This is a genomic window from Burkholderia sp. 567, from assembly GCF_040545115.1.
GTDB classification, from domain to species: domain Bacteria; phylum Pseudomonadota; class Gammaproteobacteria; order Burkholderiales; family Burkholderiaceae; genus Burkholderia; species Burkholderia ambifaria.
The window spans coordinates 788,941-1,019,626 of record NZ_JBEPLG010000001.1; the positions used below are offsets into that span (position 1 = coordinate 788,941).

Here is a 230,686-nt window from a genome sequence, read left to right on the forward strand (position 1 = left end):
GCCCAGTAGATGAGCGCGAACAGCAGCGCACCGAGCGCGGACCACAGCAACGTGACGCGCACGGCCTGGCGGAATGCGGCGCGGTCGCGCGCGCCGGCCGCGGCGCCGACGAGCGCCTCGGCCGCATGCGCGAAACCGTCCAGCCCGTACGCCATGAACGTCTGAAAATTCAGCAGCAAAGCGTTGGCCGCGAGCGTCGCGTCGCCCTGTTTCGCGCCGAGATGCGCGAACCAGCCGAACGCGCCGAGCAGGCACATCGTGCGCAGGAAGATGTCGCGATTGAGTACGATCAGGCGCTTGAGCGCCGCGCGGTCCGCCAGCGCACGCGCGGCAATGGGCGCGAGGCCGCGCGGCCGCAGCTGCCACAGCATCCACGCACCGAGCGCGAAGCCGCTTGCATCGGCGGTCGCGGTCGCCGCACCGATCCCGGCAATGCCCCAGCCGAAGCCGTACACGTATAACGGCACGGCACCGATGTTCACCGCATTGATGAAGACCTGCGCGACGAGCGCGAGCCGTACGCGCTGCACGCCGAGCAGATAGCCGAGCACGACGTAGTTCGCGAGCGCGAACGGCGCGCTCCAGATCCGCGCGTGGCCGTAGGCCAGCGCGGTTGCGCGGACCGCGTCGCTGCCGCCCAGCGCGGACAGCGCGAACGACAGCAGCGGCACCTGCAGCGCGAGCACCGCGGCGCCGAGCGCGAACGCGACGATCAGCGCGCGCAGCACGTTCAGGCGGATGCCGGCGGCGTCGCCGGCGCCGTGCGCCTGCGCGACGAGGCCGGTCGTGCCCATGCGCAGGAAGCCGAAGCCCCAGAACACGAAATTGAAGAACAGTCCGCCGAGCGCGACGCCGCCGAGATACTGCGCGCCGTCGAAGTGGCCGGCGACGGCCGTATCCACCGCGCCGAGGATCGGCTGGGTCAGGTTCGCCAGGACGATCGGGAACGCGAGCGCGAGGACGCGCCGGTGCGAGACGGCGGCCGAACCGGTGCCGGCCGCGTGCGGTAACGCGGATTCGGACATGGCGGACGCGTCAGGCGCGTTCCTGCACGCAGACCCACGGCGACACGACGACCGCCCACAGCTCGGGATTGCGCGCCGCGAAGTCGGCGGCCGTTTCCGCCGGCATGCGCGCGACGAGGCCGGAAGACAGCCAGCGCGTGACCTGTTGCGCATCGTCGCTGGCAATCGCTTCCGCGACGCTGACGAGATCGAGATCGCGCGCGACCGACAACAGCTTGCCCTGCGCGAAAAAGCGCTCGAGATCGCACCAGTCGATCTTGGCGGTTTCGCCGAGGAGTTTGGCGTAGAGCGGGCTGTGCGACGCGCCCGCGGCGGATTCGTGTTGGTCGGAGGACATCGTTGTGCGTTGGAAAGACTGCGTGGCGCCACTATAAACCATCCGGACGACCGTCCGGCGGCCCGGCGCGGCCCACGCGGTTCACGCGTCGCGCAGCGCGCGGCGCACGATCTTGCCGGTCGCCGTCATTGGCAGGCTGTCGACGAACGCGATCGCGCGCGGATACTCGTGCGCGGCCAGGCGCGTGCGCACGTGCGCCTGCAGCGCCTGGACGAGCGCGTCGTCGCCGACATGGCCGGGGTTCAGCACGACGAACGCCTTGACGATCTCGGTGCGCGTCGGGTCCGGCACGCCGACGACGGCCGCCATCCGCACCGCCGGATGCGTGAGCAGGCAGTCCTCGATCGGCCCCGGGCCGATCCGGTAGCCGGCGCTCGTGATCACATCGTCATCGCGGCCGACGAAGCGCACGAACCCGTCCGCGTCGATCGTGCCGGTGTCGCCGGTAAGCAGATAGTCGCCCGCGAACTTGTCGCGCGTCGCGGCGGGATTGCGCCAGTATTCGATGAACATCACCGGGTCGGGGCGGCGCACCGCGATGCGCCCCTCGACGCCCGGCGGCAGCGCCGTGCCGTGCTCGTCGACGATCGCGACCGTATGGCCGGGCACGGCCTTGCCGATCGCGCCGGGCTGCGCGTCGAACAGCGCGGCGCACGACGACAGCACCATGTTGCATTCGGTCTGTCCGTAGAACTCGTTGATCGTCACGCCGAGCGCGTCGCGTCCCCAGGCCGTCAGCTCGGTGCCGAGCGACTCTCCGCCGCTCGCGACCGATTTCAGCGCCAGCGTGTAGCGCTCGCGGGGCGCGGGCACCGCGCGCATCAGCTTCAACGCGGTGGGCGGCAGGAACGCGTGGGTCACGCCGTGCCGCGCCATCAGCGCGAACGCGGCCTCGCCGTCGAACTTCTCGAAGCGGCGCGCGAGCACGGGCACGCCGTGATGCCACGACGGCAGCAGCACGTCGAGCAGGCCGCCGATCCAGGCCCAGTCGGCGGGCGTCCAGAACAGGCGCGCGTCGCGCGGAAAGCATTGCTGCGACATCTCGACGCCCGGCAGGTGGCCCAGCAGCACGCGATGGGCGTGCAGCGCGCCTTTCGGCTTGCCGGTCGTGCCGGACGTATAGATGATCACCGCCGGATCGTCGGCGGCGGTGTCGGCCGGCACGAAGTCCGGCGATTCGGCCGCGAGGGCGGCGTCGTAGCGCAGCACGCTCGCCGCGTCGGGCACGTCGTCGCCGATGCAGTAGCACGTGCGCAGCGTCGGCAGTTGCGCGCGTAGCGGCGCGATCTTCGCGTAGCCGGCCGCGTCGGTGACGAGCGAGGCGGCTTCGCTGTTCGCGAGCCGGTATTCGAGCGCGTCGGTGCCGAACAGCGTGAACAGCGGCACCGCGATCGCGCCGAGCTTGTACGCGGCGAGATGGGCAATCGCGGTTTCGGGGCCCTGCGCGAGGAAGATGGCGATCCGGTCGCCGCGTTGCAAACCTGCACGCGCAAAGCTGTTCGCGAGCCGGTTAGAAGCATTCCTCAGGTCGTCGAATGTGATGCGCGACACGTCGCCCTGCGACGTTTCGTGGATCAGCGCGAGCCGTCCGCTGCCATCGGCCCACTTGTCGCAGACGTCCACCGCGATGTTGTAGCGGGCCGGAACCTCCCACTGGAAGCGGGAGAGCAGGTCGTCGTAGCGTTCGGCTGCGGGCAGCATCGCGGGTCTCCTTCATGTCGATCGACGGATCCGGTCGATGGTTTACATCAACATTTCACGCGACCTGACCACAATGGCGTGCGAGAGATAGGGAATGTGCGGACTCGTCCAACGGGGGCGGCTCAGTGCACGATTCCGCAATGACGCATAAGATCACGACAAAACAGTGATGTGACCATGGATTTGCTTTTGATAGCTGCGGGGTTCAGCCTGTTCGGAATCGGGGCGCTGGTGGTGTTTGCCAGCCGCGTCGATCCGTTGTCCGGCCGTTTCACCGGCCGTCTGCGCAAGCGCTGACACAACCTTCCCGATTCTCCTCGCGACGACATGCGATGCATGCCGGCATCGCGTGTCGTCCCGTCGATGCCGGGCGCGTTCAGCGCGCCGGCAGGTAGCGTGCCGGATCGATCGAGCGGCCGCCGTAACGCAGCTCGAAATGCAGCGCGACGCGATCGCTGTCGCTGTTGCCCATCTCCGCGATCGTCTGCCCCTGCGTGACCGACTGACCTTCCTTCACGAGCAGCGCACGGTTGTGCGCGTACGCCGTCAGGTAATCGGCGTTGTGCTTGAGGATGATCAGGTTGCCGTAGCCGCGCAATCCGTTCCCCGCATAGACGACCGTGCCCGGCGCGGCAGCCAGCACCGGTGAGCCTGCCGCGTTCGCGATATCGATGCCCTTGGATTTCGAACCGTCGAACGTGCGCACCACATTGCCGGCGGCCGGCCAGATCAGCGCGATGCTGGTCGCTGGCTTGACGGCCGATTCGACCGGCGCGGAAGGCGCGGGGCGACTGCGTCCCGCGCTGCCGGTGCCGGTGGTCGACGCGGTCGTGGTGCCGGGCGGCGGCGCGACGCGCAACACCTGGCCGACCTCGATCGAATCGGGGTTCGTGATCTGGTTCCAGCGCACGATGTTCGCCATCGACGTGCGATTCGCGCGCGCGATCTTGTAGAGCGTGTCGCCGCGCTCGACGCGGTAGTAACCGGGGCCGACGGGCGCGGAGCCGCACGCGACGAGCAGCGCGGCGCAGGCGGCCGCGACGAGTCGCTTCGTTGTTGTTCCGAACATTGAACCTCGCAAAACCCTGCCGCGTGATGCGGCAGGCAATACAAAACGTCAGATTTTAACGGGTTCGACCCGAGCGCCGCAGTTTCGCGCCCACCGCGCGCCTTTCGGCGTGCGATGGCATCAGCCCGCGAGCGGCAGTACGCGGATGCGCAGCGTGGCCGTTTCGGTCGAGCCCGGCGCGAGCATGCGCAGCCCGAGACCGTTGTGGATCGCGTCCGGCAGGCCGAGCCATGGCTCGACGCAGTAGAAGTCCGATTCCGGCTTTTCGGTCCAGGTCGTGACCGCGTACCACGGGATCGAGCCCGGTACGTCGAGCGCGATCTCGATCGTGCGGCGGCGGCCCGGCATCACGATGCGCACCAGCGTGGACGGCGCGCCGTCGAGGCAGTGGAAGCGGTCGAGGATGTCCGGATCGTCGAGCGTGTAACGCGCGTCGCCGCGTTCGGGCGCGCTGATGGAGCCGTCGGCGTGCTGCGCGCAGCGGTGCGTGGGCGGTAGCTCGAGCGTGGTTTGCGCGCGCTCGCCGCGCGGCAGCGCGAAATAGAAATGGTGGCCCGCGTAGTAGGGCAGCGGCGTGTCGCCGCGGTTGGTCGTGGTGAGCGCGACCTCCAGCGTGTGTGCGTCGGCGAGCCGGTAGGTCGTTTCGAAGCGGAAGTCGAACGGGTAGCTCGCGTGCAGCGCTTCGTTGGCCTCGAGCGTCATCGATAGCGCGGCGCCGTCGGCCGACGGTTGTGCCGCGAACGGCAGGTCACGCGCGAAACCGTGCATCGGCAGGTCGCGGACCACGCCGGCGGCATCGCGCCAGCGGCCCAGTTCGCCGTCGACGCGGTGGCGGCCGAGGAACGGGAACAGCAGCGGATTGCCGCCGCGCACGCGCGCGAGGTTGCTCCAGTCGGCCGTTTCCGGCCAGAAGATGATCGGCTCGCCGTCGACGTGCCACGACAGCAGGCGGCCGCCGAATTGCGGGGCGACCCGAACGAGCGACGGGCCGGCGTGAAGTTCGTGAATGTCGTGCTGCTGGAAGATCGGCATGGCGAATCGGTATGAACGGGGTGGGCGGGGGTGCGCGATGGCGCGCTCCATTATCGGGCCGCGACGCGGTCGGGGAAAACCCTTCTCGGGGAAATCGCGAGTTTTTCAGATTGTCAGCTGTCGGGATAATGCCTCTAAACCGGTGAGGTTGCCGGGTCATGACACTTCGAGGAGCGGCCATGGATCTGGCAATGGCAATGGGAATTGCACTGTTCGGCATGTTCACCGGCAGCACGGTATTGTTTTTCTACCAGCTCGGCCGCTGACGGCAATTTCTGCCGGAATCGAAAGGCCCGCCATGCAAATGGCGGGCTTTTTGCTTTCCGAACGCTTACAAATTGCAAGCGTTTGTGTGCATTGCCGCAATAACCTGCCAAATGCCTTGGCGCGGTAATCCTGGCTGGGCATAATCGGGGCGCGTTTTTTCGGACGCGCGCTGCGTCGTCCGCTTGTTCACCCGATTGCTCATCACTAAAAGGACCGACGCGTGAGTCTCTGGTTTCTGGTATTCCTGAGCGTCCTGCAGGGCGTTACCGAACTCTTCCCCGTCAGCAGTCTCGGCCACACGCTGCTCGTGCCGGCGTTGTTCGGCATGCACATCGACAAGCATGCGCCGCAGTTGCTGCCGTTCCTCGTCGCGCTGCACCTCGGCACCGCGCTCGCGCTGCTGTGGTATTTCCGTGCGCGCTGGATCGCGTTGATCAGCGGCTTCTTCGCGCAGCTCGGCGGCCGCAAGAACGACGACGGGCACCTGATGTGGGCGCTCATCATCGGCACGATCCCGACCGGGATCGTCGGCCTGCTGCTCGAGAAGCGCCTCGAGCGCGTGTTCCACGATCTGCGGATCGTCGCGGTCGCGCTGATCATCAACGGCGTGCTGCTGTGGGTCGGCGATCGCATCCAGCGCAGCCGTGCGCACCAGGCGCCGGAGAAGATGACGTTCAAGCAGGCGTTCTTCGTCGGCCTCGCGCAGATCGGCGCGCTGATTCCGGGTTTCTCGCGCAGCGGGCTGACGATGATTGCCGGGAATGTAGCCGGGCTGACGGCGGAGAAGGCGGCGGAGTTTTCGTTCCTGCTCGGCACGCCGATTATCTTTGCCGCGGGCGTGCTCGAGTTGCCGAAGCTCTTTCATGCGCGCGACCAGCTCATGGACGCGCTGCTCGGCGGCGTGCTGACGGCGATTGCCGCTTATCTGAGCGTGCGGTTTCTGATGCGCTATTTCGAAGGGCGCGGGCGGTTGGCGTCGTTCGGCGTGTATTGCGTGATCGCCGGCGTGTTCTTCCTCGGCTGGTTCATGACGCATCCGCAGCCGGTTTGACGGTTGCGGCGCCGGTCGCGCGTGGTATGACGCGATGATCGGGTATAATTTCGGGCTCGGCTTCATGCCGGGCCCGTTTCGTTTCGGGGCTTTGAGTTCGTGGTTGTTGGAGCTGGCTCGAAGCTTCGTGCGTTAAATGCGGTCCGGGTTTTGTGGCCGTGTCTTGTTCCCTCGACCGCCCTTAGCTCAGTTGGATAGAGCAACGGCCTTCTAAGCCGTAGGTCACACGTTCGAATCGTGTAGGGCGGGCCAGTCGAAGCAATGGGTTAGATCGTATTTCGAAGTCTATCCCGATCCTCAAAAAATTCCATGTAGGCGCCGTGTAGGTGTTCACGGCCAATGCAGATCCAGATTAGTCCATGTCGGAAGGGGCGTTGGAGAGCGATTGGCAGCGCCGCAAGCCGACGTGAGGGACTGCTGCCATCATGCATGCGATCCGCTTCAGTTCTGGCACGATATCGATGCTTGGGCAAGCCGGATTGGCCGCCGGTGATATAACAGAGCGGGGTGAGGAGTGACGCAACAGAAGGCGCCGCAGGAAATCATCGAATTCAGCGCGAAGTTGCACGAGACTTTGCGCGGCTATCTCGATATGGATAGCTGGACGCCAGTAATGGGTGCGTTGCTGCTGTCCGGTATCCAGCCGTCCCCCGACAGCACTGAATTACCGAAAAGCGGCGGTATTGGTCTTGACGGTGCCGAGATAGTTGGCTTTGGGACTGGCCAGTATCACGAAGCGCGAACAATCCTGAAGCAGTGGAATGACTGGTGCGAAGATCGCGGACGCGATTCCGAGATCGGAATGAAACCCATTGAGTTCATCGACTGGTGCGTCGAGGACGAGATCAAAGAGAGGTTCGCTGTCCACCATCGCTTCCAGTGGATCGACGTGTTCAAGGATATGGTTGGCTACCCGACCGGACATGTGCCGTTCGAGGTAGCTCTATATGCCGTGAAGACGGCCCAACCGCTTGAGCTGATCCTGGAGAAACTTAACGAGATTGATCGTCGTGCTATTAAGGCGGCGCGCCGTGGCTCAATTGCCGTAGTGCCTATAGCGTCTGGCGACGGGGACGCACAGGTTGCAATCAATCCCCTTCGTCAACACCTGACTACTGAAGAGCTTGCGTCTGCACTCGGCGTTCAGCCGCAGACGATCTGGACGGATGGGGTGCAGCCGAGAACGACGATGGAGAGTCGAGCGGTTCGTCGCGTGCCGGCGATTCAAAACGGCGTCGATAGGATTCGGTTTGGAACGGCCCGCCGTCATCGGGAAACGGATCGGGCGAACGGCGAGTAGGGTAGTCCGATGTCCGGGAGGATGCCGGCTGCGTATGTCGGAAAGCATGTAGTGCGTGATCAGGGTAGGGGGCTTGGGCTTCCCATTCGTCAATCGTTGGATCGAAAAGCTTGTACTGAGCGGGGGACGTAACAGCAGTAGGTGTAGGTGACGTTGGGGCGGGAGTTGGAGTTGCACGCCGCCTGAGAATTAGCAGGATGCCGGTAAAGATAAGAATCACGGCAGCGACATTGCCAATGGCGAAGGCAAGAGTGGGATGCATGGAGAGTTCCTGAGCGAAGTGCGCCGATGCGGGAGTGCAGTGGCGGAGCGGCCATCGTGGGCTGTGCTCGGGAAAGTGATATATGGGTGAATCTTTTTAGAATCGACCGCAGCGGTCGAACTAGGGGGTGCACGAGTTAGTTCTTGAACCGGATGCCCGCGTAGATACATGCCATCGGGAATTCTTGCTGGGCGGCCACGACGGCAGGCCATAGCGACGACATCGTGCGCGACGTGATGCTGGCTGCAGCGGAAAATCGATTTGGTAACGAACTGCATACCCCATCCGAAATCAGGTGTCTGAGCGACGACACGCGCTAGTTTGCGATGGACATCGGCCTGAAGCTATTGAGCGCGCCGTTGTGCAGCCCACAAAGTAACGGAATGGCCGAGAGCTTTGTGAAGGCGAAGTCGGACGCAACGGACTGCTCGACGTTATATTGCGACGGATAGGTACGTCGAGCGCATCAGCATGTGACTGTCCGGCTTTGGTAGGAAGTGCCGGCCTTAGTTTGCTTACTCAAAGCAACGTCTTTATAAGGCAACGAGCGAGCGCGTTTCCCACGAACGTTTGCTATGCTTTAATATCGAAATCGAATTGGCATTTTATTTCTATTTGCTTTCGTTAATTTTACATTAATATTATCGTCGAATTGTCTGAGAGCAATAGACGATTTTCCCTAAACGGGGTTGTTGCATGGCATCGGACATGCTGGATAAGGTGCTGCGCGGCGGTTACGCGCAGTTCGAACGTATCGTCAAACTTGACACTCCACTCGGCGACAACTGGCTCACGCCGCTGTACGTCAAGATTAAAGCGCGGCTTGGGCGCAATTTCGAGGTGACTGTCGATGCCTCATCGGTCGTCGGCGACAAGATCAAGCTCAGCGCCCTGATGCTGCAGCCCGTCACGCTCTGGATTCGCCAGATGGACGGCGGCTATCTGCCAATCCACGGCTACGTGCAACAGGCTCGCCGCCTAGGAAACGATGGCACTTTGTCGTATTTTCAGCTCCATTTCGCTTCATGGTTGAGCTTCCTCAAGCTCAGCAGCGATCGGCGCGACTGGCAAGAAGCCAGCGGCTGGCAGATTCTCACCGACGTATTCGACAAGCATCCGCAGGCTTCTGGTAACTATGGACAGGAACTGCGCGCGGCGATGCGCTCGTACTCGCACCGCGTGCAGTGGGAAACCGACTGGAATTTTGTCCACCGGAGTCTGGAGGAAGTCGGCGTGTTTCCGCGCTTCGATTTCGCGAAGGATGGCAAGTCGCACAAGGTAGTCATGATGGACGACCTGTATTTCGGGCCGTCACTGCCGAATTCGGAGATGAGGTTCAGCCACGCAGGTACCGACGAGGATTTCGACGGACTTACCCAGTTGAGCGAACAGCAGGACGCTCAAAGTGCGACGCTGACGCTCGGCACCGCCGACTACAAGCGACCTGACCTCGACAAACAGGTCAGCACGCCGGCGGCGGACCTGGAGGATTTACCCGGCCAAGGTGAAGACTATCTCTATACCGGCTCACAGACCTGGGCGGAATCCGACATCGGGCAACAGCAGGCCCGCATCCACACCGAGGAATGGGCCTCGCGAGCAAAGCGCTATTTCGCGATCGGCAGCCCGCGCTATGCGCTACCCGGCTATTGGTTCAAGGTGTCGGGGCATCCGGTTCTCGATGCCCTGCCGGAGGAAGAGCGCGAATTGTCGATCATCGCGAGCGACTGGCTGATTCAAAACAATCTGCCCGGCCTGGATGCGCTGACGCGGTTTCCGCGCAGCCTGCGCAGCGAGATCGAACAGGTCCAGGCGGCTGGCACGGGTGCGACCCTGAGTCACCGCGATGGCGGCGTCGGATTTTTCCACGTCGAGATCGAGGCGCAACGCCGCAAGACACCGTTCCGCAGCCCGTTCGAGCACGAGAAGCCTGAGATGCATCTGCAGACGGCGATTGTCGTAACCGATAGTGACGAGGAAATCGTCACAGACGACGGCAACCGTGTGCGGGTCCGGACGTCAAACAGCCGGAACGGTCGCAACACGAAATCAACGTCATGGATTCGCGCGGCAATGCCGGACGCGGGCGCAAGGCGTGGCGGATACTTCCCGTTACGCAAAGATGACCAAGTGCTCCTAGGATTCGTGAACGGCGATTGTGACCGGCCGGTCATCATCTCGAGGCTGCACGGGGGCGCGACGATGCCTGTATGGCATACGCATGGCCTGCTGTCCGGCTTCCGGTCTCGTGAATACGGCGGCGACGGTTTCAACCAGCTCGTGCTAGACGACGCAAGCGGCCAGAACCGGGTCCAGCTCTACACGACGAGTTACGCGTCGCACCTTCACCTCGGCTATCTGATCGAACAGTCCGACAACACGCGCGGCTCGTTCGTCGGGAGTGGCTTCGATCTCAAGTCGGAGGCGCACGGTGCGATTCGGGCAGTTCAGGGTCTGTCGATCTCGACCCACCCGGCCGCCGTACAACCGATGAACGTGTCGGCCGCGACCGATCAGCTCGCGGCTTCGGAAGCTGTGTTCGAGACGGTCTCGCAGGCGAGTGAGACGAATCGGGCCGAGAGCCTACGGGACGGCAGCGATGCGCTAAAAGCCTTTACCGAAATGACGCAGCACAGTGTCCCCGGCGCCACAAAGGGCGGTCGGACGGCTGGCGGAGGAACGGGGAGCGCTAGTGGCTTTGCGAAACCGGCGTTATTGCTGTCGAGCCCGGTGGGTGTTGGGCTGTCAAGCCAGCAATCGATTCACGCGTCGGCGAATCAGCAGGTCAACTTGGTGGCAGGAAAGAACGTCAACGTCGCAGCCGGGAAATCACTTTTGGCGAGCGTCATGGACAAGATCAGCCTGTACGCTCAAAACCTCGGGATTAAGATCTTCGCGACCAAAGGCCCCATCGAGATACAAGCCCAGAACGGTGCGTTGTCGATGTTGGCGCAGCAGGATGTCACGATTGAGAGCGCAAGCGGACGACTCATTATCAGAGCCGAGAAAGAGCTGATCCTGAATGTGGGCGGTTCGTATATCAAGATCACACCGAACATGATCGAGAACGGGACGTCTGGTCAGATTCTTGAAAAATGTGCTTCGTGGGACAAGCCTGGGGCGTCCACGATGACGCTCCGTGATCCGATCCACGGCACGCCCATATCCCCGAGTGGCGGTTACGCGGATGACTTTTCCGGCTGATCGGAATCGATTGCAAATAACAAGCCTGAGAGCGATTCACGACTCGATATACATCATGACGAACAAGCATTCTCCTCATCATCCGCCGAAGCAGGCAGCACATGCAGCGAAGCCGGCGGAGTCGGCCGTAGTGTCAGCGCAACCTGTTTATACTCCTCTCGCGTGGAGCTATCCGTTTTCTCCTGCGGGTAAGGAGGATGTCGGTGATCCGATGACTTACATGAAGGCGCTCGCATCCGCTGAAGATGGTTTTTATCCGCTTGGGGCGAGCGGCATCTGGCATGGTGGTATTCACTTTGATCAGAAGACTGGCGCTGCCCTGAAACAAGGCGATGGCGTGCGCGCGATTGCGAAAGGCGAGGTCGTTGCATATCGCCTCGATTCGAAGTATCCGGAGTTGGCTTACCAAGACAAACGCTACGCGCTATATTCGACCGGCTTTGTGTTGATTCGACACACCCTTCAGTTGCCGCCGGAACCTAAAAAACCGGAACCGGCACCGGCACCGGCACCGTCGAAGGCTCCGACCAATGCTGCCGCGCCGAGCGGCGCCTCAGCACCGGCTGGCGCCTCGGTGGCCAGCGCGACACCAACTGGTGCGTCGTCGAAGGCGCCCGCTCCGGCGAGTCCGCCACCCGACGAGACGTTGACGTTCTTCAGCTTGTATATGCACACGCTCGATTGGGCGAGCTATAAGGAAGCGCTAGATCACGCAAAGTCCGATCCCAAGGCGCCACAACTGAGACCTATGCTGTACTGGGAGGCCGACCGCTACTATCGGGTGGGAGACAAGGACAAGCAGGAGGTTCCGAAACCGAAGCCGATCGATCATGATGTGCTCGGAGATTTGATTAACGCTGATTTCGACATGAGTAAGCTGTCGCCGGAACAGCGGGCAGCCGACGAGGCTCCACCGCAGCCTGTCCAAGGTACTCGGGTGCGCGTCGCGCCCAACGGCAAGATTCTGGGTTTGTTGCCGAAGGGGACGGAGTTGACGGTGGACGAATCCGACAACGGCGGCACGCCCGGTTGGGCAAAGATCGGCAAGATCAAGTCCGGCAAGCCGGTTGGTGCTGTCGTAGGTCAACCGCCGTCGGAGCATTTGCCGTGGGGTTATGTGTATGTCAAGGAACTGCAGCCGGTGAGCCAGTCAGGCCCGGTTGATACAGTGGTCGTGCTGAAGAAACCGCATGCGGTCGAGGCGGGTGAAGTGATTGCCTATCTTGGTCAATATCAGCGCTACAGGGAAGCGAAACCTACGCCACCGCAACCGAATCGACCGTTGTTGCATCTGGAGGTATTCGCGGGCCCTGATTTGCCGAAGTTCATCGAAAAGAGCCGGGCGCGTGCGGGAACGTTGCACGACAAGACCTTTCTGGAAATCCTCGCGGGCGCGCAGCTCGTGACTGATATTTCGCGACCGGATTATCTTCTTGAGAAGGCGGGATTGAAACTGGCTCCGGTGAGTGATCCAAAATCGCGCTGGGTCAAGGTGCAGCCGAAGGTCGTGACGATGCCTGCCCCTCAGCCTGCCGTACCTGCGACGCCCAAGGGAAAACACAAGCCGTCGGCGAAGAAGCCGGATCCGATCGAAACAGCGACCGGTGATCCGTTCTGGGTCGACAGCAGCCTGGTTAATCAGACAACAAAGGGACCAGTTCAAGGTTGGAAAGAGTTTCCACTGAAGGTGAGCCGGGCGAGTGGTCCAGGTACGGATTTCCGTAACGTGTTCCGGGTGGTAGACCTCGACAAACTTGGCACGGGGAATTTCGCGCGAGAAGAGAAGGACGCGAACGGGAAAACCAAGCGCTGGTGGAATGTGAAGGTTGGTACGAAGGACGGCGCTACACGGCAAGGCTGGGTGCGTGAGGAAGATCATCCTCAGGCGAGACTGTGCGGACCGTGGGACTGGCCCGGATTCGAGCGAGTGGACAATAGTTCGATCAAGCCTGTCGAGATGTTCAAGCGCTATCTGTTCGTCGCAGAATTAGCGATGGGAGACGATCAGCAAGCCTTCAAGCCGAGTGCTGACCAATTGGCGACTAGCGACCTGATCCAAAAGCTAGAGAAGGCGATTGATAGCAATCACGATGGTAAGGTGACTGCAGAGGAGTTGGCCGCATCGCAGCAGACGCCGTGGCTAGCTGAGGCGATTTCGCACATGATCGTTAAGAGTGAGAGTGAGTGGGGTGGCAATATGGGGAAGTGGGAGGAAATCCTGCCTCATATGAAGCTCGTGCCATGGAAATGGCAAAACGAGATGGAAAGAATCAAGAAGCTCCAGTGGTGGGAGCAAATCAAAGGCGTGCAGGGATTCCCGCAAGACGCCATGCCTTGGCATTTTCATCCGATCGGTATTATCGGGAATTTCAAAGTGGGTTCGGGTACAGCATTAGATGAGCTCATAAGGAAGATCGGCGATATTATTGCGAGCGGGGAAGGAAGTTACGATGCTTATAACACTGGCACGAAAGATGTTCCCGGTGGACAACCCGGCCATGCTTATATACACGGAGGGCCTGCTGGTCTAGTTACGAAAAAAACCATCAACGAAATTCTTGCAACGGAACCGTTGTCCGGAACCGACCCAAATCGGATGTTTGCCACTGGGAAATATCAAACCACGTTCCCCACACTTAGGGCGGGAGTGGCTCGTCTTTCTCTAAGCGGAAGTGAAATATACGATGCTGAAATGCAGGAGCGAATGTTTCGGGATTTTCTGTTTGATAAGGCCGGCGGCGGCAAGCTTTCTGCGTTTGTAAAGCACGGTAAAGGAACTATCGATGATGGTGTATTTGGAGCCTCCCAAGAATGGGCGTCTATTGCAGTCCCCAATGGCTATCCGACGAATAAAGTAAAGAAGCATCCGGACGGAACGAAAGAGAGAGTTCTTTCTGATGGAACTTTGACTTATTTTCAAAACGAAGGTGCTGCCAATAAAGCGAACATGGCTTCCACTAAGAGGTTGCGGGAAATACTTGAGGAAATTCAGGGATCCAGGTAGGAATTTGACATGAAGAAAATATTTGTTTCCGTTGTAATTTCAGCTATTGCTGTTTTTTCGTTTGGTGTTGTTGCCAAGCAGGCTAAATCGGATGAAATAAAAAATCACCCGTATGCGGAGGTGAAGATTTCCTATGCAACATCGGATTTGACAAAGTGTTCATTTCAGTACAGCCCGGTAGATTTTTGCGACGATAAGCACGTTTCTGCATACAGTGAAGTACTTAAAAAGGAAGTGCCGAATTTTTATGGGCACTATATTCTTTTGGCATATCCTGAGTTCAAGGAGTATCACCAAAGATCGGTTGTAGCGATTGATGCCAAAACCGGAGTGGTCTACCCACTTCCGATCGATGCATTTTCTGGGTTTATGCATGGCAGACGTGTCGCTAAAGACGAAGGAAAAATAACGTACTCTGCCGATAGCAACAAGGTATGCATTAGTGGCGCGATATTGGTCTACAGAGCGTTCGAAGAGGGAAATTTCTGCTTCGAATTTGTCGGTGACAAATTCGTCGGACATCATACCGAATATATGTATCCTTGAGCGATACCTCTGATGATGAACCTAATTCGTATCGGTGATGACACTGATCACGGCGGCAAGGTTGAAACCGGCTCAAACACGATGCGTTTCGACGGCCGCTATGTCGCCCGCAAGGGCGATCGCGTGTCATGCCCGCAACATCCTGATGTGTCGCCCAACATCATCGAAGAGGGCGACGCATCGATGACGGATGACGGCTTTCCGATCGCGCGTCACGGCCATCGCGCCACGTGTGGCTGTCACCTGATTTCAAGTCTCGTATGATCGGATCAAGACACTGCGTTCGCCCACATGTGGCTGGCGCCGACTTATCAGCAAAGGAAAAGCTTGTCGTGAAGTTGCCTCTGATCATCCTGTCGTGCGTGATGATGTTGGTGCTCTCAGGTGGAGCGTTGGCCCAAGCCACCGATGGCTCTGATCCGGATGCGCCCATCGTGGCGAAGTTTCATCGCATCCGACCGTACGAAATCGTGGAGGGTACGCCCATCGATGTAGGTTTGGAAACGGGCGATCCCGGAATCGGCGGCATGATGATCGGCATCGTGTCTCTCAACGTCTATGACCGCTTCGGAAACGTTGCCATTCCCAAGGGAAGCAAGCTGATCGGACAAACGATCAGGCAGGTGAACGACCGCCGCGAGGTTCAGTGGAACGGCTTGCAACTGCCAGGCACAGCTACTTTACAACTTGATCCGCCGCTTGAGGGTTGTATGCCGGACGGATCGGCCGGCATCACTGTTACCGCTCTTGGACGGCCAGGCTCGAGTGTTGCAGCCCTCGTGACGAAGGCTTTCATCGTTCCGCACTGAACGGATATCCGCCATCACTTCTCCCAGCTTGAATTGGAAGTTGCAGTATGTCGTGCGATTGAGTCAGACTGTGAACAGATAATTCGAAACCATATTACGGAGAATCATGAAAGCGTTGATATTGGCATGTTCGGCTGTGGTTGCTCTGACTGCCTGCAGTGAATCGGACCAGTCGCCTACAGTATCGCCTGTATCCAGCCCTAATGCGCAACCAGTTTCGGACGTTAGCGCGCAGCCGTAGTCAGTAGACGTTTGGGCCGACCTTAAACCAGAAACATTCCGAAAGCAGTACGACGAGCTAGCAACGGCCGATGGGGATGACACGATCAGGCGGATGAGTAAGACAAAGGATGGAATTGCAGTAACGCTCAATGACGAGCGTTTTCAGAGAGGGATAGCCGAACTGAAGAAGCTCGATTTGGCGAATGGGCATTTCGAGAGCCACCTTGGAATTCGCCTTTACGTCGACGGTGCTGGCAAGATTATAAGGATTGGCCTGACAGGAGACCGATCCGATCCCGTCAATCTCATGCGCTTTGTCGGTGCCGTGGGCCATAGTCAATAATATGCTGAACCCGGGCTTGGATGAAAAGGCGAATACGGACTTTCTCGCGTCTCTAAGCCTTATGAGGGGCGATGCCGACGCGTCCATCGGGCAGCCGGTTTCTGCATTCAATCACGGCGGAGCATTCGCATGTATTTCAATGCCTCCTGAACAAACGACCGGTGTTGGCTGCGTTGTGATGCCGCGCTCGTAGTTGCGTTGCTCCTTCGCTGTTCTGAGTGAAGAGCGTGCCGCGGTTTGGTTGTTTTTCGGCTGATACCGACCGAATCGCGTCGTAGTGCGCTCGCGCCATCTTCCCGTCCCGTTAGGCGGAGGGCAATTGACCGGACCCCGCTGAGTACACCATTCATATGTTAGTGGACTCGCCGGTTGAGGCATTCCTCCCGGAAACACCCGTGGAATGATTCGTTCTTCGCGTTGTCGGTCGGTTCGCCCGGACGCGAGAAGTCAATCTCCATGCCATCCTCGTACGCCCATTTGTCGAGCGCCTTCGAAATGAATTCGCTGCCATTGTCTGTCGTGATATAGCGTGGAAGCGGACGATGCTGCGCAGGCCGGGTCAGTGCGGCGGCAACATGCTCGCCACGCAATGAGCCGTCGACTTCAATGAACAGGCATTCCCACGTGTAGTTGTCCACGATCGTGAGCGTAGCGATCACGCAATTCATCGATCAACATGCGCCGACGCAACGTCGCAATCCAACCTGCCGATCGTACAGCACGCCAACCAAACGCAACGACAACCGATTTCACAAACCCTTCGCATAGTTCGTCCCTGCAGCAGTCCTGCCGAATTTCCGGCAAGGCCGTCGCGCATCCATTCCCGGGAGAACATCATGCGATATCCGTTGCAGTACTCCGACGCACGCACGTCTGCGCCGCATCCATCCGACCTCGACGCCACCCCGTACGCACCGGCGCCCCAGCCGGACATCGAGGAGGCATGAGCCATGAGCAATGAAGTACTTGACCCGCTGCTGCGGCAGTTCGCGGAAAAGCGATTGGGGCGGCCACTCGAGCCGGGCGAAGAACAGGCACTGCTGGAGCGACTGCCGAGCAGGCACACCAATCAGCCGACGCCAACCGCCGGCACCGCCACGCAGGCGCACGCCACGCAGGCGCACCCCGCGAACCCGCCGCTCCCACAGCCGCAGCCGAAAACCCGCCAGGAGGCGCGCGAACAGATCAAACATTTCCTGCAGCTCAACCAGCAAAAGGCGTACGAGAAGATGCGCGGCATCCTGCAGACGATCGACGCGCAGAACGAGACGACCCTCGGCATGCTGGCGTCGGAACAGCGGAAGGTGTCCGGCGTACTCGACGCGCACGAGCCGCCGGCCGACGCTCAGGCATCCGGCGCGGCCGACATCCAGGACAGCACACGCGAGGCAATGGCGATGATCGGCGAACAACTGACGGGCCTCATCCGGCAGGAAATCGATGCGTGCTTCCGGCAATACGTCGACGTACTCACCGTCCGGCTCGATGCGATATACGACCGCCTCCAAAGTATCAGCGCCACCCCGCCCGAATTGTCCGGATCTACCGCGCCGGATGCCGCCGCCACCGCGGTCGTTCACGACACCCCCGGCCCAGCGTCCATGTAGTAGCACGCGGGTCATGCGGCTCAACGCGAAAAACGGCCAGCCCCGATGTGCGCCTTCTCAACTACGTGAACCAAGGAGCAACAAATGGCTGAAAAGTGTCAAGTGTGCCAGGTCAATCCCGCGATTACGGATGCGGTCACACAGGTCAACGTCAAGGTGGTCGCCGAAGCGCCGGCAATGGCGATGGGCTCGCTGTACCAGGCCCAAAGTCATTCGCTGAGCATCCTGTTCGAGAACGCGGTGCAGCAGCAGTCGCAGGCCGCGATCCAGTCGCAGACGTCGACGAACGTGGGGACGATGCAGCTCTACACGATCGGGCCGGAAAGCGCGGGCGCGGCCGCCACGGAAATCGGCTCGAACGGGATCATCTCGCTGCTGGCCGACGTGATCGCGATCGGCAAGGCGGTGGCACGTTAAGGCGCCGTCGCAACACCGTGGTTGAGCGGCGGCGCAAGCGGTACGAACCGCCAAGGCCGCCGCCGCGCCGCGGATCCGCAGCACGGCGGCCGCCACCAGCACAGCGGTGCCGTGTGGTGTTCCGGAGCAACTGACAGAACTGACAGAACGGGCAGAGCCGATTCGATGCGGCGCCCGATCGCAAACCAGGAGAAACTCGATGGGAAACGAAAACGATCCGATCATTGGCGACCCGACCGACGCCTGCGACTGCAAGACCTGCGCGGTCAATGCCGCGATCACCGACGCGGTCACGCAGACCAACGTCAAGGTCGTGGGCGAAGCGCCCGCGATGGCGACGGGCTCGCTGTACCAGGCCCAGAGCCATTCGCTCAGCGTGCTGTTCGAAAACGCCGTGCAGCAGCAGTCGCAGTCCGCGGTGCAACTGCCGACCTCGACGAACGTGGGGACGATGCAGCTCTACACGCTCGGGCCGGCGAGTGCGGGCGCCGCCGCGACGGAAATCGGCTCGAGCGGCGTGCTTTCCGTGCTGGCTGACGTGCTCGCGATCGGCAAGGCGCTCGCCTGACGCGCAACCCGGCGTTGACGCCTGGCGGCAGCCGCGGTGGCTGCCGCCAGGCACCCGACGTCGTGCCGACACCCGCGAAGGCGGGCGCCCGCGCCGCATCGACGGCCGCACGGCGCGCTTCGCCGACCGACCCACTCATGCTTTCGCCGTGACCGCGTCGACTGCGCCATAGCGGCGAGCAACAACAGGAGTAACGACATGCCGGAACAGGCCTCCGCCGCGATTGCCGATGCAGTCACGCAAGCCAACGTCAAGGTGGTGGGCGAAGCGCCCGCCGTGGCCTTGGGCACGCTCATGCAGTCGAACAGCCACGCGTCCGCGATCCTGCTTCACAACGCGGTGCAGATGCAGGCGAACCAGGCGGCGTCCAACCTTGCCGCGACGACCGTCGGCATCATGCAGCTCTATGCCGGCTCGCCGGTGGCGGCGGCTGCCGCGGCACGATCGTCGAACGACAGCTTCGTGTCGCAACTGGCCGCCGTCGCGCAGTTGATGAACGCCATCGGTCACTGGCGCAGCTGATCTTCGCCGCGCGCCGCGCAACCCGGCGCGCAATCTCCTCACGCCGCGGCACCGCACGACGACGTGCGCGCCGCGGCATCAATTGGCGTCGGCGATGTACCGGAGCCGCTCCGGTTTCTCGATCGTCACACCGTGCTCGCGCAGCCGGATCAGGCCGTCGCGCTGCATTTTCTGCAGCGTGCCGTTCAGTCGCGGACGGCTGACGTTGAGCATCGCGGCCAGGATGCTCTGGTTCTCCGGCAGCGGCACCTCGACGTCGTTCCCTTGCATGCGATTCAGCAGATGGCGCGCGAGCCTTGCTTCGAGCCTGTACAGGCACGCCGACTCGACGAAGTCGCTCAGCTGGTGGATGTGCAGGCACAGCTGCTCATAGATGCGCTCCATGAAATCGGCGTTGGCGCGCAGCGGCGCGAAGTGCTGACGATGCAGCAGCGAAATGCGGCAGTCGTGGCTCAGCTGGGCGGTGAAGCTGCGCCGGTGCGCGCGAAGGAGGGTGCTTTCACCGATGAGTTCGCCCGGCACCGAATGGCCGAGAATGATTTCGCGTCCGCCGGGTTCGTGCAGTGTCTTGTACACGCGGCCGCGGTGTACGAAGGCGACGAAATCTTCCGGGTCGCCCTTGAAGAACAACATTCGGTTGCCGTGTTCGGGCCACGGCATCAGATGCCGCTCGACGTGAGCGAGCAGGCTTTCCGGAAGATCGGTGAGTATCCGTATATTGCGCAGCGTTCGAGCGTTAGCAAGGGCAGGCATGTTTTCCGTGCGAGGTTGTTTGACGATGCGGCCACCTAGCGGAAAACGCTGCTTCTGGTACTGCGTGAAAAAAAATAATGAAGATACCGAAATAATCGACGAGCAGTCCGGACGCGACGGCACTTTGGCGGCAATGACGTTCGGGCGACCGACATCGATAGCGGCGTGCCGGCGCGCGAACGCGTCGCGACGCCAGTCGTTCTTTTTTCATCGCAATGCCGTTATTTACGCCCGGCGGAGTGCCTGATACGGCGGAACGGGCGACGCCCGTGGGTTAAAGATTTCCGTTCACAATAATCAAGAAAATTGACCAAAACGATTATCTCAATAACGGTGTAACGCGCGTAACAGCGCCGCTCTCGGCATCAAATCGATTCTGTGTTTTCCATAAAAACGGAGGGCACGGAATGACAACCTCGAACCCGCACGCTGTCCCGCCGGCCGCGTCACAGGCGCAGCAGCTCGATCGTACGTGGCGTGAAATGCAGGGGAAATTGCGGCGGCGCGCGCGCCTCTTGTGCAAGGGGGATATTTACCGTGCCGACGAACTGCTTTCGGATACCGCACTCAAGGTTCACATTTACCTGCAGCGTTCGCCCGAGCGTGTTCGGAACCTGGCCGGCTTTCTCTTTCTGGCGCTGAACCACGCGTTCCTCTCTGGCGCGCGTCAGCGCCAGCGCGAAAACGGCATGCTCGAATACGACTCGAGCTGGGACGACGATCACGTCGCCGAGCTGGCGGGCCACGCACCGTCGATGGAGCAGCAGTTGCTGCTCCGACAGCAACTGCGGCGTCTCGACCAGGCGCTGTCGTTGCTCCCGCAGCAGCAGCAAATGCTGTTCACGCTGAAGTTCGAGGAGGACATGCCGTATCCGCATATCGCGGCGACGCTCGGCATCAACGAGCCGCTTGCCAGAAAGCGCGTCGAGCTGCTGCGCAAGAAATTGCGCGACGAACTCGCTTGAGCGCGTTCACGAATGCGGGGACGCAGCGTTCCTAACGACATACGCGGTGTCGATGGCCTGCCGGCCCGCCCGTTCCTTCAACCGCATGCCGGAGCCGAGATTCGAGGAGGCCTCGTGGCAGACAAAGTCAATGAGCAGGTTACCGACGCGCTGACGCAGACCAATGTCAACGTCGTGGCTGGATCGCCAGCCCAGGCGCTGGGCACGCTTTACCAGATGTTCAGCCAGGCCGTCGGCATCTCCGCACAGAACATGACGCAGCAGCAGGCGGCGCTCAACCAGATTTCGAACGCCGTCGTGTCGAAAGCGGTGGCGATGATTCTGTCCGTCGAAGCGTCGCCGAAGGGGGCGTCGGCGGGCGCATCCGGCAGCACGCCGCACGCCGCGACGAGCGGGCCGCACACGGGTACCGCGCATTAGCACGTGCAGACTCTCGGGATACCTGAACCATGAATATGAAAGGCCTTTTGGGCGGGCGCGGCGACGACGCGCCACAGACGCCGCGCGATGTCGACGACGCCGCAGCCGAAGCCACGACGCCAGCCGATGTCGCGCCGGTCGCCGCGGCGTCGAAGGTCGGCGCGCGCGCGTGGCCGGTCAACCGGCTGCGCAGGTTCACCGATGCGCTGAAGGCGCCGAACCAGATCGCGGGTGGGCCCGGGTCAGGCGGCTCGGCGCTGCAGACCGTGCAGGCGATCAACGCGGAAGCGGCGTCCTACGCGACGACGCAGATCGCGGTCGGCCCGAACATGTTGATCACGCAGGCGGGCGGGATGGTTGCGCAGGCGGCGGCCAACTACTTCGAGGCGTCGACGTCGCTGGCGATCGCGGGCAAGAGCGTGCTGATGAAGGATCTCGCGCAGAAGACCATTGACGAGAACGTGTCCGGGATGGCGATGGATGCGATGGGCCTGCTGTTGACGGACCTGTTCGTCGCGACCGCCGCGCTCGTCGCGGGTGCCGCGGAAGCGATCGAAGGGGAGGCCGCGAGCGTCGCGCTCGACAAGATCGACGAGAGCTTGCAGAAGTATCAGGCGCTGCTGGACAAGAAGGGTGCGTAGTGCGTGTCGGTGGCGGCGGATTTCCCCGAGGAAGCAGGACGAAGGCGTGCGGATTTCCATCCTGCCGATCCTCGGAAACGAGTGGAAAAACAATGAGTACACCGACAGGTTCGTAAATCGATACCGTGTGCGCGAGCGGGATCGCTTGCATGAACGACGATGGAAAAGCGACCTGCGTCGGCCACGACAGACCGATCCATTGTCGCGTCGATGACGAACGTCCCGGGCAATCATCCCCGTGAACACAGGTCGATTGACTCCGGTGTGCGCAGCGACAAAGAATCAATCGACACGATCCGCCGGGCCGTCAGCCCGGAGGCGGGAAGTGAGCAGCGGGGCCGACGCACGTCCGCATTCGCGAACGCGTCGCGGCTTGGCTATCAGCAGTCCCATCGAATCATGCGAGGAACCCATGCCCTACATCATTCAGAACGTACAAGGTCCCGCGCCGCTGTCGGTTGGCGAGCGCATCTGGGGAGACGCGACGGAAATCGATTTCGGCGCGATGACGAGCTGCATCGCGCTCGTCGAGCAGACGCCGGGCCAACCGACGTCCGTGCGCGCGATCCATCTATCGATCGTCAGCGAAGACGGTACGCCGGTCTACGATCCGGCGTCGAACGTGGCCGGACAGGTCGGGGCGATCATGCAGCCGACCGGCAACCTGCGTGCGTGCCTCGGGCGCATCGAAGTCTGGCAGGCGGAAGAGCCGCAACAGCTGGGGGATTTCTTCGCCGGGCTGATGCAGAGCCTCGACATGACGACCTGGGTTCCGCTGCCGGACGGCAACCTGCGCGTGCGATTCAACGGCGGTGTGATCCAGTATCGGGAGGGCACCGGCGCGTGGATCGACGTGTAGGCGCCACGATCCATTGAAGCCGCCGCCGCTATGCGAAAGGGCACCGGCTAATGCCATTCACATGATCGTAGCGAAACTCAAGGAAACGACGTCCGCGAGTCGCACGCTCACGTCTGCGTTCGCAGATCGAATATGCAGGTCATCGGTGTCCACTTCAGACCGGCCGGTGTCCACGGCGTGGCGGCCTGGAATGTCCACATCACGTCTTCCCAAGCACGAACCGTAGGATTTTCTTCCGCGGCTTTGGCCATGCGTTCGGCATCGAACACCGCGTCATCGGTGTCCATCACCATCGTCATGCGCGTGCCGAGGCGGAAAATTTCCATACCGAGTACCCCATGCTCGCGAAGATGCCGCAGCACGTCGGGCCATACGGCACGGTGATGCTCCTCGTAGCGAGCGATCAGATCAGGATCGTCTTTCAGATCCAGTGCGAGACAGTAGCGCATAGCGACCTCATGTTGGAAAACGCCCGAAGAGCGTGAGCCGTCGACTGCTCAGGATCACGCATCAACGGGTAACGAAATACGTGCCGCACGTTTGCCCGATCGTCGCGGAATGCCGGATAGTACGGTCACGGCCGCTAGCGATCCCGAATGCGACACCGTCGCGTCGGGTGGTGCACATGCTGCCGCAAGCCGCCGTTGCAGGTCGATGATCGCGGGCAGTTGAAAATCGTGAACATCGGGCACGGCGCTGCCTTGACGTCGACAGACCTGAGCCGCAATGTCCAGCGCGCGCGAGCGCATGTCGATCAGGAGCGAGAGCGCCTCATCGAGCAGATCTCGTTGCTGCGCCGATAGCCGCAATTCGCTTGTGCGATCGCGCGGCGCCGATTCGGGCGGGTTCATGTCCATGGGTGACGATTGCCGGAGATGAGTGGGAGCAGGGCGGGGCATCACATGATCGGGCCGCGCAGCCACGGCACGAACTCGCGGTCGCCCATGCCGTTCTGCTCGCTGCAGGTGCGTACGCCCGACGCGACGTCCAGCATCAACCGGAATAGTTGCGCCCCGGCCTGCCCGACGGAAAGCGAACCGTCGACGATCTCGCCGCCATTGAAGTCCATATCCGAGCGCATCCGCTCGAATAGTCCGGTGGTCGTCGCCAGCTTGATGGTGGGAACCGGCTTGGAGCCGAACACCGAGCCGCGCCCCGTCGTAAAGCACACCAGATTGGCGCCTCCGGCGATCTGTCCGGTGGCGGATACCGGGTCGTAGCCGGGCGTGTCCATGAAGACCAGGCCCGACTCCGATACGCGGTCGGCATAGTCATAGACGGCGTTGAGCGGGCTGCTGCCGCCCTTCGAAACCGCGCCGAGCGACTTTTCGAGAATGGTCGTGATGCCGCCGGCCTTGTTGCCGGGCGAGGGGTTGTTGTTCATGTCGCCGCCCGATTCGCCCGCATACCGTTCCCACCAGCGCAGCTTGTCGAGGAGCCGCTCGGCTACGACGCCGGACGCGCGTGCGGTCAGCAAATGTTCTGCGCCGTAGATCTCCGGTGTCTCGGAAAGGATGGCGGTGCCACCGTGGCGAACGAGCAAATCAACGGCTGCCCCGAGCGCGGGATTCGCAGTGATCCCCGAGTAACCGTCCGAGCCGCCGCATTGCAGGCCCACTTTCAGCCGCGCGGCGGGAACTTCGGTACGCGTCATGCGATTGGCTGCCGTCAGCATTTCCCGGACGATCGCGATGCCGTGCGCCACGGTTTCACGCACGCCGCCTTCATCCTGGACGACGAGGGTCCTGACCGGCGCAGCGTGCGTTGTTTCCACGGACGTTGCAAGGGCACCGACCTGGTTCACTTCGCAACCGAGGCCCACCAGCAGCACGGCCGCGAAGTTCGGATTGCACGCGTAGCCGGTCAGCGTGCGACGAAGTACGGCGATGCCGTCTCCGGTTGCGGACATCCCGCAGCCGCTCTGATGCGTGATCGCAACTACGCCGTCCACCGATTCGAACGGAGCCATCGCGTCGCCCTTGAACGCGTCCGCAATCGCGTGACAGACGCTGGCGGAACAGTTGACGCTGGCGATGACCCCGATGTAGTTGCGTGTGCCAACCTGTCCGTCCGCCCGCACGAAACCCTGAAACGTTTCCTGCCGGTCTGCCGGCGCGAGCGCGTGACCGGCATCGACGTGCGCGGCACGATGCGCGTGATGCTCGGGCATGCCGACGTTATGAACGTGAACGTGCTCGCCGGGCGCGATATCGTTCAGCGCGACACCGATCGTTTGCCGGTACTTGATCACCGGACTGCCTCGCACGATGCGACGGGTCGCTATCTTGTGGCCCGCCGGAATGGACGTCACGGCCATCATCGACAGGCCGTTCACTTCAATCGACGTGCCGGCCTCGAGCGTTCTCAATGCCACCGCTACGTTGTCGTCGCCATGAAGCATGACGACCATCCGATCATTCATGATGCATTTGCCTCTTTGGTTGAGGGTGTCACGCCATGCCGCGCGAGCGTATCGCGCAGCCGCGTCTGATCAGGCGCAACCCCGAGCGAATCGCCCAGTTCGATCAGCGGCAGAATCCGCCGCCGGACCTTTTCGACATGGTTGCCGGCGATGTCCGCGATGTGATGGTCGAGGTACGGATTGAGAAACCGCTCGCGCACGCTTGCAACGTACCGCTCTGCGCGAACGCGCATCCCGAGCGCATCGAACACGGGCAGGACTTCCTCGCCCCAGACGCCCTCGATGCCCTCGCGCAGCGTCGTATCGTTCATCGCGTCGAACACGGTCTGCGCGCTGCTGCGGCGCTGCACGAGCCACTGGTCGGCAAGCCAGGTATGCCCGACATTCAGAAAGAACAGTTTGAGCCGCTCATGGCTGAGCAGGTCGTCGGTCACGACGATTTGTTCGTGCGTGCACGGCAGTTCCATGCCCGGTTGTCGTTCGATGGCCCAGAGCGCGTAGGGCTCGGCCACGGCGCCCACCGGTTCGATCGGTTCGGACACGATCCGGTCGACCAGTGAGTTGACCCAGATGCATCGTTGCGACAGGTACGTGACGAAGGGCGCGGGCAGCGCCCATTGTTCAGCGAGGCCGATGACCAGCGCGCGTAGCGTGTCGCCGTTACGCGCGACGAGTTCACACGGAAAGATCGACACACCCGCACCGGGCCGTGCGCGCCATCGTGCATGCAGCAGCGTGAGCAGCTTGGCGGGGAAGCTGCGCGGGACATGACTCTCCCGCGCGAGCAGCGCCGGCGAATCGCGCTCGTCGAGACGGTAGCCGGCGTCGCCGGTGTTCGACACAATCACGCGGACGTCATGCGTGACCGCATGCCGGATCATCGCCCAGTCGCGATCGGCGATCCACGCGGCGCGCACGGCGCGGCAGTGGACGACCGTATCCACGATCGCGCCGTGTTCCCTGCCGCGGATCTTCACCGGATAACTGCCTGACTGAGCCAAAGCGGTGATGCGCGCATGGCTTGCCGGGTTGTCGGTGGTCTGCACCATGCGGATCCCGCCGATCGCATCGCCGCGCTCCAGCGCCTGCGATACGAACAGGGCGACATGGGCCTGGAGAAACCGGCTGGTGCCAAACTGAAGAATCGGTTCACTCATCTCGAACGGTTCCCGCGAATTCGGTCAGCACTCGACCAGCGCCTTGACGACGGTCTGCCCGGGTTCCATCAGTTTCGGGAACTCGACGGGAACGTCCGACAGGCTCATCCGATGCGTATTGAGCGCCTTGTCCGGAATGCGGCCGGCGCGCATCGCGTCGAGGACCGTCTCGAAGTCTTCGGCGGTGGCGTTGCGGCTGCCGAGCAGCGTTGCTTCGCGCTTGTGAAACTCCGGATCGGAGAACGTGATCTCGCCGGGGACAATCGAAATCAGCACGTACTTGCCGCCGTGGGCAATGAACTCGAAACCGCGATTCATGGCCTTCACGTTACCCGTCGCATCGAACACCACGTCGAAGAACTCGCCGTTGGTCATCGTCGACAATTCGTCGACGTCGGTCGGCCCCGTCTGCACCGTCGCAACGGCGAAGTGTTCGCGGCAGAACGCAAGGCGATCGGCGCGTGTGTCCAGGCACGTGACGTGTGCGCCTCTCAGCTGGGCGAACAGCATCGCCGCCATGCCGATCGGCCCCGCACCGACCACGAGGATTCTTTGGCCTGCGGACACGGCGGCACGCCGCACCGCGTGTGCGCCGATGGCGAGGAATTCGATCATTGCCGCCTGGTCCAGCGTCACTCCTTCGGCCTTGTGCACGAACTGCGCGGGCACCGACAGATATTCGGTCAATGCGCCGTCACGATGCACGCCAAGCACCTTGATGTTGACGCAGCAGTTGGTCTTGCCCTGTCGGCACGCGATGCACTGTCCGCACGACAGATAGGGCATCACATAGACCGCGTCTCCGGGCGCGACGTGCGCGCCGGGATCGGCCTCGGCCACGATCGCGGACAGTTCGTGGCCCATGACGCGCGGATATTGCAGGTAGGGTTGATTGCCTGAATAGATGTGCATGTCGGTGCCGCAAATACCGACTCGTTGCACGCGCAACAATATCTCGCCATCGGCGCGCGAAGGCGGCGCGCGATCTTCGTGGCGCAGTACGCCGGGCGATTCGCAAATGATGCTGAGCATGGTGACGTCCTCGTTATTGAGCGTGTTGATCGCCGGACGGCCGATCGATTCTGTAGAAGTGGCATGCATTGCCGCCGAAAACGCGTGCACGTGCGTCGGGCCCGAGGAAGCGGTCGCAGCCTTGTTCGCACCACGCGAGCCACGCGCCGTAGTCACCAAAATGGCCGGCAAGGCGCGAGACGGGCCAGTCGCTGCCCCAGATCAGCCGGGACGCGCCGAACCACTCGCAAACCGCGCGCACGTACGGTTCGACGCGCAGGAGATCGGGATGCGGGCCGGCTTCCGTCCACAGTCCGGAGAGCTTGCAGTGCACGTTCGGATGCGCGGCGAGTTCGCTCATCGCGACGCGCCACGCTTCACTTCCGCCCGATGCGATGGGTGGCTTCGCGGCGTGGTCGATCACGATGCGCAGGCGCGGGTAGCGGCGCGCGAACGCGAGCAGCGCGGGGAGATGGCGCGGCGTGACCAGTGCGTCGAATGCGAGGTTATGCGCGAGCATGGCGTCGATAGCCGGCTCGAGAACCGGATCGTCGATCCAGTCGTCATCGGCAAGATCCTGCAGCATCGGGCGAATGCCACGGAATTTCGGATCACGGGCGAGCGACGCGATATCGGCCGGCGCATCCGGGGATTTGAGGTCCACCCATCCGACGACGGCCGCCACGAAGCTCGTCCGGGTTGCAACGTCGAGCAGGTAGCGCGTGTCTTCCTGAGTCGGTAGCGACTGGACGACGACGGTCCGCTGCACACGGGACCGCGCAAGCAGCGGTTCGAGATCCTGCGGACCGAAGTCCCGATAGATGGCGTCCAGCGTTTGCGGCGGCCAATAACCGTCGCGACTGGCCATCTGCCAGAAGTGTTGATGAGCGTCGATGCGGAACGTCACGCGCACACCTCCGGAACCGGCGCGGCTGCGGCGATCAGCCCATCGCGTTGCAACGCGGTCCACAGCTCCGGCGGGAGCGGCGTGTCGAGCCAGGCGATGTTCTTCTGCAACTGCTCGATACTGCGCGCCCCGACCACGCAGGACACCACGGCCGGGTGGGCCAGCGGAAACTGAAGTGCGGCCGCGGCAAGCGGTACGCCGAAGCCGGCGCATACGTCTGCGAGACGCGCGACTTTTCGGATCACTTCGGCCGGCGCGTCGGCATAGTTGAACTTGCCGTTTCCGACCAGCACGCCCGAGTTGAACACGCCTCCTGCGACGATCCGAACATAGTTGCGCACGCATCTATCTAGCAACGGCGAAAGCGCCTCCTGTTCGAGCAGCGTGTATCGACCCGCAAGGAGCACGACGTCGATATCCGCCGCCTGCATCGCGTCGACGGCAACTTCCCATTCGTTGACGCCGAGTCCGATGGCGGACACGGCACGGGCATCGCGCAGCTCGGCGAGCGCCCGGAATCCGCCTCCGCGGGTCAGCTGTTCCCAATAGTGGGCATGCCGATCGCCGTGCGTGGCGGCGCCGATGTCGTGAACATAGAGGATGTCGATCGTCCGCATGCCGAGGCGTTGCTGGCTGTCCTCGTACGAACGCATGATGCCGTCGAACGTGTAGTCGAAGTGAGGCCGGAAGGGCAACGGGTGCGCCCAACCGTCGTCGCCGGGCTGAACCGTATCGTCGGGCCGCATGAGCCGCCCGACCTTGGTGCTCAGCACATAGCGTTCGCGCGCCCGGGCCTGCAGCGATTGTCCGACGCGCCGCTCCGACAGCGTATAGCCGTAGAACGGCGCGGTGTCGAAATAGCGGATGCCGGCATCCCACGCCCAGTCGACGAGCGCATGGGCCTCGGCGGTCGACATCGACTTGTAGAGGCCGCCCAGTTGCGAGCAACCGAAGCCCAGTGTGCTCATGACCAATCCGCTACGGGGTAGCGCGTGCGTTGCAATGGCTTTCATGGCGTGTATGTGAATGGAGGAGATGCCGACGGGCGGCCCGGCAGAGCCGCCGCGACGGCGCGTTCGTCAGTACAGGACGTTCTTCGCTGCGGGCGAGTCGAGATTCTGCTTTTCGACCATCAGCACGCCCGTATCCACCTGCTTGGAAACAGGCTTGCGCTCGATCACGTTGACGAGGGTCTCGATGCCCTTGTAGCCCATCTGGTACGAGCTCTGAACGGCGATGGCCTGAATCGTGCCGTCTCGAACGAATCCTTGGAGGTCCTGATTGCCGTCGAAACCGATCGCCACGACCTTGCCGCCTTTGCCCGACTGCTGCAGCGCGCGCCCCATCCCCACGGCAGTCGGTTCGTTGGCGCCGAAGATGCCCTTGAGGTCGGGGTTCGCCGACAGGACATCGGTTGTCTGGTTCAGCGCATTCGCCATCTGCGACTGCGAATAGAACGGCCCCACCACCTGCAGCTTCGAATGCGCGGCGATGTACTTGCGGAATCCGCCGACGCGGCCGACTTCCGAACCGGCACCCGGCACGTACGACATGACCGCGACTTTGCCGGTCTGCCCGACCCGGTCGATCATCGCCTTCGCGCAGAGCTCGCCGGCTTTCGCGTTGTCGGTCGACAGGAACGACTGGTAGTACTGCTTGCCGGCATCGGATACGGTCGAATCGATCAACACCACCGGAATATGCGCTTCCCACGCTTTCTTCATGGCCGGCACGAGTGCATCCGGATCCGACGGCGCGAGGACGATGCCGGCGACATGTCGGTTCACGGCGTTCTCGACCATGTTGACTTCGTCGGCGATCGCCGATTCCGCGGCAGGGCCCTGGAACGTCATCGTGTATCCCTTCGCATTGGTCATGGCGGCGGTGGCGCCTTTCTGCACGTTCTGCCAGTAGTTCGAATTGGCCGTCTTCACGATCACGGCAATTTCGCCTCCGGCGGCCTGCGCATGCGCGCCGAACATCGCGCACAAGATTGCCGCCGCTGCCAGTACGGATAGTTTTTTCATGTCTCGCTCCTTGTTGGTGGTTGGAACTTCGTCTTGTGATTACAACTTCCGGTTGCGGAGTTGATCGATCCACACGGTGCCGAGAATGACGACGCCGATGATGATCTGCTGGATGAAGCTCGACACGCCGTTCATGTTCAGGCCGTTGCGCAGCACGCCGATCACGAATGCGCCGATGGCGGTGCCGGAGATCGTGCCGACGCCGCCCATCAGCGACGTGCCGCCGATCACCGCGCTTGCGATGGCGTCGAGTTCGTACATCACGCCTTCGTTCGGCTGGGCCGTGACGAGGCGCGACATCAGTACGCAGCCCGTGGCGCCGGCGAGCAATCCGGACAGGACGTAGGTAAACAGCTTGACGCCTTGCACGTTCACGCCGGACAGACGTGCCGCTTCCGCGTTCGATCCAACCGCGTAGATGTGGCGGCCCAGTGACGTTCGCGACAGCAGCACCGAGACCGCCACGAAGAGGGCCACCATGATGACGACCGGGTACGGAATGCCAGGAAAGATCGTGTCGGGAAAGCCGTCGGCCCCGATGTGCGAGATCTTGAAGAGGGCGCCGTTGCCGAGCTCGCCGAACGCGTCGCCGAGCCCCGACACGGGTCGGGCGCCGGTGATCTGCAACGCGAGCCCGCGGGCGACCAGCATCATGCCGAGGGTGGCAATGAACGGCGGCAGCCCCATGTGCGTGACGCAGATCCCGTTGACCCAACCACATGCAGCGCCGACCAGCATGCCGCCCAGCATCGCGACGGGGACCGGAATGCCGGCCTTCACGAGCAGCGCGGCGGCGACGCCGGCCAGCGCCAGGACCGATCCGACCGACAGATCGATGCCGCCGGTAATGATCACGCACGTCGCGGCCACGCCGAGATATGCGATCGACGTCACCTGAAGCGACACGGTCATCAGGTTGCCGACGGAGAAGAATGCGGCGCTGGTCAGCGAAAACGCGACGATCAGCACGACCAGGCTGCCCAGCGCGGCAAATTTCTGGATCAGGTCGCGGCGTCGCTGCCGGGCCTGTTTATCGACGGCCGGCGTGCGGCCCGATGTGATGTCAAGCATGACTTCTTCCTGATGCATGATGCAAGATCTCCTCCTGATTGGTCTTTCCGGTTTCAAGCACCGCGGTGATACGTCCTTCGTGAAACACGGCAATGCGATCGGTCATGCCGAGCAACTCGGGCAGTTCCGAACTGATCAGGACGACACCGACGCCATCCGCCGCCAAGCGGTCCATCAGCCCGTAAATCGCGTATTTCGCGCCGACGTCGATGCCGCGCGTCGGCTCGTCGAAAAAGAGGATGCGCGAGCCGCGGTATAGCCATTTGCTGATGACGATCTTTTGCTGGTTCCCGCCGGACAGGTTCCGCGCGATCTGCGCGACCGTCGGTGTGCGGATGCCCAGTTCGCGCACGTAACGCTCGGCGATGGCCGTTTCGTCGGCGAAACGCAGGAAGCCGCGCGACGAGATCGCCGCGACGTTGGCCAGCGTGATGTTTGCGGCGACCGGCATCGCCAGCGCGAGGCCGTCCTTTTTCCGGTCTTCGGACAGGTAGGCAATCCCGTGGCGAATGGCTTCGCGCGGCGAGTTGATCTCGACCGGCGTATCGCCCAGCAGGATCGAGCCGGCATCGGGCCGCTCCGCGCCGAAGATCGCGCGGGCGACTTCGGTGCGTCCCGCACCCATCAGCCCTGCGAAGCCGAGAATTTCGCCCTTGCGAAGTTCGAACGACACAGGGCCGAACGTGCCGGTTCGTTGCAGGTCGCGTACCTTCAGCAGCACCTGATCGGTGGGCGTGGATCGACGCGGCGGGTAGGCATCGTCGAGCGGACGGCCCACCATTCGGGCGACGATCTCGTTCACCGACGTCGCTGCAAAATCGCTCGTGGCAATGTGGCGCCCATCGCGCAGCACCGTCACGCGATCCACGATTTCGGCCATCTCGTCGAGTCGATGCGAGATGTAAAGGATGGCGACGCCTTCGCTGCGAAGCTCCTTGATGATGCGAAACAGCTGGACCGTTTCCGATTCGGTCAGCGACGACGTGGGTTCGTCCATGATGAGCACGCGCGCGTCGAGTGACAGCGCCTTCGCGATTTCCACCATCTGCTGCTGCGCGATCGAGAGCGCGCCGACCAGCGTCGTGGGCGACACGTTCAGGCCGATTCGTTGCAGACACAACTGTGCGGCGCGGTTCAGCGCGCGGTAGTCGACGAACGGGCCGCGCTTGGGCTCGCGCGCCAGGTAGATGTTTTCCGCCACCGACAAGTGGGGCACCAGGTTCAGCTCCTGATGAATGATCGCGATGCCTGCGGCTTGTGCGTCGGTGGCGGACGAAAACTGCACGGGCGCACCGTCGTAGAGGACGACGCCGTCGTCCGCGCGGTATTGCCCGCTGATGATTTTCATCAGCGTCGACTTGCCCGCGCCGTTCTCGCCGCACACGGCATGAACCTCTCCCGCTCGTAGATCCAGATCGATGCCGTCGAGCGCCACGACGCCGGGGAAGCGCTTGCCCACGCCCTGCAGCTGCAGGATGGTTCGAGCAGTCGGCCCGCCGCCCGAAAGGGGTGGCGATTGCCGCAAGTCGGCAGGGGTCATGCGTGTCTCCGTTGGTCACTGGCGCGTTCGTCGAGCGGCAACTGGCCAGTCCAGTTGCGATGAATTCGAGGATGTAGCGCTCATCTGGTCAAGCCAATTGTGATTATTTTGAAGTGACCATACCAATGGTGTAAACCCTTGTGCCGGGTCTATCCCATGCTGGTCGGGGGTTTCGCCGCCGTGATAGACTCCGCGTGAACGCGAAGCTCCGGCCACTTCGGTCGACCATTTTTCGGATCATGAAGCAGACAGAACCCAAGCGGCTTTACCAATCCGTGGCCGCGCAAATCCTCGCATTGATCCGTCAGGGTGGAATTCCCGCCGGTGGGCGACTGCCGCCCGAGCGCGAGCTCGCGACGACGCTCGGGGTCTCGCGCCCGTCGTTGCGCGAGGCCTTGATCGCCCTCGAAATCGGCGGGCAGATCGAGATACGGCTTGGGTCGGGGGTCTACGTTCGCGATCCGGGCGAGAGCGACGGTGGCGGCGTGCCAGCACTGGGAGAGAGCCCATCGGAGCTGATGCAGGCGCGCGGTGCCATAGAGGGTTCGGTGATCGTGCTGGCCACCGCGCGATTCTCGGCAGCCACGCTGGATCGATTGCGTCGCACGGTCGAGCGCATGAAGCGGCTCGCCGTCGCGGGCAAATCGCCCGTCGACGCGGACCGGCAGTTTCATATGCTCATTGCGGAGGTGGCCGGCAACTCCGTGTTGAGCCGCTTCGTGGGCGAGTTGTTCGATAGCCGACACGATCCGATTGCCGCCGCGATTCGCGGACATTCGGAAAGCCCGGAAACCTGGGCCGCCGCGGTGCGCGAGCACGAGCAGATCCTGAAGGCGTTGCAAGCGGGCGATCCGATCGCTGCGCAAACCGCGATGCGCGCCCATCTTCAAGCGTCGGAGGAGCGCTGGATCGGCGGCGCATTGCAGCACGGGATTGCGCCCTGACGACGCCGATGCCGGTCCCGCGAAAGCGCTGACGTCCGCCCCGCGCAGCCATGCGCGCAAAGCCGAAACGCGTGTATTCATCTCGCGTTCGGCAGGTCGCGGAATCCCCCCGAATCACCCCCAAATCGCCCGCCGTCCGACGACAAACCGCAATTCATCTGATAATACGCGCGGCGATCCACGCGAACGAGCAATCGTGCGAATCCCGCCGAACGTTGCACAGGCAACCAGGCGGCAGCATCGCCCCGATTGCGTCGTCACCCGCCGCAATCCGGAAAACGAAACGGCGTCAGGCCCACCTGGTCGTTCGGAATGTGCCCAGCGCCGTTCAAATCCCCACACGACGCCCGCGCGACGCGGCGTCGCAACCAGGAGGTGAACGATGATCACGCTGACCGTCAACGGTGGCGAACGGCATTTCGACGGCAATCCCGACATGCCGTTGCTCTGGTATCTGCGCGATGTCCTCGGCCACACGGGCACCAAGTTCGGCTGCGGAATGGCGCTGTGCGGCGCCTGCACCGTGCATCTCGACGGCGTCGCGATCCGGTCGTGCATCACACCCGTCGCGGCCGCCGCGGGCAAGAAGGTGACGACGATCGAGGGTCTGTCGACGGACGTGAACCATCCGCTGCAGCAAGCGTGGCAGGAACTGAACGTCGCGCAATGCGGCTACTGTCAGTCCGGGCAGATCATGCAGGCCGCGTCGCTGCTGAAGACGAATCCCCATCCGAGCGACGCGGACATCGACGACGCGATGTCCGGCAACATCTGCCGCTGCGGAACCTATACGCGCATCCGCGCGGCGATCCGCCTGGCGGTGCGCCGCGGAGGTGCCGCATGAACGCGCCGGAACTCTCCGTCCACAATGAAAGCCGCCGCGCATTGCTGCTCGGCTTCGCATCCGGCGGGCTGCTGCTCGCATTCGGCGTGCCGTCGCTTGCGCGCGCGGCCACGCCCGCGCAGCCGCCCGTCAGCCCGAATCCGCAGTACGGCGGCGCGGGCATGCCGCACGGCTTGCGCGACGATCCGCACCTGTTCGTCGCGATCGCGCCCGATGGCACGGTGACGGTGACCTGCATTCGCTCGGAGATGGGACAAGGCGTGCGCACGAGCGTCGCGCTCGTGATCGCCGACGAGCTGGGCGCGGACTGGGCACGCGTGAAGGTCGCGCAGGCCGTCGGCGACGAGCCGCGCTACGGCAACCAGAACACCGACGGTTCGCGCAGCCTGCGCCAGAGTTTCGCGGCGCTGCGCCGCGCGGGGGCGGCCGCGCGCTCGATGCTCGAGCAGGCCGCGGCGGCGACCTGGGGCGTCGACGTGCGTCAAGTGAAGGCGACGGTGCACGAGGTCGTCGATACGAAAACCGGGCGCAAGCTCGGGTTCGGTGAACTGGCCGCGAGGGCGGCCGCGCTGCCCGTACCCGATACGCAGAGCGTGGCATTGAAGGCGCCAGCCGAGTTCCGCTATATCGGCAAGGGCGAAACGGCATTGATCGACGGCCGCGACATCGTCGGCGGCCGCGCGCACTACGGGATCGACACGCGGCTCGACGGCATGCTGTACGCGGTCGTCGCGCGTCCGCCGGCCTATGGCGATACGGTCGCGTCGTTCGACGCGTCCGCCGCGGAAAAGCTGCCGGGTGTCGTCAAGGTCGTGCAGCTCGCGTCTGCGCCGCTGCCGTCCGGGTTCCAGCCGCTCGGCGGCGTGGCCGTGATCGCACGCGACACATGGACGGCCATCCAGGCGCGCGCCCGACTGAAGATCGACTGGAAGCATGGGCCGCACGCAGGCTACGATTCGGCCGCCTACCGCAAGACGCTCGAAGCGGCGGCCGCGCAGCCGGGCGACGTGATCCGCGATGACGGCGATACGGCCGCGGCGCTCGCGGGCGCCGCGAAGCGCGTGCGTGCGACGTACTACATTCCGCATCTCGCGCACGCGACGATGGAGCCGCCCGCGGCCGTCGCGCGCGTGGCCGACGGCCGCTGCGAGGTATGGACCTGCACGCAGGCGCCGCAGACCACGCGCGACGAAATCGCGAAGGCGCTCGCGCTGCCGAGCGAGCGCGTCACGGTCAACGTGACGCTGCTCGGCGGCGGCTTCGGCCGCAAGTCGAAACCCGACTACGTGGTGGAGGCCGCGCTGCTGTCGAAGGCGGTGGGGGCGCCCGTGAAGCTGACGTTCACGCGCGAGGACGACATCGCGCACGACTATTTCCACGCGGTGTCGCTGGAAGCGTTCGACGGCGGCCTCGATGCGGCGGGGAAGGTGGTCGCGTGGCAGCATCGCACGGTCGCGCCGTCAATCCAGTCGACCTTCCGGGCCGGCGTCGTGCACGAGCAGCCGGGCGAGCTCGCGCAAGGTGTCGCCGATCTTCCATTCGCAGTCCAGAACGTACGGATCGAGAACCCGGCCGCGCCAGCGCACACGCGGATCGGCTGGTTCCGTTCGGTGTACAACATTCCGCACGCGTTCGGGATCCAGAGCTTCGTGTCGGAACTCGCGCATGCGGCGGGCCGCGACCCGAAGGATTTCCTGCTCGACCTGATCGGGCCGGCGCGGCGTTTCGAGCCGCACATCACGGTGAAGAACGTGAACTACGGCGAGGATCCGGCGTTGTATCCGGTCGATACCCGACGACTGCGGCGTGTGATCGAGACGGTCGCGCGCGAAGCCGGTTGGGGCCGCAAGCTGCCGAAGGGGCACGGGCTGGGGATCGCCGCGCATCGCAGCTTCGTGTCGTACACGGCGGTCGTGTGCGAAGTGCAGGTGGCCGCGGACGGCGCGCTTTCGGTGCCGCGCGTCGACATCGCGATCGACTGCGGGCCGCAGGTCAACCCGGAGCGCGTGCGCTCGCAGCTCGAAGGCGCGGTAGTGATGGGGCTCGGCATCGCGCTGCACGGCGAGATCACGTTCAAGGACGGGCAACCGGAGCAGAGCAATTTCAACGGCTTCCAGGTGCTCCGGATGAACGAGGCGCCGCGTGAAATCCGCGTGCATCTGGTCGCGCCGGACGACTATGCGACACCGCTCGGCGGCGTGGGCGAGCCGGGCCTGCCGCCGGTCGCGCCGGCGCTGACCAACGCGATCTTCGCGGCAACCGGCACGCGGATTCGCAGCCTGCCCGTCGCCGATCAGCTCGCGAAGCAAAAGGCGGGTTGATACGCGGTCGCGTGCCGGGTGCGGCGCGCGCACGGGTTTGCGGCGCCGCCGGCGCCGCGCACCGATCGAACACTTGCGCTCGTCGAACGGAGGCGCGACGCCGGAGCATTGTTGTTTGCGAACGACCGTGCTAAATTCTGCGCCAGCACTTGCAGTCACCGACCCAATCATCCGGTGCCGGCAACCGGCGCCCACGGGGGCGCCGACGCGCCGCCCGACCGCGAAGCATGGGACCAGAGCAAGCGCTAAAGCGCTAACTCTGGTCGACCGCGAAGCATGGGACCAGAGTAAGCGCTAAAGCGCTAACTCTGGTCGACAGGAGACAGACGTGATGGAGCATGCATCGATCGAGCACCCGTGGATCGACCGGGCCGCGCACGGTCGGGCCGCGCACGGTCGGACCGCGCACGTGCGGCCGTCGACGATGGGGAAAACGCAGGCCACGCGGAGGGCGTCACGATGAGCCTGCTGATGTCGCGACGCGATCTCGCGTTCCTGCTGTACGACTGGCTCGATGCCGACGCGCTCGGCGCGCTGCCGCGCTATGCGGAGCACAGCCGCGAGACCTTCGATGCGGTGCTCGATACCAGCGAGCGAATCGCCGCCGACCTGTTCGCGCCGCATGCGGCGCGCGGCGATCGCGAGGAGCCGCGGTTCGACGGCGAGCGCGTGACGCTGATCCCTGACGTCGAGCCGGCCGTGCGGGCCTTCGCGGCTGCCGGCCTGATCGCCGCGGGCCAGGACGAAGCGTTCGGCGGGATGCGGTTGCCGAAGCTCGTCGAAGCCGCATCGTTCCTGTTCTTCCAGGCCGCGAACATCGCGACCGCCGCATATCCGTTCCTCACCGTCGCAAACGCCAACCTGCTGCTCGCGCACGGCAGCCCCGCGCAGATCGACGCGTTCGCGCGTCCCGAGCTGGAAGGGCGCTTCTTCGGCACGATGTGCCTGTCGGAGCCGCAGGCTGGCTCGTCGCTGTCCGACATCGTAACGCGCGCCGATTTCGAGTGCGCGTCGCCGCTCGGCCCGCGCTACCGGATCACCGGCAACAAGATGTGGATTTCCGGCGGCGAGCACGAGCTGGCGGAGAACATCGTCCACCTCGTGCTCGCGAAGATTCCCGACGAACAGGGCCGGCTTCTGCCCGGCACGCGCGGCATCTCGCTGTTCATCGTCCCCAGGTACCTGCCGACCGACGACGGCGCCGCGCGCGGCGAGCACAACGACGTGGTGCTGGCCGGCCTGAATCACAAGATGGGCTATCGCGGCACGACCAACTGCCTGCTGAACTTCGGCGAAGGCACGCGCCATCGTCCGCAGGGTCGCGCCGGCGCGATCGGCTATCTGGTCGGCGAACCGAATCACGGCCTCGCCTACATGTTCCACATGATGAACGAGGCACGCATCGGCGTCGGCGCGGGCGCGGTGGCGCTCGGCTACACCGGTTACCTGCACGCGCTCGACTACGCGCGCAACCGGCCGCAAGGGCGCGCGCTCGGACCGGCCGGCAAGGACGCGGCCGCGCCGCAGGCGCCGATCGTCGCGCATCCGGACGTGCGGCGCATGCTGCTCGCGCAGAAGGCGTACGTCGAAGGCGGGCTCGCGCTGATCCTGTACTGCGCGCGGCTCGTCGACGAAGCGCGCGCGCATGACGATGCGGCGGCGCGCGCGGAGGCCGCGCAACTGCTAGACATCCTGACGCCGATCGCGAAAAGCTGGCCGTCGCAGTGGTGCCTCGCGGCCAACGATCTCGCGATCCAGGTGCATGGCGGCTACGGCTATACGCGCGACTATCCGGTCGAGCGACTGTATCGCGACAACCGCCTGAACCCGATCCACGAAGGCACGCATGGCATTCAGGCGCTCGACCTGCTGGGCCGCAAGGTCGGCCAGGACGGCGGTGCGCTGCTGCGCACGCTCGATGCGCGCATCGGCGCGACGCTCCAGCGCGCACGGGCCGCGGAGGGCGACGCGCGCGCGCATGCCGACGCACTCGCGCTGCGCTGGGCACGGCTCGTCGAGGTCACGCGCGCGCTGGCCGCGCTTGACGATCCGCAGGTGCGGCTCGCGAATGCGAGCGTCTATCTGGAGGCGTTCGGCCATCTGGTCGTCGCGTGGCTGTGGCTCGACGTGACGCTTGCCGCGCACGGGCACGACGGCGATTTCCACGACGGCAAGCGCGCCGCCGCGCGTTACTTCTTTCGCTGGGAGCTGCCGAAGATGGACGCGCAGCTCGATCTGCTGGCGAGCGTCGATACGACGACGCTCGAGATGCGCGACGCATGGTTCTGAGCGTCGCGATGCACGGATGACGGTGCCGCGGTGCAGGCCGATGTGCGTGCGCCGCGCGCCGCTTGCGCGGGCGTGTCCCGCTGCCGTATCGATGCGCGGCGACGTCGCGCAAGGAGAGAGGAAAGCATGAAAGCCCTGATGTGTACCGCATTCGGCCCGATCGACCGCTTGCGTATCGACGACGTCGCGATTCCCGAACCGGCCGCGGGCCAGGTGCGGATTCGCGTGAAGGCGGCGTCGCTCAACTTCCCCGATGCGCTGATCGTCCAGGGGTTGTATCAGGTGAAGCCGGCGCTGCCGTTCTCGCCCGGAGCGGAATTCGCCGGCGTGATCGATGCGGTCGGCGACGGCGTGAGCGCATGGCGGCCGGGCGACGAGGTGGTCGCGTTCACTGGTCACGGCGGCTTCGCCGAGCAGTGCGTGGCCGACGTGCACCAGATCGCGGCGCTGCCGCCGGGGATGACGTTCGAGCAGGGCGCGGCGCTGGTGCTGGCCTACGGTACGTCGCTGCATGCGTTGCAGCAGCGCGCGCGTCTGTTGCAGGGCGAGACGCTGCTGGTGCTGGGGGCGGCGGGCGGCGTCGGGCTGGCGGCGATCGAGATCGCGAAGGCGTTGGGCGCGCGCGTGATCGCGGCCGCGTCGAGCGCGGACAAGCTCGCGCTGTGCCGCGCTGCCGGCGCCGACGACACGATCGACTATGCGACCGAGGACCTGCGGCGCCGCGTCGACGAACTGACCGGCGGGCGCGGCGCGGACGTCGTCTACGATCCGGTCGGCGGCGCGTACAGCGAGGCGGCGCTGCGCGCGACCGCGTGGCGCGGCCGGTTCCTCGTGGTCGGTTTCGCGGCCGGCGAGATTCCGAAGATCGCGCTGAACCTGGCGCTGCTGAAGGAGCGCGATATTCTCGGCGTGTTCTGGGGCGACGCGGTCCGGCGCGATCCCGCGGAGCACGCGGTGAACATGCGCCAGCTGGCGCAATGGTTCGCGGCCGGCAAGGTGCGGCCGGCGATCACCGAGCGCGTGCCGCTGTCGGGTGCGGCCGACGCGATCGCACGCATGGCGAACCGGCAGGTCAAGGGCAAGGTCGTGATTCTGCCGGACGCGTGATTACGCTGACAATGGACCATGCGGCGGCGGTTCGATGCGCGGCGGGCGGGAGTGGGGCGGCGCATCATGTGCCGCCGTGCCGCCGTGCCGCCGTGCCGCCGTGCCGCCGTGCCGCCGTGCCGCCGTGCCGCCGTGCCGCCTCGCCACCGCTCCGCCGCGCATCCGCTCAGCGGAGCAATGAAGCCGCGCCGGTCAGATCGACCCGGCCGCATGCCGGACTCGCCTGCGCGTTGCCGCGGAAGTCCGGCAAGGTCCGCGCCGGCAGCGAAATCACGAAGCGTGCGCCGCCGAGCGGCGAATCCTCGAGCCGCACGTTGCCGCCGTGCACGAGCGCAACGCGCCGCACGATCGCGAGCCCGAGGCCGAACCCGCCGGTCTGCCGGTCGCGGCTCGAATCGAGCCGCTGGAACGGTTCGAACACGCGCGCGCGCTCGGCGGCCGGAATGCCGGGGCCGTCGTCATCGACGCTCAGCACCAGCGCACCGGACGCATCGTGCGTCGCCGATAGCAGGACCGTGCGCGCCGCATAGCGCGCGCTGTTGCGGATCAGGTTGAGCAGCGCGCGAGCGACGAGTTTCGGATCGCACACGTGGGTGGCGGGCGCGCCGGTCGTCGACACGTCGAGCGTGATGCCGCGATCGTTGAGGTCGTTCGCGACGTTGCCGGCGACGCTGTCGATCAGTGCATCGACGACGACGTCCATCGGCGCGAGCTCGCTGGCGCCTTGTTCGAGCCGCCCGATCGTCAGCAGCTCGGTCACCAGCTCGTCGAGTTCGCGCACGTCGCGCCGCAGTTCGTCGCGGCGTTCGCGCATCCGGCCGCTCTCGTCGGATTCGGCGAGCAGCGCGAGCCCGAATTCGAGGCGCGCGAGCGGCGTCTTCAGCTCGTGCGAGATCCCGTGCATCATCTCGCGCTGCTGCTTGATCGACGCCTCGATCCGCTCGGCCATGTCGTTGAACTGCTGCGACAGCTCGTAGATGTTCGACCGGCCGGACAGCTTCACGCGGGTCGACAGACGGCCCGCGCCGAACGCATGGGCGGCGGCCTGCAGCCTGCGCAGGTCGCGCCAGTGATACGAGATCCACAGCACGACCGCGAACAGCGCGGCGAGCGCGAGCAGCAAGTAGGCGTAAATCTTGATGTCGAGGTCGAAGGGCTGGATCGGGCGCGCATGCAGCACGGAACCGTCCGCGAGCGGCATGTAGTAATCCTTGCCGTCGTAGCCGATCGCGATCTTGCCGGCGTCGAGGTCGCGCAGTGGCGCGCCGCTCAATTGGGCGCGAGCGTCTGCCATCGTCACGAAGTCGAATCCTTCCTTGCCGTGCTTCGCGAGCTCGCGCAGCGCGAGCGTGCGCTGCGCGCCCGGATGGCGTTCGAGATAATCGTTCAGCACGAACGCATAGGTGGTCAGCGAGTCTCGCTGCGCCTGCGCCGCGCGTTCGTAGAAGATCCGGTCGAACGAGAACTGGATGAACGCGATCGATCCGGCGCCGCACAGGATCACGATGAGGTACAGCCTGATCAACGGACGCAGCATTTATTCGTCCCACGCGGAAGGGCTGAACAGGTAGCCGCGGCCCCAGATCGTCTTGATCTTGTGCGGCTCCGACGACGCATCCTCGAAACGGCGCCGCAGCTTCGAGATGCCGGAATCGACCGAGCGGTCGAGCCCGTCGAACTCGATCCCGCGCAACTGCTTCAGGATGTCGTCGCGGCTCAGCACGGTGCCGGCCGCGCGCGCGAGGATCAGCAGCAGGTTGAATTCGGCCGTCTTCAGGTCGACCGGATCGCCGCGCCACGTGACCGTGCGGTTCGGCGGCGAGATCGTCAGTTCGCCGAAGATCAACGCGTCGGGCGCGGCGGCGCGGGTTTCCGTCGCGGCCGGCCGTGCCCGACGCAGCAGCGCGCGGGCGCGCGCGACCAGCACGCGCGGCTCGATCGGCTTCGTCACGTAGTCGTCGGCGCCGGTTTCGAGGCCCGCGACCTGATCGTAGACGTCCGCGCGTGCGGTGAGAATCAGCACCGGGACGTTGGTGAATGCGCGAATGCGCCGGCACACTTCCATCCCGTCGAGATTCGGCAGCATCAGGTCGAGTATCACGAGCGCGGGCTCGTGCTCGCGCACCGCCGCGACGGCCAGGTCGCCACGCCGCACGACCGTTACCGTGAATTCATAGTTGTCGAGGTATTCGCGCACGAGCTGCGCGAGGCGGTCGTCGTCCTCGATCAGCAGCACACGGTATTTGAGCGGATTGTCGTACATGGTCTCCTCGATATGCGCGCGTCGTCCCGGCTCCCCGCACGCGGGCGCGCGGCGCGGCACGCGAATTCTAGCCGGCGTTCCGGCGCCCCGGGCAGCAGGACGACAATCGCGAACAATCAAACACAATTGAGCACAGATTCCCCGCAGATTACGGACAACCCCGCTGCACGGCGGCACCTAGACTGCGGGCTCCGTCACTCATATCTCAATATTGTGCGCTCAACCCTTCGCCGTTCCCGCTATTGCGTGCCGCTTGCCGGCCTGACCCTTGCCGCGGCCGCTCACGCGGAGAACCAGTATTCGATTTCGCTCGGCGGCGGGTTCGCGCCGCGCTACCCGGGCAGCAACCAGTATCGCGGCGTCGTCGCACCGGGGCTTTCCGCGAAGTTCGGCAAAGGCTTCTTCATCGATAGTCGCGAAGGCGCCGGCTACCGGCTGGACCTGCCGCACGGTGCGTTCGTGTCGGCGGCAGTGAGCTACGACCCCGGCCGCGCGGACGAGAACCGCTTCGACCTGCCGGGTTCGGACTACCTGAAGGGGATGGGCCGGATTCCGGGCTCGGTGCTCATCGGCGTGCGGGCCGGCGTGACGCTGCTCGACGCGGCCGAACTGAGCGTCACGGTCGACACGCCGGTGACGCATACGTCGCGCGGCGTGTCCGGGCATGTCGATCTCGCGGTGCCGGTGTTCAAGACCGCGCAGCACGAGATCATCGTGACGGGCAGCGTGCATGCCGGCACCGGCCGCTATACGCAGACGTTCTACGGCGTGACGGACGCGCAGTCGATGACGAGCCGCTTCCGGCCGTATTCGACGAGCGGCGGGATCGACAGCGCGACGGTGTCGGTCGCATGGAACTGGAACCTGTCGCGGCACTGGTCGGTGCTCGCGACGGGCGGCGTGACGCGGCTGCTCGGGCGCTACGGCGACAGCCCGATCGTCCAGTCGCGCAGCAACTACTACGGGATGGCCGGCGCGACCTACAAGTTCTGAACGAGAGACCGGCGCGCGTATGCCGCACGCGATGCGTCGGCGTCGCGCCGTTGCCGCGCATCGCGTGCGGTAACATGCAGGCGGTTCCGGCACCACGCCGGGCCCGCGACGCACGTGCGCCGAATCGATTCGACCGCGTCGTGCAACGCCGCCGTGTGCCGGCCGGCATCCGTCAGGAAGCGGCCGGTGACGCGCGACACCCATCACGCATGCAATGCCCGGCCGTGCGCGACTGCCGTACATGGATCGCCGGGCCGCGACACGGAGAAGCCAGTGAAGAACACGATCGCGATGCTCGTTGCACTCGTTGCGAGCGCAACCTTTGCAGGATGTGCGGACATGAATACGAAGCACCCCAACGCGACCGCCGGCGGCGCGGCGCGAAACACCGCGCCGATGTGCAGCGCAGACGCGGCGCCGGACGATGCGCTGATCGGCAAGACCGAAGCCGAGGCGACCGCGCTGCTCGACGGGTGCCTGTGGCGCGTGCTCGAGCGCGACGGCAAGTCGCTGCCTGGCACGATGGACTATCGCGAGGAGCGCCGCGACCTCGGCATTCGCGACGGCAAGGTGATCTGGGTGCGGCGCGGGTGATCGATGAGGCCGGCGGGGCCGGCCGAGTCGCATGCCGTTTGCCGGCCGCGCCGGGCGTGCGAACCCGCGCGCGTTACTTCGAGATATACCAGAGCGCGTCGGTGCTGACGCGCGCGGCCGGCGCCTGAGGTGTGGCGGCCGGCGGCGGCGTGTTCGACGTCACCGCGGTGGGCCACGTGGCCGGCGTGTTTGACGACGCCGACGTGGTTGTCGTTGGGGCGGTATTCGCCGTCGCTGCCGATCCCGATGTCGACGGCGTGTTCACATACCACAGCGCGTCGGCCGACGCCGTGCGCTTGGTCGATGCATTCGCGTGCGGTTTCCCCGCAGGCGTGGTGGCGGCCGTCGTCGCCCCCGAACGCGATGTTCCCGCCGCTGCCCCAGCCCCAGCCTGCGTCGTTGCCCCCGCCGCGCCGCGCTGCGCGCGCGCCTCGAACGGACCGAGCTGAAAGATCAACGTTTGCGCGGGGCGCGTCAGAACGGCATACGGGAACTGCAGCTCCCACGACATCAGCACGCGGCCCGACGACGTCTCGGTGAAGATCGCCGGCATATGCTTCATGTCGCTGAACTGCACGTAGATCCGCGCACCGTCGTCGAACACTTGGGTCGGCTTGGCCTGGTCGGCGCCCGTGACGGTCCAGCCGAAGTTGTACGTGCCGGCCGGGCCGGCGGGACCGCCTTGCGGCGGCGGGGCGGCCGGTGACAGCGTGCGGGCCCGTGCGGCCGGCGGCGCGGATACGCTCAGGCTCGCGAACGGGTTGTACGCCTGCACCTGCTGCGGCGGCGTAAAGGAAGGAGGCAGGATGGGCATGGGAGTATCCGGCGAATCCGGCATGGTCCGGATTGCATCATAGACCTTGCGGGCATACGCGAGGCGCTTGTCGGGCGACGCGGCGTTGTACGCGCCGATCGCGGTCCAGTTGGCGCCGAGCTGGCGGATGTTCTGCGACAGGATCCATGCGCCGACGTACGCGTTGGTGCACGCATCGAACAGGCTTTCCCGCGTGATGCCTTCGCGCGCGAGCGTCGGCAGCCAGGTGCTGTTGATCTGCATCAGGCCGATGTCGACGGTGCCGTTCGTGTTCGTGTTGATCGCGTTCGGATTCATCCCCGATTCGACCTGCGCGATGCCGCGCAGCAGGCTCACGCTCACGTGCTGGAACGTGGCCGCGTCGTCGAGGCAATCGGCCCACGCGGCGCCGTGCAGCGCGCACGACAGCGCGATCGTCGCGGCGATCTTCGGCGTGGCGGGGCTGATCGAACGGGCAGTATGACGCGGCATGGCAGGATGGGGCGGGATCCGGCCGCCCGGTGCAAGGAAATTACGCAGACGCGAAGTGTGCCATAGCGCGCAGTCAAATGGCTCGCGTCAAACTTTCCTTTGCATTTGCCGGTGTGTTTATTGCGCCTTTTCCGCTGCGCGGGGATCGTCGCGCGACCGGATGGAAGCGGTAAAAACGGCTGATTTTCGCGCGCAGGCCGGCGCTCGAGCGGAGTCGCAATACTGACGTCGCGCGTCAGTTGCGCCGTGAATGCGGAATACTGCGATGAATCATGCAGCGATGTGAAACGAACATGGTGCGGGCGCCGCTGCGGGGCCCGGAAATGGCGGCGGCGGCCGTAGCCGCCGTCTTGGCGAATCCGCCATCCGGCATCCGCGATCCGATACCGACCGGCCGGCCGCGCGGCACCGCGACATCACGACACCGCCCGCAGCCGCCCCCGTCGCTCAGAAGCGGTGACGCAGCCCGAGGTTGACCATCGTCTGCGAGCTCGTGCCTGCATAGCCGTACGACGCGATCGATGCCTGCGCGGCCATCGATCCGCCTTTGCCGTCGCCGGTCTGGCCGCTCGCATGCTGATACGCGGCGCTCAGGTACACGTCGGTGCGCTTCGACAGGCTGTAGTCCGCGCCGGCCGACACCTGGTGATAGGTCGCCGACGTATCGCCGCCCGAGCGCGTATAGCTGTAGCCGACGCCGACGAGCAGCGCATCGGTCGCCTGGTAGTTCACGAAGCCTTGCCCGGTGTTGTAGTGCTCGTTCGAGTCGAACGCCGAGCTTGCGTCGCGACGGTACTGCGCGTTGCTGTAGCCGAGGCCGAACGTGAACGGGCCGGCGACGTACTGGCCCGCGATGCGGGCGATCCCGATCGAGTGCGCGCTCGCATAGCCGCTGTTGATCGGGCCGTCGAAGGTGCCGTCCGACGAGCTGGTCCAGCCGTCGCGCAGGCCGTTCGACGCGGGGCTGTTGGTCGCGTGGAAGTAGCCGCCGGCGACGCTGAACGGCCCGTTGTTGTACGACACGGCCGCCGAATACGACTGCGCGGCGCCGGTGCTGCCGGCGATGCCGCCGAACGAGTACATCGCGGAGAACTGCAGCCCCGAATATACGGCCGACGTGTACTTCACCGCGTTGTCGACGCGGAAGCTGTTGTCGTAGTTGTCGACGTCGCCCGGTGTCGCGAACACGCTGCCGAGATAGTTGTCGGCGGTGATGCCCTGCACGAGGTCGACGAGCGGATCGTACTGGCGGCCGAACGTGAGGGTGCCGTAGCGCTCGCTCGTCAGCCCGACGAATGCCTGCCGGCCGAACAGGCGGCCGCCCTGGCCCTGCCGGCCGTTGCTCGGGTCGAAGCCATTCTCGAGCTGGAACAGCGCCTTCAGCCCGCCGCCGAGATCTTCGGTGCCTTTCACGCCCCAGCGGCTGCCGGAGAGGTTGCCCGCGCTGCTGTTGCCGAGCATCCATGCGTTGTCCTTGCCCTGCGCGTGATTCACGTACGTGATCGACGTGTCGATCACGCCGTACAGCGCCACGCTCGACTGCGCGTGCGCGGCGGGGATCGCGGCGAACGACGCGAGCGAAATCAGCGAGAGGGTCGTGCGTTTCATTTCATCTCCTTGCCATGGGGTGCGTGAACCGGAATGGCAGGAGACTACAGAGCCGCCGCCGAACGGCAAAAATGGAATTCTCCGATGTGACCTAAAGCAGACAGGCACATGCTGCGCAAAGGCCTGTTGAGAGATTCAGATTATTGTGCGCTGTGTGCTAATCGACCTGAATTTCAAGATAGTGCGATCGGCGTATTGCCGGATTCGTGATAATTCCGTGGGATTTTCGATCGGATTTCGCTAAAACGGCGTTTGTCATGGATTCGTCAATTCATTATTTAATGGAATCGAATCGCGCGATGCGGCCCGAATATGCTATTGCACGTGTCCCACTTGTTTCATGCAATTGCCGCACGTCGCGCATGACGACGCGCGGCTTCGGAGAAGAACCTGATGAACCGGAAGATCAAGACGGGCGCCGCGCGCGCCGCGATTACCGGCACCCGGCGTCGCGCGTTGCGCTCGCTCGCGGGTGCGGCGTTCGCCCTGTGCGCGGGTCTGTCGGCCAGTATGCCTGTGCGCGCCGCCGATGCCGCGGCTGCGGTCGGGGCGCCGCCCGTCACGCGCGTCGCGATGCTCGTGCAGCTGCACGGCCCGAACCTGAAGGTCGACGAACGGATCGGCCAGCATCTCGGCGAGCGCGGCTACGCGGTGCGATTGATCGACGAGAGCGCGACGCCCGACGCGGCGCGCGATGCCGATCTCGTCGTGATCTCGTCGACGGTGTCGTCGAAGAACGTGCGGCCCGGCTGGCGCACGCTCGACAAGCCGCTCGTCACGTGGGAGAACGACCTGCTCGACGATCTCGCGATGACGGGCAAGCGCCACGACGTCGACTTCGGCGAAACGGGCAAGGAGCGCTATCTGTGGCTCGTCAACGCGCCGCATTCGATCTCGGCCGGATTGCCGGCCGGCGTGGCCGACGTGTACGGCAAGCAGGCGCCGATGAGCTGGGGCAGGCCGGGGCTCGGCGCGATCACGATCGCGACCGTGTACGGGCAGCCGGACAAGGCCGCGATTTTCGCGTACGAGAAGGGCGCGACGATGGACTACGAAGCGCTCGCGCCGGCGCGCCGCGTGATGTTCTTTCTCGCCAACGACACGTTCGCCAACCTGTCGCCGGCCGGGCTCGCGCTGTTCGACGCGGCGCTCGACTGGGCGGCGGGGCGGCGCTGATGCAACGCGGCGCGCCGGCGTGTGCCGGGCGGCGCGCGCGCAGCGTCGGCGGCAATTGGCATTGAGTGCGAGAATTCGCGCTTCGGCCGGCGTGCGCCGCGCCGCTCACCAGGGAACCCGCATGGACAGTCACATCGCGCCGGTGGCGCTGCAGAAAGCCTACCGTCTCCTCAACCACGGCCCGACCGTGCTCGTGTCGGCCCGCCACGACGGTGTCGACAACGTGATGGCCGCCGCATGGGCCTGCGCGCTCGATTTCCTGCCGCCGAAGCTGACGGTCGTGCTCGACAAGTCCGCGAAGACGCGCGAGCTCGTCGAGCGCAGCGGCAGGTTCGTGATCCAGGTGCCGACGGCCGCGCAGCTGCAACTCACGCATGCGGTCGGCAGCCACAGTCTCGCCGAGCGGCCCGACAAGCTGCGCGACGCGGGCGTCACGCTGTTCGACGTACCAGGCCACGACCTGCCGTTCGTCGCCGGCTGCTCCGGCTGGCTCGCGTGCAAGCTGATTCCCGAGCCGCACAACCAGCAAACCTACGACTTGTTCATCGGCGAGGTGGTCGGCGCGTGGTCCGACACGCGCGTGTTCCGCGACGGTCACTGGTATTTCGAATCGGCCGATCCGGCGCTGCGCAGCCTGCATTACATCGCGGGCGGCAACTTCTATGCGATCGGCGAATCGCTGCACGTCGATCCGGGCCAGCCGGACCCGCGGTAAGCCGCCGGCCGGTGGTCGGCCGCAGTTCCAGGCGCGCGGCTCACGCGCGCTTTTTCAACGCCGCCAGCATCGCGTCGGCGAACGCCTGCGTGACGCGCGGCAGCGTGCGCCCGCGCTTCACGACGAGCGCGATCGGCCGCACGAACGCGGGGTCGTCGATCGGCTTCGCGACGAGGTCCGGCTCGGCGCGCACCTCGCGCGCGGTCGCCGGCAGGATCGTCACGCCGAGCCCGCCGCGCACCATCGCGACGGCCGTCATCATGTAGGTCGGTTCGCACGCGATGTCGGGCGTGCAGCCGGCCGCGTCCAGTGCGGCATCGACCACGCCGCGCACGCTCGTGCCCCGCGCGGTCAGCACGAGCGGCAGCGCGGCGACGTCGGCGGTGCGCACGCGCCGCTTGCGCGCGAGCGGATGATCCTTCGGGCACACGGCGACGAGCCGGTCGGCGCCCACGTACAGCACCTCCAGCGACGCATCGAACGCATCGCCGCCCGTCAGGCCGAGATCGGCTTCCTCGTTGCGCACCAGCGCGGTGACGAGGCTCGCGACCCCGTCGCGAATCTCGAAGCCCGCGCGCGGCACGTCGTGCCGGAACGACTGGATCAGCTCCGGCAGCAGGCTCGACGCGAAGGTCGGCAGGCACGCGAGCCGCACCGTGCCGCTCGCGCCTTCGCCGAGCGCACGCGCATCGCGCAGCACGCGCTCCATGTCGTCGAGCGAGCGCTGCAGCAGCGGCAGCAGTTCGCGCCCGGTCTGCGTGAGCGCGACGCTGCGGCTATTGCGGTCGAACAGCCGCGCGCCGACGATTTCCTCGAGCCGCCGGATCTGCACGGTCAGCGCCGGTTGCGACAGATGCAGCCGCGCGGCCGCACGCGTGAAGTTGCCGGCGTGGGCGACGGTGACGAACGCGCGAATGTCGCGAAGATTCAGATCCATAACGATTCGTGATTGCTGCGATCAAATCATTTCAATTGTGCTATCGCTGCGCCGACCTTACGCTCGTCTCCAACAAAAGACAAGGTAGGAGACACGGATGCTGCCGTTACTCGGGCTTGGCACGATCGTCGTGCTGCTGGCCGCGATTCTGTCGAAGCGGATGTCACCGCTCGCCGCGCTGATCATCGTGCCGATCGCGGCGTCGCTGATCGGCGGCTTCGGGCTGCATACGAGCAAATTCGTGATCGACGGGCTGAAGGGCCTCGCGCCCGTGGTCGGGATGTTCGTCTTCGCGATCCTCTATTTCGGGACGATCACCGACGCCGGCACGCTCGATCCGATCATCGACCGGATCCTGCGCGCGGTCGGCACGCGGCCTACGCGCATCGTGATGGGCACGACGCTGCTCGCGCTGCTGATCCACCTCGACGGCTCGGGCGCCGTCTGCTTTCTCGTGACGATTCCCGCAGTGCTGCCGCTGTACGACCGCCTGAAGATGGACCGGCGCGTGCTGGCCGCGGCCGTGTCGATGGCCGCGGGGATCAACTTCCTGCCGTGGACGGGGCCGATGATTCGCGCGTCGGCGTCGCTGCACCTGCCGGTGTCGGCGCTGTTCAATCCACTGATTCCGGTGCAGGCGATCGGGCTCGTGTTCGTGTTCGGCGTCGCGTACTGGCTTGGCCGGCGCGAGGAGAAGCGGCTCGGCCTGTCGCGCGACGATGCATCGATTCCGCTGCCCAAACGCGAGCTGACGCCCGACGAGCAGGCGCTGCGCCGGCCGCACCTGTTCTGGTTCAACCTGGTGCTGACGCTCGTCGTGCTCGGCACGATGGTCGTGATGGGCGAGAAGATTCCTCCCGCGATCATGTTCATGGTCGGGCTGTGCGTCGCGCTGATGGTGAACTACCCGAACGTCGACATGCAGCGAAAGCGCATCGACGCGCACGCGCGCGCGGCGCTGATGATGGCCGGCATCCTGCTCGCGGCCGGGGTGTTCACCGGGATCATGCAGGGCAGCGGCATGCTGAAGGCGATGGCGCAGGCGGCGGTCGGCTTCGTGCCGCCGTCGATGGCCGGCCACATTCCGGTCGCGCTCGGCCTCGCGTCGATGCCGCTCAGCATGCTGTTCGATCCCGATTCGTTCTACTTCGGCGTGCTGCCGGTGATCGCGGAGGTGGCCGGCCAGTTCGGCGTGCCGGCCGTGCATGTCGGGCAGGCCGCGTTGCTCGGCCAGATGACGACCGGCTTTCCGGTCAGCCCGCTGACGCCCGCGACGTTCCTCGTCGTCGGCCTGTGCGGGATCGAGCTGGCCGAGCACCAGAAGTTCACGTTCCCGCTGCTGTTCGGCGCCTCGATCGTGATGACGATCGCGTGCGTCGTGCTGGGCGTTTTTTGATTGTTCCCGGCGCGCGCGCCGGATGACGGTACCGACATGACAGCAAAGCCTCCACACGAACGGCGCGTGCGCATCGGCGCGGGCGCCGGCTACTCGGGCGACCGGATCGAGCCGGCGGTCGAACTGGCCGAACACGGGCAGCTCGACTATCTCGTCTTCGAATGCCTGGCCGAGCGCACGATCGCGATCGCGCAGCAGGCGCGGCGCAAGGATCCGTCGCTCGGCTACGATCCGCTGCTCGACGCGCGCATGCAGGCCGTGCTGCCGGTGGCCGCGGCCAAGCGCGTGCGGATCGTGTCGAACATGGGCGCGGCCAACCCGCGCGCGGCCGCGCGGCGCACCGCGCAGATCGCGCGGTCGCTCGGCCTCGCGGGGCTGAAGGTCGCGGCGGTCGAAGGCGACGACGTGCTCGACGTCGTGCTGCGCGGCGCGTTGCGTTTCGAGGAGTCGGGCGACGAAGTCGCCGCGTATCGCGAGCGCATCGTATCCGCGAACGCGTATCTCGGCGCCGCGCCGATCGTCGACGCGCTCGCGGCCGGCGCGGACGTCGTGTTGACGGGGCGCGTCGCCGATCCGTCGCTGTTCGCCGCGCCGCTGATCCATGCGTTCGGCTGGCGGATGGACGACTGGGACACGCTGGGGGCCGCGACGGTCGTCGGCCATTTGCTCGAATGCGCGGGGCAGGTGACGGGCGGCTATTTCGCCGACCCCGGCTACAAGGACGTGCCGGATCTCGCGCGGCTCGGCTTCCCGATCGGAGAGGTCGCGGCCGACGGCTCGGTCGTGATCACCAAGGTGCCGCACGCGGGCGGCCGCGTGAGCGCGGCGACCTGCAAGGAACAGCTGCTGTACGAGATCCACGATCCGGCGCGCTACCTGCAGCCCGACGTCGTCGCGGATTTCACGCGCGTGGCCGTCGCGGAGGAGGCGCCGGACCGCGTGCGGGTGACGGGCGGGCGCGGCACCGCGCGCCCCGACACGTTGAAGGTGTCGGTCGCGTATGTCGACGGCCATATCGGCGAAGGGCAGATCTCGTACGGCGGGCCGGGGGCACTGGCGCGCGCGCGGCTCGCGCTCGACATCGTCCGCGAGCGGCTTGCGCTCACCGGCGTGGCCGCGACCGAGTTGCGCTTCGATCTGATCGGCGTTGATGCGCTGTACGGCGACGCGACGCCCGCCGTGCGCGGCGAGCCGGCCGAAGTCCGCGTGCGGGTGGCTGGCCGCGCGGCGACTGCCGCCGAGGCCGCGCGGATCGGCAACGAAGTCGAGACGCTATATACGAACGGGCCGGCCGGCGGCGGCGGCGCGTTCAAGTCGACGCGCGAGGTGATCGCGGTGCAGTCGGTGCTGCTGCCGCGCGCGGCCGTGACGCCGTCGTTTTCATTCGTGGAGGCCTGATGCAACTGCGTGAACTCGCGCATGCGCGCACCGGCGACAAGGGCAATACGCTGAACGTGTCGGTCATCTGCCGCGATCCGCGTCACTACGAGCACCTGCGCGCGCATCTCGATGCGCGGGCGGTGAAGGCGTGGCTCGCGGGCATCGTGCACGGCGACGTCGTGCGCTACGAACTGCCGGCGCTGGCCGCATTCAACTTCGTGCTGCGCGATGCGCTCGGCGGCGGCGTCACGCGCTCGCTCGCGCTGGACGCGCACGGCAAGTCGGTCAGTTCGGCGCTGCTGGCGATCGAGGTGCCGGAGCCGGTGTGATGATGTGATGGTGTGCGTCGCTGGCGGGGCGTGCGCTCATGGTGACGTTCGCGGTTGCAGAATCGGCCGTTCGCGGCGCCGCGCCTGCGTTCTCGACCGGTTCGCCTGTAACGTACAGGCGTGGCTCGGCGCGAGACTCCGGAGGTCGAGCCGGCGCGTCCGCAGATTTTTTTGCATGGTCTGACCAGTCTAACCTCAAGTTGCCGCACGGCCGGTCGTTAAACCCGTTTGCGTACTCATTGACTGTCCGATAACAACGCGCAACCGGAGATCGTCGTCATCATGCTGTCATCAATTCGCGCCCGGATCGTGGCGACCTGCGTCGCCATCGTCGTCACGGCGCTCGCCGTCACCGGCGGCCTCGTGTACCAGGTCGTCAAGCGACACAACGGCGAAACCATCGACCGGAACCTCCAGTCCGTCCTGGCCGGCCACGCGCTGGCGCTCGACGAGTGGGTCGCCGGCCGCGCGCAGCAGACCCAGGCGCTCGCGGATACGCTGCCGATCGGCGAAGGCGATCCGCTGCCGGCACTCACGCTGCTCGGCAAGTCGGGCGGCTTCCAGGTGCTGACGCTCGGCCTGCCGGACCACACGGCCTTCTCGAACATCCCCCTTGCGCCCGGTTACGATCCGACCGCGCGCCCGTGGTACAAGCAGGCGGTCGAGGCCGGCCGGCTCGTCGTCACCGCGCTGTATCAGGACGCGTCGACCGGCAAGCCGGCCTTTGCATTCGCGGTGCCGATCATGCGCGGCGGTGCGCTGAAGGGCGTTCTGGCGGCGAGTCTCTATATGGAACGCGCGAGCGCGATCGTCGCGTCGATGCACCCGACGCCGGCGAGTTTCGCGTTTCTCGTCGACCGCGGCGGGCGCCTCATCGCGGGCGCGAAGACCGACCTGATCATGAAACCGGCCGTGCAGTTGTCGCCGGAACTGACGCCCGAGCACCTCGCGAGCCTGCAGAGCGCGAGCGAGCCGGTGGCGATCGCGGTGGACGGCGTGACGAAGCTGTTGCGCGCGCAACCGATCGCCGGTACCGACTGGTCACTCGTGATGGCGCTCGACCGGTCGGACGTGACGGCCGGCATGCGGGCCGTCGCGACGACGACGCTCGTGGCCATCGTCATCGTGGCCTGTATCGCGGCCGCGCTCGTCGGTGCGCTGACGAACGCGGCATTCAAGCGCGTGCTGCTGGTGCGCGATGCGCTGACCGACGTCGCCAGCGGCAGCGGCGACCTGACGAAGCGGCTGCGGGCGGACGGCAACGACGAGGCGGCGCAGATCGCGCGCGCGTTCAACCTGTTTGCGGAAAAGATTTCGGCGATCCTGCTGCAGATCCGCGGGTTCAGCGAGTCCGTGAGCGTGGCGAGCGCGGAGATCGCGCAGGGCAACCAGGACCTGTCGGGCCGCACCGAGCATGCGGCGTCGAGCCTCCAGGAAACCGCGGCGGCGCTCGAGGAGATTGCCGGCACGGCGCGCAACTCGGCCGACGCGGCGACGCAGGTAAACCGCCTCGCGGAATCGGCGTCGGGCGTCGCGATGCGCGGCGGCGAGGTGGTGAGCCAGGTGGTCGCGACGATGGGCGAGATCACGGCGGCGTCGAACGAAATCTCGAACATCATCGGCGTGATCGACGGCATCGCGTTCCAGACCAATATCCTCGCGTTGAATGCGGCCGTCGAGGCGGCACGCGCGAACGAGCACGGGCGCGGCTTCGCGGTCGTCGCGGGCGAGGTGCGCACGCTCGCGCAACGCAGCGCGCAGGCCGCCAAGGAAATCAAGCAACTAATCCAGGCGTCCGTCGACAAGATCGAGGGCGGGTCGGGGCTCGTGCACACGGCGGGCGCCACGATGGACGAGATCGTCGAGGGCGTGCGCGGCATCACGAGCGTGATCGCGGAAATGACGGTCGCGGCGAACGAGCAGAGTACCGGCCTTGCACAGGTGAACCAGGCGGTGTCGCAGCTCGATCATTCGACGCAGCAGAACGCGGCGCTCGTCGAGGAGTCCGCCGCGGCCGCGGCGCTGTTGCGCGAGCAGGCGGCGCAGCTCGCGCAAATAGTGGGCGAATTCAAGCTGGCGCGGCCGCAAACGGGCGAAACCGCACCGGTGTGACGCGGCGCGCGCCGGGCCAGTGCGATGCGCGCTTGCGATGCCGCGCCGTGCGTGTACGCTACGGCCTCGCGGGCATCGCCCGCGCGTGCGGCAGGGGCCGCGCGCATCGACCGGATCCTGGAATGAAGAACGAGATCGTAACGCCGGAGGGCGTGAAGGGCGCGGCCATGCGCGGTAGATGGTTCGCGGCGACCCTCGCCGCACTGTCCGCCGTCGCGGCACTCACCGCGCTCGTCGCGCCATCACCGGCCCATGCCGCCGAGCCGGCGCATCCCGAGCGTCAGCTGCAAAAGTTCATCCACGACACCTACGGCAACTGGCGCGCCGATCGCAAAGGCTGGCAGTCAGACGCGGGTGACTTCATTTACGCGTCGTGCGGATCGCTGCGCGTCGCGACGGCCGACGGCCCGCGCACGCTGCTCGCGATGTGCGGCGAGACCGAGGACGCCGTGCAGAACGGGATGCCGGGGATGGATTCCGATGCGACGCCGGGCACCATCGACCTGTACGTGCTTCGGCCTTCGCAGGACGGCGCGACGCTCGAACCGGCGCTGAAGAAAACAGGCATCGTGTCCGGCGGGCGCGGCGAGCCGGGCACGGTGAGCATCCAGCGGCTCGGGCCGCATCTGTTCGGTTTCGTCCTCGGCAACAGCGACTCGCGGCAAGGCTATACGCAAAGCATGCGCTCGATCTGGCTGCCGTACGGCGACGCGCTGGTGCCGGCGGCGGCGCGCATCGACGAAGCGCTAGACAATGCGGAATCGAACGAATGCGCGAACGATCCCGCGCGCTGCGAGGCACGCCGCTTCGCGATCGCGCCGGACACGAGCGTCAACGATAGCGTCTATCCGCTGATCGTCACCGAGACCGGCACGCGCGGCAATCGCGCGATTCACGCGCGCCATACGGTGAAGTTCGACGCGGCGCGCGGCCGCTACATCGTGCCGAAGGCCGTGCGCGACGGGTATTGAGCGGCCCGTGCGGGGTACCGCAGAACCGCGGATCCGGGCGGCATCGCGCCGCCCGCCCGTCACACGTACACGTAGCGCACGAGGTGGAAGAACACCGGCGCCGCGAAGCAGATCGAGTCGACGCGATCGAGCATCCCGCCGTGGCCCGCGATCATCGAGCCCCAGTCCTTGGTGCCGAGCGAGCGCTTCACGGCCGACAGCACGAGGCCGCCGACGAAGCCCGCGATCACGATCGCGAGCGAGATCCCGAACGCCGCGCCGAAGCTGAACGGTGTCACGCGATACAGCGACGCGCCGCACAGCGTCGCGAGCAGGCCGCCGCCGATGAAGCCTTCGACCGTCTTCGACGGCGACAGGCGCGGCGCGATCTTGCGTCGCCCGCACAGCTTGCCGACCACGTACTGCAGCACGTCGCTGATCTGCACGACGAACAGGAAGAAGAACAGCAGCAGCGCGTTCTGCCCCGTGTAGCGCGGAATGTCGAGGATCAGCACGGCCGGCGCATGGCTCAGCCCGTACACGCAGACCATCAGCGCCCAGTTGATCTTCGCGTTGCGGCTCAGGAATTCGCGCGTGTCCTGCGTGAGCGCCGACACCAGCGACATCGCGAAGAACAGGTGCACCGGCACGAAGATCGAGTACATCCCGTACCAGTTGATCCCGAGCAGCACGTACTGCACCGGAATCGCGACGAAGAACGCGATGAAGAGCGTCGTATGGTCGCTCGCGGTGGTCGGCGTGAGCGTGATGAATTCGCGCAGCGTCAGATACGACAGCAGCGCGAACACCAGGTACGTGACGTTGTTGCCGAGGCTGATCGCGATGACCATGATCGCGATCATCGCCCACCACGCGCGGATGCGCTGGTTCAGATTGACCACGGTCGCGCTGGCGCCGCCGCTGCGCGCGCCGAGGATCGCGCCGATCACCGTCGCGAGCACCAGCACGCCGGTGACACCCGCGACCAGTTCCCAGAAGAGAGTTCGCATGAAGAGGTCCGGAAAAGGGAGAGGAGGGCGCCGGGATCAGCCGGCCGGCCGCTGCGGCGGCGCGAGCGCGACGATCGCGTCGCGCATGCGGGCGAGGAAGGTTGGCTTGTCTTCACCGGCGCCGAGCGCGTCGTTCGCCCCGAAGTGCACCTTGCAGATCAGCGGCACGGGCCAGATCGCGCCCTTCGGCATGATGCGCTGCAGGTTCTCGAGATAGACCGGCACGAGCGCGACGTCCGGAAATTCCGTTGCGAGATGGAACAGGCCGCTCTTGAATGGCTGCGGCAACACGTCGGCGCCGCGCGTGCCTTCCGGGAAGATGATGATCGAGTGGCCTTGCCGCAAGGCGTCGCGCACCGGGTCCAGAGGATTGCCGCCGTTTTCGCGGTGACGGTCGATCAGCACGACGTTCAGCAGCTTCTGCGCGATATGGCGCTTCAGGTCGCTGCTGTCCCAGTAGTCGCGCGCGGCGACCGGCCGCACGACCGCGCGCACGTCGCGCGGCAGCGCGGCCAGGATCGCGAGCGTGTCGATGTGGCTCGTGTGGTTCGAGAAGTAGATCTTCTGCGTCGGCGACGGCGGTGCCTGATGCCAGACCGGATACGCGCCGGCGACGAGCCGGACGAACGACAGCAGGAAATCGCGCTGCCAGACGTTCAGGATGTTCATCGGCGCCGCGCCTCCTGCCTGCATGCCCGCGCGGCCGCGCACGCGCGGCAGGCGGAATCCCGGAATGCCGGCGCGGCAGGATGCGCACCGGACGGCCATTGTTTAAGTTTTTTCAAATTCGTGGCTGCCTGTCGCAGGGCCGCGATAATCGGACGATGCGCCGGCGGACGTCGCGGCGCGGTCGCCGGTCGGCGGCGTGATAATCGGCTGTTGCACGAGCGCCCGTTTGCAGTTCGAATGGATCTTGCTGCGATCGGGCCAGCGGATTATCGCGAGTTTCCGTCAAAAACGCCAGATTGCCCGCGCGGCGCCAGCGGCGTGCTGCTTGACGCGTCGGGGCCGCTCGGCGACGATTACGGCCACCTGTCGAAAAGCCGTCGATGCCGACGGTTGCGCCGCCCGGGGCATGGCGGCTGGAAACGTGTCCGAATGAGCAGAACCAATAAAACGATGAGCCTCTACGCACTCAAACCGAAATTCCAGAACCGTCTGCGTCCGTTCGCGGATTCGCTTGCCGAGCGCGGCGTCACCGCCAACCAGGTCACGCTGTTCGCGGCCGGCGGCTCGATCGTCGTCGGCGCGCTCGCGGGGCTCGGCGTGTTCGCCCGCGTGCTGTTCCTGCTGATCCCGATCTGGCTGTTCGCGCGAATGGCGCTCAACGCGATCGACGGCATGCTCGCCCGCGAACACGGGCAGAAGAGCACGCTCGGCGCGTACCTGAACGAGCTCGGCGACGTCGTGTCCGATGTCGCGCTCGTGCTGCCGTTCCTCGCGATTCCCGCGTTCGCTCCGGCGGACGTCTGGCTGTTCGCGCTGATGGCGGTCATCGTCGAATGCGCGGGGCTGATCGGCCCGCTCGCCGGTGCGACGCGCCGCTACGACGGCCCGTTCGGCAAGAGCGACCGCGCGCTCGCGCTCGGTGCGTTCGCGCTGTGGATCAGCTTCGGCCTGCCGGTCGGCAGCGTCGCCGCATGGCTGTGGCGTGTGCTGATCGTGCTGTCGATCGTGACGGTGGTGCGGCGCGTGCAGGCCGGCGTCGCCGAAGCGGGCGGCTGACGGCCAACGGGTGGGCCGGCGCCTGAGGGCGGCGCCGCATGATTCGAACAACGAAACGAGAGAAACGCATGAGCGCACGCACGGCCCGCGAGGCTGACTTCATCACGCACGACGGCGAAACGCTGTTCTATCGTCACTGGCCCGCGACGGGCCCGCGCTGCCGCGGCGCGATCGTGCTGCTGCATCGCGGCCACGAACATTCGGCGCGCGTCGCGCATCTCGTCGACGAGCTCGACCTGCCGGACTTCGCGTTCTTCGCATGGGATGCGCGCGGCCACGGCCGCTCGCCCGGCGCGCGCGGCTACAGCCCGAGCGCGGCCGCGTCGGTGCGCGACCTGCAGATATTCGTCGAGCATATCCGCGACACGCACGGCATCGCGATCGAGGACATCGCCGTGATCGGGCAGAGCGTCGGCGCGGTGCTCGCCGCCACCTGGGTACACGATTACGCGCCGCCGATCCGCTGCCTCGTGGTCGCGTCGCCGGCGTTCCACATCAAGCTCTACGTGCCGTTCGCGCGGCCGGGGCTGCGGCTGATGCACAAGCTGCGCGGGCTGTTCTACGTGAACAGCTACGTGAAACCGAAATTCCTCACGCACGACCCCGAACGGATCGCGAGCTATGCGGCCGATCCGCTGATCACGCGGCCGATCGCCGTCAACATGCTGCTCGACCTGCACGACACCGCGAAGCGGATCGTCGCCGATGCGGCCGCGATCACCGTGCCGACGCAGCTGCTGATTTCGGGCGCCGACTGGGTCGTCCATCGCGGCCCGCAGGACCGCTTCTTCGAGCGGCTCGGCGCCGTGCGCAAGGAGCGCATCGTGCTGCCTGGCTTCTATCACGACACGCTCGGCGAGCGCGACCGCGCGCAGGCGCTCGCGCCGCTGCGCGCGTTCGTGCTGCGCGAGTTCGATACGCCGAGCCCGCGCGTGTCGCTCGCCGACGCCGACCGGCGCGGCGCGTTCCACGACGAATACGCGGCGCTCGGCCGGCCGCCCGCGAACCCGTTCGCCCGCGCGTACTGGGCGATCACGCGGGCCGGGCTGAAGGCCGGCGGCGCGCTGTCGGACGGCATCGCGCTCGGTCTGCGGCTCGGCTTCGATTCGGGCTCGACGCTCGACTACGTGTACCGCAACCGCGCGCAGGGCCGGCTCGGCGTCGGCGCGCTGATCGACCGCACCTATCTCGACTCGCCGGGCTGGGTCGGCATCCGTCAGCGCAAGGTGCATCTGCAGGAGCTGATCGGCGCGGCGATCGGCCGGCTGCGCGGCCTCGGCGAACCCGTGCGGATCGTCGACATCGCGGCCGGGCACGGACGCTATGTGCTCGACGCGATCGCGACGGCCGCCGAACGCGACGGCGCGGCGCCCGACGACATCACGCTGCGCGACTACAGCCCGCCGAACGTCGAGGCCGGACGCGTGCTGATCGCGCAGCGCGGCCTCGAGCCGATCGCGCGCTTCGAGCGGGGCGACGCGTTCGACGAGGCGTCGCTCGCGACGCTCGAGCCGCGTCCGACGCTCGCGATCGTGTCGGGGCTGTATGAACTATTCGGCGAGAACGCGCTGATCGAGCGCTCGCTGCGCGGGCTCGCGCAGGCGGTGCCGCCCGGCGGCTATCTCGTCTATACGGGGCAGCCGTGGCATCCGCAGCTCGAATTCATCGCGCGTGCGCTGAACAATCACCGCGGCGATGCGACCTGGGTGATGCGCCGCCGCTCGCAGGCCGAGATGGACGAGCTCGTCGCGCGCGCCGGTTTCCGCAAGCTCGACCAGCGTATCGACGAGATGGGCATCTTCACGGTCAGCCTCGCGCAGCGGGTCGACGCGTCGTGAGCGCGCTCGGCGGCGGCGCGGGCGGCGGTCTGGCCGAGCCGGCGGCCGGCGCGCGCGATGCGTCGTTCGCGCTGCGCGTCGGTTGGCTCGCGGCGATGGGCGCGGTGTTCTTCTCCACCTACGGCTTCGCGAACTGGCTCGCCGCGCGCCGCGCCGAGGTGCCGACCTTCGCGTTCGGCTGGGAGCACGGGATTCCGTTCGTGCCGTGGACCATCGTGCCGTACTGGTCGATCGACCTGCTGTACGCGCTATCGTTCTTCTTCTGGACCCGCCGCGACGATTTGCTCGATCACGTGAAGCGGCTGTTGACCGTGCAGCTGATCTCGGTCGCATGCTTCATCGCATGGCCGCTGCGCTTCGGCTTCGAGCGGCCCGATGCAGGCGGCGTGGCCGGCGCGCTGTTCACGCTGCTGATGGGATTCGACAAGCCGTTCAACCAGGCGCCGTCGCTGCACATCGGCCTGCTCGTCGTGTTGTGGGCCGTCTATGCGAAGCATCTGCGCGGCAGGGCCGCGCGCATCGTGCTGCATGCGTGGTTCGCGGCAATCGGCGTGTCGGTGCTGACGACCTACCAGCATCACGTGATCGACGTGCCGACCGGCGCGGCTGTCGGCTGTCTCGCGCTGTTTCTGTTTCCGTTGCGTGACGCCGCGGGGCGGTTGCCGGGTGCGGCCGCTTCCCCGTCCGCCGCCGGCCGCGCGCTGGCGCGCCGCTACGCGCTCGGCGCGGCGCTGGTCGCACTCGCGGCGCTTTACTGCGTGTCGCGTGCGCCGGGCCTTGCACTGGCGGCCGGGTGGGGGGCGCTGGCGCTCGCGTGCGTTGCGTGGATCTATTGGCGCGGCGCGCCCGGCGCGTTCCAGAAGGACGATGCGGGCCGCTTGCCGGTGTCCGTGCGCTGGCTGCTCGCGCCGACGATCGCCGCGGCGTTCGTCAATTCGCGGTGGTGGACGTTCCGGCAGCCGGCGCCGGCGCGCATCGACGAGCGCGTGTGGATCGGCCGCACGCCGACCACGCGCGACGTGCGGCGCCATGGCTTCACGGCGCTCGTTGACCTGACGGCCGAGATGCCGCGCTGGGCCGCGGCCGACGCGTCTCTCGCGTATGTGGCGGTGCCGCAACTCGACCTCGTCGCGCCCACGCCCGCGCAGCTCGCGGCGGCCGTCGCGGCACTCGAACGCCTGCATGCGGAAGGGCGCGACGTGCTGGTCTGCTGCGCGGTCGGCTACGGGCGCAGCGTGTTGTGCGCGGCCGCGTGGCTCGCCGCGCGGCGGGGGCTCGGCGATGTGCGCGACGCGCTCGCGGCGGTACGGGCGGTGCGGCCGCGCGCGGTATGGTCGGACGACGGCGTGGCCGTGCTGCAGGACTGGATCGACCGCCGCCGCGTGACGGGAGGGCCGTGATGCGCGACCCATCTGCTCCGTTCCGGATCGCCGCCGCGCGCGGTGCGCTCGATGCGGGCGCGTGGGCGATCGCGGCCGCGTTGGCCGCGGCCGGCGCCGGGTGGTGGATCGCGTCGGGCTGGGCGCCGTCGACGATCGCGCGCGTGCTGCTGGCCGTGGTCAGCACCGGGTCGGGGATTGCCGTGCTGTGGTACGCGGTGCGCATCGAGATCGACCGCCGGCTGTTCGCCGCGCTGGCGCGGGCGGCGTCGTGCGATGCGTCGGTCGACGACGGGCTCGCCGCGCTCGATCGCGCGCTTGTCGAGCTCGGCTGGATCGATGCAGGGAAGACTGGACGCGCTTTGGACGACCGCGTGCGCGGCGCGGTCGGGCTGTGCCGTGCCGCCGTGCTGGTCGCGATCGTGCAGTGGATCGTGGTCGGGCTGGCGATCGCGGTGCCGCGGGTGGGTTAGCCGTGCGTGCGCGAGGCGGCGGGGTGCCACCGAGCGAGAGCCACGCATGGAAGAAGGTGCGTGTCGTGTAATGATTGCCGAATCAAAACCAAAATACGGAATATCGGAAATATTTACCCGATGGTCGTTGCTTTGAACCTGACAATATTCAAAGACTGTCGGCTAATCGAATTTATTGTGAAAGGTATTTATAATATCGGCTCGGCAGAAATCCCGCCTTAATACAATCAAGGGCATGCTGCATGGGCCATACCGCACTTTATAAGACGTTGCGTCTGGGCGACGCGCAATACAATCGTCTTGTCAAACTGGACACGCCACTCGGCGTCGACTGGTTACTGCCTCTGTACGTTAAAGGAACGGCCAGATTAGGACGCGACTATGAATTCGTGATCGACGTCGTGTCGCCGCGCGGTGGCCAGATCGACCTCAAGGCGCTGCTGGCCAAGCCGGTGACGCTCTGGATTCAGCAGGTCGACGGTACGTACATGCCGATTCACGGTTACGTTCACCGCTTCAGCCGGCTGGGATCCGATGGCCCGCTCACGTACTACAAGCTGGCCTTTTCCTCGTGGCTTTACTTCCTGTGCCTGCGTCGCGACATGCGCGATTGGCAGGAGCAGAACGGCGAACAGATTCTCACCGACGTATTCAACGAGCATGCGCAGGCACGCGGCGCGTTCCGCTTCGACCTGCATGGTGCGTTACCGTCGTATTCGAATCGCGTGCAATGGGAATACGATCTGAATTTCGTCCACCGAAGCATGGAAGAGGTGGGTGTATTTCCCTACTTCGAACAAGCGGACGACGGCCGATCCCACACGATGGTCGTGACGGACGACGCCTACTTCGTTCCCGCGCTCAGGCAACCGGTCGTCGAGTTCGGCCGCATGGAAATTGGCGGCGAGCTGGACGGATTCGCTCAATGGAAGGAGCAGCTTCAGATCGAGAGTGCGCAACTGACGTCGCGCTCGTTCGACTACAAGCGGCCCGATCTTCCCCGACAGGTTCAAGGCGTGACCGACGTCCACGGCAATTTGCCGACGGACGGCGAGGTCTACGACTATCCGGGTGCCTACATGTGGTCCGATCGGGAGCAGGGCGAACGCCTCGCGCGGATTCGTCTTGAAGAGAAGATGTCGCGAATGAAGCGCTTTCACGGTGTGGGCGGCTTGCGTTGTGCGATGCCGGGAAGGCGTTTCGAACTTCGCGGTCACCCGATTCACGATGCGGGCAACCAGGCCGATCGAGAGTTCGTGCTGCTTGGAGTCGACTGGCTGATATCCAACAACGTGCCGGGTCTCGATGGTGTGGAGGCCTTTCCCGATGGGCTGGCTGCCGAGGTTTCCGAGGCGAAGGCCGGAGCAACCGTGCGGCATGCAGACGGCAGCGAAGGCTTCTTTCAGGTTAAGGTCGAGGCACAGCCGCGCAACGTTCCGTTTCGCAGTCCGTTCGAGCACAAGAAGCCGGTCATGCAGTTGCAGAACGCGATCGTTGCCGGACCGGGTGGTGAAGAGGTGTACACCGACTCGTTGAATCGCGTGAAGGTGTGGTTTCACTGGAACCGCCGCAATGACCAGGACGAACGCGCGTCGTGTTGGGTGCGGCCGACTTTTCTCGATGCCGGTGCGAACCGCGGTGGCATCCAGCCATTGCGCAAGGGCGATGAGGTCGTCGTCGGTTTCATGGAAGGCGATTGCGACCGGCCCGTCATCATTGCGAGGATGTACGGGGGCGCGACCCAACCGGTGTGGCACTCGAACGGACTGCTGTCGGGCTACCGGTCGCGCGAGTACGGCGGGACGGGCTACAACCAGCTCGTGATGGACGACTCGACGCAGCAGAATCGCGTTCACCTCTATTCCAGCAGCTATCAGTCTCATCTGCATCTCGGCTACCTGATCCAGCATACGGACAATGCACGCGGCGCATTCCTCGGCAATGGCTTTGATCTCAAATCGGACGCGTACGGCGCCATTCGTGCGGGGCATGGGTTGTTCGTTTCGACGCATTCGGCAACGGCTCACCAGCCTCTGAACGTGACTGCCGCGACCGAGCAATTGGCGAGTGCGGAGAGCGTGGTGGAACTGACGTCACAGGCGAGTGCGGCAAATCAGGCCGAGAGCCTGGACGAAGGGCACGACGCGCTGAAGCGATTCACCAATGCAACGCAGTACAACGTGGCGGGTGGCGCAGGCAGTGGCGGTCGAACGGGAGGTGGCGGCACGGGTAGCGCAAACGGGTTTTCGTCGCCGATCATGCTGATCGCGAGTCCCGCGGGTGTGGGCGTATCGACGCAGGACTCGGCGCAGCTCACGGCGAACCAGCAAGTCAATATCGTCAGCGGCAGAAGTACGCACGTCGCCGCCGGGAAATCGCTGATCGCGAGCGTGATGGAAAAGATCAGCCTGTTTGCTCAGAACGCGGGGATCAAGCTCTTCGCCGCCAAGGGGAAGGTCGAGATTCAGGCGCAGAGCGACGAGATGAAGCTTGCGGCGCTCAACGACGTGACGATCACGAGTTCGAGCGGGCGTGTCGTGATCTCCGCGGAAAAGGAGATCTGGATTGGTGCCGGCGGCTCCTATATCAAGATCGCGCCCGACCTGATCGAGAACGGCACGAGCGGCCAGATCCTCGAGAAATGTGCATCGTGGGACAAGCCCGGTGCGTCATCCATGCGCCTGCCGTCGCCGATTGCGAGCGTACAGAAAGGTTGCGCATGGAAGACGGCGTCGGCGGCGGCCGACAGTGCGTCGAGCGTCGTGCTGGAGTAGTCATGATGAATACTCCGAACAATCGTGTCGCGGATGGTGCGGATGGCCTGAGTGCGTCTAGCGAGAACGCAGTGATCGACGCCACCGCCAGTGTGCTGCACGCCTATTTCGACAAGCACCCTGAAATGCGTTGTCTTCTGGTTGTCGATCCGTCGCAGCGTGATGTGCCGTCAGACGACGGATCGGCATTCAGCGAGCTGAAGCGCACGATCGTGACGATCGCGCACGACGGATTTCCGGCTGAACAGCAGCCTTACCTCGTTGAACTGGATTTGCGGTCGTCGGCAGGCGCCATGCTGCTGAAGGAAAGCGTGCGGCTCGCATTCGAAGACCGGCGTCCCGCGTCGATGGCGCAGGGGCTCGGACAGCGCATCGGCGGATGGCTGGCGAGTACTGCTTCCGCCGACGAAGTCGCCGGACACTGGTCGACGCAAGTGTTGCAGTACGACGAGCGCGGGCGGCTATGTGCGCTGCGCTTTTACGACACCCGTGCGTTGGGTTTGATCTGGCCGCTATTGACCGAGCAACAGCAGCAGGCGCTACTCGGGCCGGTGACTGTCTGGCATGCGCTCGACGTGTGCGCGAAACCGCGAGCGTATGGCCGTGGCGTTGGATCGAGCCGGGCGTGTTCGCTTACCGCCGCGCAATGGCCGGAAGTGCATCGCCACGGCCTCGTCAACCGTGCGCTCGCATTACACGCGTTGGCGGCAGGCCGTCAGCCGACGCCTGCGGAAGTAGACGCGGCCGTTGCGGCCGCGGCGCGGGCCGAGCAATACGGGCTGCAGGATCGTGACGACCTGATCGCGTTCATCGGGCACGCGCTCGACTGGCATCCGCACTTCGATCGGCATCCCGAGATTGAGAAGGTGTTGAAGCAGTTTTCGCCCGACGATTTTTATACTGCGGCGATCGGCCACCTTCGGCCTGACGACATCGACGAAATTCGACAAGGGGCGTGGTACGGACAGGCGGCCTCGCTATCCGACCCGCAACGCCGACCGAGCCCCGACACGAGATACGAATAAAAGAAATGGCGACCACTGAACGAGAATGCGCGAATTGCCAGAAGACCGGGCTGCCGATCCTGCCTGTCCGCTATACCGTTTTGCCGAATAAGGTTCCGGCAAAGCTTCCGGACGGCATTGGCGGGAAAGGCATCACCGACGTGCCACTGACGACGCACCGTTACGGGCTGCGCACCCTGCGCGATGGATGGGTGTACCTGTATTACGTCCAGAGTGCCCGAGGTCCCAAGCGGTGGGAGGTGTACAAGGTGACGGAAGACGGGCGACTGTGGAAACAATCGCGTCCGCTGCCTGAGGAACCGTCCACGCATCCCGCGTGCGCCCAGTGTGCGATTGCGGTGCCGATGGACTTGATCGCGATCGAGCGTCCGGAAAAATGCACGGACCGTGTCTACATCGCATTTTCCGAGCACGCATGGGTCGACGATACATTCAAGCGATACGAGGAAAATCCGGCATTGCGCGAGCAGCGCATGCAATGGATCGAGCCGTCCAAATGGATCAACGGCGGCAACGACCCGAAGAAGCATGCGGTCGTTGCAACGCGTGAGCGGATTGATGATGTCGTCGAGTACATGCCGGCGCTGGACCCCAAACTGCTCGTCCCGCAGGACCAGCGATTGACCGACGAGACCGGCGCTTACGACCCGAAGCTGATGGGACGGGAGTCGACCCGCTACCCGCTGCATATCCGACAGGCGTCGCCACTGTCGACGAGCGAAGCGCTGGTCAAACTGATGAACACGATCGGCTCGACTGGGAAAGGGCAATCTCATCCGCCCATGATGCTCGCGTTGTGGGACGGCATCGGCAACGTTCACGAACTGAACGATTTTCGTAACGATGCAGGCAGCATGTTGTCGCTGTACGTGAAGGAGCAGGGCCGGCAAATCGACGCGATGCTGTCGATCGATGCAGCCGAGGTGGCCGTGCGCAACGGGGCGGTTGCGTTCAAGAGCCGCATGCGCTCCGCCCTGCGGGCCGGCTGGGAAGGCATGCTGAACAACCCTGGCGCGATAGACGGCATTCCGAGTTACGCCGTCGTCTCGCCCGAGCAGCAGGCGGCGTCGGACCGGCGGATCGAGCAAGCGGGCGTGATCAGCCCCGAGGAAGCGAAGACGATCGGCGATGCCGAGTGGCCCAAGTACGAGGGCAAACTGAATCTGCGCAAGCTCGGCGCCTTCCGGCCATGGTTCACGTCTGTTCAGGATGCGGTCAAGGCAATTCAGGCGCGCCGTACACCCGACGTGAAGGCATGGCTGAAGGCGCCCACGTTCATCGCCGCGCTGCATGACTATCACGAAGAAAACGCGGACGACGGACGGGCGTTCGAGAAAGTCGTGATCGAGGCGATCAACGGATTGCCGTCGGAGGATCGTGGTGCGGCCGTCGTCGAGGAACTGGTCAACAACATGGATCCGACTTTGCCGACCAGTCTCGTGTGGCGTGCGTTCGCCTACAACCAGAAGCAACCGAAGGCCGAGATCAAGCAGTTGCTGACCCAGGCGATCGCGAACAAGACGACCAAGACCGACACGGTCAGCGACATCGCCGACAAGGTCAGCAAAGTGCTGGAGCAGTTGAAGAACTTCGTCGATTTCCGCGACAAGATGCAGGAGGTGCATGAGCATCAGAGTCCCGTATCGGTGTCGGAAAAGTATTTGAAAAGCCTTCAGGGCGATGCACTCGTCATCACGATGGGCAATGCGCTGTTCAAATGGACGGGGCTTGGCGTTCTGGGCGATTGCGCCGGTACATTCATGATTCGCGGTGCGCTGATGTTGCGCATCGGCATCAGCAAGGCGGACACGATCGATCTCGTCAGGCAGGCGATCAAGGTCGAACCGGAGTTGCGTCTGAGGTTGCAGCAGGGATATCGGACGTTGCGCAGTCAGGGCGTCGTGGCGAAAGACGCGTTCGTCAGGACGATTCAGTCGCTCGCCGAACACGAAGGCGGCCAGCTCTATCGGGCGAAATGGAATGCGGTCAAGTTGACGCAGGAAGGCAAGGCGGTCAATCTCGGTGTGCGGATCGGCGGCACGCTGGCCGTGATCGAGTTGCTGAGCTTCGGTTGCGCGCTTGCGAAGGCGGACAAGAAGGGCGAAGACTACGCGATGTTGGTGGCGGGGGGATTCTCGTCGATGTCCGCTTGCCTGCAGGCTTCGACGAAGCTGATGACGGGATTGTCGAAGGACGCGGCGCGGACGTTGAGCAATCTGAAGGCGATTACCGGGTATTTTGGCGGGGCGTCTTCGATGATTGGGACGGTGCTGGATGCAGGGAAGGGATTTGAAAGCGCCGGAAAGACGCAATATGGTTTGATGTCGGCATACTTCTTTAAGGCAATGCTCGGACTCGGTGCAACAGGAGCAAATTTCCTTACGGCATTGACCTCATCTGCTCCGTTGATCGCCCGTATTACCGGCGGACGCGGCGTAGTGTTTATCGCGAAAGTTGGAGTAGGTATTGCGGGCGCGACGGCTCGATCGGGCGCAATGGCTGCGAGTGGTGCGGGGCGGGCGGCAGCCAATGCTGTCGGTAGGGCTGCTGTCGGAGCAGCTGCAGAAGAAGCTGGAATTATAGTTACGGAGCGTGCTGCCCTTCTATTGATCGGTCGTGGGGTTCTATTTCTCGCTGGCTGGGAAGTTGCAGTGGCACTTGTAATACTACAGCTTTTAATTGCATATTTTTCAGATAATGACCTCCAGGCGTGGTTTGAGAAATGCTCGTTTGGCAAAGGGCAGGACAATCCGCCATGGGCGATAGATAAGCAGCGTGATGAGTTTGAGAAGGCTCTCGCTGCTGTTGGTTTGAAGCCGAGCTCCGGAGTGCAATAAATATGATCGAATTGAAAACTTCATCCGTCGTCAAAATGCGCGGTCGTATTAAAAACCTGCGTAAGACGCGGGGTGGTCACGATTTTATTTTCGGCGAAGTTGATCGCGCTGAAATGGGCGCAACCGCGATTGCAGCCGGCTTGGTCGGTTTGGGAGGCGTTGCAGTAGGGCTGAGTGGGATGGCGATGGATACCACCGAAGAGGCTGATCTGCTCGAGTTTGATCTTGATGGGAAGCCAGTGAAGGCATGGGTATGGTGGTCTGTGTTTGCAGAGGGAGATGAGGTGGAGGTGGTTGCTGAGCGTTTGGGGGATATCTGGCAGGTCTTTGGTATTCGACGACTTTCGGACAAAATTGTGGCGCTCCATCCGCACTGTAGTCGAGGTCGATTCGCACACTATCGAGCTTCATTCAGATGGGGAGGGATGATTTTTTTCTCTATGCTGATGATCATGTATTTTATTATTGCATGCTTTGCAATTTTCAAGGGTGGTGTCCCAATTGAAAATCTGATAATCGGATGCCTGATATCCAGCCTGGTGTCGGCGGCGGGTTTTGCATTTATAACATATCGAATCTCGAGAAAAATGATGGGCTTTGTTCGTCTGGCCGAAGGAATTTTTGAGGGATTCGGATGGAAGGATGTTAAAAATATCGATCTACCGGCCATCACGAAGAAGCATAAGCAACCCGGCGAGCCTGGCGCATTGGGGGTGCTGTATTTCCGCTACTAAGGTCACGTCGCGACCGCAGTCGAAGTTGCTGCGCGGGCGTGTCTGCAACCTGCGCAAAACGCGTTGCAGTCAGGATTTCTTCTTTACCGATGCTGATCGAGCGAAGATGGGCGCGACTGCGATTGCTGCAGGTTTGGCTGGATTGGGCGGTGTGGCAGTGGGCTTGAGCGGTATGGCTATGGACACCGCGGAAGAAGCTGATCTGATCGAATTCGACCTAGATGGCAAGCCGGTCAAAGCGTGGGTATGGTGGTCGGCGTTTGCAGAAGGGGATGAAGTCGAAGTTGTCGCAGAACGTTGGGGGGACACTTGGCAAGCTTTTGGTGTTCGACGGATATCTGATGGGATTGTCGCACTCCATCCACATTGTAGTCGTGGCCGGAATGCCCACTACCGCGCCACGTTGAAATTATGGTGCAAAATTTCTGTGTCACTAATCGCGGCATTTTTTGTATTTGGTTTTTTGTATGGTTTTTTGAAATACGGATCGGAGACGGATTGGGTTGGTCTCACTGTTGGGCTTGCAATCGGCGGGTTTGCAGCGGCTGCGGTATACGGAATTATCGCTTTCCGTATCGCTCGAAAATTTATGGGATTTGTCGGTCTCGCGGAGAATATATTTCGTGGATTTGGATGGAAGGGTGTGAAGGATATAGATCTTCCTGCGATTACAAAAAAAGGGAAAAAACCGGGCGAGCCGGGCGCGTTGGGGGTGCTGTATTTTCGCTACTAACTTCACGTCACGACCGCAGTCTCAGTTGCTGCGTGGGCGCCTCTGCAACCTTCGCAAGACGCGCTGCAGTCAGGACTTCTTCTTTAGCGATGCGGACCGCGCCAAGATGGGCGCGACGGCAGTTGCGGCCAGTTTGGTCGGCCTCGGTGGAGTTGCCGTCGGACTAAGTGGTATGGCAATGGATACTACCGAAGACGCTGACCTGCTTGAGTTCGAGCTTGAAGGGAGGTCGGTGAAGGCTTGGGTTTGGTGGTCGGTATTTTCAGAAGGTGACGAGGTCGAGATTGTGGCTGAGCGTTGGGGTGATACTTGGCAGGCATTCGGCATCCGGCGATTGTCGGACAAAATTGTGGCGCTTCATCCGCATTGTAGCCGAGGTCGCTTTGCTCATTATCGAGCTTCATTTAAATGGGGTGGGGCATTTTTTGCGGCTGCGATGTTTTTTGAATATTTTATAATTGCGTGCTTCGCTATTTTTAAAGGCGGCGTGCCAATTGGAAATTTGATCATATCATGCGCGCTGGGGACTTTGGTGTCGGCGCTGGGCTACGGGTTCATTACTTATCGCGTTGCCCGGAAGATGATGGGCTTCGTTCGACTGGCCGAAGGAATTTTTGAGGGATTCGGCTGGAAGGACGTCAAAAACGTCGATCTCCCGGCCATCACGAAGAAGGATAAGAAACCCGGCGACCCTGCCGCACTGGGCATCCTGTATTTCCGCTACTGACAAGCATCCGGATCACGTTACGAGCAAGGAATCGAATTCATGATGAATCTCATCCGTGTCGGCGACGACACCGACCATGGCGGCAAGGTAATCACAGGTTCGTCGAAGATGCGCTTCGACGGCCGATTCGTGGCGCGCAAGGGCGACGAAGTGACGTGTCCGCAGCATCCCGAGATTAAACCGAACCTGATCGTCGAGGGCGACGAATCGATGACTGACGATGGCGTCCCGATTGCCCGGCACGGCCATCGCGCGACTTGCGGATGTTGTTTGATTTCGAGCCTCGTCTGATCGGCATAGGTGACCGGGCGAACGTTCCGCAAGACTTGTCGCACCGCGAGGTCACACGAGCGGCGTCGCTCCCGGTCGCGGCGCACTGCGTCGAATTTCCCTGCCGTTGTTGGCGGACATGACGACAAGCTGCACGAAGTTCGTTGCGGACATATGCGCAGTGAAAAAACGCTCCATCACACCGACGAACGCATTCAGACTCGTTGCCGCGAACGCCTGTTCGTCAACGGTCAGCGTCACCTCCAGGCCGCGTACAAAGCTCGGCATCGGCTCTCCCGACAGCCAGAGTTGCCGGACGCGATGACCCAGGTTCGTCAATCCATCGATCAGATTCGCGTGCGTGCCCGACTGCACCGCAAATTGGCGGAGCAGGCGTTTCAATTCTGCAAGCCCGGAGCGGGTCAGTTCGATCGAATGCGGCGCGAGTTGCGCGATGAGCCGCCATACGGCGTCGCCTTCTTGCGGTAGACGGGCAACCGGGGTGGGCGCGTCGAGCATGTCGATGCGCGACACGATTGCGCCTTGTTCGTTGACGAGATCGCCATTCGGCGCACGCGCCCTTATCGTCCGGGGGAGATCGCCGTTCGTGCACGTCATGTTCGCGGTGATCTGCTCGATCCCGGTGTCGGACGCAGGGCGACCATCGAGTCCCACCAGACTGATCGCAGCCTCGGCTTTTCCCGAAGAAGTCGTCGCCGCGCGTTGGACGGAAATCCAGTAGGGGCCGGTTGGGCCGCCGACACCGCCATGCATGAGCGACGTGAACGGCGGAATGACAGCCGCCCTCGACACGCCAGTCGTGGCGCGTACCGTGTCGACCGACCAGATCGCAACCTGCGCTGCATCGGTGTTCTGCGACTGCACCGGATACGTGCCGGTCAGCGAGTCTCGTTTGAGCGGCACCGATGTTAGCCGGAACAAATTGACGATCGGCGTGCAGAAGAGCTTCAGGTTATCTGCTGACAACGCGCCCAGCCGCTGGGCTTCCCGCGAGTCCGGATGTATGCCGCCGATCGCGAGGTGCAGCGTCAGTTTGTGATCCGGGCCTGCTGCATCGGTCAGCGCACCGAGGTCGACGTCAACGAAATCGAACTTCTTCGAGTATGCGAAGTATTCGCCGAGCAATCGCAGGGCCGGCGCTCCGTCGTCTTCGTCGATCAGCCGCTCGGTGTCGTCATAGCCTACCGGTGCAAGCGGCGAAGCGTGCAATGCGGTCCACCGCTGTTGCGCGTCTTCGACGAACGCTGCCGCGGTCCGCATTGTCATCGAATCGAGGATCGTGGCGACGACTTCGTCTGCGCCGTGGATATGGACACGCAGCGGACTCGGGATGGACGCGATACGAAAATCAGGCCGCGTAACCGCGAAAGTGATCGAGAGGAGGCCGGATGTGCTCGGTGGCAATACCGCATAGGACGGAACGCTGGTTGCCGGCCCGTACCGCGCGTGCTCAATGCGTATGGGCGCAAGCGTAACGTCGTAGACAGTACGGAAGCGGCAGTCCTCCGCTTTGCTCGAGAGTTCGGTGTTGCGGCGAATCGACGACGGTTCGGTCAGCTTGTCGAACACGTCGCCGATGTCGAACCGGGCAATCGTACATGCCGGGACCGGTCGCAGGTATTGAGGGCACAGCATGCCTGCGAGCGACGTGGTGAATTCAGGATACTCGTCACTGAGCCGGGTGCCGATATTCGCGGCAAGAAGAGCGAATGACTGCAGCATTCGCTCGATATGCGGATCTTCAGAGCGGTCTCCGTTGATCCCGAGGCGGACGGCAATTTTGGGATAGCGCGCCGAGAAGGAGGCAATTGATGCGCGCAGCAGGCCAAGCTCTCGTTCGTAGTGCGGAAGCAGATGATCCATTGCGTGAAGTGGCGAACCGATCGAGCGACAAAGGCATGTACTCTTTGCCTGCTCGGTTGCGCCACATGATGTCGGGCGTGTCGGTGCTTGGGATCGCAATGATAACCATAAAATTACATATTGCTGTCATCGCATGTCGATCTGCTTTCTGCTCCGCCGGATGTCCAGACGGGCAACGCGACATTCCGCCTTCGTATCACACGTGGTCAACCCGCCGCGTCCGCGTCCGCTTCACCTCATACATCTCCCGATCCGCATGTTCGATCAGCGCGTTCATGTCGGTGCCGTCGTCGGGCAGCATCGCGATGCCGACGCTGACGCCGAGCCGCAGCGGATGCCCGTCGAATTCGAACGGCTCGCCAACCTTGCGCGCGAGCCGGGCGCGTTGCGCGTCGACGTCGTCGCGGCCGCCGACATTCGGCAGGATCACCGCGAACTCGTCGCCGCCCACCCGCGCGACCGTATCCGAGCGCCGCACGGCGCCGAGCATCCGCATCGCGATCTCGCGCAGCGCGGCGTCGCCCGCGCGGTGGCCGAGGCCGTCGTTGATCGGCTTGAGCCCGTCCATGTCGATGTTGAGGATGCCGAGCCGGCCGTTCGCGCGCAGCGCCGTGTGCATCGACTGGCGCAGGCGGTCGTAGAACAGCGCGCGGTTCGGCAGGCCGGTGAGCGCGTCGTGCGTCGCGCGCAGGTACAGCTCGTTGGCTTCGTTGCGCGCCGCGTGGAACATCGCGGCGGCGATCAGGTCGGCCATCAGCCGCAGCGTGCCGGCGTCGGCGGCCGAAAAACCGTCGACGTCCGGCGACATCACCTTCAGCACGCCGACCGTCGTGTCCGCATGCGTGAGCGGCATCACCAGCATCGAGCGCAGCCCGACCCGGCGGCACGCGTCGCGATCGACGCGCGGGTCGGTTTCCGAATCCGTGCAGCGCAGCAATTCACCGCGGGTCACGCACAGGCCGGACAGGCTGCCCGAGCGGCGCAGCCGCAGCCCGAGCATCCCGGCGGCCGAACCCGACGCGGCGCGGTACACCATGTCGTCGCCTTCGGCGAATTCGACCGCCGCGCCGCTCGCGCCCGTGAGCTGCGGCACCTGCTCGGTCACGTAAGCCATCACGCTGCCGAGATCGAGGCCGAGTTTCGCGATTTCGGCCTGCGCGGCAATGATGCGCAGCAGCGTGTCGGGGGACGGCGTGGCGGTGTCGACGAATTGATCCAAGTCAGTTTTCCATGAAGAAAGCGCGGCGCTCGGCGCGAGCTTGCGGTAGCATACGCGCCGCTCGCGCGGCAGCGCATCCGGGCGGCCCGCAAGGGGTCGCAACCGGCATTCGGCCGGTAGTCGGGTGTTCGACCGGCCAGCCCGGCGCGCCGGCAGTATGCCGGTCGCTCCGGCAGGCAGCAACGGCGTAATTCTTGCCATTCAATCGCGGCGCGCAGCATTTCCGACCGAATTGAGTTGTTTTTCGCTTCGTCAGCGCGAATCACGGTGAGTTTCGCCCTGATTTTGAGATAGTGTGACGAATGTGCGAGCGCCTGTGCCAGGCCCGCGCACCGTCTGACGAATCGGCAGCCAGAGAGTTCGCCGCGTCGTTTCGATAATTGCATTCAGGCCAGACATTGAGGGGAAGCAGTGGGGATGTGCACTCGCGGGCAGAGCTGCTGTGCGCGCGTCGGTCGCGACGCGCTTGATAACCGGATGATCACGACGATGCGGAGCCGCGCATGAAGCCGGCCGTTTCGCTGTTCGTCCTGTCGGTGGCCACGTTCGGCGCGCTCCATGCGGCCGCGTTGTCGGCCGCACCGATGCCGGCGGTGCCTGCTGCCGCGTCGGCGTCCGCCGGGACTCCGGCCGCGCCGTCGCCCGCCAGCGGCGCGGCCGTGCCGAATGCCGCCAGCGCGGCGTCCGCCGGGCTGCCGACGACGACCGTGCACCTGCCGTTCGCGTCGCTCGGCGCATTCGATCCGGTGCGCCTGCGCGGCGCCGACGACGCGCGCACGATCAACGCGGGCGTGCGGCTCGACCGCGTGGTGACTGGCGCGCGGCTGCGTCTGACCTACGCGTATTCGCCGTCGCTGGTGTTCCCGATGTCGCACCTGAAGGTGTCGATGAACGGCGAGGTGATCGCGACGGTCCCGTTCGACGCGACGCGCGCGGGCCGCACGGTCACGCAGGACATCCCGATCGATCCGCGTTATTTCTCCGATTTCAACCAGATCGGCCTGCGCCTGATCGCGCACTACACGCTCGATCACTGCGAGGACCCGTCGAACTCGGCGCTGTGGGCCGACGTGAGCCCGACGAGCGAGCTGATCCTCGACGAATCGCCGCTGCGCCTGCCGAACGACCTGGCGCTGCTGCCCGCGCCGTTCTTCGACCGGCGCGACAACGGGCTGCTGCGGCTGCCGTTCGTGCTGCCGGCGTCGCCCGATTCGGCGACGCTGCGCAGCGCCGGCGTGCTCGCGTCGTGGTTCGGCGCGCAGGCCGACTACCGGCAGGCGCGCTTCCCGGTCGCGGCGACGCTGCCTGCCGACGACCAGGCGGTGGTGGTCGGCACGGCTTCGACGCTGCCGGCCGGCCTCGCGCTGCCGTCGGTCAACGGCCCGCTGCTCGCGGTGGCCGACAACCCGGCCGCGCCGGGCCGCAAGCTGCTGGTCGTGACGGGCCGCACGGCGGCCGAAGTCGACGACGCGGTCGCGGCGCTGGTGCTCGGCCGTGCGGCGCTGTCGGGCCCGGCGGCCACCGTCGCGCACGTCGATCTCGGCGCGCCCCGCAAACCGTACGACGCGCCGCGCTGGCTGCCGGTGAACCGGCCGATCGCGTTCCGCGAACTCGTGTCGGACCCGCGCGAACTCGAAGTGCGCGGCACGACGCCCGACGCGATCCGCCTGAACCTGCGCGTGCCGGCCGATCTCCATTCGTGGAACGGCTCGGGCGTGCCGATCACGCTGCGCTACCGCTATACGGCGCCGACGGTGCAGGACGACTCGACGCTCGCCGTCGAGATCAACGAACAGCTCGTGAAGTCGTACCGGCTCGGGCCGGCCCATGCGGAAGACGCGCGCGGGCGCATGCAGCTGCCGCTGCTCGCGGTGCCGGAAGGGCGCGTGACGAGCGATGTGGACATCCCGGCGTTTCGCGTCGGCAGCGGCAATCAGCTGCAGTTCCGCTTCACGCTCGATTCGCAGAAGACGGGGCTCTGCTCGAGCACCGCGACCGAGCCGCAGCGCGCGGCGATCGATCCCGATTCGACGATCGACTTCTCGCACTTCGTCCACTACGCGCAGTTGCCGAACCTCGCGTTCTTCGCGAACAGCGGCTTCCCGTTCACGCGCTTCGCCGACCTGTCGCAGACGGCCGTCGTGATCCCGGACCGGCCATCGCCGCAGGAGCTCGAAGCCTATCTGACGATGCTCGGCCACATGGGCCAGTGGACCGGCTTCCCGGCGCTGCGCGTGGAGGTTGCGCGGCCCGGCGACGTCGCCGCGCTGGCAGGGCGCAAGGACCTGCTCGTGATCGACGGCTCGCCCGCGTCGCCGCTGCTGTCGCACTGGCGCGCGGCGCTGCCGCTGACGATCGACCAGCAGGGCGGCACGGGCGCGACGCGGGTCGCCTTCTCGGTGAAGGAACGCTGGCGCAACGGCATCGGCATGGCCGACGGCGGCGCGCATATCGAGCAGACGGGCTCGCTCGCCGCGCTCGCCGGCTTCGAGCTGCCGGGCAGCCATGGCCGCAGCGTCGTCGCGCTGACGGCGACCGACCAGACGCGCCTGGCCGATCTGCTCGACGTGTTCGAGAAGCCGGGCCTCGTGTCGCAGCTGCAGGGCGACCTCGCGCTGGTGCGGCCGGGTCAGGTGGACAGCCTCCGTGTGGGCGAGCCGTACGTGGTCGGCTTCGTGCCGTGGTACGCGCGCGTCTGGACGCAGCCGGCGCGGCACCCGGTCGTGCTCGGCGCGGTCGGCGTGGCCGCGGGGCTGCTGCTCGCGCTCGGCGTGTTCAGCGTGCTGCAGAGAATCGCCGCGCGTCGACGGGGGATGTAACGGATGGCGTGGGCATTCGCAAGGCGACGGGCAACGCGGCCGGCGCGGCGCGTCGGCACGACGCTCGTGCTGGCCGTCGCGGCGGCGTGCGCGGCGACCGCGACCGCGACCGCCGGGCGCGCGCAGGCGGCGCAAAACGGCGCGGCCGACGCGCAGTGCGGCGCGGCGTGGCCGCGCTGGGACGCGTTCAAGCGCGATTTCGTGTCGGCCGACGGTCGGGTGATCGACGTCGGCTCGGCCGATTCGCGCACGGTATCGGAGGGGCAGGCGTATGGACTGTTCTTCGCGCTGGTCGCGAACGACCGGCGCACGTTCGACACGATCCTCGCATGGACCGAGAACAACCTCGCGCAGGGCGACCTGAGCGCCCGGCTGCCGGCGTGGCTGTGGGGCCGCGCGCCGGACGGCGCATGGCGCGTGCTCGACGCGAACGCGGCGTCGGACGCCGACCTGTGGATCGCATACACGCTCGTCGAAGCCGGCCGGCTGTGGCGCGAGCGCAGCTACACGGCGCGCGGCGCGCTGCTCGCGAAGCGCGTGCTGGACGACGAGACGGCCAGCGTGCCGGGCCTCGGCCTCACGCTGCTGCCCGGGCCGACCGGCTTCAAGCTGGCCAACGGCCAATGGCGCGTGAACCCGAGCTATTCGCCGCCGCAGGTGATCCGCGGGCTCGCCGCGCGCCTGCCCGACGATCGGCGCTGGGCCGCGCTCGCGGCCAGCACTGGCCGCGTGCTGCTCGACACCGCGCCGAAGGGCTTCTCGCCGGACTGGGCGCTGTATCGCGCGGGCGCCGGCTTCGGACCCGATCCGCAAACCCGCGCGGAAAGCGCGTACAACGCGATCCGCGTGTACCTGTGGGCCGGCATGCTCGATCGCGCCGATCCGCTCGCCGCGCCGCTGCTCGCGCGGTTCGCACCGTTTGCCGACTACATTGCCGCGCATGGCGCGCCGCCGGAGAAGGTCGACACGACGACCGGCGTCGCGGGGCCGAACGACGGCAACGGCGGCTTCTCCGCGGCGGCCGTGCCGTTCCTCGACGCGCGCGGCCAGCGTGCGCTCGCCGATGCGCAGGCCGCGAGGGTCGATACGCTCGCGCGCCAGTCGGCGCCCGGCTACTACACGAGCGTGCTGACGCTGTTCGGCCTCGGCTGGCGCGAGGGCCGCTACCGGTTCGGCGCGGACGGCTCGCTCGACGCGCGCTGGGAGGGGCGTCCATGCGCGGCCCGATGAAGCGCACCGCACCGCGTGTCGCGGGGTTCGCGTGGCTCGCGTCGTCGGTCTGCGCGGCGGCGCCGGCCGCGGCTGCCGGCGGTACCGCCTCCGCGGTTGCTCCGCCACCGAAAACCGTCGCGCCGAAAGCCGCGCCGGCCACGGCGGCAGCCACGACCGATCGGGCCGACGTGCAGCGCCAGCTCTCGACCGCCCGCATGTGGGGCGCGAAGCATCGCGACGACCTCGCGCGCGACGCGCTGCGCAAGGGGCTGCTGATCGCGCCGGACGATCCCGAACTGCTCGCGGAGCAGATGCGCGTGCTGTTACGGCTCGGCGACGCGCAAGGCGCGCAGGCCGCGCTGGCGCGCCTGCAGGCGCGTGCGCCCGCGGCACCGGGCACGCGGCGTGCGGCCGACGAATACCGCGTCGCGACGAGCGGGCGCGGCGAGATGGCGCAGATCCGCCTGCTCGCGCGCAGCGGCCGCGCCGACGAAGCGGCCCGGCGGATCGTCGCGCTGTTTCCGAACGGTGCGCCGTCCGGCGCGCTCGGCGCCGAGTACTACCAGATCGTGTCGAATGCGCCGGGCGGACGCGAGCCGGCGATCGCCGCGCTGCGCCGCGCGGTCGCGGCCGACCCGCAGGACGTCAGCGCGGCCCTGGCGCTCGCGCGGCTGCTGAACCAGCGCGACGACACGCGCGCGGAAGCGAACCGGATCGCGTGGTCGCTCGCGAAGCGGGCCGACACCGACCATACGGACGCGATGGCCCTGTGGCGCCGCGTGCTGCAGTCCGCCGGCGCCGATCCCGCGTATCTCGACGCGTTGCATGCGTATCTGGCGCTCGTGCCGGACGACACCGAATTCCGCGATCGCGCCGCGACCCTCGACCGGCAGCGCGACGCGCAACGCCGGCTCGAACGCGATCCCGACTACATCGCACAGCAGCGCGGCCTGCAGGCGCTCGCGCGCGGCGACCTGGCCGGCGCGGATCCGCTGCTCGCGCGCGCCGCGCAGGCGCGCGCCGACGACGCCGATGCACTCGGCGGGCTCGGCCTGCTGCGCTTGCGCGAAGGCCGGCACGACGAAGCGCGGGCGCTGTTCACGCGCGCCGCGGCGCGCTCGACCGACCAGCGCGGCAAGTGGCAGGGCCTCGCGCGCACCGCGCAGTTCTGGGGGCTGCTCGCGCAGGGCCGCGCGGCGGCTTCGGCCGGGCGGCCGCAGGATGCGGAACGCGCGGCGCGCGCCGCGCTCACGATGCAGCCCGACAGCCCGGACGCGAAGCTGCAGCTCGTCGATGCGCTGCTCGCGCAGCGGGACTGGGCGCGCGCGGAGCCGTTGCTGCGCGAACTGCTGGCCGCCCGTTCGCCGACGCTGTCGGCGGTGCGCGGCACCGCGATGCTCTATGAGAACACCGGCCGCGCGGATCGCGTCGGCCCGCTGCTCGACGCGCTGCAGGGTCGCGTGACGGGCCGCGACGATCACCGCGCGCTCGACGGGCTGCGTGCGGACCTGCTCGCGAGCCAGGCGCGCGCGCTCGCCGACAAGGGCGAACGCGGGCCGGCCGCGCAACGCTACGAAGCCGCGGTGCGTGCGGCGCCCGATGCGCCGTGGACGCGTTTCGCGCTCGCGCGGCTGTATCGCGACATGGGGCTGCCGCAGCTCGGCCGCACGGTGATGGACGACGGGCTCGCGCAAAGCGACACGCCCGAGATGCGCTATGCGACCGCGCTGTATCGCAACTCGCTCGACGACGTCGCCGGCGCGCAGGCCGCGCTCGCGGGCGTCGACGACGCGCACCGCTCGGACGGCATGCGTGCGCTCGCGCGCAAGCTCGACGCGGAAGGTGCGCTGGCCGACGCGCGCGGCGCGCTCGGACGCGGCGATCGCGCGGCGTTCGCCGCGTCGCTCGCGCATGCGCAGGCGAGCGCGCCGGACGATCCCGACATGCTCGCGGCGATCGGTGCACAGTGGATCGACGCGGGCGACCCGGAGCGCGGCCTCGCGCCGTTGCGTGACTGGATCGCCGCGCATCCAAGAGAGGCCGATACCGACGTCCGGCTGCGCTACGGCGATCTGCTCGGCAGCGCGGGGCGCGACGACGCGCTCGCCGCGTGGCTCGACGCGCTGCGCCGCGAGCCGGCGCTGACGGCCGCACAGACCGCGCGCATCGAGGATCAGTCGCTGCGGCTCGTGCTGCGGCAGACGGACGACGCGATCGCGCGGCAGGACTATGCGCGCGCCCGCACGCTGCTCGATCGTGCGAGCGAGGCCGGCCGCGCGGACAAGCGCTACGCACTGGAACTGGCCGACCTCGAACGCGCGCAGGGGCACTACGACGCGGCGCGCGATGCGCTCGCGCCGATCGTCGCGCGCGCGCCGGACGACGCCGATACGCAGCTCGCGCTCGCGCGGATCGACGAGGACAGCGGTCATCGCGCGGCGGCGCTCGCGCGCGTGCAGGCCGTGCTCGCGCGCACGCCGGACGACGACGTCGACACGCGGCTGTCGGTCGTGCGCCGCCTGAACGCGCTGCGCCGTCCGGACGAAGCCGCGCAGGTGACCGGCCCGCTGCAGGCCGCATATCCGGCGCGCGCCGACGTGACGGTGGCAGCCGGGCGCGTGGCCGAGGCGCAGGGCCGCTACGACGATGCCGCGTCGCTGTACCGGCTGTCGCTGTCGCAGGAACGCACGAGCGGCGTGAGCCCCGGCCGCGACGGCCGCACGCCGGCGCAGGCCGCGTTCGCGGATCTCGAGCAGCGGCGCGACCCGGAGATCGAGACCGGCTGGCTGCCCGCGTACAAGTCGGGCGACGAAGGGGTGTCCGCGTACCGCGCGCAGCAGGTGCCGATCTACGTGCAGGTGCCGGTGCGCTACGACGGCCATGCGTTCCTGCAGCTCGACACCGTGCATCTGGACGCAGGCACGCTCGATACGAGCAACCCGAACGCGTATTCGCTGAAGACCTTCGGAACCTACGCCGCGCTCAACGCGCCGCTCGGGTTGCCTGCGCCGTTCGCGCCGAATCCGTCGGCCGTCGAGCTGATCGCGCATCCGCGCGGCGACCTGCACCAGCCGACGACGGGCGTCGCGCTCGGCGCCGGCTATCGCACGGACGCATGGCGCGTCGATCTCGGCACATCGCCGCTCGGGTTCCCGGTGCATTACCTGGTCGGCGGCGTGCGCTACCGCTTCGACGCGGGCCCGGCGAGCTTCACCGTGAACGCGTCGCGCCGGCCGGAAACCAGCAGCGTGCTGTCGTATGCGGGGATGCGCGACCCGTGGACCGGTGCGGTATGGGGCGGCGTGCGCCGCGATGGCGTGAACCTGCGTGCGGCGGTCGACGTCGGCCGCGTGAACCTGTTCGCGGAACTCGGCGCGGGCGTGCTGTCCGGCCGCAACGTCGAGCGCAACGCGGAAGTCACGCTGCGCTCGGGCTTCACGGTGCCGGTGTACGAACGCGCGACGATGCGGGTGAGCACGGGGCTCGTCGGCAATGCGTGGCATTACGCGCAGAACCTGCGCTATTACACGTACGGGCAGGGCGGTTACTACAGCCCGCAGCGCTACCTCTCGCTCGGCGTGCCGATCGAGTGGGCGGGGCGGCGCGACGCGCTGTCGTGGGACCTGACCGTCACGGCCGGGATCTCGAACAGCTATGAAAAGGATTCGCTGTTCTACCCGACCTTCGCGGGCCAGCGTGCCGCGCAGGAGGCGGCCGGGCTGGTCTACACGGGCAGTTCGACGCGCGGCGTGTCGTTTTCGTACGGCGTGAACGGCATCGTCGAGTATCGCGTGAATCCGCACCTGAGCGTCGGCGCGCAACTGCATGTCGACCGGTCGCACGACTATGCGCCGAGTTCGGCGCTCGTGTACCTGCGCTATGCGTTCGACGCTCGCGCGCAGCGCAGCTGGCTCGTCACGCCGACGCCGGTGCGGCTTTATTCGGATTACTAGGGTCTGCTTGCATATGGAACGCGTGAATACCGAAATCGACGCAACCCGTCCCGCGCTCGGCGCCGCCGGCCTGCTGGGCCGCCTGCGCGCGCTGCTGCGCACGGGCCCGGCCGGCGGCCGCGCCGGCCCGCTGAGCCGGCTCGCGATCGACGGGCTGCCCGATGCGTGGACGCAACTGGAAGCAGGCGGCCTGTACGCCGTCTATGCCGCCACCGGCACGCCGGCGTGTGACGCGCTGGTGTGGGAAAGCGCGCGGCAGTCGCGCACGCGCGACGTGACGGTCGTGCTGTCACGCGACGCGGCGCGCGTGGCCGCGCAGATGCAGGCGCGCGGTTTCGCGGGCGGCGCGCAGCCGTCCGGCTGGCCGCGCAACCTGAACGTGCTGGCGATGCCGTCCGCGCCCGCATCCGTAGCAGCCGACGGCGATGCCGCGATCGAACCAGGCACGCGGCGCCAAGCGGCGCCCGCTCCGTTCGCACGGCTCGCGGGCGGCTTGCGCGCGATGAAGCGCTACGGCTTTCGCACGCGCTCGCTGTATTTCATTGAAGGCGCGCAACGCTGGTTCAGCTGGGACGATCCGGCCGCGCTCGCGGAAGAGGCGCACGCGCTCGCGGATTGGTGCCGCACGCACCGGATCGCGCTGGTGCTGCTGGTCGATCCTGAAATCGCGCGCACGGGCGCCGCTCCCGACACCGACGATCCGCCGCTCGTGCGCGTCGCGAATCGTGCACCGCGCAGCGGCTTTCACGGCGTGTGCTCGGGCGTCGCGCAATTGCAGCGCACGCACGGCGAGCTGCTGTGGGTCGTCGATTTCTGGCGCGCGGGCGATACGCTCGCGGCCGGCGAAGTGCGGCCGCTGCGCTTCGCGCCGGGCGGCCGGCTTGCGGCGATCGTCGACGGCGGCGCCGTCCAGCCGTCGCGCGGGATGAAGCTCGCGACCGACGAGGATCGCGTCGTCGCCAGCCGCGCGGCGCTCGACGATGCGGGCCGCGTGCCCGCCGGCTGGGAAATCGTCGAGGATAACGCAGCGGTCGTTGCTGCCTGTGCGCACGCGCAGGCCGCGACCGCGGTGCTCGCGTTCCGCTCGCATCCGCAGCTCGAGGCGTTGTGCGCGGCCGTGCACGCGCTGCGCCGCCAATGCGGCGGCGCGCTGAAGATCGCCGTGGTCGAACGCGGCGAGGTGCTGCGCCAGCAGTTCGAGATGCTGTTGCTGAGCGTCGGCGCGAACCGCGTCGTCGCGCGCGACCTGCCGCTGTCGCGGATGCAGGCCGCGGTGAACGCGCTGCACGGGCAGCTCTATGCGCGGCCCGTCGCGCCCGACTATCGCGCGGCGCTCGCGGCCGCGCTCGGCGATTCGGTGCTCGGCTACCTGCCGGTCGGCGCGTTCTGCCTGCGCATTCGCGCGGTGCTCGATCGCGGCGCCGTGCTCGCGCTGCCGCATACGCTCGCGAAGATCGCGCTGCTGCCCGGCGTGTCGCACGTCGACGCGCTGCGGCACTGCCGGCCGCGCCGCGCGGGCGACGTCGTGACCGCCGACGCCGCGCATCTGTACGTGTTCCTGTTCGCGTGCGAACCGGTCGATGCCGAGGACGCGCTCGCGCGGATCTTCGACGTGCCGGTCGATACGCTGTCCGATCGCGTCGTGTGTCTCGGGGCAGGCAGCATCGACACCGAGCTCGATGCGCTGAAGACCGAAAACCGGCGCGCGCCGATCGCCGACTACAGCGACCTGTTCGCGACGGCGAAGCAAGCGGGCTCGACGCGCGTGACGGCCGAGCGCGCGGGCGAGGGCGTGGGCGCGGAGAATGCCGAATCGGGTGGCATGACCGATCCGAGCATCGATATATCGCCGCCGCCCGTGCGCGACGAAGAAACCGTGCCAGCCGCCGCTGCACCGGCGCCGTCCGCCGACATTCCCGCCGCGCGTGCGCGCGGCGCCATCCGCAGCGCGATGCCGCTGCGCAAGCCGGAGGACGCATGATCGCCGAACTCGTCATCGGATTCATCGTCGGCATCGCGATCGCGGTGCCGGTGTGGATCGTCGCGCAGCACCTCGGCATCGGCCGCGGTTTTCATGCGCCGCGCGGGCTGCACCGGCGCGACGCGGTGCCGTGCGAACTCGTGCCGATCGCGCTGCGCGGACGCCTGCTGCCCGACGCCGAGCGCACCGACGAGGCCGCGCGATGAAGACGATCGCCATCATCTCGACCACCGGCGGCGCGGGCCGCACGACGCTCGCCGGCGCGCTCGCGGTGCTGCTCGCGCGCCGCGGCCGGCCGGTCGTCGCAGTCGAGTTCGACGCGCAGAACCTGATGGGCGCGACGCTCGGGCTCGACGCGCTGGCCGAACACGGGCTCGCGCACAGCCTGCTCGCGGACCCTGCTGGCGCCGCGCCGTGGCACGCGCACACATGGCGCAATGCCGACGGCGTGCTGTTCGTGCCGTATGGGCAGGTCGACGCCGCAGGCGCCGCCGCGTGCGATGCGCGGCTAGCGGCCGATCCCGACTGGCTCTCGCGCGCGCTCGACGAGATCGCGCTGCCGGCCGAGGGCGTCGTGCTGGTCGACACGGCCCGCTATCCGTCGCCGCAGGCCGAGCAGGCGATTCGCCGCGCCGACCTGACGCTCGTCGTCGTGCCGCCCGAACCGGCCGCGTGCGCGACCGTCGCCGCGCGCCTGGACGCGCTGCGCGGTGGCCGCGGCGACCTGCAGATCGTCGTGAACCGGCTGAACCCCGCGCGCGACATGCAGCGCGACGCGCTCGCGATGCTGCGGGCCGTCGTGGGGCCGGAGTCGATGCTCGAGCAGCGCATTCACGTCGACGCGGCCGTGCCCGAAACGCTCGCGCGCGGCAGCTGGATCTTCGACGACGCGCCGTATTCGCAGGCCTCGCACGACCTGAACGGCGTCGCGAACTGGGTCGATACGTGGCTCACGGCGGCCGCGGCCGGCCGTGCGGGAGCGTCGCGATGAAAGCCGCGTTCGCGTCGCGCTGGCGTGCCACGGTCCGACGCGCGACCGACTGGTGCGCGCGCGGAATCGGGCTGCCTGCCGAGCGCACGCTGCTCGACTGGCTCGTGCGGCTGTTCTTCCATGCACCGCCGCCCGGCCGGCCCGACCCGATCCGTCGCCGGGCGCGCACCGCGTTCCTCTGGCTCGCGCGCGAGTGGGGCGTGCTGCAGCCGCTGAGCCCGCGTGAATGGCTGTGGCGCGCGATCGTACGCGCGCCGCGCGCGGCCGGCGAGCAGCCCGCGCGCGATCCGCTCGCGTGGTTCGACACGTTCGTCGTGCCGGTGTACGTCGTCGTACGCGCGCTTGGCGCACGCATCGGCGCACAGCTCGAGCGTTTGCCGTGGGCGCGCTGGGGCGGCTGGCTCGACGCGCGTGCGAACGGCGTCGGCCGCCACCGCTGGCTCGCGCCGCTGCTGCTGGGCGCGGGCGGGCTGATGTGGGCCGCGGCCGCGATGTCGCCGCTGATGCCCGGCGCGCAGTTCGCGTTCTTCGCGATCGTCGCGGTGCTGGCGCTCGCGCTGCGCCGCCTGCCGGGCCATCTGCCGACCCTCGCGCTCGCGTCGCTCGCGCTGCTCGCCACGCTCCGCTACGTGTGGTGGCGCACGACCCAGACGCTCGATTTCCGCAGCCCGGTCGAGGCGGTCGCCGGCTACCTGCTGTACGGCGCCGAAGCCTATACCTGGATGATCCTGCTGCTCGGCTTCGTGCAGACCGCGTGGCCGCTCGACCGGCCGATCGTGCCGCTGCCCGACGACCCGGACAGCTGGCCGAGCGTCGACATCTACATTCCGACCTACAACGAGCCGCTGTCGGTCGTGAAGCCGACCGTGTTCGCCGCGCAGAGCATCGACTGGCCGACCGGCAAGCTGCGCGTGTATCTGCTCGACGACGGCAAGCGCCCCGAGTTCGCGGCGTTCGCGCGGGAGGCCGGCATCGGCTACCTGACGCGCGACGACAACCTGCACGCGAAGGCCGGCAACATCAACCGCGCGCTGCCGAAGACGCGCGGCGAATACATCGCGATCTTCGACTGCGATCACGTGCCGACGCGCTCGTTCCTGCAGACCACGATGGGCGTGTTCCTGCGCGACCCGAAATGCGCGCTGGTGCAGACGCCGCACCATTTCTTCTCGCCCGATCCGTTCGAGCGCAACCTCGGCACGTTCCGCGAGATCCCGAACGAGGGCAACCTGTTCTACGGGCTCGTGCAGTCGGGCAACGACCTGTGGAACGCGACGTTCTTCTGCGGATCATGCGCGGTGCTCAAGCGCACCGCGCTGGAGGAGGTGGGCGGCGTCGCGGTCGAGACCGTGACCGAGGACGCGCACACCGCGCTCAAGCTGCATCGCCGCGGCTACACGTCGGCGTACCTGCCGACCGTGCAGGCGGCCGGCCTCGCGACCGAGAGCCTCGCGGGCCACGTGAAGCAGCGCACGCGCTGGGCGCGCGGGATGGCGCAGATCTTCCGCATCGACAACCCGTTCCTTGGGCGCGGGCTCGGCTTCATCCAGCGGATCTGCTATGGCAACGCGATGCTGCATTTCTTCTACGGGATCCCGCGGCTCGTGTTCCTGACGATTCCGCTCGCGTACCTGTTCTTCCACCTGTACTTCATCAACGCGTCGTCGATCGCGCTCGCGAGCTACGTGATCCCGTACCTCGTGCTCGCAAACGTCGCGAACTCGCGGATGCAAGGGCGCTATCGCCATTCGTTCTGGGCCGAGGTCTACGAATCGGTGCTCGCGTGGTACATCGCGCTGCCGACCACCGTCGCGTTCTTCAGCCCGAAGCACGGCAAGTTCAACGTGACCGACAAGGGCGGCAAGATCGACGAAGGTTACGTCGACTGGTCGACGTCGAAGCCGTACCTCGTGCTGTTCGCGCTGAACGTGCTCGCGATCGCGGCCGGGCTGTGGCGGCTCGTGGCCGACCAGGGCGACGAGGCGTCGACGATCCTGATCACGCTCGGCTGGACCGTCTACAACCTCGCAATGCTCGGCGCGGCGCTGGCGGTTGCGCGCGAGACCAAGCAGGTGCGCGTCACGCACCGGATCGCGATGCGCGTGCCGGCGACGCTGCTGCTTGCCGACGGCTCGACGGCCGCGTGCTTCACCAGCGACTACTCGACCGGCGGCCTTGGCCTCGAGGCGGTGCCGGGGCTGCCGCTCGCGATCGGCGACACGCTGACGGTGTGCGTGACGCGCGGCGACCGGCCGTTCCCGTTCCCGGTACGCGTGAGCCGCGTGACGCCGACTCACGTCGGCGTGAGCTTCGAGGCGCTGACGCTCGAGCAGGAGCGCCAGCTCGTGCAGTGCACGTTCGGCCGTGCGGACGCGTGGCTCGACTGGCACGCGAGCACGCGCACGGACACGCCGCTGCGCGGGCTGAAGGAAGTGCTGCGCGTGGGCGTGGACGGTTACGTACGGATGTGGAAGGGTGTCGCGCGCGGCGTGCAGTCGATGCTGGCACCGAAGCTCGATCGGGCGCGCGACTGACGCGGCGCCCATCACGGAGTGGTTTAGATGACGTTCTGGAATCTGTATTTCATCCTGAAGTTCGCGCTGTTCGCGACCGGCCACCTGCAGCCGCTGTGGCTCGCGAACCTCGCGTTCGCGCTGGCGCTCGCGGCGAGCGCGCCGGTGCGGCAGCGCGGATGGCGGATCGTGCGGCAGCTCGTCGCGATCGCGATCGCGGTGCCGCTGCTCGCGCGCGAACTGCATGCGCCGCCGCTCGCGCGCCTCGCCGAAGCCGCGCGCGAAGTCAGCACGTTCCGCGTCGACTACTGGATGGAGCTGTTGCCGCGCCTGTTGCCGCCGGTGCTCGTGCTGACGGTGGTGGGCGTGCTGATCGTCTACTTCATCGTCAACCGCTGGGTGCGCGTCGCGACCTTCGTGCTCGCCGTGCTGATCGTGATGCCGCTGTGGCAGGCCGGCAACGGGCTGATGGCGCGCGTCGTCGCGCCGCCGCAGCAGCAGGTCAGCACGACGGGCGGGCGCTCCGACCAGCCCGAGGATCACAACGCGGCACTCGCGACGTTCCGCGCGCAGGAGTCGCAGCGGCAGGTCGCGTTCGGCCATCTCCCGACCGATCCGTCCGCGCAGTTCGACGTGATCGTGCTGCACATCTGCTCGCTGTCGTGGGACGATCTCGATGCGGCGAAGGTGCGCAACCACCCGATGCTGAGTCACTTCGACTACCTGTTCAATAACTTCAGCACGGCCGCGAGCTATAGTGGCCCGGCCGCGATCCGCGTGCTGCGCGCGAGCTGCGGGCAGGAAGCGCACGCGGACCTGTACAAGAGCGCGCCGCAGCAGTGCTACCTGTTCTCGCAGCTCGCGTCCGCCGGCTACACGGTGCAGTCGCTGCTGAACCACGACGGCCACTTCGACAACTTCCTGCAGGTCATTCACGACAACATCGGCGTGCCCGACGCGCCGATGATCCCGAATACGGCCGCGCCGGTCGCGATGCATGCGTTCGACGGCACGGCGATCAAGGACGACTACGGCACGCTCGCGAACTGGTACGCGCAGCGCGCGTCGGTGCCGGGCCCGGTCGCGCTGTACTACAACACGATCAGCCTGCACGACGGCAACCGCGTGGTGGGCAGCCCGCTCGCCAGCATCGATTCGTATCCGCAGCGCGCCAACAAGCTGATGAGCGACTTCGACCGGCTCGCCGATCTGATCGCGCAGTCGGGCCGGCGCGCGGTGATCGTGTTCGTGCCCGAGCACGGCGCCGCGCTGCGCGGCGACAAGAATCAGGTGGCCGGCCTGCGCGAGATTCCGACGCCGCGCATCGTGCACGGGCCGGTCGGCGTGCGGCTCGTCGGCTTCACCGGCAATCACGGCCAGACGACCGTGATCGACCAGCCGACGAGCTTCCTCGCGCTCTCGCAGCTGCTGTCGAACCTTGTATCGAACAGCCCGTTCAAGCCCGGCGCGACGCTCGCGCAATATGCGGCCGACCTGCCGCGCACGCGGATGGTGGGCGAGAACGAAGGCACGGTGACGATGCAGACGAGCGCGGGCTACGCGGTCAAGACTCCGGATGGCGTATGGATCGACGAACAGTGATCAATATCGGCGAAGGTGACGACGATCGCCTGTCGCAGCCGAACGACGTGCTCGGCCTCGCGCGGCACCTGCCCGCGCTGGACCCGGCCCGTTATGTCGACGAGCAGGCGCGGCGCGCGTTCGTCGAATCGCTCGAGCGCTGGCCGACGCTCGCGAAGCTGATGGGATTGAAGCGGTGAGCGCTCGGCGGCCGGCGTGAATGCCGGCCGCCGTGTGTGGATGGGGATGGGCCGACGGGTGCCGGCTTACTGCGCCTTGCGCGCCGGTTGGCGCGTCCATTCGTTTTCCTCGCCCGGCACCTTGCCGAAGGTCTGCTCGGCCCACGCGTTGCGGGCCGCCTCGATCTTCGCGCGCTCGCTCGACACGAAATTCCATTCGATGAACCGCTCGCCTGGCAGGTGCGCACCGCCGAGCAGCATCACGCGCGCGCCGTTCGCGCTCGCGAGCGACACGCTCGCGCCGGGTTCGAGCACGGCCATCGTCGCGGGCGCGAGCGGCGTGCCGTCGATCGTGAGGTCGCCATCGACGAGATACACGCCGCGCTCGTCGTGCTCCGCGTCGAGCGCGAGTTGCCCATCAGCCGCGAATTCCGCATACGCATAGAGCGTCGGCGAGAACACGGCGACCGGCGACGTGAGCCCGAACGCGGTGCCCGCGATCACGCGCACGCTCGCGCCGTCGCGCGTGAACGACGGCAGCGTGTCGGCCGCGTGATGCGCGAACGCGGGCGCCGTGTCCTCGTGCTCGACCGGTAGCGCGACCCAGGTCTGGATCCCGTGCACGGGCTGCTCGAGCGGCCGGTCCTCGTCGGGCGAACGCTCCGAATGGACGATGCCGCGTCCGGCCGTCATCCAGTTCACGTCGCCGGGCACGATCTTCTGCCGGAAGCCGAGACTGTCGTGATGCATCAGCGTGCCGTCGAACAGGTAGGTGACGGTCGCGAGGCCGATGTGCGGATGCGGCAGCACGTCGATGCCGCTGCCGGCCGGCAGCACGGCCGGCCCCATTTCATCGAAGAAGATGAACGGGCCGACGAGGCGCGCGGCGCGCGCGGGCAGCACGCGGCGCACGACGAGATTGCCGATGTCGCTTTCGCGCGGCGTGAGTACGGTCTTGATCGATGCGGACATGGTGAGGCTCTCGTGTTCGGTGGGTCAGGCGATCGCCGTGTCGATTGTGATCGGATGCGTGAGGATCTTGTGCACCGGGCATGCGTTCGCGATCTGCAGCAGGCGCTCGCGCTGCTCGTCCGACAGGTCGCCGTCGAGCGTGATGCGGCGCACGATCGTGCTGCCCGCGCTGCCCGATTCATGCGCGAGCTTCACGTGCACTTCGGCGAGCGGCCAGCCCTTGCGTTGCGCGTACATCTTCAGCGTGATCGCGGTGCAGGCGCCGAGGCTCGACAGCAGCAGCGCGACCGGCGTCGGCGCGGCGTCGCCGCCGCCGAGCGCGGCCGGCTCGTCGGCGCGCCATTGATGAACGCCGTCGGTGAAATGGACCAGGTAATCGACCGAGCCGATGCTCGCTTCGACGGACAGTTCGCTCATTGCAGTTCCAGGTGGGGAAAGGGGAGGCGGGCCGGCAGCCGGCCCGGCGTTACGGTTCGAGCAGACGCTGCAGCCGCAGTTCCTCGAAATCCAGCTCCGATTCTATGCGGTGCAGCACCGCGTCGTCGACCCGCCCGTCGCGGTGCAGGTCGAGCAGCGCGTCGCGCGACACGCCGACCAGCTCGAGCTCGACGCGCAGCATCCGCGCGCGCACGCCCGCCGGTTCCGCGCCGTCGCGATGCGCGCTTTCGTTGAACGCGACGCGGCTGCGATATTCGGTCAGCAGCCGGTCGAGCGATGCACGTTCGAGGCCCGAGCCGCGCTGCTCGCGTGCGTCGAGCTCGGCGAGCGCCGCGCCGAACGTATGCGCGCGCACCGCGTGCTCGGACATCGTGTGCCGCGTGGCCGGGCGCAGCTTCAGCACGCGGATCAGCGGCGCGAGCGTGCCGCCCTGCACGACCAGCGTCGCGATGATCAGCAGGAACGTGCTGAACAGGATCAGGTCGCGGCCGGGGAAATCGCTCGGCAGCGCGATCGCGGCGGCGAGGCTCACGACGCCGCGCATGCCAGACCAGCCGAGCACGACGGCCTCGCGCCACGACCACGGCGGATGGCCCGCGCGTCGTGCGCGCAGACGGCCCGGCAGCCACATCGCGACGAACACCCACACGACGCGCGCGGCGATCGCGGCGGCCGTCGCCGGCAGCGCGACGCGCAGGCCGGCCATCAGCATCGCGCCTTCGTGGTTCACGCGTGCGAGGATCGCGTGCAGCGCGAGGCCGATCAGGATGAACACCAGCGCGTCGAGCACGAACACGATCGCTTCCCAGGTCGCCTTCGCCTTGATCCGCAGGTCGGCGTCGAACACGCGATGCTGGCGCACGCCGAGCACGAGGCCGCAGGTCACGACCGACAGCACGCCGGAGCCGTGCACGGCTTCCGCGATCCCGTAGCTGCCCCACGCCATCGCGAAGGTCACGACGATCCCGAGCATCGGCTCGCGCAGGCGCTGCAGCACCCAGCACATCGCATGGCCGCATGCGAGGCCGACCGCGATGCCGATCAGCGTGAGCGAGAAGAATAGGCCGGTGGCGCTCGCGGTCGTGATGGTGACGGCGAGCGCGGCCGACACGGCCATCTGATACAGCAGCAGGCCCGACGCATCGTTGACGAGGCTTTCGCCTTCGAGCACCGCGACGAGCCGCGCGGGCAGCGGGTGACGCTGCAGGATCGCCTTCGCGGCGACCGCGTCGGGCGGCGACACGATCGCGCCGAGCGTGAAGCACGCGGCCCACGGCAATGCCGGATTGACCGCATGCACGGCGAGCGCGACCGCCACCGTCGTGAACACCACCGCGCCGAGCGCGAGCGATGCGATCGACGCGAGCTCGTGCCGGAATTCCTTCCACGCGGTGTAGAAGCCGCTCGACATCAGGAGCGGCGGCAGCACGGCCGCGAGCAGCAGCGCCGGGTCCATGTCGGGCACGCGCTTGCCGGCAACGGCCACGACACAGCCGCCGAGCAGCAGCACGACGGCCGGCGGAATCGAGATCCGCTCGGCGAGCCACGTGAGCGCGCCCGCGCCGCAGATCAACAGCAGCAGGTAATGGAACAGCTCGACGTTGCTCATGCGCGGTGCGTGAGGGAAGCGTGCATCAGGACGGCGTGCGTTCGTTCGTGCTGCCGCCCGGCAGCGGGCCGAACATGTGCTGGCTGCACTTCGCGTCGCGCCATGCGGCGTTCAGCCGATGGCCCGCGAGCATGCGCCGCGCAACGGGCAGGATCTGTTCGCCGGCCAGCATGCCGAGCAGGCCGGTGAGCGCGATGATCGGCGGCGCGGGCGAGTTCACGCCGATCGCGCCGTAGATGACGCCGGCGAGGATGCCGGCGAACAGCGAGAGAACATACGGTTTCATGGGGGAGCGTCCGGTGATGGCGAGCGACGCCGCAACGGCGCCGTCAAAGTCTTGAGAGCGTATCGGGTTTGCGTGAAGAAAAAAAGAACGCGGGGCCTCGAACGCACGTCGTTTCCGGAATGGCATCGATTCCGTTTCTTGGGTGGTCACGCCGAGCGTTTGCCGATTAAATACGTCGCGCCGGGTCACGATCCGGCGTGATGCATTTCCGGCTCCTCCCGTTCTCACGGCCGAGGCAGGCCTCCCTTTTTTTCGTTCACAGGACTCCACGCGCCATGAGCAATCCGAAACTTGAAGTACTCACTCCGCAGAACAGCCAGCTGATCTTCATCGACCAGCAGCCGCAGATGGCGTTCGGCGTGCAGTCGATCGATCGCCAGGTGCTGAAGAACAACGTCGTGGGTCTGGCGAAGGCTGCGAAGGTCTTCAACATCCCGACCACGATCACGACGGTCGAAAGCGACAGCTTCTCGGGCCACACCTATCCCGAGCTGCTCGACGTGTTCCCGAACCAGAAGACACTCGAACGCACGTCGATGAACTCGTGGGACGACCAGAAGGTGCGCGACGCACTGGCCGCGAACGGCCGCAAGAAGGTGGTCGTGTCGGGCCTGTGGACCGAAGTCTGCAACACGACGTTCGCACTGTGCGCGATGCTCGAAGGCGACTACGAGATCTACATGGTGGCCGACGCATCGGGCGGCACGTCGCAGGCCGCGCACGACATCGCGATGCAGCGGATGGTGCAGGCAGGCGTGGTGCCGGTCACGTGGCAGCAGGTGCTGCTCGAATGGCAACGCGACTGGGCGCGCCGCGACAGCTACGACGCGGTGATGGCGATCGCGAAGGAGCATTCGGGCGCATACGGGATGGGCGTCGACTACGCGTACACGATGGTCCACAAGGCGCCGCAACGCACCGCGACGCCGCACGAGTCGATTGCGCCGGTTCCGGCGAAGTAACGGAAGATCGGCCGCGTTCGCCGCCGCCGCTGCGATCGACGCATGCGGCGGCCACGGTGTTCGCAGGCCGCCGCTCGCTCAGGCCACGGGCAACGCCCACGGCGCGTGCGCGAAGTGGTCGGCGAGGAACTCGAGCAGCACCGTCACGCGCGCGGCGCGCAGCATGCCGGGCGGCGTGACGAGGTTGACGTTGACGTCGGCGATTTTCCACTCGGGCATCACTTCCTCGAGCTCGCCGCGCTGCAGCGCGTCCCACGCGAGGAACTCGGGCTGCAGCGCGAGGCCGTGACCGGCGAGGAGCGCGGGGACGATCACGTCGGCATTGTTGGTGCGGATGCGTCCCTGCACGGACACGCCGACATCCTCGCCCGAAGCCGGATTGCGAAAGCGCCAGTGCTCGGGCGTCGGCAGGTTCGTGTAGGTGAGGCACACGTGCTGTTCGAGGTCGCGCGGATGCGTCGGGCGGCCACGCCGCTCGAGATACGCGGGCGATGCGACGAGCGGACGGCGCACTGCGCACAGGCGGCGCGAGCGCAGCGACGAATCGCTCAGCTCGGCGATGCGGATCGCGATGTCGAACCCGCCGGACACGATGTCGACGATGTTGTCGGTCAGCACGAGGTCGATGTCGACGCGCGGATAGCGTTCGAGAAACGCGGGCAGTAGCGGCGACAGATGGCGCAGCCCGAACGACATCGGCGCGTTCACGCGCACGAGGCCGTGCGGTTCGAGCGCTTGCGCGCAGGCCTCGCTCTCGATCAGTTCGGCATCGGCGAGCAGGCGGATCGCGCGGTCGCGCAGCAGCTCGCCGGTCGGCGTGAGCGACAGTTTGCGCGACGTGCGGTACAGCAGCATCGCGCCGAGGCGTTTTTCGAGGCGCGCGATGGCCTTCGACACGGTCGGTTGCGAGATGCCGAGCAGTTCCGCGGCTTTCGCGAACGAACCGGTCTCCGCGACGCGCGCGAAGATGGCCCAGGCTTCGAGATCAGGAAGATGTTGCATGGCCGGACAGGGTGACAGGGAAGCGAAGTGGAAGCGAGGGCGGCGAAGCATGCGGCCGACGCGATGCGGGTCATTCTAATCCGGTCGGGAGAAAAATCGTTATGGAATCTTATCTATCGTCGTTGGCGGCCGGCGTGCTGATCGGCGTCGTGTACAGCGTGATCAAGGTGCGTTCGCCGGCGCCGCCGCTGATCGCACTGATCGGCCTTGCCGGCATGCTGGTCGGCGCGCAGGCCATCGGGCCCGTGCGTCACTGGCTCGGCTTCTGACTGTTTCGAGGACATGTTAATGACCGCAACCGATACCCAACTGGATCTGATCCTGCACAACGGGCGCATCACGACGCTCGATCGTGCGAACCCCGTCGCCGCCGCGGTGGCGATCAAGGATGGCCGCTTCGTCGCGGTCGGCAGCAACGCGGACGTGATGCCGCTCGCGGGCCGCGCGACGAAAGTCGTCGATCTCGACGGCCGCGCGGTGCTGCCCGGCCTGACCGACAACCATACGCACGTGATTCGCGGTGGCCTGAACTACAACATGGAGCTGCGCTGGGACGGCGTGCGCTCGCTTGCCGTCGCGATGGAGATGCTGCGTCAGCAGGTCGCGATCACGCCCGCGCCGCAATGGGTGCGCGTGGTCGGCGGCTTCACCGAACATCAGTTTGCCGAGAAGCGCCTGCCGACGATCGACGAGCTCAACGCGGCCGCACCCGATACGCCGGTGTTCATCCTGCACCTGTACGATCGCGCGCTGCTGAACGCGGCCGCGCTGCGCGTCGTCGGTTATACGAAGGACACGCCGGAGCCGCCGGGCGGCACGATCCTGCGCGATGCCGCGGGCAACCCGACCGGCCTGCTGCTCGCGAACCCGAACGCGACGATCCTCTACGCGACGCTCGCGAAGGGCCCGAAGCTGCCGTTCGAGTACCAGTACAACTCGACGCGCCACTTCATGCGCGAGCTGAACCGGCTCGGCGTGACGGGCGTGATCGACGCGGGCGGCGGCTCGCAGAACTACCCCGACGATTACGAAGTGATCCGCCAGCTGCACGACGCGGGCGAGATGACGATCCGCATCGCGTACAACCTGTTCACGCAGAAGCCGAACGCGGAGAAGGAAGACTTCGTGAACTGGACCAAGAGCGTCAAGTATCACGACGGCACCGACTACTTCCGCCACAACGGCGCGGGCGAGATGCTGGTGTTTTCCGCGGCCGACTTCGAGGATTTCCGCGTCGCGCGTCCGGACCTGCCCGCGCAGATGGAGGACGATCTCGAAGGCGTGGTGCGCGTGCTCGCGCAGAACCGCTGGCCGTGGCGCATGCATGCGACCTACGACGAAACGATCAGCCGCGCGCTCGACGTGTTCGAGAAGGTCAACGAGGACATCCCGCTCGAAGGGCTGAACTGGTTCTTCGATCACGCGGAAACGATCTCCGAGCGATCGATGGACCGGATCGCGGCGCTCGGCGGCGGCATCGCGGTGCAGCACCGGATGGCGTATCAGGGCGAGTACTTCGTCGAGCGTTATGGCGCGCAGGCGGCCGAGGCGACGCCGCCGGTCGCGAAGATGCTGTCCAAGGGCATCAAGGTGTCGGCCGGCACGGATGCGACGCGGGTGGCGTCGTACAACCCGTGGGTGTCGCTCGCATGGCTCGTGACGGGCAAGACGGTCGGCGGCACGCGTCTGTATCCGCAGCGGAACCTGCTCGATCGCGAAACCGCGCTGCGCATGTGGACCGAGTACGTGACGTGGTTCTCGAACGAAGTGGGCAAGAAGGGCCGCATCGCAGTCGGGCAGTTGGCGGACCTGATGGTCCCCGATCGTGATTTCTTCACGTGCGCGGAGGACGATATCGCCGACACGACCGCGTTGCTGACGGTGGTCGGCGGCCGGATCGTGTGGGGTGCCGGGCCGTTCGCGTCGCACGATTTGCCGATTCCGCCGGCGATGCCGGACTGGTCGCCGGTGCGCACCTACGGCGGCTATGGCGGCTGGGGCGCGACGCAGCGCGAGGGCGCGCCGCTGCAGCGCGCGGCAGCGGCCGCTGCCGCATGCGCTTGTTCTACCGCGTGCGGGATGCACGGCCACGCACATGCGAGCGCGTGGGGCCGCACGTTGCCGACCTCGGACGCGAAGGGTTTCTGGGGCGCGTTCGGCTGTTCATGCTGGGCGGTCTGACATGACGACCGTGACCGGCCGATGTAGCCCCGGGTGGATTCGCGCGCTTCTTTCCCAGCCGTGGGTCGGCGCGCTGGTCCGGCTCGCGCTCGTTTCCGCGTTCCTGATCGGCGGGGTGAACAAGGCGATGCACTTCGGCGATGCGGTCGCGGAGCAGGCGCATTTCGGCCTGCACCCGCCGGCGCTGTGGGCGGCGCTGGCGATTGCGGTCGAGATCGGCGGCTCGCTGTGCGTGGTGTTTCGCCGCTTCACGTGGCTCGGCGCCGGCAGCCTCGGGATGCTGACGTTGGTCGCGATGGTTGTGGCGAACGATTTCTGGAACCGCTCGGGCGCCGAACATTTCACGGCGCTGAACAGCTTTTTCGAGCATCTCGGGCTGATCGCGGCACTCGTGCTCGCGACCATCGTCGACGATGCGCGGCAACCGGCCGACGACGGCCGCGTGTGACCGGGATTGCCCGAGCCGATCCATCCTCTGATCAAACAACAAGGACATCCGTTATGAAAACCCTTCGTTCCGCGCTGCTGGCGCTGACGATTGCCTGCGGTCTCGTCGCCGCGCCCGCCGCGTTCGCGAAACCGCCGGTGCCGCCCGCGGTCACGCCGACGCTGGCCGTCGGTCCGCAGTACGACACCACGCACGTCTGCGTCGCGCCGGAAGACTTCGACCGCTTTACCGACAGCTTCGTCGCGACGTTCGGCGGCAAGAAGTCGAAGCAGGGCGTGTTTCAGGTCACGCCGACGCCGAGCCAGACGATGTCGCAGCTCGTGCTCACGCCGGTCGGCACGGTGTCGGTGTTCGGCTTCAAGACGCCGATCCCGTATCCGTTCTGCGAGGAGCGCACCGGTTATCTCGTCACCGACATGGACGTCGCGGTGAAGTCGGCACGAGAGCACGGCGCGGACGTGATCGTCGATACGTTTCCGGACCCGATCGGCCGCGATGCGATCATCGCGTGGACGGGCGGCGTGAACATGCAGCTCTACTGGCATACGCAGGCGCCGCACTACGACGCGTTGCAGACCATCCCCGAGAATCGTGTGTACGTGTCGCCCCAAAGCGTGCGCAAGTTCGTGCACGACTTCGTCAAGTTCTCGAAGGGCAAGGTCGTGTCCGACAACCTGAAGGCGCCGGGCGTCGAGATCGGTCGTCCGAACGACACGTTCCGCCGCATCCGCATCGAATCGGGCTTCGGCAAGATGACCGTGCTCGTGACGGACGGCAGTCTGCCGTACCCGTTCGGGCGCGAGATGACCGGCTACGAAGTGTCTGATCTCACCGCCACGCTGAAGAAGGCCGAAGCCGCGGGCGTGACCGTGCTCGTGCCGCCGTTCGCATCCGACGGCCGCGACGCGGCGCTCGTGCAGTTCCCGGGTGGCTACGTCGCCGAGATCCACGCGAGCGCGGCGCGATGAAGCACGAGGACACGATCCTTGCCGCGGTGGCCGGCTTCGTCGACACGCTGAGCTTCGTCGCGCTGTTCGGGCTATTCACCGCGCACGTGACCGGCAACTTCGTGCTGATCGGCGCGGGCATCGCGGGCTTCGGCCAGGGCGTGGTGCTGAAGCTCAGCGTGTTTCCCGCGTTCGTGTGCGGCGTCGTCGCGGCGAGCCTGATCGCGCGGTCGATGTCCGGTCGGCCCGGCTGGCAGGGCACGCGCGCGCTGCACATGGTGCAGGCCGTGCTGCTGCTCGGCTTCTGCGCGGCCGGCCTGTGGGCGACGCCCGTCACGCAATCCGACAGCCTGCCGGTGCTCGTGGCCGGCATCGTCGGCACGTTCGCGATGGGCGTGCAGAACGCGCATCCGCGCGTGATGGCGCGCGCCGGCGTGCCGAACACGGTGATGACGGGCAACGTCACGCAGGCGATCCTCGATGTCGTCGACCTGCTGTCGGCCGGCACGACGGACAGCGCCCGTGCGACGGCACGCGCGCGTTTCGGCAAGATGCTGCCGGCGATCGTCGCGTTCGCGCTCGGCGCGGCCGGCGGTGCGCTCGGGTTCCGTTACATCGGCTTTGCGGCGCTGCTCGCGCCCGTGTGCGCGCTGGCGATGCTTGCGCTGGGTTCGTCACAAGCGGCCGCACCGGCTACGCAGGAGCGCGCATGATCGGGCGGGGGCAGGGCAGACGACGGACAGATCACGGCCGCCGAGTCGAGCGGGCTGCTCGTCTGTCGCTCGTCGCGGGGCTGTTGGTCGCGGGCGCCGACGCGGTGTTCGCGCAGACGGCGCCGGCATCGATTTCGACGCCGGCGCAAGAACCGGCGCCGGCTTCGGCTGCGTCATCGGTTTCTACATCGGCAACCACACCCGCGGCGACCACTGCATCGACCTGCACGGCCAAGCGCCCGACAGTGCTGTTCAACCGCTGGCAGGAAGACTGGTCGGTGCTCGCGAATCCGTGCGTGCCGCGCGCGCCGCTCGACGGGCTGAAATACATCCCGCTCGGCAATGATCCGGCATCCTATCTTTCTCTCGGCGTGAATCTGCGCGAGCGGCTGGAGACCAACGACGCGCCGCTGTTCGGGATCGGCTCCGCGCAATCGGATACGTACCTGATCCAGCGCGTCGAAGTGCATGCCGATGCGCATCTCGGCCAGCACTGGCAGTTCTTCGTGCAATTGCAGGACGCGCGCGCGTTCGGCAAGAACACGGTGTCGCCGGTCGACCGGAATCCGCTCGATCTCGAGCAGGCGTTCGCGACCTACACCGGTGCGCTCGGCGGCGGCACGGTCAAGGTCCGCGTCGGCCGGCAGGAGATGGCGTTCGACTTGCAGCGCTTCATCGCCGCGCGCGACGGCCCGAACGTGCGGCAATCGTTCGATGGGGTGTGGGCCGATTACGAATACGGGAAGTGGCGCTTCATCGGCTATGCGACGCAGCCGGTGCAGAACCGCAACGCATCCGATTTCGACGACGTGTCCAATCGCAATCTCACGTTCAGCGGCGTGCGCTTCGAGCGGCAGTCGATCGGGCCCGGCGACCTGTCCGGCTACTGGTCGCGGTACAACCGCAAGAACGCGCGCTTTCTCGATGCGAGCGGCCCCGAGCATCGCGATGTGTGGGATCTGCGCTACTCGGGCACGCAGGGCCGTTTCGACTGGGATCTCGAGACGATGCTGCAGAGCGGCACGGTCGGCAGCAATACGGTCGGCGCGTGGGCCGTCGGCTCGATCGCCGGCTACCGGCTCGATGCGCCGTGGTCGCCGCGCATCGCGCTCCAGGTCGATGCGGCGTCGGGCGACCGGCATCCGCACGACGGCCGCGTCGGCACCTTCAACCCGCTGTTTCCGAACGGCTATTACTTCACGCTGGCCGGCTTCACAGGCTACTCGAACCTGATCCACGTGAAGCCGTCGGTGACGCTGAAGCCGGCACCGAACCTGTCGCTGCTCGGCGCGCTCGGCTTCCAGTGGCGCGAGACGACCGGCGACGCCGTCTATCAGCAGGCGAACGTCGCGGTGCCTGGCACCGCGGGCAAGGGCGGCTTATGGACCGGGATGTACGTGCAGCTGCGCGCGGACTGGACGATCGCCGCGAACCTGATCGGCGCGGTCGAGGCCGTGCATTTCCAGGTCGGCGACGCGATCCGGCAGGCGGGCGGGCACAACGCGGACTACGTCGGTGTTGAACTGAAGTATGGGTGGTAGCGCGCACGGCGCATGAAAAAGGGCGACCCCGCGTGAGCAGGGTCGCCCTTCGTTCGTCCGGGCCGGCGGCATGGCCGGCCCGTTCGCGGTGATGGCGATGCCGTTACAGGTTCGGCGACAGCGCGAGCGCGTTCGTCAGGTCGCCCATCGGTTGCGCGCCGTTCGCCTTCAGCGCGTCGTCGCGTTGCTGCAGGCCCGCGAGGCGCGGCAGCGAGAAGCGGCGCGTGATGAAGCGCAGGATCGACGCGGTGTCGTACTGCGTATGGTCGACGAAACCCTTCTTCGAGAACGGCGACACGATCAGTGCCGGAATCCGCGTGCCCGGGCCCCAGCGGTCGCCCTTCGGCGGCGCCACGTGATCCCAGAAGCCGCCGTTTTCGTCGTACGTGACGACCACGACCATGTTCTTCCACTGCGGGCTCGCCTGCAGGTGCGCGAGCACGTTCGCGATGTGCTGGTCGCCGCTCGCGACGTCCGTGTAGCCCGGGTGTTCGTTCAGGTTGCCCTGCGGCTTGTAGAACGCGACTTGCGGCAGCGTGCCCGCGTCGATCGCCTTGAGGAACTCGCTGCCGTCCGTGCCGCCGTCGAGCAGGTGCTGCGCGCGGTTCGTGCTGCCCGGCGCCTGGTTCGCGTAGTAGTTGAACGGCTGATGGTGCGGCTGGAAGTTCGGCGCCGTCATGTTCGGGCCGTAGATCACGTTCGCGGTGCCGCTCTGCGCGGCCTGCAGCGCCTGGTTCCACGCACCGCCATACCACGCCCACGACACGCCCGCGTTGCTCAGCAGGTCGCCGATGTTCTGTTGCGTCTGCGGCGGCAGCGTGGTCGGCGCCGACGGATCCGCGAGGTTCGCATCGCCGCCCGCCGCGGCCTTGTTGCCGCTCGGCTGGTACGGCGGCTGCATCGTGTTGATCGCGTAGAAGTCCGGCGTCAGGTTGCCCGAGTTCACGAACTTCGGAGTCCCATCGAGCGCGGACGCCGGCGAGTTGCTCGCGAGCTGCAGCGACTTGCCGTCCGCGGCGACGGCCGAGATCGAACCGGCCGCCGGGCTCTTGTCCGCGTTCGCGTAGAACGGCGCGCACGCGCAGATCAGGTACTGGTGGTTCAGGAACGAGCCGCCGAACGCACCCATGAAGAAGTTGTCGGCGAGCGTGAACTGCTGCGCGATCTTCCACAGCGGCAGCTTCGTCGCGTCGGGCGTGTAGTGGCCCATCACGAGGCCGCCGGAATCGGCCCACGCGGCGAACATGTCGTTCTTGCCGCCGTTGATTTGCATCTGGTTCTCGTAGAAGCGGTGATACAGGTCGCGCGTCGTCACGCTCATCGGCGTGTTGAAACCGTTCGGATCGTCGATCGCGAACGGCGCGTTCGGCAGGTTGGCCGTCATCGCCTCGGTCACGGCCGGCGTCACGCCCTTCGCGGTCAGGCCGCCCCAGACCTTCGGCAGCGTCGCGAGCGGCTGGCCGTTGCGGTCCTTCTGCTGCGCGCTGGCAGCCGTCACGTTCTGCAGGCCGTTCGCGCCCGGAAAGTTGCCGTACAGGTTGTCGAAGCTGCGGTTTTCCGCGTAGATCACGACGACGTTCTTCACCGTCGACAGACCTTGCTGCTGTACGTCGTCGCCGCCGCAGGCGGTGAGGGCGACGGCCGCGGCAATCGCGAGCGGCGTAAAGCGAATCCAGGCGTGGGTTTTCATACGTTCTACTCTCATCTCTCTCTTGTCGCGTGGGGGACCGGAGCATCCGTGTGCGGCCGGTTCCCGAAGGTGACCGTTGTGTGTCCGGCAGTGCGCATTGTGGGGGCGTGATTTGACAGGCGGGTGTAGGGGTGCTTTCGATTTCCTGTCAGTAGGCCGTCATGGAATGGTCATGCGGCTGACATAAACTCCGCCCGCTCATGAACCTACTTTCCGACCAATCGATGAAGTCTCGCCAACCGGCAGCCGGCGCGTGCGCGCGCGCGTGGCTGCATCTGAGCGGCGCGCTCGCGCTGGCCGCCGCGCTCGCCACCCTTGCCGGCTGTGACGCACAGCCGGGTGCCGGTGCGTCGAGCGCACCGGCCGCCGTCGCCTCGCAGGCATCGGGCGCCGCGCAGCAGGTTGCGTCCGCAACGATCGCCGCGAGCGGCCCGGTCGTCGCCGCGAACCAGCCGCAGACCCGCGCGCAGGTTTACGAAGGCGTGCGCCGGATGACGGCGCTCGGCAAGCAACTTTTCTTCGACCCTACGCTGTCAGGTTCCGGCAAGCTCGCGTGCGCGTCGTGCCACAGCCCCGAGCACGCGTTCGGTCCGCCGAATGCGCTGGCCGTGCAGTTCGGCGGCGACGACATGAAGCGCTCGGGCTTTCGCGCGGTGCCGTCGCTCAAGTACCTGCAGGGCGTGCCGCAGTTCACCGAGCACTTCCACGACTCCGACGACGAAGGCGACGAGAGCGTCGATGCGGGCCCGACCGGTGGCCTCACGTGGGACGGCCGCGTCGACACGGGCGCCGAGCAGGCGCGCATTCCGCTCACGTCGCCGTTCGAGATGAACAGCACGCCCGCGAAGGTCGCGCGGGCCGTGAAGGCCGCGCCGTATGCGGCCGAGTTCCGCGCGGTGTTCGGCGTGCAGGTGCTCGACGACGACGCGGCGACGTTCAAGGCCGTGCTGCGCGCGCTCGAGACCTTCGAGCAGACCCCCGAACTGTTCTCGCCGTATTCGAGCAAGTACGACGCGTACCTCGCCGGGCGGGCGCAGCTCACGCCGGCCGAACTGCGCGGGCTGCAACTGTTCAACGACGAGAAGAAGGGTAATTGCGCGAGCTGCCACATCAGCCAGCGCGCGCTCGACGGCACGCCGCCGCAGTTCAGCGATTTCGGCTTGATCGCGATCGCGGTGCCGCGCAACCGCGCGCTGCCGGTCAATCGCGATCCGCGTTTCCACGATCTCGGCGCGTGCGGCCCCGAGCGCACCGACCTGAAAGGCCGCGACGAACTCTGCGGACTGTTCCGCACGCCGTCGCTGCGCAACGTCGCGCTGCGCAAGACGTTCTTCCACAACGGCGTGTACCACTCGCTCGAGGACGTGATGCGCTTCTACGTCGAGCGCGACATCCATCCGGAGAAGTTCTATCCGGTCGTGCACGGCAAGGTGCAGGTGTACGACGATCTGCCGAAGCGCTACTGGCCGAACATCAACCGCGAGCCGCCGTTCGACCGCAAGCGCGGCGATGCGCCCGCGCTGAACGCGGCCGAGATCAAGGACGTGATCGCGTTCCTGAACACGCTGACTGACGGATATCAGCCGGCGGCCACGTCGGCGGCGCGCTAGAAGGCGTTCCTGGCGGCACGCATGCTATGCTCGCTCGCTGACGGGCGTGGCGCGTGCCGGATGGCCGGCCGCCGGTTCGCCGGCCGCGCGCCACGCCTTCGATTGAACATCCGAGGAGAACAACACATGTCGATGCGTGCATCCCTTTCCATCGTCACGCGCGTGCTGGCCGGCGCCGCGTGCGCAGCCGCGATGCTGCCCGCCCACGCACAAAGCAACCTGGGCTTCCTGAACGACACGCCGCTGACCTACTTCAGCAAGACCGACCGCGCGTCGCTGAGCAAGGCCGTCTCGCAGGTGCGCGACGAAGGCAAGGACGGCGAAATCACGACGTGGCAGAGCAACGGCCGCGGCACGCAGATCGATGCGAAGCTCACGCCGTCGACGTCCGAAACCGACGGCAAGACCTGCCGCGAAATCTCGACCGAAATCTCGGCGAAGGGCCAGTCGATGATGCTCAAGCCGGTCTTCTGCAAGACCGCCGCGGGCAAGTGGCAGCTGCAGAAACGCTGAGCGTGGTGCGATGAAGCGCAGCGGTGCGCCGCGCACGGTATCGTGCGGCGTCGTGATTCTCGACGGGGCCGGCCGCGTATTCCTCGCGCATGCGACGGATACCACGCACTGGGACATCCCGAAGGGGCAGGGCGAGCCCGGCGAGTCGCCGGCCGACGCGGCGCTGCGGGAGCTGCGCGAGGAAACCGGCATCGAGCTCGCGCCGGCGCGCCTCGTCGATCTCGGCCGCTTCGCGTACCGTCACGACAAGGACCTGCACCTGTTCGCGGTGCAGGTCGCCGACGACGAGATCGATCCCGCGCACTGCACGTGCACGTCGCTGTTCCCGAGCCGTCGCGACGGCTCGCTGATTCCCGAGATGGACGCGTATCGCTGGACGGCGCCCGCCGACGTCGATACGTATGCGAGCCGCAGCCTCGCGCGGCTGTTTCGCACGACGCTGTCGCTCGCGGATCTGCATCGGCGGTTGACGGGCGGGTGAGCGTTATGGCTTCGATGCCGCGCACGGCACGAATGCCGCGCAGGCAATAAAAAACCGACCCTGAGGGTCGGTTTTTTTTCATCATCGCGCGACGTCGGCGCGAAGCCCCACGCCGCGCGCGCCGCAGGCCGTCAGGCCGGCTTGCCCCAGCTGTCGCGCAGCCCGACGATCCGGTTGAACACGGGCTTGCCCGGTTTCGAATCGACCCGGTCGGCAACGAAATAGCCGTGACGCTCGAACTGCAAGCGCGTTTCCGGCGCGACATCGCCGGCGCCCGGCTCGACGTAGGCCTGCGTGATCTTCTTCGAATCCGGGTTCAGCGCCTCGAGGAAGTTCGCGCCGCCCGCGTCCGGGTGCGGCTCCTTGAACAACCGGTCGTAGATCCGCACTTCGGCCGGCTGCGCATGCTTCGCGCTGACCCAGTGGATGTTGCCCTTGACCTTGTACGTGTTCGCGCCGTCCGTGCCCGACTTGCTGTCCGGGAAGTAGTTGCAGTGCACGGCCGTCACGTTGCCGTCGGCGTCCTTGTCGAAGCCGGTGCACTCGATCACGTAGCCGTAGCGCAGGCGCACCTTGTTGCCCGGGAACAGGCGGAAATAGCCCTTCGGCGGATTCTCGACGAAGTCCTCGCGTTCGATCCACAGCTCGCGCGAGATCGGGAACGTGCGCACGCCGCGCTCCGGATGATGCGGATGCACGGGGGCCGTGCACGCTTCCTCGAGGTCTTCCGGATAGTTGTCGATCACGAGCTTCAGCGGATCGAGCACGGCGACCGAGCGCGGCGCCTTGTCGTCGAGATCGTCGCGCAGCGCGCCTTCGAACACGCTCATGTCGATCCACGAATCGACCTTCGTCACGCCGATCCGCTCGCAGAACAGGTGGATGCTCTCCGGCGTGAAGCCGCGGCGGCGGATCCCGACGATCGTCGGCATGCGCGGATCGTCCCAGCCTTCGACGTGACCTTCGGTGACGAGCTGCAGCAGCTTGCGCTTGCTGGTGATCGCGTACGTGAGGTTCAGGCGCGAGAATTCGATCTGTTGCGGCAGCGGCCGCGTGAACACGCCGGCATCCGCGAGTTCGTTCAGCACCCAGTCGTACAGCGGGCGGTGATCCTCGAACTCGAGCGTGCACAGCGAGTGCGTGATGCCCTCGAGCGCATCCGAGATGCAGTGCGTGTAGTCGTACATCGGATACACGCACCATGCGTCGCCGGTGCGGTAGTGGTGCGCGTAGCGGATCCGGTAGATCACCGGGTCGCGCATGTTCATGTTCGGCGACGCCATGTCGATCTTCGCGCGCAGCACGTGCTCGCCTTCCTTGAACTCGCCGGCCTTCATCCGGCGGAACAGGTCGAGGTTTTCCTCGGGCGAACGGGCGCGGTACGGCGACGGTTTGCCGCCTTCGGTCAGCGAGCCGCGGTTCGCGCGCATTTCGTCGGCGCTCTGGCTGTCGACGTACGCCTTGCCGCGCTGGATCAGCAGCTCGGCGAATTCGTACAGCTTGTCGTAGTAGTCGCTCGCGAAATACTGGTGATCGACCGCATCCTTGCGCCAGTCGAAGCCGAGCCAGCGCACCGCGTCGACGATCGAGTCGACGTACTCGACGCTTTCCTTTTCCGGGTTGGTGTCGTCGAAGCGCAGGTGGCACACGCCGCCGTAGTCGCGCGCGACGCTGAAGTTCAGGCAGATGCTCTTCGCATGGCCGATGTGCAGATAGCCGTTCGGCTCGGGCGGGAAGCGCGTTTCGACGCGGCCGCCCCATTTGCCGGTGCGGTTGTCGTCGTCGATGATGTTGCGGATGAAGTTGGAAGCCGCGGGGGCGTCATTACGTTCGGTGCTCATGCGGTTGGCGTCAGGTTGTGTCGGCGCGTCGCGCCGGTTTAATCCTGTAATTCTACCTGAGCGGGGTCCGTCCCGCGCGGGTTGGGGCGCCGCAGGCGTCGGTTGGCGCTGCGTCCCGCAATATCTCGATAATGTGTCGGCTGTAACACGACGTAAATCGGATTGCCCGGCGCGTTCGGCTTTTCCTATGATGGCTTCACCGATTCAATGCCGCCGGCGGGCCTTTTTGCTGGCGGGAGGAAGCCAATAATCCATGATGAAGAAGACCACTTTTCTCGTTCGTACCGCGGTGATCGTCGCGGTCCTGTCGCAACTCGGCGCATGCGCGATGACGCATACGCAACGGAACGCCGGTATCGGCGCGGCCGCGGGCGGCGCGCTCGGCTACCTGATCACGGGCGGCCCGGTCGGCACGGTGGCCGGCGCGGCGGCAGGCGGCCTGGTCGGCGCCGGCGTGCGCTGATCGACACCGGCGCGCAGGCGCGCCGGCCGGTCGTGACGGGGTTCGCCGCGCGTCACGACCTCGCACATCCCTTCCGCGATTCGACAGGCAACATCAGGGAGGAACGGGTGTGCGACACTTCGTCGACGTCACATAACGACTTCATGCGTCGACGAATCCTCCATGAGCAACTTTCCCGTTTTCGTGCTGCCGGGCTACGGCAACTCCGGTCCGCTCCACTGGCAAAGCCGCTGGGAGCGCGCCGACGCGCGTTTCGTGCGCATCGCGATGCCCGACTGGGACCATGCGTTTCGCAACGGCTGGTGTCTCGCGCTCGATCGCGCGGTCGAGGCCGCGCCGGGCCCGGTGTTGATCGCCGCGCACAGCCTCGGCACGCTGACCACCGCATGGTGGGCGACCCGCTACGCGCGGCCGGCCGCGCTTGCGAAGGTGCGCGGCGCGCTGCTCGTCGCGCTGCCCGATCCGGCCGGGCCCGGGTTTCCGGCCGACGCGCACGGCTTCGGGCCCGTGCCGCACGAACGGCTGCCGTTTCCGACCTGCGTGGCCGCGAGCAGCGACGATTCGTACGGCTCGCTCGCGTTCGCGCGCGGTTGCGCGCACGCGTGGGGCAGCGCGTTCCACGATCTCGGCCCGCGCGGCCACCTCAACGCGGACAGCGGGCTCGGCGACTGGCCTGAAGCGCGCAGTTGGCTCGACGCGCTCGCGCGCTAGCCATCGATTCACTGGCCGTCGGCCACCGGTCGCACGCCGCCGACGGCGCCGCGACGCGCGTTCCTGTGGCCTCAGATCGCCTGCTTCGCCTTGAGCGCCGCGATGCGCGCCGCGTCGTAGCCGAGCATGTCGCGCAGCACCGCTTCGGTTTGCGCGCCGAGCAGCGGCGGGGCCGTGCGCGCATCGGGCGGCGTCGCGCTCATCCGGATCGGATTGCGCACGAGCTTCACGTCCGCGCCGCACGGATGCGGCAGCGACACCTGCATCCCGCGCGCGACCACCTGTTCGTTGTCGAACACTTCGTCGAGTTCGTTGATCGGCCCGCACGGCACGCCGGCCGCTTCCAGCGTGCCGATCCAGTCGGCCTTGGCGCGGGTCTTCACCATCTCCGCGAGGATCGGCACCAGTGTGTCGCGATGGCGCACGCGCGACGGATTGGTCGCGAACCGTTCGTCGTCGGCCAGCTCGGCCCGGCCGCCGGCCTCGACGAACTTGCGGAACTGCCCGTCGTTGCCGACCGCGACGATGATCCAGCCGTCGCTCGTTTGGAACGTTTGATACGGCACGATGTTCGGGTGCGCATTGCCCCAGCGCACCGGCGGCTTGCCGCTCGCGAGGAAGTTGGTGTTCATGTTCGCGAGCAGCGCGACCTGCACGTCGAGCAGCGCCATGTCGATGTACTGGCCTTCACCCGTGCGGTCGCGATGCGCAAGGGCGGCGAGCACCGCGATCGTCGAATAGAGGCCGGTCGCGAGATCGGCGATCGCGACGCCGGCCTTCTGCGGGCCGCCGCCTGGCTCGCTGTCGCGCTCGCCGGTGATGCTCATGAAGCCGCCGATGCCCTGGACGATGAAGTCGTAGCCCGCGCGATGCGCGTACGGGCCCGTCTGGCCGAAACCCGTGACCGAGCAGTAGACGAGATCGGGCTTCACCGCGCGCAGCGAGTCGTAGTCGAGCCCGTATTTCGCGAGCTGCCCGACCTTGTAGTTCTCGAGCACGACGTCGCTTTGCGCGGCGAGCTCGCGCACGATCTGCTGGCCTTCGGGCGTCGCGATGTCGACCGTGACCGAGCGCTTGTTGCGGTTCGCCGCGAGGTAGTAGGCGGCCTCGGCGGTGTCGGCGCCGGCTGCGTCCTTCAGGTACGGCGGCCCCCAGTGGCGCGTGTCGTCGCCGGCGCCGGGGCGCTCGATCTTGATCACGTCCGCGCCGAAATCGGCAAGGGTCTGCGCGCACCACGGGCCCGCGAGCACGCGGGTGAGGTCCAACACGCGGATATGGCTCAGGGCACCCATCGTCGAATCGTCTCCTTTCATGGCTTGGCGTCGGGCAACGCGGATCGGTATGCCGACCATCTTAAGGCGAATCGGCCGCGCGGGTGGCATAGGCCGGTCGTCCGGCACGGCGGGCCGCTGCCGTCTGGGCGGCCGATCGGTATCGTATAATCGATCGTTTACGATATTTGCCCGCCGTGCGTCCGCGAGGACGGCCGGCGTTTGAAGCCGTCTCAGCCAGACATTCCCCGCACGCCATGAAAGCTGCCGAAATCCGCGAGAAATTCCTCAAATTCTTCGAATCGAAGGGCCACACGATCGTCCGCTCGTCGAGCCTCGTGCCCGGTAACGACCCCACGCTGATGTTCACGAACTCGGGCATGGTCCAGTTCAAGGACGTGTTCCTCGGCACGGACCCGCGTCCGTACTCGCGCGCCACGACGGCGCAGCGCAGCGTGCGCGCGGGCGGCAAGCACAACGACCTCGAGAACGTCGGCTACACGGCGCGCCACCACACGTTCTTCGAGATGCTCGGCAACTTCTCGTTCGGCGACTACTTCAAGCACGACGCGATCCGCTTCGCGTGGGAGCTGCTGACCACGGTCTACCAGCTGCCGAAGGAAAAGCTGTGGGTCACCGTCTACCAGGAAGACGACGAAGCCTACGACATCTGGGCGAAGGAAGTCGGCGTGCCGGCCGAGCGGATCATCCGGATCGGCGACAACAAGGGCGCGCGCTACGCGTCGGACAACTTCTGGACGATGGGCGACACCGGCCCGTGCGGCCCGTGCACGGAAATCTTCTACGACCACGGCCCGGACGTGTGGGGCGGCCCGCCGGGGTCGCCTGAGGAAGACGGCGATCGCTACATCGAGATCTGGAACCTCGTGTTCATGCAGTTCAACCGCGACGCGCAGGGCAACATGACGCGCCTGCCGAAGCAGTCGGTCGACACCGGCATGGGCCTCGAGCGCCTCGCCGCGGTGCTGCAGCACGTGCACAGCAACTACGAGATCGACCTGTTCCAGAACCTGATCAAGGCCGCCGCGCGCGTGACCGAGATCAGCGACCTCACCAACAACTCGCTGAAGGTGATCGCCGATCACATCCGCGCGTGCTCGTTCCTGATCGTCGACGGCGTGATTCCGGGCAACGAAGGCCGCGGCTACGTGCTGCGCCGGATCGTGCGCCGCGCGATCCGCCACGGCTACAAGCTCGGCCGCAAGGGCTCGTTCTTCCACAAGCTGGTGGCCGACCTCGTCGCCGAGATGGGCGCGGCCTATCCGGAACTGAAGGAAGCCGAGCAGCGCGTGACCGACGTGCTGCGCCAGGAAGAAGAGCGCTTCTTCGAAACCATCGAGCACGGGATGTCGATCCTCGAGGCGGCACTCGCCGACGTCGAGGCGAAGGGCGGCAAGGTGCTCGACGGCGAACTCGCGTTCAAGCTGCACGACACCTACGGCTTCCCGCTCGACCTCACGGCCGACGTGTGCCGCGAGCGCGGGATGACGGTCGACGAGCCGGCATTCGACGACGCGATGGCGCGTCAGCGCGAGCAGGCCCGCGCGGCCGGCAAGTTCAAGGCCACGCAGGGGCTCGAATACTCGGGCGCGAAAACCACGTTCCACGGTTACGAGGAAATCGCGTTCGACGACGCGAAGGTCGTCGCGCTGTACGTCGACGGTTCGGCCGTCAACGAAGTGAAGGCCGGCCAGGATGCGGTCGTCGTGCTCGACCACACGCCGTTCTACGCGGAATCGGGCGGCCAGGTCGGCGACCAGGGCGTGCTCGCGAACGCCGCGACGCGCTTCGCGGTGGCCGACACGCTGAAGGTGCAGGCCGACGTGGTCGGCCATCACGGCACGCTGGAGCAGGGCACGCTGAAGATCGGCGACGTGCTGCGCGCGGAAATCGACGCGCACCGCCGCGCCCGCACGCAGCGCAACCACTCGGCCACCCACCTGATGCACAAGGCGCTGCGTGAGGTGCTCGGCGCGCACGTGCAGCAGAAGGGTTCGCTCGTCGATGCGGAGAAGACCCGTTTCGACTTCGCGCACAACGCGCCGATGACCGACGACGAAATCCGTCGCGTCGAGCAGATCGTCAACAACGAAATCCTCGCGAACGCGCCGGGCATCGTGCGCGTGATGCCGTACGACGAAGCGGTGAAGGGCGGCGCGATGGCGCTGTTCGGCGAGAAGTACGGCGACGAAGTGCGCGTGCTCGATCTTGGCTTCTCGCGCGAACTGTGCGGCGGCACGCACGTGCACCGCACCGGCGACATCGGCTTCTTCAAGATCGTCGTCGAAGGCGGCGTCGCGGCCGGCATCCGCCGGGTCGAGGCGATCACCGGCGACAACGCGGTGCGTTACGTGCAGGAACTCGATGCGCGCGTGAACGAAGCCGCGGCCGCGCTGAAGGCGCAGCCGTCGGAACTCACGCAGCGCATCGCGCAGGTGCAGGACCAGGTGAAGTCGCTCGAGAAGGAGCTGGGCGCGCTGAAGTCGAAGCTCGCGTCGAGCCAGGGCGACGAGCTCGCGCAGCAGGCCACCGAAGTCGGCGGCGTGTACGTGCTGGCCGCGACGCTCGACGGCGCGGACGCGAAGACGCTGCGCGAGACGGTCGACAAGCTGAAGGACAAGCTGAAGAGCGCGGCGATCGTGCTGGCGGCCGTCGAAGGCGGCAAGGTCAGCCTGATCGCGGGCGTCACGCCGGATGCGAGCAAGAAGGTCAAGGCCGGCGAGCTCGTGAACTTCGTCGCGCAGCAGGTCGGCGGCAAGGGCGGCGGCCGTCCCGATATGGCGCAGGCGGGCGGCACCGAACCGGCGAACCTGCCGGGCGCGCTGGCCGGCGTGAAGGGCTGGGTCGAAGAGCGGTTGTAATCAGAACGACGACGGCGCCGTGCAACGCGGCGCCGTCGCCCGATGCCGGCGATGTTCGGTTCTCCCCGGCATCGCGGCGGTTTTGTCGACGTTCGGCGGTTCGTGCGGATGCCGGTCGCGGCCGGCCGGTGAGCCGCCACATCACACATCCCCCTCCCTCCATTTCGCGATTCGCTGCCGTCGCCGCGCTCAATTCGCGGAATGCGTGACGAAATACCTCGAAACACCCTGATTCCATTTGCGTGCATGTCGTTTCGGTCAATATTGTCTTGACCGATTTTTATTTCGACTCGACGAATTGGATTTCCGCGCATTTTTCCGGTGCGCCGAATGCCATCGGCCATCCATCGGCAGGCGCGGGAGAGCCGGTGGTGGCAGGGTTTGCCGTTGAGTCGGCAATCGCGATTGTTTTGTCGTGGCAGAATTTCATTCGAATGGGAATGAAATTCGAACGAGACTTATTAATAGAAGAAAATTAACTAATTTTGATACGCGTACTACAGATGGAAAGGATTGCGTTAGGTAACATTCGCCGCTGACGAATCGGGCCCCGATCGTCCTGTCAATCTCGAGTGGTGCGTTTCATGTGTGTCGTTAGGAATCTGGCTCATGTCCGGTGCTGGAACCGTTGCCGATCATGTGCCGATCGGTGTCCTTGTCATGGCGCCCACGGCACCCACGGCACCCACGGCGCCGCGCCGCTGCGGCGCCGCGCACCGTTCGGCGTCGCGCTGGCGGTGAGTGTCGGCGCCGTGCTGTTCGCCGCGCACGCGCGCGCACAAGTGCCGAACGCCGGGCAGGCAATGCGCGATATCGAAACGCCGCGCCCGACCCTTCCTTCCACCGCCGCACCCGCCCTCGACATCCCGAAGTCCGATGACGCGCAGGCGCCTCTCCCCGATACCGGCCCACGCGTGCAGGTGCGGGCGTTCACGCTCGACGGCAACCGCGTGTTCGACAGCGGCACGCTGCTGCCGCTCGTCGCTGATCTTGCCGGGCGCGACCTGAGCTTCGCCGAGCTGCAGCAGGCGGCCGCCCGAATCACGACCTACTACCGCGAGCGCGGCTATGTGCTCGCGCGTGCCTATCTGCCGCACCAGGAAATCGACGACGGCGTCGTGCGCATCGACGTGGTCGAAGGCCGCTACGGCAAGATCGAGCTGAACAACCGCTCGCGCGTGCTCGATATCGCGGTGCGGCAGCCGCTGGCCGGCATCCGCCCGGACGGCGTCGTGCGTGGCGGCGAGCTCGAGCGCAGCCTCGTGCTGCTGGACGATCTCGCCGGCGTCTCGGCACGCGGCACGCTGCGCCCCGGCGACGCGGCGGGCACGACCGATCTCGTCGTCGATGTCGACAAGGGGCCGTTCGCAACCGGCTCGCTCGAGTTCGACAACTACGGCGATGCCTCCACCGGCCGGTATCGGCTCGGCGGCAGCGTCAACGTCAATTCGCCGTTGCGGCTCGGCGATCAGTTGAGCCTGCGCGGCCTCGTCAGCAACGAGTGGCAGCGCTACTACCGTACCGGCTACCAGGTTCCGGTGGGCCCGCTGTCGACGCGGCTCGGCGTCGCGTATTCGGAAATGCACTACCGGCTTGCCGGCGAGTTCTCGGATCTCGAATACCACGGCCGCGCGAGCGTGCAGAGCGTGTTCGTCGCGCAGCCGCTCGTGCGCGGCCGGCATCTGGACCTCACCGCGCAGATCCAGTACGAAAACAAGAATCTGCACGACACCTACGGCATCTTCGATCTCCAGGCGGACAAGAACGTCGGCCTGTGGAGCTTCAACCTGAGCGGCAGCAGTGAGGACCGCTGGTTCGGCGGCGGCCGCAACGGCCTGTCGGTGACGTTCGGCGCCGGCCGGCTGCGCAGCAACGATGCGATCGGCATGAATGCCCTCGCGAAGACGATCGGCTCGTTCTCGAAGCTGAACGTCAGCGCGCTGCGCGTGCAGTCGCTCGGTCGGCGCTTCCAGTTCTATGCACAGTTCAACGCCCAGCTCGCGTCGCGCAACCTCGATTCGTCCGAGAAATTCAGCCTGGGCGGCCCGTACGGCGTGCGTGCATACGGGTTCAGCGCCGGCAGCGGCGACCAGGGCTGGCAGGCGAGCGCGGAGCTGCGCTATCGCGCCGCGCCGGGGCTGCAGCTCAGCACGTTCATCGACACGGGCCGGGTGCAGCTCAACAAGCAGCCCTGGACGCGCGAGCGCAATACGCAACATCTGCACGCGGCCGGCGTAGGCGCAGGCTGGTACGGCGCGACTCGTCAGGTCACGCTGGCCGCGGCATGGGCACTCGGTTCACCGTTCGCTTCGCCGACGCGTGCGCCGAGCGTCTGGGTTCAGGCCGCTCAGTATTTCTGAGCGAATTCTGTAGCACCACCCCCGGCAACGGGGACATAGTGATAAAACAAATGAGGATTCCAAAATGAACAACGCGTATTCGCTGGTATGGAACGACGTGCAGGGCGGCTGGACCGTGGCAGGGGAAACGGCCCGCCGTCGCGGCAAGCGCTCGGGCGGCAAGCGCGCGATCGCGGTGGCGGCATCGCTGCTGGGGCTGGTGGCGACGGGCGCGCACGCGCTGCCGACGGGTGCGGCGATCGTGGGCGGCAAGGGCGACATCGCGACGTCGCCGGACGGCAAGGCGATGTCGGTGAACCAGCACACGGACAAGCTGATCACGAACTGGCAGGACTTCAGCATTGCAGGCGGGGAGCGCGTGTCGTTCCATCAGCCGACGGACAAGTCGATCGCGCTGAATCGGGTGATCGGGACGAACGGCAGCCAGATCCAGGGTCAGCTGGATGCGAACGGCAAGGTATTTCTGGTGAACCCGAACGGGGTGGTGTTCGGCAAGGGCGCGCAGGTGAACGTGGGCGGGCTGGTGGCGACGACGCGCAACATCTCGGACGCGGATTTCATGGACGGGAAGTACCGGTTCACGGGCACGTCGAAGAACGCGGTGGTGAACGAAGGGACAATCACGGCCGCGGAAGGCGGGAGCGTGGCGCTGCTGGGCGCGCAGGTGTCGAACAGCGGGACGATCCAGGCGAAGCTGGGGCGCGTGGCGCTGGCCGCGGGCAATACGATGACCGTGAATTTCGACGGCAACGGGCTGCTGAACCTGCAGGTTGACGATGGCGCGGTGGACGCGCAGGTGAACAACGGCGGCCTGCTGAAAGCGGACGGCGGCGAGGTGCTGATGACGGCGCGCGCGGCAGGTTACCTGCTGGGCGCGGTGGTGAACAACACGGGGACGATCGAGGCGAAGGGACTGAATTCGCGCAGCGGGAAGATCACGCTGGAAGGCGAACTGGTGAAGGTGGCCGGCAAGCTGGATGCGAGCGGGCAGGAAGCGAACGCATCGGGTGGGGTGGTGACGACGCGCGGCGAGCGTGTCGAGGTGGCGAACGACGTGCAGGTCGACACGCGCGCGCCGGGCGGTCGCACGGGCGCATGGAAGATCGAAGCCGCGAACGCCGGCGTGGGACTGAACGGCAATTCCAGCAAGTCGGGCAGTGACGCGCTCGACGCGGCTACGCTGTCGCGCGCGTTGGGCACGACGAATGTCGAGCTGGCCAATACGAAGGGCAACCTGACGGCAGATGGCTCGGTGAACTGGGCGAGCGACAACACGCTGACGCTGACGTCGCAGCATGGCGACGTGGATCTGAAGAAGTCGCTCGACGCGAGCGGCGAGAACGCGGGGCTGACCGTGAACGCGGCGAAGCAGATCCGCGTGCATGACAAGGTGACGCTGACGGGCCGCAACGCGCACCTGGAACTGAACTCGGGCAGCGGTCACACGCTGACCAACGCCAATGCGGTGGTCACGCTGTCGGGCCAGAACGCGTCGTTCCGCGCGAACGGCGAGGACTATACGGTGATCCACGACCTGGCCGGGCTGCGCAACGTGGACGCGAACCTGTCCGGCCGTTACGTGCTGGGCAATGCGATCAAGGGCAGCGGCCGCTTCCGCAGCATCGGCGGCTCGAACGGGTTCGGCGGCGTATTCGACGGCTTCGGCAACACGGTCAGCGGCTTGACCATCTACAACGACGCCGATGCGGACAGCGTAGGCTTGTTCGGGACCAACTGGGGGCGCATTGCCAACCTGAAGCTGCAGGGGATCACCGTCAACGGCGTGTCGTCGTATGCGTATGGCCAGCCGCTTTTCGTGGGCTCGCTGGTCGGTATCAACCTCGGCACCCTCTCGAACGTCGCCGCGCGTGACGTGCTGGTCACGGGCACGGGCAGCGGCACAACGATTCTCGGCGGCCTGGTCGGCTGGAACCTGAGCGGCCAGATCGATCGCGCGTCGGTGTCGGGGCGCGTCGAGGGCGACCGCAGCACGACCAAGATTGGCGGCCTGGTGGGCGAAAACCTGACGGTGTTGCCGCCGGATGTGGGCGAGGCGACGATCACCAATAGCGCGGCCGACGTCCAGGTCGTGGTCAAGGGCATGACGCCGGGCCGCTTCGTCGGCGCGGGTGGCCTGGTCGGGCGCAACACCGGCCTGATCGCCGGGTCGTCGAGCACCGGTTCCGTCCAGGTGGACGGCGAAGGCGCCGTGGTCGGCGGCCTCGTCGGTATCAACGACGTCAACGGCAAGACCCGCGGCACGATCCGTGCATCGAACTCGTCCAGCGAGGTCAAGGCGGCCGGCAACGCGCAGGCGGGCGGCCTGGTCGGCGTCAACAAGGCGCTCGTCGACGCGTCGTCGGCGAGCGGTGCGGTGACGGCCGGCGCCAACAGCCGCGTGGGCGGCCTGGTCGGCAGCAACGACGGTGACGTGCTGGCGTCGAAGGCGTCCGGCAAGGTCACGGCCGGCAACGGCAGCTCGGCCGGCGGGCTGATCGGCGCCAATGGCGGGACGGTCAACGGATCCCGCGCGAGCGGTACCGTGACGGTGGTGGGGGCAGGCAACGCCGGCGGCCTGGTCGGTTTCAGCTACGGTCGCAACAGCCGCGTATCGGGCTCGAGCGCGACGGGCGACGTCTTCGCCGGGTCCGACAGCTCGGTCGGCGGGCTGGTGGGCTTCCTCCAGGACGGCACGGTCGAATCCTCGTCGGCCAGCGGTTCGGTGAAGGGCGGCGATCGCAGCTACATCGGCGGGCTGGTCGGCACGAACTACTCCGGCACCGTCAGCGGCTCGTCGTCGTCGAGCACGGTGAGCGGCGGCATGTACGCGAAGCTGGGCGGGCTGGTCGGCTTGAACGGGGGCTGGGTGCTGGATTCCACCACGTCGAGCAAGATCGTCATCACGCCGGGCTACCTTCAGACGTTCGGCGCGCTTGCCGGCGGTAATTCCGGCGTCCTGAAGGGAAACAGTGCAACCGGCGATGCGGCCGGCGTGAAGCTGGTCGGGATCGCGTATCGCTGATCGTCCGGTCTGCTGAAGTCATGAAGTGATGAACCGCGCACCGTCGCGCTTCGCATGGGCGAAGGGTGACGGTGCGCCACATCCGTCGTTCCCGACGACGGATCTCTGAAACCCGGTTACATGAAATGGCCCGATCGGCATGCACTTGCCGGCCGGGCCATTTCCGTTTGTCCGTGCCGCGGACGTCAGACGGGCAGCGCTACGCCGCGACCCGGCGGACTGGCCGGGGCGCCCGGGATCGCTTCGCGAGCCGACGCCTGCAGCACGTCCCGCAACGCACCGAGCGCGGCGGACGCGTGGCCGTGCCGCCAGATCAACAAGGTGTCGATTGCGTCGAAAGCCGGAACGGCATGCAACGCCAGGTTCTCGACCTCCGGCTGCCGGTCGAGCACCGAGCGCGGCGCCACCGCGACGCCCGCGCCCGCGGCGACGCAGGCGACGATCGCATGGTACGAGCCGAGTTCCAGCACCCGCGCCGGCTTGACGCCATGCGCCGCATACCATTGTTCGGCATGGCTGCGGTACGTACAGCCGCGTTCGAACGCTATCAGCGTCGGCAGCATCACGTCACGCGGCGAGCGGACCGGCGGATGGCCGCGCGGCGTGAGCAGCAGGAGTTCCTCGCGGAACACCTGCACCGTGTCGAACATGTCCGGCAACGCGTCCGGCGCGGGCGGCCGGGCGACCAGTGCGGCGTCGATCTCGAACGCGCGGACCTTGTCGATCAGCCAGCCGGTCGTGCCGGTCACAAGTTCGAGCGTGACCTCCGGCCAGGCCTGGTGGTAGCGGGCGAGCACGGCGGGCAGTCGGCTCGCGGCCGTGCTTTCCATCGCGCCGAGCCGCAGCCGGCCGCGCGGCCGGTCCTCGCGCACCGCGTGGCGCGCCTCGTCGGCGAGCGCGAGCAAGCGTTCCGCATACGGCAGCAGCGTCTCGCCAGCCGGCGTGAGCACCAGCCGGCGGCCGTCGCGCACGAACAGCGCCGCGCCGAGTTCTTCCTCGAGCTGCTTGATGCGCGTCGTCACGTTCGACTGCACGCGATTGAGCTTCGCCGCCGCGCGCGTCACGCCGTTCTCGCGCACGACGGCCCGGAAAATCGCCAGTGCCGCCAGGTCCATGATTCTCTCCGGGAGATATGTGGATTCTTAATTATTCATTTTTAGAGAACGTTTGGTCAAGCTACGATACAAGCGTTCCGATTTCCGTTCCGGCCGGCGCGCACCGCGTGCGGCCCATGCCGCCATGTCCCGTTCCGATGCGCCGAGTGCCGCCGCCGGCACCCACCTGTCCGATGACGCCGACCGCCGCGCCCGCGCGGCCGCGCTCGCCTGCATGATCGGGCTCGCGGTCGCGCTCGGCGTCGGCCGCTTCGCGTTCACGCCGCTGCTGCCGTTGATGCTCGCCGACGGGTCGATCGGCCTGAAGGCCGGCAGCTGGCTCGCGTCGGCGAACTACGCGGGCTATTTCGTCGGCGCGGTCAGCTGCGCGGCGGTGCGGGTCGCGCCCGCGCGGATGGTGCGCTTCGGGCTCGCCGCCACCGTGCTGCTGACCGCCGCGATGGGTGTCGGCCATCTGCTTTCGGCATGGCTCGTGGTGCGCTTCGTCGCGGGTGTCGTCAGCGCGTGGACGTTCGTGTTTGTGTCGCAATGGGGGCTGCGGCGGCTCACCGAGCTCCACGCGCCCGAGTGGAGTGGGGTGATCTACGCGGGGCCCGGTGTCGGCATCGTGCTGACGGGGCTGATCGGCGGCGCGCTCGCCGGCCATCGCGCGGCGCCGGGCTGGCTCGGCTTCGCGGCGCTGTCCGCGGTGCTGTCGGTCGCGATCTGGCGCGTGTTCAGCACCGCGCCGGCAGTTGCGCCGCAGGCCGCGCCCGGCCGGCCTGCGGCGACGGCCGCCGCACCGCACGACGCCCGGCGCCATCGCGCCGACGCCGCGTGGCTCGTCGTGCTGTACGGGATGCCGGGCTTCGGCTACATCATCACCGCGACGTTCCTGCCGGTGATCGCGCGCGCCGCGCTGCCGGCCGGCTCGCCGTGGCCGGACCTGTTCTGGCCGATGTTCGGCGCGGCGCTGATCGTCGGCGCGATCGCCGCCGCGCGGCTGCCCGGCCACTGGGACAATCGGCTGCTGCTCGCCGCCGGCTGCGCGACGCAGGCGCTCGGGATCGCGGCGGGCATCGTGTGGCCGAACGCGGCCGGCTTCTCGGTCGGCAGCGCGCTGCTCGGCCTGCCGTTCACCGCGATCACGCTGTTCGCGATGCGCGAGGCGCGGCGGCTGCACGGCGAGCGCGCGGCCGGGCTGATGGGCTATGCGACCGCGTCGTACGGGGTCGGGCAGATTCTCGGTCCGCTCGTCGCCGCGCCGCTGACCGCGCGTTTCGGGTCGTTCTCGCCGGCGCTGTGGGTCGCGGCGGGTGCGTTGCTCGTCGGGGCCGCCGGCTTCGCGGCGACCGCCGCGCACGGGCGCGCGCGACCTTGACGCGATCGGGGCCGGATCGTCTGCGGCGCGGGCAAACTCGCTAGAATGAAGCCTTTCCCGCGCCGAGCGGGCGTGAGGCGGCCTGCGGGCCGCCGCCGGCGTCCGCCAGATCCCCATCGATGACCACCGCCGACTACCGTTTTTGCCCGCGCTGCGCGAGCCCGCTCACCGAGCGCGCCGATCCCGAACACGAGGGCGGCCGCGTCCGCCGGGCCTGCCCGGACGACGCGTGCGGCTACGTGCACTGGAACAACCCGCTGCCGGTGGTGGCCGCGATCGTCGAACTTGACGGCAAGATCCTGCTCGCGCGCAACGCTGCGTGGCCGGAAGGGATGTTCGCGCTGATCACCGGCTTCCTCGAGAACGGCGAGACGCCCGAGGACGGCATCGCGCGCGAGGTGTTCGAGGAAACCGCGCTGAAGGCCGAGCAGGTCACGCTCGTCGGCGTCTATGAATTCATCCGCAAGAACGAGCTGATCATCGCGTACCACGTGCGCGCATCGGGCACCGTCGCGCTGTCGCCGGAGCTGCTCGAATACCGGCTCGTCGATCCGCCGCTGCTGCGCCCTTGGCGGGCCGGCACCGGCTACGCGCTGGCCGACTGGATGCGCGCGCGCGGCCTCGATTTCGAATTCGTCGATCGAGCGGGGCAGTGACGGCCCGCGCCGCTCCCGGTATTCCATCCGTCGCGCCGCGCACGCTCGCGTCGCGGCATCTCGCCGTTTCCCGGCGTGCCGTCCCGCGCGGCCGCCGCGCGGCGTCCCACTCGTCCTGACCGCCATCGCCATGTCCGACAAGCCGCAGCCGCGTCCGCGCGACGCCTATCGCCACTTCCTGCCGATCACGACCCGCTGGATGGACAACGACGTCTACGGGCACGTGAACAACGTCGTCTACTACAGCTACTTCGACACCGTCGTGAACGAATACCTGATTCGCGCGGGCGTGCTCGACGTCGAGCACGGGCAGACGATCGGGCTCGTGGTCGAGACGCAATGCAACTACTTCGCGTCGCTCGTGTTTCCGCAGTCGGTCGACGCGGGGCTGCGCGTCGCGAAGCTCGGCACGTCGAGCGTGCGCTACGAGATCGGGCTGTTCGCGGCAGGGGAGTCCTCGCCGGCGGCGCAGGGGCATTTCGTGCACGTGTACGTCGATCGCGGCACGCGCCGCCCGGTGCCGCTGCCGGATGCGCTGCGCGCGGCGCTCGAACCGCTCGCCGGCTGACAGGCGCGCGGTGCTGCACGCGTTCGCGCTCCAGGCGTTCAACGGCCTCAGCTACGGGTTGCTGCTGTTCATGCTGTCGGCCGGCCTGACGCTGATCTTCAGCGTGCAGGGCGTGCTCAACTTCGCGCATGCGAGCTTCTACATGCTCGGCGCGTACGTCGGCTACAGCATCGCGGCCGGTGCGGGTTTTTGGCCCGCGCTCGTGCTCGCGCCGCTCGCGGTCGGCCTGCTGGGCGCCGGCCGCGAGCGCTGGCTGCTGCGCCGCGTGCAGGCGCGCGGCGGCCACACGAGCGAACTGCTGCTGACCTTCGGCCTCGCGTACCTGATCGGCGAGGGCGCGAAACTCCTGTGGGGCCTCACGCCGCTGCCGGCCCCGGTGCCGCCGTTGTTCGACGGCGCGCCCGTGACCGCGTTCGGCCTCGCGCTGCCGCGCTACCGGCTCTTCATGATGGCGATGTCCACGGCGATGCTGGTCGCGCTCGGCGTGCTGCTGCGCGCGTCGCGCATCGGGCTCGTCGTGCGCGCCGCGCTCACGCACCGCGCGGCCGTCGAGGCGCTCGGCTACGACGTGCCGCGCGTGATGACGGGCCTGTTCGGCGCGGGCACCGCGCTCGCGGCGCTGGCCGGCGTGATCGGCGCGCCGCTCGCGGTGATCGAACCGGCGCTGGCCGAGACGGTCGGGTCGGTGGTGTTCGCGGTGGTCGTGATCGGCGGGCTCGGTTCGCTCGGCGGCGCGTTCGTCGCGTCGCTCGCGGTCGGTTTCTCGCAGACCTTCGCGGCGTCCAGCGACACGTCGCTGCGCGACCTCGCGCACTGGGCGGGCGTCGCGCTGCCCGACAGCGTCGCGGCCGTGTCGATCGCGCAACTCGCACCGCTGGTGCCGTACCTGCTGCTCGTCGCGGTGCTGGTCGCCCGTCCGCGCGGCTTGTTCGGCGAGCGTGTCGATGGATAGCCGCAGGCGGGCCGGCGCGCTGCGCTGGGTGCTGTTCGCCGCGTGCGTCGCGCTGCCCGCGTGGCTGTGGCCGCATGGCGCGGTGCTCGGCTATCTCGCGCAGACGGCCGCGCTCGTCGTGCTCGCGCTGTCGTACAACCTGCAGCTCGGCACGACCGGGCTGCTGTCGTTCGGTCACGCCGCGTTCGCGGGCCTCGGCGCGTTCGCCGCCGCGCACTGGTTCAATCATGTCGGCGGCCCGCTGCCGCTGCTGCCGCTCGTCGGCGGCGTGGCGGGCGCCGGCTTCGGGTTCATCGTCGGGCTGCTCGCGACACGCCGCGCGGGCACCGTGTTCGCGATGATCACGCTCGGTCTCGCCGAATGCGTCGCGGCCGCCGCGTGGAGCATGCCGGCGTGGTTCGGCGGTCTCGGCGGCGTGCCGATCGACCGCGCGAGCGGCACGCCCTGGGGCGGCTGGCAGTTCGGCGCGCCGGCGCAGGCCTACGCGGTGATCGCCGCGTGGTGCATCGTGTCGGCGCTGGCGATGCATGCGCTGACCCGCACGCCGCTCGCGCGGCTCGCGAACGCGGTGCGCGACAACCCCGCGCGCGTGGCGGCGCTCGGCACCGAGCCGCGCCGCGTGCGGCTCGCGATGGTCACCTGCGCGTCGTTCTTCGCGGGTATCGCCGGCACGCTGACGCTGATCGACGTCGAGATCGCGACGCCCGACAGCCTGTCGATGGCGCGCTCGGCGACCGTGCTGATCGCCGCGGTGATCGGCGGCACGGGCACGTTCTTCGGGCCGGCGGCCGGTGCCGTGGTGCTGACCGCGCTGAGCGTGGTCGTCGCGGGCGTGTCGCGTGCATGGGCGCTGTATCTCGGCGTGCTGTTCGTCGTGGTCGTCGTCGCGGCGCCCGGCGGGATCGCGGGCGTCGCACAGACGCTCGCGCATGCGTTGCGCCGCGACGCGCCGGCCGCCGAGCGCTGGCGCGTGCTGTGCGGCGTCGGCGCGTGCGTGTTCTGGGGCGTCGCGATCGTCTGCGCGGCCGAGCTCGGCTACGCATGGCGCTTCGCGCAGGACGACGGCGCCGGCAGCGCGTTCGGCGCGTGGGGCATCGATGCCGATGCGCCGGCCAGCTGGGTCGTCGCGTGCTCGGCGGCCGGCATCGGCACGCTGCTGTGGGGCTGGCGCGCCCGGTTGATGCACCACGGGCACGGCAAGCGGGAGGACGGGCGATGAACGGCAACGCGATCGCGCTGCACGGCATCGTGCAGCGCTTCGGCGCGCAGACGGTGCTCGACGGAATCGAGCTGAGCGTCTGCGCCGGCGAGCGTCACGCGCTGATCGGGCCGAACGGCGCGGGCAAGTCGACGCTGTTCGGCGTGATTGCCGGCGCGACGCGGCCCACGCGCGGGCGCGTCGTGCTGCACGGCGTCGAGCTGCGCGGGCGCGGGCCGGTCGTCGCGAGCCGGCTCGGCATCGGCCGCAGTTTCCAGCAGACGAGTGCGTTCGCGCGGCTCTCCGTGTTCGACAATCTGCGCTGCGCGGCGCTGCATGCGCCGGACGAGCGGCGGCGCTGGTGGAACCGGCTGCGCGAATCGGCGTCGGTCGATCGCGCGGCCGCGCAGGTGCTGCACGACATCGGCCTCGATGCGCGACGCGACGCGCCGGCCGGCGAACTCGGCTACGCGGAACAGCGCGCGCTCGATCTCGGCATCGCGCTCGCGAGCGGCGCGCGCACGCTGCTGCTCGACGAACCGACGGCCGGCATGAACCGCGACCAGGCCGCGCGGATGATCGCGCTGATCCGCGCGACGACGCAGGGCCGCACGGTGCTGATGATCGAGCACGACATGGATGCGGTGTTCGGCTTCGCCGAGCGCGTGACGGTGCTGGTGCGCGGCGCGGTGGTCGCGACCGGTGCGCCCGACGCGATCCGCGCGGACCCGGCCGTGCGCGCCGCCTATCTCGGCGCCGCCGCATGAGCGCGCTGCTCGACATTCGCGGCCTGCGCGCGTGGTACGGGATGCAGCCCGTGCTCGACGGCGTCGATCTCGCGCTCGCGCCGGGCGAGAGGCTCGCGCTGCTCGGGCGCAACGGCTCGGGCCGCTCGACGCTCGCGAAGGCCGTGATGGGGCTCGTGCGCACCGCGGGCTCGGTGCGCGTCGGCGGCGCCGAATGCGCGGGCGCCCGCACGTTCGAGATCGCGCGGCGCGGCGTGGCTTACGTCGCCGAAAGCCGCGACGTGTTTCCGCTGCTGAGCGTGCGCGAGAACCTGCGGCTCGGGCTGCGCGGTGTGCGCGGCGCGGCCGAACGCGCGGCGCTCGACCGGCTGCTCGCGCGCTTTCCGCTGCTGGCCGCGCGGATCGACGTGAAGGCCGGGCGGCTGTCAGGCGGCGAGCAGCAGGTGCTCGCACTGGTGCGTGCGCTTGCCGGCCGCCCGCGCGTGCTGATCGTCGACGAGCCGGCCGAAGGGCTCGCGCCGCTCGCGGTCGACGAGGTCGGTGCGTGCCTCGCCGCGCTGCAGGCCGACGGCGTCGCGATCCTGCTGATCGAGCAGCGGCTGCAGCTCGCGCCGCGGCTCGCGCAGCGCGTCGCGGTGATGGGGCGCGGACGGATCGTCTATGACGGCGCGCTCGACGGGCTCGGTGGGGACGTCGTCAGTGCGTGGCTGAGCGCAGGCTGAGCGCTGGCTGAATGCAAGCGCGCCGATTGTTCGGCAAACCCCGCCAGTCAATTCGTGTCGAGCCGCTTTATCGCTGCGGCGCAGCACCTTACATTGCCAGTCATGCCGGTGCGCCGCATTCGCGCGGCAACCGGCGCCCATCCATCGAAAGTCTTCCGACTGAGGAATGAAATCATGAGCAAGCTGACAAACAAGGTTGCGATCGTCACGGGCGGGTCCAAGGGCATCGGCGCCGCGATCGCGAAGGCGCTGGCCGCCGAAGGTGCGTCGGTCGTCGTCAACTACGCGAGCAGCAAGGCCGGCGCCGACGCCGTCGTGAGCGCGATCGTCGAAGCGGGCGGCCGCGCGGTCGCGGTAGGCGGCGACGTGTCGAAGGCAGCGGACGCGCAGCGCATCGTCGATGCCGCGATCGAGAACTATGGCCGTCTCGACGTGCTGGTCAACAATTCCGGCGTCTACGAATTCTCGCCGATCGAGACGATCACCGAAGAGCACTATCGCCGGCAGTTCGATACGAACGTGTTCGGCGTGCTGCTGACGACGCAGGCCGCCGTCAAGCATCTCGGCGAAGGCGCGAGCATCATCAACATCAGCTCGGTCGTGACGAGCATCACGCCGCCCGCGAGCGCCGTGTACAGCGGCACCAAGGGCGCCGTCGACGCGATCACCGGCGTGCTCGCGCTCGAGCTCGGCCCGCGCAAGATTCGCGTGAACGCGATCAACCCGGGGATGATCGTGACCGAAGGCACGCACAGCGCGGGCATCATCGGTTCGGATCTCGAAACGCAGGTGCGCAACGACACGCCGCTCGGCCGCCTCGGCGAACCGGGCGACATCGCGTCGGTCGCCGTTTTCCTCGCGTCGGACGATGCGCGCTGGCTGACCGGCGAGCGCCTCGTCGCGAGCGGCGGGCTGCACTGACCCGCGAGGTCGGCGCGCGCCGCTACGCGATCATCGCGAGCGCGTTCGCGCCGACATGCCAGCGCAGGCTCTCGACGACGAGCGCGTGATCGTGTTCGTCGTCGAGCCCTGCGATCGTCATCGCGCCGACGAGTGCGCCACCGATTGCACCACCGATTGCGCCGCCGGCAACCCGCAACGGCACGCCGCCGCCGTCGAGCGCATAGTCGGCGTCCGACAACCCCTGCGAAGCCAACGACCAGCCGGCACGGCGAAAGCGCGCGCCGACCTCGAGCGAGCTGACGCCGAACCGCAATACCGTGTTCTGCCGGCGGCGGATCGCGTCGCTGTCGTCGGCGCGGCTGCCGTCGAGCGCGCAATAGAACAGCGGTGCGGCTTCACCGACGATGCCGACCGCGATCGGCAGCCCGCGCCGCGATGCGAGATTGATTGCGATGTCGCCGAGCCGGCGCGCGACGTCGGCATCGAAGTGCGGCAGCATCGGCGCCGCCGCGGTGTCGCCGCAAGGCGCGGGTGCGAAGCGCGGGAAGGGGATGGCCATGGCAGCTCCGTGTCGTCGCAAGTCCGGCCCGTGCGCACGCGCGCCGCGTCGTGCGCCGGCCGTCGATCGTTCAGCACATCAACGTGTCAGCGCTTGGGCGCCGCGTCGAGCATCCACTCGTGCGCGGGATCGTTCCTGAACGCCCATGCGCGGCTCGGCCCGGCCATCACGTTCAGGTAGTACAGGTTGTAGCCGTGCGGCGCGACCACCGGGTGATAGCCGCGCGGCACCATCACCACGTCGTGGTTCTCGACCGCGCACGCTTCGTCGAGGCTGCGATCGTCCGTGTACACGCGCTGGAACGCGAAACCCTGCGGCGGATCGATCCGGTGGTAATAGGTTTCCTCGAGCGACGTTTCGTCGGGCGCCGCGTCGCGATCGTGCTTGTGCGGCGGGTAACTGCTCGAATGGCTCGCGGGCGTGATCACTTCGACCACCAGCAAACGGTCGGCAGCCGGGTTGTCGCCCATCAGGATGTCGCACACGTAGCGCGTGTTGGTGCCTTGCCCGCGCACCGTGCGGCGCATCCGTTCGCCGTCGAGGCGCTGCACGCGCTTGTCGCCGCTCGCGTAGGGCGCGGTGCACAGCGCAACCTCCGCGTCGCGCGTCGCGACCAGCGTGACGGTCTTGCCGCCCGGCACGTACAGCGCGTCCGGCGACACCTCCTCGAACACGCTGTCGCGCTTGCCGAGCGCATCGTAGGTTTCGCCGTCGACTTGTGCGCGCAGCGTGCCCGTGAGCACGACGACGCACAGTTCGCGCGCGCCCGTGTCGAGCGTTTCGGTGTCGCCGGCCTTCAGGCGCAGCGCGCGAAAGCCGACGTGTTTCCAGCCGGCCGACTCGGGCGTCACGTTGCAGATTTCGCGGCCGGCGGATGCCTTGACCAGCAGGGGAGAAATCGTCATAGAACGGGGCTCCACAATGGGGAGAATAGCGGGGATGACAGCGCTCACGCGCTCAACCGGTCGACGATCGCGCGCAGCGACTCGTAGCCCTTCTTCGCATACTGATAGCTTGGCGCGACGGCCGGGTCCTGCTCGGCCTCGACGACGAGCCAACCTTCGTAGCCGGCATCCTTCAGCGTGCGCAGCGTCGCTTCGTAGTCGAGCGCGCCGTCGCCCGGCACCGTGAAAGTGCCGTTGATCACGCCGTTCAGAAAGCTCCAGCCGCCGTTGCGCGCCTGCGTGACGACCTGCGGTCGCACGTCCTTGCAGTGCACGTGCACGACGCGCGACACGTGCTTCCTCAGCAGTGCGACCGGATCGGCCGCGCCGCCGAAATATGCGTGACCCGTGTCGAACAGCAGGAACACCTTCGCGGGATCGGTCAGCGCCATCAGGCGGTCGACGTCGGCCGGCGATTCGACGTAGGCGCCCATGTGGTGATGGTAGGCGAGCTTGATCCCGTAGGTCTCGAGCAGGTGCGCGCCGAATGCGTCGAGGCGCGCCGCGTAGCGCCGCCAGCTTTCATCGTCGACGAAGCGCGGCCGCTTCGCGACCGGCGTGTCGATGCTGCCCTGGATCGTCCCCGCGCATTCGCCGTACACCACGACCTTCACGTCGTTGATCTGCAGCTTCGTCATGTGCGCGCGGCAGCGCTCGATCTCGGCGGCGACCGCGTCGGCATCGCTCATGCCCGGCTCGACTTCCGCGAGGAAGCCCGAATACCAGCCCGACACGCATACGAGCCCGAACTCGGCGAGCTTGGCCTTCAGCTCGGGGCCCGTCTTCGGAAACTTGTTGCCGAGCTCGAAGCCCGCATAGCCGATCTCGGCGCCTTCCTTCAGCGCCGTCTCGAGCGGCGTCTCGCCGCCGAGCGACGGCAAGTCGTCGTTCATCCATGACAGGGGATTGATACCGATGCGAACGTTCCAGCTCATGACGTGCTTCCTTGGTTCGGTTGTTGTTTTCGCGGGGCGGCCCAGGGAAAGGGAAAACGGTTCAGCGCCGCTGCCGGGTTTTCTCGTCGAGATACGCGTGGTGCGCGCGTTCGACGCCGGCGCGGGCGGACACCTGCGGCACCGCGACTTCCCACCACGCGCCGCCGTCCGCGGTCGTGCGCTCGTGCGTCGTGTCGATCACGAGCACCTGGCTCGTCGTGGCCGCGCGCGCACGCTTCATCTCGCGGCGCAGCTCGCCGACGTCGCGCACGTGCACGGCTTCGGCGCCCATCGCGCGCGCATGCATCGCGAAGTCGATCGTCGAGCGCTCGCCGCCTTCCGGCACGCAGTCGTCGAGCATGTTGTTGAAGCTCGCGCCGCCGCAATTCAGTTGCAGCCGCTCGATGCAGCCGTAGCCGCGGTTGTCGAGGATCACGACGATGAGCTTGCGACCGAGCATCACGGAGGTCGCGAGTTCCGCATTGAGCATCATGTACGAGCCGTCGCCGACGATCACGATCACTTCGCGCTCGGGCCGCGCGAGCTTCGCGCCGAGGCCGCCCGCGATCTCGTAGCCCATGCACGAGTACGCATAGTCCATGTGGTAGTTGCCCGGCACGCCGCTGCGCCACAGCTTGTGCAGCTCGGCCGGCAGCGTGCCGGCCGCGCACACGACGAGATCGTCGCGCGCGCTGTCGCGCCCGGCGTCGGCCGCGGAGTCGCGCACCGCGCCGATCACTTCCGCGTCGTACGGCAGCGTGTCGTTCGGCACGCACGTGGTCAGCTCGGTCACGCGCGCGTTCCACGCGGCGGCCTGATCGCGGTTCGCGGCGGTCCATCCCGCATCGGCGCGCCAGCCCGCGAGCGCGGCGGACAACTGGCCGAGGCCGGTGCGCGCATCGGCGATCAATTGCCGGCCTCGCTTCTTGCCCGCGTCGAACGGCTGCACGTTCAGGCTCAACAGCGTGGCATGGCCGAACAGCGCGTGCGAGCCGGTCGTGAAGTCCTGCAGGCGCGTGCCGACCGCGAACACCACGTCGGCCTGCGCGGCCGCGCGGTTCGCGGCGGGCGAGCCCGTCACGCCGATCGACCCGAGGTTCAGCGGGTGGTCCCACGCGAGGCTGCCCTTGCCGGCCTGCGATTCGGCGACCGGCACGCCATGCGTGTCCGCGAACGTGCGCAGCGCGTCCCACGCCTGGCTGTACAGCACGCCGCCGCCGGCGACGATCAGCGGCTTCTTCGCGGCCTTCAGCACGTCGAGCGCATCCGCGAGTTCGAGCGCGTCGGCCGGCGGCCGGCGCATCCGGATCACCGGCGGCGCGAAGAAGTCCTCGGGCCAGTCGTACGCGAAGGTCTGCACGTCCTGCGGCAGCGCGAGACACACGGGGCCGCACTGCGCGGGATCGGTCATCACCTGGATCGCGCGCGGCAGCGCGACGAGCAGCTGCTCGGGCGACGTGATCCGGTCGAAGTAGCGCGTCACCGGCCGGAAGCAGTCGTTCGCGCTGACGTCGCCCTGTTCGAAATCCTCGACCTGCTGCAGCACCGGGTCGGGCAGCCGCGACACGAACACGTCGCCGGGCAGCAGCAACAGCGGCAGCCGGCCGACGTGCGCGAGCGCGGCCGAGGTCAGCATGTTGGTCGCGCCGGGGCCGATGCTCGACGTCGCGGCCATCATCCGCTGGCGGAAATTCGTCTTCGCGAACGCGACGGCCGCATTCGCCATGCCTTGCTCGTTGTGCGCGCGGAACGTTGGCAGCCGGTCCCGTTCGGCGTGGAGCGCCTCGCCGAGCCCGGCGACGTTGCCATGACCGAAGATCGCGAACACGCCGCCGCAATACGGCAGGATCTCGGTGCGGCCGTCCGGCTGGACGACTTCGGCGCGCAGGGCGGCCAGGTAGCGCACGAGCGCCTGGCTGACGGTCAGTCTCACGGTGGTGGTCATCGTCTGTCGATAGGAAAGAGTCGGGTGGTCGTCACAGGCGCCGGCATCAGGCCGCGGCGGCGCGCGCGGCGGCACGGCGGCCGAGCCACGCGTCGACCAGCTGCGTGAAATTGCCGGCCACTTCGTCGATCAGCGCCTGGTCGTCGCTCTGGCCGGCGAGCCAGCGCAGCGACGCATCGGCCCACAGCGTGCGGCCGACCATGAAGCCCTTGACGATCGGGTTGGTCGCCGAGCGGAAGCTGTCGACCAGATACTGCAGCGGCTGGTTCAGCCCGAGGATCACCGCGCCGCGGCAGTGGTGGTCGCGCTCGGCCACGAGCGTCTCGAGCCGCGCCCAGCCGTCGGCGCTCAGCGGCGGGAGCTTCCACCATTCGGGCATCACGCCGAGGTTGTAGAAGCGCGCGACCGTGCGCAGCACCGCGTCGTCCTCGGTGCCGGCCGGCGTGACCGCGCGCGGGGGAATCATTTCGAGCAGCAGCTCGTTGCCGCTTGCGCGCGTGGCTTCCCACAATTCCAGTACGCGCTGCTCCTGCTCGACGCGCAGGTCGACGTCGTCGTCGGGGTGGTAGTGGACGAGGCACTTCACGACCTGTTCGGTCGGCCAGTGCGTGAGCGACGAGCCGACCGAGCGCGTGTCGTCGAAACGCAGTGGCCGCGAGCCGGGCAGCTCGACGGGGCGGCCGACCCACCAGCCGCGCCCGGTGGCCTGCGCGAGCGCGTCGCGGCCGTAGGCGCCGCCGTCGATCAGCACGCCGACGTGGCCTTCGAGATGACGATCGCGCTCGACCTGTTCGACCGCGCGCACGAGCAGGCGCTTGAGCGTCTTGATCTGTGCTTCGTCCGCGCCGGCCTGCACCGCGAGTTCGTAGAACTGGCTGCGATGGTCGAACGCCATCACGCACAGCTCGTCCCAGTCGCGGCGCGGCACCGTCACGCGATGCAGATGCGCGAGCGTGCGGTCGGCGTCGACCTGCGGGTGGCGGCTGCCGCCGAACCAGTGAGCGAGCTCGGCCGGCGTCGGCATCGCGGCCGAGCACGCGTGGCGCGACACGACGATCGCGCCGCACGCATTCGCGATGCGCGTCGCTTCGGCCCAGTCGCGCCCGCGCAGCAGGCCCGACAGCAGGCCCGACAGGAACGCGTCGCCCGCGCCGAGCACGTTCAGGACTTCGACGCGTTCGCCGTGGAAAGTCGGTGCATCGTCGATGCGGGCGGGGACGTCGCCCTCGATCACGCAGCAGCCGAGCGCGCCGCGCTTGACCACCAGCACTGCGCCGCTCGCGCGGCGCACGGCCTGAAGCGACGCGATCAGCTCGTGCGGCACGCCGCCCGCGATCAGGAATTCCTCCTCGGTGCCGACCAGCAGGTCGAATTCGCCGAGCACCTGCTGCAGCTGTCGCGTGACCTGCGCATCCGGCACGTAGCGGTTCTCGCCCGCGCCGCGCGCGGTCAGCCCCCACAGCACCGGCCGGTAGTCGATGTCGAGGACGCGCACCACGCCGCGGCGGCGCGCATAGCCGAGCGCGGTCAGCGACGCTTCGCGGGTGGCCGGCGTCGACAGATGGGTGCCGGTGATCGCGAGCGCGCGGCAGCCGGCGATGAAGTCCTCGCGGATCTCGTCGGCGCGCACGGCCATGTCCGCGCAGTTCTCGCGCACGAACAGCAGCGGGAACGTGTCGCGGTCCTTCAGCCCGAGCAGCACGAGCGCGGTCAGGCGTTCCGGATCGGTCTGCAGCTGGCTCGTATCGCAACCTTCGCGCTCGAGCGTCTCGCGCACGAAGCGGCCCATCTGCTCGTCGCCGACGCGCGAGATCATCGCGGTCTTCAGCCCCAGCCGGGCGACGCCGAACGCGACGTTGCCCGACGAGCCGCCGAGATACATCTGGAAGCTGCGCGCGTCCTCCAGGCGGCTGCCGTACTGCTGCGCGTAAAGATCCACGGCGACGCGGCCGAGGCAAGCGAGATCGATGGGGCGGTCAGTCGGAAAGTTCAACGGGCTCATATCAGGTATCACGCTCGCGGCCGGCGTTCGACCTGGCCGGCGGATTGAGGGGACCGATTCCACGACAGTTCTGACGGCTCCGCGTCACGTATGCCGCACGGCACGAGAACGCCTGCCGCAAGGAATCGGGCTACGGAACGGAGTCTAGACTTTTTGGAAATCCAGTTCCCTAGGTGAAATCACGTAGAAATAAATTTCCAAATTCTCGAGGAAGTGATCTACAGTTTCATCCGGATGCTTCGGTCCGTATCGGACGCGATGCCGACGGCGCGCAACGCGCCGCTTTCCGCCCCCGGAGATGAGGAGACAGAGTGATCATGAAGACCAAGCTGATGGCCGCCGCGGCCGCCGCGATCCTGACCATGCCGCTCGCGCATGCCGAGAAGATCGGCGTGACGATGGCATCGTTCGACGACACGTTCCTGACGATCCTGCGCAACAGCATCGGCGACGCGGCGAAGAAGGACGGCGCGACCGTGCAGATCGAGGATGGCGGCAACGACGTCGGCAAGCAGTTGAGCCAGGTCCAGAACATGATCGCGCAGAAGGTCGACGCGATCATCGTGAATGCGGTCGACACCGACGCGACGCCGAAGATCACGAAGATGGTGAGCGCCGCGAAGATTCCGCTCGTCTACGTGAACCGCAAGCCGGTCGACTTCGACAAGCTGCCGGCCGGCGTCGCGGTGGTCGCGTCCGACGAGAAGCAGTCGGGCACGCTGCAGGCGCGCCAGGTGTGCAAGCTGCTCGGCGGCAAGGGCGACATCCTCGTGCTGATGGGCGAGTTGTCCAACGAGTCGGCACGTGCGCGCACCAAGGACATCGAGGACGTGATCGCGACCAAGGACTGTTCCGGCATGAAGATCGTCGACAAGCGCGAAGGCAAGTGGAGCCGCACGCAGGGCCAGGACATCACGATGAACTGGCTGAGCTCCGGGACGAAGTTCGACGCGATCGTGTCGAACAACGACGAAATGGCGATCGGCGCGATCAACGCGCTGAAGGCCGCGCGCAAGCTGACGCCGAAGACGGTCGTCGCGGGCATCGACGCGACGCCGGACGGGCTCGCGGCGATGAAGAGCGGCGAGCTGAAGGTGTCCGTGTACCAGAACGCGGCCGGACAGGGCGCGCAGGCCGTCGCGACCGCGCTGAAGCTGGCGAAGAAGCAGCCGGTCGACCGCTACGTGAACGTGCCGTTCGAGCTCGTCACGCCGGAGAACATGAACCAGTACGCGAAGCATTGACCGGTTTTTCCGCTGAACTGCGCGGGCCCGGCGCGTCCGGGTTCGCGTGTGACTTTCGAGGAACGTCCATGTTTACAGCCAGGATGGCGCGCTCGATGGCCAACGAAGGCGCGCCGGCCGCGTCGCTCGCCGCGCCGGGTTCGTCCGGTGCGCCCGTCGCCGACTGCTTGCTCGAGGTGCGCGGCGTCGGCAAGTCGTTTCCCGGCGTCGTCGCGCTCGACGGCGTGCAGTTCCGCGTGCGCCGCGGCACCGTGCATGCGCTGATGGGCGAGAACGGCGCCGGCAAGTCGACGCTGATGAAGATCATCGCCGGCGTCTACACGCCCGACCAGGGCGAGATCCTGATCAACGGCGAGCCCGTCGTGCTGAGCGGCCCGCTCGACGCGCTCGATCGCGGGATCGCGATGATTCACCAGGAACTCAACCTGATGCCGTACATGACGGTCGCGGAGAACATCTGGATCCGCCGCGAACCGAAGAACCGCTTCGGCCTGATCGATCACGCCGCGCTGCGCCGCCGCACCGCCGCGCTGTTCGAGCGGCTGTCGATCGACATCGATCCGGAAGCCGACGTGCGTACGCTGACCGTCGCGAGCCGCCAGATGGTCGAGATCGCGAAGGCCGTGTCGTTCGACTCCGACGTGCTGATCATGGACGAGCCGACCTCCGCGCTGACCGACAAGGAGGTCTCGCACCTGTTCCGGATCATTCGCCAGCTGCGCGAGCAGGGCAAGGGCATCGTCTACATCACGCACAAGATGAACGAGCTGTTCGAGATCGCCGACGAGTTCTCGGTGTTCCGCGACGGCAAGTACATCGGCACGCACGCGTCGACCGACGTCACGCGCGACGACATCATCCGGATGATGGTCGGCCGCGAGATCACGCAGATGTTCCCGAAGGAGGACGTGCCGATCGGCGAGGTCGTGCTGGCCGTGAAGAACCTCGGCGTCGACGGCGTGTTCCGCGACGTCAGCTTCGAACTGCGCGCGGGCGAGATCCTCGGCGTCGCGGGCCTGGTCGGCTCGGGGCGCTCGAATGTCGCGGAGGCGCTGTTCGGCGTGGTGCCGGCGACCGCCGGCGAGATCCGGATCGACGGCAAGCCGGTGCGCATCACGACGCCCGCGCAGGCGATGAAGCACGGAATGGCGTTTCTCACCGAGGATCGCAAGGACACCGGCTGCTTCCTGAATCTCGACCTGCTCGCGAACATGGAAGCGGCCGTGCTCAGCAATCGCTACGTGAAGTTCAATTTCGTGCGGCAGGCGCAGCTGAAACGCGACTGCGAGGCAATGAGCCGGATGTTGCGCGTGAAGACGCCCGGGCTGCACGAGGAAATCCAGAACCTGTCGGGCGGCAACCAGCAGAAGGTGCTGATCGGCCGCTGGCTGCTCACGCAGCCACGCATCCTGATCCTCGACGAACCGACGCGCGGGATCGACGTCGGCGCGAAGGCCGAGATCCATCGCCTCGTCAGCGCGCTCGCCGGCAAGGGCGTCGCAGTCCTGATGATCTCGTCGGAGATGCCGGAGGTGCTCGGCATGAGCGACCGCGTGATGGTGATGCACGAAGGCCGGATGACCGGCATCGTCGAACGCAAGGACGCCGACCAGGTCCGCATCATGGACCTGGCCTCGCGCTGAGCCGAAACAAGATTGGAGACAAAGCAATGGGCAACCTGAACCCGGTCGCGGACGCGCAGTCCCTGACGATCAAGACGCGGCACGCGAAGTGGCCGCCCGAACTGAGCATCTTCCTGGTGCTGGTGGGCATCAGCCTGTTCTTCGAGGTGATCGGCTGGCTCGTCGTCGGCCAGAGCTTCCTGTTCAACGCGGAGCGGCTCGAGATCATCGTGCTGCAGATGGCCGTGATCGGCATCATCGCGGTCGGCGTGAACCTCGTGATCATCACCAGCGGGATCGACCTGTCGTCGGGCTCGGTCGTCGCCGCGGCGGCCGTCGTGTCGGCCAGCCTCGCGCAGGTGTCCGATTTTCCGCGCGCGGTGTTCCCGCACCTGACCGACTTGCCGGTCATCTGGCCGGTGCTGGCCGGCGTGTGCGTCGGGCTGCTGGTCGGCCTGCTGAACGGTTCGCTGATCGCGCTGACGGGCATCCCGCCGTTCATCGCGACGCTCGGCACGATGGTCGCTGCGCGCGGCTTCGCGAAGTGGTTCACCAACGGCATGCCGGTGTCGATGCTGACGGACCCGTTCGCGGCGATCGGCGCGGGCGCGAACCCGGTGATCATCTTTCTCGTGGTGGCCGCGATCTTCCACGTCGTACTGCGCTACACGCGCTTCGGCAAGTACACGTATGCGATCGGCGCGAACCGTCACGCGGCCGTCGTGTCGGGCATCAACGTGACGCGCCACCTGGTGTTCGTCTATGCGATCGCGGGCCTGTTGAGCGGGATTGCCGGCACCGTGACGGCCGCGCGTGCGATCTCCGGCCAGTCGGGCATGGGCGTGATGTACGAGCTCGACGCGATCGCGGCCGTCGTGATCGGCGGTACGTCGCTGTCGGGCGGCCTCGGGCGCGTGACGGGCACCGTGATCGGCGTGCTGATTCTCGGCGTGATGACGTCGGGCTTCACGTTCATCCGGATCGACGCGTACTACCAGGAGATGGTCAAGGGCGCGATCATCGTCGCGGCCGTGATCGCCGATCAGTACCGCAACAAGAAGTCGCGCCGCTGAGCGGCCGATACCGATACCCACGTCATTCGGAAAGAAGATGAAGATCGCTCTGGATCCCTACATGATTCGCCACCTGCCGCTCGACCGGTTGCCGCACGCGGTCGCCGAGCTCGGCTACGACCAGATCGAGCTGTCGCCGCGCAGCGATTTTCTCGACTGGTGGGTGATGCCGCGCGCGACGCGCGCGCGCATGACCGCGTTCCGGCACGCGTTGCGCGCAAGCGGCGTGGGGCTCGCGTCGCTGCAGCCGATGTACCGCTGGGCCAGCCCGTTCGAGGACGAGCGGCAATGGGCGGTGCGCTGCTGGAAGAAGGCGATCGAGGTCGCCATCGAGATGGAATGCGCGCTGATGGTGTCCGAGTTCGGGCGCGGCGCGTCGCCGGAGCGCTCGGTCGGCGAGCGGCCGGGCGCGAACCCGAAGGAGCTGTGCGAAGCCGCCTGGTTCCGTTCGATGGACGAGTTGCTGCCGATCCTCGAGCGCGAACGCATCGTGCTGTCGGTCGAGCCGCATCCGGAGGACTGGATCGAGCAGCTGCAGCCGGCGATCGACATCGTCACGAACCTCGGCTCGCCGTCGCTGAAGCTGTCGTACATCGCGCCGCACACGTTCTACTACGGCGACGACATGGCCGCGATGATCGCGCAGGCCGCGCCGATTCTCGCGCACGTGCGCGTGGCCGACACCTTCGACCACCGCAAGAGCAGCCAGCTGCGCTACATCGTCAACCCGCCCGGCTCGAACCAGATCCGCGTGCACCAGCATCTCGACATCGGGCAGGGCGAGATCGACTGGGACATGTTTTTCCGCGCGCTCGGCGACGCCGGCTTCGACGGCGTGATGTCGTCGTGCGTGTTCGCGTGGGAGGACCGCGCGGAAGCGTCGTCACGCTACATGCGCGACACGATCCAGCGCTACGTCGAGCGCCATTTCGATCGCGCGGCGGCGCGCTGACTCAATACCGACCGGCGCGGCACCGGCCGCGCCATGGATTAACGACAGACTGGAGATATCCGGATGACCTTGCAAATCGGCGTGATCGGCTGCGGCGCGATCGGCCAGGACCATATCCGCAGGCTGACGCGCACGCTGTCCGGCGCGCGCGTGGTGGCCGTCAACGACATCGATCCGCAGCAGGCGCGCGATGCGGTGACGAAGTACGGGCTCGATGCGGAAATCTACGGCGACGGCCACGAGGTGGTCGCGGCCGCCGACGTGCAGGCCGTGCTCGTCACGTCGTGGGGGCCGACGCACGAAGCGTTCGTGCTCGACGCGATCGCGCACGGCAAGCCGGTGTTCTGCGAGAAGCCGCTCGCGGTGACCGCGCAAGGCTGCATGCGGATCGTCGAGGCCGAGGTCGCGCACGGCCGCCGGCTCGTGCAGGTCGGCTTCATGCGGCCGTACGACGAAGGTTATCGCGCGCTGAAGCACGTGATCGACAGTGGCGGGATCGGCGCGCCGCTGATGCTGCATTGCGCGCACCGCAACCAGTCGGTCGGCGAGCGCTACACGACCGACATGGCGATCACCGACACGCTGATCCACGAGCTCGACGTGCTGCGCTGGCTGCTCGGTGAGGACTATACGAGCGCGCAGGTCGTCTACCCGAAGAAGACGCGCCACGCGAGCGCGCATCTCGCCGATCCGCAGATCGTGCTGCTCGAAACCGCGAGCGGCGTGCGCATCGACGTCGAGATCTTCGTCAACTGCCAGTACGGCTACGACATCCAGTGCGAGGTCGTGGGCGAGAACGGCATCGCGAAGCTGCCCGATCCGCCGGCGGTCGGGCTCAAGCACGCGGCGCGGCAATCGGTCGAGATCATGACCGACTGGAAGGAGCGCTTCATCGCGTCGTACGACGTCGAGCTGCAGGCATTCATCGACGGCGTGCGGCAAGGTGCGCTGACCGGCCCGTCCGCGTGGGACGGCTACGCGGCGGCGGTCGCGGCCGACGCGTGCGTGCGCGCACAGCAGAGCGGGGCGGTCGAGCCGATCGCGATGGCCGAACGCCCGGCGTTCTATCGCGGCTGAGCCACGGCCGCGCCACCCGCACGCGGCACCGCGCCGCTTTTCTGCCGGACTGACCGACATGACGATGAAGATTGGCTGCGCGCCCTGCTGCTGGGGCGTCGACGACGTAAACAACCCGCACCTGCCGTCGTGGCGACACGTGCTCGCCGAGGCCGCGCAGGCCGGCTACTCGGGCATCGAGCTCGGGCCCTACGGCTATATCCCGCTCGAACTCGACGTGGTGAGCGCGGAGCTCGAACGGCAGCGCCTGAGCATCACCGCCGGCACGATCTTCGACGATCTGGTGTCGCCGAAGAACCTGCCGAACCTGCTGCGCCAGACGCGCGAGATCTGCGCGCTGATCACGCGACTGCCGAAGCTGCCGACGCAGCACGGCCAGCGCTACGCGGCGCCGTACCTGGTCGTGATGGACTGGGGGCACGAGGAGCGCGACTACGCGGCCGGCCATACGGCGCGCGCGCCGCGCCTGGGCGCCGAGCGCTGGGCGCGGATGGTCGACCACATCCGCCGGATCGCGACGATCGCGCGCGACGAATTCGGCGTGCGCGCGGTGATCCATCCGCATGCGGGCGGCTACATCGAGTTCGCGGACGAGATCGACCGGATCGTCGCCGACATCGCGGCCGACACGGCCGGCCTGTGTCTCGACACCGGCCACCTGTACTACTCGGGGATGGATCCCGAGACCTGGCTGCGCCGCCATGCGGCGCGGCTCGACTACGTGCATTTCAAGGATATCGACGCGGCCGTCTACGACGCGGTGATGGGCGAGCACATCGCGTTCTTCGCGGCCTGCGCGCGCGGCGTGATGTGCCCGATCGGCAACGGCGTGCTCGACTACCGCGCGATCCGTCGCGCGCTCGACGATATCGGCTATGCCGGCTACATCACGATCGAACAGGAGCGCGATCCGCGCAACGCCGGCACGAGCCTGCGCGACGTCGCGGCGAGCCGCGCGTTTCTCGCGTCGGCCGGATTCGCATGAACGGTCGACCGCCTGAACCTTTGAACATCTGAACACCTGAACACGGACAGGAACACGACAATCATGATCGACGGACAGATTCTGCTCGGACATTCGATTCCCTGGGGCATGGTCGGCGGCGGGCTTGGCAGCCAGATCGGCTACAGCCATCGGTCGGCCGCGCTGCGCGACGGCAGCTTCCGGCTGGTCGCCGGCGCGTTCGATATCGACGCCGAGCGCGGGCGGCAGTTCGGTGTGAAGCTCGGCGTCGACGCCGGGCGCTGCTATCCCGACTACCGCGCGATGTTCGATGCCGAGGCACGCCGCGCCGATGGCATCCGCGCGGTGTCGATCGCGACGCCGAACAACACGCACTTCGAGATCTGCCGCGCGGCGCTCAACGCGGGGCTCCATGTGGTCTGCGAGAAGCCACTGTGCTTCACGACCGCGGAGGCCGAGGCGCTGCAGCGGCTGTCGATCGAGAAGAACCGCATTGTCGGCGTCGCGTACGGCTATTCGGGCCACCAGATGATCGAGCAGGCGCGCGAGATGATCGCGCGCGGCGATCTCGGCGAGATCCGCATCGTGCAGATGCAGTTCGCGCACGGCTTTCACAGCGAGGGCGTCGAGGCCGCCAGCGCGGCCGCGCGCTGGCGCGTCGATCCGACGTTCGCGGGCCCGAGCTACGTGCTCGGCGACATCGGCACGCATCCGCTGTACATCTCGGAGGTGATGGCGCCCGAGCTGAAGATCCGCCGGCTGATGTGCTCGCGGCAGAGCTTCGTGAAGAGCCGCGCGCCGCTCGAGGACAACGCGTTCACGATCATGGAATACGACACGGGCGCGATCGGCTACGTCTGGTCGAGCGCGGTGAACGCGGGCTCGATGCACGGGCAAAAGGTGCGCGTGATCGGCTCGAAGGCGAGCGTCGAATGGTGGGACGAGCATCCGAACCAGTTGCGCTACGAAATCCAGGGGCAGCCCGCGCAGGTGCTCGATCGCGGGATGGGCTATCTGCATCCGCACGCATTGCGCGAGGATCGCATCGGCGCCGGGCATCCGGAAGGGCTGTTCGAAGCATGGTCGAACCTGTATGCGCGTTTCGCGCTCGCGATGGATGCGGCCGATCGCGGCGACGCGCAAGCATTGCAGAACATCCGCTTTCCGGACGTTCATGCGGGCGTCGAAGGCGTGCGCTGGGTCGAGAACTGCGTGCGCTCCGCCGATGCGGGCGGCGTGTGGGTCGACTATCGTTGAGTCATGGCAGCCGATGCGCGGCATCGGCCGTCGGCCGCCGGCGTCGGTAGCGGCCCTGATCTTTACGGCGCGGCGAGCGCATTGGAAAATGGGCTCCGGTACGGTCCCGGTACGGTTCCAGTATCGCCGTGGAGCGTGTGCAGGTGATGATCGAGCGCGTGGGAGCGAGCAGGCGGCACGGGCCGTGCCGCAAACGTGATTAAATTCGCCCTTCATGCATGTATTCAGGGGAGTCCCGGGCCGCGCCCGCAAGCCGCGCGCGCATCGGGGCCGTCAACTTCGCGCTATCCGATGAGTTCATCCGAGAAACCTCCCGCCACCGTCGAGGAGTTCCTGCAGCATCTGACGCAGGAGTACGACGGCCTCAGCAATCGCCTGAAGGTGATTGCGCGTCACGTGGAAACGCATCGCGACCAGCTTGGCCTGGAGGGCATCCAGTCGCTCGCGGAGGCCTGCGGCGTCCAGCCGTCGGCCGTCGTGCGGTTCGCGAAGCATTTCGGCTTCTCCGGCTTCTCCGAGATGCAGCGTCTGTTCCGCGAGGGCCTGGCCCAGCAGATCGCGCCGGGCCGCGCGTACAACCTGCGGTTGCGCGACGTGATCGAATCGGGCTCGTCGAGCCTGCAGCCCGAGCAGATCGCCGACGAATTCATCAAGGGCAGCATCGCCGGGATGCAGCAGCTGCGGCAGACGCTCGATCCGCAGGCGCTCGCGCAGGCCGTCGACCTGCTCGCCGACACGCAGGCAATCTGGATCGCCGGCTCGCGCCGCGCGTTTCCGATCGCCGTGTATCTCGACTATGCGCTGCAGCACACCGACAAGCGCATCGGCCTGTTCAGCGCGCTCGGCAGCATGCATCTCGGCCAGATCCGTTCGGTGCGCGAAGGCGACGTGATGATCGTGATTTCGTTCATGCCGTATGCGGAAGAAACCGTGCAGGTCGCGCAGCAGGCCGTGCAGCGCGGCGCGCGCCTGATCGCGATCACCGACAGCCGGATGAGCCCGCTCGCGCGGGAGGCCGAGGTGACGCTGATGGTGCAGGACAGCGCGACGTTCGGGTTCCGCGCGCTGACCGCGACGATGGGCCTCGCGCAGAGCCTGTTCGTCGCGCTCGCGTACCGCCTCGAGCTGTCGTACCTGCCGACCGCCGACGGCGCACACGGCACGAAGGCCGGCTGACACCGGCCATGTGCTCGCCCGCCGCCCGCCGGATTGCCCGGCGGGCGGCGCGCGGGCCCTTACTTCGCGGTCGGCATCGCGAACTCGGCGCCCTTGCCGATGCTCGACGACCAGCGCTGCATCACCGACTTCTGGCGCGTGTAGAAGCGCACGCCTTCCTCGCCGTACGCATGCATGTCGCCGAACAGGCTCTTCTTCCAGCCGCCGAAGCCGTGCCATGCCATCGGCACCGGAATCGGCACGTTGATGCCGACCATCCCGACCTGGATGCGCCGCGCGAACTCGCGTGCGATGCCGCCGTCGCTCGTGTAGCAGGCGACGCCGTTGCCAAACTCGTGCGCATTGATCAGGTCGACCGCTTCGCCGAAGTCCTTCACGCGCACGCAGCCGAGCACCGGCCCGAAGATTTCTTCCTTATAGATGCGCATGTCGGGGCTCACGTGATCGAACAGCGTGCCGCCGGTGAAGAAGCCTTGCTCGCGGCCCGGCACGCGCAGCCCGCGCCCGTCGACCACCAGTTGCGCGCCTTCGCTGACGCCTTGCTCGATATAGCCTTCGATGCGCTTGAGCGCTTCGCCGGTGACGATCGGGCCCATCTCGACTTCCGGCGACATCCCGTCGCCGATCACCAGCTTGCGCGCGCGTTCGGCGACCGCCGGCACGATCCGGTCGGCCACGTCGCCGACCAGCACCGCGATGCTGATCGCCATGCAGCGTTCGCCGGCCGAGCCGTACGCGGCGCCGATCAGCGCATCGACCGCCTGCTCGATGTTCGCGTCCGGCATCACGACGAGGTGGTTCTTCGCGCCGCCGAGCGCCTGCACGCGCTTGCCCGACTGCACCGCGCGCTGCTGCACGTAGGCTGCGATCGGCGTCGAGCCGACGAAGCTGACGGCCTGCACGTCCGGATGGTCGAGCAGCGCGTCGACCGCGCCCTTGTCGCCCTGCACGACGTTGAACACGCCGGCGGGGAGGCCGGCCTGCGTGAGCAGGTCGGCGATGAACAGCGCCGCCGACGGGTCGCGCTCGCTCGGCTTCAGCACGAACGTGTTGCCCGTCGCGAGCGCGACCGGGAACATCCAGCACGGCACCATGCACGGGAAGTTGAACGGCGTGATGCCCGCGACGACGCCGAGCGGCTGGCGCATCGTCCAGTTGTCGATGCCGGTGCTGACCTGGTCGGTGAAGTCGCCCTTTAGCAACTGCGGCACGCCGCACGCGAATTCGATGATGTCGATGCCGCGCGCGACTTCGCCCTGCGCGTCGGAGAACACCTTGCCGTGCTCGGCCGTGATGATCGCCGCGAGGGTATCGCGATGCTCGTTCATCAGTTGCAGGAAGCGGTGCAGCACGCGTGCGCGGCGGATCGGCGGCGTCTCGGCCCAGGCCGGGAACGCGGCATGGGCCGACGCGACGGCGCGCTGCACTTCGTCGCCGTCGGCGAGCGCGACGCGGCGCACCGCGCGGCCCAGCGCCGGGTTGAGGACGTCCTGGAAGCGGCCGCTGCGGCCGGCAACGGGCGCGCCGTCGATGTAATGGCCGACGTCGGCGTCGGACGTGTACGCGGGAACCGGGTTCATCGTGTCTCCTGGGGGATTGGGGGGCGGACGGAACCTAGTCTAGGCAAAGCGGCGGGGCGGGAGAAGGCCGCGCAGCTTGATTCACTGTTCAGAATTCTGAATAATCAGTGAATGAATCAGCAAAATGTCCAGACGCTCTGGCCGCATATCCATTCGCTGACGGTGCTCGCCGCGGCCGGCAGTTTCACGGCCGCCGCGCAGCGGCTCGGCATCAGCAAGGCCGCGATGAGCCAGCGCATCGCCGATCTCGAGAAGGCGGCCGGCGTGCCGCTCGTGCGGCGCACCACGCGCAGCGTGCGGCTCACCGACGCGGGCCAGACGCTGGTCGACAGCACGCGCGACGCGTTCGAGTCGATCGGCCAGCATTTCGCGCGCGTGAAGGATCTGGCCGGCGAACCGCGCGGGCTGCTGCGCGTGACGGCGCCCGTCGCGCTCGGGCGCCAGCAGGTGGTGCCGCACCTGCCCGATTTCCTGCGGCAGCATCCGGGCGTGCACATCGAGCTCGACCTGTCCGACCGGCTGCATTCGCTGACGCAGGAGGGCTTCGATCTCGCGATCCGCCATACGACGACCGCGCCGCAGACTCACGTCGCGTGGAAGCTGTGCGACACGCGTTCGCTGCTGGTCGCGAGCCGCGACTACCTCGATGCGCGCGGCGCGCCGCGCCACCCGAGCGAGCTCGTCGATCACAGCTGCCTGTGCTACCTGCGCGACAACGAGCCGGCCGCCTGGAGCTTCGAGCCCGACGGCCGGCGCCGCCAGCGCGTGAGCGTGCCGGTGCGCGGCAGCTTCGCGGCCAATAACAGCGAGGCGATGCGCGAGGCGGCGCTCGGCGGGCTCGGCATCGCGCTGCTGCCGGATTTCAGCGCGCAGCGCGATCTCGACGCAGGCCGGCTCGTCGCGCTGCTCGACGGCTGGCGGCCGTCGGGCGCGTTCGGCGACCATATCTTCGCGATCCGGCCGTACAGTCCGGTCGTGCCGAGCGCGGTGCGCGCGCTGGTGCGGCACCTGCGCGAGCGGCTCGCCGGCGGTTTTTCGGGCGCCTGAGCGGCGCGCGCGGCCGTGCCTGCCTGCCCCATTGGTCGTGCCTGGGCGGCGCGGGCAGGGCCGGCCGCGCTGCGGTAAAATCGCCGCTTCCTCCCGCGCCCGCGTGGCGCGTCACTCGAAGGTCGACAGCCGATGCAGATTCACAAGGAAGTGGACGCGCGCGGGCTTAATTGCCCGTTGCCGATCCTGCGCGCCAAGAAAGCGCTCGCCGATATGGAGAGCGGGCAGATCCTCAAGGTGCTCGCGACCGATCCGGGCTCGCAGCGCGATTTCGCCGCGTTCGCGAAGCAGACGGGCAACGAGATCGTCGAAGTGACGACCCAGGACAAGACCTTCGTATTCCTGATGCGCCGCCGCTGACGGCCACATCACGCGCCTCTCGCGGCACCCGGCCGGGCAGCGCCCGTGGCGGGCCGGCCGCGCCTTCGCTGCCTCTGACAATTCTTAAACCTCGTCGAACGACCGGCTGCGTATACTGACCCGGCCGGTCGTCCGTCTCGGATGGATGCGCCGGCCACGGTACGTCATACGAGGCGGGCACGGGGGCCATGCCTGACGCGACCGTCGTACAAACGGGGAGAGGACATGTCCTTCAGACAAGGGACCATTCGAAGTCCGTCCGCGGCGGAACGCATCGCGCCCGCACGCGCGGCGGGGTCGAGCCGGATCGAGCTCGACCCGCAACAGGATCGCCACGCGCGTGCCGCGCTGGAGGCCTATGCCGATTCGGCGGCGGCCGAGATGCCGTGGCTGGCCGAATCGCTCGACGAACGGCTGCGCGACGCCGCGCACGGCGACGGCGCGGGCCTCACGTATTGCGGCGCGACGGTCGAACGCGTGTTCGATCTCGCGCACGCGTGGGCGGCGAGCCAGCCCGACTATGCGGCGCCGGCGTGGGAGCGCGTGCGCGGCCAGCTGGAGCGGATGCTGCGGCAGCCGACGCTGCGGCAGCCGACACTGCGGCAGCCGGAGTAGCCGTCGCTCGCGCGGCGGCGGCGTGTGCCGGCCGACGATTTTGCCGAGCCGATGGCCGGCCTGGCGGGCGCCAAACCAGGGCGCGTAATCGCGCGATGGGCAGGATTATTCGAATAAAGGACCGTAGTCCGCGCAATTTCTTGGCGAATTTCATACTACTATGATGAAATCGCCGGTTCGTCCGTGCCCCGTTTTTGAGATATTGGCCGGGGCGCCGTGTCACGCAGGGTGCGCGATCGGCAAACGGCGGCTCGCCGGCCGGCGTCGGAAGCCGTGCCCGTGTGCGGCGCGGCGGAGTGAGCGCGGGGAGCTGAACTGGACGGATCGATTTCGATTTGCGGGGTGCTATGAGAATTGCTGTACTGGATGACGATCCGGCCCAGACGGATTTCGTCAGTCAAACGCTGACGGCCGCCGGCCACACGTGCTATGCGTTCAAGGAAGGCAAGGCCCTGAAGAAGCGTCTGCAGCGCGAGACGTTCGATCTGCTCGTGCTCGACTGGAACGTGCCCGACATGTCCGGCGAGGAAGTGCTGAAGTGGGTCCGTGCGAACCAGTCCGAGCACAGCCTGCCGATCATCTTCATGACGAGCCGCGACGACGAGGCGGGGATCACGCAGATCCTCAACGCCGGCGCCGACGATTACGTGGTCAAGCCCGTGTCGGGCCCGATCCTGCGCGCGCGCATCGGCTCGCTGCTGCGCCGCGCGTATCCGGTCAATCCGGAGGCGACCGTTCGCGAGTTCGACCAGTTTCGCTTCGACGTGAACCTGAAGCAGGCGTATGTCGGCGACAAGGCCGTGAGCCTCACGCAGAAGGAATTCGAGCTCGCGCTGCTGCTGTTCCAGCATCTCGACCGGCCGCTGTCGCGCGCCCACATTCTCGATCTCGTGTGGAAGCAGGCGACCGACATTCCGTCGCGCACGATGGACACGCACATCTCGATGCTGCGCACGAAGCTCGGCCTGCGGCCGGAAAACGGCTATCGCCTCGCGCCGATCTACGGCTACGGCTACCGGCTCGAACGCGTCGGCCAGGGAGAACCGGAGTGATCGCGCGACTCACGCAGCGCACGCCGGGCCTGCGCACGGCGGCACTGCGCGCGGCGTGCGCGGTCGCGCTTGCGTGCGCGGCACAGCAGGCCGCCGCGCGGCCGCCGGCTGCCGCGGGCAAGACGATCGTCTACCGAACGCAAGCCGGCGACACGCTGTACGACGTCGCCGCGCGCTACCTGCAGGGCCCGGACGACTGGCAGGTGCTGCAGCAGATCAACGGCGTGCCGGCCCCGAAGCGCCTGCAGCCTGGCATCGCGCTGAAGCTGCCGGTCGCGCGGCTGCGCAAGGAAAAGCTGACCGCGCGTGCCGTCGCGGTGCAGGGTGCGGCCGAGCGCACGTCCGGCGACGCCTACGCGCCGCTCGCCGACGATGCGACGCTCAACGAGGGCGACCGCGTGCGCACCGGCGCGAACGGTTTCGTGACGATCGAGCTCACCGACGGCACGCACATGAGCCTGCCGCCCGACAGCCAGCTCGACCTGAAGACGCTGCGCCGCACCGTGCTGACCGGCACGCTCGATCGCGAGTTCGAGCTCACGCGCGGCTCGGTCGACAGCGAAGTCACGCATCTGAAGAAACGCGACGACCGCTTCCAGATCCGCTCGCCGTCGGTCGTGGCCGGCGTGCGCGGCACGCGCTTTCGCGTGAACTACGACGCGGCCGGCAACGCGGCGACGCGCATCGAAGTGCTCGACGGCACCGTCGGCGTCGCGGGCAAGCGGCAACCGGTCGACCCGACGCTCGTGCATGCGAACTTCGGCAGCATCGCCACGTCGTCCGGCGCGATCGGCGCGCCCGTCCAGCTGTTGCCCGCACCGGCGCTCACGCATCCGGACAAGGTGCAGGACGAGCCCGACGTCGCGTTCGACATCGCGCCGCTCGCCGACGCGCACGCATACCACCTGCAGCTCGCGCACGACGCGGGCATGCTCGACCTGTTCCGCGAAACCCGCACCGATACGCCGAGCGCGGTGTTTCGCGACGTGCCGAACGGCACGTATTTCGTGCGGGTCGCCGCGATCGACACCAACGGCCTCGAAGGCATGCCGCGCACCTATGCGTTCGAGCGGCGCCAGATGGGGCTCGACGCGAGCGCGTCGCCCGGCGCCGGCGGCTACGAGTTCCGCTGGTCGCCCAACGGCTCGGGCAAGGATGCGCGCTACCGGTTCGTGCTGTCGCGCTCGAAGGACCTGAGCGCGCCGGTCGTCGACCAGGTCGGCCTGCACGCGCGCAAGATCACCGTCGCGCACCTGCCGCCCGGCGACTACTACTGGGCCGTGACGGTCGAGGAGTTCGAAGGCGGCAAGTTCTATCAGAAGACGAGTCCGGTCAGCGCGTTCACGTTGTCGCGCTGATCCGCGGCACATGAAAACCGACTCCGTTTCCCCGCGGCGGCGCCTCGGCCGCCGCTTCCTGATCGAGTGGATCGCGATCGGCTGCCTCGGGATCGCGGTGATCCTCGCGTGCGCGCTCGGCCGGCTGTCGTCGAGCGTCGACGGGCTGATCTACGACCGGCTGCTGATGCTGCGCAGCCTGCCGCTGTCGCCCGACGTCGTCGTCGTCGACATCGACAACCAGAGCGTGTCCGCGCTCGGCCGCTGGCCGTGGCCGCGCAGCGTGCATGCGCGGTTGCTCGACACGCTGGCGCGTGCGCAGCCGGCCGCCGTCGTCTACGACGTGCTGTTTACCGAGCAGTCGCCTGAGGATCGTCCGTTCGCGGACGCGATGGCCCATGTACCGACGTTCCTCGCCGTGCTGCTGAGCCCGGAGCAGGCGGACGGCACGCGCACCGTCGATCCGCCGGTGGCCGAGCTTGCGGCCCGCGCGACAGGGCTCGGTCACATCAATCTCGAAGTCGATCCCGACGGCATCGTGCGCAGCGTCGCGCTGTTCGAAAGCGACGGACGCGTGCGCTGGCCGCAACTGATGGTGCCCGTCTACCGCGCGCTCGAGGCCGGCCGCCTGCATCCGGTCGGCGGCGCGCCCGGCGCGCATGCGCACGACCTGTCGCGCGACGTGACAGGCGAGGGCCGCTACCTGATCCCGTTCAGCCGCAACACGCCCGCGTATCCGACGCTGTCGTTCGACGACGTGCTCGAAGGGCGTGTGAAACCCGACGCGCTGCGCGGCAAGATCGTCGTCGTCGGGGTGACCGCGTCGGGCCTCTACGACCGCTTCGCGACACCGGTGTCGGGCGAGTTCGGCCCGCTCGCCGGCGTGTACATCCATGCGAACGTGCTCGACATGCTGACGACCGGCAGCGCGATCCTGCCCGTGTCGCGCGCGGGGCTGTTCGTCGCGTCGCTGCTGCCGCTCGCGGTGCTGCTGGCCGGTTTCCTGATGCTGTCGCCGTGGCGTGGCCTGCTGCTCACGCTGAGCCTGGCCGCGGCGGCCGTCGTCGCGAGCGTGGCGCTGTTGTTCGAGGCGCGCGTGTGGCTGTCGCCCGCGCCGGCGATCTTCGGGCTGATCGCCGTGTACCCGATCTGGAACTGGCGGCGCCTCGAAATGACGATGTCGTACCTGCGCCGCGAGCTGCAGCGGCTCGCCGACGAGCCGCACCTGCTGCCCGAGGCGCCGCGCACGCGCAGCGTCGGCGGCGACGTGCTCGAACGTCAGATGGCGCTGATGGCGCAGGCCGCGCAGCGCGTGCAGGACATGAAGCGCTTCGTGTGGGACAGCCTCGACAGCATGCCGGAGCCGATCTTCGTCACCGACCTGGCCGGCACCGTGCTGATCGCGAACCATGCGGCGAAGCGCTACGGGTCGCGGCTCGCGCTGCCGTTGCCGGAAGGGCGGCCGCTGCGCGCCGCGCTCGGCGAGCTGACCTTCATGAAGACCGTCGACGGCAACGTCGAACACGACGTCGCGATCCGCGAACACTGGCCGGCCGCGCTCGACCCGACGCTCGAGGCCGAGCACGACGCGATGGCGCGCGGCATCGAGGTGCGCGACCGCGACGGGCTCGACCATCTGCTACGCTACGCGGCATGTACGAACGCGCAGGGCCACGTGACGGGCTGGATCGCCGGCCTCGTCGACGTGACCGAGCTGCATGCGGCCGAGCGGCAGCGCGAGGAGGCGCTGCACCTGCTGTCGCACGACATGCGCTCGCCGCAGTCGTCGATCCTCGCGCTCGTCGAGATCGAGCGCGAACGCGTCGAGACCGACGCGACGCGCCGGCTGCTCGCGCGGATCGAGCGGTATGCGCATCGTGCGCTGTCGCTTGCCGACGAATTCGTGCAACTGGCGCGCGCGGAGTCGCAGGCGTACCAGCTCGAGCCGACGAGCCTCGTCGACGTGCTGATCGACGCGAGCGACGAAGTCTGGCCGCAGGCGCAGGCCAAGCGCATCCGCATCGATACCGACGTCGGCACCGACATGGGCTGGACGCGCGCCGACCGCTCGCTGATCACACGCGCGTTCGTCAACGTGCTGAACAACGCGGTCAAATACAGTCCGTCCGACACGGTGATCACGTGTACGCTGACGATCGAGCACGCGTCGAGGCGGATGTTCTGTACGATTCGCGATCAGGGGTACGGCATCGCGCCGGAAGATCAGCGGCATCTGTTCGAGCGTTTCAAGCGGTTCCATGCCGGCGAGCGGCCCGAAATCTCGGGTTCGGGGCTCGGCATGGCATTCGTGAAGACGGTCGTTACGCGCCACGGCGGCAGCGTGACGGTCGACAGCGAAGTGGGTGTCGGCACCGCGGTGACGGTGTCGCTGCCCGCGATCGACGAGCCGTCCGCCTGACAGGGCCGGGCACGACGGCAGGCATTTGGGGGAAGTCATGAGAAAGGAATGGGCAGCGACCGCATTGGCGGCGTCGCTGTTGACGGGTTGCGCCGGCGTCACGACCGGCGTGAGCGCGCTCGGGCAGCCGAATGCGTTCGCGTCCGGTGCGCACGGCTACGATGTCGTCCGCACGGCCGCTCAGGCCGACGATGCCGAATATCGACGGATCGAGACGCTCGTGCGCGACGAGCTCGCGCAGCGCGGCTTCGACGCGCAAGCCGGCAAGGATGCGCGCTACCGGCTGTCGATCGCGTATGCGACGCAGCCGGCATCGGTCGCGGCGACAGCCGACCAGTGCGGCGCCGCGAGCAGCGCGTGCGTGACCGTCGACGGGCCGGCGCCGTTCGCGCTGCCGTTCGCGGGCACTGTGTACCGCCACGTGCTGACGCTGCGTTTCGTCGACGCGAGCTCCGGCGCGGACGTCTATCGCGTGTCGGCGTCGCTGCGCGATCGCGATGCGGGCACGCAGCAGGCCGCGCCGACGCTCGTGCGGAGCGCGCTCGCGAAGCTGCCGTTCGAGCAGGGTGACGGCTGGCTCGTGAAGACGAAAAAAGACGACGCGGGCACAATGCCGGGCGTCGTCTCGGTGAAGCCGGCCGCCGCGCGCTGACGCGCCGGCCGTGAGGTGAGGGCGGGCCCGCCGGAAAGGCGAGGCCGGCCCGGGCCGCGTTCAGGCGGCCGGATGCGCGTTGCCGCGCGTGCGCAGGTACGCGTCGAACTCGGTGCCGACTTCCGGGTGACGCAGCGCGAATTCGACCGTCGCCTTCAGGTAGCCGAGCTTGCTGCCGCAGTCGTAGCGCGTGCCCTGGTACTTGTAGGCCAGCACCTGTTCGTCGGCGAGCAGCGCCTGGATCGCGTCGGTGAGCTGCAGCTCGCCGCCCGCGCCCGGCTTCAGCGCGCGCAGGTGTTCGAAGATGCGCGGCTTCAGGATGTAGCGGCCGACCACGCCGAGGTTCGACGGCGCGACTTCCGGCGCGGGCTTCTCGACGATCGCCGACATCTTGACGATCGACTCTTCCCACTCCTTGCCGTCGACGATCCCGTACGACTTCGTCTCCGACGGGGGAATCTCTTCCACGCCGATCACCGAGCTGTGATAGTGGTCGAACACGTCGACCATCTGCTTCATCACCGGCGGGTTGCCGTCGAGCAAGTCGTCGGCGAGGATCACCGCGAACGGGTTGTCCGCCACGAGCTTTTCCGCGCACAGCACCGCATGGCCGAGGCCGAGCGCTTCCGGTTGGCGCACGTAGAAGCAGTCGACGTGGCTCGGCTTGATGCTGCGCACGAGCTCGAGCAGCTTTGCCTTGCCGCGCGCCTCGAGTTCCGCCTCGACCTCGTACGACTTGTCGAAGTGGTCCTCGATTGCGCGCTTGCTGCGCCCGGTCACGAAGATCATCTCGGTGATGCCCGCGGCGATCGCTTCCTCGACCGCGTACTGGATCAGCGGCTTGTCGACGACCGGCAGCATTTCCTTCGGGCTCGCCTTCGTTGCAGGGAGGAACCGCGTGCCGAGACCGGCAACCGGGAATACCGCCTTGTTGACTTTCAACATGATCGAACCTTTATTCCTGTAATCGACTTGTCAGACGGTCTATGTTCACGTTCCGATTATAGTGAACGCAAACGACCTTACCGTTTGTTACGCAGGCAACCGATCGAGCTGGGCGCGCAGTTTTTCCAGCGTACTACCGAACTCGGCCACGCGCTTTTGTTCCTGCTCGACCACGGCCGGCGGCGCCTTCGCGACGAATGCCTCGTTGCCGAGCTTCGCATTGCACTTCGCGATCTCGCCCGTCAGGCGCGCGATTTCCTTCGACAGGCGCTCGCGTTCGGCCGCGACGTCGATCTCCACCTTCAGTACCAGCTTGTTCGGGCCCACGATCGCGATCGGCGCGCCGTGCGCTTCCTTGTCGAGCGTCGCTTCGTCCGCGAGGATCTGGACTTCCGACAGGCGGGCGAGGGCCTGCACGTACGGCGCGAACGAGCGCAGGCGCTCGGCGTCGCCGGCCGCGAGCAGCGGCACCTTGGTCGCCGGCGACAGGTTCATCTCGCCGCGCAGGTTGCGGCACGCGTCGACGATCGCCTTCAGGTCGGCCGCCCATTGCTCGGACGCCTCGTCGATCTTCTGCAGGTTCGCGACCGGATACGCCTGCGTCATCAGCGACGCTTCGCCCTCGGCCTTGCCTTGCGGATAACGGCCGGCGAGCGGCGCGACCTTCTGCCAGAGCGCTTCGGTGATGAACGGGATGATCGGGTGCGCGAGGCGCAGCACCGTCTCGAGCACGCGCAGCAGCGTGCGGCGCGTCGCGCGCTGCTGTTCCGGCGTGCCGTTCTGGATCTGCACCTTCGCGAGTTCGAGGTACCAGTCGCAGTACTCGTCCCACACGAACTTGTAGATGCTGGTCGCGATGTTGTCGAAACGGTAATCGGCGAAGCCCTTCGCGATGTCGGCCTCGGTGCGCTGCAACAGCGACACGATCCAGCGGTCGGCCGCCGAGAAGTCGAGGTAGCCGCCGGGGCCACAGTCGCCCGCGCCGCACACTTCCGGCTTGTCGTTGCCGCAGTCGTGGCCTTCGCAGTTCATCAGCACGAAGCGCGTCGCGTTCCACAGCTTGTTGCAGAAGTTGCGATAGCCTTCGCAGCGCGCGAGGTCGAAGTTCACGTTGCGGCCGAGCGTCGCCATCGACGCCATCGTGAAGCGCAGCGCGTCGGTGCCGAATGCGGCGATGCCGTCCGGGAATTCCTTGCGCGTCTTCTTCTCGATGGTGGCGGCCTGCTTCGGGTTCATCAGGCCCGTCGTGCGCTTCGCGACCAGCGTTTCGAGGTCGATGCCGTCGACGATGTCGATCGGGTCGAGCGTGTTGCCCTTGCTCTTCGACATCTTCTGGCCTTCCGCGTCGCGCACGAGGCCGTGCACGTACACGGTGTGGAACGGCACCTTGCCCGTGAAGTGCGTGGTCATCATCACCATCCGGGCGACCCAGAAGAAGATGATGTCGAAGCCCGTGACGAGCACCGACGACGGCAGGAAGTGCTGCAGTTCAGGCGTTTCGTTCGGCCAGCCGAGCGACGAGAACGGCACGAGCGCCGACGAGAACCACGTGTCGAGCACGTCCTCGTCGCGCTTGAGCGCGCCGGCATAGCCCTTCGCGGCGGCCTGCGCGCGCGCTTCTTCCTCGTTGCGCGCGACGAACACCTCGCCGTTCTCGCCGTACCACGCGGGAATCTGGTGACCCCACCACAGCTGGCGCGAGATGCACCAGTCCTGGATGTTCTCGAGCCATTGGTAGTAGGTGGTCGTCCAGTTTTCCGGCACGAACTTGATCTGGCCGTTGCGCACGACGTCGAGCGACGTTTCGGTGATCGACTTGCCCGGGTTGAACGTGCCTTCCGGCGCCGCCTTCGTCATCGCGACGAACCACTGGTCGGTCAGCATCGGCTCGATCACGACGCCCGTGCGGTCGCCGCGCGGCACCATCAGCTTGTGCGGCTTCACGGAGTCGAGGAAGCCCTGCGCGTCGAGGTCGGCGACGATTGCCTTGCGTGCGTCGAAGCGGTCGAGGCCGCGATACTGCTCGGGGCCGTTGTCGTTGATCTTCGCGTCGAGCGTGAGGATCTCGATCGGCGCGAGGTTGTGGCGCAGGCCGACCTGGTAGTCGTTGAAGTCGTGCGCGGGCGTGACTTTCACGACGCCCGTGCCGAACTCGCGGTCGACGTAGTCGTCGGCGATCACCGGGATCTCGCGGCCCGTCAGCGGCAGCGTGACGAGCTTGCCGATCAAGTGCGCGTAGCGCTCGTCTTCCGGGTGGACCATCAGCGCGACGTCGCCGAGCATCGTCTCGGGACGCGTCGTCGCGACGGTCAGCGAGCCCGAACCGTCGACGAGCGGGTAGCGGATGTGCCACAGGTGGCCGTTTTCCTCTTCGCTCGCGACTTCGAGATCCGACACCGCGGTGAGCAGCACCGGATCCCAGTTGACGAGGCGCTTGCCGCGGTAGATCAGGCCCTGTTCGAAGAGCGTGACGAACACGTCGCGCACGGCGGCCGACATCTTGTCGTCCATCGTGAAATATTCACGCGACCAGTCGGTCGACGCGCCGAGGCGGCGCACCTGGCCGGTGATCGTCGAGCCGGACTGCTGCTTCCACTCCCACACGCGCTCGACGAACTTCTCGCGGCCGAGGTCATGGCGCGACACGCCTTGCGCATCGAGCTGGCGCTCGACGACGATCTGGGTCGCGATCCCCGCGTGGTCGGTGCCGGGCACCCACAGCGTGTTCTCGCCGAGCATCCGGTGGTAGCGCGCGAGGCCGTCCATGATCGTCTGGTTGAACGCGTGGCCCATGTGCAGCGTGCCGGTGACGTTCGGCGGCGGCAGCTGGATCGCGAAATCGGGGCGCGCCGGGTCGAAGGCCGGGGCGGCATAGCCGCGTTTTTCCCACTCCGGCCCCCATTGGGACTCGATGGTGTGGGGTTCGAAACTCTTCGCAAGCGTGCTGTCGCTCATAGTGAAAATCTGCCGAAAAATGCGTGTGAACTGGATGCCGAATCCGACAATTATAGATGCATCGATATTGATGGTCAGTCACTGATATCGGCCCATCAATATCGGCGGTGAGTCGAGGGGTATCGATGCATCGACTTCTGCCGCTTGTTGCAGCTCTCAAATAGGCGCATGTGGCGACAGGCGCTGCTGGTTGCTCGATCACGGGGAGCAAGCTCCGCCGCCGACTTATAATGTCGGGTCCGCATTTCTCTCGCACGCCCGCTGCCGCTCCATGCCCGATCTGCTCGCCAATCTGAACCCTGAACAATACGCCGCCGTCACGTTGCCGAACGAACCGGCGCTGATCCTCGCGGGGGCGGGCAGCGGCAAGACCCGCGTGCTGATCACCCGCATCGCGTGGCTGATCCAGCAGGGCTACGCGTCGCCGCCCACCGTGCTGGCCGTCACCTTCACGAACAAGGCCGCGCGCGAGATGATGGCGCGCTTGTCCGCGATGATGCCGATCGACACGCGCGGAATGTGGATCGGCACGTTCCACGGGCTGTGCAACCGGATGCTGCGCACCCACTGGCGCGACGCCGGCCTGCCGCAGACCTTCCAGATCCTCGACACGGCCGATCAATTGTCCGCGATCAAGCGGCTGATGAAGGCGGCGAACGTCGACGACGAGAAGTACCCGCCGAAGAATGTCCAGTACTTCATCAACAACGCGAAGGAGCAGGGGCTGCGTCCCGACAAGGTCGACGCGACCGACAACTTCAACCGCAAGTTCGTCGAGCTGTACCAGGCGTACGACCAGCAGTGCCAGCGCGAGGGCGTCGTCGACTTCCCCGAGCTGCTGCTGCGCTGCTACGAGCTGCTCGCGTACAACGCGCCGCTGCGCGCGCACTACCAGGCACGCTTCAGGCACATCCTCGTCGACGAGTTCCAGGACACCAACAAGCTGCAGTACGCGTGGCTGAAGATGCTCGCGGGCGGCGAGAACGCGATCTTCGCGGTCGGCGACGACGACCAGTCGATCTACGCGTTCCGCGGCGCAAACGTCGGCAACATGCGCGACTTCGAAGACGAATTCCGCGTGCGCAACCTGATCAAGCTCGAGCAGAACTACCGGTCGCACGGCAACATCCTCGACGCGGCGAACCAGCTGATCTCGAACAACGCGCACCGCCTCGGCAAGAACCTGCGCACCGACGCCGGCCACGGCGAGCCGGTGCGCGTGTACGAGGCGAGCACCGATGCGCAGGAAGCCGGCTGGATCGTCGAGGAAATCCGCTCGCTGATCAACACCGGGATGTCGCGCAGCGAAGTCGCGGTCCTGTATCGCAGCAACGCGCAATCGCGCGCGATCGAGCACACGCTGATGACGTCGGGCATTCCGTATCGCGTGTACGGCGGCCTGCGCTTCTTCGAGCGCCAGGAAGTGAAGCATGCGCTCGCATACCTGCGCCTGATCGACAACCCGAACGACGACACCGCGTTCGTACGTGTCGTGAACTTCCCGACGCGCGGGATCGGCGCGCGCTCCATCGAGCAGCTCGCCGATGCCGCGCGCCTGTACGACTGCTCGATGGCCGCCGCGATTCCGTACGTGACCGGCAAGGCCGGCACGAGCCTCGGCGGGTTCGCGACGCTGATCGCGAAGATGCGCGCCGAGACGCAGCAGATGAGCCTGCCCGAGACGGTCGAGTACGTCGTGCGCGCGAGCGGCCTCGCCGATTTCTACCAGGGCGAGCGCGAAGGCCAGGACCGCCTCGAGAACTTGCAGGAACTCGTGAACGCGGCCACCGCGTTCGTCAGCGAGGAAGGCTATGGGCTCGACGCGCCGGCCCGCTCGATCCCGCTGCGCGCGGGTGCGATCGCGGCGCCGGAGCTCGGCGTGGACGCGAACGATCCGTCGGTCGACGTGCTCGATCCGGCGCCGCTCGACGACCCCGCGCAGAACCCCGACACGATGACGCCGCTCGCGGGCTTCCTGTCGCATGCATCGCTCGAAGCCGGCGACAACCAGGCGCAGGCCGGCCAGGACGCCGTGCAGCTGATGACGGTGCACGCGGCGAAGGGCCTCGAATTCTCGGCCGTGTTCATCACCGGCCTCGAGGAAGGGCTGTTCCCGCACGAGAACAGCGTGCTCGAATCGGACGGCCTCGAGGAAGAACGCCGGCTGATGTACGTCGCGATCACGCGCGCGAAGGAGCGGCTCTACCTGTCGTTCGCGCAGAGCCGGATGCTGCACGGCCAGACGCGCTACAACGTGCGCTCGCGCTTCTTCGACGAATTGCCGGAGCACGTGCTGAAGTGGCTGACGCCGAAGGTCGAGGCGGGCGCGCGTTGGGGCGGCCGTTCGGACAATGCCGGTTGGGGGCGCGACTGGTTCTCGCGGCCGGGCGGCGGCAGTCGCGAGCAGGTCGTCGACGCGGCGGTTTCCGCGCCGCTGCCGGCGTTCGCGAACAAGCAGCGCGCGGCCGACACCGGCTTTCGCGTTGGCCAGCAGGTGTTTCATACCAAGTTCGGCGAGGGCACGGTCACCGCGCTCGAAGGCAACGGTGCCGATGCGAAGGCGCAGGTGAAGTTCAAGCGGCACGGCGAGAAGTGGCTCGCGCTGGCGGTCGCGAAACTGCAGGCGGTGGAATGATGAGCATCGACATGGTCGGAACGGTTTCGACGCGCCCGCTCGGCATTCTGGCCGCGCTGCCCGAGGAGCTCGGCGACCTGATCGCCGCGATGCGCGCCGAGGGCGTGATGAAGACGATCACGCTCGGCCGCCGCGACTACCACCTCGGCACGGTGCACGGCGCGGCCTGCGTCGTCACGCTCGCGCGGGTCGGCAAGGTCGCGGCCGCCGCGACGGTGAGTGCGCTGATCCATGTGTTCGGCGTGTCCGGCGTCGTGTTCACCGGTGTCGCCGGCGGTGTGTCGCGCACGGTGCGCGTCGGCGACGTCGTCGTCGCCGATACGCTGCTGCAGCACGACCTCGATGCGTCGCCGCTGTTTCCGCGCTACGAGGTGCCGCTGCTCGGCATCACGCGGTTCGCGACCGACCTGGAACTGACGGCCCGCCTGAAGGCCGCATGCACGCTGTTCGTCGCCGAGGAGGGCGCGCGGTTCGCCGAGCGTTTCGGGCTGGCCGGCGCGTCGCTGCACGGCGGGCTGATCATCAGCGGCGATCGCTTCGTGTCGAGCGAGCGCGAGGTCGTCGCGCTGCGCGACGCGCTGCCCGACGCGCTCGCGGTCGAGATGGAAGGCGCGGCGATCGCGCAGGTGTGCGCCGAACACGACGTGCCGTTCGCCCTCGTGCGCACGATCTCCGATACGGCCGACGACCACGCGACGCAGTCGTTCTCGCACTTCCTGTCGGCGATCGCGAGCAGCTATTCAACCGGCATTCTCAAGCGTTTCCTGACGCTGCATGCGACGACGGCGGCCTGAAGCCGCCGCCGTCGTTTCCCTTCAAGCCAGTGACCAGCCGCGGCACGCATGCCGCGGCCGCCCCGTCACGCCTTCTTGCGGCGCGCGCTTTCCAGGTTCGGCAGGAACACCGTCAGCACGCCGATCAGCGGCAGGAACGAGCACACCTTGTAGACGAACGGGATGCTCGTCGCGTCGGCGAGCTGGCCGAGCACGGCGGCACCCACGCCGCCCAGGCCGAACGCGAAGCCGAAGAACAGGCCCGCGACCATCCCGACCTTGCCGGGCATCAGTTCCGTCGCATAGACGAGGATCGCGGCGAACGCCGACGCCAGCACGATGCCGATGATCACGCTCAGCACGCTCGTCCAGAACAGGTTCGCGTACGGCAGCAGCAGCGTGAACGGCGCGACGCCGAGAATCGACACCCAGATCACGTACTTGCGGCCGATCCGGTCGCCGACTGGCCCGCCGATCAGCGTGCCGGCCGCCACGGCCGCGAGGAACACGAACAGATGGATCTGCGCGGCCTGCACCGACAGGTGGAACTTGTCGATCAGATAGAACGTGAAATAGCTGTTGATGCTCGCGAGGTAGAAGTACTTCGAGAACAGCAGCAGCACCAGCACGCCGATCGCGGCGAGCACGCGGCGCGGCGACAGCGTCGGATGGCCGGCCGCCGCAGCCTTCTTCTTCATCGACGGATGCTTCTTGTACCAGTGGCCGATCTGCGTGAGCACGACCATCGCGACGAGCGCGGCCGCCGAGAACCACGCGATGCTGTGCTGGCCGTGCGGGATGATCACCAGCGCGGCGAGCAGCGGCCCGAGCGCCGAGCCGGCGTTGCCGCCGACCTGGAACAGCGACTGCGCGAGCCCGTGCTGGCCACCCGACGCCATCCGCGCGACCCGCGACGATTCCGGATGGAACACCGACGAGCCGCAGCCGACCAGGGCCGCCGCCACCAGCAGCGTCGGGAAGTTCTGCGCGGCCGACATCAGCAGCAGCCCCGCGAGCGTGAAGCCCATCCCGACCGGCAGCGAATAGGGCTTCGGCCGCTTGTCCGTATAGAGCCCGATGAGCGGCTGCAGCAGCGATGCGGTGATCTGGTAGGTCAGCGTGATCAGGCCGATCTGCGCGAACGACAGCGCGAACTGGCTCTTGAGCATCGGATAGATCGCGAGGATCAACGACTGGATCATGTCGTTGAGCATGTGCGAGAAGCTGATCGCGCCGAGCACCGGATAGACGGTGCGCGCGGCGGGTGGAGCAGACGGCTGGGCTGCGGCGGCGTTGCCGGCACCCGTATCGAGGCTGGTTTCCATGTGAGCTGAGCGAGTTGAGGTGACGGGACGCGCTCTGATGGGGATCGGCGCGTTCGAATCGTTGTTGCGTCAAAGAAGTGTAATGTGGCGTATCGAGAATGTCCGGCCAACTTTTATCGCGATTCGGACATCGCCGCCAGCCGCGGGGCCGGCTGATCGGCCATTCCACCCTTTTTTGGCCGGGTATAACGCAGGCAGCGCGTCTGCCGTGAGCGCGGGCACGCCGGGCTCGGCTCGGTGTTTGTCCGGACTCAAGGAATGGCGAGAGCGGCCGTAGAACGACGCAACGGCAACAGAGGCGCGCCGCGCACCGCACCGGCCACGAGCCGGGCGGGCATCACGGTAGCCGCCGGACCCGACCTGTCCGGCGGTGGGATCAACACGGGGATATATCGATGAAAGCAGCATCATTGCATCCGCGGCCGGGTGCGGCCACCAGCGCATCCGGTGCAGCCGCCAGGCCCGCCGCCGCACGACGCCCGCGCGCAGTCCGGCGCGAACGCCGGCCCTGGACGGTCAAGGCGACGTTGCGCGCGGCGTTCGCGATCCTGCTGGCCGGCACGCTCGCGATCGGCGTGTTTTCGCTATGGCAGATCAGCCGGCTGAACGCGTCGATCGCGTCGGTCTACGAGCAGGGGCACGTGGCGAGCCGCGCGGCGGAGGAAGTGCGCGCCGAGGTGCTGCGTGCGAGCCGCGCGCAGAAGATGCTGTTGACCGCGACCACCGCGAAGGAGCGCGACGACCTGGGCGCCGAGGTTCGCGCCGGGCTCGCGTCGATCGGCCAGGCGCTCGCGACGCTGCAGCATTACGCGGATCCGGCCGATGCGGACGATTCCGCGCGACTGCGCGCGTTCTCGATGGCGGTCGGCACGTGGAGCGGCCATCTGCGCGATTTCGTCGCGCTCGTGCAGGCGCAGCCGCTCGACCTGTCGCAGATGAACTGGCAGGTCGGCACGCAGGACGTGTCGCTGCTGGTCGAGACCGCCAAGCTCGAGAAGCTGGTCGCCATGCTCGTGAAGACGCGCGGCGCGAAGTCGAAGGCGACGCTCGATGCGTCCGCAACGATCTTCTCGTCGTCGTTCGCGATGATCGCGGCGATGACGGCCGCGCTGTTCGTGCTGGCGATCGTGATCGCGGAACGGGTCGTGCGCCGCCTCGCGTCGCAGCTCGGTGGCGAGCCCGCCGATGCGAAGGCGATCGCCGCCGACATCGCGCGCGGCGACCTCACGCGGCCAATCCCGCTGGGCCGCCACGACCGCGACAGCATGGTGCGTGCGTTGTCCGACATGCAGACCGGGCTCGCGGCGACCGTCGGCGAGATCGCCGTGAGCGCCGAGGCGATCGCGGCCGCATCCGGCGAGATCTCGACCGGCAATCTCGACCTGTCGCGGCGCACCGAGCAGCAGGCCGTCGCGCTCGAGCGCACCGCGGCCAGCATGGAGGAGCTCACGTCAACCGTGCGGCAGAACGCGGAAAACGCGCGGCAGGCGAGCGCGCTCGCGGCCAATGCATCGGCGGTCGCGGAAGCCGGCGGCGAAGTCGTCGGGCGCGTGGTCGCGACGATGAGCGAGATCGACGACAGCGCGAAGAACATCCGCGACATCATCGGCACGATCGAGGGAATCGCGTTCCAGACCAACATCCTCGCGTTGAACGCGGCGGTCGAGGCGGCGCGCGCGGGCGAGCAGGGCCGTGGTTTTTCGGTGGTCGCGGGCGAGGTGCGGCTGCTCGCGCAGCGCGCGGCGAGTGCGGCGAAGGAGATCCGTACGCTGATCGGCGCGTCGGTCGAGCGCGTCGCGAACGGCGCGGCGCTCGCGCATGATGCGGGCCGCACGATGGACGACGTGGTGCGGGCGGTCAAGCGCGTGACCGACATCATCGGCGAAATCTCCGCGGCGTCGGACGAGCAGAGCGCGGGGATCGACGAGATCGGCCGCGCGGTGATGCAGATGGATTCCGGCACCCAGCAGAACGCGGCGCTCGTCGAACAGGCGGCCGCCGCGGCGAATGCGCTCGACGAGCAGGCTCAGGCGCTCAAGTCGCTGGTCGGACGCTTTCGCATCGCGGCGTAAGCGCCCGGCCGCCGGCGCTTACGACTTCTTCTTCTGCTGGTCCGGGTCGATGATGACCGTGCAGGTCGTGCCCGCCGACAGCACCACGTCGGCCGGCACTTCGTCGATCCGGATGCGGACCGGCACGCGCTGCGCGAGGCGCACCCAGTTGAAGGTCGGGTTCACGTCCGCGACGAGGTCGCGGCTTTGCGGGTTGTCGCGATCGTAGATGCCGCGCGAGATGCTCTCGACGTGACCTTTCATCACGCCGCCGCTCATCAGCCGCATCTCGGCGGGCGCGCCGATCTTCACGCGCGGCAGCTTCGTTTCCTCGAAGTAGCCGTAGACCCAGAACGAGTGGCTGTCGACGATCGCGAGCTTCGCCTGGCCGGCCACCGCGTAGTTGCCCTTGAACGTCTGCAGGTTCGTCACGTAGCCGTCGACCGGCGCGACCACGCGCGTGCGTTCGAGATTGAGCTTCGCGGCGTCGAGCGCGGCGATCGCCTGCTGGTACTGCGCGTCGGCGCTCGACGCGCTGTGCGCCGCGTTCTCGCGGTTTTCCTTCGACACGACGAGCGCGTCGAGGTCGGCGCGACGGGCCGCGTCGTCGCGGCGCATCTGCAGTTCCGCGCGGCGGGCGGCGACGGCCGCCTGCGCCTGCTCGACCGCGATCTGGTAGTGCGACGGGTCGATCTGCATGATCAGGTCGCCCTTTTTCACGAGCTGGTTGTCATGCACGGGCAGCTCGACGATCGCGCCCGACACGTCCGGCGCGACGTTGACGATCTCGGCGCGCACGCGCCCGTCGCGGGTCCAGGGATCGTCCATGTAGTGCACCCACAGCGAGCGCCCGATCAGGATCGCGACGAGAAGGATGACGGCGGTCGCGACGAAGCCGAAGAGTTTTCTGAGCATCATGATGGTTCGGAATCAACGGTAAACGGCAAGACTCAGTCCGCCGCAAATGCACACGAGAAGGCACGCGCGGAACAACGACGGGTGCCAGACGTGACGGTAGAGGCCCGTATAGGCGAGCACGCGGTCGACGGCCCAGGTCGCCAGCGCACCCAGGACGAACATCAGGACCACCGTGGGCATGTAGGCATCGAGAATGGCGATTTCACGCGGCATCATGACGAGGCTCCTTGTTGGGGACGCACGGGGCGGTTGCGATTGAGCGGCTCGAGCGGCGATTCTGGATCGAGCAGCGCCGTGCGTACGAAATGCAGATGGCTCAGGATGCGCTGCAGCCGGTGGCGCTCGTCGCGTGACGGCGCAACGGCATCGAGCGTGTGCCGGGTCGCGTCGATCGCGGCGTTGACCGCCCCGAGCGTCGCGTCGAAGCGCGCAGCGCTCGGCTTGCTGAACAGCGCGGACAGCGCGGTGCGCATCGTCTCGATCGCGCGTCGCCACGGCGTCGTCGGCGCATGGCGCGGGTCGGACGGCAGCGTCGCCAGCTCGGCGCGCAGGTCGAGCACCGCGTTGCCCGTTTCCAGCACCGCGAACATCCAGCGCAGCGCGTCGCGCTGCACGTCGGGCTGGTCGGCCGACAGCGTGTGCGCCTGATACATCAGGTCGCGCGCGCCGCTCTCGAAGCGCGTGCGCAAGCCGGCCAGCCGGGCGTGGCACGCGGCGACCACCTGATGGCGCAGGTCGGCGAACAGCCGCTTCTTCAGCCACGGCGCGGTCGGCGGAAACAGCACCGCGAACGCGATCGCCGAGACCACCATCGACAGCACCAGCGCGAGCGCATCGTTCATGAAGCTCGTCGGGTCGTAATGCGTGATGTTGTCCGGGCCGGCGAGGAAACAGAAAAAGATCAGGTAGCCCATCCCGTAGCCCGCGAGCTTCGGCTTCATCGTCATGTAGATGCCGATCGCGAGCAGCGGCGCGAGCGCCACGCACAGCAGCGGGAAGCCGTCGATGTGCGGGTAGATGCCGAACATCAGCAGGAAACCCGTGCAGACGGCCAGGGCCGTCCCGATGCCCATCTGCGCGGACATCGCGGTCGGGCGCGGCGTCGACGACGCGAGCGCGCAGGTGGCCGCCGCCGTCAGCGTCATCGTCACGCCGCTCGGCCACGCGGTCGCGATCCAGAACCAGCCGAGCACGAGGATCACGGTCGCGGTGCGGATCGCGGCGATCACCATCGCCGTCACGTTGGTGCGCGGCTCGTAGCGCTCGATCCAGCGTTCGCGCTCATGCGTCGCCGTCGACAGCGACGCGTAGGTCGCCGCGTATTCGTGCAGGTCGGTGATGAAGCGGTACAGCAGCTCGGCGGCCGTGTCGAAGTCGAGCAGCGGAAAATCCGGCTGCGTTTCGAGCGCCGCGCGCGTGGCGCGGATCCGCCGCGGCAGCGCGTCGCGCCATGCGAGCAGCTGTTCGGCCGCGCGCGCCGCGTCGGTCGACGTGCGCACGGGTTCGCCGTTGCGGGTCAGGAGCGGCGCGATCTCGCGGAAGTACGGCTCGATCGCATCGATCGCGGCCTGTGCGCCGGCCGCGCGCAGCCTGTTCATCAGCTGGTGCAGCGCGTGGAAGCGGCTCGACACGCTCATGAACTCGCTGTTCAGCCGCGCGAGGCGGCCGCTGCGCATCCGCGTGTCCGGATCCTCGAACACGGCCATGCTGCGCGCGGCCTCGAAACCGACCACGTCGGCGACGAAGCGCGTATGAATCGTTTCGATGTGCGCGCGGTCGAGCTTGCCCGACAGCGCCGCCGCGACGTAGTCGACGAAGCCGCCGAAGCGCGTGCGTACCGTCGTGCGCATCTGCTGGCCCGTGTACTGCGGAAACACGAGCGCGCTGACGACCCCGGCCGACACGATCCCGATGATGACCTCGGACACGCGCGTCATGGCGCTCATGAACGCGCCGTCCGGATGCTGCGACGCGGGCAGGCCGATCAGCGCGGTCGTATAGCCGGCGAGCAGGAAGCCGTAGCTGCGGAAGTTGCGGTTGCGCGCGGCGCCGGCCGTGCACAGCGCGATCCACAGCGCGACCGCGAGCAGGAACAGCTGCGGCTGCTGCGGGAACAGCCCGACGAACGTGAGCGTCGCGATCAGCCCGAAGATCGTGCCGGCGACCCGGTAGAAGCTCTTCGCGAGCACGGCGCCGCTTTGCGGCTGCATCACGATGAACACCGTGGTCATCGCCGTCTTCGGCGCCGGCAGGTCGAGCCGCATCGACACGCCGGTCGCGATGAACGCGGCGAGCAGTGCCTTGAACAGATAGAGCCACGCGGCGCCGTCGTTGCGGGCCCAGTCGCCGAACGCGGCGTACCAGGCCGCGAGCGGGCCGCCGGCGGGCGTGGAAGCGGAGGAGGAGGCTGACATGACGGTCGCTCCGCGTTACCGTGCGGCCGGCGTGGCGCTCGCGCCGGCCGTCGCGACCTGCGCGGGCCGGGCGGGCCGGGCGATGGCCGCGACGGGCTTCGCACCCGATGCGGCCGCCGGCGCGGCGGCACCTGCCGCGGATTCGTCGCGCGACGGATGGTCGCCCGACGGATGGCCGTCCCACGGATGGCCGTCCCATCCGTCCTCGCCCGTTTCGACGCCGCCGCCGAGCGCGGCCATCAGCTGCGCGTGCGCGGCGAGGCGTTCCGCGTCGATGCGGGCCGCCGTCTCCTGCGCGCGCAGCAGCTGCTGTTGCGCGATCAGCACGTTCACGTAATCGGTCAGCCCGCGGCGGAAGCCTTCGCGCGACAGCTGGTAGCTGCGATCGTTGGCGGCCACCGAGCGCGCGGCGTCCTTCTTCTGCGTATCGAGCGAGCGGATCCGCACGACCTGGTCGGCGATGTCCTTCAGCGCGCCGACGACCGTCTGGTTGTAACGCTCGACCGCCTGGTCGTAGCCGGCATCGGCCGCACCGAGTTGCGCGCGCAGGCGGCCGCCTTCGAAGATCGGCAACGACAGCGCGGGGCCGGCCGTCCAGCCGCCGTTCATCGCGCGCAGGAAGTCGGTGAACGGCGCGGTCACGCCGAAGCCGCCGACCGTCGCGAGCAGGTCGATGTTCGGATAGAACGCGGCCTTCGCGACATCGATGCCGCGGGCCTGCGCGTCGACCGTCCAGCGGGCCGCGACGACGTCCGGGCGGCGACCGAGCAGGTCGGCCGGCATCGCGGACGGCAGGCCGGCCGGCGCGTCGAGCGCGAGGCTCGGCCGCTTGATCGCGTCGCCGGCGCCCGGGCCCTTGCCCGCGAGCGCGGCGAGCTGGTGGCGCGCGAGCTGGATGGCTTCTTCGTAGGTGTCGATCTGGCGCTCATAGTCGGGCAGCGTCGATTCGGCCTGGCTGACTTCGAGCTGCGTGCCAATCCCGGCCTGCAGACGCTTGCGCGCGAGATCGGCCAGCGCGCGCTGGCGTTCGAACGTCTCGTGCGCGAGGTCGAGCAGCGCGTAGTTCATCGACATGCCGACATACGCGCGCACGACGTTGACCTCCAGCTCGAGCTTCGCCGCCCGCGCGTCGGCCGCGGTCGCATGCGCGGTGTCGAGCGCGCGCTCGGTCGCGTTCTTGTCCTTGCCCCACAGGTCGAGGTGATACGACAGGCCGAGCGTGCCGGTGTTGTTCCACGTGTCGGTGTCGGCGAGCGGCCCCGGGCCGTAGTAGACGTTGTCGGGCCAGTGCTGGCGCATCAGCGACAGGTTGCCGTTGATCTGCGGCAGTTCCGCCGACCGGGCCACGCGCGCCATCGCCTGCGCTTCGCGCACGCGGGCCTCGGCTGCCGCGAGGGACGGGTTGCCGGCCTGGGCGGCGGCGATCCACGCGTCGAGCTGCGGATCGCGGTACGCGCGCCACCAGTCGGACGCGGGCCAGCCCGCGTCGCGGTCGGCCGCGCGGATGGCCGCGCCGGCGTCGAGCGCATTCGCTTCGATGCGGGTGGACTTGGGCTTGTTGTCGCCCATGCTCGCGCAGCCGGTCATTATTAATGAGACTGCAAGAACCGCCAGTGCCAGCGTCCCTTTTGTTGCCGGAGACCGCACGATTTTCTCCCTTTCGGATATAGATGAGTCGGATGCGATTATATTTTTCAGTGATTCCTGAATAAACGGACAACGGTGCAAGTCATTTTTACGAATCCTGAGATAATATTTGTTGGCCCCTGTGCAACAATCCACCCGGATTCAAAGGGGTAATGGGATGGATACGTTACAAAACATGCGGGTATTCGTCCGCGTGGTCGATGCGGGAAGCTTTACCGCCGCCGCTCAGCAGATGAATTCGACGACCGCCTATGCATCGCGCGCCGTGTCGGATCTCGAGGCGCACCTGCGCACGCGCCTTCTCAACCGGACGACGCGCCGGATCGCGCTGACCGAAGCGGGCGAGCGCTACCTGCAGCGCTGCGAGCAGATCCTCGCGTATGTCGATCAGGCCGAAGCCGAAGCGGGCGACGCGCACGCGCGCCCGTCGGGCAAGCTGAAGGTCCATTGCTTCACGAGCCTCGGGCAGCACTATCTGGTGCCGGCCATCGCGCGCTACCGGCAGCGCTATCCGGACGTGCACGTCGAGCTGACGCTCGCGCAGCGGATGCCCGACCTGCTCGACGAGGGGTACGACGTCGCGATCGTCGTCGGCCGCGACCTGCCCGATTCGGGGCTCGTGTCGCAGCGGCTCGGCGAGAGCTACAGCGTGGTGTGCGCGTCGCCCGGCTATGTCGACGCGCACGGCGCGCCGCATACGCCGGCGGATCTCGAGCAGCACATTTGTCTCGGGATGGTCGCGCCGGGCTTTCACTTCGACGAGTGGGCGCTGTCGGGGCCGCACGGCGACGAGGTGATTCCGATCACGGCGCCGCCGTTCCGCGTGAACGTCGCGGAGGCGCTCGCGGTGGCCGTGCGGGAAGGGATGGGGATCGGCGGGTTGCCGCTCTATTCGGCGATCGGTGGGCTGCGCAGCGGCAACATCGTGCGCGTGTTGCCCGAATACCGGTCGCACGTGATGAACATCTACGCGCTGTATCCGTCGCGCCAGTACCTCGACGCGAAAATCCGCACCTGGGTCGATTTCCTGCGCGACGAGTTGCCGGCCACCCTCGAAGCCGACGAAGCCGTGCTCGCGCAGTTCAGGGCTGCGACATGACGGCGCGCTCCACGCCGATCTGACGAGATTTGTCGTTCGTGCAACATTTTTTTACCATCGGCCGGCAGACAGTTTGATACTGTTGGATCATAGAGACATGGATCTGCCCACACCCGGAGTCGCAATGGATACGCAATTGATGATCGGCCTTGGCGTTCTGCTTGGCGCGGCGGCCGCCGCCGCGGCCACGCGGGATCTGCTGCGCGCGATGAAGGCACGCATGAAGCCGGTGCCGGTGCGGGTACGCGCGTCGTCGAACGGATCGCGCCGCGCCGACCGCTGATCGGGCGGCATGCCGGATCGGAAAGGGCCGCATCGCGCGGCCTGAGGGCCCAGCGGTCAGCCGAGCTCGACCACTTTGTCCCACGCAAACGCGGGATTTTCCAGTTCCCCGGTGCGCCGGAAGATATAGCCGCGCGGGTTGCACACCACGCGCGTGCCGCTGTCGGTCACGTAATCGAATGAAGTATGCGTGTGGCCGTGGATCCACAGGTCCACGGGCGGCCGCACGAGTTCCGCCATGTCCGTGACGAATCCCGCCGACGCCAGGTCTTCCGCGTAACGCTCCGCCAGCGAGCGCAGATGCGGCGCATGATGGGTGACGACGATCGTCCGCCCGGCGAACGGCGTCGCGAGCCGCGCTTCCAGCCATGCGCGGCCGTGCCGGTGCAGCGCGATCGCGTCGGCGGGCGCGAAGTCCCGCTCCGGCGTGCCGCCCGCATGCAGCGCGGCTTCATGCGGCCACGTCACCTGGATCAATCCCTTGAAATCGAGCATCACGCGTCTGCCGGCCTCGATCGCGCGCGCGACGCTCGCATCGTCCGCGCCGAACAGCGTGAAATCGCTCCACAGCGTCGTGCCCAGCACGCGAAAGCGCCGCGCCGGATCGACGTACACGCCGTTGTTCAGATAATGCACGTTGTCGAGCGTATGCGCGGCGTCGCGCATCGCGGTTTCGAGCGCGCCGAATTCCCCGTCGTAGTACTCGTGGTTGCCCGGTACGTAGACCACCGGCACGTCGGGATCGAACGTCTCGGCGGCCCAGCGCAGGCCTTCCGCATGATTGTGGATGTCGCCGGCGAGCACGACGAGATCCGCGTCGGCATGGACGATCGTGTCGGGCGCGTTGCATTCGAGATGCAGGTCGGACAGCACGCGGATTCTCATGGCCATCGCTCCGGGGTAGGTGGCTTCAGCGCAGGACCTTGCCGGGATTCATCAGCCCGCGCGGGTCGAGCGCCGTCTTCAGCGTGCGCATGAGCGCCGTTTCGACCGGCGACTTGTAGCGCTGCGCATCGTCGATCTTCAACTGGCCGATCCCGTGTTCCGCGCTGATCGTGCCGTGGTGGCGATGCACGTTGTCGTAGACGATCCGGTTGATCGGCTTCTGGAATTCCGCGAGGAACGCCTTCGGGTCGCCGCCTTCGGGCGTCTGCACGTTGTAGTGCAGGTTGCCGTCGCCGAGGTGGCCGAACGTGACCATCCGCGCGCCCGGCGCGGCCTGCTGGATCGCCGCGTCGGTTTCGTCGATGAAGCGCGCGATCGACGAGATCGGCACCGCGATGTCGTGCTTGATGTTGAGCCCCTCGTCGGCCTGGGCGAGCGGAATGTGTTCGCGCAGGCCCCAGAACGCGCGCGATTGCGCGAGATTTTCCGCGACCACCGCGTCGACCACGAGCCCGGCCTCGAACGCCTCTTCCATCAGCTTCTCGAACAGCGCGCGCGCATGCGCTTCGCTCTCGTTGTCCGACAGCTCGAGCAGCACCGTCTGCGCATGGGGGCGGTCGAACGGGTAGCGCAGCTGCGGATAGTGCTTGCCGACGAGTTTCATGCAGAAGTCCGACATCAGCTCGAAGCCGGTCAGCAGCGGGCCGGCCGCGCGCTGCGCGAGCGCGAGGAAGTCGAGCGCCGCGTGCGGCGACTCGAGCGCGGCCAGCGCGGTGACCTGCGCGGCGGGCAGCGGATGCAGCTTCATCACGGCGGCCGTGATGATCCCGAGCGTGCCCTCCGCGCCGATGAACAGGTCGCGCAGGTCGTAGCCGGTGTTGTCCTTGCGCAGCCCGCGCAGGCCGTCCCAGATCTCGCCCTGCGGCGTCACGACCTCGAGCCCGAGGCACAGTTCGCGCGCGTTGCCGTAGCGCAGCACCGCGGTGCCGCCCGCGTTGGTCGACAGGTTGCCGCCGATCGTGCAGCTGCCTTCGGCGGCGAGGCTCAGCGCGAACAGGCGGCCGCCTTCGCGGGCGCGCGCCTGCACGTCGGCGAGGATCACGCCGGCTTCGACGGTGATCGTGTTGTTGTGCGGATCGAGCGCGCGCACGCGGTTCAGGCGCGCGAGGCTCAGCACGGCCTGGGCGCCGCTCGCGTCGGGCGTCGCGCCGCCGGCGAGGCCCGTGTTGCCGCCCTGCGGCACGAGCGCGACGCCGTGCACGTTCGCGAGCCGGACGAGCGCGGCGACTTGCGCCGTATCGGCCGGTTTCAGCACCGCGCACGCGCTGCCCTTGTAGCGGCGGCGCCAGTCGGTCAGGAACGGTTCGATGTCGTGCGGATCGGTCAGCACGCCGGCGGCGCCGATCGCGTCGCGGCAGGCGGAAACGAAGGCTTCGGAAGAAATCATCACGGTCGGTCGCGTAAGGGTCAGGACGCAGCGCGCTGCTTTTTGGCCGCGCGCTTGAACGGCGCGACGTAGGCAAGCGCAGCCACGAAGAAGCCGACGGCGAGCGCGGTCTCGCACCAGCCGAGCGTTGCGGACAGCCCGCGGTCGGACATGCCGCGCACGATGCCTTCGGCAAGATAGACGAGGATCAGCATGCTCGCCCACTGCATCGTATAGATGTTACGCCGCCAGACGCCGGGCAGCGCGAGCGCGAGCGGCACCGCCTTGAGCATCAGCGCCGAGCCGCCCGGGCGCAGCGGCGCGAGCCACAGCTCCCAGGCGAGCGACAGCGCGATCAGCGCGGCGAGGCACGCGGCGGCGGCCAGCGCGTAGTGCGGCCGGGCGGCGGCGGGGCGGGCGGGCGCGTTCATGCGGCGTCGGTCGCCTGGGCGGCGGCGAGCGCGGCCGCCGCGCGGGCGAGCCGCACGCCGAGCGCGGCCGCGAGCGCCTTTTCGTCGGCGGAGAGCCCTGCGGCCGCGCTGCGATCGTGCTGCGACACGTGCGACGCGCCGTAAGGCGTGCCGCCGGTGCGCGTCGTGCTGAGCGCGGCTTCCGTGTATGGGATTCCGACGATCATCATCCCGTGATGCAGCAGCGGCAGCATCATCGACAGCAGCGTCGATTCCTGGCCGCCGTGCAGGCTGCCGGTCGACGTGAACACGCTCGCCGGCTTGCCGGTCAGCGCGCCCGACAGCCATTGCGGGGTCGTGCCGTCGAGGAAATACTTGAGGGAGGCGGCCATGTTGCCGAAGCGGGTGGGCGAGCCGAGCGCGAGGCCCGCGCATTCCTCGAGATCGCGCAGCTCCGCGTACGGCGGGCCGTCGGCGGGGATGTCGGGGGCGGTGGCTTCGCAGACCGTCGAGACGGACGGCACCGTGCGGATGCGCGCCTGCATGCCGGGCACGCTGTCGACGCCGTTCGCAATCGCGAGCGCGAGGTCGCGCGTGGCGCCGTGACGGCTGTAATAGAGGACGAGAATGTCTTTCATGGGCGACGGGGCCGCGTGCGGCCGCGCGGATGCCCGGTGCAGTCGGCCCCTGCTGGATCGAGCGGCTATTATAGGGGCTGAAGTCGTCGCGCAGCGCGGCGGCGGCGCGCCGTCGGGCGCGCGGCATCAAGAAGGAGAAACCGTTTGCCGAAGTTGAGCGTCGATCTCGACACCATCAAGCGCCTCGCGCAGTTCGCGGCCCGGCGCAGCGCCGAGGATCGCATCCCGCAAGTGGCGGGCAGCCTCACGTTCACGACGATGCTGGCACTCGTGCCGCTCGTGACGGTCGCGTTCGCGCTGTTCACCGCGTTCCCGATGTTCTCGTCGTTCCAGATCTCGCTGCAGGGGTTCCTCGCGGACCACCTGATGCCTGCGCAGTTCAACGTCCAGATCTTCAAGTACCTGAACCAGTTCGCCGCGAAAGCCAAGGGGCTGACGACGGCCGGCCTGATCGTGCTCGTCGTCACGTCGGTGATGACGATGATGACGATCGAATCCGCGTTCAACCTGATCTGGCGCGTGCGCAAGCCGCGGCCGTTCGCGCAGCGCGTGCTCGCGTACTGGGCGCTGATCACGCTCGGCCCGCTGCTGTTCGGCGTGAGCCTGTCGATTTCGTCGTACCTGTTTACGCAGTCGCTCGCGTTCACAGGCGCCGCGCCGTCGACGTCGATCGTCGAGTGGCTGCTCGCGCTCGTGTCGCTGCCGCTGACCGTGCTCGCGTTCACGCTGCTGTACGTGTACCTGCCGAACTGCACGGTCGCATGGCGCGACGCTGTGATCGGCGGGCTGTTCGCGGCCGTCGCGTTCGAGCTCGCGAAGCGCGGCTTCGGCTATTACGTGCGGCGCATTCCGACCTATACGGCGGTATACGGCGCGTTCGCGGCGCTGCCGGTGTTCCTGCTGTGGGTGTATCTGAGCTGGTTCATCGCGCTGCTCGGCGCGATGGTCGCGTCCGCGTTGCCGGCGATCCGCGTCGGCCAGTTCCATCGCATCCACTATCCGGGCAGCGACCTGCTCGACGCGCTCGAACTGCTCGCGCGGCTGGCCGAGGCGCACGAGGTCGGCAAGGCGGGCTATACGGCGACGCGGCTCGCGACCATGTTGCGCTGCGACATGGAAACCGCGCAGCGGCTGCTGTTGACGATGGAGGAGCGGGAATGGATCGCGCGGCTGGATGGCGGTGAAGTCGGGCCGCGCTACATCCTGCTGGCGAACCCGGCGCACCTGACGCTCGCGCAGTTGTTCGACGTGCTGGTGATCGACCGCACCGAGCTGACCTACCAGCTGCAGCGGCGCCGCAGCCACGTCGATGGCGCGGCGTTGCTCGACGTGCTGACGAACGACCGGTTCGACGTATCGCTCGCGTCGCTGATCGCTGCGCACCGGCTCACAGGTGCACAGCCGGAGGAAAGCGTGCCCGGGCCGGTGCCCGACGGGGCGCCTGACCCGCACGCGCGGCCGCCGAAAACGGCGTGACGCGGTGCCGGCCGGGCGTTACAGCGCAATCTTGCCGGTGCAGATGTCCTTGAACATCACCCAATCGCCCATCAGGCTGTAGATCGGGTGCCGGAACGTGGCGGGGCGGTTCTTCTCGAAGAAGAAGTGTCCGACCCACGCGAATCCGTAGCCGCACACGACCGCGGCCGGCAGCCACAGCCAGTAGCCCGTCGCGATCGCCATCGCGACGCAGCCGATCACGCCGAGCGAGCCGATGAAATGCAGTCGCCGCGACGTCAGGTTCTGGTGTTCGTTCAGGTAGTACGGGTAGAAATCAGCGAAGCTGGCGAATTGCTCCGTATGCGTATGCGCCATGGCCGTCTCCTCGGGCCGCCGTCCATGCACCCATTGTGCGGCGGGCGGCCCGCGTCCGCAAGCGTCGGCAGCCGCGCCGCGCGGGCCCGCGCTTTCCTTTTGACAGGCTTTCCGATAGGATCGAAAGCGATTTGCATTCAAGCATGAGGGGACTACGATGCGCGTCAGCGATATTCTGAAAGTGAAGGGCAACACGCTGTTTACGGTGACGCCCGATAAGCCGCTGCGCGAAGCGGTCGATACGATGGCCGAACACGATATCGGTTCGCTCGTCGTGATGGAGTACGGCGATCTCGTCGGCATGCTGACGTTCCGCGAGATCATCCTGCGCCTGCATGTCAACGGCGGTGCGATCGGCGACGTGCAGGTGCGCAAGGTGATGGACGAGCCGCTCACCTGCACGCCGGAAACCGACGTCAACGAAGTGCGCCGGATGATGCTCGAGCGCCATGCGCGCTACATGCCGGTGCTCGACAAGAAGGTGCTGATGGGCGTCATCTCGTTCTACGACGTCGCGAAGACGGTCGTCGAGGCGCAGAGCTTCGAGAACCGGATGCTGAAGGCGTACATCCGCGACTGGCCGGAATCGGAAGCCGAAGCGCACAAATCGTGATGCACGCCGCGCCCGGTGCCATGTCGCGCGGGCGCTGCCATTCGACGGCCGGCGGCGCAGGTTCAGCCTGCGCCGCCGTTTTTTCAACAACAACAACACGAGGCCCGCGCAGCTTCGCCCAGACGATGCGCGCGTATTCCGCATGAGCGATCACACGCAAGTCTCTTCCGCGTCGCGCGACGAACGGCGCGCCCACGCGTCGCAGTTCGACCTGTTGCGCCAGCGCCGTTTCGCACCGTTCTTCACGACCCAGTTCCTGGGCGCGCTGAACGACAACGTGTTCAAGATCGGTTTCACGTCGCTCGTCACCTATCACACCGCGCGCTTCTCCGGTGTCGATGCGAAGACGGCCGCGTTCCTGATTTCCGCGATCTTCATTTTGCCGTTCGTGCTGTTCTCGGCCACGTCCGGCCAGATCGCCGACAAATACGACAAGGCGACGCTCACGCGTTTCGTGAAGACCTTCGAGATCGCGCTGATGCTGGTCGGCGCGGCCGGGTTCGTCACGCACAGTGCGACGCTGCTGTATCTGTGCACGTTCATGATGGGGATGCACTCGACGCTGTTCGGCCCCGTCAAGTATTCGTACCTGCCGCAGCATCTCGGCGAGCATGAGCTGGTCGGCGGCAACGGCCTCGTCGAGATGGGCACGTTCATCGCGATCCTGATCGGCACGATCATCGGCGGCGCGGCCGCGGGCATCGAAGGCAGCGGCGAGCGCGTGCTCGCCGTCAGCGTGGTCGTCATCGCGCTGGCGGGGCGGCTCGTCGCGCAACGCGTGCCGCCGACGCCGGCGCCGCAGCCCGATCTCGTGATCAACTGGAACCCGTTCAGCGAGACGTGGCGCAACCTCGGCCTCGCGAAGCAGAACCGCACCGTGTTCCTGAGCCTGCTCGGCATCTCGTGGCTGTGGTTCGTCGGCGCGACGTTCCTCACGTCGTTCTTCAATTTCGCGAAGGACGTGCTGTCCGCGAGCCCCGACGTCGTCACGGTCCTGCTCGCGACGTTCTCGGTCGGCATCGGCCTCGGCTCGCTGCTGTGCGAGCGGCTGTCGCAGCGGCGCGTCGAGATCGGCCTCGTGCCGCTCGGCTCGATCGGCATCAGCGTGTTCGCGATCGAGCTGTATTTCGCGAGCCGCTCGCTGCCGTCGCCCGGCCATCTGCTGTCGGTGGGGGAATTCCTGGCCGGTGGGCGCCACTGGCGCATCCTGGCCGACCTGTTCCTGCTCGCGATGTTCGGCGGTTTCTACAGCGTGCCGCTGTATGCGCTGATCCAGAGCCGCAGCGCGCCCACCCACCGGGCGCGGATCATCGCCGCGAACAACATCCTGAACGCGCTGTTCATGATCCTGTCGGCCCTGATGGCGATGGGGCTGACCCACGCCGGCGTCGATATCCCGGGCCTGTTCCTCGTCACCGCGCTGCTGAACGTCGTCGTCGCGACGTACATCTACCTGCTCGTTCCCGAGTTCCTGCTGCGCTTCGTCGCGTGGGTGCTGGTGCACACGTTCTACCGGATTCGCCTCGTGCATGCGGAGCGCATCCCGGCGGAGGGCGCGGCCGTGCTCGTGTGCAACCACGTGAGCTACGTCGATGCGCTCGTGCTGGCCGCCGCGAGCCCGCGGCCGATCCGGTTCGTGATGGATCACCGGATCTTCAAGGCACGTTTTGCGAGCTGGGTGTTCCGGCATGCGAAGGCGATTCCGATCGCGCCGCGCCACGAGGATCCCGACATGCTCGCGCGTGCGTACGACGCATGCGAGGCCGCGCTGAAGGACGGCGAACTCGTGTGCATCTTCCCCGAAGGCAAGCTGACCAAGACGGGCGACATCAACACGTTCCACCGCGGCATCACCGAAATCCTGGGCCGCACGCCGGCGCCCGTGATCCCGATGGCCCTGCGCGGGCTGTGGGGTAGCTATTTCTCGCGCCATTCCGATGCGCGGATGCCGCGGCCGATCAAGCGCGGCGTGATGAGCCGCCTGACGCTCGCGGTCGGCGAGCCGATGCCGGCCTCGGTCGCCACACCCGAGGCGCTGCAGGCCGCGGTGACCGAACTGCGCGGCGCGCGCAAGTAAAGCGCGGCGGGCCCGGCGGCAGCGTGCCGGGCCGGATGGATGGCCGACCCGTGTGGTCTGAACGGTTCACACGGCCCGCCGGCCCGGTGCGGCTGGCATAATAGCGGTTTACCTCTTTTTCTCGACCGGCAAACGATCGGCCTGCCCGCGGCCCCGGCAGCACATCGGTTTGTCCATTTCTCTTTGGGCGGTTCCATCATGTCCGGCAATACCCTCGGCACGCTTTTCACTGTCACGACCTTCGGCGAATCGCACGGTCCCGCGATCGGCTGCGTGATCGACGGCTGCCCGCCGGGAATGGGGCTGACCGAAGGCGACATCCAGTTCGAGCTCGACCGCCGCAAGCCCGGCACGTCGCGGCACGTGACGCAGCGCCAGGAGGCCGACGAGGTCGAGATCCTGTCGGGCGTGTTCGAAGGCGTGACGACCGGCACGCCGATCGCGCTGCTGATCCGCAACACCGACCAGCGCAGCAAGGACTACGGCAACATCGTCGAGACGTTCCGTCCCGGCCATGCCGACTACACCTACTGGCAGAAGTACGGCATCCGCGATTACCGCGGCGGCGGCCGTTCGTCCGCACGCCTGACCGCGCCGATCGTCGGCGCGGGCGCGGTCGCGAAGAAGTGGCTGCGCGAGCGTTTCGGCGTCGAGGTGCGCGGCTACATGAGCTGCCTCGGCGACATCGACGTGCCGTTCGTCGACTGGTCGCATGTGCGCGAGAATCCGTTCTTCTCGCCGAACGCGGCGATCGTGCCGGAACTGGAAGCCTACATGGACGCGCTGCGCAAGGACGGCGACTCGATCGGCGCGCGCATCGACGTCGTGGCGTCGGGCGTGCCGGTCGGCTGGGGCGAGCCGGTATTCGACCGTCTCGACGCGGATATCGCGAAGGCGATGATGAGCATCAACGCGGTGAAGGGCGTCGAGATCGGCGCGGGCTTCGACAGCGTCGCGCAGCGCGGCTCGGTGCACGGCGACGAACTGACGCCGGCCGGCTTCGTCGGCAACCATGCGGGCGGCGTGCTCGGCGGGATTTCGACCGGGCAGGACATCACCGTGTCGATCGCGATCAAGCCGACGTCGAGCATCCGCACGCCGCGCCGTTCGATCACGAAGGCCGGCGACGAGGCGACGGTCGAAACCTTCGGCCGCCACGACCCGTGCGTCGGCATCCGAGCGACGCCGATCGCCGAGTCGATGCTCGCGCTGGTGCTGATCGATCATGCGCTGCGCCATCGCGCGCAGTGCGGTGACGTCGAGACGTCGACGCCGAAGATTGCCGGCAGCGCGACCTGATGCGCGCGGGCCGGCATCCGCCGGCTCGACCGATACGATGCGAAACGGGGCGCCTTGAGCGCCCCGTTTTCATTGGGCTGCCGGTGCCGGTGCCGGCGGTGGCGGCGCGGCCGATTCACGCACCCGCAGTTCCGGCTGTACCGCGTAACCGGGGCCGGTTTCGCCGTTCCCGAGCGCGTCGAGCAACGCGTGCGCGGCCTTGCGCCCGATCGCAGCGGTGTCGACCCACATCGTCGTCAGTGACGGCCGGATTTCACGCGCCAGCGCGACGTCGTCGAAGCCGGTGATCGACAATTGCGACGGCACGTCCAGCCCCAGTGCCTGCGCCTCGAGCAGCGCGCCGAGCGCGAGAGCGTCGTTGCCGCAGATCACGGCCGTCGGGCGCGTCGCACCGCTGTCGGCAATCGCGCGCAGGCTCGCCCGGCCGAACGCGATCGTTGCCGCGCCTTCGTGCTGGTGGACCGGGCGCACCGCGAGGCCACGCGCGGCAAGCGTGTCGTGAATGCCGCGCAGGCGGGCCTGCACGCGGTCGTTGTCCGCAGAAGGCTGCATGATGATCGCGAAATCGCGATGGCCGAGGTCGAGCAGGTGCGTGGTCAGCCGCGCGAATGCCGCGCGGTTGTCGAAGCCGATGCAGCAGTGCGGGCTGTCGTCGCGATACGCGTAGGTCACGACATACGGCACGCGATGCTGGTGCAGCAGTTCGAACACTTCCGGCGGATATGCTTCACCGACCAGCGACACGGCTTCCACGCCGCGCGACAGCATCGCGCGCACCTGCGCCAGCGCTTGCGCGGGGTCGTAATTGGAGCAGCCGAGAAAGAGGGTGATGCCGTGCTCGGCCATGACCGCCTGCATTCCCGCGACCTGCGACGCGAACACCTGGTCGTCGAGCGTCGGGATGATCGCGCCCGTGATGTGGGTGCGCGTGGACGCGAGTGCACGGCCGGCGGCGTTCGGAATCCAGTTCAGCGCGCGTGCGGCGTCGCGCACGCGCTGCTGTACGTCGGCCGATACCTTGCCGGGATCGTTGTACACCCGCGAAACGGTCGCGGTCGACACGCCGGCGAGTTTCGCGACATCGCCGAGCACCGACCTGCCGCTGCCGCGGCGTGCGCGCGCCGCGCCGCCGCCGGAAGGAGGCGTGCTCATCGAGCCCCCTTGGCCGCGGCTGCGGCGTGGACGCCGCCCGTTCTCAAAAACGCCATCGTTTACCCTCGATTCATCGTCGTCCCGCTTGCATTTCCAATCCGGCCTGTGAGAATGTAAGCGCTATCTTGATGCGAATCCGTATTATGTCAGACATAGATTCCTGCTGCATTGCGAAGTTTTCGTCGACGTCGGCCTTTCTGGCCATTTTGTTTGTCTCAAATGTAAGCGGTTACATTCGATGATGAATCATGTAAAGCCACCGCGGATCGCCGTCGTCGGCAGCGTCAACGTCGATCTCGTCACGCGCGCGCCGCGTCTGCCCGTACCGGGCGAAACACTGCTCGGCACCTCGTTCCAGACCGTCCACGGCGGCAAGGGGGCGAACCAGGCGGTGGCCGCCGCGCGCCTCGGTGCGTCGGTCGCGATGATCGGCTGCGTCGGCAACGACGCGTTCGGCGCACGCCTGCACGACGCGCTCGCGGCGGAGCGGATCGACGTCACGCACCTGCGCCGGATCGACGGCGAGGCAACCGGCGTGGCCACGATCACGGTCGACGCACACGGGGCGAACAGCATCGTCGTCGTGCCCGGAGCGAACGCCTGCGTCGATGCCGCGTTGATCGACGCGTCGCGCGACGTGATCGCCGGCGCGGCGCTGATGGTGTGCCAGCTCGAGGTGCCGATCGAGACCGTCGCGCGCGCCATCGGCAGCGCCATCGCCCATCGGACGCCCGTGCTGCTCAATCCGGCGCCCGCCCGGCCGCTGTTCGACGCATTGCTGGCCCGCATCGACTACCTCGTCGTCAACGAAACGGAAGCGGAGTCGCTGACCGGCATCGCCGTCGGCGACGACGCATCGGCGGTGCGCGCCGCCGATGCGCTGTGCGCGAAGGGTGTCGGCAACGTGCTGGTCACGCTGGGCGCGCGCGGCGTCTGCTGGCGAGGGATTGCGGGGCAGGGCCGCCATCGGGCGAGGGCGGTGGTCGCCGTCGATACGACGGCGGCCGGCGACACCTTCGTCGGCGGCTTCGCGGCGGCCCGGGCGAGCGGTGCGTCGATGGATGACGCCATTGCGTTCGGCCAGCACGCGGCCGCGATCAGCGTGACGCGCCACGGCGCGCAGACCTCGATTCCGACACGCGAAGAAGTGGAGCGTGCGGCCGTATAGATTCCGCGACGACGGAACGGGCAGCAGCCCCGCCAACCATGCAGGACAATGGAGACAGACGCAATGAACGAGAATCACGCAGTTCCGACGGCGCCGCCACGCATCCGGCGCGGACAACGTATCGCGCTCGCGCTGCTGATGGTGAGCGGGATCGTCAACTATCTCGACCGCGGCACGCTGGCCGTCGCGAGTTCGGCCATCCGGAACGATCTTGGGCTGTCGCTCTCCGAGATGGGCTTGCTGCTGTCGGCGTTTTCGTGGAGCTACGCGCTATGCCAGTTCCCGGTCGGCGGACTCGTCGATCGCATCGGGCCGCGCCGCTTGCTGGGCGTCGGACTTATCGTCTGGTCGCTCGCGCAGGCGGCGGGTGGCATCGTCTCCACCTTCGGCTGGTTTATCGTCGCGCGTATCGTGCTCGGCATCGGCGAGGCGCCGCAGTTCCCGTCGGCGGCGCGGGTGGTGAGCAACTGGTTTCCGCTGCGTGCGCGCGGGACGCCGACCGGCATCTTCAACGCGGCATCGCCGCTCGGCACCGCGCTCGCGCCGTTGCTGCTGGCGGTGCTCGTCGCGTCGTTCAACTGGCGCTGGGCGTTCGTCGCGACGGGGGCGCTCGGCCTCGTCGTCGCCGTCGTCTGGTTCGCCCTGTACCGCGATCCGGCGCGTGCGCAACTGACGGCAGCGGAACGTGCGTATCTCGACGCCGATGCGCAGACGGCCGTCGCGATGCCGAAGCTGACCTTCGCCGACTGGCGCAGCCTGTTCTCGCACGGCACGACCTGGGGCATGCTGATCGGATACTTCGGTTCCGTGTATCTGAACTGGGTCTACCTGACCTGGCTGCCGGGCTACCTGACGATGGAGCGTCACATGAGCCTCCTTCGCACCGGGTTCGCGGCGTCGGTGCCGTTCCTGTGCGGATTTGTCGGCTCGCTGGTCGCCGGCTGGCTGTCGGATGTGGTCACGCGCCGCAGCCGCTCGCCGGTCGTGAGCCGGCGCAACGCGGTCGTTGTCGCGATGCTCGGGATGGTCGCATTCACGATTCCGGCCGCGCTCGTGCAGAGCAATACGGTCGCGCTCGCGTGCATTTCGGTCGTGATCTTTCTCGCCAATGCGGCATCGGCGTGTTCGTGGGCGCTCGCGACGGCGGCCGCGCCGCCGAGCCGCATCGCATCGCTCGGCGCGATCCAGAATTTCGGCGGTTTCATCGGCGGGGCGCTCGCGCCTATCCTGACGGGTGTGATCGCGCAGAAGTGGTCGTTCGTGCCCGCGCTGCTGACGGCGGCGGCAATCGCATTCGCCGGTGCGATGGCCTACCTGCTGCTGGTTCGCAAGCCGATTCCCGAACAGGCCGCGAGCACCGCGTCCGGCGCGCTGCCGGCCTGAGCGCCGCGGCGACATCACGTATTCAAGAAAGCAAGGAGAAACAGATGCAACACCATCAGCAGTCGAGCGCGACCATCGAGGGGATCGTACCGGTGATGCTGACGCCGTTCGACGACGCTGGGGCCATCGATTACGCGGGGCTCGAGCGACTCATCGAATGGTATCTGGCGCACGGTGCGGATGCGCTGTTCGCGGTCGCACAATCGAGCGAGATGCAGTTCCTGAGTCTGGCCGAACGGGCCGAACTCGCGCGCTTCGTGGTCGAACGCGTGGCCGGGCGCGTGCCCGTCGTCGCGTCCGGGCACATCAGCGACGATCTCGATGCGCAGGTCGCCGAGTTGCGCGCGGCGGCGGAATCGGGCGCACAGGGCGTCGTGCTCGTGACCAATCGGCTCGACCCGCAGCGCAAAGGCAGCGCCGCGTTGCTCGACCATCTTCACAAGCTGCTGGCGCGCCTGCCGTCGGATCTGCCGCTCGGCTTGTATGAATGTCCGGCGCCATACCGCCGATTGCTGTCCGATGACGAACTGCGTGCGTGCATCGACACCGGCCGCTTCGTGATGCTCAAGGACGTGAGTTGCGACCTGGAGACGGTGAAGCGGCGCGTGGCGCTCGCCGCGGGGTCGCCGCTGAAGATCCTGAATGCGAACGCCGCGATCGCGTGGGATGCGATGAAGGCGGGCTCCGCCGGCTTCAACGGCGTGTTTACCAACTTTCATCCGGATCTGTATCGATGGTTGCGCACGCGGGGCGACTCGGATCCGGCGCTCGCCGACGAGTTGTCGACGTTCCTGGTGGTCTCGGCCGTGTCGGAAGCACTGGGCTATCCGGCGCTGGCGAAGATCTATCACCAGCGGATCGGCACGTTCGCGTCGATTCGCTGCCGCGCGATCGACTACGACGTGCGCGAGCGGTTCTGGGCGCTCGATGCGGTGCTCGACAAGATCGTGTCCGGTACCGAGCACTTCCGTCGGCGGATCGCGGCGCGCTGACGGGGCCGCTCTGGCGTGCCATGCATGAGTCGCACGCCGGAGCGCGGGCAGCGCAGCATCGACGGTCGAATGGGTGAAAAAAAACGCCGCGCGAGGCGGCGTTTTCCGGCAGCTTACATGTTCGGGTAATTCGGCCCGCCACCGCCTTCCGGCGTGACCCACACGATGTTCTGCGTCGGGTCCTTGATGTCGCAGGTCTTGCAGTGCACGCAGTTCTGCGCATTGATCACCAGCCGATCGCCGCCGTCGTCGTTCTTCACGAACTCGTACACCGCCGCCGGGCAGAAGCGGGCCTCCGGCCCCGCGTACGTGCGCAGGTTCACGTTCACCGGCACGTTCGCATCCTTCAGCGTCAGATGCGCCGGCTGATTCTCCTCGTGGTTCGTGTTCGAGATGAACACCGACGAGAGACGATCGAACGTCAGCTTGCCGTCCGGCTTCGGATACTCGATCGGCGTGCATTGCGACGCCGGTTTCAGCATCTCGTGATCCGCATGCTTGTGATGCAGCGTCCACGGCACGTTGCCGCCCATCATCTTCTGCTCGAGCCCGACCATCAGCGTGCCGAGATACAGCCCCTTGGCCATCCACTGCTTGAAGTTGCGCGCGCGGTACAGCTCCGTGTACAGCCACGATTGCTTGAACGCATCCGGATACGCGTTGAGCTCGTCCGACTGACGGCCGGCCTGCACCGCATCGAACGCGGCATCCGCCGCCAGCATGCCGGTCTTGATCGCCGCGTGGCTGCCCTTGATCCGCGACGCGTTCAGGAAGCCCGCGTCGTCGCCGATCAGCGCGCCGCCCGGGAACACCGTCTTCGGCAGCGACAGCAGCCCGCCCGCCGTGATCGCGCGCGCGCCGTACGACACGCGCTTGCCGCCTTCGAGGAACGCGCGGATCGACGGATGCGTCTTGTAGCGCTGGAATTCCTCGAACGGCGACAGGTACGGATTCGTGTAGCCCAGGCCCACCACGAAGCCGACCACCACCTGGTTGTTGTCCATGTGATACAGGAACGAGCCGCCGTACGTATCGGACTTCAACGGCCAGCCGGCCGTGTGGATCACGAGGCCCGGCTTGTGCTTGGCCGGATCGATTTCCCACAGCTCCTTGATGCCGATCCCGTACGCCTGCGGATCGGCGTTCGCGTCGAGCTTGAACTTCGAGATCAATTGACGGCCGAGGTGGCCGCGGCAGCCTTCGGCGAACAGCGTGTACTTTGCGTGCAGCTCCATGCCGAGCTGGAAGTTCTCGGTCGGCTCGCCGTCCTTGCCTACGCCCATGTTGCCGGTGGCGACGCCCTTCACGGAGCCGTCGTCGTTGTAGAGAATCTCGGCAGCCGGGAAGCCCGGGAAGATCTCGACGCCGAGCGCTTCGGCCTGTGCCCCCAGCCAGCGCGTGACGTTGCCCAGCGAGATCACGTAGTTGCCGTGGTTCTGGAAGTTGGCGGGCAGCGCCCAGTTGGGCGTCGTGACCGCGCTGTTCTCGGACAGGAACAAGAAGCGGTCTTCCGTCACCGCGACGTCGAGCGGCGCGCCGCGTTCCTTCCAGTCGGGGAACAGTTCGGTGATCGCGCGCGGGTCCATCACCGCGCCCGACAGGATGTGCGCGCCGATCTCGGAACCCTTCTCGAGCACGCACACGCCGATCTCGGTGCCTTTCTCGGCGGCCAGCTGCTTGAGCCGGATCGCCGCCGACAGCCCGGCGGGGCCGCCGCCGACGATCACGACGTCGTATTCCATCGATTCGCGCGGGCCGTACTGCTCGATGAGGCTTGCGGGGGTCATTGGCGTTCCTCTAACCGTTAGAATGCTTTTATTCGGGAGCGTATTGTCTGCGAAACGAAACGCTTGCCGCAACAGCATGCGAATAGATTAGCACGATCGTTCTATTTTTTGTGCCAGGGTTATGCTGCGTGGGGCAGGGCGCCCGTCGCGGCGAAACGATATCGAAAGGGGATGTGCAATGGGTCGATCGATCAATCTGGAAGGCAAGGTCGCGCTGGTCACGGGCGCATCGAGCGGTCTCGGGCAGCGCTTCGCGCAGGTGCTGTCGCAGGCCGGTGCGAAGGTCGTGCTCGCGAGCCGCCGCGTCGAGCGCCTGAAGGAACTGCGCGCGGAGATCGAGGCGGCGGGCGGTGCCGCACACGTCGTGTCGCTCGACGTCACCGACGTGCAGAGCATCAAGGCGGCCATCGCGCACGCGGAGACGGAAGCCGGTACGATCGACATCCTCGTGAACAATTCGGGCGTCTCGACGATGCAGAAGCTCGTCGACGTCACGCCGGCCGATTTCGAATTCGTGTTCGACACCAACACGCGCGGCGCGTTTTTCGTCGCGCAGGAAGTCGCGAAACGGATGATGATGCGCGCGAACGGCAACGGCAAGCCGCCGTACCGGATCATCAACATCGCGTCGGTGGCCGGCCTGCGCGTGTTCCCGCAGATCGGGCTGTATGCGATGAGCAAGTCGGCGGTCGTGCAGATGACGCGCGCGATGGCGCTCGAATGGGGCCGCCACGGGATCAACGTCAATGCGATCTGTCCGGGCTATATCGATACCGAAATCAATCATTACCTGTGGGAAACCGAGCAGGGCCAGAAGCTGCAGTCGATACTGCCGCGCCGGCGCGTCGGCAAGCCGCAGGATCTCGACGGGCTGTTGTTGCTGCTCGCGGCCGACGAGTCGCAGTTCATCAACGGCTCGATTATCTCCGCCGACGATGGCTTCGGCCTCGCCTGAGTGGATGACACTCAGCAACAAAGAAGACTGCAATGAGCGAATATTCCCCCGTATTTGAAATGTCGATGCCGATCCGCTGGGGCGACATGGATGCGTTCGGCCATGTGAACAACACGGTCTATTTCCGCTACATGGAACAGGCGCGGATCTCGTGGTTCGAGGAACTCGGCATCGCGGGCGGCAACGGCGAGGGGCAGGGGCCCGTGATCGTCACGGCGTCGATGGAGTTCCTGAAGCAACTGCACTATCCGGGCGACGTGATCGCGCGGATGTCGGCCGCGAAGCCGGGCCGCAGCAGCTTCGACACCGGTTTCGAGCTGACGCGCGCGGACGATCCGCAGCACGTCTATGCGCGCGGCAATGCGCGCTGCGTGTGGGTCGACTATGCGCTCGGCAAGTCGGTGCCGCTGCCGCAACTGCTGCGCGATACGATCGAGCGCGCGCTCGCGGCGAAGGTCGGCTGAGCGCGGCGGCATCGACGCCGGTGCACGGGCGCCGGTGTGTCGCCATTTCCTGAAGTTCTCCCGAATCGGCCGCGTCACGCGGCCGATTGCCATTGCGGCGCGCGTGTTACTGGCCGAGCAGGCGCTGCAGCAGCTCCGGCGTATTGTTCGTGCCGTACTTGCGCATCAGCCGCGCGCGGTAGATGTCGACCGTGCGCGAACTGATGTCGAGCATGCGCCCGATCTGCTTGCTGGTCTTGCCGGTCGCGAGCTGCGCGGCGATCTCGCGTTCGCGCGGAGTCAGCTCGACGGCGACGCGGCGTGTCGCGCTCAGGTCCTCGAAGGTCCAGATGCCGGCCGCAAGCGGCGCGGTGCGGTCGAGCGCGCGGCCGGTCACGTGGCACCAGAACAGCTCGCCGTCGGCCCGTTTCATGATTCTGTCATCGGCGTAGATGCCGTTCGCGATCATCACCCGCGAAATGCGTTCGCCGATCCGCTGGAATTCGCCCGGCGACGGATAGAGCACCTCGTACGACTTCCCGAGCAGATCGGCGCGCGCGCAGCGGAAGATCGACGCGAGCGCGTCGTTGCAGTCCTCGATCACGCGGTCGCGCGACATCACGAGGCCGAGCGGCGCGAGGTGAAAGGCAGTCTGGTAATCGAGAGCGGGCATGGCGCAGGCAGGCGGAGGGAAATGCTTATGTATTTTTGCGTATTGTGCCGTATCCACGCCGCATCGTACCCTTTCAGGCATCTCGCGGTGGTTTGCCGCGATATAAAAACAGCGCGCCTCGACGCAGGTATCGCCGTGCATGCATAGAATGGTGCGGCGGGCTTGCGGCCCAGTGGGCGCGTGAACCGGTTTTGCTGGTTTCCATAGAGGAAGGGACATACAGATGAACAAAGTCTATCCAAGCGCGGCCGCCGCGCTGGAAGGGATCGTCCGTGACGGACAGACCTTCGCGGTGGGCGGCTTCGGCCTGTGCGGGATTCCCGAGGCACTGATCGCGGCACTGCGCGATTCGGCCGTCAAGGGCATCACCTGCATCAGCAACAACGCGGGCGTCGACGGCTTCGGTCTCGGCCTGCTGCTGGAAACGCGCCAGATCAAGAAGATGATCTCGTCGTACGTCGGCGAGAACAAGGAGTTCGAGCGCCAGTACCTGGCCGGCGAACTCGAGCTCGAATTCACGCCGCAGGGCACGCTCGCCGAGAAGCTGCGCGCGGGCGGCGCCGGCATTCCCGCCTTCTTCACGAACACCGGCTACGGCACCGTGATCGCCGAAGGCAAGGAAACGCGCCAGTTCGGCGATCGCCACTACGTGCTCGAGCCGTCGCTGACGGCCGACGTCGCGCTCGTGAAGGCGTGGAAGGCCGACAAGTCCGGCAACCTGATCTATCGCCGCACCGCGCGCAACTTCAACCCGATGTGCGCGATGGCCGGCAAGATCACCGTCGTGGAAGTCGAGGAGATCGTCGAGAACGGCACGCTCGATCCGGACCAGGTCCACACGCCGGGCATCTTCGTGCAGCGCATCGTGCTGAACGCGACGCCCGAGAAACGCATCGAACAACGCGTCGTACGCGCGAAAGGAGACTGACATGGCCTGGAATCGTGACCAGATGGCCGCGCGCGCGGCGAAGGAACTGCAGGACGGCTTCTACGTGAACCTCGGCATCGGCCTGCCGACGCTCGTCGCGAACCACGTGCCGGAAGGCGTCGAGGTGTGGCTGCAGTCGGAGAACGGCCTGCTCGGCATCGGCCCGTCGCCGACGGAGGACGAAGTCGACGCGGATCTCATCAACGCCGGCAAGCAGACCGTCACGACGCTGCCGGGCTCGTCGATCTTCTCGTCGGCCGATTCGTTCGCGATGATTCGCGGCGGCCACATCAACCTCGCGATCCTCGGCGCGATGCAGGTCAGCAAGACGGGCGACCTCGCGAACTGGATGATCCCGGGCAAGATGATCAAGGGCATGGGTGGCGCGATGGATCTCGTCGCGGGCGTGAAGCGCGTCGTCGTGCTGATGGAGCACGTCGCGAAAGGCGACCAGCACAAGATCCTCGACGAATGCAACCTGCCGCTGACGGGCGTGGGCGTGGTCGACCTGATCATCACCGATCTCGGTGTGATCGAAGTGACGCCGGCCGGCCTGAAGGTGCTCGAACTCGCCGACGGCGTGAGCGCGGAAGAGATCCAGGCGAAGACGGGCGCACCGCTCGATGTAAGCGCGGTCGCCTGAGCATCGTTCTTTCCGCATGACCCTCGACGCCCCGCGTTCCGTCAGGAACGCGGGGCGTTTTGCCATCACCGCACGCGTCACGCGATCGCGCCGCCGCCGTCGATCAGCACCGTCGAACCGGTCGCGTAAGGCGTCGTGGCCAGGTAGACGATCGCGTTCGCGACGTCCTCGGGCTGGCCCACACGGCGTGCGGGCAGGCGCTGGGCGGCGCCGGCGTACATCGCATCGCGCGCGTCGGGGGCGAGCTTGTCCCACAGCGGCGTCGCGATCAGGCCCGGCGACACGGTGTTCACCCGCACGGGCGCCAGCTCGAGCGCGAGGCCGCGGGCGAGCGCCTCGAGCGCCGCGTTGATCGCACCCTGCAGCACCGACGACGCGCTCGGCCGCACGCTGAGGTAACCCGACACGAATGTCAGCGAACCGCCGGGTGCGATGTCGATCGAGCGGGCGATGCGGTATGCGCCCCAGAACTTGCTGTCCATCGCAGCCTGCGCGTCGGCAAGCGGCAGTGCGCGCAGCGGGCCCGTGGCCGTCTTCGCGGCCGAAATCACGACGTAGTCGAACTGGCCGACGCGCGCGCAGAACGCTTCGACGGCCGCCGTATCGGTGATGTCGAGCGCTTCGGTGCGCACGTGCCCGTCCGGCGCGACATCTGCACCGGCCCTGGCCGGGTCGCGCGATGCGATCGTCACGGCAGCGCCGCGTTGCGCGAAGGCTTTCGCGGCCGCGGCGCCGATACCCGAGCTGCCGCCGACGACAAGTACTTTCTTTCCGTGGAGTGGATCGTTCATGGTGTTGTGCCGATGAGAGGAGGTGAGTGGAACCCGGTCAGATCGTTTCGGCTTCGCGCAGCGTCGACGGGCTGCGCAGCGCGAAGCGGGCGATGTCGTCCTTGCGCATGAAGGCCACCCCCGGATGCGATCGGGCGTAGCGCAGGAAAGCATCCCACGCGCGGACCATCTGCGGCGTGCCGCTGATCCGGTCGTGCGCGCTGATCGACATCAATCTGCGCCGCTGCCCGGCTTCCGCGTACAGCTGGTCGAAATCGAGCTTGATCTGCTCGAGAAACATCGTCGGCGAGTAGTTGCGGCCCTCGATCAGCAGGATGTCGTTGTTGCGCAGCGTGTACGGGACGACCACGAAATCGCGACCGCCGACGGTCTCGATGAACGGCTCGTCCCGGCTGACGTCGTCGATGTGATACACGTAACCGAGTTCCTGCAGCAGCGGCAGCGTGTGCGGGCCGCGCCGCAGCCAGTTGCAGTTGTAGCCGACCGGGCGCTGTCCCGTCACCGCTTCGACCATGTCGCGTGCTTCGGTGAGGAAACGACGCTCGTCGTCGCGGGTCATCGCGAATTGCGAGCGCCATGTCGGGCCGTGTGCGGCCGCTTCGTGGCCGCGCGACACGATCTCGCGCGCCAGTTCGGGATGCCGGCGTGCGGCTTCCCCGATCATGTGCGACGTGACTTTCACGCCGTGCCGATCCCACAGGTCGAGCAGGCGCGGAATCCCTTCACGATAGCCATACGCGAACCACGTGGCCGACGCCAGATCGACCGGCACCGACGATGGAAATTCGACGGGCGGGAACGGGCTGTCCGCGCCCTTCGGCGGTTGTCCGCCGGCCTCGAATTGCATCGAGATCGAGATGACCAGACGCGTATCGTTCGGCCAGAATCCGCCGGCGCGCGTGTCTTCCTGCGGTGCCGGCGCGGCGGCGGCCGGCTCCGAGGCGCCCGCGACCATCGCGACGCCGGCCGCCAGCCCAGCGCCGGCCTGTGCCAGAAACGTGCGGCGCGCCGGAGGCGTCGCCGAATGGGAGTCGTTGTAGGTCATGGTCCTCTCCGTCAGCCGACGAGCCCGAGCTGACGCATCAGCGTCAGGTTGTCCTCGATGTGCCAGTTTTCCGCAATCCGGCCGTGATCGATCCGGTAGATGTCGGTCGCGATGAAGTCGACCGTCTGCCCGCTGCCGGCCGTGCCATTGAACGTGCCGGTGAAGTGCCCGCGAAAATGCAGGTGCACGACGACCCGGTCGCCCGCGACGATCATCTGCTCGATGTCGCAACGCAGGTCCGGGATGGCCGCGCGCATCGTTTGGGATGCCGCGAGCGGCCCCGGGACGCCCTGTGCGCGGCCGGCCGGAAGCGTCCGGTCGATGAAGCCGGTGGCGAGTGCCGTTTGGGCGAGGCTGGCGTCGCCGGTATCCCAGAACGTGCCGTAGCGACGCGCGGCGAGGATCTGCGCGCGTGCCTTCTGGGCCGGCAGGTCGGCCGCGACGGTCAGGCTGTGCGGCTCGACGAGGCCGGCCGCGTGGGAGGTGGCCGGCGACAGCGCGACGACGCAGGCGGCCGCGGCGATGATGCGGGTGATCGGGCGAGCGGCCGAAAGAAGGCGAATCGACATGGTTTCGGGTGTCCTGTGGATGGCGTCGTGCGACGACGCGGAACAGGTATGGTAGGTTTTCGATTTCCATCTAAATACGGTCGGAAATCGAATGGATTATTCGAAAAAAGGAAAGGTTTGCTCGAGACCGGTGCCGCGATGCTGATCGACGATCTCCCGGCGCTCGATACCTTCGCGAGGATCGTGTCGGCCGGCAGCCTGTCGGCGGCGGCGCGCGAACTCGACCTGTCGCTGTCCGTCGTCAGCAAGCGGCTTGCGCATCTCGAATCGCAGCTCGGCGTGCGTCTGCTGCACCGGACGACGCGGCAGCAGACGCTGACCGACGACGGTGCGCAGTTCCACGCGCAGGTGCTGCGTATCCTGGCCGAAGTCGAGCGTGCCGAAACGCTGATGAGTGATCGCCGCGGCACGGTCGGTGGGGTGCTGCGCGTGACGGCGCCGGGCGAGCTCGGCCGGCTGCGGATCGCGCCGCTCGTCGCGGCGTTTCAGCGGCGGCATCCCGAACTGATCGTGCAACTGATGCTGACCGATGCGATCGTCGATCTGCTCGCGCATGACATCGATGTCGCCGTGCGGATCGGCAGCCTCGCCGATTCGACGATGATCGCCCGCGAGCTGGCGCCCAATCATCGTGTGCTTTGCGCGTCGCCGGGCTATGTCGCCGCGCACGGTTTGCCGGCTGAACCGGCCGAGCTGCGTGCGCACCGATGCATCGTGATGGGCGACCAGCCGCGTGCCGAGTGGCGGTTCGACGGCGCACAGGGCACGGTTGCGGTCGAGGTGACGGCCGCGCTGCTGACGAACGACGGCGGCGCGGCGCGTACGTTGGCGCTGGAGGGCGCGGGCATCGCGCTGAAGTCGATCTGGGACGTCGGTGCCGATCTCGATGCCGGTCGGCTGGTCCGCGTGTTGCCGGCATTCGCGGCGCCCGCGGCGCCGCTTCATGCGGTTTATCCCGGTGGTCGTCACGTGCCGTTGCGCGTGCGCGCCTTCGTCGATTTCCTGCGCGAGCAGTTGCGCGGCGCATGGGGCCGCGGCGGCTGAGCACGCTGCGAACGATGGGCGTGCGTGACGACCTGCGTTGACGAAGCGGTTTACAATCGTTTGCATCGGGCGGCGCACGCGTTGCCCGCCGCGCCGCCTCTGTTCGACAGGATCCCAACGATGCCGATCACCTCAGCGAATCCCCCGGTTCCCCGTCAGCGACGCGTGCAGTGCGCAAGCGTCGCCGGCCTTCACCACGTCGCCTATACCGAATGGGGCGACCCGGCCAATCCGCGCGTGCTGGTCTGCGTGCATGGCCTGACCCGTTCGGGGCGCGACTTCGACCGGCTCGCCGCCGCGCTGTCCGATACGTATCGCGTCGTCTGCCCCGACGTCGTCGGGCGCGGTCGCTCCGACTGGCTCGCCGATCCGCGGCATTACGCGATTCCGCAATACGTCGCCGACATGGTTACGCTGATCGCGCGGCTCGACGTCGAGTCGGTCGACTGGTTCGGCACGTCGATGGGCGGGCTGATCGGCATGGCGCTCGCGGGGTTGCCCGGTTCGCCGCTGCGCCGGATGATCGTCAACGACGTCGGCCCGCGCATCGAACCCGATTCGCTGACGCGCATCGGCGAATACCTCGGCGTGCAGCCGCGCTTCGCGACCGAGCAGGAAGGCGTCGACTATCTGACATCGCTGTCGTTGCCGTTCGGGGAGTTGACCGCCGATGAATGGCGCGAGATCAACCGGCCGTTGCTGCGCGAGCTGCCCGACGGCGGCTGGACGATGCGCTACGATCCGCGCATCGCCGAGCCGTTCAAGGCGACGACGCCCGAGCTGGCCGCCCTCGGTGAGGCCGCGCTGTGGCGCGCGATCGAGACGACCGATGCGTCGCTGCTCGTCGTGCGCGGCGCCGAGTCGGACCTGTTGTCGCGCGAGACCGCCGCCGAGATGGTGCGCCGCGGCCGGCATGTGACGCAGGCGGAAATTCCCGGCACGGGGCACGCGCCGGCATTCCTGAACGCCGAGCAGATTGCGCTCGCGCGGCGGTTTTTCGTCGAAGGCGCCTCATAAACGCGTCATAATATGCGGTTCGGCGCCGCGCCGTCGCCGATTCTTCACCACTCAAACGACCGGAACATTCCATGGCAGTCATTCGTCACCACGTCGGAGCCCGTCTCTCCGAAACCGCGATCCACAACGGTACCGTGTATCTGGCTGGCCAGATCGCCGAAGACACCACCCAGGACATCAAGGGCCAGACGCGCGAAGTGCTGGGCCACATCGACCGCCTGCTCGCCGAAGCGAACAGCGACAAGGCGCATCTGCTGTCGGTGCAGATCTACATTTCGGATCTCGCGAACTTCGAAGGCATGAACGCGGAGTGGGACGCGTGGGTCGCGCCGGGCAACACGCCGCCGCGCGCGACCGTCGAGGCGAAGCTCGCGGATCCGGCGCTGCTGGTCGAGATCGTCGTCGTCGCCGCGCAGCGGAGCTGAGCGAAGCATCACGATGACCGCAATACGCCAGGCCGTGCGATGACCGAGTCCGTTACCGCTTCTTCCGTCGCGGCGCCGTCGTTCGACGACGTGCTCGCGTTCGTGCGCGAGCGGGCCGGCGACGCGCGCCTGTCGACGGGCGAACTGCTCGCCGATCACTCGGCGGGCACCGCGTCGATCATGCGCACGTTGAACGTCGACCCGCACGCGATGCAGGCGGCCGCGCTGTTCGTGCTGACGCCGCACCTGAACGATCCCGAGCGGGAACTGACCGAACGGTTCGGCGAAGAGGTCGCGCGGCTCGTGTCCGACGTGCGCAAGCTGCTGCGGCTCGGCACCGTCAGCCTGCGCGCCCAGAATGCGATGCCTGAAGCCGGGCGCGACGCGGCGGAAGAGCGGCGCACGCAGATCGAGGCGCTGCGCAAGATGCTGCTGGCGTTCGCGCAGGACATCCGCGTGGTGCTGATCCGGCTGGCGTCACGGTTGCAGTCGCTGCGGTATTACGCGGCGGCGAAGATCGATCCGCTGCCCGACGTCGCGCGCGAGACACTCGAGATCTACGCGCCGCTCGCGAACCGTCTCGGCATCTGGCAACTGAAGTGGGAGCTCGAGGATCTCGCGTTCCGCTTCGAGGATCCGGTCACCTACAAGCGCATCGCCAAGCTGCTCGACGAGAAGCGCGTCGAGCGCGAGGCGTACGTCGCGCAGGCGATCGAGCGGCTCCAGCACGAACTGGCGGAAGCGCACATCCCGGCCGACGTGAGCGGGCGGCCGAAACATATCTACAGCATCTGGCGCAAGATGCGCGGCAAGGAGCTCGACTTCGCCGAGCTGTACGACGTGCGGGCGTTCCGCGTGATCGTGCCGGACATCAAGGATTGCTACGCGGTGCTCGGCATCGTGCATCACCTGTGGCAGCCGGTGCCGAAGGAATTCGACGACTACATCTCGCGCCCGAAGCCGAACGGCTACAAGTCGCTGCATACGGTCGTGATCGGCGACGACGGCCGCGCGTTCGAGGTGCAGATCCGCACGCAGGAAATGCACCGCTTCGCGGAGTACGGCATCGCCGCGCACTGGCGCTACAAGGAAGCCGGCGCGCGCGGCTATGGCGGCCAGTTCTCGGCGAGCGACAAGTACGACGAGAAGATCGCGTGGCTGCGCCAGCTGCTCGCATGGAAGGACGACGTCGAAGTGTCGGGCGACCAGGCGTGGGCCCAGCTGCGCGAGACGTCGCTCGACGACGACCACATCTACGTGCTGACGCCGCAGGCGCGCGTGATCGCGCTGCCGCAGGGCGCGACGCCGGTCGATTTCGCGTACCACCTGCACAGCGAGCTCGGCCATCGCTGCCGCGGCGCGCGCGTCGACGGCGTGATGGTGCCGCTGAACACGTCGCTCGCGAACGGCCAGACCGTCGAGATCGTCGCGGTGAAGGAGGGCGGCCCGTCGCGCGACTGGCTGAACCTGCAGCTCGGCTACCTGAAGAGTTCGCGTGCGCGACAGAAGGTGCGCGCGTGGTTCAACTCGATCGAGCAGGAAGAGAACATCGCGCATGGCCGCGCGCTCGTCGAAAAGACGCTGCAGCGTGAGGGCAAGACGTCGGTCAATCTCGACAACCTCGCCGCGAAGCTCGGCTTCAAGTCGCCCGACGAACTGTTCTCGGTCGTCGGCAAGGAAGAATTCAGCCTGCGCCACGTCGAGCACGCGCTGTCCGATGCGCCGCCGCCCGAGCATGCGCCCGAGGCGCCCGCCGATTTCGAGAAGCGCAGCAGCGGGGCGAGTGTCGCGCACGGCGCGTCGACCGGCGTGCTGGTGGTCGGCGTCGATGCGCTCTTGACCCAGCTTGCGCGCTGCTGCCGTCCGGCGCCGCCCGACCCGATCAGCGGTTTCGTCACGCGCGGCAAGGGAATGTCGATTCACCGCAGCGACTGCCCCACCTTCCGGCGGATGGCCGAACGGGCGCCGGAGCGCGTGCTGCAGACCACCTGGTCGGCCGACGTGCTGGGCGGACGCGGCGCGTCCGTCTATCCGGTCGACCTGATGATCGAGGCGAGCGACCGGCAAGGCTTGCTACGCGACATCTCGGAAGTGTTCGCGCGCGAGAAAATGAACGTGGTGGGCGTGAAGACGCAGAGCCGCCGCAATGCGGCGTTCATGCAGTTCACGGTCGAGGTGTCGAATTCCGCGCAGGTGCAGCGTGCGTGCACGCTGCTTGGCGAAGTAGCGGGCGTCGTGCGGGCGGGGCGCAAGACGTGACTTCCCTGTAATGGGGCCGGAATACGAGCCTTTTGCTGCGGCCGCATAAAACACTTGCCAAGTCGGCGCTGGCTCCATATAATCTTAGCTTCTCTAGGCTCGTAGCTCAGCTGGTTAGAGCACCACCTTGACATGGTGGGGGTCGTTGGTTCGAGTCCAATCGAGCCTACCAACGAATTGAGAATGCCCGGTTTCCGGGTATTCGATGCAGTAGATAACTCAACGCGAACAGGGCGAATACGGTTATGACACCGCGAACGTTGACCGAAACCTTTTCGGAGCGACGCTAGTCGAGGAACGTTTTCGCCCTTTCAGCCTGAGTGAAGTATCGAATGCGGCCCCTCGAAAGCGGGGCCGCATTTTTTTTGTCGCGAAATTTCGCGCGCGACTTTTATATCGCGTACCTGGTTTGCCGCCCACTGTCGGCATCACGGAGATTGCTATGGTTTCGATACGCTTGCCTGACGGCTCAGTTCGACAATACGAGCATCCGGTGACAGTTGCCGAGGTTGCAGCCTCGATCGGTCCCGGCCTCGCGAAGGCTGCGCTTGGAGGCAAGCTCGACGGCGAGCTCGTCGACACGTCCACGGTCATCGATCGCGACGCAGCGCTCGCGATCATCACGGACAAGGATGCCGACGGTCTCGACATCATCCGTCACTCGACCGCGCACTTGCTCGCGTACGCGGTGAAGGAACTGTATCCGGATGCGCAGGTGACGATCGGTCCCGTGATCGACAACGGCTTCTACTACGACTTCTCGTATAACCGCCCGTTTACGCCCGAAGATCTGGAAAAGATCGAAAAGCGCATGCAGGAAATCGCGAAGAAGGACGAGCCGGTGACGCGCCGCGTCGTGTCGCGCGACGAGGCGGCCGGCTATTTCCGCAGCATCGGCGAGAAGTACAAGGCCGAGATCATCGAATCGATTCCGCAAAGCGACGAAATCAAGCTGTACTCGCACGGCGGCTTCACGGATCTGTGCCGCGGCCCGCACGTGCCGTCGACCGGCAAGCTGAAGGTCTTCAAGCTGATGAAGGTCGCGGGCGCGTACTGGCGCGGCGACTCGAAGAACGAGCAGCTGCAGCGCATCTACGGTACGGCCTGGACGAAGAAGGAAGACCAGGACCAATACCTGCACATGCTCGAGGAAGCGGAAAAGCGCGACCACCGCAAGCTCGGCAAGCAGCTCGACCTGTTCCACATGCAGGAAGAGTCGCCGGGCATGGTGTTCTGGCATCCGAAGGGCTGGGCGCTGTGGCAGCAGGTCGAGCAGTACATGCGCCGCCGCGTGAACGACGCCGGCTACCTCGAGATCAAGACGCCGATGATCATGGACCGCTCGCTGTGGGAAGCGTCGGGCCACTGGCAGAACTACCGCGAGAACATGTTCACGACGGAGTCGGAGAAGCGCGACTACGCGATCAAGCCGATGAACTGTCCGGGGCACGTTCAGGTGTTCAAGCACGGCCTGCGCTCGTACCGCGACCTGCCGCTGCGCTACGCGGAATTCGGTTCGTGCCACCGCAACGAGGCATCGGGCGCGCTGCATGGCCTGATGCGCGTGCGCGGCTTCGTGCAGGACGATGCGCACATCTTCTGTACGGAAGAGCAGTTCATCGCCGAATCGATCGCGTTCAATACGCTGGCGATGAGCGTGTACAAGGATTTCGGGTTCGAGCACATCGACATCAAGCTGTCGCTGCGCCCCGAACAGCGTGCGGGCACGGATGAAACGTGGGATCGTGCCGAGCAGGGCCTGCGCGACGCGCTGACGGCGTGCGGCCTGTCGTGGGAAGAGCTGCCGGGCGAAGGTGCGTTCTATGGTCCGAAGATCGAGTACCACATCAAGGATGCGCTCGGCCGGTCGTGGCAGTGCGGCACGCTGCAGCTCGACATGGTGCTGCCGGAGCGCCTCGGTGCCGAGTACGTCGCGGAGGACAACAGCCGCCGCCGGCCGGTGATGCTGCACCGTGCGATCGTCGGTTCGATGGAGCGATTCCTCGGCATTCTGATCGAGCACCATGCCGGCGCGATGCCGGCCTGGCTCGCGCCGTTCCAGGCAGTTGTGCTCAATATCGCCGAAAGTCAGGTGGAATATGCACACTCTCTGACCCAAACGTTGCAAAAACAAGGGGTTAGGGTGGCGGGCGATTTGCGCAACGAGAAGATTAGCTATAAAATACGCGAGCACACGCTGGAAAAGGTGCCTTATCTCCTCGTCGTGGGGGATAAGGAGCGTGATGCGCAAACGGTAGCCGTGCGTGCCCGTGGCGGCGTCGATCTTGGCGTTATGCCGATCGAAGCCTTCGTTGAGCGTCTGCAGGAAGACCTGCGCTCGTTCAAGTAACCGCCCTGGCAGCGCGGCTCGTTTTTTTAATTTTTAGAGGAAACGTAACATCGCTACTGATAAGTCGTCGCATCGCATCAACGGTGAAATTTCTGCGCCGGAAGTGCGTCTGGTCGGGCTCGAGAACGAACCGCTCGGTATCGTAAAACTCGCTGATGCGTTCCGTAAATCGGAAGAACTGGATGTCGACCTGGTGGAAATCGCGCCGCAAGCGGTTCCCCCGGTCTGCCGCCTGATGGACTACGGCAAGTTCAAGTATCAGGAGTCCAAGAAGCAGCACGAAGCGAAGCTGAAGCAGAAGGTCATCCAGGTGAAGGAAGTCAAATTCCGCCCGGGTACCGATGACGGTGACTACAACGTCAAGCTCCGCAATCTCGTGCGCTTCCTCGAAGAGGGCGACAAGACGAAGATCACGTTGCGTTTCCGCGGCCGCGAAATGGCTCACCAAGAGATCGGCATGCGGATGCTGGAGCGTCTGCGCACGGATCTCGAGGAAGTCGGCCAGGTCGAGCAGATGCCGAAGATGGAAGGGCGCCAGATGATCATGGTGCTCTCGCCGAAGAAAAAGAAGTAACGGGCCCGCGCGCACGGCGCGCAGGTTCGGAAGTGGTTCGGTGCGTTGCCCGGTCAGGGCGGCGCGCCAACAATGACGGCGGCTGCGCAAGCGGTTCGCCGTACACAAGTGGACTGGGTTTCGAAGGGCGGGTCAAGGGCGCATGCCAACCGCACACCCATCGCCATCTAATAAACTGGAGTTGTTCGTCATGCCTAAGATGAAGACCAAGAAGAGTGCTGCAAAGCGCTTCGTGGTGCGTCCGGGCGGTACCGTCAAGCGCGGTCAAGCCTTCAAGCGTCACATCCTGACCAAGAAAACCACGAAGAACAAGCGTCACCTGCGCGGCGCAACGGCAGTTCATGATTCCGATCTGAACTCCGTCCGCGCAATGCTGCCGTTCGCGTAACCCCTCAACTGATACTCTAAGGAGAGAAACATGCCTCGAGTCAAACGTGGGGTAACCGCACGGGCCCGCCACAAGAAGATCATCAAGCTGGCCAAGGGTTATCGCGGCCGTCGCAATAACGTCTACCGCATCGCCAAGCAGGCGGTGATGCGTGCTGGTCAGTACGCGTACCGCGATCGCCGCAACAAGAAGCGTGTGTTCCGCGCACTGTGGATCACGCGTATCAACGCGGCAGTTCGCCAGCACGACATGACCTACAGCGTGTTCATCAACGGCCTGAAGAAGGCGTCGATCGAACTCGACCGCAAGGTCCTGGCCGACATGGCGGTGTTCGACAAGGCTGCTTTTGCTGCGATCGTCCAGCAGGTGAAAGCCGCCGTTGCAGCCTAATTGCGAAATTAGCACTGCGTGGTGAGTTGCAGCGATGTTCCGGTAGTTTCGGCCGCTGCAGCGAAAACGGGGCTCTTCCGAGCCCCTTTTTTGTTTGGTGGGCAGATTTGCTCGCCAAGACCGAATGACGTTGGAAATGATGGGATCTATGGATCTGGACCAGATTGTCGCCGACGCGCAGCAGTCCTTCGAACAGGCTGCCGACATCACCACGCTCGAAAACGAGAAAGCACGATTTCTCGGCAAGTCGGGTGCGCTGACCGAGTTGCTCAAGGGCCTCGGCAAGCTCGATCCCGAAGCACGCAAGACCGAAGGCGCACGCATCAACGTCGCGAAGCAGCAGGTTGAAGCCGCGCTGAACGCCCGTCGCCAGGCGCTCGCCGACGCGCTGCTGAACCAGCGCCTCGCCGCCGAGGCGATCGACGTCACGCTGCCGGGCCGCGGCGCCGGTGCAGGCAGCCTGCACCCGGTGATGCGCACGTGGGAGCGCGTCGAACAGATTTTCCGCTCGATCGGCTTCGACGTGGCCGACGGTCCCGAAATCGAGACCGACTGGTACAACTTCACGTCGCTGAACAGCCCGGAGAACCATCCGGCGCGTTCGATGCAGGACACCTTCTACGTCGAAGGCAAGGATGCCGACGGCCGCCAGCTGCTGCTGCGCACGCACACGAGCCCGATGCAGGTGCGTTACGCGCGCATGAACCGTCCGCCGATCAAGGTGATCGCGCCCGGCCGCACGTACCGCGTGGACAGCGATGCGACGCACTCGCCGATGTTCAATCAGGTCGAGGGGCTGTGGATCGACGAGAACATCAGCTTCGCCGACCTCAAGGGCGTCTATACCGATTTCCTGAAGAAATTCTTCGAGCGCGACGACATCCTCGTGCGCTTCCGTCCGTCGTATTTCCCGTTCACGGAACCGTCGGCCGAGATCGACATGATGTTCGAGCACGGCAAGAACGCCGGCAAATGGCTCGAGATCTCGGGCTCGGGGCAGGTGCATCCGACCGTGATCCGCAACATGGGCCTCGATCCCGAGCGCTACATCGGCTTTGCGTTCGGCAGCGGCCTCGAGCGCCTGACGATGCTGCGCTACGGCGTGCAGGATCTCCGGCTGTTCTTCGAGAACGACCTGCGTTTCCTGCGCCAGTTCGCATAACGCACGCGCCGCGCCGACATGTGCCCGCGCACGCCCCGCCGGACGTTTCCGACGGGGCCCGGGCGTCGATCTAACCTGTTTCGAACGTAGACATCCATGCAATTCCCTGAATCCTGGTTGAGAACCTTTGTCGACCCGCAGCTGACGACCGACGAGCTGTCGCACGCGCTGACGATGGCGGGGCTCGAAGTCGAATCGCTGAGCAAGGCTGCGCCGCCGACGTCGAAGATCGTCGTCGGCCGCGTGCTCGAAGTCGTCAAGCATCCGGATGCGGACAAGCTCAATGTCTGCCAGGTCGACGCCGGCACCGGCGCGACGCTGAATATCGTTTGCGGCGCACCGAACGTGGCGCCTGGCATCAAGGTGCCGGTCGCGCTGGTCGGCGCGGAACTGCCGCCGGCGGAAGAGGGCGGCAAGCCGTTCGCGATCAAGCTGTCGAAGCTGCGCGGCGTCGAGAGCCAGGGGATGCTGTGCTCGGCGCGCGAGCTGAAGCTGTCCGAGGACCACAGCGGCCTGCTGATCCTGCCGGAAGACACGCCGGTCGGCCAGGACATCCGCGACACGCTCAATCTCGACGACACGATCTTCGAAATCAAGCTGACGCCGAACAAGGCCGATTGCCTGTCCGTGTTCGGCATCGCGCGCGAGACGGCTGCGATCACCGGGGCGCCGCTGACGCCGGTCGACATCCGCCCGGTGCGCGTCGAGCTCGACGAGACGCTGCCCGTGCGCATTGCCGCGCCCGATCTGTGCGGCCGCTTCTCGGGCCGCGTGATCCGCGGCGTGAACGCACACGCGAAGACGCCGCAATGGATGGTCGAGCGCCTCGAGCGTTCGGGCCAGCGCAGCGTGTCGGCGCTCGTCGACATCTCGAACTACGTGATGTTCGAGCTTGGCCGTCCGTCGCACGTGTTCGACCTGGACAAGATCCACGGCGGCATCGAGGTGCGCTGGGGCAAGCGCGGCGAATCGCTGAAGCTGCTGAACGGCAATACGGTCGAACTCGACGAAACGGTCGGCGTGATCGCGGACGACCGCCACGTCGAAAGCCTCGCGGGCATCATGGGCGGCGACAGCACGGCCGTCACGCTCGACACGACCAACATCTACCTGGAAGCCGCGTTCTGGTGGCCGGACAGCATCCGTGGCCGCGCGCGCAAGTACAACTTCTCGACCGACGCGGCCCATCGCTTCGAGCGCGGCGTCGACTACGCAACCACCGTCGAGCACGTCGAGCGCATTACGCAACTGATTCTCGAGATCTGCGGCGGCAAGGCCGGCCCGATCGACGATCAGGCGGTCAACCTGCCGCAGCGCGCACCGGTGAAGATGCGCGTATCGCGCGCGAACCGCATCATCGGCGTGAAGATCGACGCCGACGAGATCGCGGACATCTTCACGCGCCTCGGCCTGCCGTTCGAGCGTGACGACGACGCATTCCTGGTCACGCCGCCGTCGCACCGCTTCGACATCGAGATCGAGGAAGACCTGATCGAGGAGGTCGCCCGCATTTACGGCTTCGAGAAGATCCCGGCGCGTCCGCCGGTCGCGACGAGCGAGATGCGCGCGACCAACGAGACGCAGCGTTCGATCCACGACATCCGTCATGCGCTGGCGGCGCGCGACTACGCGGAAACGGTCAACTTCAGCTTCGTCGATGCGGAGTGGGAGCAGGATTTCGCCGGCAACGACAACCCGATTCGCCTGCTGAATCCGATCGCGAGCCAGCTGTCGGTGATGCGTACGACGCTGTTCGGCAGCCTGATCTCGGTGCTGCGCCACAACCTGAACCGTCGCGCGGATCGCGTGCGCGTGTTCGAGGCCGGCCGCGTGTTCCTCGCCGATTCGTCGGTGAAGGCCGGCGAGCTGACCGTCGAAGGCTACACGCAGCCGAAACGTGTCGGCGCGCTCGCGTACGGCCCGGCGGTCGACGAGCAGTGGGGCGTGGCCACGCGCGCAGTCGATTTCTTCGACGTGAAGGGCGATCTCGAGGCGCTGCTCGCGCCGGCCGCCGCGCGCTTCGTGAAGGCCGAACATCCGGCCCTTCATCCGGGCCGCAGCGCGCGCATCGAAGTCGATGGCCGCGCGGTCGGCTGGATCGGCGAGCTGCATCCGCGCCTGATGCAGAAGTACGAGCTGCCGCACGCGCCGGTGATGTTCGAAATCGACACGGACGCGCTCACCGCGCGTGCGCTGCCGGCACCGACCGACGTGTCGAAATTCCCGCCGGTACGGCGCGATATCGCCGTCGTGGTCGATCAGGCGGTCGAGGTTCAGGCACTTTTCGACGAAATGAAGAAGGCGCTGGCCGAAGACGCCTGCCGATTCGTTCAGAAGGTTGTACTCTTCGACGAATTTCGTGCAAAATCAAATACTTCCGGTGGCCTTGCCACGCACGAGAAGAGCCTTGCCTTCCGCGTGACGCTGCAGGATCCGGCTGGCACGCTACAGGACGAGGTCGTCGATCAGGCGATCCAGACGCTGGTCGAGCGAATGGCTCGTGCCGGTGCCCGCCTGCGCGGCTAAGGAGAGGGGCCGCCCGTTGGCGGGCGGCTTTTTCCCCTCGCAAGTTTTGGTTTAACGCGCTGTATGGCAGATATGAACGACATGACCTCGAGTGAATTCGAAGCCCTCCTGACGGCGCAACGCAGCGCCATGAACCGCGACGCTTCGGCGCCGGCGTCCACCGAGACGCCGACGCTGACGAAAGCGGAACTGGCGGAGCTGCTGTTCGACAGCGTCGGGCTGAACAAGCGTGAAGCGAAGGACATGGTCGAGGCTTTTTTCGAAGTGATCCGCGACGCGCTCGAAAACGGTGAAAGCGTCAAGCTGTCGGGATTCGGCAATTTCCAGCTGCGCGACAAGCCGCAGCGTCCGGGCCGCAATCCGAAGACGGGCGAGGCGATTCCGATCGCGGCCCGCCGGGTGGTAACCTTCCACGCGAGCCAGAAGCTCAAGGCGCTGGTCGAAAACGGCGTGGAATGACGCCCGCGCGTTGACGCCTCCGCGCGGCCGCCGCGCACCCTTTACCGACGGTTAACCGACGATGACCACTACGGTTGAGAAAGTCGTCTTGCCTCCGATTCCCGCGAAGCGCTACTTCACGATCGGTGAAGTCAGTGAGCTGTGCGGGGTCAAGCCGCACGTGCTGCGTTACTGGGAACAGGAATTCACGCAGTTGCGGCCGGTGAAGCGGCGAGGCAATCGCCGGTATTACCAGCATCACGAAGTCCTGCTGATCCGGCGGATTCGCGAGCTGCTGTACGAACAGGGGTTCACGATCAACGGGGCGCGCAACCGGCTCGATTCGCCGGGCAGCGAACGCGGCGCCCCGGCACCGGCCGAGCCGGACGTGCGGGGAGCCGATGAGCGTGCGGCGGGCCAGCAGGGTGAGACGGTCGACGTGAACGCGCTGCGGCAGGCGCTCCTCGACGTGATCGACGGATTGAAGCGCGACTGAGCGTCACTGAGCGCGACGCTCGAAACAAACAAAGCCCGGTTGGCGAAGTGCCACCGGGCTTTTTTCATGCGCGCGGGCCCGCGCTGTCAGCGCGATGCGAGCGGATTCGGCTTGCCCATGTCGACGACCAGCGTGCCGTCCGGCAGCATCCGCACCGAGCCCTGCGCGACCTGGCTGCGGTAGCCGTACAGGTCGAAACGCATCGGGCCGGCCTCGGCAGAGTTCCGGATCAGCGCGCGCACATTCAGTTCGAGCACGTTGAACATCTTCATGTCGCCGCCTTCCATCCACATGTAGCTCGGCGCGTCGATCTGCGGGCGCTTCGCCACGGGTGCGTCGGCGGGACGCCGGAACGTGAGGCGCAGCCCGTCGCGTTCGACCGTCGCCTGCGCGAGTTTGCCGTTCAGCACTGGCGGCGGAAATACGGTGTACTGATCGAGCACGAGCGTGTCGCCGCGCAGTTCCGCGCCGCGGCGCTGCAGCGGCGTCAGCGACGCGAGTTCGATGCCGAGCGAGCGCAGCAGCTTCGCCTGTGGAATGCCGAGCACCGACACCTGCGACGGCTTGAACGCAAGGTGCCGGTCGTCGAGCACCGACAGCGAGCCCTTCATGTCGGTCGGCAGCCACACGCCGGGCACGTGATTCCAGAGCTTGATGCCGCCCTGGACGCGCAGGTCCTGGCCGTCCGCGCTCAGTTGCAGGTCGTTCAGCGAGCGCGGCGAATAGTCGAGCAGATAGTTGTTGAAGAGGGCCGACATCGCCTTCCACGATTCGACGACCGTTCCGCCGAGAATGCGAATGTCGTACTGGTTCGGATCGTCGAGGTCGACCGGCTCGCCCGGCCGTTTCGCGATGAGTTGCACGTCGAGATCCTCGACATGGAAGCCGATGTCGCCGGACAGGTTGAAGTCGACGTTGTGCAGGTGGATCGTCGGGTTGCGGTTCGACACGTGCCGTTCGTTGAACGGCGTGGTCGACGTGCGCCGCATCGCGACCTTCCGCACGCCGGGCTGCGCCGCCGCGGCCGCGAGCGCAAACGCTTCCCAGTGCTGTCGCAAGTCGCGCAACGCGTTCTGCTGCGCGGCGAGGAAGCTGTCGTTCAGGCGGGCGGCCGTATTGCCCAGCGCGGCGCCGCTCGCGGGCCCCGCATACGACGGCATCCGGATCGCCATCGCACCGCTTTCGTCGAAATTGAAATAGCCGGCCGATACCTGGTCGCGATAGTGATACAGGTCGAACACGAAATTCTGGCCGCGCTTCGTCGGATCGACGGGGCTGATCAGGATGTCGGCGTTCATCGGCATCGAGCGCATGAATTTCACGTCGCCGCCGCGGATGTACATCGCCTGTTGCGGCGCGTTCGCGGGCAGCGCGAAGCCGGCGTGCGAGCCGTCGTCGAGCGTCAGGTCGAGCCCGGCCGGCGTCACGCGCAGCGCGGTGATCCGGATCTTCAGCCGCGGCGGCGGCATCAGCTTGTCGACCGACATCACGAGGTCGTCGCCGACGAGCCGCGCGATCGGTGTCTCGACCTTCAGCAGGTCGGCCATCTTCACGTTGGCCGCGCGCATCACCGGCTGCGCATTGATGCCCGATACGCGCACGCCGCTCGGGTGGAACACGAGCTGACTGCCGTCGCGGATCGCCAGCGTGCCGGTCAGCGAGAACGGCACCCAGCCGTCGCGCTGCATCTCGCCTTGCAGATGGATCACGCCGTCGCCCGCCGAGACGGCGAGCTTGCGCAGCGGTGCGTTGCGGTAACCGAAGATGTAGGTGTCGAAGAGTGCGGTCAGCTTTGTGTTGTCGAGCGTGACCGTGCCTTCGTGCACGTCGATCTCGAAGCTCGTCGGATCATCGAACACGATCGGCGCGCCGGCCTGCGTCGGCACGAGTGTTGCGGACAACTGATGAATGAAGAAGCCGAGGTTGTTGACGATGCGGAAATCGACATCGCGCAGAAACGTCATCGCACCGTTCTGGCCCGAGTCGCGCAGCGTGAACGGGCGCGGCTGCGTGAGGCTGATCGACGCGAGCGACGGCACGGTGCGGGCGATCTGCCGTTCATGGGCGAGACGTTCGGCCTTCGCGCGCTCGATCTTCGTCGAGGCGACCGACGCGTTGCCGTCGCGCTGCGCGGCTGGTTCCGCGCAGCCGGCGCAGAGCAGCGCGAGCGCCAGCGCGCCGCAGCCGAATGCGCGGAAGGTGCCGTGTGAGACCGAGGCCGCCGCGCGTCGCGGGGCAGCCATCCAGTCGAGAATTGCCAAAGGCGTGCGATGGCCGCGCCGGACCGCATTCCGCATCGTCTGTCTCCAGGTCTTGTCGTGATCGACGTGGGCACGCGGCTCGTGCGCAGCGCGGACGTCGATGCCGTGCAGTGTGGCATAGCGCGCTAGAGCGGCGTCACCAAACAACGGGCGTGCGGGCAAGGCCGGGCGACGCACGACAGGACAATGGATTCCCGGTGGCAGGGCGGCAAGATCAAACGGTCGTTTGGTTCTGCGGCCAGGGCGGCCGGCGCGCCCGGCCGATCGTCAAACCCGGCGCCGACATGGGCTGACGCGGGTTTTCGTGCGGGGTGGGGGCGGCGACGGACGCGGTATCGCTGTCGTCGCCGTCACCGCCGTCACCGCCGATCAGACCAGATGTGCAGCCGGCCGATGCGCCATGCGCGTCGATTTCGCGTCGATCTCGCGCCGGGTAAGCGCACGGTAGCGATCCGCGGCGAAACGGCGATCGTCCTTTTCGACTAGGACGCGACGTGGGTTGCCGGTGCGATTCGCGCAACTTGCCGTGGGTCCGTCGGCCGAGGCGCGGTAAGATCGGCATCAGTGGCTGGATGGATCAGCATGGTGGCCGACACGGGGGAGGCGTCATGGATCTGAAGGAACTCGACGTATTGGGAGCGGATGTAGGCGATCACTGGTACTACGCGTCGAAGGCGCGCGCGATCCGTCGGTTCCTGGGCTCGCCGGATGCGAGCCGGATCCTCGACGTCGGCGCGGGCTCGGGATTCTTTTCCAAGCATTTGCTCGAGCGCACGCAGGCGACCGAAGCGTGGTGTGTCGATACGAGCTACCCCGACGATACCGACGGCGAGGCGGCCGGCAAGCCCGTCCATTTTCGCCGCGCCGTCGATCGATTCGATGCCGATCTCGTGTTGCTGATGGATGTCCTCGAGCACGTCGATGACGATGTCGGGCTGCTTGCGCGATATGTGGAGGGTGCGCCCAAGGGCAGCCGGTTCCTGATCACGGTTCCCGCGTTTCAGTTCCTCTGGAGCGCGCATGACGACTTTCTCGAGCACAAGCGCAGGTACACGCTCGACGGTCTTGAAGACGTCGCACGTCGCGCGGGGCTGGAGGTCGAGCACGGCGCGTACTACTTCGGCCTTACGTTTCCGCTCGCGGCGGCAATGCGGCTGAGCGAACGCGCGCGCCGGCAACCGCGCGAACCGGCGTCGCAATTGCGCCGGCACCATCCGGTCGTCAACGGTTTGCTCAAGCTGATCTGCCGGGCCGAGTTGCCGATGTTCCGGTTCAATCGGATGGCGGGCCTCACGGTCATCTGTGTCGCGCGCAAGCGGTGAGCATGGGGCGGAGCGCATGGCCGGCCCAGGCGCGCGGCAGGACGTGCGTTGCCGCTCGCGTCGAGGCCGCCACGTGCTGTCACGCCAGCTCGAAAGAATTTCGCAGGAACATTCACAAAATGCATGCGACCCGTTCTAAACGGGCGAACTGTCTGTTATAATTTTTTTCTTTCGGGGCGTAGCGCAGCCTGGTAGCGTACCTGCATGGGGTGCAGGTGGTCGGAGGTTCAAATCCTCTCGCCCCGACCAGATAAAGAACCCGCGTCAGTTCAGGCTGACGCGGGTTTTTTCTTGGCCGTCGCTTTTTTGCACATCCCGGCGCGGCCCCGGTAAAATGCAAGGTTGATCCACGGAAAGCGCCGTGATTTAGCGGAAGAGGATTCCCCGAACATGACTGATCTTCGTCTTACCATGCGGTTCGCTGCAGTGCTCGCCACTGGCGCGCTCGTCGCCGGTTGCGGTACGTCGTCGCCCACGAAAGTGGACTACAAGAGCGATTCGAAATCGAAGGAAGCGTCGCTCGCAGTGCCGCCCAACATGCTTGACGAGACGGCCGATCAGCGTTCGCTGCCGCCGCAGGGCGGCGCGACTTCCCTGTCTGCGCTTCAGCAGGTCCAGCACGCGGCACCCGCGCTGGACACCGTCGCGCCCGCCGTGTCCGGCATGCATATCCAGCGCGACGGCACCGAGAGCTGGCTCGTGATCGACGGCAAGAAGCCCGCCGACATCTGGCCGCAGGTTCGCCGCTTCTGGCAGGAGCAGGGCTTCCTGCTCGTCGTCGACCAGCGCGACAAGGGCGTGATGGAAACCGACTGGAACGAGACCCATCCGCAGATCAACGACGGCCTGATCCGTAGCGTGATCACGAAGGCGATGGGCAACTCGTACGTGACGGCCGAGCGCAACAAGTACCGCACGCGCCTCGATTCGGCACCCAACGGCGGCACCTACGTGTTCATCAGCCAGAAGGGCATGCGCGAGGCGATCACCGGTGCGAACAACGATTCGAGCAAGTGGGAAGCGAAGCCGAACGATCCGGCGCTCGAGACGGAATACCTGAAGCGGCTGATGGCAGTGCTCGCCCAGAACGAGCAGCGTGCGAAGAACGGCGAGCCGCCGATCGCGAACATCAACGACAACACGGTGCCGAAGGACAAGAAGGCGGACACCGACGCATCGAAGGCTGCCGCCGCCGCGATTGCCGCGCAGAACGTCGCGCGCACGTCGTCGCAAGCGAACGACGTCGACTCGGCTGCGGTGCCGTCCGAAGTCACGCTCGGCGAGCCGTACGACCGTTCGTGGCTGCACGTCGGCCTCGCGCTCGATCGCGCGAACTTCACGGTCGACGATCGCGATCGCACGAAGGGCCTGTATTTCGTGCGTTATGTCGATCCGAAGGACATCAGCGCGGCCGAGCAGGGTTTCTGGAGCCAGCTGTTCCACGGCAAGAAGGAAAAGCAGGCGAAGCAGTATCGCGTCAACGTGAAGGCGCTGTCGTCCGACCAGACGCGCGTCGCAGTGGTCGACGATTCGGGTGCGATCGATACGTCGACGCCGGCCCGGCAAATCATGGGGCTGCTCGTGAATCAGCTGCGCTGATCGCGGCACGATCCCGGCATTCGAAAAGCCCGCCTTCCGGCGGGCTTTTTTCATTGTCGCGCGCGTGCCGCCGGCGTGTGCCGGACGTTCGATCCCTTCTCGTGACGTTACGTAACATCCGCGCGTTACGGCCGCTGGACAGGTGTTACATCGTCATGACCTCAGAAAATATCCTTATGGATCAATGGCGTACTTTCGTAAGTGCGCCTGGCACACAAACTGCTTTATAAGGTGGAATCGTGAAGACAGGGGGCGTCAGAGAGCGGGCGGCGTCTCGACCGTCCGACCGACGTCTTCAGATGCCGGGGCTGCAAGCGCCGGCGCAAAACTGATAACGATCCGCGCGATGCGCGGATCCCGATGGCCCCGTCGCCTTTCCTCGTAGGGCGACGGTTTCGCCCGCGCTTCTTCTGGAGCGCGGGCAATTTTTTTTGTGGGGCGGCAAAGCGAGTGCGTGCCGATCCAGCCGCGGGTATTCGTATTGGTCGAGCGCTGGGAGGGTGAGGCTGCGTTGGCCGTGCATGTGCGTTTGACACACATTGCGGCTTGCCGCGGAGCGGTCGCGGACGGATTGATCGTTCCGGGATCCGCGCGCTGTGGAGGTTCGTTTGAGGCGGCCGGACGCATTGCCGGCCGCTGCGATCCGTCAGTGCGACGTGCTGGGTACGTCGAGAATCAGGATGATCGTCCAGTCGGCATCGCCGTCGTGATGATACTGGCGTTCGGCGACGATGAACGGTTGCTGCTTGCCTTGCGGGCCGAGGAAAAGCACATCGCCCTCCATCGGCAGGCACTCGATCGGCGGCAGCGCGAGGAACGCGTCGGTCGAGCCGCGCGGCATCAGTTGCTTGATCTTGCGAGTGGCTTCTTCGGTCCACTCGATGTCGAGTTGAATGTTGCTCATGCTGTCCTCCGCACCGGGGTGCGCACGGGTGGAAAATTTCGGTGCGCGACTTTAGCACAACGCGCGGGCGCCGCAACCAAAAAAGCCGAACCCGGTTGCCCGGATTCGGCTTTTCGCTTGTGCGGTGCCGCCGAACTTACTGGCTGGCAGCTTCTGCCGGAGCCGCCTTCTTGGCGGCCTTCTTCGCTGCCTTGTGATGCATCGCCTTCTTGACGTGGTGATGCTCTTCCTGCGCCGCCGGCTGTGCAGCCTCGGCTGCTTGCTGCTGTTGCAGTGCCTGTGCGCGCTGCTCGATCTCGGCGATCTTTGCCGGATCGGTGATGGTCTGGATTTGCGTGCTCTCTTGCGCATACGCTGCGCCAGTCAGCGCCGACATCGCGACCAGAATAGCCAGGGACGTCTTCTTCATTGCTTTACCTCCGCTAAGTGGTGATGAACCCGAATGTTGCCGTTTTGTCTGGCGACTGCAATCGAGTGCGTGTCGAGTGTAACAAAAGTGACGGATCAATGTGCACCGGATCGAGGCGCAGCGCAAGGCCCCGTTGAAGTCGCGCAACACTTCGTGCGTTCCGTCACGCGCCTGCCATCCGGGGCGATACCGTCGCTTTCGCCTCCGGTGCACGTGGCGCCGTCAGAACCAGCCGAGCCATCGATAGACGTGAAATTGCGCGATGCCGACCAGCTCGTGCAACGCCCGGTTCGCGTTTTCCAGGTTGTCCCGGCGCGGCAGCCAGCCCAGTTGCGCGCGCCGGCGGTTCGAATAAACGGGCTGCGGATCGATGCCGAAGTGGCGGAAGTCGAGCAATGCGCGGCGCATCTGGTACGACGACGCGACGAGAATGCGCGTGTCGTCATGTTGTGAGCGTAGTATAGAAGCAGTGAATTTCGCGTTTTCGTAGGTCGTACGGCTGTTCGGCTCGAGCACGAGGTCGCCGGGGGCGACACCTTCCGCCACCAGCCGGCGTCCGTAGACGGCCGCCTCGGTTTCGCCGTGATGTTGCGGATCGCCGCCCGACATCACCACGGTGCAGCGGGTGGCCTGCTGCACGCACGTGCGATAGAGCGCGGCGGTCGTGCGGATGCGCGCTTCGCCGTCGGGCGGCGCCTGCAGGCCGGTTTCGCCGCGCCGCGTGCCGATGCCGAGCGTGATCAGCGTGGTCCGGCCGTGCATGGCGGGGTGCTCGACCGGCGTCACACCGGCCTCGGTCCACGCGATGAGCGGCGCCGCGAGCCAGCCGGTCGCAAGCAGCCAGAACACCGCGGCGCCGACGATCGCGATCTGTCGCCGCCGCTTGCGGCAGAGCATGAAACAGATGAAGAGAAGTACAAACGAATCGAACAGAATCAATTTGATTGGGGTATGGTGTCTTTTTATGGACGGCTGACGATCTGGCCCTAACGCGACGCCGAACGTCGGCCTCCAGAATCGGTGGCGGTATCGGCGGGCGGAGCTCCCGCCCGGCACGCCGCTTCGCATTGTCGCTGCACTTTAAGAAAGAATCGAGATGGCCACGTATTCCAACGAAGCGGTGCTCGACGCATTGAGACGAGTGCAGTACCGCCAGGTACCGTGGGCGCGCCGCCCGGGCGTGTTCGAGTATCTCCGGTCACTAGGACTGATGGACACGGTCAGGCAGAAGACCGTTGCGCCCGCACCGGGTTTTCATGCGCCGGTCGACATCGCGGTGCTGACCGACAATGGTCGAGCCGAATGCGCGCGCCTCGAGCGCGACGAGAAATTACTTTCCTGGACCGATCGCCGTATGGACGACTACGCATTGAGCGAAGCCAGCGCCGTGGCGATTCTCGAAAGCCGCCTGTAGCGGCGCGCGCCTGTCCTCGCGCAGCCCTGCGCGACACGCCGAAAAAAAGCCCGTATCGCGAGGATACGGGCGTACCGGATACTTTTGCTGTTGCCATGCTGTGCTCATGGCAACGAATGTGACTCGTCGCATATCGAGCAGTTCCCGAATCGGGGAATTTTCTTTGACGAAAACCTGCAGGTTGCCGGGCTACGGATGGCGCGGCAGCTCGGTCGGCTGCGAGCCGATGCGCGCGCGTGCGTTGCTGGCGATGTCGCCGCGCAAGTCGCCGCGCGGCACGGTTTGCCGATTGGACGCCGTGGCGGGCGGTTGCTGGCGAAGGGAATTCCGGTGCTCTTGCTGGCGGTGAGGCTGCTTGCCGCGATCATCGGCGCGAGCGGGGGCGGTCAGCGCCAGTGAAATGACAATGCCGCATGCGACGAGCAGTGACATTGGTTTCATGGCGGGGGCTCCCTTCAAGCCGCCGGCGCAGCTTGTTGATATGACGCTAAGGTAAGCGCGGGAGTGCAGGTTTGCTGTAAATAATAGTAAAGAGATGTATCGCAGCACGACAGCGGGGATCGACGACGACGCGAGCGCCGCGCAATGAACGGGGCGCTGAAAGAAACCGGGCGGCCGAAGCCGCCCGATCGAGCATGCGTTACGCCATCTTCACGGGGGCGCGCCAGGATTCCGGATTGGTCCAGAAGGCGCCACGCAGCCGGTCGCGGCTCGGCGGTGCAGGCGGCTTCGCCGCGCTGGCCCCGATGCGACCGCGCAACGAGATCTGGCGGCCGCTCGTGCCGAGTCGCTTGACGATTTCGGCGAGCGTACCGTCTGCCTGCCATTCGTCGAAGCGACGGCGGCAGGTCGGCGGCGACGGATAGCGGCCCGGCAGCTTGGACCAGCCTTCACCCGTCGACAGTACCCACAGCACGGCATTGACCACGGAACGGGCCTCCACGCGGGGACGGCCGCGCCGTTCGCTTCGTGCGGGTTCCGAGCAAAACAGACCTTCGACCAGCGCCCACTCGTTATCTCTCAAATCGTCGAACAGCATCATGTCCTCACCTCAGCGAAGCTAACTCCGGTGCGCTGCCCTGCGCCGCGCACTCTTCAGGCACTCGAACGTCGAGTGCCGGGTGGGGGCGTCCGGTTGGCCGGCAGCGGCGTTTCTGCCTTCCCGTCCGACGAAAACCTGCGCCCTGTGCGTCAGATAAAGCACGATGTGTGCCACGTCGGAGGCGATTCCCTCGAGAGCCGCTTGGCAGCGGGCTAACGGCTAAGTCAGCTAGGGGCGTATAAGACGCCAAAATAACCCGGCAGCAAATCGGGACAATCACCAATCTTGTGCAATTCGCCCGTACCGCGTGCGTTCGCGCGAATATTGCACCGCAGCGAAACATGGGTGGTCGATGCCGGATTCGCACATCGAAGCGTGTTTCGCGCATTAAAATCGCGCATCGGTATCCACGATTGATGAGGTGAAGGGATGAACGTAACGCTGCGCCAGCTTCGCGTGTTCATCGAGGTAGCGCGGCTCAGGAGCTTCAGCCGCGCGGGCGACGAGATCGGGCTCACGCAGTCCGCGGTGAGCCGTTGCGTGCGCGAGCTCGAGACGGAGCTCGGGCTGAAGCTGATCGACCGGACCACGCGCGACGTGCAGTTGACCGATGTCGGCGCAAACCTGATCGCGAGCGTGTCCCGGCTGATCGACGATCTCGACGACACGCTGCGGGAGATTCGCGAGATCGGCGAGCAGCGGCGGGGGCGCGTGATCGTCGCCGCGAGCCCGACGATCGCGTGCCGGCTGATGCCGCGTGTCGTCGCGTCGTGCGAGCGCCAGTTCCCGTTCGTCACGCTTGGCTTGCGCGACGACGTGCAGAGCGACGTACTGCGCAAGGTGAAGTCGAGCGAGGTCGATTTTGGCGTCGTCATCGGCCCGCTTACCGTGGCCGATCTCGTGTGCGAACCGTTGATGACCGATTCGTTCTGTTTGGTCGCGCGCGCCGATCATCCGCTTGCGGCGCGGCCCGAGGTGCCGTGGACGGCACTCGACGGCGAGCGCCTCGTGCTGCTCGACCATGCGTCCGGAAGCCGGCCGCTGATCGACGCTGCGCTGGCCACCCATCGGGTGAATGCGACCGTCATGCAGGAACTCGGGCATTCGGCGACGGTATTCGGGCTCGTCGAGGCCGGCGTCGGCGTGAGCGTGCAGCCGTGGCTGTCGCTGCCGCTGCCGGCAGGATCGACGCTGGTCGCGCGGCCGCTGACGCCGCGTACCGAGCGTACCGTCGAGCTGGTGCGCCGCCGCGACCGGTCGCTGTCGCCCGCCGCGCAGGCGATCTGGGAGCTCGCGCGCCAGATGCCGGCGCGGGCGGAGGACCTCGACTGACGGTGCGGATCCGGCGCGCACGCCGGTACACTACGCGGATCGTGTTCCACGGGGGCAGTTCTCGATGACGCATTCCGCAGATGCCGGCCCGGCGACGGGCGCGCCGGCGGCACGCAGCGCGGTCCAGGCGCTGCGTCCGTCGCTGATCAGGGAAGTGGCGAACGCCGGCTTCGACGTGCCCGACGTGCTGCCGTTCTGGTTCGGCGAATCCGATCGCGTGACGCCGGCATTCATTCGCGACGCGGCCGCGGCGGCGCTACGCGACGGCGCAACCTTCTATACGCAGAACCTCGGCACCGTCCCGCTGCGCCGCGCGATCGCAGCCTACGTGAGCGCGCGGCACGGCGCGACGCCGGTCGACACGGTCGCCGTGACGAGTTCGGGCGTGAGCGCGCTGATGCTCGCCGCGCAACTGCTGGTCGGTCCGGGCGATCGCGTCGTCGCGGTCACGCCGCTCTGGCCGAACCTCGTCGAAATCCCGAAAATCCTCGGTGCGCAGGTCGAATGCGTGCCGCTCGGCCATGGCGAGGCGGGCTGGCGGCTCGATGTCGACCGGCTGCTCGCGGCGCTGACGCCCGGCACGCGGATGCTGTTCGTCAATTCGCCGAACAACCCGACCGGCTGGACGATGTCCCGCGACGACCAGCAGGCCGTGCTCGCGCATTGCCGGCATCACGGCATCTGGGTGGTCGCCGACGAAGTGTACGAACGACTCGCGTTCGGCGCGGCCGGCGCGCCGTCGTTCCTCGATATCGCGTCGCGCGACGAGCGGGTGATCGTCGTGAATTCGCTCTCGAAGGCTTGGGCGATGACGGGCTGGCGGCTCGGTTGGCTGGTCGCGCCGGCGCCGGTCATCGGCGATCTGTCGAAGCTGGTCGAATACAACACGTCGTGCGCGCCCGGTTTCATCCAGGCCGCGGGCGAAGTCGCGCTGCGCGATGGCGAGCCGTTCGTGCAGTCGTTCGTCGCGGCGCTGCGCGGCGCGCGTGACCATCTCGTCGCCGCGCTGCGCACGCTGCCGGGCGTCGACGTGCCGCCTCCGCCGGGCGCGATGTATCTGTTCCTGCGCTTACCGGGCGCCGAAGACAGCCTCGCGTTCTGCAAGTCGCTGGTGCGTGAGACGGGGCTCGGCCTGGCGCCGGGGCGCGCGTTCGGCCCGGAGGGCGAAGGGTTCGTGCGCTGGTGCTATGCATGCGATCCGGCGCGGCTCGATGCCGGCGTCGAGCGCTTGCGCCGCTTCCTCGCGCGCGGCGCGGGCGCGCGCTGAAGCGGGGACGGAGCGCCGCGGGGCCCGCGGAAGGGCGGGCCGTTCGGCTCATCTTTACGCACCGGGCGAATTTGCGTAATATGGCGCTCAGTCACGCGGTTCCGTCGTTGAGCCGTGCTGTTCCGTCCGGTTTGGGCCTGGCTTGAAGTTGGTTCGCCGCCCCCGGTTCGTGCTCCCATCAATATGACCGATCAGAATCGGGCGAGCGCGTCTTCCGTTACTTTCGTCTGTTTGATCCGGTTCGTTTGACCACAGGGTCTGGCCTAGCTGCATGAATACCCAAGAGGCGAAGATCGTCCTCGAGACTGCTTTGATCTGCGCGCAGGAACCGCTGAAGCTCGGCGATTTGCGCAAGCTCTTTGCCGACGGCGTGTCGGCTGACACGGTCCGCACGTTGCTCGAAGATCTGAAACAGGATTGGTCCGGCCGCGGTGTCGAACTGGTGGCGCTGGCAACCGGATGGCGCTTTCAGAGCAAGCCGGCGATGCGTCACTACCTGGATCGACTGCATCCCGAGAAGCCGCCGAAATATTCGCGCGCGGTGCTCGAAACGCTCGCGATCATTGCGTATCGGCAACCCGTCACGCGCGGCGACATCGAAGAGATTCGCGGCGTCACGGTCAATACGCAGGTGGTCAAGCAGCTCGAGGATCGCGGCTGGATCGAGGTGATCGGGCATCGCGACGTGCCGGGGCGTCCGGCGCTGTATGCGACGACCAAGCAGTTCCTCGACGATCTCGGCCTGAAGGCGCTCGACGACCTGCCCGCGCTCGAGGAGCCCGCCGCGAACATCGAGGCAGCGCTGCTCGCGCAGCAGGCGATGGACTTCGACGGCGACGTGCCGGCGGTGGAAGCGGCGCCGGAAGCCGGCGAAGCGGCGGTCGACGAACCGCACGCGCAGCCGGACGAATTGCAGGGCGACGCGGCGACGGACGTCGCGTCGACGCACGAAATACCGAACCGCGATACGCTGGAAGCTGATCGCGTTCAAACCGAACAGGGCGGCGCCGAAGCAGCGCCGGCCGGCGGGCAGTCCGAGCCGCCGCGCGCGGAGTGGAACGAGGAAGATCGCAAGCCGGCCGCCGACGCGGTTGCCGGAGACGGAGCGGAGGCGCTCGGCGACATGCCGGGCGAGGCTGGAAACGCCGGCGCCTCACGAGCCGGTCCCGCGGATGGCGAGATGCTGGACGATACGTCCGACAGCCTTGCCGATGCCGTACGCAGTGCCAGTGCGCCCATCGGCGCCGACGCGCTGCCGGACGACGAAGCAGAACCCGAACAGCGCCGCGCCTGATCGCGGCCGACTTCTTGCCGCGCCCGCGCCGGGCGCGAGACCTGACATTTTGAGGTTGTTTTGACAGATATCCACGATATTGAATCGTCCGCGCCTGCCGCACAGGCCGCGCGTGCCGACGATGCGCCGGAGCAGGACGCTCCGGCCGCGGGTGGTGACGAGCGTCCCCGCCGCGGCCTGCGGCGCGGTCCGCGCAGCCTGATCGCGCGTCGCCGCGCGGCGGCCAAGTCGAAGGGCGCCGAGGGCGAGTCGCAGGACGGCGAAGGCGCCGACGCGCCGCCGGCCGAGGCCGCCGAAGCGCAGCCCGCGCGCGCACCGCGCAAGGAAGGCGCGGCCAGGGGCGGCCGCAAGCCGGCCGCCAAGCGCGAAGGTGCACCCAAGGGTGCGCAGGGCGGACAAGGCGGCCAGTCGCGGCGTGGCAGCCCGGCGAAAGCCGAGGGCGGCGCGGCGAAGGCCGAAGGCGATGCAGCGTCGCAGGACGATCTGTTCGCCTATGTGACGTCGCCGGCCTTCGACGCGGACAACTCCGCGGGCGGCAGCGGCGTGCGTGCACCGATGCTGCGGCGCGGTCGCACCCAGCCGACGAACAAGCGCGTGCTGTCGCCGGACGACGACGCGCCGAAGCTTCACAAGGTGCTCGCGGAAGCCGGCATGGGCTCGCGCCGCGAAATGGAAGAGCTGATCGTCGCCGGCCGCGTGTCGGTAAACGGTGAGCCCGCGCACATCGGCCAGCGCATCATGCCGACCGACCAGGTCCGCATCAATGGCAAGCCGGTCAAGCGCAAGCTGCCGAACAAGCCGCCGCGCGTGCTGCTGTACCACAAGCCGACGGGCGAGATCGTCAGCCATGCGGATCCGGAAGGTCGTCCGTCGGTGTTCGATCGCCTGCCGCCGATGAAGACGGCGAAATGGCTCGCGGTGGGCCGCCTCGACTTCAACACCGAAGGTCTGCTGATGCTGACCACGTCCGGCGATCTCGCGAACCGCTTCATGCATCCGCGCTATAGCGTCGAGCGCGAGTATGCGGTGCGTGTCGTCGGCGAGCTGTCCGAAGGGATGCGGCAGAAGCTGCTGCATGGCGTCGAGCTCGATGACGGCCCGGCGAACTTCCTGCGCATCCGCGACGGCGGCGGCGAAGGCACGAACCACTGGTATCACGTTGCGCTGGCCGAAGGCCGCAACCGCGAAGTGCGCCGTATGTTCGAAGCGGCCGGCCTGATGGTGAGCCGCCTGATCCGTACGCGCCACGGCCCGATCCCGCTGCCGCGCGGCCTGAAGCGCGGTCGTTGGGAAGAGCTCGACGAGGCGCAGGTGCGCAAGCTGATGGCGACCGTCGGCCTGAAGGCGCCGTCCGAGGAAAAGGGCAAGCGCGGTGGCAGTGGGCCGGCCGAGCGCCGCCAGCCGGATCCGATGCAGACGTCGATGGGCTTCATCAGCCGCGAGCCGGTGCTGACCACGCATGGTCAACTCGACCAGCCGCGTCGCGGCGGCGGTCGGCGCGGCGGCCCGGGCCTGCCGGGCCTGAGCGGCTACGGCAGCCTGCCGGTTTCGCCGTCGGGCCATGGCAACCGCGCGGGTGGCGGTCGCGATGTCGACGGCAATCGCGCGTCGTATGGCGCCGGTCCCAAGCGTGAAGGCGGCGCGGGCGCCAAGCGTGGCGGCAGCAAGGGTGGCGGTAACCGCAACCCGAACGGCAATCGCGCCGAAGGCGGCGGCAACGCCGGTGGTGGTGCACGCGGCGGTCAGCGCCCGCAGCGCAATCGCTCGCGCGGTCGCTGAGCGTTTCTGGCGGACGGCGGCGTCAAGCCGCCGGCGTGCCGGCGAAATCGGCGTGAATCCGGTTCGGTCGGCACCGCGCGCTGCGTGACTTGCTTTCGACTGTATATATATCGCGCTGCCGGATTGTGCCTGGTCGGACAGTCCGGTTTCGCATTTTTGGTCGGTAAATGCGGGCTGGGCGCTGCATTTACCGGCTAGCTTGGCGTTTGCGCCAAAAAACGCTATAATCGCAGAGTCGCTGGGCGTACGGATTCAATGTGCGGCTCAGGTGCGACCACCAGTAAGAAGATGGGCGTTCCGCCCATTTTTTTTTGCTGAAACGGTTAGGCATCTCGGGTAGCGCTTCCTGCGCCGGCTAAGGCGCGCGCCCGCGGGTGTAATCGCGAGCGGCGGGCGCGAACACCTGAGAGGACACTGTGCAACTGACGGAACTGATAGAAACCACGGTCACCGGGCTCGGCTACGAGCTGGTGGATCTCGAGCGCACCGGGCGCGGCATGCTTTGCATCTATATCGATCAGCTTGCCGGCATCTCGCTCGAAGATTGCGAAAAGGTCACGCGTCAGCTCCAGCACGTCTTGACGGTCGAAAACATCGATTACGAACGGCTCGAAGTCTCGTCTCCGGGGCTCGACCGCCCGTTGAAGAAACTGGCCGACTTCGAGCGCTTCGCCGGCAGCGAAGTTTCCGTGACCTTGAAAAAGCCGCTGGACGGGCGCAAGACGTACCGCGGCATTCTGCACGCGCCGAATGGCGAAACGATCGGTTTGGAATTTGAGGGGAAGAAGGGCGAGGCGGCCATGCTGGATTTCACGCTGGCAGACATCGACAAAGCCCGCCTGATTCCGCAAGTTGACTTTAGGAGCCGCAAATAATGAGTCGCGAAGTGTTGATGCTGGTGGATGCGCTGGCGCGCGAGAAAAACGTCGACAAGGATGTGGTGCTGGGCGCCCTCGAGGCTGCGCTCGCGTCCGCTTCCAAGAAGCTGTTCGACGAAGGCGCCGAAATCCGCGTCCATATCGATCGCGAAAGCGGCGAGCACGAAACCTTCCGTCGCTGGCTCGTCGTCCCTGACGAGGCAGGCTTGCAGGAGCCGGATCGCGAGATCCTGCTGTTCGAAGCGCGTGAGCAGAACCCCGACGTCGAAGTCGGCGAATTCGTCGAGGAGCCGGTGCCGTCGATCGAGTTCGGCCGTATCGGCGCGCAGGCCGCCAAGCAGGTGATCCTGCAGAAGGTGCGCGATGCCGAGCGCGAGCAGATCCTGAACGACTACCTCGAGCGCGGCGAAAAGATCATGACGGGCACGGTGAAGCGCCTCGACAAGGGCAACTTCATCGTCGAATCGGGCCGCGTCGAAGCGCTGCTGCGCCGCGACCAGCTGATTCCGAAGGAAAACCTGCGCGTGGGCGACCGCGTGCGTGCGTACATCGCGAAGGTCGACCGCACCGCGCGTGGTCCGCAGATCGAACTCTCGCGCACGGCGCCCGAGTTCCTGATGAAGCTGTTCGAAATGGAAGTGCCGGAAATCGAGCAAGGCCTGCTCGAGATCAAGGCAGCCGCTCGCGATCCGGGCGTGCGCGCGAAGATCGGCGTGATCGCCTACGACAAGCGGATCGATCCGATCGGTACCTGCGTCGGCATCCGCGGCTCCCGCGTGCAGGCCGTGCGCAACGAGCTTGGTGGCGAAAACATCGACATCGTGCTATGGTCCGAGGATCCCGCCCAGTTCGTGATCGGCGCGCTCGCGCCGGCAGCCGTCCAGTCGATCGTCGTCGATGAAGAAAAGCACTCGATGGACGTCGTCGTCGACGAGAACGAGCTGGCTGTCGCGATCGGCCGCAGCGGTCAGAACGTTCGCCTTGCCGGCGAACTGACCGGCTGGCAGATCAACATCATGACGCCGGACGAATCCGCCCTGAAGCAGGGTGAAGAGCGCGATCGACTGCGTGCGCTCTTCATGGCGCGTCTCGACGTCGACGAAGAAGTTGCCGATATCCTGATCGACGAAGGCTTCACGAGCCTCGAAGAGATCGCTTACGTGCCGCTCAACGAAATGCTCGAAATCGAGGCATTCGATGAGGACACCGTGCACGAGCTGCGCAACCGCGCACGCGACGCACTGTTGACGATGGCGATCGCCAACGAAGAAAAGGTCGAAAACGCAGCGCTGGATTTGAAGGGCCTCGACGGCATCACGCCGGAGTTGCTCGCAAAGCTGGCCGAACACGGCATGCAGACGCGGGACGATCTCGCCGAGCTGGCTGTGGATGAACTGGTCGACATGACCGGGATGGAAGAGGATGCCGCTAAGGCGTTGATCATGAAAGCACGTGAACACTGGTTCCAGTGAGAAATGACCATGGCGCACTGATTTGATGGCGGCCTTATGGCCTGACCCGATGCTAACCGCAAGGAATCGGTCCTTGCACTAAGAGGAATGAATGGCGAGTAACAACGTAGCCCAATTTGCCGCGGAACTGAAAATGCCTGCTGGTGTGCTGCTCGAACAGCTGCAGGCAGCGGGCGTCCAGAAAGCGAGTGAAGACGATGCGCTGTCCGAGGCGGACAAGGCGCGTCTGCTCGATCATTTGCGCAAGTCGCACGGCGCAACCGACGGCGACAAGCGCAAGATCACGCTGACCCGCAAGCATACGTCGGAGATCAAGCAATCTGACGCGACGGGCAAGGCTCGCACCATTCAGGTCGAGGTCCGCAAGAAGCGTACGTTCGTCAAGCGCGACGACGTGGCCGAAGGTGCGGAACAGGGTCAGGCGCAGGTCGCCGAAGCGGACGACGATGCGGAACTGAAGCGTCGCGAGGAAGAAGCGCGCCGCGAGGCCGAGCTGCTCGAGAAGCAGGCGCAGGAACTGCGCGAGCGCCAGGAGCGCCTCGAGCGCGAGGAAGCCGAGCGCCGCGCCCGCGAGGAAGCGGCCGAGGCCCAGCGCCGTCGTGCCGAGGAAGAAGCGGCAGCGAAGCGTGCTGCGGCTGCAGCCGTAGAGGCACAGCAGGCTGCTGCCCAGCAGGCCGCCGAGGCTCAGCAGGAAACGGCTGGTGCGCAGTCCGCGCAGGATGAAGCACGCGCGGCTGCCGAACGTGCGGCCCAGCGCGAAGCGGCGAAGAAGGCCGAGGACGCTGCCCGCGAGGCGGCGGACAAGACGCGCGCCGAGCAGGAAGAGATTCGCAAGCGTCGCGAGGCGGCCGAGGCCGAAGCGCGCGCGATCCGCGAAATGATGAACACGCCGCGCAAGGCCGTGGTCAAGGCAGTCGAGCCGCCGAAGCCGGTGGAACCGCCGAAGCCGGTCGAAGCGAAGGGCACGCTGCACAAGCCGGCAAAGCCGGCGGGCGCAAGCGCGGCACGTCCGGCCGTGAAGAAGCCGGCCGGCGCAGCGCCGGCGACCACGCAGGCACCGGCAGGGGCGGGCGACCGCAACAAGAAGCCGGGTGGTGGCAAGGGCGGCTGGCAGGACGACGCAGCCAAGCGCCGCGGCATCAAGACGCGCGGCGATTCGAGCGGCGGCGTCGACCGCGGCTGGCGCGGCGGCCCGAAGGGTCGTGGCCGTCACCAGGACAGCGCATCGACGTTCCAGGCACCGACCGAACCGATCGTGCGTGAAGTGCACGTGCCGGAAACCGTCTCGGTTGCCGATCTCGCGCACAAGATGTCGATCAAGGCCTCGGAAGTCATCAAGGTGATGATGAAGATGGGCCAGATGGTCACGATCAACCAGGTGCTGGACCAGGAAACGGCGATGATCGTCGTCGAGGAACTGGGCCACCGCGCGGTTGCCGCGAAGCTGGACGATCCGGAAGCGCTGCTGGTCGAAGGCGAGACCACCACCGATGCGGAGCAGCTGCCGCGTCCGCCGGTCGTCACAGTGATGGGCCACGTCGACCACGGCAAGACCTCGCTGCTCGACCACATCCGCCGCGCGAAGGTTGCAGCGGGCGAAGCGGGCGGCATTACGCAGCATATCGGCGCATACCACGTCGAAACGCCGCGCGGCGTCATCACGTTCCTCGATACGCCGGGTCACGAGGCGTTCACGGCAATGCGTGCACGCGGCGCGAAGGCGACCGACATCGTGGTGCTGGTGGTGGCTGCCGACGACGGCGTGATGCCGCAGACGAAGGAAGCCATCGCTCACGCGAAGGCGGGCGGCGTGCCGATCGTCGTGGCGATCAACAAGATCGACAAGCCGGAAGCGAACCCGGACCGCGTCAAGCAGGAACTGGTCGCGGAAGGCGTCGTGCCGGAAGAATACGGTGGCGATTCGCCGTTCGTGCCGGTGTCGGCGAAGACGGGCGTCGGTATCGACGACCTGCTCGAGAACGTGCTGCTGCAGGCCGAAGTGCTGGAACTGAAGGCACCGATCGAGGCGCCGGCCAAGGGCATCGTGATCGAAGCGAAGCTGGACAAGGGCAAGGGCCCGGTCGCGACGATCCTGGTGCAGTCGGGTACGCTGAACCGCGGCGACGTCGTGCTCGCAGGCTCGGCTTATGGCCGTGTGCGTGCGATGCTCGACGAGAACGGCAAGCCGACGAAGGAAGCCGGCCCGTCGATCCCGGTCGAAATCCAGGGTCTGTCGGAAGTGCCGGGTGCCGGTGAGGAAGTGATCGTGCTGCCGGACGAGCGCAAGGCGCGCGAAATCGCGCTGTTCCGCCAGGGCAAGTTCCGCGACGTCAAGCTGGCGAAGCAGCAGGCCGCGAAGCTGGAGAGCATGCTCGAGCAGATGGGCGAAGGCGAAGTGCAGAACCTGCCGCTCATCATCAAGGCGGACGTGCAGGGCTCGCAGGAAGCGCTCGTGCAGTCGCTGCTCAAGCTGTCGACCGACGAAGTGCGCGTGCAGATCGTGCACAGCGCGGTGGGTGGCATCAGCGAAAACGACGTCAACCTCGCGACGGCATCGAAGGCGGTCATCATCGGCTTCAACACGCGTGCGGATGCACAGGCGCGCAAGCTGGCCGAATCGAACGGTATCGACATCCGCTACTACAACATCATCTACGACGCAGTGGATGAGGTGAAGGCCGCGATGTCGGGCATGCTGGCGCCGGAGAAGCGCGAAGTCATCACCGGTATGGTCGAGGTGCGCCAGGTGTTCAAGGTGCCGAAGATCGGCACGGTCGCCGGCTGTATGGTCACGGACGGTATCGTCAAGCGCTCGTCGTCGGTGCGCGTACTGCGCAACAACGTCGTGATCTTCACGGGCGAACTCGAATCGCTGAAGCGCTTCAAGGACGACGTGAAGGAAGTGAAGCAAGGCTTCGAGTGCGGTATGTCGGTGAAGAACTTCAACGACGTCACCGAAGGCGACCAATTCGAAGTCTTCGAAGTGACCGAAGTCGCGCGTACGCTGTAATCGTCGCGTATCGGCTCGTGGGCGGGGCAGGCTTGTGGGCCTGTCCCGCCCATTTTCATGGCGGCGCGCCAGACGGCGGCCGCGTTATCCTGATAAACGAATCAGGGATGGATCATGTCCAGGAAACGTACTTCCCCCAATCGCAACGTTCAGATCGCCGATCAGATTCAGCGCGATCTGTCCGAACTCATCATGCGCGAGGTCAAAGACCCGCGCATCGGTATCGTGACCATCCAGAGCGTGGAGCTCACGCCGGACTACGCGCACGCAAAGATCTATTTTACGGCGCTCACCGGCGATCCGGACAAGACGCAGGAAGCGCTGAACCACGCGTCGGGTCACCTTCACAACTTGCTGTTCAAGCGCCTGCACATTCATACGGTGCCGACGCTGCATTTCCATTACGACCAGACGATCGAGAAGGCCGTGGAAATGTCGCGCCTGATCAAGGAGGCCAACTCGACGCGCGCGAAGGACGACGACGAAGCCGACGCGCCCGCGAAGGACGATTGAGCGCGCGCGCCCTATGACGAATGCAGCCCCCCAGCGTCCGCGCGTGCCCCGGCGCGCGCTGGACGGCGTCCTCCTGCTCGACAAGCCGGTCGGCCTGTCGAGCAACGACGCCCTGATTCGCGCGAAGCGCCTGCTTCTCGCGAAGAAAGCCGGTCACACCGGCACGCTCGATCCGCTGGCCTCGGGCCTGTTGCCGCTGTGCTTCGGCGAGGCGACGAAGTTCTCGCAGGACTTGCTGGAAGCGGACAAGACCTACGAAGCGACGATGCGTCTGGGCGTGCGCACGACCACCGGCGACGCGGAAGGCGACGTGCTCGACACGCGGGCGGTCGAATGCAACCGGGCGGCGGTGGAAGCCGCACTCGCACGCTTTACCGGCGAGATCGTGCAGGTGCCGCCGATGTATTCGGCGCTCAAGCGCGACGGCAAGCCGCTGTACGAATATGCGCGCGCGGGCCAGACCGTCGAACGGGAAGGCCGCAACGTGACGATTCATGCACTTGACCTGCTGGCCTGCGAGCTGCCGGACGTGACGTTTCGCGTGACCTGCAGCAAGGGCACGTATGTGCGTACGCTGGCCGAAGATATCGGCGAAGCGCTCGGTTGCGGCGCGCATCTGACGATGTTGCGTCGCACGGGTGTCGGTGCGCTGACGCTCGAGCATGCGGTGACGCTCGACGCGCTGTCCGATGCGGACGAAGCGGCGCGCGATGCGTGGCTTCAGCCGGTCGACGCGCTGTTGTCGACGTTTCCGCTGGTGCGTCTCGACGAAGCCGGTGCGAAGCGGTTCCTGCATGGTCAGCGCTTGCCGCTGTCGGCGCTCGATCCGATCGATGCGGCGGAGGGCGAGCGTGTGCGCGTGTACGATGCGGCACGGCTGCTCGGCGTGGCGCGCAAGGCCAACGGCGTGCTCGCACCCGAACGCCTGGTCGTGACGGCTGCGTGATGCGCGGCGCGCAAGCGCCGCCGTCGGAATAAAAAAATAGCCCGGTCGGAATCGACCGGGCTATTTTGTTTGGCGCGCGCGTTCGAGCGCGGTGCTCAATGTTCAGTGCGCAGCCGACGCCGCCGCCCCCGCATCGCCGCCGCCCGCGCGTTCGGGCTTCGTGATCCAGATCAGTCCGATCAGCAGCACGAAGATCGCCGCCGAGATATAGAACAGATCGTTCACGCCCAGTTGCGCGGCCTGCTGCGTGGCCATGTTGTTGATGAGGCCGTGCGCCTGGTTCTGTGTCAGCCCGAGGTTGCCCATCTGCGTGACGGCCTGGTTGAACGTCGGGTTGTACGGGTTCGCCTGCTCGACCAGTTGCGCGTGGTGGAAGTTGTTCCGGTGATCCCACGCGGTCTGGAAGATCGACGTGCCGATGCCGCCGCACATGATCCGCACGAAGTTCGACAGGCCCGATGCGGCGGGAATGCGATGGCCGGGCAGGCCGGACAGCGTGATCGACACGAGCGGGATGAAGAAGCCGGCCATCGCGATGCCTTGCACGAGCGTCGGCAGCGTCAGTGACCACTCGTCGACGCCGGTCGTGTAGCGCGAGCGCATCCAGAAGCACAGCGCGAACGTGAGGAACGCGGCGGTCGCGATGTAGCGCGGATCCGTGCGCGGCAGGAACTTGCCGGTCAGCGGCGACAGCAGGATCGCGAACAGCCCGACGGGCGCCATCACGAGGCCCGCATCGGTGGCCGTGTAGCCGATCTGGGTCTGCAGCCACAGCGGCAGCAGCACGAGGTTGCCGAAGTAGAGCCCGTAGCCGACCGCGAGCGCGATCGTGCCGCCCGTGAAATTGCGCATGCGGAACAGCGACAGGTCGACGACCGGATGTTCGGCGGTCAGCTCCCAGATCACGAAGAACGCGAACGAGATGATCGCGATCAGCGCGAGCGCGATGATCGTCGTCGACGCGAACCAGTCGAGATCCTTGCCCTTGTCGAGCATGATCTGCAGCGAACCGACCCAAAGCACGAGCAGCGCGAGGCCGACGCCGTCGATCGGCGCGCGGCGCACCGTCGATTCGCGCGTGCGATAGATCGACCACGTGGCCAGCGCGGCGGCGATGCCGACCGGGATGTTCACGTAGAAGATCCACGGCCACGAATAGTTGTCGGAGATCCAGCCGCCGAGGATCGGGCCCGCGACCGGTGCGATCAGCGTCGTCATCGACCACAGCGCGAGCGCCATCGGCGCCTTCGCGCGCGGGTAGCTCGACAGCAGCAGCGATTGCGACAGCGGAATCATCGGCCCCGCGACCGCGCCTTGCAGCACGCGCGACGCGAGCAGGAACGGCAGGGTCGGCGCCAGCCCGCACATCCACGACGAGATGACGAACAGGAGGATCGACGCGAGGAACAGGCGAACCTGTCCGAAGCGATCGGTCAGCCAACCCGTCAGCGGCACGGAGATCGCGTTCGCGACCGCGAACGACGTGATGACCCACGTACCCTGGTCGGACGATACGCCGAGGTCGCCCGAGATGGTCGGGATCGCGACGTTCGCGATGGACGTGTCGAGCACGTTCATGAACACCGCGAGCGATACCGCGATCGTCCCGAGCACGAGTTGCCCGCCCTGCAGGGGCGGGTGGGAGACTGGAGCCTGTGCCATGTCGGTAGTTTTTCCGGAGTCGGAGTCGTTACATCATCTTGGCGGCGCCGCTCGCCTTCGCGGCGGCCGGCGCCGGCGCGTTGCCGCCCGCGTTCTCGGCGATGATGCGTGCGATCTCGGCGTCGGCTTCATCGCCGTACTTCGCGAACACGTTGGTCTCGTAGACGGTGTTCTGCGCGTTGGCGAGCTGGTCGCCGCGCTCGTCCTTGATGTTGACGTCGACCTGCATCGACAGGCCGATACGCAGCGGGTGCTTCTCGAGCTCCTTCGGATCGATCTCGATACGCACCGGCAGGCGCTGCACGACCTTGATCCAGTTGCCCGTCGCGTTCTGCGCCGGCAGCAGCGAGAACGCCGAGCCCGTCCCGGCCGAGAAGCCGACGACCTTGCCGTGGTAGACCGCCGACGAGCCGTAGATGTCGGCCGTCAGCTCGACCGGCTGGCCGATGCGCATGTGCTTGAGCTGGACTTCCTTGAAGTTCGCGTCGACCCACACCGCATTCAGCGGCACGACCGACATCAGCGGGTTGCCCGGCGACACGCGCTGGCCGACCTGCACCGAGCGCTTCGCGACATAGCCGGTGACCGGCGCGGGCAGCACGTTACGCGCGTTCGCGAGGTACGCGTCGCGCACCTTCGCCGCGGCAGCCATCACGTTCGGATGCGACGCGATCGTCGTGTTCGCGGTCAGCGCGCGGTTCGATGCGAGCTGCTGTTGCGCCGCGTCGACCGACGCCTGCGCGGCGCGCACCGCGTCGCGTGCATGGGAGATTTCTTCCTGCGACACGGCGCCCGTCTGCGCGACGGCCACCCGGCGGCGCAGGTCGTCCTGCGCCTTCGACAGGTCGGACTGGCGCAGCGCGACTTGCGCACGGTATTGATCGTCGTTGACGAACAGGCCGCGCACCTGGCGCACCGTCTGCGCGAGGTTGGCCTCGGCCTGCTGCAGCGCGACCTGCGAGTCAGCCGGATCGAGCACGACCAGCGGGTCGCCGGCCTTGACCGTCTGCGTATCGTCGGCCTTCACGGCGATCACGGTACCCGTGATCTGCGGCGTGATCTGCACGACGTTGCCGTTCACGTACGCGTCGTCGGTCTCTTCATGGAAGCGCGCGACGAGGAAGTAGTACAGGCCGTACGCGATGGCCGCGATCACGATGACCGCGATCAGCAGCGTCATCATCCGTTTGCGCTTCCCGTTGTTCTGCGGCTGTGCGCTGGCGGCGTTTTGTTGAGGGTCGCTCATGGCGATTTTCTCCGTCCGTTATTTCGAGTGTCTGCGTAGTGGTGGCGCCGGATCAGTTGGCGGCCTGTTTCGTCGGCTTGCCGGCGTCGGGCGCGGCGAGCCGCGTGCCGGTCGCGTCGAACCCGCCGCCGAGCGCCTTGATCAGCGCGAGCTGCATGTCGCGCCGGCGCATCTTCAGGTTGGTCACCGTCTGTTCCGATGCGAGGCGGTTGCTGTCCGCGGTCAGCACCTGGAGCTGGGGCGACAGGCCGGCCTTGTAGCGGATCACGGCGAGGTCGTACGCACGCGTCGACGCGTCGAGTGCACGCTGCGCGTCGTCCATCTGGCGATCGACCGCGCGGATCGACGCGACCTGCGTCGCGACGTCGTTCAGCGCGTTGATCAGCGTCTGGTTGTAGTTCGCGACCGACAGGTCGAAGTCCGCATAACGGCCCTTGAGCTGCGCGCGCAACGCGCCGGCATCGAAGATCGGCAGGTGGATGGCCGGACCGAACTGCGCCTGGCGGCTCGCGAAATTCAGGAATTTGCCCCAGCCGAACGCATCGAAGCCGAAGCCGGCAGCGAGGTTCACGTCCGGGAAGAACTCGGCTTTCGCTTCCTTCACGTCGTGCATCGCGGCTTCGACCTGCCAGCGCGCGGCGACGATGTCGGGGCGGCGCGACACGAGGTCGGCCGGCAGGTTGCCGGGCAGCGCGACGTCGCCGGCCGGGCTCATCACCGGCGCGGCGATCTGCAGCCCGCGGTCCGGACCCTTGCCGAGCAGCGCGGCGAGCTGGTAGCGCACGGTCGTGATCTGGCCGTCGAGGTCGGACAGCGACGCCTGGGTCGTCGCGATATTGCCGCGCGCGGTCTGGCGTTCGACGTTGGTGTCGAGGCCGGCCGACACGCGGCCGTCGGTGATCTTGCCGACCGTCTGGCGGTTGGTGATCTCGCGTTGCGCGATGTCGCGCAGCGCATAGAGTTGCGCGAGCGAGTTGTAGGTGCGGGCGACCGACGCCGCGAGCGTGATGCGCGCCTGCTGCATGTCGGCTTCGGCGGCCTTTTCCTGCGACACGGCCGTGTGCAGGCGCTCGCGATTCTTACCCCACAGGTCGAGATCCCACGACGCGCTCGCGAGCGCATTGTTCTCGCTGTACCACTGGCCGCCGTACGGCGGCGGGAACAGCGCGTTCGCCGAATACAGCTCGCGCGTCCACGAGTAGCTGGCTTCGGCCTTCGGCATCAGGTTCGAGCGCGACGATTCGATGTACGACGATGCTTTCGCGATGCGCGCCTGCGCCTGCGCGATCGACGGGCTGCCCTCGAGCGCTTCGTCGATCAACTTCGGCAGCTGCGGATCGCCGAACTGGTTGGCCCAGTCGAGCGCCGGCCACTGGCCGCCCTGGGCCGGCAGGCTCTGGGTGGTGTCGAATTGCGACGCGGGAGCGATCTGCTTGTCGCTCTTGATGCCGATGTAGTTTGCGCAGCCCGCCAGCGCCAGCGCGGCAACCGCGGCGGCGACGGCGGCGCGGCACGACCCGGCGCGCACGGACAACGGGGAGGGTTTCATCGCGCTGTTCCCTGACTCGGAATGAATGATGGACACTGCAAGGATTTCCTTACATTAATCTGTCAAAAGTAATTGTTATGGCAACTATTGCGGGGCGCTACCGCCGGCGTTCTCGCAATAGTTGCTGAGAATGCGGCGCAGCATGCTCTTGAGGAACCCGACTTCTTCCGGCGTAAATCCGCCCAGCAGCTCGTCGAGCACGCTGCGGAACACCGGCGGCAGCCGCTCGGCAAGCGCGCGGCCTTCGTCGGTCAGCTCGAGCCGCACGACCCGCCGATCCTCGATGCTGCGCACGCGGGACAGCAGCCCGCGCTTCTCGACGCGATCGAGCAGGCGCGTGACCGCGCTCGCGTCGATCCCGTATTCCCGCGCGAGCTCGGCGGCCGTCGAGCATCTGCCGACTGCGATCATGAACAGCATGCTCGCCTGCGTGCCGGTGATGCCGAGCTCTTCCTGCGTGCGCTGCGTGACGAGGTTGGTCATCACCGATTTCACGCGCGACATCAGATAACCGACGCTGTCGTTCATCTGATACGAGGACAGCGGCGAAACAGGCGGTTGGGAAGGAGAATCCGACATAAAACCCTGAGGCTGCAATAGTTGACTAGGCAGCAGTATAGGCACAATTGCTTGCCGCGGCAAATGTTAATCGAACGGGCGAGGGCGCGCTTCGCGCCCCAAAATCCCCTTGTCGGCGTCAGGGTCTTCGGCGTGCCGCCGGCCCGTCGATCCGGGGCGGGGCAGCCGCAGGGGCGGGTGGTTTGTTGCGCTGCAACGAACAGCGCGGCTGCCGCCACGCTCACGTGCTATAATTTGTGGTTTCCAAGCTGCAACGCGCGCGCACGTGTCCCACGGACTGACGAGCGTGCGCGTTTGCGCGTTCAACGATTTCCAGGTTTCTATGACCCGCGCCCTTCGCAATATCGCCATCATCGCCCACGTCGACCACGGCAAGACCACGCTCGTCGACCAACTGCTTCGCCAGTCCGGCACCTTCCGCGAGAACCAGCAGATTGCCGAACGGGTGATGGACTCGAACGACATCGAAAAAGAGCGCGGGATCACGATTCTCGCGAAGAACTGCGCGGTCGAATACGAAGGCACGCACATCAACATCGTCGACACGCCGGGGCACGCGGACTTCGGCGGCGAAGTGGAGCGCGTGCTGTCGATGGTCGACTCGGTGCTGCTGCTCGTCGACGCGGTCGAAGGCCCGATGCCGCAGACCCGCTTCGTCACGAAGAAGGCGCTCGCGCTCGGCCTGAAGCCGATCGTCATCGTCAACAAGATCGATCGTCCGGGTGCGCGGATCGACTGGGTCATCAACCAGACGTTCGACCTGTTCGACAAGCTGGGCGCGACCGAAGAGCAGCTCGACTTCCCGATCGTCTACGCATCGGGCCTGAACGGCTATGCGTCGCTCGACCCGGCCGCGCGCGAGGGCGACATGCGCCCGCTGTTCGAGGCGGTCCTCCAGCACGTGCCGGTCCGTCCGGCCGATCCGGACGCGCCGCTGCAGCTGCAGATCACGTCGCTCGACTATTCGACGTACGTCGGCCGGATCGGCGTCGGCCGCATCACGCGTGGCCGCATCAAGCCGGGTCAGCCGGTCGCGATGCGCTTCGGCCCGGAAGGCGATGTGCTGAACCGCAAGATCAACCAGGTGCTGTCGTTCACGGGCCTCGAGCGCGTGCAGGTCGACTCGGCCGAAGCAGGCGACATCGTGCTGATCAACGGTATTGAAGATGTCGGCATCGGCGCGACGATCTGCGCGGTGGATACGCCGGAAGCGCTGCCGATGATCACCGTCGACGAGCCGACGCTGACGATGAACTTCCTCGTCAACTCGTC

General features: G+C 66.8%; 197 protein-coding genes, 3 tRNA genes and 4 pseudogenes (2 of these 204 running past the window's edge). 135 read left to right on the forward strand and 69 right to left on the reverse strand.

The window, feature by feature from the left end; all coding sequences use genetic code 11:
* The 5 genes from ABIC50_RS03730 to ABIC50_RS03750 all read right to left on the reverse strand — a co-directional run.
* A protein-coding gene (locus ABIC50_RS03730) for an MATE family efflux transporter (protein ID WP_354161626.1) crosses the window boundary here: on the reverse strand, positions 1–1,025 show its 5' portion. The gene continues 346 nt to the left of window position 1, outside the view; 1,025 of the gene's 1,371 nt are visible here — the first part of the coding sequence; the start codon lies at positions 1,023–1,025; its stop codon lies off the left edge, out of view.
* Positions 1,026–1,035: 10 nt separating this feature from the next.
* Positions 1,036–1,362, reverse strand: coding sequence for a DUF2288 domain-containing protein (locus tag ABIC50_RS03735; protein WP_126227507.1), 327 nt, complete (start codon positions 1,360–1,362; stop codon positions 1,036–1,038).
* A gap of 81 nt (positions 1,363–1,443) precedes the next feature.
* The gene (locus tag ABIC50_RS03740; RefSeq protein ID WP_354161629.1) at positions 1,444–3,063 is read right to left on the reverse strand and encodes an acyl-CoA synthetase; all 1,620 of its coding nucleotides are present in this window, start codon (positions 3,061–3,063) and stop codon (positions 1,444–1,446) included.
* A 376-nt stretch (positions 3,064–3,439) separates the two neighbouring features.
* Entirely contained in the window at positions 3,440–4,132 is a 693-nt protein-coding gene (locus ABIC50_RS03745; RefSeq protein WP_229062027.1) for a peptidoglycan DD-metalloendopeptidase family protein, read from the reverse strand.
* A 120-nt stretch (positions 4,133–4,252) separates the two neighbouring features.
* On the reverse strand, positions 4,253–5,164 hold the full coding sequence (locus tag ABIC50_RS03750; RefSeq protein WP_354161632.1) for an aldose epimerase family protein: 912 nt from the start codon (positions 5,162–5,164) through the stop codon (positions 4,253–4,255).
* A gap of 158 nt (positions 5,165–5,322) precedes the next feature.
* On the opposite strand from ABIC50_RS03750, the gene ABIC50_RS03755 reads away from it, so the two are divergent.
* The 11 genes and pseudogenes from ABIC50_RS03755 (at position 5,323) to ABIC50_RS03805 (ending at position 16,172) form a co-directional block, all read left to right on the forward strand.
* Positions 5,323–5,430: a hypothetical protein gene (locus ABIC50_RS03755; RefSeq protein WP_006750334.1), complete on the forward strand. Its 108-nt coding sequence runs from the start codon at positions 5,323–5,325 to the stop codon at positions 5,428–5,430.
* A 221-nt stretch (positions 5,431–5,651) separates the two neighbouring features.
* On the forward strand, positions 5,652–6,482 hold the full coding sequence (locus ABIC50_RS03760; RefSeq protein ID WP_354161635.1) for an undecaprenyl-diphosphate phosphatase: 831 nt from the start codon (positions 5,652–5,654) through the stop codon (positions 6,480–6,482).
* A 175-nt stretch (positions 6,483–6,657) separates the two neighbouring features.
* Positions 6,658–6,734, forward strand: a tRNA-Arg gene (locus ABIC50_RS03765).
* Positions 6,735–6,996: 262 nt separating this feature from the next.
* Positions 6,997–7,782 carry a hypothetical protein gene (locus ABIC50_RS03770; protein WP_244097648.1) on the forward strand — a complete coding sequence of 262 codons (786 nt, stop codon included), beginning with the start codon at positions 6,997–6,999 and terminating at the stop codon, positions 7,780–7,782.
* A gap of 422 nt (positions 7,783–8,204) precedes the next feature.
* Positions 8,205–8,448: pseudogene (locus ABIC50_RS03775) on the forward strand (IS3 family transposase); the annotation flags it as partial.
* Between the two features lie 292 nt (positions 8,449–8,740).
* A complete protein-coding gene (locus tag ABIC50_RS03780; RefSeq protein ID WP_354161637.1) occupies positions 8,741–11,248 on the forward strand; it encodes a type VI secretion system Vgr family protein in 2,508 nt (835 codons plus the stop codon).
* A gap of 55 nt (positions 11,249–11,303) precedes the next feature.
* The gene (locus ABIC50_RS03785) at positions 11,304–14,252 is read left to right on the forward strand and encodes an SH3 domain-containing protein (protein WP_354161640.1); all 2,949 of its coding nucleotides are present in this window, start codon (positions 11,304–11,306) and stop codon (positions 14,250–14,252) included.
* A gap of 9 nt (positions 14,253–14,261) precedes the next feature.
* Complete coding sequence (locus ABIC50_RS03790; RefSeq protein ID WP_354161643.1) at positions 14,262–14,798, forward strand: hypothetical protein; 537 nt, start codon at positions 14,262–14,264, stop codon at positions 14,796–14,798.
* Positions 14,799–14,810: 12 nt separating this feature from the next.
* Positions 14,811–15,062, forward strand: a complete 252-nt coding sequence (locus tag ABIC50_RS03795) for a PAAR domain-containing protein (RefSeq protein ID WP_354161646.1) — start codon at positions 14,811–14,813, stop codon at positions 15,060–15,062.
* 68 nt (positions 15,063–15,130) lie between these two features.
* Positions 15,131–15,607 carry a TraB/TrbI/VirB10 family type IV secretion system protein gene (locus tag ABIC50_RS03800; RefSeq protein WP_354161649.1) on the forward strand — a complete coding sequence of 159 codons (477 nt, stop codon included), beginning with the start codon at positions 15,131–15,133 and terminating at the stop codon, positions 15,605–15,607.
* Positions 15,608–15,941: 334 nt separating this feature from the next.
* Entirely contained in the window at positions 15,942–16,172 is a 231-nt protein-coding gene (locus tag ABIC50_RS03805) for a hypothetical protein (protein WP_354161652.1), read from the forward strand.
* Between the two features lie 368 nt (positions 16,173–16,540).
* Here the strand turns inward: ABIC50_RS03805 and ABIC50_RS03810 are convergent.
* Positions 16,541–16,828, reverse strand: a pseudogene (locus ABIC50_RS03810) (DDE-type integrase/transposase/recombinase); the annotation flags it as partial.
* A 294-nt stretch (positions 16,829–17,122) separates the two neighbouring features.
* Between ABIC50_RS03810 and ABIC50_RS03815 the strand changes: the two are divergent.
* The 4 genes from ABIC50_RS03815 (at position 17,123) to ABIC50_RS03830 (ending at position 19,286) form a co-directional block, all read left to right on the forward strand.
* Positions 17,123–17,779 carry a hypothetical protein gene (locus tag ABIC50_RS03815; protein ID WP_354161655.1) on the forward strand — a complete coding sequence of 219 codons (657 nt, stop codon included), beginning with the start codon at positions 17,123–17,125 and terminating at the stop codon, positions 17,777–17,779.
* Between the two features lie 84 nt (positions 17,780–17,863).
* Positions 17,864–18,196: a RebB family R body protein gene (locus ABIC50_RS03820; RefSeq protein ID WP_011656534.1), complete on the forward strand. Its 333-nt coding sequence runs from the start codon at positions 17,864–17,866 to the stop codon at positions 18,194–18,196.
* Positions 18,197–18,395: 199 nt separating this feature from the next.
* Positions 18,396–18,764 carry a RebB family R body protein gene (locus ABIC50_RS03825; protein ID WP_105833278.1) on the forward strand — a complete coding sequence of 123 codons (369 nt, stop codon included), beginning with the start codon at positions 18,396–18,398 and terminating at the stop codon, positions 18,762–18,764.
* Positions 18,765–18,962: 198 nt separating this feature from the next.
* Positions 18,963–19,286, forward strand: a complete 324-nt coding sequence (locus ABIC50_RS03830) for a RebB family R body protein (RefSeq protein ID WP_126227514.1) — start codon at positions 18,963–18,965, stop codon at positions 19,284–19,286.
* A 78-nt stretch (positions 19,287–19,364) separates the two neighbouring features.
* On the opposite strand, the gene ABIC50_RS03835 is transcribed toward ABIC50_RS03830, so the two are convergent.
* Positions 19,365–20,162, reverse strand: a complete 798-nt coding sequence (locus ABIC50_RS03835) for a Crp/Fnr family transcriptional regulator (RefSeq protein ID WP_354161658.1) — start codon at positions 20,160–20,162, stop codon at positions 19,365–19,367.
* 284 nt (positions 20,163–20,446) lie between these two features.
* Here ABIC50_RS03835 and ABIC50_RS03840 point away from each other — a divergent pair, with 284 nt between their 5' ends.
* The 4 genes from ABIC50_RS03840 to ABIC50_RS03855 all read left to right on the forward strand — a co-directional run bounded on the left by ABIC50_RS03840 (position 20,447) and on the right by ABIC50_RS03855 (position 22,924).
* A complete protein-coding gene (locus ABIC50_RS03840) occupies positions 20,447–21,004 on the forward strand; it encodes an RNA polymerase sigma factor (protein WP_354161661.1) in 558 nt (185 codons plus the stop codon).
* 114 nt (positions 21,005–21,118) lie between these two features.
* Complete coding sequence (locus ABIC50_RS03845) at positions 21,119–21,424, forward strand: RebB family R body protein (protein WP_354161664.1); 306 nt, start codon at positions 21,119–21,121, stop codon at positions 21,422–21,424.
* A gap of 29 nt (positions 21,425–21,453) precedes the next feature.
* A complete protein-coding gene (locus ABIC50_RS03850) occupies positions 21,454–22,065 on the forward strand; it encodes a hypothetical protein (protein WP_175735744.1) in 612 nt (203 codons plus the stop codon).
* Between the two features lie 412 nt (positions 22,066–22,477).
* A complete protein-coding gene (locus ABIC50_RS03855) occupies positions 22,478–22,924 on the forward strand; it encodes a hypothetical protein (RefSeq protein WP_354161667.1) in 447 nt (148 codons plus the stop codon).
* A gap of 107 nt (positions 22,925–23,031) precedes the next feature.
* On the opposite strand, the gene ABIC50_RS03860 is transcribed toward ABIC50_RS03855, so the two are convergent.
* The 10 genes from ABIC50_RS03860 to ABIC50_RS03905 all read right to left on the reverse strand — a co-directional run bounded on the left by ABIC50_RS03860 (position 23,032) and on the right by ABIC50_RS03905 (position 33,059).
* A complete protein-coding gene (locus ABIC50_RS03860) occupies positions 23,032–23,373 on the reverse strand; it encodes an L-rhamnose mutarotase (RefSeq protein WP_354161670.1) in 342 nt (113 codons plus the stop codon).
* A gap of 54 nt (positions 23,374–23,427) precedes the next feature.
* Positions 23,428–23,781, reverse strand: coding sequence for a hypothetical protein (locus ABIC50_RS03865; RefSeq protein ID WP_354161673.1), 354 nt, complete (start codon positions 23,779–23,781; stop codon positions 23,428–23,430).
* A 41-nt stretch (positions 23,782–23,822) separates the two neighbouring features.
* The gene (locus tag ABIC50_RS03870) at positions 23,823–25,346 is read right to left on the reverse strand and encodes a UxaA family hydrolase (RefSeq protein WP_354161676.1); all 1,524 of its coding nucleotides are present in this window, start codon (positions 25,344–25,346) and stop codon (positions 23,823–23,825) included.
* Entirely contained in the window at positions 25,343–26,503 is a 1,161-nt protein-coding gene (locus ABIC50_RS03875; protein WP_354161679.1) for a mannitol dehydrogenase family protein, read from the reverse strand. The genes ABIC50_RS03870 and ABIC50_RS03875 overlap by 4 nt, the downstream gene beginning before the upstream one ends.
* Positions 26,504–26,527: 24 nt before the next feature.
* Positions 26,528–27,535 (reverse strand): zinc-binding alcohol dehydrogenase family protein, encoded by a 1,008-nt coding sequence (locus ABIC50_RS03880; protein ID WP_175701998.1) that lies wholly within the window; start codon positions 27,533–27,535, stop codon positions 26,528–26,530.
* A 13-nt stretch (positions 27,536–27,548) separates the two neighbouring features.
* A complete protein-coding gene (locus tag ABIC50_RS03885; protein WP_354161682.1) occupies positions 27,549–28,421 on the reverse strand; it encodes an L-fucono-1,5-lactonase in 873 nt (290 codons plus the stop codon).
* The gene (locus ABIC50_RS03890) at positions 28,418–29,434 is read right to left on the reverse strand and encodes an aldo/keto reductase (RefSeq protein WP_471685945.1); all 1,017 of its coding nucleotides are present in this window, start codon (positions 29,432–29,434) and stop codon (positions 28,418–28,420) included. The genes ABIC50_RS03885 and ABIC50_RS03890 overlap by 4 nt, the downstream gene beginning before the upstream one ends.
* 66 nt (positions 29,435–29,500) lie before the next feature.
* The gene (locus ABIC50_RS03895; protein ID WP_175663909.1) at positions 29,501–30,448 is read right to left on the reverse strand and encodes an ABC transporter substrate-binding protein; all 948 of its coding nucleotides are present in this window, start codon (positions 30,446–30,448) and stop codon (positions 29,501–29,503) included.
* 39 nt (positions 30,449–30,487) lie between these two features.
* The gene (locus tag ABIC50_RS03900; protein WP_041491144.1) at positions 30,488–31,519 is read right to left on the reverse strand and encodes an ABC transporter permease; all 1,032 of its coding nucleotides are present in this window, start codon (positions 31,517–31,519) and stop codon (positions 30,488–30,490) included.
* The gene (locus ABIC50_RS03905; RefSeq protein ID WP_175701702.1) at positions 31,512–33,059 is read right to left on the reverse strand and encodes a sugar ABC transporter ATP-binding protein; all 1,548 of its coding nucleotides are present in this window, start codon (positions 33,057–33,059) and stop codon (positions 31,512–31,514) included. Before ABIC50_RS03905 ends, ABIC50_RS03900 begins: the two co-directional genes overlap by 8 nt.
* A gap of 239 nt (positions 33,060–33,298) precedes the next feature.
* On the opposite strand from ABIC50_RS03905, the gene ABIC50_RS03910 reads away from it, so the two are divergent.
* The 5 genes from ABIC50_RS03910 (at position 33,299) to ABIC50_RS03930 (ending at position 40,564) form a co-directional block, all read left to right on the forward strand.
* Complete coding sequence (locus tag ABIC50_RS03910) at positions 33,299–34,003, forward strand: FadR/GntR family transcriptional regulator (RefSeq protein WP_126227527.1); 705 nt, start codon at positions 33,299–33,301, stop codon at positions 34,001–34,003.
* A gap of 382 nt (positions 34,004–34,385) precedes the next feature.
* Positions 34,386–34,847, forward strand: coding sequence for a (2Fe-2S)-binding protein (locus ABIC50_RS03915; protein ID WP_006754739.1), 462 nt, complete (start codon positions 34,386–34,388; stop codon positions 34,845–34,847).
* Positions 34,844–37,168 carry a xanthine dehydrogenase family protein molybdopterin-binding subunit gene (locus tag ABIC50_RS03920; protein ID WP_354161688.1) on the forward strand — a complete coding sequence of 775 codons (2,325 nt, stop codon included), beginning with the start codon at positions 34,844–34,846 and terminating at the stop codon, positions 37,166–37,168. The genes ABIC50_RS03915 and ABIC50_RS03920 overlap by 4 nt, the downstream gene beginning before the upstream one ends.
* Before the next feature lie 459 nt (positions 37,169–37,627).
* A complete protein-coding gene (locus ABIC50_RS03925; RefSeq protein ID WP_354161691.1) occupies positions 37,628–39,457 on the forward strand; it encodes an acyl-CoA dehydrogenase in 1,830 nt (609 codons plus the stop codon).
* Between the two features lie 126 nt (positions 39,458–39,583).
* Positions 39,584–40,564, forward strand: coding sequence for an NADPH:quinone oxidoreductase family protein (locus tag ABIC50_RS03930; RefSeq protein ID WP_175668480.1), 981 nt, complete (start codon positions 39,584–39,586; stop codon positions 40,562–40,564).
* Between the two features lie 166 nt (positions 40,565–40,730).
* Here the strand turns inward: ABIC50_RS03930 and ABIC50_RS03935 are convergent, their stop codons facing one another.
* Together ABIC50_RS03935 and ABIC50_RS03940 are read right to left on the reverse strand one after the other, a co-directional pair.
* Positions 40,731–42,101: an ATP-binding protein gene (locus ABIC50_RS03935; protein WP_354161694.1), complete on the reverse strand. Its 1,371-nt coding sequence runs from the start codon at positions 42,099–42,101 to the stop codon at positions 40,731–40,733.
* A complete protein-coding gene (locus ABIC50_RS03940) occupies positions 42,102–42,827 on the reverse strand; it encodes a response regulator (RefSeq protein ID WP_175663903.1) in 726 nt (241 codons plus the stop codon). It lies immediately after the preceding gene.
* A gap of 246 nt (positions 42,828–43,073) precedes the next feature.
* Here ABIC50_RS03940 and ABIC50_RS03945 point away from each other — a divergent pair, with 246 nt between their 5' ends.
* Both ABIC50_RS03945 and ABIC50_RS03950 read left to right on the forward strand, forming a co-directional pair.
* Complete coding sequence (locus ABIC50_RS03945; protein WP_165751224.1) at positions 43,074–43,820, forward strand: MipA/OmpV family protein; 747 nt, start codon at positions 43,074–43,076, stop codon at positions 43,818–43,820.
* 273 nt (positions 43,821–44,093) lie between these two features.
* Positions 44,094–44,414 carry a hypothetical protein gene (locus ABIC50_RS03950; protein WP_175655915.1) on the forward strand — a complete coding sequence of 107 codons (321 nt, stop codon included), beginning with the start codon at positions 44,094–44,096 and terminating at the stop codon, positions 44,412–44,414.
* Positions 44,415–44,487: 73 nt separating this feature from the next.
* Here the strand turns inward: ABIC50_RS03950 and ABIC50_RS03955 are convergent, their stop codons facing one another.
* The gene (locus tag ABIC50_RS03955; RefSeq protein WP_354161697.1) at positions 44,488–45,699 is read right to left on the reverse strand and encodes a transglycosylase SLT domain-containing protein; all 1,212 of its coding nucleotides are present in this window, start codon (positions 45,697–45,699) and stop codon (positions 44,488–44,490) included.
* Between the two features lie 447 nt (positions 45,700–46,146).
* A complete protein-coding gene (locus tag ABIC50_RS03960; RefSeq protein ID WP_012363616.1) occupies positions 46,147–47,307 on the reverse strand; it encodes a porin in 1,161 nt (386 codons plus the stop codon).
* A 393-nt stretch (positions 47,308–47,700) separates the two neighbouring features.
* On the opposite strand from ABIC50_RS03960, the gene ABIC50_RS03965 reads away from it, so the two are divergent.
* Complete coding sequence (locus ABIC50_RS03965; protein ID WP_354161699.1) at positions 47,701–48,483, forward strand: hypothetical protein; 783 nt, start codon at positions 47,701–47,703, stop codon at positions 48,481–48,483.
* Positions 48,484–48,604: 121 nt separating this feature from the next.
* Complete coding sequence (locus tag ABIC50_RS03970) at positions 48,605–49,198, forward strand: flavin reductase family protein (protein ID WP_229062045.1); 594 nt, start codon at positions 48,605–48,607, stop codon at positions 49,196–49,198.
* A 40-nt stretch (positions 49,199–49,238) separates the two neighbouring features.
* On the opposite strand, the gene ABIC50_RS03975 is transcribed toward ABIC50_RS03970, so the two are convergent.
* The gene (locus tag ABIC50_RS03975; protein ID WP_126227536.1) at positions 49,239–50,135 is read right to left on the reverse strand and encodes a LysR family transcriptional regulator; all 897 of its coding nucleotides are present in this window, start codon (positions 50,133–50,135) and stop codon (positions 49,239–49,241) included.
* Positions 50,136–50,232: 97 nt separating this feature from the next.
* On the opposite strand from ABIC50_RS03975, the gene ABIC50_RS03980 reads away from it, so the two are divergent.
* The 5 genes from ABIC50_RS03980 to ABIC50_RS04000 all read left to right on the forward strand — a co-directional run bounded on the left by ABIC50_RS03980 (position 50,233) and on the right by ABIC50_RS04000 (position 56,323).
* Positions 50,233–51,531, forward strand: a complete 1,299-nt coding sequence (locus tag ABIC50_RS03980) for a CitMHS family transporter (RefSeq protein ID WP_354161702.1) — start codon at positions 50,233–50,235, stop codon at positions 51,529–51,531.
* Between the two features lie 36 nt (positions 51,532–51,567).
* Positions 51,568–52,929 (forward strand): acyclic terpene utilization AtuA family protein, encoded by a 1,362-nt coding sequence (locus tag ABIC50_RS03985; RefSeq protein ID WP_334041343.1) that lies wholly within the window; start codon positions 51,568–51,570, stop codon positions 52,927–52,929.
* Positions 52,929–53,240, forward strand: coding sequence for an AtuA-related protein (locus ABIC50_RS03990; RefSeq protein ID WP_354161705.1), 312 nt, complete (start codon positions 52,929–52,931; stop codon positions 53,238–53,240). The genes ABIC50_RS03985 and ABIC50_RS03990 overlap by 1 nt, the downstream gene beginning before the upstream one ends.
* A gap of 282 nt (positions 53,241–53,522) precedes the next feature.
* Positions 53,523–55,352, forward strand: coding sequence for a methyl-accepting chemotaxis protein (locus ABIC50_RS03995; protein WP_354161708.1), 1,830 nt, complete (start codon positions 53,523–53,525; stop codon positions 55,350–55,352).
* Between the two features lie 122 nt (positions 55,353–55,474).
* Complete coding sequence (locus ABIC50_RS04000) at positions 55,475–56,323, forward strand: topoisomerase IV (protein ID WP_354161711.1); 849 nt, start codon at positions 55,475–55,477, stop codon at positions 56,321–56,323.
* Positions 56,324–56,382: 59 nt separating this feature from the next.
* Here ABIC50_RS04000 and ABIC50_RS04005 read toward each other — a convergent pair whose 3' ends face one another.
* Positions 56,383–57,312 carry a phosphatidate cytidylyltransferase gene (locus tag ABIC50_RS04005; protein ID WP_175756246.1) on the reverse strand — a complete coding sequence of 310 codons (930 nt, stop codon included), beginning with the start codon at positions 57,310–57,312 and terminating at the stop codon, positions 56,383–56,385.
* A gap of 36 nt (positions 57,313–57,348) precedes the next feature.
* The gene (locus ABIC50_RS04010) at positions 57,349–57,981 is read right to left on the reverse strand and encodes a lysophospholipid acyltransferase family protein (protein WP_354161714.1); all 633 of its coding nucleotides are present in this window, start codon (positions 57,979–57,981) and stop codon (positions 57,349–57,351) included.
* Positions 57,982–58,431: 450 nt separating this feature from the next.
* Between ABIC50_RS04010 and ABIC50_RS04015 the strand changes: the two genes are divergently transcribed.
* The 11 genes from ABIC50_RS04015 (at position 58,432) to ABIC50_RS04065 (ending at position 71,848) form a co-directional block, all read left to right on the forward strand.
* Positions 58,432–59,037: a CDP-alcohol phosphatidyltransferase family protein gene (locus tag ABIC50_RS04015; RefSeq protein WP_354162178.1), complete on the forward strand. Its 606-nt coding sequence runs from the start codon at positions 58,432–58,434 to the stop codon at positions 59,035–59,037.
* Between the two features lie 68 nt (positions 59,038–59,105).
* The gene (locus tag ABIC50_RS04020) at positions 59,106–60,875 is read left to right on the forward strand and encodes a bifunctional alpha/beta hydrolase/class I SAM-dependent methyltransferase (protein ID WP_175655904.1); all 1,770 of its coding nucleotides are present in this window, start codon (positions 59,106–59,108) and stop codon (positions 60,873–60,875) included.
* Positions 60,872–62,275: a phosphatase PAP2/dual specificity phosphatase family protein gene (locus ABIC50_RS04025; protein ID WP_354161717.1), complete on the forward strand. Its 1,404-nt coding sequence runs from the start codon at positions 60,872–60,874 to the stop codon at positions 62,273–62,275. The genes ABIC50_RS04020 and ABIC50_RS04025 overlap by 4 nt, the downstream gene beginning before the upstream one ends.
* Positions 62,275–62,727, forward strand: a complete 453-nt coding sequence (locus ABIC50_RS04030; RefSeq protein WP_354161720.1) for a hypothetical protein — start codon at positions 62,275–62,277, stop codon at positions 62,725–62,727. Before ABIC50_RS04025 ends, ABIC50_RS04030 begins: the two co-directional genes overlap by 1 nt.
* A 242-nt stretch (positions 62,728–62,969) precedes the next feature.
* A complete protein-coding gene (locus tag ABIC50_RS04035; protein ID WP_354161723.1) occupies positions 62,970–65,501 on the forward strand; it encodes a type VI secretion system Vgr family protein in 2,532 nt (843 codons plus the stop codon).
* A 2-nt stretch (positions 65,502–65,503) separates the two neighbouring features.
* Positions 65,504–66,526: a DUF4123 domain-containing protein gene (locus ABIC50_RS04040; RefSeq protein WP_354161726.1), complete on the forward strand. Its 1,023-nt coding sequence runs from the start codon at positions 65,504–65,506 to the stop codon at positions 66,524–66,526.
* A gap of 5 nt (positions 66,527–66,531) precedes the next feature.
* On the forward strand, positions 66,532–69,363 hold the full coding sequence (locus tag ABIC50_RS04045) for a T6SS effector BTH_I2691 family protein (protein ID WP_354161729.1): 2,832 nt from the start codon (positions 66,532–66,534) through the stop codon (positions 69,361–69,363).
* 2 nt (positions 69,364–69,365) lie between these two features.
* Complete coding sequence (locus tag ABIC50_RS04050; protein WP_354161732.1) at positions 69,366–70,097, forward strand: putative type VI secretion system effector; 732 nt, start codon at positions 69,366–69,368, stop codon at positions 70,095–70,097.
* A 25-nt stretch (positions 70,098–70,122) separates the two neighbouring features.
* Complete coding sequence (locus ABIC50_RS04055; RefSeq protein WP_354161735.1) at positions 70,123–70,830, forward strand: putative type VI secretion system effector; 708 nt, start codon at positions 70,123–70,125, stop codon at positions 70,828–70,830.
* 25 nt (positions 70,831–70,855) lie between these two features.
* Positions 70,856–71,557 carry a putative type VI secretion system effector gene (locus tag ABIC50_RS04060; RefSeq protein ID WP_354161738.1) on the forward strand — a complete coding sequence of 234 codons (702 nt, stop codon included), beginning with the start codon at positions 70,856–70,858 and terminating at the stop codon, positions 71,555–71,557.
* Between the two features lie 39 nt (positions 71,558–71,596).
* Positions 71,597–71,848 carry a PAAR domain-containing protein gene (locus ABIC50_RS04065; protein ID WP_012363636.1) on the forward strand — a complete coding sequence of 84 codons (252 nt, stop codon included), beginning with the start codon at positions 71,597–71,599 and terminating at the stop codon, positions 71,846–71,848.
* A gap of 51 nt (positions 71,849–71,899) precedes the next feature.
* On the opposite strand, the gene tssF is transcribed toward ABIC50_RS04065, so the two are convergent.
* Together tssF and ABIC50_RS04075 are read right to left on the reverse strand one after the other, a co-directional pair.
* Positions 71,900–73,711: a type VI secretion system baseplate subunit TssF gene (gene tssF / locus ABIC50_RS04070; protein WP_354161741.1), complete on the reverse strand. Its 1,812-nt coding sequence runs from the start codon at positions 73,709–73,711 to the stop codon at positions 71,900–71,902.
* Positions 73,712–73,907: 196 nt separating this feature from the next.
* Entirely contained in the window at positions 73,908–74,930 is a 1,023-nt protein-coding gene (locus tag ABIC50_RS04075; RefSeq protein WP_354161749.1) for a diguanylate cyclase domain-containing protein, read from the reverse strand.
* Positions 74,931–75,433: 503 nt separating this feature from the next.
* Here ABIC50_RS04075 and bcsB point away from each other — a divergent pair.
* The 9 genes from bcsB to ABIC50_RS04120 are packed head-to-tail and all read left to right on the forward strand — an operon-like array spanning position 75,434 to position 90,180.
* Positions 75,434–77,749, forward strand: coding sequence for a cellulose biosynthesis cyclic di-GMP-binding regulatory protein BcsB (bcsB, locus tag ABIC50_RS04080; RefSeq protein WP_354161756.1), 2,316 nt, complete (start codon positions 75,434–75,436; stop codon positions 77,747–77,749).
* A gap of 3 nt (positions 77,750–77,752) precedes the next feature.
* Complete coding sequence (gene bcsZ / locus ABIC50_RS04085) at positions 77,753–78,979, forward strand: cellulose synthase complex periplasmic endoglucanase BcsZ (RefSeq protein ID WP_354161763.1); 1,227 nt, start codon at positions 77,753–77,755, stop codon at positions 78,977–78,979.
* On the forward strand, positions 78,964–82,914 hold the full coding sequence (locus tag ABIC50_RS04090) for a cellulose synthase subunit BcsC-related outer membrane protein (RefSeq protein WP_354161768.1): 3,951 nt from the start codon (positions 78,964–78,966) through the stop codon (positions 82,912–82,914). The genes bcsZ and ABIC50_RS04090 overlap by 16 nt, the downstream gene beginning before the upstream one ends.
* A gap of 22 nt (positions 82,915–82,936) precedes the next feature.
* The gene (gene bcsE, locus ABIC50_RS04095; RefSeq protein ID WP_354161772.1) at positions 82,937–84,895 is read left to right on the forward strand and encodes a cellulose biosynthesis protein BcsE; all 1,959 of its coding nucleotides are present in this window, start codon (positions 82,937–82,939) and stop codon (positions 84,893–84,895) included.
* The gene (locus tag ABIC50_RS04100; protein WP_105833244.1) at positions 84,892–85,101 is read left to right on the forward strand and encodes a hypothetical protein; all 210 of its coding nucleotides are present in this window, start codon (positions 84,892–84,894) and stop codon (positions 85,099–85,101) included. The genes bcsE and ABIC50_RS04100 overlap by 4 nt, the downstream gene beginning before the upstream one ends.
* Complete coding sequence (gene bcsQ / locus ABIC50_RS04105) at positions 85,098–85,886, forward strand: cellulose biosynthesis protein BcsQ (RefSeq protein ID WP_354161775.1); 789 nt, start codon at positions 85,098–85,100, stop codon at positions 85,884–85,886. The genes ABIC50_RS04100 and bcsQ overlap by 4 nt, the downstream gene beginning before the upstream one ends.
* A complete protein-coding gene (gene bcsA / locus ABIC50_RS04110; RefSeq protein WP_354161778.1) occupies positions 85,883–88,420 on the forward strand; it encodes a UDP-forming cellulose synthase catalytic subunit in 2,538 nt (845 codons plus the stop codon). Before bcsQ ends, bcsA begins: the two co-directional genes overlap by 4 nt.
* A gap of 27 nt (positions 88,421–88,447) precedes the next feature.
* Positions 88,448–90,001 carry a cellulose biosynthesis protein BcsG gene (gene bcsG, locus ABIC50_RS04115; RefSeq protein WP_354161783.1) on the forward strand — a complete coding sequence of 518 codons (1,554 nt, stop codon included), beginning with the start codon at positions 88,448–88,450 and terminating at the stop codon, positions 89,999–90,001.
* Positions 89,983–90,180, forward strand: a complete 198-nt coding sequence (locus ABIC50_RS04120; protein WP_012363646.1) for a hypothetical protein — start codon at positions 89,983–89,985, stop codon at positions 90,178–90,180. The genes bcsG and ABIC50_RS04120 overlap by 19 nt, the downstream gene beginning before the upstream one ends.
* 66 nt (positions 90,181–90,246) lie before the next feature.
* Here the strand turns inward: ABIC50_RS04120 and ABIC50_RS04125 are convergent, their stop codons facing one another.
* The 4 genes from ABIC50_RS04125 to ABIC50_RS04140 are packed head-to-tail and all read right to left on the reverse strand — an operon-like array spanning position 90,247 to position 93,464.
* Complete coding sequence (locus ABIC50_RS04125; protein ID WP_354161786.1) at positions 90,247–91,131, reverse strand: pirin family protein; 885 nt, start codon at positions 91,129–91,131, stop codon at positions 90,247–90,249.
* 24 nt (positions 91,132–91,155) lie between these two features.
* Positions 91,156–91,548 (reverse strand): OsmC family protein, encoded by a 393-nt coding sequence (locus ABIC50_RS04130; RefSeq protein ID WP_165751244.1) that lies wholly within the window; start codon positions 91,546–91,548, stop codon positions 91,156–91,158.
* Positions 91,549–91,597: 49 nt separating this feature from the next.
* On the reverse strand, positions 91,598–93,178 hold the full coding sequence (locus ABIC50_RS04135) for a cation:proton antiporter (RefSeq protein ID WP_175661857.1): 1,581 nt from the start codon (positions 93,176–93,178) through the stop codon (positions 91,598–91,600).
* A 25-nt stretch (positions 93,179–93,203) separates the two neighbouring features.
* The gene (locus ABIC50_RS04140; protein WP_354161789.1) at positions 93,204–93,464 is read right to left on the reverse strand and encodes a XapX domain-containing protein; all 261 of its coding nucleotides are present in this window, start codon (positions 93,462–93,464) and stop codon (positions 93,204–93,206) included.
* Positions 93,465–93,739: 275 nt separating this feature from the next.
* On the opposite strand from ABIC50_RS04140, the gene ABIC50_RS04145 reads away from it, so the two are divergent.
* Complete coding sequence (locus tag ABIC50_RS04145; protein ID WP_105833238.1) at positions 93,740–94,426, forward strand: hydrolase; 687 nt, start codon at positions 93,740–93,742, stop codon at positions 94,424–94,426.
* 78 nt (positions 94,427–94,504) lie between these two features.
* Here the strand turns inward: ABIC50_RS04145 and ABIC50_RS04150 are convergent, their stop codons facing one another.
* Complete coding sequence (locus ABIC50_RS04150; protein WP_354161794.1) at positions 94,505–95,428, reverse strand: LysR family transcriptional regulator; 924 nt, start codon at positions 95,426–95,428, stop codon at positions 94,505–94,507.
* A gap of 101 nt (positions 95,429–95,529) precedes the next feature.
* Here ABIC50_RS04150 and ABIC50_RS04155 point away from each other — a divergent pair, with 101 nt between their 5' ends.
* From ABIC50_RS04155 to ABIC50_RS04180, 6 genes are read left to right on the forward strand one after another with little or no spacing between them, the layout of a single operon-like run.
* Positions 95,530–95,697 carry a DUF1427 family protein gene (locus tag ABIC50_RS04155; RefSeq protein WP_006756038.1) on the forward strand — a complete coding sequence of 56 codons (168 nt, stop codon included), beginning with the start codon at positions 95,530–95,532 and terminating at the stop codon, positions 95,695–95,697.
* Between the two features lie 19 nt (positions 95,698–95,716).
* Positions 95,717–97,609: an amidohydrolase gene (locus ABIC50_RS04160; RefSeq protein ID WP_354161797.1), complete on the forward strand. Its 1,893-nt coding sequence runs from the start codon at positions 95,717–95,719 to the stop codon at positions 97,607–97,609.
* Between the two features lies 1 nt (position 97,610).
* Positions 97,611–98,057, forward strand: a complete 447-nt coding sequence (locus tag ABIC50_RS04165; RefSeq protein ID WP_354161800.1) for a DoxX family protein — start codon at positions 97,611–97,613, stop codon at positions 98,055–98,057.
* Positions 98,058–98,110: 53 nt separating this feature from the next.
* Positions 98,111–99,025 (forward strand): VOC family protein, encoded by a 915-nt coding sequence (locus ABIC50_RS04170; protein WP_175701669.1) that lies wholly within the window; start codon positions 98,111–98,113, stop codon positions 99,023–99,025.
* Positions 99,022–99,717 carry a YoaK family protein gene (locus ABIC50_RS04175; protein WP_354161802.1) on the forward strand — a complete coding sequence of 232 codons (696 nt, stop codon included), beginning with the start codon at positions 99,022–99,024 and terminating at the stop codon, positions 99,715–99,717. Before ABIC50_RS04170 ends, ABIC50_RS04175 begins: the two co-directional genes overlap by 4 nt.
* On the forward strand, positions 99,714–101,258 hold the full coding sequence (locus ABIC50_RS04180) for an alginate export family protein (protein ID WP_354161805.1): 1,545 nt from the start codon (positions 99,714–99,716) through the stop codon (positions 101,256–101,258). Before ABIC50_RS04175 ends, ABIC50_RS04180 begins: the two co-directional genes overlap by 4 nt.
* A 103-nt stretch (positions 101,259–101,361) precedes the next feature.
* Here ABIC50_RS04180 and ABIC50_RS04185 read toward each other — a convergent pair whose 3' ends face one another.
* Positions 101,362–102,963, reverse strand: coding sequence for an acid phosphatase (locus ABIC50_RS04185; RefSeq protein ID WP_422613917.1), 1,602 nt, complete (start codon positions 102,961–102,963; stop codon positions 101,362–101,364).
* 209 nt (positions 102,964–103,172) lie between these two features.
* On the opposite strand from ABIC50_RS04185, the gene ABIC50_RS04190 reads away from it, so the two are divergent.
* The 3 genes from ABIC50_RS04190 to ABIC50_RS04200 all read left to right on the forward strand — a co-directional run bounded on the left by ABIC50_RS04190 (position 103,173) and on the right by ABIC50_RS04200 (position 105,552).
* Positions 103,173–104,558, forward strand: coding sequence for a cytochrome-c peroxidase (locus tag ABIC50_RS04190; RefSeq protein ID WP_354161808.1), 1,386 nt, complete (start codon positions 103,173–103,175; stop codon positions 104,556–104,558).
* Positions 104,559–104,684: 126 nt separating this feature from the next.
* Positions 104,685–105,071, forward strand: coding sequence for a hypothetical protein (locus tag ABIC50_RS04195; protein ID WP_354161811.1), 387 nt, complete (start codon positions 104,685–104,687; stop codon positions 105,069–105,071).
* A gap of 10 nt (positions 105,072–105,081) precedes the next feature.
* Positions 105,082–105,552 (forward strand): NUDIX hydrolase, encoded by a 471-nt coding sequence (locus tag ABIC50_RS04200; protein ID WP_126227564.1) that lies wholly within the window; start codon positions 105,082–105,084, stop codon positions 105,550–105,552.
* A gap of 131 nt (positions 105,553–105,683) precedes the next feature.
* Here ABIC50_RS04200 and ABIC50_RS04205 read toward each other — a convergent pair whose 3' ends face one another.
* Positions 105,684–107,393 carry a glutamine--tRNA ligase/YqeY domain fusion protein gene (locus tag ABIC50_RS04205; RefSeq protein ID WP_011656604.1) on the reverse strand — a complete coding sequence of 570 codons (1,710 nt, stop codon included), beginning with the start codon at positions 107,391–107,393 and terminating at the stop codon, positions 105,684–105,686.
* Between the two features lie 253 nt (positions 107,394–107,646).
* On the opposite strand from ABIC50_RS04205, the gene ABIC50_RS04210 reads away from it, so the two are divergent.
* Together ABIC50_RS04210 and ABIC50_RS04215 are read left to right on the forward strand one after the other, a co-directional pair.
* On the forward strand, positions 107,647–107,856 hold the full coding sequence (locus ABIC50_RS04210; protein WP_011656605.1) for a YMGG-like glycine zipper-containing protein: 210 nt from the start codon (positions 107,647–107,649) through the stop codon (positions 107,854–107,856).
* Between the two features lie 162 nt (positions 107,857–108,018).
* Positions 108,019–108,567 carry an RBBP9/YdeN family alpha/beta hydrolase gene (locus tag ABIC50_RS04215; RefSeq protein ID WP_354161818.1) on the forward strand — a complete coding sequence of 183 codons (549 nt, stop codon included), beginning with the start codon at positions 108,019–108,021 and terminating at the stop codon, positions 108,565–108,567.
* Positions 108,568–108,638: 71 nt separating this feature from the next.
* On the opposite strand, the gene ABIC50_RS04220 is transcribed toward ABIC50_RS04215, so the two are convergent.
* Positions 108,639–109,859 carry a CaiB/BaiF CoA transferase family protein gene (locus ABIC50_RS04220; protein WP_354161822.1) on the reverse strand — a complete coding sequence of 407 codons (1,221 nt, stop codon included), beginning with the start codon at positions 109,857–109,859 and terminating at the stop codon, positions 108,639–108,641.
* Between the two features lie 236 nt (positions 109,860–110,095).
* Here ABIC50_RS04220 and alaS point away from each other — a divergent pair, with 236 nt between their 5' ends.
* The 4 genes from alaS to ABIC50_RS04240 all read left to right on the forward strand — a co-directional run bounded on the left by alaS (position 110,096) and on the right by ABIC50_RS04240 (position 118,102).
* The gene (alaS, locus tag ABIC50_RS04225; RefSeq protein ID WP_269016840.1) at positions 110,096–112,720 is read left to right on the forward strand and encodes an alanine--tRNA ligase; all 2,625 of its coding nucleotides are present in this window, start codon (positions 110,096–110,098) and stop codon (positions 112,718–112,720) included.
* Between the two features lie 269 nt (positions 112,721–112,989).
* A complete protein-coding gene (locus ABIC50_RS04230) occupies positions 112,990–113,199 on the forward strand; it encodes a hypothetical protein (protein ID WP_354161825.1) in 210 nt (69 codons plus the stop codon).
* 324 nt (positions 113,200–113,523) lie between these two features.
* Entirely contained in the window at positions 113,524–115,080 is a 1,557-nt protein-coding gene (locus ABIC50_RS04235; RefSeq protein WP_471686040.1) for a ShlB/FhaC/HecB family hemolysin secretion/activation protein, read from the forward strand.
* Between the two features lie 64 nt (positions 115,081–115,144).
* Entirely contained in the window at positions 115,145–118,102 is a 2,958-nt protein-coding gene (locus ABIC50_RS04240; RefSeq protein ID WP_354161830.1) for a two-partner secretion domain-containing protein, read from the forward strand.
* Between the two features lie 185 nt (positions 118,103–118,287).
* Here ABIC50_RS04240 and ABIC50_RS04245 read toward each other — a convergent pair whose 3' ends face one another.
* Complete coding sequence (locus ABIC50_RS04245) at positions 118,288–119,217, reverse strand: LysR family transcriptional regulator (protein ID WP_354161833.1); 930 nt, start codon at positions 119,215–119,217, stop codon at positions 118,288–118,290.
* A gap of 124 nt (positions 119,218–119,341) precedes the next feature.
* Here ABIC50_RS04245 and ABIC50_RS04250 point away from each other — a divergent pair, with 124 nt between their 5' ends.
* From ABIC50_RS04250 to ABIC50_RS04285, 8 genes are all read left to right on the forward strand, one after another.
* A complete protein-coding gene (locus tag ABIC50_RS04250) occupies positions 119,342–120,577 on the forward strand; it encodes a YbfB/YjiJ family MFS transporter (RefSeq protein WP_354161836.1) in 1,236 nt (411 codons plus the stop codon).
* 119 nt (positions 120,578–120,696) lie between these two features.
* The gene (locus ABIC50_RS04255; protein WP_011656614.1) at positions 120,697–121,233 is read left to right on the forward strand and encodes an NUDIX domain-containing protein; all 537 of its coding nucleotides are present in this window, start codon (positions 120,697–120,699) and stop codon (positions 121,231–121,233) included.
* 130 nt (positions 121,234–121,363) lie between these two features.
* Positions 121,364–121,801 carry an acyl-CoA thioesterase gene (locus ABIC50_RS04260; protein ID WP_175744543.1) on the forward strand — a complete coding sequence of 146 codons (438 nt, stop codon included), beginning with the start codon at positions 121,364–121,366 and terminating at the stop codon, positions 121,799–121,801.
* Positions 121,802–121,814: 13 nt separating this feature from the next.
* Positions 121,815–122,753, forward strand: a complete 939-nt coding sequence (locus ABIC50_RS04265; protein ID WP_354162181.1) for a branched-chain amino acid ABC transporter permease — start codon at positions 121,815–121,817, stop codon at positions 122,751–122,753.
* Positions 122,746–123,972: a branched-chain amino acid ABC transporter permease gene (locus tag ABIC50_RS04270; protein ID WP_354161841.1), complete on the forward strand. Its 1,227-nt coding sequence runs from the start codon at positions 122,746–122,748 to the stop codon at positions 123,970–123,972. The genes ABIC50_RS04265 and ABIC50_RS04270 overlap by 8 nt, the downstream gene beginning before the upstream one ends.
* Positions 123,969–124,718 (forward strand): ABC transporter ATP-binding protein, encoded by a 750-nt coding sequence (locus tag ABIC50_RS04275; protein ID WP_175700738.1) that lies wholly within the window; start codon positions 123,969–123,971, stop codon positions 124,716–124,718. The genes ABIC50_RS04270 and ABIC50_RS04275 overlap by 4 nt, the downstream gene beginning before the upstream one ends.
* Positions 124,715–125,419 carry an ABC transporter ATP-binding protein gene (locus ABIC50_RS04280; protein ID WP_175701655.1) on the forward strand — a complete coding sequence of 235 codons (705 nt, stop codon included), beginning with the start codon at positions 124,715–124,717 and terminating at the stop codon, positions 125,417–125,419. The genes ABIC50_RS04275 and ABIC50_RS04280 overlap by 4 nt, the downstream gene beginning before the upstream one ends.
* Positions 125,420–125,593: 174 nt before the next feature.
* Entirely contained in the window at positions 125,594–126,340 is a 747-nt protein-coding gene (locus tag ABIC50_RS04285; protein ID WP_126227574.1) for a glucose 1-dehydrogenase, read from the forward strand.
* Positions 126,341–126,362: 22 nt separating this feature from the next.
* On the opposite strand, the gene ABIC50_RS04290 is transcribed toward ABIC50_RS04285, so the two are convergent.
* The 5 genes from ABIC50_RS04290 to ABIC50_RS04310 form a co-directional block, all read right to left on the reverse strand.
* Positions 126,363–126,881 carry a heme-degrading domain-containing protein gene (locus ABIC50_RS04290; protein WP_354161844.1) on the reverse strand — a complete coding sequence of 173 codons (519 nt, stop codon included), beginning with the start codon at positions 126,879–126,881 and terminating at the stop codon, positions 126,363–126,365.
* Between the two features lie 86 nt (positions 126,882–126,967).
* A complete protein-coding gene (iolB, locus tag ABIC50_RS04295; RefSeq protein ID WP_354161847.1) occupies positions 126,968–127,786 on the reverse strand; it encodes a 5-deoxy-glucuronate isomerase in 819 nt (272 codons plus the stop codon).
* Between the two features lie 44 nt (positions 127,787–127,830).
* A complete protein-coding gene (iolE, locus tag ABIC50_RS04300) occupies positions 127,831–128,760 on the reverse strand; it encodes a myo-inosose-2 dehydratase (protein ID WP_175680594.1) in 930 nt (309 codons plus the stop codon).
* A gap of 61 nt (positions 128,761–128,821) precedes the next feature.
* The gene (gene iolD / locus ABIC50_RS04305) at positions 128,822–130,705 is read right to left on the reverse strand and encodes a 3D-(3,5/4)-trihydroxycyclohexane-1,2-dione acylhydrolase (decyclizing) (protein ID WP_354161851.1); all 1,884 of its coding nucleotides are present in this window, start codon (positions 130,703–130,705) and stop codon (positions 128,822–128,824) included.
* A gap of 46 nt (positions 130,706–130,751) precedes the next feature.
* Positions 130,752–132,707, reverse strand: a complete 1,956-nt coding sequence (locus tag ABIC50_RS04310) for a bifunctional 5-dehydro-2-deoxygluconokinase/5-dehydro-2-deoxyphosphogluconate aldolase (protein WP_354161854.1) — start codon at positions 132,705–132,707, stop codon at positions 130,752–130,754.
* A 317-nt stretch (positions 132,708–133,024) separates the two neighbouring features.
* Between ABIC50_RS04310 and ABIC50_RS04315 the strand changes: the two genes are divergently transcribed.
* The 8 genes from ABIC50_RS04315 to ABIC50_RS04350 all read left to right on the forward strand — a co-directional run bounded on the left by ABIC50_RS04315 (position 133,025) and on the right by ABIC50_RS04350 (position 142,072).
* Positions 133,025–133,951, forward strand: coding sequence for a sugar ABC transporter substrate-binding protein (locus ABIC50_RS04315; protein WP_105830837.1), 927 nt, complete (start codon positions 133,025–133,027; stop codon positions 133,949–133,951).
* 68 nt (positions 133,952–134,019) lie between these two features.
* A complete protein-coding gene (locus tag ABIC50_RS04320) occupies positions 134,020–135,594 on the forward strand; it encodes a sugar ABC transporter ATP-binding protein (protein ID WP_354161858.1) in 1,575 nt (524 codons plus the stop codon).
* 26 nt (positions 135,595–135,620) lie between these two features.
* The gene (locus ABIC50_RS04325) at positions 135,621–136,646 is read left to right on the forward strand and encodes an ABC transporter permease (RefSeq protein ID WP_006753148.1); all 1,026 of its coding nucleotides are present in this window, start codon (positions 135,621–135,623) and stop codon (positions 136,644–136,646) included.
* Positions 136,647–136,683: 37 nt separating this feature from the next.
* Positions 136,684–137,598, forward strand: a complete 915-nt coding sequence (locus tag ABIC50_RS04330; protein ID WP_175785338.1) for a sugar phosphate isomerase/epimerase family protein — start codon at positions 136,684–136,686, stop codon at positions 137,596–137,598.
* 63 nt (positions 137,599–137,661) lie between these two features.
* Positions 137,662–138,675 (forward strand): bifunctional inositol 2-dehydrogenase/D-chiro-inositol 1-dehydrogenase, encoded by a 1,014-nt coding sequence (gene iolG, locus ABIC50_RS04335; protein ID WP_126227583.1) that lies wholly within the window; start codon positions 137,662–137,664, stop codon positions 138,673–138,675.
* A 58-nt stretch (positions 138,676–138,733) separates the two neighbouring features.
* A complete protein-coding gene (locus tag ABIC50_RS04340) occupies positions 138,734–139,660 on the forward strand; it encodes a TIM barrel protein (protein WP_354161861.1) in 927 nt (308 codons plus the stop codon).
* Between the two features lie 63 nt (positions 139,661–139,723).
* Positions 139,724–140,896, forward strand: coding sequence for a Gfo/Idh/MocA family protein (locus tag ABIC50_RS04345; protein WP_354161863.1), 1,173 nt, complete (start codon positions 139,724–139,726; stop codon positions 140,894–140,896).
* Between the two features lie 291 nt (positions 140,897–141,187).
* Positions 141,188–142,072 (forward strand): MurR/RpiR family transcriptional regulator, encoded by an 885-nt coding sequence (locus tag ABIC50_RS04350; protein WP_175759410.1) that lies wholly within the window; start codon positions 141,188–141,190, stop codon positions 142,070–142,072.
* A 59-nt stretch (positions 142,073–142,131) separates the two neighbouring features.
* On the opposite strand, the gene ABIC50_RS04355 is transcribed toward ABIC50_RS04350, so the two are convergent.
* Complete coding sequence (locus ABIC50_RS04355) at positions 142,132–143,652, reverse strand: CoA-acylating methylmalonate-semialdehyde dehydrogenase (protein WP_354161868.1); 1,521 nt, start codon at positions 143,650–143,652, stop codon at positions 142,132–142,134.
* Between the two features lie 111 nt (positions 143,653–143,763).
* Here ABIC50_RS04355 and ABIC50_RS04360 point away from each other — a divergent pair, with 111 nt between their 5' ends.
* From ABIC50_RS04360 to ABIC50_RS04390, 7 genes and pseudogenes are all read left to right on the forward strand, one after another.
* Entirely contained in the window at positions 143,764–144,699 is a 936-nt protein-coding gene (locus ABIC50_RS04360) for a LysR family transcriptional regulator (protein ID WP_354161871.1), read from the forward strand.
* A gap of 132 nt (positions 144,700–144,831) precedes the next feature.
* The gene (locus ABIC50_RS04365; protein WP_006753156.1) at positions 144,832–145,059 is read left to right on the forward strand and encodes a sulfurtransferase TusA family protein; all 228 of its coding nucleotides are present in this window, start codon (positions 144,832–144,834) and stop codon (positions 145,057–145,059) included.
* Positions 145,060–145,284: 225 nt separating this feature from the next.
* A pseudogene (locus ABIC50_RS04370) lies at positions 145,285–145,791 on the forward strand (peptidase).
* 230 nt (positions 145,792–146,021) lie between these two features.
* A complete protein-coding gene (locus ABIC50_RS04375) occupies positions 146,022–146,726 on the forward strand; it encodes a response regulator transcription factor (RefSeq protein ID WP_006756066.1) in 705 nt (234 codons plus the stop codon).
* Positions 146,723–148,084: a FecR family protein gene (locus ABIC50_RS04380; protein WP_354161874.1), complete on the forward strand. Its 1,362-nt coding sequence runs from the start codon at positions 146,723–146,725 to the stop codon at positions 148,082–148,084. Before ABIC50_RS04375 ends, ABIC50_RS04380 begins: the two co-directional genes overlap by 4 nt.
* Before the next feature lie 10 nt (positions 148,085–148,094).
* Positions 148,095–150,482, forward strand: coding sequence for a CHASE2 domain-containing protein (locus ABIC50_RS04385; protein ID WP_354161877.1), 2,388 nt, complete (start codon positions 148,095–148,097; stop codon positions 150,480–150,482).
* A gap of 37 nt (positions 150,483–150,519) precedes the next feature.
* Positions 150,520–151,134: a DUF4136 domain-containing protein gene (locus ABIC50_RS04390; RefSeq protein ID WP_354161881.1), complete on the forward strand. Its 615-nt coding sequence runs from the start codon at positions 150,520–150,522 to the stop codon at positions 151,132–151,134.
* A gap of 60 nt (positions 151,135–151,194) precedes the next feature.
* Here ABIC50_RS04390 and galU read toward each other — a convergent pair whose 3' ends face one another.
* Entirely contained in the window at positions 151,195–152,079 is an 885-nt protein-coding gene (gene galU / locus ABIC50_RS04395) for a UTP--glucose-1-phosphate uridylyltransferase GalU (protein WP_011656638.1), read from the reverse strand.
* 87 nt (positions 152,080–152,166) lie between these two features.
* Positions 152,167–155,034 carry a valine--tRNA ligase gene (locus ABIC50_RS04400; protein ID WP_126227593.1) on the reverse strand — a complete coding sequence of 956 codons (2,868 nt, stop codon included), beginning with the start codon at positions 155,032–155,034 and terminating at the stop codon, positions 152,167–152,169.
* A 271-nt stretch (positions 155,035–155,305) separates the two neighbouring features.
* Here ABIC50_RS04400 and ABIC50_RS04405 point away from each other — a divergent pair, with 271 nt between their 5' ends.
* Both ABIC50_RS04405 and ABIC50_RS04410 read left to right on the forward strand, forming a co-directional pair.
* A complete protein-coding gene (locus tag ABIC50_RS04405) occupies positions 155,306–157,669 on the forward strand; it encodes a UvrD-helicase domain-containing protein (RefSeq protein WP_041491152.1) in 2,364 nt (787 codons plus the stop codon).
* Positions 157,666–158,463, forward strand: a complete 798-nt coding sequence (locus ABIC50_RS04410; protein WP_105830852.1) for a 5'-methylthioadenosine/adenosylhomocysteine nucleosidase — start codon at positions 157,666–157,668, stop codon at positions 158,461–158,463. Before ABIC50_RS04405 ends, ABIC50_RS04410 begins: the two co-directional genes overlap by 4 nt.
* Positions 158,464–158,528: 65 nt before the next feature.
* Here ABIC50_RS04410 and ABIC50_RS04415 read toward each other — a convergent pair whose 3' ends face one another.
* Positions 158,529–159,767: an MFS transporter gene (locus tag ABIC50_RS04415; RefSeq protein WP_175707175.1), complete on the reverse strand. Its 1,239-nt coding sequence runs from the start codon at positions 159,765–159,767 to the stop codon at positions 158,529–158,531.
* A 395-nt stretch (positions 159,768–160,162) separates the two neighbouring features.
* Between ABIC50_RS04415 and ABIC50_RS04420 the strand changes: the two genes are divergently transcribed.
* Positions 160,163–161,839, forward strand: a complete 1,677-nt coding sequence (locus ABIC50_RS04420; RefSeq protein ID WP_175701639.1) for a methyl-accepting chemotaxis protein — start codon at positions 160,163–160,165, stop codon at positions 161,837–161,839.
* An 18-nt stretch (positions 161,840–161,857) separates the two neighbouring features.
* Here ABIC50_RS04420 and ABIC50_RS04425 read toward each other — a convergent pair whose 3' ends face one another.
* Genes ABIC50_RS04425 through ABIC50_RS04440 form a run of 4 tightly spaced genes read right to left on the reverse strand, consistent with a single transcriptional unit; the run spans position 161,858 to position 166,797 of the window.
* Positions 161,858–162,736 (reverse strand): efflux RND transporter periplasmic adaptor subunit, encoded by an 879-nt coding sequence (locus tag ABIC50_RS04425; RefSeq protein ID WP_011656646.1) that lies wholly within the window; start codon positions 162,734–162,736, stop codon positions 161,858–161,860.
* A 12-nt stretch (positions 162,737–162,748) separates the two neighbouring features.
* The gene (locus ABIC50_RS04430; RefSeq protein WP_006755504.1) at positions 162,749–162,952 is read right to left on the reverse strand and encodes a DUF1656 domain-containing protein; all 204 of its coding nucleotides are present in this window, start codon (positions 162,950–162,952) and stop codon (positions 162,749–162,751) included.
* Positions 162,949–165,150, reverse strand: coding sequence for an FUSC family protein (locus ABIC50_RS04435; protein WP_354161884.1), 2,202 nt, complete (start codon positions 165,148–165,150; stop codon positions 162,949–162,951). Before ABIC50_RS04435 ends, ABIC50_RS04430 begins: the two co-directional genes overlap by 4 nt.
* Positions 165,151–165,165: 15 nt before the next feature.
* A complete protein-coding gene (locus tag ABIC50_RS04440) occupies positions 165,166–166,797 on the reverse strand; it encodes an efflux transporter outer membrane subunit (RefSeq protein WP_354161886.1) in 1,632 nt (543 codons plus the stop codon).
* 157 nt (positions 166,798–166,954) lie between these two features.
* Between ABIC50_RS04440 and ABIC50_RS04445 the strand changes: the two genes are divergently transcribed.
* Both ABIC50_RS04445 and ABIC50_RS04450 read left to right on the forward strand, forming a co-directional pair.
* Positions 166,955–167,896, forward strand: coding sequence for a LysR family transcriptional regulator (locus tag ABIC50_RS04445; RefSeq protein ID WP_011656649.1), 942 nt, complete (start codon positions 166,955–166,957; stop codon positions 167,894–167,896).
* A 97-nt stretch (positions 167,897–167,993) separates the two neighbouring features.
* Positions 167,994–168,179, forward strand: a complete 186-nt coding sequence (locus tag ABIC50_RS04450; protein ID WP_166726478.1) for a hypothetical protein — start codon at positions 167,994–167,996, stop codon at positions 168,177–168,179.
* Positions 168,180–168,235: 56 nt separating this feature from the next.
* Here the strand turns inward: ABIC50_RS04450 and ABIC50_RS04455 are convergent, their stop codons facing one another.
* From ABIC50_RS04455 to wrbA, 4 genes are read right to left on the reverse strand one after another with little or no spacing between them, the layout of a single operon-like run.
* Complete coding sequence (locus ABIC50_RS04455; protein ID WP_105830858.1) at positions 168,236–169,063, reverse strand: metallophosphoesterase; 828 nt, start codon at positions 169,061–169,063, stop codon at positions 168,236–168,238.
* 25 nt (positions 169,064–169,088) lie between these two features.
* Positions 169,089–170,510: an FAD-binding oxidoreductase gene (locus tag ABIC50_RS04460; RefSeq protein ID WP_354162183.1), complete on the reverse strand. Its 1,422-nt coding sequence runs from the start codon at positions 170,508–170,510 to the stop codon at positions 169,089–169,091.
* A 20-nt stretch (positions 170,511–170,530) separates the two neighbouring features.
* Positions 170,531–170,920 carry a DUF2069 domain-containing protein gene (locus ABIC50_RS04465; RefSeq protein ID WP_175744521.1) on the reverse strand — a complete coding sequence of 130 codons (390 nt, stop codon included), beginning with the start codon at positions 170,918–170,920 and terminating at the stop codon, positions 170,531–170,533.
* Positions 170,917–171,537, reverse strand: a complete 621-nt coding sequence (gene wrbA, locus ABIC50_RS04470) for an NAD(P)H:quinone oxidoreductase (protein ID WP_126227603.1) — start codon at positions 171,535–171,537, stop codon at positions 170,917–170,919. Before wrbA ends, ABIC50_RS04465 begins: the two co-directional genes overlap by 4 nt.
* 144 nt (positions 171,538–171,681) lie before the next feature.
* Between wrbA and ABIC50_RS04475 the strand changes: the two genes are divergently transcribed.
* A complete protein-coding gene (locus ABIC50_RS04475; protein WP_165751289.1) occupies positions 171,682–173,013 on the forward strand; it encodes a YihY family inner membrane protein in 1,332 nt (443 codons plus the stop codon).
* An 18-nt stretch (positions 173,014–173,031) separates the two neighbouring features.
* On the opposite strand, the gene ABIC50_RS04480 is transcribed toward ABIC50_RS04475, so the two are convergent.
* Positions 173,032–173,349 carry an Mpo1-like protein gene (locus tag ABIC50_RS04480; protein ID WP_105830862.1) on the reverse strand — a complete coding sequence of 106 codons (318 nt, stop codon included), beginning with the start codon at positions 173,347–173,349 and terminating at the stop codon, positions 173,032–173,034.
* Between the two features lie 157 nt (positions 173,350–173,506).
* Between ABIC50_RS04480 and ABIC50_RS04485 the strand changes: the two genes are divergently transcribed.
* From ABIC50_RS04485 to aroC, 3 genes are all read left to right on the forward strand, one after another.
* Positions 173,507–173,962 (forward strand): CBS domain-containing protein, encoded by a 456-nt coding sequence (locus ABIC50_RS04485; protein WP_006755543.1) that lies wholly within the window; start codon positions 173,507–173,509, stop codon positions 173,960–173,962.
* A 142-nt stretch (positions 173,963–174,104) separates the two neighbouring features.
* Positions 174,105–176,039: an MFS transporter gene (locus ABIC50_RS04490; protein ID WP_011656656.1), complete on the forward strand. Its 1,935-nt coding sequence runs from the start codon at positions 174,105–174,107 to the stop codon at positions 176,037–176,039.
* Between the two features lie 198 nt (positions 176,040–176,237).
* Positions 176,238–177,338 (forward strand): chorismate synthase, encoded by a 1,101-nt coding sequence (gene aroC, locus ABIC50_RS04495; RefSeq protein WP_354161889.1) that lies wholly within the window; start codon positions 176,238–176,240, stop codon positions 177,336–177,338.
* Positions 177,339–177,407: 69 nt separating this feature from the next.
* On the opposite strand, the gene ABIC50_RS04500 is transcribed toward aroC, so the two are convergent.
* Positions 177,408–178,490, reverse strand: coding sequence for a LacI family DNA-binding transcriptional regulator (locus ABIC50_RS04500; RefSeq protein WP_354161891.1), 1,083 nt, complete (start codon positions 178,488–178,490; stop codon positions 177,408–177,410).
* 238 nt (positions 178,491–178,728) lie between these two features.
* Between ABIC50_RS04500 and rbsK the strand changes: the two genes are divergently transcribed.
* The 3 genes from rbsK to ABIC50_RS04515 all read left to right on the forward strand — a co-directional run bounded on the left by rbsK (position 178,729) and on the right by ABIC50_RS04515 (position 182,033).
* A complete protein-coding gene (gene rbsK, locus ABIC50_RS04505; protein ID WP_354161894.1) occupies positions 178,729–179,658 on the forward strand; it encodes a ribokinase in 930 nt (309 codons plus the stop codon).
* Positions 179,659–179,721: 63 nt separating this feature from the next.
* Positions 179,722–181,041 carry an MFS transporter gene (locus ABIC50_RS04510; RefSeq protein WP_354161897.1) on the forward strand — a complete coding sequence of 440 codons (1,320 nt, stop codon included), beginning with the start codon at positions 179,722–179,724 and terminating at the stop codon, positions 181,039–181,041.
* A 44-nt stretch (positions 181,042–181,085) separates the two neighbouring features.
* Positions 181,086–182,033, forward strand: a complete 948-nt coding sequence (locus ABIC50_RS04515) for a dihydrodipicolinate synthase family protein (protein ID WP_212069957.1) — start codon at positions 181,086–181,088, stop codon at positions 182,031–182,033.
* Positions 182,034–182,146: 113 nt separating this feature from the next.
* Here ABIC50_RS04515 and ABIC50_RS04520 read toward each other — a convergent pair whose 3' ends face one another.
* Positions 182,147–183,820 carry an electron transfer flavoprotein-ubiquinone oxidoreductase gene (locus ABIC50_RS04520; protein WP_354161901.1) on the reverse strand — a complete coding sequence of 558 codons (1,674 nt, stop codon included), beginning with the start codon at positions 183,818–183,820 and terminating at the stop codon, positions 182,147–182,149.
* A gap of 178 nt (positions 183,821–183,998) precedes the next feature.
* On the opposite strand from ABIC50_RS04520, the gene ABIC50_RS04525 reads away from it, so the two are divergent.
* Positions 183,999–184,775 (forward strand): SDR family oxidoreductase, encoded by a 777-nt coding sequence (locus ABIC50_RS04525; RefSeq protein ID WP_011656663.1) that lies wholly within the window; start codon positions 183,999–184,001, stop codon positions 184,773–184,775.
* A gap of 32 nt (positions 184,776–184,807) precedes the next feature.
* Positions 184,808–185,239, forward strand: coding sequence for an acyl-CoA thioesterase (locus ABIC50_RS04530; RefSeq protein WP_006753331.1), 432 nt, complete (start codon positions 184,808–184,810; stop codon positions 185,237–185,239).
* Positions 185,240–185,345: 106 nt separating this feature from the next.
* Here ABIC50_RS04530 and ABIC50_RS04535 read toward each other — a convergent pair whose 3' ends face one another.
* On the reverse strand, positions 185,346–185,891 hold the full coding sequence (locus ABIC50_RS04535) for a PAS and helix-turn-helix domain-containing protein (protein ID WP_011656664.1): 546 nt from the start codon (positions 185,889–185,891) through the stop codon (positions 185,346–185,348).
* A gap of 223 nt (positions 185,892–186,114) precedes the next feature.
* Between ABIC50_RS04535 and ABIC50_RS04540 the strand changes: the two genes are divergently transcribed.
* Positions 186,115–186,819 carry a CoA transferase subunit A gene (locus ABIC50_RS04540; RefSeq protein WP_011545238.1) on the forward strand — a complete coding sequence of 235 codons (705 nt, stop codon included), beginning with the start codon at positions 186,115–186,117 and terminating at the stop codon, positions 186,817–186,819.
* Between the two features lies 1 nt (position 186,820).
* On the forward strand, positions 186,821–187,462 hold the full coding sequence (locus tag ABIC50_RS04545; protein WP_354161904.1) for a CoA transferase subunit B: 642 nt from the start codon (positions 186,821–186,823) through the stop codon (positions 187,460–187,462).
* A gap of 77 nt (positions 187,463–187,539) precedes the next feature.
* Here ABIC50_RS04545 and ABIC50_RS04550 read toward each other — a convergent pair whose 3' ends face one another.
* From ABIC50_RS04550 to ABIC50_RS04560, 3 genes are read right to left on the reverse strand one after another with little or no spacing between them, the layout of a single operon-like run.
* Complete coding sequence (locus tag ABIC50_RS04550) at positions 187,540–188,253, reverse strand: SDR family oxidoreductase (RefSeq protein WP_354161907.1); 714 nt, start codon at positions 188,251–188,253, stop codon at positions 187,540–187,542.
* Between the two features lie 37 nt (positions 188,254–188,290).
* Positions 188,291–189,298 carry a polysaccharide deacetylase family protein gene (locus ABIC50_RS04555; RefSeq protein ID WP_354161909.1) on the reverse strand — a complete coding sequence of 336 codons (1,008 nt, stop codon included), beginning with the start codon at positions 189,296–189,298 and terminating at the stop codon, positions 188,291–188,293.
* 11 nt (positions 189,299–189,309) lie between these two features.
* Entirely contained in the window at positions 189,310–189,867 is a 558-nt protein-coding gene (locus ABIC50_RS04560; RefSeq protein ID WP_354161912.1) for an ester cyclase, read from the reverse strand.
* 138 nt (positions 189,868–190,005) lie between these two features.
* Between ABIC50_RS04560 and ABIC50_RS04565 the strand changes: the two genes are divergently transcribed.
* The 13 genes from ABIC50_RS04565 to ABIC50_RS04625 all read left to right on the forward strand — a co-directional run bounded on the left by ABIC50_RS04565 (position 190,006) and on the right by ABIC50_RS04625 (position 202,936).
* A complete protein-coding gene (locus ABIC50_RS04565) occupies positions 190,006–190,911 on the forward strand; it encodes a LysR family transcriptional regulator (RefSeq protein ID WP_354162186.1) in 906 nt (301 codons plus the stop codon).
* 120 nt (positions 190,912–191,031) lie between these two features.
* Complete coding sequence (locus ABIC50_RS04570) at positions 191,032–191,928, forward strand: alpha/beta fold hydrolase (RefSeq protein ID WP_354161915.1); 897 nt, start codon at positions 191,032–191,034, stop codon at positions 191,926–191,928.
* 71 nt (positions 191,929–191,999) lie between these two features.
* Positions 192,000–192,353 (forward strand): RidA family protein, encoded by a 354-nt coding sequence (locus ABIC50_RS04575; RefSeq protein WP_006758848.1) that lies wholly within the window; start codon positions 192,000–192,002, stop codon positions 192,351–192,353.
* Positions 192,354–192,392: 39 nt separating this feature from the next.
* The gene (locus tag ABIC50_RS04580) at positions 192,393–194,612 is read left to right on the forward strand and encodes a RelA/SpoT family protein (protein WP_354161918.1); all 2,220 of its coding nucleotides are present in this window, start codon (positions 192,393–192,395) and stop codon (positions 194,610–194,612) included.
* A 95-nt stretch (positions 194,613–194,707) separates the two neighbouring features.
* A tRNA-Val gene (locus ABIC50_RS04585) sits at positions 194,708–194,784 on the forward strand.
* Between the two features lie 270 nt (positions 194,785–195,054).
* Positions 195,055–196,962: a threonine--tRNA ligase gene (gene thrS / locus ABIC50_RS04590; protein WP_175680000.1), complete on the forward strand. Its 1,908-nt coding sequence runs from the start codon at positions 195,055–195,057 to the stop codon at positions 196,960–196,962.
* Between the two features lie 49 nt (positions 196,963–197,011).
* Positions 197,012–197,536 carry a translation initiation factor IF-3 gene (infC, locus tag ABIC50_RS04595; RefSeq protein WP_081467222.1) on the forward strand — a complete coding sequence of 175 codons (525 nt, stop codon included), beginning with the start codon at positions 197,012–197,014 and terminating at the stop codon, positions 197,534–197,536.
* Positions 197,537–197,726: 190 nt separating this feature from the next.
* A complete protein-coding gene (gene rpmI / locus ABIC50_RS04600; protein WP_004191477.1) occupies positions 197,727–197,924 on the forward strand; it encodes a 50S ribosomal protein L35 in 198 nt (65 codons plus the stop codon).
* Positions 197,925–197,954: 30 nt separating this feature from the next.
* Positions 197,955–198,314, forward strand: coding sequence for a 50S ribosomal protein L20 (rplT, locus tag ABIC50_RS04605; protein ID WP_006052502.1), 360 nt, complete (start codon positions 197,955–197,957; stop codon positions 198,312–198,314).
* 148 nt (positions 198,315–198,462) lie between these two features.
* Positions 198,463–199,476 (forward strand): phenylalanine--tRNA ligase subunit alpha, encoded by a 1,014-nt coding sequence (pheS, locus tag ABIC50_RS04610; protein ID WP_041489802.1) that lies wholly within the window; start codon positions 198,463–198,465, stop codon positions 199,474–199,476.
* 96 nt (positions 199,477–199,572) lie between these two features.
* A complete protein-coding gene (pheT, locus tag ABIC50_RS04615) occupies positions 199,573–202,002 on the forward strand; it encodes a phenylalanine--tRNA ligase subunit beta (protein ID WP_354161921.1) in 2,430 nt (809 codons plus the stop codon).
* A gap of 72 nt (positions 202,003–202,074) precedes the next feature.
* The gene (locus ABIC50_RS04620) at positions 202,075–202,461 is read left to right on the forward strand and encodes an integration host factor subunit alpha (protein ID WP_006753316.1); all 387 of its coding nucleotides are present in this window, start codon (positions 202,075–202,077) and stop codon (positions 202,459–202,461) included.
* Positions 202,462–202,522: 61 nt separating this feature from the next.
* Positions 202,523–202,936: a MerR family transcriptional regulator gene (locus tag ABIC50_RS04625; protein WP_175655829.1), complete on the forward strand. Its 414-nt coding sequence runs from the start codon at positions 202,523–202,525 to the stop codon at positions 202,934–202,936.
* Between the two features lie 86 nt (positions 202,937–203,022).
* Here the strand turns inward: ABIC50_RS04625 and ABIC50_RS04630 are convergent, their stop codons facing one another.
* Positions 203,023–205,233, reverse strand: a complete 2,211-nt coding sequence (locus tag ABIC50_RS04630) for a hypothetical protein (protein ID WP_354161924.1) — start codon at positions 205,231–205,233, stop codon at positions 203,023–203,025.
* Positions 205,234–205,805: 572 nt separating this feature from the next.
* Here ABIC50_RS04630 and ABIC50_RS04635 point away from each other — a divergent pair.
* The 3 genes from ABIC50_RS04635 to bamC all read left to right on the forward strand — a co-directional run bounded on the left by ABIC50_RS04635 (position 205,806) and on the right by bamC (position 208,118).
* Positions 205,806–206,519 carry a class I SAM-dependent methyltransferase gene (locus ABIC50_RS04635; RefSeq protein ID WP_011656680.1) on the forward strand — a complete coding sequence of 238 codons (714 nt, stop codon included), beginning with the start codon at positions 205,806–205,808 and terminating at the stop codon, positions 206,517–206,519.
* 172 nt (positions 206,520–206,691) lie between these two features.
* Positions 206,692–206,768 (forward strand) — tRNA-Pro (locus ABIC50_RS04640).
* Between the two features lie 141 nt (positions 206,769–206,909).
* Positions 206,910–208,118: an NlpB/DapX family lipoprotein gene (gene bamC, locus ABIC50_RS04645; RefSeq protein ID WP_011656681.1), complete on the forward strand. Its 1,209-nt coding sequence runs from the start codon at positions 206,910–206,912 to the stop codon at positions 208,116–208,118.
* A gap of 646 nt (positions 208,119–208,764) precedes the next feature.
* Here bamC and ABIC50_RS04650 read toward each other — a convergent pair.
* From ABIC50_RS04650 to ABIC50_RS04660, 3 genes are all read right to left on the reverse strand, one after another.
* Positions 208,765–209,022 carry a hypothetical protein gene (locus tag ABIC50_RS04650; protein WP_006758856.1) on the reverse strand — a complete coding sequence of 86 codons (258 nt, stop codon included), beginning with the start codon at positions 209,020–209,022 and terminating at the stop codon, positions 208,765–208,767.
* A 136-nt stretch (positions 209,023–209,158) separates the two neighbouring features.
* A complete protein-coding gene (locus tag ABIC50_RS04655) occupies positions 209,159–209,431 on the reverse strand; it encodes a hypothetical protein (RefSeq protein WP_011656682.1) in 273 nt (90 codons plus the stop codon).
* 222 nt (positions 209,432–209,653) lie between these two features.
* The gene (locus tag ABIC50_RS04660; RefSeq protein ID WP_354161926.1) at positions 209,654–210,328 is read right to left on the reverse strand and encodes a YdcF family protein; all 675 of its coding nucleotides are present in this window, start codon (positions 210,326–210,328) and stop codon (positions 209,654–209,656) included.
* 199 nt (positions 210,329–210,527) lie between these two features.
* Between ABIC50_RS04660 and ABIC50_RS04665 the strand changes: the two genes are divergently transcribed.
* Positions 210,528–210,845 (forward strand): hypothetical protein, encoded by a 318-nt coding sequence (locus tag ABIC50_RS04665; RefSeq protein WP_006754206.1) that lies wholly within the window; start codon positions 210,528–210,530, stop codon positions 210,843–210,845.
* A 189-nt stretch (positions 210,846–211,034) separates the two neighbouring features.
* Here ABIC50_RS04665 and ABIC50_RS04670 read toward each other — a convergent pair whose 3' ends face one another.
* Positions 211,035–211,286 (reverse strand): hypothetical protein, encoded by a 252-nt coding sequence (locus ABIC50_RS04670; protein ID WP_011656684.1) that lies wholly within the window; start codon positions 211,284–211,286, stop codon positions 211,035–211,037.
* Positions 211,287–211,488: 202 nt separating this feature from the next.
* Positions 211,489–211,884 (reverse strand): annotated as a pseudogene (locus tag ABIC50_RS04675) (transposase); the annotation flags it as partial.
* Between the two features lie 432 nt (positions 211,885–212,316).
* Between ABIC50_RS04675 and ABIC50_RS04680 the strand changes: the two are divergent.
* From ABIC50_RS04680 to truB, 9 genes are all read left to right on the forward strand, one after another.
* On the forward strand, positions 212,317–213,219 hold the full coding sequence (locus ABIC50_RS04680; RefSeq protein ID WP_011656685.1) for a LysR family transcriptional regulator: 903 nt from the start codon (positions 212,317–212,319) through the stop codon (positions 213,217–213,219).
* Positions 213,220–213,283: 64 nt separating this feature from the next.
* Positions 213,284–214,486, forward strand: coding sequence for a pyridoxal phosphate-dependent aminotransferase (locus ABIC50_RS04685; protein WP_354161929.1), 1,203 nt, complete (start codon positions 213,284–213,286; stop codon positions 214,484–214,486).
* A gap of 271 nt (positions 214,487–214,757) precedes the next feature.
* Entirely contained in the window at positions 214,758–215,780 is a 1,023-nt protein-coding gene (gene scpB, locus ABIC50_RS04690) for an SMC-Scp complex subunit ScpB (RefSeq protein WP_354161932.1), read from the forward strand.
* A gap of 60 nt (positions 215,781–215,840) precedes the next feature.
* Complete coding sequence (gene rluB / locus ABIC50_RS04695; RefSeq protein ID WP_354161935.1) at positions 215,841–217,559, forward strand: 23S rRNA pseudouridine(2605) synthase RluB; 1,719 nt, start codon at positions 215,841–215,843, stop codon at positions 217,557–217,559.
* A gap of 416 nt (positions 217,560–217,975) precedes the next feature.
* Complete coding sequence (rimP, locus tag ABIC50_RS04700) at positions 217,976–218,434, forward strand: ribosome maturation factor RimP (RefSeq protein ID WP_006752291.1); 459 nt, start codon at positions 217,976–217,978, stop codon at positions 218,432–218,434.
* Positions 218,434–219,909: a transcription termination factor NusA gene (gene nusA / locus ABIC50_RS04705; RefSeq protein WP_006757628.1), complete on the forward strand. Its 1,476-nt coding sequence runs from the start codon at positions 218,434–218,436 to the stop codon at positions 219,907–219,909. Before rimP ends, nusA begins: the two co-directional genes overlap by 1 nt.
* A gap of 91 nt (positions 219,910–220,000) precedes the next feature.
* The gene (infB, locus tag ABIC50_RS04710; RefSeq protein WP_175660682.1) at positions 220,001–222,919 is read left to right on the forward strand and encodes a translation initiation factor IF-2; all 2,919 of its coding nucleotides are present in this window, start codon (positions 220,001–220,003) and stop codon (positions 222,917–222,919) included.
* A 114-nt stretch (positions 222,920–223,033) separates the two neighbouring features.
* Positions 223,034–223,432 carry a 30S ribosome-binding factor RbfA gene (rbfA, locus tag ABIC50_RS04715; protein ID WP_006752288.1) on the forward strand — a complete coding sequence of 133 codons (399 nt, stop codon included), beginning with the start codon at positions 223,034–223,036 and terminating at the stop codon, positions 223,430–223,432.
* Positions 223,433–223,445: 13 nt separating this feature from the next.
* Positions 223,446–224,378: a tRNA pseudouridine(55) synthase TruB gene (gene truB, locus ABIC50_RS04720; protein ID WP_354161938.1), complete on the forward strand. Its 933-nt coding sequence runs from the start codon at positions 223,446–223,448 to the stop codon at positions 224,376–224,378.
* Between the two features lie 102 nt (positions 224,379–224,480).
* On the opposite strand, the gene ABIC50_RS04725 is transcribed toward truB, so the two are convergent.
* From ABIC50_RS04725 to ABIC50_RS04740, 4 genes are all read right to left on the reverse strand, one after another.
* The gene (locus tag ABIC50_RS04725; protein ID WP_175655823.1) at positions 224,481–226,040 is read right to left on the reverse strand and encodes a DHA2 family efflux MFS transporter permease subunit; all 1,560 of its coding nucleotides are present in this window, start codon (positions 226,038–226,040) and stop codon (positions 224,481–224,483) included.
* Between the two features lie 28 nt (positions 226,041–226,068).
* A complete protein-coding gene (locus ABIC50_RS04730; RefSeq protein WP_012363744.1) occupies positions 226,069–227,286 on the reverse strand; it encodes an HlyD family secretion protein in 1,218 nt (405 codons plus the stop codon).
* 52 nt (positions 227,287–227,338) lie between these two features.
* Positions 227,339–228,835 (reverse strand): efflux transporter outer membrane subunit, encoded by a 1,497-nt coding sequence (locus ABIC50_RS04735; protein ID WP_354161941.1) that lies wholly within the window; start codon positions 228,833–228,835, stop codon positions 227,339–227,341.
* Positions 228,836–228,919: 84 nt separating this feature from the next.
* The gene (locus tag ABIC50_RS04740) at positions 228,920–229,414 is read right to left on the reverse strand and encodes a MarR family winged helix-turn-helix transcriptional regulator (protein ID WP_105834276.1); all 495 of its coding nucleotides are present in this window, start codon (positions 229,412–229,414) and stop codon (positions 228,920–228,922) included.
* 322 nt (positions 229,415–229,736) lie between these two features.
* Here ABIC50_RS04740 and typA point away from each other — a divergent pair, with 322 nt between their 5' ends.
* On the forward strand, positions 229,737–230,686 hold the 5' portion of the coding sequence (gene typA / locus ABIC50_RS04745) for a translational GTPase TypA (protein WP_006752282.1). The gene runs 877 nt beyond the window's last position; 950 of the gene's 1,827 nt are visible here — the first part of the coding sequence; the start codon lies at positions 229,737–229,739; its stop codon lies beyond the right edge, outside the window.

Coding starts and splice junctions, on each gene's coding strand:
- ABIC50_RS03735 (WP_126227507.1), bottom strand. CDS start 1,362: ATGTCCTCCGACCAACACGAATCCGCCGCGGGCGCGTCGCACAGCCCG.
- ABIC50_RS03740 (WP_354161629.1), bottom strand. CDS start 3,063: ATGCTGCCCGCAGCCGAACGCTACGACGACCTGCTCTCCCGCTTCCAG.
- ABIC50_RS03745 (WP_229062027.1), bottom strand. CDS start 4,132: ATGTTCGGAACAACAACGAAGCGACTCGTCGCGGCCGCCTGCGCCGCG.
- ABIC50_RS03750 (WP_354161632.1), bottom strand. CDS start 5,164: ATGCCGATCTTCCAGCAGCACGACATTCACGAACTTCACGCCGGCCCG.
- ABIC50_RS03755 (WP_006750334.1), top strand. CDS start 5,323: ATGACACTTCGAGGAGCGGCCATGGATCTGGCAATGGCAATGGGAATT.
- ABIC50_RS03780 (WP_354161637.1), top strand. CDS start 8,741: ATGGCATCGGACATGCTGGATAAGGTGCTGCGCGGCGGTTACGCGCAG.
- ABIC50_RS03785 (WP_354161640.1), top strand. CDS start 11,304: ATGACGAACAAGCATTCTCCTCATCATCCGCCGAAGCAGGCAGCACAT.
- ABIC50_RS03790 (WP_354161643.1), top strand. CDS start 14,262: ATGAAGAAAATATTTGTTTCCGTTGTAATTTCAGCTATTGCTGTTTTT.
- ABIC50_RS03795 (WP_354161646.1), top strand. CDS start 14,811: ATGATGAACCTAATTCGTATCGGTGATGACACTGATCACGGCGGCAAG.
- ABIC50_RS03805 (WP_354161652.1), top strand. CDS start 15,942: ATGAGTAAGACAAAGGATGGAATTGCAGTAACGCTCAATGACGAGCGT.
- ABIC50_RS03815 (WP_354161655.1), top strand. CDS start 17,123: ATGAGCAATGAAGTACTTGACCCGCTGCTGCGGCAGTTCGCGGAAAAG.
- ABIC50_RS03820 (WP_011656534.1), top strand. CDS start 17,864: ATGGCTGAAAAGTGTCAAGTGTGCCAGGTCAATCCCGCGATTACGGAT.
- ABIC50_RS03825 (WP_105833278.1), top strand. CDS start 18,396: ATGGGAAACGAAAACGATCCGATCATTGGCGACCCGACCGACGCCTGC.
- ABIC50_RS03830 (WP_126227514.1), top strand. CDS start 18,963: ATGCCGGAACAGGCCTCCGCCGCGATTGCCGATGCAGTCACGCAAGCC.
- ABIC50_RS03840 (WP_354161661.1), top strand. CDS start 20,447: ATGACAACCTCGAACCCGCACGCTGTCCCGCCGGCCGCGTCACAGGCG.
- ABIC50_RS03850 (WP_175735744.1), top strand. CDS start 21,454: ATGAATATGAAAGGCCTTTTGGGCGGGCGCGGCGACGACGCGCCACAG.
- ABIC50_RS03855 (WP_354161667.1), top strand. CDS start 22,478: ATGCCCTACATCATTCAGAACGTACAAGGTCCCGCGCCGCTGTCGGTT.
- ABIC50_RS03860 (WP_354161670.1), bottom strand. CDS start 23,373: ATGCGCTACTGTCTCGCACTGGATCTGAAAGACGATCCTGATCTGATC.
- ABIC50_RS03865 (WP_354161673.1), bottom strand. CDS start 23,781: ATGGACATGAACCCGCCCGAATCGGCGCCGCGCGATCGCACAAGCGAA.
- ABIC50_RS03870 (WP_354161676.1), bottom strand. CDS start 25,346: ATGAATGATCGGATGGTCGTCATGCTTCATGGCGACGACAACGTAGCG.
- ABIC50_RS03875 (WP_354161679.1), bottom strand. CDS start 26,503: ATGAGTGAACCGATTCTTCAGTTTGGCACCAGCCGGTTTCTCCAGGCC.
- ABIC50_RS03880 (WP_175701998.1), bottom strand. CDS start 27,535: ATGCTCAGCATCATTTGCGAATCGCCCGGCGTACTGCGCCACGAAGAT.
- ABIC50_RS03890 (WP_471685945.1), bottom strand. CDS start 29,434: ATGAAAGCCATTGCAACGCACGCGCTACCCCGTAGCGGATTGGTCATG.
- ABIC50_RS03895 (WP_175663909.1), bottom strand. CDS start 30,448: ATGAAAAAACTATCCGTACTGGCAGCGGCGGCAATCTTGTGCGCGATG.
- ABIC50_RS03900 (WP_041491144.1), bottom strand. CDS start 31,519: ATGCTTGACATCACATCGGGCCGCACGCCGGCCGTCGATAAACAGGCC.
- ABIC50_RS03905 (WP_175701702.1), bottom strand. CDS start 33,059: ATGACCCCTGCCGACTTGCGGCAATCGCCACCCCTTTCGGGCGGCGGG.
- ABIC50_RS03910 (WP_126227527.1), top strand. CDS start 33,299: ATGAAGCAGACAGAACCCAAGCGGCTTTACCAATCCGTGGCCGCGCAA.
- ABIC50_RS03915 (WP_006754739.1), top strand. CDS start 34,386: ATGATCACGCTGACCGTCAACGGTGGCGAACGGCATTTCGACGGCAAT.
- ABIC50_RS03920 (WP_354161688.1), top strand. CDS start 34,844: ATGAACGCGCCGGAACTCTCCGTCCACAATGAAAGCCGCCGCGCATTG.
- ABIC50_RS03925 (WP_354161691.1), top strand. CDS start 37,628: ATGAGCCTGCTGATGTCGCGACGCGATCTCGCGTTCCTGCTGTACGAC.
- ABIC50_RS03930 (WP_175668480.1), top strand. CDS start 39,584: ATGAAAGCCCTGATGTGTACCGCATTCGGCCCGATCGACCGCTTGCGT.
- ABIC50_RS03935 (WP_354161694.1), bottom strand. CDS start 42,101: ATGCTGCGTCCGTTGATCAGGCTGTACCTCATCGTGATCCTGTGCGGC.
- ABIC50_RS03940 (WP_175663903.1), bottom strand. CDS start 42,827: ATGTACGACAATCCGCTCAAATACCGTGTGCTGCTGATCGAGGACGAC.
- ABIC50_RS03955 (WP_354161697.1), bottom strand. CDS start 45,699: ATGCCGCGTCATACTGCCCGTTCGATCAGCCCCGCCACGCCGAAGATC.
- ABIC50_RS03960 (WP_012363616.1), bottom strand. CDS start 47,307: ATGAAACGCACGACCCTCTCGCTGATTTCGCTCGCGTCGTTCGCCGCG.
- ABIC50_RS03965 (WP_354161699.1), top strand. CDS start 47,701: ATGAACCGGAAGATCAAGACGGGCGCCGCGCGCGCCGCGATTACCGGC.
- ABIC50_RS03970 (WP_229062045.1), top strand. CDS start 48,605: ATGGACAGTCACATCGCGCCGGTGGCGCTGCAGAAAGCCTACCGTCTC.
- ABIC50_RS03975 (WP_126227536.1), bottom strand. CDS start 50,135: ATGGATCTGAATCTTCGCGACATTCGCGCGTTCGTCACCGTCGCCCAC.
- ABIC50_RS03980 (WP_354161702.1), top strand. CDS start 50,233: ATGCTGCCGTTACTCGGGCTTGGCACGATCGTCGTGCTGCTGGCCGCG.
- ABIC50_RS03985 (WP_334041343.1), top strand. CDS start 51,568: ATGACAGCAAAGCCTCCACACGAACGGCGCGTGCGCATCGGCGCGGGC.
- ABIC50_RS03990 (WP_354161705.1), top strand. CDS start 52,929: ATGCAACTGCGTGAACTCGCGCATGCGCGCACCGGCGACAAGGGCAAT.
- ABIC50_RS03995 (WP_354161708.1), top strand. CDS start 53,523: ATGCTGTCATCAATTCGCGCCCGGATCGTGGCGACCTGCGTCGCCATC.
- ABIC50_RS04000 (WP_354161711.1), top strand. CDS start 55,475: ATGAAGAACGAGATCGTAACGCCGGAGGGCGTGAAGGGCGCGGCCATG.
- ABIC50_RS04005 (WP_175756246.1), bottom strand. CDS start 57,312: ATGCGAACTCTCTTCTGGGAACTGGTCGCGGGTGTCACCGGCGTGCTG.
- ABIC50_RS04010 (WP_354161714.1), bottom strand. CDS start 57,981: ATGAACATCCTGAACGTCTGGCAGCGCGATTTCCTGCTGTCGTTCGTC.
- ABIC50_RS04015 (WP_354162178.1), top strand. CDS start 58,432: ATGAGCCTCTACGCACTCAAACCGAAATTCCAGAACCGTCTGCGTCCG.
- ABIC50_RS04020 (WP_175655904.1), top strand. CDS start 59,106: ATGAGCGCACGCACGGCCCGCGAGGCTGACTTCATCACGCACGACGGC.
- ABIC50_RS04030 (WP_354161720.1), top strand. CDS start 62,275: ATGCGCGACCCATCTGCTCCGTTCCGGATCGCCGCCGCGCGCGGTGCG.
- ABIC50_RS04035 (WP_354161723.1), top strand. CDS start 62,970: ATGGGCCATACCGCACTTTATAAGACGTTGCGTCTGGGCGACGCGCAA.
- ABIC50_RS04040 (WP_354161726.1), top strand. CDS start 65,504: ATGATGAATACTCCGAACAATCGTGTCGCGGATGGTGCGGATGGCCTG.
- ABIC50_RS04045 (WP_354161729.1), top strand. CDS start 66,532: ATGGCGACCACTGAACGAGAATGCGCGAATTGCCAGAAGACCGGGCTG.
- ABIC50_RS04050 (WP_354161732.1), top strand. CDS start 69,366: ATGATCGAATTGAAAACTTCATCCGTCGTCAAAATGCGCGGTCGTATT.
- ABIC50_RS04065 (WP_012363636.1), top strand. CDS start 71,597: ATGATGAATCTCATCCGTGTCGGCGACGACACCGACCATGGCGGCAAG.
- tssF (WP_354161741.1), bottom strand. CDS start 73,711: ATGGATCATCTGCTTCCGCACTACGAACGAGAGCTTGGCCTGCTGCGC.
- bcsB (WP_354161756.1), top strand. CDS start 75,434: ATGAAGCCGGCCGTTTCGCTGTTCGTCCTGTCGGTGGCCACGTTCGGC.
- bcsZ (WP_354161763.1), top strand. CDS start 77,753: ATGGCGTGGGCATTCGCAAGGCGACGGGCAACGCGGCCGGCGCGGCGC.
- ABIC50_RS04090 (WP_354161768.1), top strand. CDS start 78,964: ATGCGCGGCCCGATGAAGCGCACCGCACCGCGTGTCGCGGGGTTCGCG.
- ABIC50_RS04100 (WP_105833244.1), top strand. CDS start 84,892: ATGATCGCCGAACTCGTCATCGGATTCATCGTCGGCATCGCGATCGCG.
- bcsQ (WP_354161775.1), top strand. CDS start 85,098: ATGAAGACGATCGCCATCATCTCGACCACCGGCGGCGCGGGCCGCACG.
- bcsA (WP_354161778.1), top strand. CDS start 85,883: ATGAAAGCCGCGTTCGCGTCGCGCTGGCGTGCCACGGTCCGACGCGCG.
- bcsG (WP_354161783.1), top strand. CDS start 88,448: ATGACGTTCTGGAATCTGTATTTCATCCTGAAGTTCGCGCTGTTCGCG.
- ABIC50_RS04120 (WP_012363646.1), top strand. CDS start 89,983: ATGGATCGACGAACAGTGATCAATATCGGCGAAGGTGACGACGATCGC.
- ABIC50_RS04125 (WP_354161786.1), bottom strand. CDS start 91,131: ATGTCCGCATCGATCAAGACCGTACTCACGCCGCGCGAAAGCGACATC.
- ABIC50_RS04130 (WP_165751244.1), bottom strand. CDS start 91,548: ATGAGCGAACTGTCCGTCGAAGCGAGCATCGGCTCGGTCGATTACCTG.
- ABIC50_RS04135 (WP_175661857.1), bottom strand. CDS start 93,178: ATGAGCAACGTCGAGCTGTTCCATTACCTGCTGCTGTTGATCTGCGGC.
- ABIC50_RS04140 (WP_354161789.1), bottom strand. CDS start 93,464: ATGAAACCGTATGTTCTCTCGCTGTTCGCCGGCATCCTCGCCGGCGTC.
- ABIC50_RS04145 (WP_105833238.1), top strand. CDS start 93,740: ATGAGCAATCCGAAACTTGAAGTACTCACTCCGCAGAACAGCCAGCTG.
- ABIC50_RS04150 (WP_354161794.1), bottom strand. CDS start 95,428: ATGCAACATCTTCCTGATCTCGAAGCCTGGGCCATCTTCGCGCGCGTC.
- ABIC50_RS04155 (WP_006756038.1), top strand. CDS start 95,530: ATGGAATCTTATCTATCGTCGTTGGCGGCCGGCGTGCTGATCGGCGTC.
- ABIC50_RS04160 (WP_354161797.1), top strand. CDS start 95,717: ATGACCGCAACCGATACCCAACTGGATCTGATCCTGCACAACGGGCGC.
- ABIC50_RS04165 (WP_354161800.1), top strand. CDS start 97,611: ATGACGACCGTGACCGGCCGATGTAGCCCCGGGTGGATTCGCGCGCTT.
- ABIC50_RS04170 (WP_175701669.1), top strand. CDS start 98,111: ATGAAAACCCTTCGTTCCGCGCTGCTGGCGCTGACGATTGCCTGCGGT.
- ABIC50_RS04175 (WP_354161802.1), top strand. CDS start 99,022: ATGAAGCACGAGGACACGATCCTTGCCGCGGTGGCCGGCTTCGTCGAC.
- ABIC50_RS04180 (WP_354161805.1), top strand. CDS start 99,714: ATGATCGGGCGGGGGCAGGGCAGACGACGGACAGATCACGGCCGCCGA.
- ABIC50_RS04185 (WP_422613917.1), bottom strand. CDS start 102,963: ATGAGAGTAGAACGTATGAAAACCCACGCCTGGATTCGCTTTACGCCG.
- ABIC50_RS04190 (WP_354161808.1), top strand. CDS start 103,173: ATGAAGTCTCGCCAACCGGCAGCCGGCGCGTGCGCGCGCGCGTGGCTG.
- ABIC50_RS04195 (WP_354161811.1), top strand. CDS start 104,685: ATGTCGATGCGTGCATCCCTTTCCATCGTCACGCGCGTGCTGGCCGGC.
- ABIC50_RS04200 (WP_126227564.1), top strand. CDS start 105,082: ATGAAGCGCAGCGGTGCGCCGCGCACGGTATCGTGCGGCGTCGTGATT.
- ABIC50_RS04205 (WP_011656604.1), bottom strand. CDS start 107,393: ATGAGCACCGAACGTAATGACGCCCCCGCGGCTTCCAACTTCATCCGC.
- ABIC50_RS04210 (WP_011656605.1), top strand. CDS start 107,647: ATGATGAAGAAGACCACTTTTCTCGTTCGTACCGCGGTGATCGTCGCG.
- ABIC50_RS04215 (WP_354161818.1), top strand. CDS start 108,019: ATGAGCAACTTTCCCGTTTTCGTGCTGCCGGGCTACGGCAACTCCGGT.
- ABIC50_RS04220 (WP_354161822.1), bottom strand. CDS start 109,859: ATGGGTGCCCTGAGCCATATCCGCGTGTTGGACCTCACCCGCGTGCTC.
- alaS (WP_269016840.1), top strand. CDS start 110,096: ATGAAAGCTGCCGAAATCCGCGAGAAATTCCTCAAATTCTTCGAATCG.
- ABIC50_RS04235 (WP_471686040.1), top strand. CDS start 113,524: ATGCGCGATATCGAAACGCCGCGCCCGACCCTTCCTTCCACCGCCGCA.
- ABIC50_RS04240 (WP_354161830.1), top strand. CDS start 115,145: ATGAACAACGCGTATTCGCTGGTATGGAACGACGTGCAGGGCGGCTGG.
- ABIC50_RS04245 (WP_354161833.1), bottom strand. CDS start 119,217: ATGGACCTGGCGGCACTGGCGATTTTCCGGGCCGTCGTGCGCGAGAAC.
- ABIC50_RS04250 (WP_354161836.1), top strand. CDS start 119,342: ATGTCCCGTTCCGATGCGCCGAGTGCCGCCGCCGGCACCCACCTGTCC.
- ABIC50_RS04255 (WP_011656614.1), top strand. CDS start 120,697: ATGACCACCGCCGACTACCGTTTTTGCCCGCGCTGCGCGAGCCCGCTC.
- ABIC50_RS04260 (WP_175744543.1), top strand. CDS start 121,364: ATGTCCGACAAGCCGCAGCCGCGTCCGCGCGACGCCTATCGCCACTTC.
- ABIC50_RS04270 (WP_354161841.1), top strand. CDS start 122,746: ATGGATAGCCGCAGGCGGGCCGGCGCGCTGCGCTGGGTGCTGTTCGCC.
- ABIC50_RS04275 (WP_175700738.1), top strand. CDS start 123,969: ATGAACGGCAACGCGATCGCGCTGCACGGCATCGTGCAGCGCTTCGGC.
- ABIC50_RS04280 (WP_175701655.1), top strand. CDS start 124,715: ATGAGCGCGCTGCTCGACATTCGCGGCCTGCGCGCGTGGTACGGGATG.
- ABIC50_RS04285 (WP_126227574.1), top strand. CDS start 125,594: ATGAGCAAGCTGACAAACAAGGTTGCGATCGTCACGGGCGGGTCCAAG.
- ABIC50_RS04290 (WP_354161844.1), bottom strand. CDS start 126,881: ATGGCCATCCCCTTCCCGCGCTTCGCACCCGCGCCTTGCGGCGACACC.
- iolB (WP_354161847.1), bottom strand. CDS start 127,786: ATGACGATTTCTCCCCTGCTGGTCAAGGCATCCGCCGGCCGCGAAATC.
- iolE (WP_175680594.1), bottom strand. CDS start 128,760: ATGAGCTGGAACGTTCGCATCGGTATCAATCCCCTGTCATGGATGAAC.
- iolD (WP_354161851.1), bottom strand. CDS start 130,705: ATGACCACCACCGTGAGACTGACCGTCAGCCAGGCGCTCGTGCGCTAC.
- ABIC50_RS04310 (WP_354161854.1), bottom strand. CDS start 132,707: ATGAGCCCGTTGAACTTTCCGACTGACCGCCCCATCGATCTCGCTTGC.
- ABIC50_RS04315 (WP_105830837.1), top strand. CDS start 133,025: ATGAAGACCAAGCTGATGGCCGCCGCGGCCGCCGCGATCCTGACCATG.
- ABIC50_RS04320 (WP_354161858.1), top strand. CDS start 134,020: ATGTTTACAGCCAGGATGGCGCGCTCGATGGCCAACGAAGGCGCGCCG.
- ABIC50_RS04325 (WP_006753148.1), top strand. CDS start 135,621: ATGGGCAACCTGAACCCGGTCGCGGACGCGCAGTCCCTGACGATCAAG.
- ABIC50_RS04330 (WP_175785338.1), top strand. CDS start 136,684: ATGAAGATCGCTCTGGATCCCTACATGATTCGCCACCTGCCGCTCGAC.
- iolG (WP_126227583.1), top strand. CDS start 137,662: ATGACCTTGCAAATCGGCGTGATCGGCTGCGGCGCGATCGGCCAGGAC.
- ABIC50_RS04340 (WP_354161861.1), top strand. CDS start 138,734: ATGACGATGAAGATTGGCTGCGCGCCCTGCTGCTGGGGCGTCGACGAC.
- ABIC50_RS04345 (WP_354161863.1), top strand. CDS start 139,724: ATGATCGACGGACAGATTCTGCTCGGACATTCGATTCCCTGGGGCATG.
- ABIC50_RS04350 (WP_175759410.1), top strand. CDS start 141,188: ATGAGTTCATCCGAGAAACCTCCCGCCACCGTCGAGGAGTTCCTGCAG.
- ABIC50_RS04355 (WP_354161868.1), bottom strand. CDS start 143,652: ATGAACCCGGTTCCCGCGTACACGTCCGACGCCGACGTCGGCCATTAC.
- ABIC50_RS04360 (WP_354161871.1), top strand. CDS start 143,764: ATGAATCAGCAAAATGTCCAGACGCTCTGGCCGCATATCCATTCGCTG.
- ABIC50_RS04365 (WP_006753156.1), top strand. CDS start 144,832: ATGCAGATTCACAAGGAAGTGGACGCGCGCGGGCTTAATTGCCCGTTG.
- ABIC50_RS04375 (WP_006756066.1), top strand. CDS start 146,022: ATGAGAATTGCTGTACTGGATGACGATCCGGCCCAGACGGATTTCGTC.
- ABIC50_RS04385 (WP_354161877.1), top strand. CDS start 148,095: ATGAAAACCGACTCCGTTTCCCCGCGGCGGCGCCTCGGCCGCCGCTTC.
- ABIC50_RS04390 (WP_354161881.1), top strand. CDS start 150,520: ATGAGAAAGGAATGGGCAGCGACCGCATTGGCGGCGTCGCTGTTGACG.
- galU (WP_011656638.1), bottom strand. CDS start 152,079: ATGTTGAAAGTCAACAAGGCGGTATTCCCGGTTGCCGGTCTCGGCACG.
- ABIC50_RS04400 (WP_126227593.1), bottom strand. CDS start 155,034: ATGAGCGACAGCACGCTTGCGAAGAGTTTCGAACCCCACACCATCGAG.
- ABIC50_RS04405 (WP_041491152.1), top strand. CDS start 155,306: ATGCCCGATCTGCTCGCCAATCTGAACCCTGAACAATACGCCGCCGTC.
- ABIC50_RS04410 (WP_105830852.1), top strand. CDS start 157,666: ATGATGAGCATCGACATGGTCGGAACGGTTTCGACGCGCCCGCTCGGC.
- ABIC50_RS04415 (WP_175707175.1), bottom strand. CDS start 159,767: ATGGAAACCAGCCTCGATACGGGTGCCGGCAACGCCGCCGCAGCCCAG.
- ABIC50_RS04420 (WP_175701639.1), top strand. CDS start 160,163: ATGAAAGCAGCATCATTGCATCCGCGGCCGGGTGCGGCCACCAGCGCA.
- ABIC50_RS04425 (WP_011656646.1), bottom strand. CDS start 162,736: ATGATGCTCAGAAAACTCTTCGGCTTCGTCGCGACCGCCGTCATCCTT.
- ABIC50_RS04430 (WP_006755504.1), bottom strand. CDS start 162,952: ATGATGCCGCGTGAAATCGCCATTCTCGATGCCTACATGCCCACGGTG.
- ABIC50_RS04435 (WP_354161884.1), bottom strand. CDS start 165,150: ATGTCAGCCTCCTCCTCCGCTTCCACGCCCGCCGGCGGCCCGCTCGCG.
- ABIC50_RS04445 (WP_011656649.1), top strand. CDS start 166,955: ATGGATACGTTACAAAACATGCGGGTATTCGTCCGCGTGGTCGATGCG.
- ABIC50_RS04450 (WP_166726478.1), top strand. CDS start 167,994: ATGGATCTGCCCACACCCGGAGTCGCAATGGATACGCAATTGATGATC.
- ABIC50_RS04455 (WP_105830858.1), bottom strand. CDS start 169,063: ATGAGAATCCGCGTGCTGTCCGACCTGCATCTCGAATGCAACGCGCCC.
- ABIC50_RS04460 (WP_354162183.1), bottom strand. CDS start 170,510: ATGATTTCTTCCGAAGCCTTCGTTTCCGCCTGCCGCGACGCGATCGGC.
- ABIC50_RS04465 (WP_175744521.1), bottom strand. CDS start 170,920: ATGAACGCGCCCGCCCGCCCCGCCGCCGCCCGGCCGCACTACGCGCTG.
- wrbA (WP_126227603.1), bottom strand. CDS start 171,537: ATGAAAGACATTCTCGTCCTCTATTACAGCCGTCACGGCGCCACGCGC.
- ABIC50_RS04480 (WP_105830862.1), bottom strand. CDS start 173,349: ATGGCGCATACGCATACGGAGCAATTCGCCAGCTTCGCTGATTTCTAC.
- ABIC50_RS04485 (WP_006755543.1), top strand. CDS start 173,507: ATGCGCGTCAGCGATATTCTGAAAGTGAAGGGCAACACGCTGTTTACG.
- ABIC50_RS04490 (WP_011656656.1), top strand. CDS start 174,105: ATGAGCGATCACACGCAAGTCTCTTCCGCGTCGCGCGACGAACGGCGC.
- aroC (WP_354161889.1), top strand. CDS start 176,238: ATGTCCGGCAATACCCTCGGCACGCTTTTCACTGTCACGACCTTCGGC.
- ABIC50_RS04500 (WP_354161891.1), bottom strand. CDS start 178,490: ATGAGCACGCCTCCTTCCGGCGGCGGCGCGGCGCGCGCACGCCGCGGC.
- rbsK (WP_354161894.1), top strand. CDS start 178,729: ATGATGAATCATGTAAAGCCACCGCGGATCGCCGTCGTCGGCAGCGTC.
- ABIC50_RS04510 (WP_354161897.1), top strand. CDS start 179,722: ATGAACGAGAATCACGCAGTTCCGACGGCGCCGCCACGCATCCGGCGC.
- ABIC50_RS04515 (WP_212069957.1), top strand. CDS start 181,086: ATGCAACACCATCAGCAGTCGAGCGCGACCATCGAGGGGATCGTACCG.
- ABIC50_RS04520 (WP_354161901.1), bottom strand. CDS start 183,820: ATGACCCCCGCAAGCCTCATCGAGCAGTACGGCCCGCGCGAATCGATG.
- ABIC50_RS04525 (WP_011656663.1), top strand. CDS start 183,999: ATGGGTCGATCGATCAATCTGGAAGGCAAGGTCGCGCTGGTCACGGGC.
- ABIC50_RS04530 (WP_006753331.1), top strand. CDS start 184,808: ATGAGCGAATATTCCCCCGTATTTGAAATGTCGATGCCGATCCGCTGG.
- ABIC50_RS04535 (WP_011656664.1), bottom strand. CDS start 185,891: ATGCCCGCTCTCGATTACCAGACTGCCTTTCACCTCGCGCCGCTCGGC.
- ABIC50_RS04540 (WP_011545238.1), top strand. CDS start 186,115: ATGAACAAAGTCTATCCAAGCGCGGCCGCCGCGCTGGAAGGGATCGTC.
- ABIC50_RS04545 (WP_354161904.1), top strand. CDS start 186,821: ATGGCCTGGAATCGTGACCAGATGGCCGCGCGCGCGGCGAAGGAACTG.
- ABIC50_RS04550 (WP_354161907.1), bottom strand. CDS start 188,253: ATGAACGATCCACTCCACGGAAAGAAAGTACTTGTCGTCGGCGGCAGC.
- ABIC50_RS04555 (WP_354161909.1), bottom strand. CDS start 189,298: ATGACCTACAACGACTCCCATTCGGCGACGCCTCCGGCGCGCCGCACG.
- ABIC50_RS04560 (WP_354161912.1), bottom strand. CDS start 189,867: ATGTCGATTCGCCTTCTTTCGGCCGCTCGCCCGATCACCCGCATCATC.
- ABIC50_RS04565 (WP_354162186.1), top strand. CDS start 190,006: ATGCTGATCGACGATCTCCCGGCGCTCGATACCTTCGCGAGGATCGTG.
- ABIC50_RS04570 (WP_354161915.1), top strand. CDS start 191,032: ATGCCGATCACCTCAGCGAATCCCCCGGTTCCCCGTCAGCGACGCGTG.
- ABIC50_RS04575 (WP_006758848.1), top strand. CDS start 192,000: ATGGCAGTCATTCGTCACCACGTCGGAGCCCGTCTCTCCGAAACCGCG.
- ABIC50_RS04580 (WP_354161918.1), top strand. CDS start 192,393: ATGACCGAGTCCGTTACCGCTTCTTCCGTCGCGGCGCCGTCGTTCGAC.
- thrS (WP_175680000.1), top strand. CDS start 195,055: ATGGTTTCGATACGCTTGCCTGACGGCTCAGTTCGACAATACGAGCAT.
- rpmI (WP_004191477.1), top strand. CDS start 197,727: ATGCCTAAGATGAAGACCAAGAAGAGTGCTGCAAAGCGCTTCGTGGTG.
- rplT (WP_006052502.1), top strand. CDS start 197,955: ATGCCTCGAGTCAAACGTGGGGTAACCGCACGGGCCCGCCACAAGAAG.
- pheS (WP_041489802.1), top strand. CDS start 198,463: ATGGATCTGGACCAGATTGTCGCCGACGCGCAGCAGTCCTTCGAACAG.
- pheT (WP_354161921.1), top strand. CDS start 199,573: ATGCAATTCCCTGAATCCTGGTTGAGAACCTTTGTCGACCCGCAGCTG.
- ABIC50_RS04620 (WP_006753316.1), top strand. CDS start 202,075: ATGAACGACATGACCTCGAGTGAATTCGAAGCCCTCCTGACGGCGCAA.
- ABIC50_RS04625 (WP_175655829.1), top strand. CDS start 202,523: ATGACCACTACGGTTGAGAAAGTCGTCTTGCCTCCGATTCCCGCGAAG.
- ABIC50_RS04630 (WP_354161924.1), bottom strand. CDS start 205,233: ATGCGGAATGCGGTCCGGCGCGGCCATCGCACGCCTTTGGCAATTCTC.
- ABIC50_RS04635 (WP_011656680.1), top strand. CDS start 205,806: ATGGATCTGAAGGAACTCGACGTATTGGGAGCGGATGTAGGCGATCAC.
- bamC (WP_011656681.1), top strand. CDS start 206,910: ATGACTGATCTTCGTCTTACCATGCGGTTCGCTGCAGTGCTCGCCACT.
- ABIC50_RS04650 (WP_006758856.1), bottom strand. CDS start 209,022: ATGAGCAACATTCAACTCGACATCGAGTGGACCGAAGAAGCCACTCGC.
- ABIC50_RS04655 (WP_011656682.1), bottom strand. CDS start 209,431: ATGAAGAAGACGTCCCTGGCTATTCTGGTCGCGATGTCGGCGCTGACT.
- ABIC50_RS04660 (WP_354161926.1), bottom strand. CDS start 210,328: ATGCTCTGCCGCAAGCGGCGGCGACAGATCGCGATCGTCGGCGCCGCG.
- ABIC50_RS04665 (WP_006754206.1), top strand. CDS start 210,528: ATGGCCACGTATTCCAACGAAGCGGTGCTCGACGCATTGAGACGAGTG.
- ABIC50_RS04670 (WP_011656684.1), bottom strand. CDS start 211,286: ATGAAACCAATGTCACTGCTCGTCGCATGCGGCATTGTCATTTCACTG.
- ABIC50_RS04680 (WP_011656685.1), top strand. CDS start 212,317: ATGAACGTAACGCTGCGCCAGCTTCGCGTGTTCATCGAGGTAGCGCGG.
- ABIC50_RS04685 (WP_354161929.1), top strand. CDS start 213,284: ATGACGCATTCCGCAGATGCCGGCCCGGCGACGGGCGCGCCGGCGGCA.
- scpB (WP_354161932.1), top strand. CDS start 214,758: ATGAATACCCAAGAGGCGAAGATCGTCCTCGAGACTGCTTTGATCTGC.
- nusA (WP_006757628.1), top strand. CDS start 218,434: ATGAGTCGCGAAGTGTTGATGCTGGTGGATGCGCTGGCGCGCGAGAAA.
- infB (WP_175660682.1), top strand. CDS start 220,001: ATGGCGAGTAACAACGTAGCCCAATTTGCCGCGGAACTGAAAATGCCT.
- rbfA (WP_006752288.1), top strand. CDS start 223,034: ATGTCCAGGAAACGTACTTCCCCCAATCGCAACGTTCAGATCGCCGAT.
- truB (WP_354161938.1), top strand. CDS start 223,446: ATGACGAATGCAGCCCCCCAGCGTCCGCGCGTGCCCCGGCGCGCGCTG.
- ABIC50_RS04725 (WP_175655823.1), bottom strand. CDS start 226,040: ATGGCACAGGCTCCAGTCTCCCACCCGCCCCTGCAGGGCGGGCAACTC.
- ABIC50_RS04730 (WP_012363744.1), bottom strand. CDS start 227,286: ATGAGCGACCCTCAACAAAACGCCGCCAGCGCACAGCCGCAGAACAAC.
- ABIC50_RS04735 (WP_354161941.1), bottom strand. CDS start 228,835: ATGAAACCCTCCCCGTTGTCCGTGCGCGCCGGGTCGTGCCGCGCCGCC.
- ABIC50_RS04740 (WP_105834276.1), bottom strand. CDS start 229,414: ATGTCGGATTCTCCTTCCCAACCGCCTGTTTCGCCGCTGTCCTCGTAT.